Consider the following 176,812-nt stretch of genomic DNA (forward strand, 5'->3'; position numbering starts at 1 on the left):
AGTTCTCAAAGAACAACCACACACCGATCAGACAACCCAACCTGTGGGCCACCATCCCGGGGCTTTTCGTTCCGCGTCCCCGCCGCTCGCGCGCCGGGCACTTTTACTACGTTACCTCACCGTCTTCGCCGTGTCAAACCGTGTGTCCCGGTCTGTCGTGCTTCGTACGGGTTGGCCCCGGCGCACTCACGCAGCAGCGAACCGCTGCGTCAGGTCGTCGGATTTGGCAGGCCGGCCGCTGCGGTCTCCCGCAGTCTCGCCCGGTGCCCTGCCGGTCGTGAACCTTACCCGGTCGGTTCCGCTGCACCAAATCCGCCTCGCGGCTGATCCGGTGAGCCCCGCCCGAACCGCGTCCCGCAGAGGCGAACCCCTGCCTGACCCGGTTACCTGCCCGATCCGGTGCTCCAGGTCTTTCGCCCTGTTTGCCCCGTTCCGCGCTGGCAGAGAGAAAGTTACGCGTCCGTGGGTTTGATCGTCAAATCGGTGGGTGGCGTCCCGCGTCACACTCGTTCCCGTCCGGCCCCGATCAACCACGCGGAGCCCCGTTGAGCTGCGGCGGAGGTCAGGGCGACTGCCGTCGGCGGGCGGCGAACCAGGCTCGGATGCCGAGTACACCGACTGTCGTCCCGATGGCCAGGGACGCGGCGATCAGCAGGGCGTGCACCCAGAGGAAGCTGGTGGCGGCGCCCTCGGCCACCGTGCCCGAGGCCCAGGATCGCGGGTCCTTCCAGATGGCGACAGCGAACCTCGGCCAGATCACCCAGGTCCAGATACCAACCCCGACCAGGAAGAGCGCCCACCCTCGCGACAGCACCATGGCAGCCGAGTATGCCAGCGCATCCCCTCCGCGAGCTGGCCAAGGACGTCCGCGAGCCGGGCCAAGGACGTTCTACGAGCTGCCCATGGACGCGATGGGCGCGACAGCCGGGCCGCACCCGCGACCGGGCTCGCACCCCGGGTGGTCCGTTTCCGGCCGCGCCCGGGTGGGCACTGCGAAGGAGGACAGCTGAGAACCGTCCCCCGGAGGTGCCGGTGCAACCCTCGATTTTCAATCCCTGGGCCTGGCGCGACCCCTCCGCCCTCGCCGGCGGATACACGCAGGCCACCCCCTCGGCCACTCCGCCGGACGGCCCGGACGGTGTGCACGACGGCCCCGACGCCCCCGGCCCCGGCACTCCGGTGGACCTGGTCGGCTACCACGTGCAGGCGAGCGACGGGCGCATCGGCACGATCGACGAGGCCAGCGACGAGGCCGACGCCGGACACCTGGTGGTGGACACCGGGCCGTGGATCCTCGGTCAGAAGGTGCTGCTGCCGGCCGGCACCGTGGAACGGGTCGACCACCTGGACCGTGTCGTACACGTCGACCGGACCCGGCAGGAGATCAAGGACGCGCCGCCGTACGACCCGGATTCGACCGACCAGGAGTACCGGGACCGGGTCGGCAGGTACTACACGGACCGTCACCTGCCCCCTCGGGACTGACACCCCGGTAATGTGAGGCCGTGGTCCGGACGGGCAGTTGCGTGTCGGAGGCCGTCGCTGTGGTCGACGGTCTGCCACGCGGTGTCGTGCCCGTATTCCCGATCAGCTCCGGCGACGGCCGTGAGCACTTCCTGGACGTACTTCGTGCCGGTGGTCTGCGGTTCCGCGCCGGCGCGCGATGGCGGACGGCTCACTGAGCCCTGTTTCCGCTGACCGAGGGGGCGAGTCCGCCCCGCTCGGCGCGCGCCCACGCGTGACCCACCTACCCGCACGAAAGGCGCCTCGCCATGTCCATCGCACGCATGCTCACCGGCGACCGGCCCACCGGCCGCCTGCACCTCGGCCACTACGTCGGCAGCATCGCCAACCGGGTGCGGCTGCACCAGCGCTACGAGAGCTTCTTCATCATCGCGGACCTGCACATGCTGACCACCCGCAACCGCCGAGAGGACATCGACCAGGTCTCCGGCAACGCCCGCGAGATGGTGACCGACATCCTCGCCGCCGGGGTCGACCCGGCGCGCGCCACGTTCTATCTCCAGTCGGCCATTCCGGAGGTCGGGGACCTCAACACCCTCCTGCAGAACCTGGTGACCGTGCCCCGGCTGGAACGGGTGCCCTCGTTGAAGGACATGGCCCGCGACGCCGGCAAGGAGGAGATGCCGTACGGGCTCCTGGGTTATCCGGTGCTCCAGGCCGCGGACATCCTGTGCGTGAAGGGTGAGGTGGTCCCGGTCGGCCGGGACAACGCCGCGCACGTCGAGGTGACCCGGGAGATCGCCCGCCGCTTCAACCACCTGTACGGGCCGGTCTTCCCGGTGCCCGAGCTGATCCCGGCGGACACGCCGAGCCTGGTGGGCACCGACGGCACGGCCAAGATGAGCAAGAGTCGGGGTAACGCGATCGCGTTGTCCGACGACGCGGCCACGGTGCGCCGCAAGGTGCGCGGGATGTACACCGACCCGAACCGGGTGCGGGCCGACGTGCCGGGGACGGTGGAGGGCAACCCGGTCTTCGCGTACCACGAGGTGTTCAACCCGGACCGTGCCGAGGTGGCCGACCTGGCCGACCGTTACCGCGCCGGGAAGGTGGGTGACGTGGAGGTCAAGGAGCGGCTGGTCGTCGCGTTGGAGACGTTCCTGGCGCCGATCAGGGAGCGCCGCGCCGCGATCGAGGCCGACCGGGGGCTTGTCGACAGGCTGATCGTCGAGGGCACCGAGCGGACCCGGCAGGAGGTGCGTCAGACCGTGGCGGAGGTACGCCGGGCCATGGGGCTGACCGGGGCGTACCAGCAGATACGGCGGCGGGCCGAGCGGAGCCGGCGGCGGACGGACGCGCCGGCCTGAGGCGGCGGCCACGATCGGGTCTCCCCATCCGGACGGGGAGACCCGACGTGCCCTCCGGAGGGCGCAGAATGCCAGGATGAGGGGGATTCGTCCGGTCCCGGCCGGTGACGCGCACCGGACGACGATGTTCGAGATCTTCTTCGACCTGGTCTTCGTGTTCGCGCTCACCCGGGTCATCACGTTCATGGCGCAGCCTCCGACCGCGCTCACCCTGGCCCAGGGGCTGCTCCTCCTCCTGTTGTTGATCTACTCCTGGGGCCCGTACCTCTGGCTGGGAAACCTGGTCCGCGCGGACATCGGCCCCGCCCGCGCGGCCACCCTGCTGGCGATGGCCGCGATATTCGTGGCCGCGCTGGTGCTGCCGGACGCCTGGCGGCAACGCCCGGGCCTCTTCGACCCGCCGCTCACCCTCGCGCTGGCCTACCTGGTCACCCGGGCGGTGCAGCTCGTGGTGCTCCTCTGGGCGAGCGCCGACGATCCACAACTGCGCTCGACCCTGCGGTTCTTCGTCGTGCCGGTCACCGCGGCCTGGCTCCCGCTCGTCGTCGGCGCGCTGCTCGGTGGCGTCGCCCAGACCGCGCTCTGGACGGTCGCCTTCCTGGTCGACATCGGCGGCTCCCGCGTCGCCTCCGTCTACCGTCCCTGGCCACTGCGCAGCCTGAACCACTTCACCGAACGGTTCGGACTGGTGCTCATCATCGCGCTAGGCGAGGCGTTGATCGCCGCGGGCACCGGGCCGAGGACGATGGCGCCGACCGGGGCCGGCCTGGTCGCGGCGCTGCTCGGCCTCGTCGTCACGATCTGCCTGTGGTGGCTCTACTTCGACCGGCTGGCACCCGCCGCCCGGCAGTCCGTCATGCGCGTACCCGCCGAACGGCGTTCCCACGTCGCCGGCGACGCGTACGGCCTCGCGCACACCCCCCTGATCATCGGCACCATCTACGTCGCGCTCGGCATCGAGCAGGTGCTCGGCCAGCTCACCGAGGAGCCGGCGCACACCGCCCGGTTGAGTTGGTCCTCCGCCACCGCCCTCTACGGCGGTGCCACCCTCTACCTGCTCGGACGGCTGGTCTTCCGCCGGCTCACCCTCCGTGCCGTACACCCGGGGCAGGGTGTCGCCGCGCTGCTGCCGCTGCTCCTGCTGCCGGTCGGGCGGTCGCTGCCCGCGCTTGCCGAACTGGCCCTGCTGACCCTGCTGCTGATCGCCGTAACCTGGTACGAGCGGCGGATCGACAGGCGTGGCGAGCTGGTCGAACCGGCGCGACCGGTGCGCCCCTGAGCCTCGGAAAAGTTCCAGGTGCCGTGTCGACATCCCGGGCTCTCGTTCGTCGTCATGCTGTACGGCGACCCCGCCGCACCGAGAGGAGCCGAAACGTGAAGTACATGCTGCTGTTCATGACCCCCGCGGCCGACGGCGAGGCCGGCAACGGGTGCACCTTCGAGGACTGGGTCCGCTACGACCGGGAGATGAAGGACGCCGGGATCTGGGTCTCCGGGCACCCGTTGCAGGACCTGACCACCTGTACGACGGTGCAGGTCGGCCCGGACGGCGAGCGTACGATCACCGACGGGCCGTTCGCCGAGACCCGCGAGGTGCTCGGCGGGTACGACATCATCGACGTGCCGAACCTCGACGTCGCGCTGGAGTGGGCGGCCCGCAGCCCCGGTGCCATCGCCAGCGGGTCGGTGCAGGTGCGCCCGGTCGCCGAGATCGAGGTCGAGGTCTGACCGTGACGGGCGCGGAGGCGACAGCCGGGGTGGAGGCGGTGTTCCGGGAGGAGCACGGCCGGCTGCTCGCCTCGCTCGTACACCGCTTCGGCGACCTCGACCTGGCCGAGGAGGTCGCCTCCGAGGCGATCGAGGCGGCGCTGACGCACTGGCCCGTCGACGGCGTCCCGAGCCGGCCCGGCGCCTGGCTGCTCACCACGGCCCGCCGCCGCGCCGTCGACCGGTTGCGCCGCGACCGGGTGCTGGCGACGCGGCTGGCCGTACTCCAGGCGGAGGCCGAGCGGGCCGACCCCGCGCCGCCCGCCGACGTGGACCCGGACCTGCCCGACGACCGGTTGGCGCTCTTCTTCACCTGCGCTCACCCGGCCCTGCCCGCGCAGGACCGCGGGGCGCTCACCCTGCGCTTTCTCGCCGGGCTCACCACGGCGGAGGTCGCGCGGGCCTTCCTGGTGCCGCACGCGACGATGGCCCAGCGGCTCGTCCGGGCCAAACGGAAGATCCGCGACGCCCGCATCCCGTTCCGGGTGCCCGGCGCGGACGAGCTGCCTGGACGCCTACCCACGGTGCTCCAGGCCGTCTACTCGGTCTTCACCGAGGGGTACGCCGCCAGCTCCGGCCCCGATCTTCAGCGGCCCGACCTCGCCGAGGAGGCCATCCGGCTGGCCCGGATCCTGCGCCGGCTGCTGCCCGGCGAGCGGGAGGTCGCCGGGCTGCTCGGGTTGCTGCTGCTGGTCCACGCGCGGCGTGCCGCTCGGACCGGACCGGACGGCGCGGTGGTCCTCCTCGACGACCAGGACCGCGCACGGTGGGACCACGCGATGATCGACGAGGGGCGCTCGCTGGTGGTTGTCGCGTTGACCGGCCCGGCGCCCGGGCCGTACGGCGTGCAGGCAGCCATCGCCGCCCTGCACGACGAGGCCGCCGACGTGGCCAGCACCGACTGGCCCCAGGTGGTGGCGCTCTACGACGTGCTGCTCGGGATGGTCCCCTCACCTGTGGTGGCGCTGAACCGGGCTGCGGCCGTGGCGATGCGGGACGGGCCGGACGCCGGGCTCGCCCTGCTGGACGGGTTGGCCGAGGATCCGCGTCTGCGCGGCTATCACCTGTACCCCGCGACCAGGGCGGACCTGCTGCGTCGGCTGGGCCGCCTGGACGAGGCCGCGACGGCGTACCGGGCGGCGTTGGCGCTTGTCGGCACCGAGCCGGAACGGGCGCACCTGCTGCGCCGGTTGGCATCCGTCACCGGGGACTGAGCGGACGCCCGCTGTACCCTTCCCCGATGACTCTGCCTCTGCCGCCCGGTGAGTTCGCCGCGTACCTGTTCGACTGCGACGGCACCATCGTCGACTCGATGCCGCTGCACTACGTGGCGTGGCAGCGGGCGCTCGACGAGTGGGGCTGCGAGTTCCCGGAGGATCTCTTCTACGCGTGGGGTGGCCGGCCGACCGCCGACATCATCGTCGCGCTGAACGAGCGGCACGGCCTGGCGATGCCGGTGGCGACAGTCGTCGAGAACCGCGAGCGCATCTTCCAGGAGCTGCTGCCGCAGGTCACCGCCGTGCCCGAGGTGGTGGCGCACATCCACGACGCGCACCGCCGGGTGCCGTTCGCCGTCGTCTCCGGCAGCACCCGCGCCACTGTCACCGCCTCCCTCGACGCGCTCGGTCTGCTGGACCGCTTCGACGTGCTGGTGTGCGCCGAGGACTACACAAGGGCCAAGCCCGACCCGGAGGCGTTCCTGCTCGCGGCGCGGCAGCTCGGCGTACCCCCGGGCTCCTGCCTGGTCTTCGAGGACACCGACCTGGGCATCCAGGCCGCGACGGCGGCCGGCATGGCGTCGGTACGCGTGCCGCAGCAGCGCGTCGGCTGACGTCTCAGGCGATCGTCAGCAGCAGTTTGCCCAGGTAGGAGGTCTCCAGGCGCTTGTGCGCCTGGTGCACCTTGCCCAGCGGGAACGTCTCGGCGACGTGCACCACGAACGGTCCTGCCTCGATGAGCTCGTTGAGGCGCTGCAACTGTTGGCGGTTGGCCACACCGTCGTACGCCCGGACCGTCACACCGGACCGCTCGCGCGGTTCCGGCCGCACCCCGTGTGCGTACGCGACGACCGCGCCGTCGGAAAGCGTCTCGGTGAGCCGGTCCAGCGTCTTGCCGCCGGCCATCGCCAGGATGCCGCCCACCCCGCCCGGGGCGGCGTCCCGGATCGTCGCGAGCACCTCGGCGGGGTCGGCGTGCCCGTCGAGAGACACGTCGGCGCCGAGGCGGGTCACCAGCGCCACCCCGTCCGGGCCGGAGGCCACCGCTATGACGTTGAGGCCCTGCCGCTTGGCCAACTGCACGGCCAGGTGACCCTGCCCGCCGCTCGCGCCGAAGATCAACAGCCAGGCGCCGCGCGGCAGGCTGAGCGTGTCCAGCCCGGCCAGCGCGGTAAGCGCGTCGGTGGACATGGCGCCGGCGTGCTCGGCCGGCACACCGTCGGGCAGCCTCGCGGCGTACTCGGCCTTGACGGCCGCGTACTCGGCGTAGAAGCCGCCCTTCGGTCGGGTGGTGGCCGAGACGTAGACCAGGTCGCCCACCGCGAGGTCGGTCACCTGACTGCCGGCCGCGATGACGGTTCCGGCGCCGTCCGAGCCGGGCACGATCGGAAACTCGCTGCCCTCGGGCACCAGCACGCCTTGGCGCTCGTACACGTCCCACACCCCGACGCCGGCGCTCAGGACCCTGATCAGCACCTCGTCGTCTGCGGCCTCCGGCACCGGAAGTTTCCGCAGGGTGATCACCTCCGGCCCGCCGAACTCGTCCAGGGCCGCAGCCTGCATCCGCTCTGGCACGTCCGCGTCAACCATGTGGACTTCCTCTCCGGGCCGGCGTCACCGTCGCAGCATGCCGGGTCGGCGGCGGGCCCGACCCGGTGCTGAGTGCCGTTCACCCACAAGGGCGACAGTGGTGGTCGGGTGTCACCGTCGACCTGATCCGACGCGCGGTCCCCGCCGGACGTGGCGGCGCTGAGAAGAGGCGTTCAGGACGTCTTCGGCTCCCGACCGCCGAGGGCCTGCGCGACCGCGTCACGCACCCGGGCGTCCTCGCGCGCCCGGCGCTGCGTCCGGCTGCGGCGGCGGTACAGGTACGCCCCGACGACCAGGGCGATCAGCACGACGAGCGCCAGGACGACAGTCCACGGCAGGGCCCAGCCGTGCGCCGTGGCCTCCACCGTCCTGAGCGAGGTGGTGGAGCCCGACGCGTCGGTGAGCAGCGGAGTGACGGTGGCGGTCGCCGCGAGCCGGACGGCGGGAGCGACACCGCGGACGGGCACCGTCACGTCCCAGCTCTCGCCCGGCAGCAGCTGCGGTGGCGCGGCGATGTCACCGGCCCGGGCACGCAGTACGCCGAACGGACCCGAGACCGAGACTGCCTGCTTGCCGGACAGGGCGGCGTTGCCGGTGTTGCGGATCGTGTAGGCGACTGTGGCGTCACCCTTGGCGAGCGGGTTGGACGACCCGTCGTACGTCACGTGGAGGTTCTCGATCGCGAGGTTCGGCTTCAGCTCGCCGCCGACCCGCAGCGAGATCCGGATGCCGAGGCGCCGGTCCACGTTGATGCCCTCGGCCTGGTCGGCCTGCGTCAGCGTGGTGAGGATGCCGCCGACGTGGTCTCCGGGGGTGGCGTTGGCGGGGACGTTGATCGTGAAGGGGACCTGCGCGGTCTTTCCGGGCTGGACCACGACGCTGCCGGCGCTGGCCTTGACCCACGCGCCGACCGCCACGGACTTCTTGTCCCTGGTGAGCAGGTCGAGCTGCCCGGCGTCGGTGGTGAAGCCGTCGGCGGCGTACACGGCCAGGGTCAGCGGTGCCGGGCCACGGTTGGCCACCACCATGGCGTCCTCGACGGCCCCACCGGGGTTGACGTTGTAGCTGTAGCTGGACCGGGCTTCGCCGTAGCTGTTCGAGGCCGTCCGAACCGTCCAGGCGACGTTGCCGTCGGCCGCTCGGGCGGGGCCGGTGCCGACGCCGGCTGCCGCGACGACGGCGAGCAGGGACAGCGCGGTGGTACGAACGAGTGTCTTCCAGCGCGTTACGGACGGTTGCATGTCGGATCCTTGAGGTGATCTTGGGAGTGGGCTAACCGGTGGCGGGGCAGGCACCCGAAGGTGCCTGCCCCGCCCGGTGGAACAGGTTCTTCTCAGCTGCTCAGCGCAGTGATCGTGAGGGTGGTGCGGTAGCTGCCCTTGGCGATGCTGTCCGGGATCTTCAGGTCCAGGTCGGCACCGAGCTTGGCGCCGCCCCGGGGGTGACCCTGAACGGCCGCGCCGAGCCCGCTGGAGGCCGAGAGGCCCTTGCCCTGGTCGTCGAGGGACGACAGGACGGCGGCGCCGGCCTGGGCGCCCGCGCCGGCGTCCAGGACGTACGGGGTCCAGCCCAGGTACGAGCCGGAGAACGTCTTGTCGGCGTCGGAGAAGTCGCCGACGCTTGCCGAGATCGACCACGGGGCGAGCGAGCGGCGGCTGTCCGACACGAGGATCGGGTTGATTTTGCCGGTCGCCTCGAAGTAGGTGCCGTCGCGCTCCTGCGCGGTGCCCAGGTCGACCAGACCGTTGTAGCCGTCGATCGTCCAGCCGAACTCGCCAGGCGCCGCGTTGGGAACGTTCACCTGGATGGCCTGGCCGTCACCGTGGTACGGGTGCACCGTCACCTTGTCGGTGACCGAGCCGACCGGCTGACCGTCCGGGGTGTTGACGCAGGAGAGGCCCTTCTCCACTGCCGCGTTCGGGGCCGCGCAGGTGCCGCTGCGCACGTTCGCCAGGACCAGCTTGTCGCCGCGCACCTGCACCTTGACGTAGCTGCGGACGTGCTCCTGGTTCTGCGACGAGTTGTACCAGTACTTGTCCGGGTCCAGCGGGTCGGCGCCGTTGCCACGGATGCCCGTACCGGTGTCGTCGGGCTTCTTGATGTCGTAGTACTTCGAGCCGGACGCCGAGTTGGCAGTCACGTAGATGACGCCACCCGGGCCGGGGTAGACCTCGGGCGCGCCGGGCTTCTCAGCCGGGTTCTCCTTCTGGCCGTTCTTGATCGAGTAGCTGCGCGAGTAGCTGTGGTCGTGGCCCTGCAGCACCATGTCGACGCCGAGGTTGGAGAAGGCGGTGGTGAAGTCCTCCCGCCGCTGCTTGTTGTCGGTGTCGGTCGCGTGGCTGGCCGGGGAGTAGATGGAGTGGTGGTAGACGAGCACCTTCCACTTAGCCTCGGAGCCGTGCTTCTTGATGACGTCGGTGACGTACGCGACGTGCGCCGCGTCGCCGCCGGCCGAGCCGTCCGCCGGGTTGGCGTAGCTGTTGCTGTTCAGGTCGATGAACAGCACGTCCTTGTGGATGAACCAGTAGTCGCCACCGGACCGGGTCGCCTGGTCCCCGTTGTAGTACTGGGCCGAGCGGTCGGTGTTCGGGGTGAAGTGGTGCTGCTCGTAGGCCTTGCCACCGACGTCGTGGTTACCGATGGTGGCGACGAGGGGGACCTGACGCAGCTGGTCGGGGGCCAGGAACGACGTCCACTGGCCCTCGTCGTTGGCGCTCTCCACGTGGTCGCCTGCGGAGACCAGCAGCTCGGCGTTCGGGTTGGCGCCGGTGGCGACCTTCAGGGTCTCCTCCCAGCCGGCCTGGTCCTTGAGCCGGTCACCGGAGGAACCGATCTGCGGGTCACCGAAGAACAGGAAGTCGTAGTCGCCCTCGAAGTCCTGGGTCTTGAAGGCGTACGCGGGCGACCAGCTGCCCTCGGCGCCGACCCGGTACGAGTACGCCGTGTTCTCGCGCAGGTTGCTGATCGTGGCGTGCCGGTTGAAGCCGGTCGTGGAGGTGTTCGCCGCGCCGACCGCGTCGAAGCTGACGGCGTTCGCCGGGAACTCGCCGTTGACGATCTCGGCGGTCGGGGCGAGCTGGATCTTCTGGGCGGTGTCGGCCGAGGAGTACCAGGACACGATGCGCTGGGTCTCGTTGGCGCCGACGCCGAGGACGATCCCGGACACCGTGGTGGGATCGGCGGCGCTGGCGGCGGTCAGCAGACCGCTACCGAGGGCCGCGCCCATTCCCAGGAATCCGGCTACGACCCCGGCGACAACGCGCCGCCGCACGGGCCCGGGGGCCCGTGTCGAGGTGCTCAATGTCATCGACATTGTTCCCTTTTCGAATAGAGAAATGGATTGTTCTTCACCCGACGCCGGGGAAGCAGTTCAAAACTTTCTGCGGCCGATGAACCCGTCATGAACGTGATCTTGCGAATGGCTGCACTTCACGAAGTGGTTAGCCGTACTCAGGATCCGGTGACGCGCTGAACAAACCAGATCAGCCCCATGATGGACACTGCCGCCGAAACGGCACCGGTCACCCAGAGACCCGCTTTCGGCGCACGACGACGCAGCACGAACAGCAACGGGAAGACCGCGGCGATAATCGTCAACTGGACGACCTCGATACCGACGTTGAACACCAGCAGCGACCACAGCAGCGTCCACGACCACGCCTCGTCGATGCCCAGCGCGCCCGCGAAGCCCAACCCGTGCACGAGGCCGAAGCAGAAGACGACCCCGAGGCGGATCCAGCCCCGGCGGTCCAGGCTGAGGTGACCACGCCCGGCCGTCTCCAGATCGCCCGCGTGGTCACCGCGCCGCCAGATCCCCCACAGGTGCCAGCCGGCCACGATGGCGATCGACAGCGCGATGACCGGCTCCACGACCCGCGCCGGCACCTCGACCAGGCCGAGTGCGGCGAGCAGGAACGTCACCGAGTGCGCCAGGGTGAAGCTGGTGGCCGCGAGCACGATCTCCCGCAGACGCCGCGACCCGGCGATGAGCGCCAGCAGGAAGAGGATGTGGTCGATTCCGGACAGCAGATGCTCGGCGCCCAGCAGGAAGAACTCACCGAACCGCTGGTAGGCGGTCTGGGCCGTCGAGAAGGACGGATTGGCGGCGTCGAGCGCGGCGCTGCCGGAGCGGCCGTCGATCTCGTAGGTGACGATCGTCTTGGTGCCCTTGACGTACGCCTCGTCGTCCGGGAAGAGACCGCTGCGCACCTCGTGCTCGTCGGCGCGCTCGGCGCAGGTCCAGTCCAGCAGCAGGTCCGCGTACGGCACCCCCTCGCGCGCGCCGATCGTGGCGTCACGCACCTGGGTCGGCTGGCAGGCCACGCCTCGCGCGGTCACCGAGAGGCGGTCGGCGACATACCGCAGGACCGTCGGGGCGTGCGCCTTCAGGGCTGCGGCCTGGGCCGCGGAGTCGCCCGCCTCGAAGGCGGCCGTTCCCACCCGAAAGAGCGGATCGTCAGCACCGGAATCGGCGGCCGACACGACTAGGAGGTCGTATTCGAGCTCCACCTCGGAGCGAATGTGACCCTCGTCTCCGGCGGTAATTTTCGCGTAAACGGTCGATGAGAAGCCGTGCGCGAACGCCGGTCCGCCACCCAGAAACGGAAGCACCGTCGCAAAAAATGCGACAACGGCGACGACAACGGTACGGCGGATGTGCACCAGCATGCGACTCCCTCGGTTGGCCAGTGCACGCTGCACCCCGTGGGTGAACACCAACCCGCCCGCCGACGAACCGATGGCGAACAAACACCCGGGGCGACCGTCCACGGATTGGTGGCGTTCGGATCTGGGATAGGAATACGAGGCGTACGCGCACTTCCCGCCACCATCCGAAAGGACGATCACCTTGCGCCCCCCGCTTCGGGTCGTCGCCCTGTTGGCCGCGACCGCCGCGCTCCTCGCCGCCTGCAACTCCGGCGACGACTGGTCCCAACCGCGTCCCGCGCCCAGCGCCGTCGGCTCGCTCGGCCCTGGATTCGTCGACACCTCGACGCCGCCCGCCCCGGAGGCGACGATCACGCCGCGGCCCGGATCGTGGGCCGACGTCCACCCGTCGAAGGACTACCGGGTGGTGCTGCTGACCGCCGGCACGGACGCACCGACCAAGGCCCTCGTGACGGCGGTGCGGGACTGGGCCGACGACGAGCACGTCGACCTGAGGACCGTCGTCGTCGACAACGCGCACGACGCGGTCCCCAGCATCAGCAAGGCCATGGAGATGGGCCCGGACCTCATCGTCAGCGCGGGCAACGAGCTCATCGACGCCCTCGCGCTGGTCACCCCGAACCACCTGGACGAGAAGTTCCTGGTGGTCGGCGCCGAACTGGCCGAGCCCACCCACAACGTCACAGCCGTCGACTGGGACGGAGCCTCGTACCGTGGCGAGGGGCTCGGCATGTCCTCGTCGTACGACGCGGGTTCGTTCACGGCCGAGCGCTGCGCGGACGCCGTCCGGGCGGGCGTGGCCGCCGTGCTCAACGACCTGACCGGGATCGTCGTCTGGCTCTGACGAATTGGTCGATGACAATGTTATCGATAACCCTCGCCCCTCCCGACGAGCGCGGCGGCCGCGGCGGCGACCTGGCGCAGCACACCAGGACGACCCTGCTGACGTGCCCGAACGGCCGCACGGCTGCGCCCGTCCGCCTCCAAGGCATCGAGGTTGATGGTTTGGGAGCGCTCCCGTAACATGACCGACGCGGCTGTTAACGCTCACCTAACAATGATCCCCACGAATGTGGAGGCCGCCGTCCCGTCAGGAGGGTGCTTGATGACCATATTCAGACCGACCAATGTGGGCCTCGTCTCGGCCGGTGTCGCGTTGCTGGCGTCCGCCACTGTCGTCGTGGCAATGCCGGCAGGTGCCGCCGCTGCGGGCTGCTCGGTGAACTACGCCGTGTCGTCGCAGTGGCAGGGCGGGTTCGGCGCCAGCGTGACGATCACCAACCTGGGCGATCCGTTGAGCAGTTGGGCACTGACGTGGTCGTACGGCGCCGGGCAGACGGTCACACAGTCGTGGAACACGGCGTTGACGCAGAGCGGTGCCGCGGTGACCGCACGCAACGCGAGCTACAACGGGTCGGTCGCGACCAACGGCACTGTGTCGTTCGGCTTCAACGGGTCGTGGACGAGCAGCAACCCGGACCCGACGAGCTTCGCCCTCAACGGCGTGACCTGCAACGGTGGGACCACGCCGACACCACCGGTGACCGACACGCCCGCACCGCCGACGAGCCCACCGCCCACCAGCGCGCCGCCCACGACCCCACCGCCCACGACCCCGCCACCAACGACGCCGCCACCCACCACGTGTGACCTGCCGTCGTCGTACCGGTGGTCGTCGACAGGTGCGCTGGCGCAGCCGAAGTCCGGTTGGGTGTCGCTGAAGGACTTCACCGTCGCCCCGTACAACGGCCGGCAGCTGGTCTACGCCACGACCCACGACTTCGGCAGCCGGTGGGGCTCGATGAACTTCGGCCTGTTCACCAACTGGTCCGACATGGCCTCGGCCAGCCAGAACACCATGAACAGCGGCACCGTGGCGCCCACCCTGTTCTACTTCGCCCCCCGCAACATCTGGGTCCTGGCCTACCAGTGGGGCGGCACCGCGTTCTCCTACCGCACCTCCACCGACCCCACCAACCCCAACGGCTGGTCCGCCGCGCAGACCCTGTTCACCGGCAGCATCTCCGGCTCCGGCACCGGCCCCATCGACCAGACCCTCATCGCCGACAGCACCAACATGTACCTGTTCTTCGCCGGCGACAACGGCAAGATCTACCGCGCCAGCATGCCGATCGGGAACTTCCCCGGCAGCTTCGGCAGCAACTACACCACCATCATGAGCGACTCCACCAACAACCTCTTCGAAGCCGTGCAGGTCTACAAGCTGCAGGGCCAGAACCGCTACCTCATGCTCGTCGAGGCCATCGGCTCCCAGGGCCGCTACTTCCGCTCCTTCACCGCCACCAGCCTCGGCGGCACCTGGACCCCCCAGGCCGCCACCGAGAGCAACCCCTTCGCCGGCAAGGCCAACAGCGGCGCCACCTGGACCAACGACATCAGCCACGGCGAGCTGATCCGCACCAGCGCCGACCAGACCTTCACCGTCGACCCCTGCAACCTGCAACTGCTCTACCAGGGCCGATCCCCCAGCTCCAACGGCGTCGACTACGGCCTGCTGCCGTACCGCCCCGGCCTGCTCACCCTGCGCCGCTGACGCTCCACCACCCATGACTCGGGGCGGGTCCGGCACCACGCCGAACCCGCCCCGAGTCGCGTGCCGGGCCGTTCGTCCCTCGCGGGCGCGACCTGCTGGGCAAGCGTCGACGGGTGCTACCGCTGGCCGCCGTCCAGGTAGCGCAGCACAGCGGTGACCCGGCGGTCGGCACTGTCGTCCGGCGGAAGCTGGAGTTTCGCGAAGATGCTCCGGATGTGCTTGTGCACCGCGCCGTCGGTGACGAACAGCCGCTCGGCGATCGCCGTGTTGCCGAGCCCTTCGGCCATCAGCCCCAGCACCTCACGCTCGCGCGGCGACAACTCGCCCAGCGCCGTGTCCGGCCGGCGGTTGCGGGCGAGCAACTGCGCCACCACCTCCGGGTCGATCACGCTGCCGCCGTCCGCCACGCGACGCAGGGCGGCGAGGAACTCCTCGACCCGGCCCACCCGCTCCTTCAACAGGTAACCGAGCCCGGAGGCGCCGACCGAGAACAGCTCGGTGGCGAACGCCTGCTCCACGTACGCCGACAGGACCAGTACCGCGAGGCCCGGCCGGCGCCGCCTGGCCTCCACAGCGGCCACGATGCCCTCGTCGGTGTGGGTCGGCGGCATCCGTACGTCCACGATCGCCACGTCCGGCGCGTGCTCGTCGACAGCCACCAGGAACTCTCCCGGGGTGCCCGCCGTGGCGACCACGTCCAGCTCCTCCGCCCGCAGCAGCAACGCCAACCCCTCGCGCAGCAGCGGGTCGTCCTCGGCGATCACGATCCGCATGGCAGCTCCACGTGCATCCTCGTCGGCCCTCCCGCTGGGCTGGTCAGCGCCATTCGCCCGTCGTACGCCTCGACCCGCCGGCGGATGCCGGTGAGCCCGGAGCCGCGTGCCTCGTCGGCGTCGCCGCGTCCGTCGTCCTCGATGGTGACCAGCAGCCTGCCGTGCTCGCGGCGCACTGTGACATCCACCCGGCTCGCCCCGCTGTGTCGCACCACGTTCGTCAGCGCCTCGGCCACCACGAAGTACGCGGTCGCCTCCACCGACGCCGCGCAGCGGACGGCCACGTCCACAGCGAGCCGGCACGGCACCGCGCAACTGCCGGCCAGACCCGCCAGCGCCCCGGCGAGGCCCCGGTCGTCCAGCACGGGCGGCAGGATGCCGCGCACCACAGTCCGCAGTTCGCCGAGCGCCTGCTCCGCCGCGTCCTGGGCCTGCCCGAGGATCTCGTCGGCCCGGTCCGGGTCACGCCGTACCGCCCGGCGCGCGGCACCCAACAGCACGTTCACCGCGACCAGCCGATTCTGCGTACCGTCGTGCAGCGACCGCTCGATGCGGCGCAACTCCACGGCGTGGGCGTCCAGCGCCGCGGCCCGGGTGGCGGTCAGCGCGGCGACCCGCAGCGACAGGTCGACACCCGGCGGCGGGGACAGCAGCCACCGGCCCGGCCAGGCCTGGAAGCGGGCCAGCGCAGGGCCGAACCCGACCGCGGCGACCAGCCAGCCCACCCCGAGCACACCGACCACGAGCGCCTCGGAGAGCCCGTCGATGCGCCACCAGAAGAACCCCGGTGCGCCGTCCTCGGGCCGGACCAGCCGGTACCACAGCGGGAACGTGATGTCCTGGAGAGCGTAGAGCGGTAGGGCGAGGCCGACCAGTCCGGACACCAGGCCGGTGATCGAGTGGAGCGTGACCCAGCCGAGCTCCCGGCGGACGAACGGGTCGCGTACCGCCTCCCGTAGCTCCTCCGGCACCGGCCCGGGTGTCGGGATCGGCGTGCCCCGACGGGACAGTCGGCCGCGCTCCCGGTCGGCCACCGAGCGCACCGCCCGCAACGCCCCGGGCGCCATCCGCAGGCCCACCCCGACCAGGCAGGTCACTGCCACGACCACCGCCCAGAACAGCGCGCCCAACGCCAGCAGCGCGGTGCCCAGCCCGCCGACGAGGTGTTCGACGGCGTCCACCGACGCACGAATTCGGCCCCGCACGTACGCCATCGCCGCCCACCTCCCGGGCCAACATAGGCCAGTGCGAGCACGGCCGGCAGCGCCCGCGGCGGAAAGTACAGCCTGCTGTACCACTGTCGTCGAGCTGGCGGGATCGTCCCCGCCGCTGTCACCCGCCTAGCGTCGGTGGTGTCGTCGAAACGTCCCCGAGGGAGACAGTCATGACCGACAGGTACCGCAGCACCGAGGCCCCGGCCGCCGCGGCGGAGCGGCCCGGCGGCCTGCTACGCCCGCTGCTGTGGCTGGTGCTTCTTCTCGCCGCGGCAACCAACGCCGTGTTCTCGACAGTCGCGGACAACCCGTGGATCGGCTCGGTGTTCGGCCTGGTCGCGGTGCTCTGCGCGGCGGCGCTGATCGTCCACCACCGCCGCAACAGATGACGCCGAAGGGCCGGCGCGGCTACCGCTTGGCGGCCCAGAAGACGTACACCGCGCCGTACGGCACCGCCGTCGTCGCGCCGTCGACGCAGGCGCCCGCCGGGGCGACGCCACCCGAGGTCAACAGGCGGCTGACGTACGCGACGTTGCCGAGAATGCCGCTGCCGACATGGGTGTCCACAGTCAGCAGCAGCTCGGGGATCGTCCCCGCACGGGGGCGCTCCGCCGTCTTCTTCGCCGTGATCAGCGAGCCGTCGCGCTCGGACTGCCAGCTCGGCCCCCGGAAGTGGTGAACCCGGCCACCGGTGCCGATGAGCTGGGCCTCCGGCACGGACGCGCCTGTGAACACGCCACCGGTACACGTGTAGGTCTGCGTTCCGCGAGTGACGACGTACGCGCCGACCGGGCGTGACCCCGCCGGCGGCTTGATCGACGAGGCGATGCGCGGGATGTCGACCCGGGCGTTGGCGCTCATGGTGGCGCCCTCGGCCACCTCGGCGGCCGACGCCTGCTGGGTCACCGGGCCGATCGCCGCCAGGACACCGGCCATCCCGATGACCGCGAGCACGCGGAACCGGGAACGAGACGTGCTGATCATGCGATTCCTCCGATCGGGGCAGGCGCGTCCGCGCCCACATGACTCCTCACGGAAAGAATGCGCAACGCGATCAATTACGCGCCGACTTTGACCGATCGTTCACCCTCGGGCGGCCCGGATCGGGCACCTCGGCGGGTCCGCCGTGCGCGTCGGGCACGCCACCGTCACCCTCGAAGCCGGGCGGTCAGGGCTCGGTGGCGCTGACCGTCATGCGCTGGGTGCCGAGCACCGAGAGCAGGCGCAGCGCCTCCGCGGAGGGTGAGCCCGGCACTGCGGTGTGGATGACGAGCCGCTGGTCGCGGTCGGCGATGTCGAGGACGTCGCAGTTCACGGTCACCGGGCCGACCAGCGGGTGCTGGAAGGTCTTGACCAGGGTGCGCTCGTCGTCGACGTCGTGCGACTCCCACAGGTCGCGAAACCGCCGGCTGCCCGCCAGCAGGTCGCTGACCAGCGCCGCGACCTCGGGATCGTCGGGGTAGCGGGCGGCGGTGGCCCGTAGGCGCCGGGCCGAACTGCGGGCGAACTCCTCGACGTCGGACACCCCGTACAGCGCCCGGCCGTCCGGGTGCGGGCCGAGGAATGCCTTGCGGACGAGGTTGCGGTCGCGGCGGGGCAGCGCCGAGAAGTCCTCCATCAGCGCCGCCGCGAGATCGTTCCAGGCGATCACCTCGAAGCTGGCCGACGTCACGTGGGCGGCCGCCTGGGGTAACCGCTCGATGAGGTCGAGGATGCTCTGCCGCACCGCGCGCGGCGGCCCGGAGGGCGGGGCCGGCGGCCGACCGGCCAGGTGGTGCAGGTGGTCGCGCTCGGCGTCGGAGAGTCGCAGCGCGCGGGCCAGGCCGGCCAACACCTCGGACGAGGGGTGCGGGGCGCGGGCCTGTTCGAGCCGGGTGTAGTACTCGATGGAGATGAACGCCAGCCGGGACACCTCCTCGCGTCGCAGCCCGGGCGTGCGGCGCCGGGCACCGGCCGGCAGGCCCACCTCGGCGGGGGTGATCCGCTCGCGTCGGCTGCGCAGGAAGAGAGCCAGCTCCTGTCGATCCACCCCACAAGTGTGCGTCGCCGGAGGGGCTCAGCCAGGTATCGACGGTGCCTGGCTACGGCCCGGACGCCGGACGCAGGCTGGCGGCATGACACCACTGCTCAACGACAAGGTCGCGTTCGTCAGCGGGGCGGGACGGGGCATCGGCGCGGCGGCGGCCCGGCTCTTCGCCCGCGAGGGCGCGCGCGTGCTGCTGGCAGCGCGGACGGAATCCCAGCTCAGGGCCGTCACCGACGAGATCCGGGCGGCAGGCGGCACGGCCGAACACGTGCGGTGCGACCTGGCCGACCCGGACAGCGTCCGGGCGGCGATCGACCGGGCCGTCGACCTCTACGGACGACTCGACGTGGCCTTCAACAACGGCGCGACAATCACCGCACCGGGGCCCGTCGACCGGGTGAGCCAGGCCGACTTCGACCGGCTCTACCAGGTCAACCTGCGAGGTGTGTGGCTGGCCATGGTCGCCCAGGTCGAGGCGATCCGGGCCACGGCCGGCCAGGGGGCGATAGTGAACAACTCAAGCGTCGGCAGCCTCGCGGGCAATCCGGCGCTGCCCGCGTACGGGGCCATGAAGCGTGCGGTGAACAGCCTGACCGAGTCGGCGGCGATCACCTTCGCGCCGGAGGGCATCCGGGTCAACGCGATCGCTCCGGGCAACACCCGTACCGAGATGATCGACAAGTGGCAGGAGAACTCGCCCGGCCTGGTGGAGCGCCTGATCGCGGCCACACCGCTGGGCCGCCAGGCCGAGCCGGAGGAGATCGCCGAGGCGGCCGCATGGCTTCTCAGCGACCGGTCGTCGTTCGTGACCGGCGTGGTGCTTCGCGTCGACGGCGGGGCGCGAGCCTAGGAGCCGCCGTCACGGCGGGCACGAACGGCCATTGATCGGATCATCACCACCTGTTCAATAGATGCTGACAAATTTTCGCCAGTCTTGGCGGCATGGCTATCACCAAGCGCCGCCTCCTCGCCACCACGCTCGTAACAGGGCTGGCCCTGCTCGCCGCGTGGGCACCGGCACGCGCCGCGGAACCCACCCCGACACCCACCGCCACCTCGCCCAACATCATCTTCGTCCTCGTGGACGACCTCGCGTGGAACCTCGTGCAGTACCTGCCGCAGGTCCGACAGCTGCAGAGCGAGGGAGCCACCTTCACCAACTACACCGTCACCGACTCGCTGTGCTGCCCGTCGCGCTCGTCGATCCTCACCGGTCAGTTCCCGCACGACACGGGCGTCTTCACCAACGGCGGAGCCGACGGCGGGTTCGCCGTCTTCAAGGGCCGGGGCAACGAGAACCGGACGTTCGCGACTGTGTTGCAGGGCAAGGGCTACCGGACCGGCTTCCTGGGCAAGTACCTCAACGGCTACCTGCCCGCGGACACGCAGGGAGGCGCGCTGCCGTACGTCCCACCGGGCTGGTCGGAGTGGTACGTGGCCGGCAACGGGTACCCGGAGTACAACTACGACCTCAACGAGAACCACACGGTCGTCCACTACGGCAGCCAACCGGCCGACTATCTGACAAACGTCCTGTCCCGCAAGGGCAAGGACTTCATCCAGCGCTCGGCTGCCGCCAACACGCCCTTCCTGCTGGAGGTCTCGACCTTCGCCCCGCACAGCCCGTTCACCCCCGCCAACCAGGACCTCGACGACTTCCCCGGGCTCACCGCCCCGCGCACCGCGGCGTACGACCGGCTGCCCACCAACCCGCCGTCCTGGCTGGCCGACAACGGACCGCTCACCGCGCAGGAGAAGAGCACCCTGGACACGAACTTCCGCAAGCGTGCCCAGTCCGTGCAGGCGGTCGATCGGCTGATCGGCAACCTGCGCGCGCAGCTCACGACCAGCGGCATCGCCGACAACACCTACGTCGTGTTCAGCTCCGACAACGGCTTCCACATGGGCGAGTACCGGCTGACAGGCGGCAAGCAGACCGCCTTCGACACCGATGTGCGGGTCCCGCTCGTCGTGGCCGGGCCGGGCGTCGTACCCGGGTCGCAGCGCGCCGAGATCGTGCAGAACATCGACCTGGCACCGACCTTCCAGCGCATCGGCGCCGCCGACGTCGGCACGCACGTGGACGGGCGCAACCTGCTGCCGCTGGCGCAGGGCGAGGCGGCAGCGAACTGGCGTACCGGGGCGCTGATCGAGCACCACGGCCCCAACCAGGCCGCCGACGATCCCGACGCCCAGGACCGCCGCAACGGCAGCCCGATCACCTACGAGGCTCTGCGGACCGCGACCTACACCTACGTCGAGTACTCCAACGGCGAACGGGAGTACTACGACCGGACCGTCGACCCGCACCAGCTCAACAACATCGCCGCCGGGCTTTCGGCCACGCGGCGGACCGCGCTGCACGATGCCCTGGCGGCGTACGTCGCCTGCCACAGCCACTCGGCGTGCTGGACGGCCGGTCACGTGCCGGCCTGACGACGGACTCGGCGGGGCCGCTCGTCCGACGAGCGGCCCCGCCGTCACGCCGCGCGCGGGCCTGTTGGCGGACCGACGTCACCGGGCGGACGTGGCCCCCGGTGAGGGTGGAGCTGGGTGACCGGCTCGGTAACGGCCCGGAGTCGTGCCGACGATCGCGGTGAACGCCGCGATGAAGCTGCTCGGGTTGGCCCACCCGCAGGCGTGGGCGGTCCGGGTGGTGTCCCGGCCGTCGGCCAGCAGCACGAGTGCGTGGTAGACCCGTAGCTGCGTGCGCCACTCGTAGAAGGTCATGCCGAGTTCGGTGCGGAACAGTCGGCTGAGGGTACGAGGGCTCGCTCCGATCATCTTCCCGAGTTCGGCAAGCGTCGCGTTGCCCGCCGGCGTCTCGTACAGCATCCGGGCGATCGCCCGCAGGCGGTCGTCGCGTGGCTCGGGCAGGTGCAGTGGCTGTTCGTGTGCCTCGCGGAGCTCGTCGACGAGCACGCGAAGCAGGCGAGAGCGCGCGGGACGGCTGTAGCCGGGCGTCGCGTCGTCGTAGTTGCCGGGGCCGGTCAGGGCGAGCAGGACCTCGCGGGCGAGGGCCGAGGTCAGGAACACGGCGGGGCGTTCCGGTAGCAGCCGGGCGAGGGACGGCGCGAGGAACACGATCCGCATGTCGGTGTCGCCGTGCGCCCGATGGTCGTGGATGAACTCGGCGGGGGTCCAGGCGACCCGGTTGGCGGGAACGATCGACGTGCCGCGCTCGGTGTGCACGGCCAGGATGCCGCTGGCCGCGTACACCAGGTGTCCTTGCTCGTGGGTCTGCGCGGCGCTTGCCCCGCCGGAGGGCCAGAGGTGGCGGCCGCCCGAGGGCCAGAGGTGCGACGTCACTCCGGCGACCGGACGAGATTGGCGGGGAACGGGCATTCGATGGCTTCCTGTCGGTAGTAAGCCACACCCTGACCTGGCGACACTACCTCCGTGCGGTGATTCCCCGCCGCGCCGAGGCTGGAGAGGATAACCATGACGACGTACGTGCTTGTGCCAGGCGCCTGGAAGGGTTCCTGGTCGTACGAGGCGGTGGTTCCGCTCCTGGAACGCGCTGGTCACACTGTGCACGCGCTGACCCTGACCGGTCTGGGACCGGACGACGACGACGCGACTGTCGCTACCGCCAACCTCGACACGCATGCCGGCGACGTGCTGCGGCTCCTCGATCGCGCTCACATCACCGACGCGACGCTTGTCGGCCACAGCTACGCCGGGATGGTGATCACCGCCGCCGCGGACCGCGCCGCCGGCCGGATCTCACGCCTGGTGCATCTCGACGCCTACGTTCCGCGCGATGGCGATTCGTGCTGGTCGGCGACGAACGAGCACTTCCGGAAGGTGTTCGCCGAAGGCGCTGCGACCACCGGCCACTCCGTCCGACCGCCCGAGGGCGGCGATCCCCGCCGCCGTCCCCATCCCCTCGCCTCGTTCCTACAGACGATCCGGCTCGGCGGTGCCGTCAACCAGGTCCCCCGACGCGAATTCGTCTACTGCTCGGGATGGGAGGACCGGACGCCGTTCGCCGCACTCCGCGCCCGGCTCGACGCCGATCCCGAGTGGCAGGTCCACGACCTTCCCACCGGCCACGACGCCGTGCACGAGGCCCCGGAGGCGGTCGCCGCGCTGCTGCTCGACGAACGCGGACCATCGCGGTGACGGCCAGGGGTGGCCAGATGGCCAGGAGTTGAGCGGAGGGACGAGGGTCAGACCGCGCCCCGGTCGACCAGGCTGAACGTGGTGTCGATCGGGGCGTCACCGAGAAACTCCAGGTAGATGTGCTTCCTGGTCGGACTCCACTGCACCACGCCGTACTCGTCGTTGGTGATGACGTAGGAGGTGCGCCCCTTGTCGTCCTTAGCCTCACGGGAGATCGCGAAAAGAGTCGCCGCGGTGGGCCGGCAGTCGGTTCCCACAAGCAACTTGTTCTCCTTCGCATCGAGCTTGACACCGAGGCACGGCCGGTGGGCGATCTCCGGGTTCACCGATTTGATCATGTAGTCGACACCTACCGGTTCGAGCACGAAGAGCGCATCCTTGCCCGTTCCGTCGCCGGTTCCGAGCTCCCCGTCCGACGGCAGCGACAGGTCACGGTCGATCTCCACCACGTGGAGCAGGATCCGTCGCTGCCCGGCCAGGATGGCCTGGGTCGGATCCCCGCCGGCCGACGGCGACCTGGTCGGCGTACCCGAGCTGGGTGTTGGCGTGGACGCGGTGGCCGCGGACCCGGTCGGCCCCGGGCTGCCGGCCGCCGTCGAGCCGGTGGGGTCGGGTTTGGACCCGCCGTTCAGCAGCTTCGGAACGAAGACGAACGCGAGCGCCAGCAGCACGATCACCGCGGAGATCGCACTCAGCCCGGCGAGCCAGCCACGCCGGCCCGAGCCCCCGTGACCGGCCGCGGACAGACCCGGCGGCATCGGCGGCCGGCCCTGGCCGCCACCACCGGCAGCCGGCAGCAGTGCCACCGTCGGCGTCTCACCCAGGAGTTGGACCGGCCTGGCGGCACCCCCCCGATCCGCCGCGGTCAACAACCCGTCGAGCAGTTCCCGGGCGGTCGGCCGGGCGGCGGGATCCTTCTCCAACGCCCGGGAGACCAACTCCCGCAGCGCCCCGCCGAGGCCTGTCAGGTCCGGCGGTTGCGTGAGGATCCGCATGGCGGTGGCGGTCGGGGAGTCGCCCCCGAACGGGTTACGGCCGGTCGCGGCGTGTGCGACAACGGCACCCCAGGCAAAGATGTCCGCGGCCGGGCCGACCGGATGGCCGGACGTCGTGTCGAACCGCTCCGGTGCCATGTACGAGACGGTCCCGACCACCTGGTTGGTCCGGGTGTGCTGGCTCGTCACCTCGAACGCCCGGGCGATGCCGAAGTCGATGACCTTGATCCCACCCGGCGCGACCAGCACGTTCGCCGGCTTCAGGTCCCGGTGGATCACTCCGGCGCCGTGGATGGCGGTGAGCGCGGTAGCCACCCCGACCGCGATGCTGTGCACCTGCGCAGCCCCCAGCGGCCCCCGTTCCCGGATCACCTGGGCAAGGCTGGGTCCCTCGACGTACTCCACGACCAGGTAGGGCGGGTCGTGGTCCGGGTCGGCGTCCAGGACCTCGGCGGTGCAGAACGGTGGCACCTGGCGGGCGCGGTTCACCTCACTGCGGAACCGACCACGGAACTCCTCGTCGTGCGAGAACTCCGAGCGGACGACCTTGACCGCGACCAGCCGTTCCTGCGGCGACCGGGCCAGGAAGACACTGCCCATGCCGCCGTCGCCGAGCCGGTCGAGCACCTCGTACGCGCCGAGCCGGGCCGGGTCACCGGGGCGCAACCCGTTGCTCACGCCGAACGCCCGCAGACCGTGACCACCGCGCGAGCCGATCCGCCTATCACACGTTCCCCTTAGGTCACTCGGACGCCGCCCCGCAGCCTATCGTCCGCTCACCCAACCCCGTCGATGCCGTCGCCCGTGGGGTGGACCCACCACCCGAGGGTGTCTTCCAGCGCGGCCGCGACGGGTTGTCTCTGTGGTGGGCGCTGGTCCGCTGGCTCACCCGGGTCGTCGAGTCACAGGCGTCGCGGCCCGCCCGTCAGCGTGTAGACGGTTGTACCTACCCGTAGGCGGGCAGGTCGAGCAGGTCGCGGGCGCCCTGGCGCAGCAGGGCAGCGGCCACGGAAGTCCCCAGGGTGATGGGATCCGCCGCCCACTCGTGCACGTCGAGCACTGTCTTGCCGTCGAGGCTGAGCACCCTCGCCCGCAGACCGAGGCGCCCGTCGGGTTCGGTGCGCGCGAGCGCGGCGATCGGCGAGTGGCAGTTGCCCTGGAGGATGTGCAGCAAGGTCCGCTCCGCCATGGTCTCCCGCGCGGTCCGCTGATCACCGAGGCCCGCCACCAGGTCTCGGGTGCTCGTGTCGTCGTCGCGGCACTGCAGGACCAGGGTTCCGGAGCCGACGGCCGGCACCATCGTGTCGACGTCGATCGGGTGGGTGATCCGGTCGGCCCGCCCGATCCGTTCGAGGCCGGAGACCGCGAGGAGGAGCGCGTCGTACGGGTCGCCGGCGTCGAGCTTCGCCAGCCGGCTGTTCGCGTTGCCACGCACGGCCACCGGCACCAGGTGCGGCCAGTGCAGGGCCAGCTGCGCGATCCGCCGGACCGCGGAGGTGCCGATCCGGCTGCCCGCGGGCAACTGCTCGATGCGCAGTCCGCCCGGGTGTACCAGGCAGTCCCGGACGTCGTCCCGAGTGAGATAGGCGGCCATCACCGTGCCGGCCGGCACCGGGCGGTCCCCCGGTACGTCCTTGACACAGTGCACCACCACGTCGACGTCCCCGGCGAGCAGGGCGGCGTCCACCTCCTTGGTGAACGCTCCCTTGCCACCCAACGCGGCCAGGTCGCCGAGCCACCGATCCCCGCTTGTCGACATCGACACCACGTCGACCGCGACCTCGGGGTGCCGGTCGGCGAGCATCCTGCGGACCCGCTCGGCCTGGGCCAGCGCCATCGGGGAGTTGCGGGTACCGATGCGCAGCAGCCGAGAGTCGGACATACCGGCGAGGGTAGACCGTTGCGGGCAGGCGGCGACAGTCAGCCCGACGGTGCGCGCTCTGGACCGCAGATTCGAAGACGGCGTGCGAACCTAACGAATAGCTCACATGCCGCGACCAGGCTGGCCGGCATGCGAAACGCGATTGTGAAGATGGTCGGTCTGGGGGCCCTGCTGCTGTCGCTCCAGGCATGCGGCGGCCAGTCGAAGGAGTCGGAGCCGCAGGTAGCCGCGATCCCGGGCGCGACGACGTCGGCGAGCGCCGGACCGGCCGCTTCGAGCAGCGGCGCCGATCGTCAGCTTCCCCTCGGCGCGACCAAGCAGGAGATCGACCGCGTCTACGAGGCCTACTACGCCTGCTGGACGCAGCACGGCGTGCCGTCGGCGCCGGGCGAGAACGGCGGTCCGCTTCTCAGCTACAAGATGGACACGGAGAAGTATCAGCCGGCCGTGGACGCGTGCGCTGACAAGGAGCCGCTGGGCGCCCCCGAGCTCGACCCCCAGCAGAATCCGAACTTCGCCGACGACCTCCGCGAGCAGCTGAAGTGCGTCCAGAGCCACGGCCTGTCGATGGAGATCCGGCAGGCGGGAACTGACAACGCCAGCCTCTGGGTCGCGCCGGAGACCAAGGCCAATCTCGAGAAGGCGAACAGCGACGCGGGTAGGGAGATCCAGCGTCAGTGCGAGATCTCGGCCTTCACGGAGAAGTAGCCGACCGTGCGGACGAAAACCCTCGTCATCATCGTCGCCGGCGCGCTCGCGCTGGGCGGCGCGGTCTACGCCGTCCACGCGAGTGCGGGCGACGACTCTCCGACCACCCAGCCGGGCGCGGCAAAGGTGGCCACCGCCGAGGTCGTGCGGACCGACCTCTCCGACTACTGGACCGAGAGCGGCACTGTCGGCTACCGCAAGCAGCGCACCCTGCGTGGCGTCGCTGCCGGGGTGCTCACCTGGCTACCGAAGCCGGGCAGCGTCATCGCGCGGGGCGACACCCTGTATCGGGTCGGCGACCGGCCGGTGACGCTGTTCTTCGGCTCGTCGCCGATGTTCCGCGACATCGACGTGGTCGGCACCGTTGGTCGCGACGTCAAGGTGCTGGCCGACAACCTGCGGGGGCTCGGCTACCGGATCGGGCACCAACCAGCCCCGGGGACACGGGTCACCGTCCAGGGTGCTCCCCCGCCGGCCGCGGGCGCGGATACCGACAAGAGCACGGACAAGACCACCGACCGGGACGCGGCCACCGCCGCATCCGGAACGTCGTCGTACCAGACCGTCGTGACCAGCCAGGACGCGGTCTTCACCCCGTCGCTCAGGGACGCGGTGAAACGCTGGCAGGCGGCAGAGGGGGTACGCCCGGCCACCGGCACGGTGACCCTCGGCGACATTCTGGTGCTGCCCGGCGCGGTACGGGTGGGCGCGGCTTCGGCGCAGTTGGGCGACGACGCCACAGGCAACCTGATGGCGATCAGTGATCAGGCCAAGGCGGTGTTGGTGGAAATCGACGCGAGTCGGGCCGACGACCTCCGGGCTGGGCAGAAGGTGCAGATCGCCCTCCCGGACAGCTCGCACACCAGCGGCACCATCAACTCGGTGAGCAGCAACGTCCAGGCCGGCCCGTCGGAGGGCGGAGATCCAGGTTCCGAGGGCCCGAAGGTGCAGGTCGTCATCACTGTGGACAAGGCCGCGGCGATCCAGAACATCAGCTCGGCCGCCGTCGAGGTCCGGTTCACCGGCACCACCGAGCACGACGTCCTCGCCGTCCCGGTCGGCGCACTGCTCGCGCTCAGCGGCGGCGGCTACGGCGTCCAGATCTCCGACGGCGCCCTGACCGCGGTGAAGGTGGGCCTGTTCGCCGACGGCATGGTCGAGATCACCGGTGCGGGCATCACCGCCGGCACCCGGGTGGTGACGACTTCGTGACCACGGTGCTGGAGATCGACAATGCCAGCCGGCGCTACGGCGAGGACGTGACCGCGCTGCGCGACGTCTCGTTGCGGATCGGCGCGGGCGAGTTCGTCGCCATCCTGGGGCCCTCCGGGTCGGGAAAGTCAACCCTGCTCAACATCATGGGCACGCTGGACCGGCCCACCGAGGGCCGGGTGCTGATCGGCGGACGTGACGTCACCACCATGTCCGACCGGCAGCTGTCCAGCCTGCGCGGTCGCTGGCTGGGCTTCGTGTTCCAACAGTTCCACCTCACCGATGGGCTGACCGCGACCGAGAACGTCTCGACAGGCCTGCTCTACGCCGGCGTGCACCGCCGTCACCGGCGGGCGCTGGCCCTGGCGGCGCTGGAGCGGGTCGGCCTGGCCCACCGCGCCGACCACCACCCGCAGGCGCTCTCGGGCGGCGAACGCCAACGGGTGGCGATCGCCCGGGCGCTTGTCAACCGACCCGCGCTGGTGCTGGCCGACGAGCCGACCGGGGCGCTGGACATGGCCACCGGCTCGGCAGTGCTCGACCTCCTGACCGAGCTGAACCGCGGCGGGACCACCATCGCGCTCATCACTCACGACCACGAGGTGGCCGCCCGGGTGCCCCGACAGGTCCGCATCCTGGACGGCCGGCTGGTGTCCGACTCCGCGGTGAGCGGTACGCCGGCATGAGGCGTACCCGTGAAGCGGCGCGAGTGGACCGGGACGCCGCACCGGTCCGTCTGGCCCCCGCCGACCTGGTCGGTCTGGGCCTGCTCGGCCTCCGCACGCGCACGGCGCGGGCCGCGCTGTCGGCGCTCGGCATCGCTATCGGCATCGCCACCCTGGTCCTGGTCACGGGGATTCCCGCGTCGAGTCAGCGGGCACTCGAGGAGAAGCTGGCCGCGCTGGGCACCAACCGATTGCAGGTCACACCGGCGCCCAACCGCGAGCCACCGGTCAAGCTGCCCGTCGAGTCGGTGGACATGGTGTCCCGGATCGCGCCGGTGACGGTGGCGAGCGCGACAGCCGACTTCGGGCTGAACGTCGCCCGCTCCGATCGGACCGGTCCTGGCGACTACAACGCGATCGCGGTTGTCGCCACCAGGACGAATCTGCTCGCGGCGATCGACGGCCGGGTACGCTCCGGTCGCTTCCTGGACCCGGCGATGGAGCGCCTGCCGACAGTGGTCCTCGGCTCGGTCGCCGCCCAGCGGCTCGGCTTCACCACCGTCGACCTCTCCCAGCCGATCCAGGTCCACCTTGGCGGGCAGCGGTTCAGCGTCATCGGCATCCTCGACCCGGTGCCACTCGCGCCCGAGATCGACCGCTCCGCGATGATCGGCTGGGAGGCGGCCGGCAACTGGTTGCGCTTCGACGGGCACCCGACCCGGATCTACGTACAGACCACCGACGCCCAGGTGGTGGCGGTGCGCTCGGTCCTGGCCGCCACCGCCAACCCGGAGCATCCGGGCGACGTACTGGTCAGTCGCCCCTCGGACGGGCTCGCCGCCAAACAGGCGGTACGGCAGACCTTCAACTCGCTGCTGCTCGGGCTGGCCGGGATCGCCCTGCTCGTCGGCGGCATCGGAGTGGCGAACACGATGTACATCTCGGTGCTGGAGCGGCGTCGCGAGATCGGCCTGCGCCGGGCCCTGGGCGCGAACCGGGGCCAGATCCGCATCCAGTTCGTGACCGAGTCGATCGTGCTGTCGGCGCTCGGCGGGGCGGCCGGGGTGCTGACCGGCGCGCTGGCCGTCGCCGGCTACGCCACCCTTCAGCACTGGCCGGTGACCATCCCACCGGTGGCGGCCGCCGCCGGACTGGGAGGCGCCCTGGCCATCGGCGTGCTGGCGGGGGTCTATCCGGCGATGCGGGCGGCCTCGCTCGATCCGACCGAGGCACTCGCCAGCGTCTGAGCTGCCGTTAGGAATCTGTCAGGTCGGGCTGGAAATCGGTTCGGTGCCGTACGGGCGGCCTATCATCGCCGGCATGTGTGCGATGGTCCTGGTCGCCGACGACGATCTGCGGCACGCGGAGGGGATCCGCCGCTACCTCGTCGCCGACGGCCACGAAACGATCGTGGTGCACGACGGGCGGGCTGCGCTGGAGGCCGCCCGCCGGGACCGGCCCGACCTGCTGATCCTGGACGTGATGATGCCGGGCCTGAACGGCTTGCAGGTGTGCCGCACGCTGCGGCAGGAGTCGGACGTGCTGGTGCTCATGCTCACCGCCCGCCGCACCGAGAGTGACCTGCTTCTCGGACTGGAACTCGGTGCCGACGACTACCTGACCAAGCCGTTCAGCCCACGCGAACTGGTGGCCCGCATTCGTACCCTCCTGCGCCGGGTGTCCCGGGGCGCTCCCGAGCACAGCGCCCGGGGTATCCGGCAGATCGGTCAGCTCAGCATCGATCCGGTCGGGCACCACGTGACTGTCAACGGCGAGCGGATCGAGTGCACCCGTGGCGAGTTCGCGATCCTGGCCGCCATGTCCGAGCAGCCGGACCGGGTCTTCACCCGGGCACAGCTGCTGCACCACACCCGTGGCCTCGACCGCAGCTCGACCGAGCGCACCATCGACGTACACGTGATGAACCTGCGCCGCAAGATCGAAGCCGATCCGAGACGTCCCGAACAGTTGCTCACCGTGCACGGTGTGGGCTACAAGCTGGCCGAGGGGCCGCCGTGAGCAGGGGTCAGGTGCCGCTGCGGCACAGTCTGGTGACCCGGCTGCTGGTCTCCTCGATGGTGATCGCGCTGGCCGCGATCTCGGCCACCGCCTGGCTGGCGGCGACGACCACCACCCGGGCGATCAACTACGAGCAGGGCGGCGCGGTCGCCGATCAGAGGGCCGTCTACCAGGCGCTGGTCGGCTACGCGGCCACCCACCACGACTGGTCCGGCGCCGCCACCATGGTTCAGTCGCGTGCCGCCAAGCTGGGTCGTCGCATCACGCTGACCACCGACGACCACGAGATCATCCTCGACTCGCAGGCCGGACCGCCGCTGCGGAACACCCGTCCGTCGGCCGTGGTGGATCCGCTCCACGTCGACCTGGGCCTGACCGGCGGCACCGAGCACATCGACGAGCGCGCCACCGGGCCCTATGTCGTGCCGGACGAAGACCGGTACGTGTTGGGCGAGGTGGCCAAGAACACCCTGACCTGCTTCAACAAGGTGGGCTACGACGGTGTCATCGAGATCGCGAACACCGGTCGCCCGAGCGTCGTCCTCACCACCGTCCGCCCCGAGGCCGAGCGGCCACTCACCGGGCCCGTGACCGAGAGCTGCGGGTTGGAGCTCGACAGCCTGGTCAGCCCGGCCGAGAAGAAGGCACTCCAGACGCTTACCACCCTGACCGCCCGCTGTCTCAGCCTCGGCGACCGCGCCTCCCAGTTGCGCATCACGCCGACCTTCAGGGCATATCTGGGCGAGTCAGCGATTGTCCGGACCGCGCACGAGAAGATCAAGGTGGCGCCGCCATCGCTGCTCAAGCCGGCCGGACCTGTAGGCGTCGTGCAGGGCTGCATCGAATCAGGGCGCAGGACGCAACTTCGACCGTACGTGGCACCCCGCGCGCTGCTGTTCGTCACCGCGCCGGGCAGCGGCCGCACCACGCTGAGCCTGTCCGGCGGCAGCATCGGTCGAATCGTGGCGGTCACCGGCGCTGTCCTGCTCGCCACCGTCGCAGCGACAGTGCTGATCGGCAGACGTCTCGTGCGGCCGCTGCGCAACCTCGCCGAGGCGGCCGAACTGCGCGTGCCCGCCCCGGTGTCCACCCGGGACGAGATCGGCCGGCTCGCGCGCGCCCTGAACGACTCCGCGGAACGCCGGGAACGGGCCGAGACGCAGCGACGCACCATGGTCAACGATGTGGCACACGAACTGCGTACCCCGCTCAGCAACATCCGCACCTGGTTGGAGGCGGCCCAGGACGACCTCGCTCCGACCGACGCCCAACTGCTGGCGCTGCTGCACGAGGAGGCTCTGCTGCTCCAGCACGTCATCGACGACCTCGGCGACCTGGCGGCGGCCGACGCGGGCACGCTGCGGATCAACCCGGAACCGACAGACCTGCGGCACGTCCTCGCGCACGTGGTCGACAGCCACCGGGGCAGCGCGTTCGCCGCCGGGGTACGCCTGGAACTCAGCGCCGTTGGCGATCCGGTGGTGCGAGCCGATCAGGTGCGCCTGCGGCAGGTGGTCGGAAACCTCATCTCGAACGCCATCCGCCACACCCCTTCCGGCGGCTCGGTCACTGTCGGCGTGAACGGCACGACCATTTCCGTACGGGACACCGGCGGCGGCATCGCCCCGGCCGACCTGCCGAAGATCTTCGACCGTTTCTGGCGGGCCGACGAGTCGCGCAGCCGGGTGACGGGCGGCAGCGGGCTCGGCCTGGCGATCGCGCGCCACCTCACCGAGGCACACGGCGGCACGATCGACGTGGAGAGCGAGCTCGGCCGGGGCACGCTCTTCACCGTCCGACTGCCGGACTCCGACTCACCTTTTCCCCACCGGCGTCAATGAGACTGTTCCCTGTCGGCGAACCGGACGGGGCCGTCGTTCACTGTCCGCGAGTGCGGTAGCGGAGCTGTACGACGCCGTTGCGGAACCGGCGCTCATCGAGGAGCTCGAGGTCGGCGCCCATGCCTGTCGGCAACCCTGGCTTGCCGGCGCCGACGACGACGGGCCAGATGAACAGCTGGCACTCGTCGACCAGCCCGGCCTGGAAAGCCCACGCCGCGAGGTTGGCACCCCCCACGGTGAGATCGCTGCTGGCCGTGGCCTTCAGCTCACGTACTGCGGCGGGCTCGAAACGGCGTTCGATCCGGGTGTCGGCTGTCGACACCGCCGCGAGGGTCGTGGAATACACGACTTTGCTCGCCGCCTGCCAGACGCTCGCGAAGTCGGCCATGAGGTCGGACTTCGCGGCCAGCGCGGGCTCGGTCTCCCAGACGGCCATCGCCTCGTACAGGCGCCGCCCGTAGAGAAACGTGCCCACCGACCGCAGGAGGTCGGTGTGGACCGCGAACAGCTCGTCATCGGCTGGACCGAAGTTGAAATCGCCGCGTTCGTCCTCGATGTAGCCGTCAAGCGACACGTTCGTCGCGTAAATCAGCTTTGCCATACCTCTACCTCTCAGCCGTAGCAGGGTGGACGGTCGCCAGCGCGGCGTCCAGCTTGGTGAACGCCTGACGCCAACCCTCGTCGCTGGGGTGCGCCAGATGTTCGGGGAGCCACTGGCGGATCTCCAGTCGCGTCCGCCCGTCAGGCTCGTCGTGGAACTCGACCCGCAGTCTCGTCTCGAACGGCTCGATGCCCTCCTGCAGCCGGCCACCGACGTGCATGACGCCGTCGAGCAGTTCGCCGTCGGCGACGTCGGTGAGGTCGATCTGGATGTGCACCCGAAGGCCGGGTTGGGCGGGATTGACCTCCGTCCACCGTTGGAAGCCGCCGGGGCGCACGTCGAACTCGATCTCGTCGCGCGGCAGCGAGTTGCCGATCGGGCCCCACCACGCCGCCAGGTGGTCGGGATCGGTGAAGGCTCGGTAGACGAGTTCCCGGGGCGCGTCGAAGACACGCGAGATGACGAGCTGCGGAGTTTCGGTGTTCATTCGAGCTCCCTGGGGTCGTCGGCCATCTGGTCCGTTGCTGCTCCGGCGGCCTGCACCGCGGCGAGGTGGGCATCGAGCCGGGTGAGCGACGAGTCCCAGAGCCGCCGGTAGCGCTCGATCCAGTCGGCCGCCTCCCGCAGCGGGCCGGCCTCAAGGTGACTCGCGCGCCACTTGCCCGACCGCGACCTCGAGATGAGCGCGGCGCGCTCGAGCACCTTGAGGTGCCGTGACACCGCCGGCATCGAGATCGACAGAGGAGCGGTGAGCTCGGTGACCGTGGCGTCGCGTGCGGCCAACTCGGCGATGATGGCCCGTCGGGTGGGGTCGGACAGCGCCGAGAACACCGCGCTGAGCTGATCGGTGCCCGCCATCGGAAGCTCCCCTCACTTAACCAACCAGTTAAGCGTATTGAGGCACGAGCCACGTTGTCAACGAACGAGGGGGGCGGAACGCCGTCCACCCCCCGCAGCACGAAGAACGAGCGCACCGCGACCCGGGCCGTCTCCGGCCTGAGCCGCGCCGTCAGGCCGGGGCGGCTGGGCAGCTCGCGCCTGCCGGCGGTACGGATCTCTCGATGAGGTACCGCTCCACGTAGGTCCGGGTGCACGCTGTCCGCGGGTAGCTGGCGTGACCCGACCCCTGGTAGGTGACGAGTGCGCCCCGGCTGCCGAGCTGGCCCACCACCCGTAGGGCCCCGTCGTACGGGGTGGCCGGGTCGTACCGTCCGTTGAGCACCAGAAGCGGGGCTCCGGTCTCCACCCGCAGCCGATGTTGGCTGTTGACCGCCATCCAGCCCAGGCAGATCGCGGCGAACCTGACGGTCAGTGGGGAGGCCCTCAGATGGGGTGCCGCGGCGCGGGACAGTTCGAGATACCGGTTCCATTCGGCGAAGCTGTCGACCGGCAACGACCAGTCCTGGCAGAACGCCGGTAGCGCGTACTCGGTCAGCTCCTGGTTGGTGTCGACCGGCACCATCGGGGACGCGAGCGAGGCGGGCTCGCCCCGCTCGAGCGCGAGGAGCATTGTCGCGAGGTCGGCCCAGGTCGCGTCGAAGAAGTTCACGAAGGTCGCGAACCCCAGCTCGAACCAGCTCAGCTTGGCGCCGGTGGACGCGTCGACAAGCGTGCCGGCGTCTGCGCGGCGCATCAGCCTGTCGAACAGCGCCGGTACGTCGCGTCCGTGCAGTGCGCAGCCAGGGGTCCGCTCGCACCAGGTGACGAACTCGTGGAACAGGGCCTCGTTACTGGCCGCCCCGCTGCGGAAGAACCTCTCGACCCCCTGGCTGTGGTCCATCACGCTGTCCATGACCAGTGCGCGGACGCGGTCGGGAAACATTTCGGCGTAGGACTGCCCGATCAGGGTGCCGTAGGACCACTGGTAGAAGCTGAGTTGCCGCTCGCCGAGCGCCGCCCGGACGGCGTCGGTGTCACGTGCGACGCTCGCACTGTCGATGTGGTCGAACAGTGGGCCGCTGTGCGCGCGGCAGTCGTCGCGCAACTGGCGGTTGTAGGTGCGGAGTCCGTCGAACTCCGCCGCGTTCGTGGGCGTCAGCGAGGGGTGCCGCGCCAGCAACGCCGACGAGCAGCGCACCGGTGCGCTACGGACGGTGCCCCGAGGATCGAAGCTGACGAGGTCGAAGCGACGCAGCACATCCGGCCCGATTTGGCTGGGAGCCGTCAGCACCGTGTCCACCCCGGACAGACCGGGACCGCCGGGGTTGAAGACCAGGACGCCGATGCGGGCCGCCGGGTCGGTGGCGGTACGTCGGGCCAGGGCCAGTGGGAAGGTTGCCCCTCCCGGCCGGGCCCAGTCCACGGGCAGGCGCAGGGTGCCGCAACGCGTGCCCGGATCGTCGGGCCGCTCCGGGCACGCCTGCCAGTCGATACGGCCACCCCAACCGCCGCCGGTGGCGTCGGCGGCGGCCGTCGGCGAGGTGCCCGCGAACGACGGCGGGGCGGTGAGCGACAGGGCGACGAGGACGGCGATGACGGTCCAGAGGCTGCGGAGGAGTGGCCGGCGTCGACGATCGACCCCGTTGGGATGCCAGAAGGTGGTTCTCTTCGTGGTCAGCATTCGCCCAGCCTGCCGACGCCCGGTCCACGTCGGATCCATGCCGGCGCGGGGTGGTCGGCGCAGGGCATTCAGCGGTACGACGCCAGCCGCTCGGACAGCACCGTGGCCTGCGGATGACCTATCCGATCGAGGATCGCCAACGCTTGCCGCCACAGGTCGACCGAGGCGTCGTGGTCGCCCACCGCCTGATGGGTGTCGCCGAGGTGGACGAGCGTGTCCGCCCTTCCGCACGGGTTCTCGACCTCCGCATAGAGCGCGAGGGCGCGCCGGTAGCAGTCGGCCGCGGTCGGATGCACGCCGAGGCCGTGGTACGCGAGGCCGAGACTGTCCCAGGTGTTGGCCGAGCCAAGCCGATCCTCGGCCTCCGCATAGAGCGCGAGCGCCCGTTCGCAGTAGGCGATGGCCTGTTCGTACTCGTCCAGCCGAGCATGGCCCCAGCCGAGCCCGTTGAGCGCCGCCGCCATGCCGCGCCGGTCACCGGTGCTGCTGGCCAGCGCCAGCGCCTGCCTGGCGTGCGGCAGGGCTGCGCGGGGGTCGCCCTCGGTGTCGAACAGCCAGGCGAGGTGCAGGTGTGCGCTGGCCTGTCCCGGGCGGTCGCCGACCTGGTCGCACAGAGACATGGAGCGCTGAAGGTGATGGTGGGCCGCACGGAACCGGCGGAGCTGGATGTACGCCAGCGCGAGGTCCCGGTGCGCCAGCGCCTCGACCAGTTGATGATCGCGGCGTTGCGCGACCGCGACCGCGGTGGCCTGCACGGCGGCCAGGTCATGCCACTGGGAGAGCTGGCTCAGCAGGGGAGTGAGGGCCTGGGCGAGCTGCCCGGCGTGCGCGTCGAAGCCGTGGGCGGCCGCGTCGTCGACGGCGGCCAGCAGTATCCGCTGTTCACTGCCGAACCAGGCGAGCGCAGCCCGATGATCGGCAACTGCCGGGGATGACGCGTCGGGGGGCACGGGCAGCGGATCCACCGGCTGCCAACCGGCGTCGACAAGCCTCGCCGCGTCACCGGCGACACGCAGGTAGTGGTCGAGCAGGCGCTTCCGGGCGGCTTCACGGTCGGCCGCCGAATCGTGCGCGTCGGTCATCTCCTCCCCGTAGGCGCGGAGAAGATCGTGACAGTGAAAGCGGTTGGGGGACCGCTCGGCCAGCATGTTCGCCCGGGTCAACTCGTCGAGCGCCGGCCTGATCAGGCGTGGCGGCGCGCCGGCGAGGCCAGCTGCCGCCGCCGCGCTGATGTCCGCCGCCGGGTGCAGGCTGAGCTGCCGGAACAACCGGGCCGCGGCCGGGCTGAGCAGGCGGTACGACCAGGAGAGCACGGTGCGCAGGTCGGTGGCAGCGTCGTCGGTGACCAGGGCGGAGAGCCCGCCCCGACTCGCCGCCAGGTCATCCGCGATGGCCTGGAGCGGGAATGTGGGCCGGGCGGCGGCGCGCGCGGCAACGATGGACAGGGCGAGGGGCAACCGTGCGGTACGGCTGACCAGCTCGTCCACCGCCGCCGGCTGGGCGGCGGCCCGCTGCGTTCCCAACCGGCGTACGAGCAGCTGGTGTGCTTCGGCGGTGCTGGGCAGGTCCAGTGCGACCGGATGTGCGCCTTCGGCGGCGACCAGGCCCGGCAGTGTGTGGCGACTCGTCACGAGCACGGCGCAGCGGGCCGACCCGGGAAGCAGCGGCCGCACCTGTTCGGCGTCGCGCGCGTTGTCGAGCAGAACGAGCAGCCGCCGGTCCGCGGTCAGGCTGCGGTACAGGGCGAACTGGGCCGCCGGTTCGGCGGGGATCTCCAGCGGCTTGACGCCAAGGGCCGGAAGGAGTGAGCGTACGACGACGGCCGACGGTGACGCCTCCTGCGCGGAGCTGCCGAAACCGCCCAGGTCGACGTGGAGTTGCCCGTCGGGGAAGTGGCGCAGGTTGTCGTGTGCCCACCGCAGAGCCAGCCACGTCTTCCCGACGCCGCCGGTGCCGGTGACGACCACGGTGCCGGCTGGACCCGCGTCACCGAGCAGCAGCGTCGTGAGTTGAGCCAACTCGCGGGCCCGGCCGGTGAACAGCGTCGGCGGGGCCGGCAACTGCCGAGGGACGACCTGCGGGGTGGGTTCCTCCGCCGGCCGCGTCCCAGGCGTCAACAGCTCCCGGTCGGCCCGCAGGATGCGGGTGTGCAGGTGTTGGAGATCGGGACCCGGCTCCACCCCCACCTCGTCGGCGAGCAGCCGATGGAGCTTGCGGTACGTCGTCAGCGCGTCGGCGCGCCGGCCGGCCCGGGCCAGGGCCACCATCAGCTGCCCCCACGGACGTTCACGAAGTGGGTCCCCGTCGATCTGCGTCCGGAGCGGCTCGATCAGCTCGTTGTGCCTTCCGATCCGCAACTGGAGGTCGGCGACCTCCTCCAGCAGACTCGACCGCTGCTCCTGGAGCCGTGTTCGGACGGAGAGCAGCACTCCGAAGCCGGGGAGACCCGCGAACGGCTCGCCACGCCACAGCGCCAGCGCCGCCTCGAACGCCCGCAGGGCATCGGAGCAGCGGTCCTGGCGCAACGCGTGGTACCCGCGCTGGGTGAGGTCGTCGAAGGCCGCGCTGTCCAACGCCTGTGCGTCGAGGATGAGACGGTAGCCGGTGGTCCCGGCGCGGATGGTCGGTTCGGGGGCGCCGGCGGAGTGCAGCACCCGACGCAGCGCCCAGATGTAGGTCTTCACGTTGCCAGCCGCTGTCTTCGGCGGGCGTCCCTGCCACAGCTCGTCGACGAGCTTGTCGATGGACCATGCGGTGCCCGGCTGCGCCATCAGGATGGCAAGCAGGCGCACCCGCAACGGCGTGCCGAGGGCCAGCGGCGCTCCGCCGGAGGACCGCACCTCCACCGGCCCGAGTAGGCGGTACCGCATCGCCGGAGTCCCCCGCGCAGGGTCCATCACATCATCGTACGGACCCGACCCGTTGCGGCCGGCCATCGTGTGGCCCGGGCAGAAGAAGTGAGGTCGAAGGCCAGCGTGAGCAGGTCGATCAGGGGCGCCGCGGGTGAGTGTGGGTCGCGACATGCCGCCGCCCGCCAGACGCCGCGTTGCTTGTCGACCTGGGCGGAGGTTGTCATGATCCGTCCATGACAACACCTCTTGGCGCGGACGGCGGTGTCCTCGCCGTCCGTGGTTCGGCGAGGCGGTGCGGCTCATGATTCTCTCGTCGCAGGAGCCGAGGAGTGTCGAGCCGTTCCGGGTGCACGCCAGCCCTGAGGAGTTGGAGGACCTTCGTGCGCGTCTGCGCGCGACGCGCTGGCCGGACGCGCCGCAGGACGCTGGGTGGTCGCTGGGCACAGACATCACCTATCTGCGCGACCTCGTCGACTACTGGGCGGAGGAGTTCGACTGGCCGGCGCAGGAGACAGCTCTCGCGCGCCTGCCGCGCTTTCGTACGCGGATCCGGGAGATTGGCGTCTCGTTCATTCATGCGCGTGCCGTCGCGCCGGTCGGGCCGGTGCTGCCGCTGGTCCTCTGCCACGGATGGCCGGACTCGTCGTGGCGCTACGAGAAGGTGGTGCCCCTGCTCACCGACCCCGGCGCGTTCGGCGCGGACCCGGCCGACGCCTTCGACGTGGTCGTGCCGGACATGCCGGGATTCGGGCACTCGGACACTCCTGTGGGAGGACCCCTCGACTCGATCGCGGTCGCCGACCTGTGGTCCGAGCTGATGACCACGCTCGGTCACGCGAGTTTCGGTGCCGTGGGAGGGGACATCGGCAGCTCAGTGAGCCGCTACCTCGCCCTGAACCATCCCGGGCGAGTCGTTGCCGTACACCGCGTGGAGGCCAGCCTCCCGGTTCTCACCGCCGTTGACCTCGCACCGGAGGAGCGGGCCTGGCTCGACACCGCCGCCGCGTGGAAGGCCAGCGAAGGCGCGTACGCCGAGATGCACCGCACCAAGCCGCAGACCGCCGCCGTGGGGCTTACCGACTCACCCGCCGGACTGGCCGCATGGATCGTCGAGAAGCTGCGGTCATGGAGCGACTGTCACGGCGACATCGAGCAGAGCTTCACCAGGGACGAGATCCTCACCCTGCTCACGCGCTACTGGCTGACCGGAACGATCGGCTCGTCTATGCGCATGTACGCCGCCAACGCCGCGATCCCACCGGAACAACACGCCCGCAGGGTCGAAGTACCGTCCGGCTTCGCGCTCTTCCCCGGCGACACGCTCCACCCGCCGCGCGCCTGGCTCGAGCGCACGGCCAACGTCGTACGCATCACCGAGCTCGACAGGGGTGGCCACTTCGCGCCCTTTGAGGAGCCCCAGCTGTACGCGCAGGAGCTGCGCGAATTCTTCCGGCCCTACCGGTCGGCCGGCCGGACCTGACCAAGTCCGCGTGGGCTACTCGGGAGGGAACTTCGGCAGGTTGAAGACGGAGGAGGCCATGGCGTTGCGGTTCGAGCATCGCGACACCGAGGTCGACGTGAGCCTCGTCGACCGCGTGTGGCGCACCCGCTCTGACGCCGAGGAGACGATGACGTCCGCGGCAGGCGGCTCGTTCCGCACTGGGCCCGTGCGTGGGCGTCCTGGTCGGTTTTGCTGAGTCTCGTCGCGGTGTGCGCCGGCCTGGCTCACTGGCCCAGGTAGGCGAGCACCGCCATCACGCGCCGGTTGTCGTCGGTGGACGGCGGTAGCTTCAGCTTGGCCAGGATGCTGTTGATGTTCTTGGCGATCGCCTTCTCGGTCACGAACATGGTGGCCGCGATCGCCGCGTTGGACCGGCCCTGCGCGACCAGCGCCAGCGTCTCCAGCTCCCGGGCGGTCAGCTGGGCCAGATGGTCGCTGCGGCGCACCATGCCGGAGACCACGTCCTCGTCCATCACCGTGCCGCCGCCGGCTACCGTCCGCAGCGCCGAGATGAACTGCTCGCCGTCGAACACCCGGTCCTTGAGGAGATAGCCGACGGCGCCCGCGCCGTCGGCGAGCAACTCGGTGGCGTAGAGCTGCTCGACGTACTGGGAGAGCAGCAGCACCGGCAGGCCGGGACGCAGCCGCCGGCCCTCGATCGCGGCCTGCAGTCCCTCGTCGGTGAACGTGGGCGGCAGCCGGATGTCGATCAGGGCGAGGTCGAAATCCTCCGTGCTCAGAGCGTCGCGCAGTTCGGGCCCGCTAGTCACCGCGGTGACCACCTCGTCGCCGTGCGCCTCAAGTAGCTTGACCAGGCCCTCACGTAGCAGGAACTGGTCCTCCGCGAGTATCAGGCGCACCGGTGTCTCCCCCCGTGTCTTCCGCGGCACTCCTCCGCCGGGCCTGCCGACGATTGTGCACCTGCGCGGCCGCTCGTACTTCCTGCGGTTCTGGCCGGGCACGCGATCAGTGACACCGTCGCCGGGATCGCGGGGTCGCTCGCGGTGAGCGGCGTGTCCAACCTGGACTTCACAACCTCAGCCGTGCCGGGCTGGCTGCGCCCGGTGGTGGACTGGAACCCGATGAGCGCGTTGCTACTGGGCACGAGCTGGCTCAGCGTACGGCACCTGCGTGCCGCCGACTGACGGCCGAACGGTAAGGAGCGGGGGTCCTCCGCACCGCTACAGACGCGAGGGCCGGCACCCGCGATTGTGGTCCTACGACCACTGTCCTCGAGGGTCTCGATCGGCATACTTGAGACAACACAGAAAAAGACGGGGAGAGCCCGGAATGGCTGCCGACAAAGGCCGAAACAACGTTACCAACCCCAATGCGGGCACGGCTCTGCTGCGCGGTGCCGCACTGACCGGCCTGGCGATTACCGAGGCCCTGCAGTTGCTCTGGATCAGCCTCTGCGTGTGCCTGACCGTGGTCGGCATCGGGGTTCCGCTGCTGCCCCGGGCGATCAACGGAGCCCGCTCGCTGACGGCCCTGCAGCGCCGGCTGGCCCGCCAATGGACCGGCGTCACCGCAGAGGAGGAGTATCTCCCACTGCCGGACCGCCCCGGCTTCGTCGGCGACCTGCATCGGGCCTGGACCATGCTGGGCGACCGCTCCACCTGGCGCGACCTGCGCTGGCTGCTGGTCAACCCGTTCGTCGGCCCGGTGCTCGGCTTCCTGCCGGTCGTCGCGATCGTCGAGGGTCTCTGGGGCCTGACCCTCCCGTTCATCTGGGAAATCGCCGAGAAGGACTGGGGCTGGGACGACATCTGGTTCGCCTTCATCCCGGTGAACAGTCAGACCACCGCGTGGCTGGCCGCCGGCCTCGGCCTGGTCGAGATCTTCGTCGGCGTGATCCTGGCCCGGGTGCTTCAGCGAGTGCACGGCCGCTGGGCCGGTGCCATGCTCGACGGCCGCAGCCGCGCCGAACTGGCCCGGCGGGTGCAGCACCTGGCCGTCACCCGGTCGGACGCGGTGAGCCATCAGGCCGCCGAGATCAAGCGGATCGAGCGTGACCTGCACGACGGTGCCCAGGCTCGACTGGTCTCGATGGGCATGACCCTGGCGGCCGTCGAGACGCTGCTGCAGAAGGACCCGGAGCAGGCCCTGGCCATGGTCACCGACGCCAAGAACAGCTCGGCGACCGCGCTGCGGGAGCTGCGCGACCTGGTCCGCGGAATCCACCCGCCGGTGCTGGCCGACCGCGGTCTGGTCGACGCGGTGCGAGCCCTGGCCATGTCGCTGCCGCTGCGGGTCGAGGTCACCGCGGACGTGCCCGGCCGGGTGACACCGCCGGTCGAGTCCGCCGTCTACTTCGTGGTCTCCGAACTCCTGAACAACGTCATCAAGCACGCCCACGCCACCCACGCCAGCGTCGACATGCGTTACGTCGACGGCAAGCTGCGGGTCACCGTGCACGACAACGGCGTGGGCGGCACCGACCCCGAGCGCGGCACCGGCCTCAAGGGCATCGAGCGCCGGCTGCTCCCCTTCGACGGCGTCGTCACGGTGTTCAGCCCGGCGGGCGGCACCACCGACGTCGCGGTCGAGGTGCCCACCGAAATCGTCACCGCCGATTGATCCTGCCGGCACAACAATCCCCGGCGTACCGCCGAATCAAACGAATGTGAATCGCTCTGTACCGCTCCGCGAATCGGAGCGCGGGCCGGGCTGCGCAGAGAGAGGCTTGAAAATGTCGGGAAATAAAACGGCGGTCGCGACCAGGGTGGCCACCTGGAGTGCGCTGAATCCGTGGAAGGCGACAATTGTCTGGGTGGTATTCGTGGTGGCGGCCGTGCTCGCCGGCAGCGCCACCGAGACCCGCCAGGCCATCGAGGCCGAACTGCAGGTCGGCGAGGCCGCCACGGCCGCCCGGATCATCGATGACGGCGGCCTGCAGGACCCGTCCGTGGAGAACATCCTGATCACCAGGACCGGCGGCGGCCGGCTCGACACCGCAGAGGCCACCCGGGCCACCGACGAGCTCACCCGCCGCCTGGGCGCCGTCCCCGAGGTGGAGTCGGTCGCCAAGTCGGTGCCCGCCGAGAACGGCGCGGCGGTCCTGCTGCAGGTCACCATGAAGGGTGACTTCGACACCGCCGGCGAGCGGGTGGCCCCGCTGCAGAAGGTCACCACCGAGGTGCAGGGCGCCCACCCGGACCTGCTGGTCGAGCAGGCCGGATCGGCCTCGATCAACAGCCAGTTCGATGAGTGGATCGGCAAGGACATCGCCAAGGCCACCACGATCAGCGTGCCGGTGACCCTGATCATCCTGGTGGTGGCGTTCGGCTCGCTGCTGATGGCCGCCGTCCCGGTGCTACTCGCGCTCTCCGCGGTGCTGTCGGTGCTGGGTCTCTGGGCGCTCGCCTCGCAGGTAGTGCCGGACCCGGGCATGGTGCCCGACATCATCGTGCTGATGGGCATGGCGGTCGGCGTCGACTACTCGCTGTTCTACCTGCGCCGTTACCGCGAGGAGCGCCGCGCCGGGCGGGAGAACGTCGCCGCCGTGGAGATCGCCGCGGCCACCTCCGGGCACGCGGTGCTGGTCTCCGGCGTCGCCGCGATCCTGTCGATGGGTGCCCTCTACCTCGCCGGTGACGCCGTCTTCGCGGCCATCAGCACCGGCGCCATCCTGGTCATCGCGGTCGCCATGCTGGCGTCGATCACCGTGCTGCCGGCCCTGCTGGCCAAGTTCGGCCCGCGGATGATGCGGCCGCGCCGCCGCTGGCTGCGCTGGCTGCCCGACAGCAACACCTCGACCCGCAGTCCGCGGCTGTGGAACGCCCTGCTCGGCCCGGTTCTGCGGCACCCGGTCGTCGCACTGGTCCTCTCGGTCGGCGCCCTGGTGGCGCTGGCGGTGCCGGCCGCGAGCACTGACCTCAAGTCGACCCAGATCAGCGACTTCCCGCGCAGCCTGTCCACGATGACCACCTACGACCGGGTGACCGAGAACTTCCCGTCGTCTGGAAACACCATCCAGGTCGCCGCCGAGATCCCCTCTGGTGACGTCGCCGCACTGCGGACCCGGTTCGACCAGCTGGCCGAGCGGGCGCAGCAGGACGAGGCGTTCCGCTCCGGGCTGGCGCCACAGATCCGCTACTCCCCGGACGGCCGGGTCGGTGTGCTCGAGCTGAACACCCCGTACAAGGCCGACTCGGACCAGGCCCACGACGCGGTCGACCGGCTGCGGGACACGATCGTGCCGGCCACCGTCGGCGGCCTGTCCGGCGCCGAGGTCGCGGTCGGCGGCGAGGCCGCCTCGGACATGGACTACACCGCCAACCTCAACGAGAAGCTGCCGTGGGTGGTCGCCGCAGTGCTACTGCTGACCTTCCTGGTGATGCTGCTGGCGTTCCGCTCGGTCGTGATCGGCCTGACCACGGTCTTCCTCAACCTGCTCTCGGCCGCAGCCTCGTTCGGCGTGCTCGCGCTGGTCTTCCAGGGCACCTGGGCCGAGGGCCTGCTCGGCTTCACCTCGACCGGCCACGTGGTCTCCTGGGTGCCGATGCTGCTGTTCGTGGTTCTGTCCGGGCTGTCGCTCGACTACCACGTCTTCGTGGTCACCCGGATCCGCGAGGAGGTGGCGTCCGGGATGACCACCCGCAACGCGATCGCCTCCGGCATCACACGCACCGCAGGCGTGGTGACGAGCGCGGCGATCGTCATGGTGGCGGTCTTCTCGATCTTCGGCACGCTCAGCTTCATCGAGCTCAAGCAGATCGGTGTCGGCCTAGCCGTCGCGATCGTGCTCGACGCCACCATCATCCGGGTGGTCGTCCTGCCGGCGCTGATGGCGCTGCTGGGACAGGGCAACTGGTGGCCCGGCCTGCACCGCAGGGGGGCCGTTCCGCCGCAGACCAGCGTCGAGAGCGCGGCAGCGGAGGTGTCCACCTCCGCACGATGATGATCAAATTCAGTCAGACAAAGATCTTGTTGTGAACGGCCCAGGCCCTCGCAGCCTGGGCCGTTTTCGCACTTCACGCCGATCAGCAGGACGTCAGCGGACAGTCAGCCCGAACTGTCAGAGTGGGGTCACAACGGCTCCTCGGCACCTGCCGGCAGTGCCCTTCCGCCGGCAGCTCAGAGGAGTAATCGTGACCAACCCGTCTTGACGGATCGACGCGATGGCCGTCTCCACATCTACGCAACGCGCCCTCACGGGCAGTCGTACACCACTCCCCTGGACGTTGCCAGAAAAAGGCCGTGACCCACGTTTCCACAGGTCACGGCCCTTCAAAGAAGTGCGCCCGAAGGGACTCGAACCCCTAACCTTCTGATCCGTAGTCCGCACCCATCAGATGCTCTCTACGCTGCGTAACCAACACTTCGCACGTGCCGCTGAGTGCTTCTGCGTGCCGAAACAAGCGGCTGAGTATCTGCTGGTCAGGGCGATGCCGCGCGCAGAGTGCCACATCCTCGAAGGCGAGGATCGGCCGCGCAGGCCGCGTTGGGCTGGATTAGTTCCGACCGTGCTGGTCATACGCCGAGCATCCGAGCACCAGCGGGGGCGGCATTCCCAAGCTGGATGGCCGCCTTGATGGCCGCCCGATCATCCTGACCGGGTGTGACTAGACGGATTGATGGAGAACTGTCGGCATCCCCCTTTGCCCGAATCTACGCAGTGTGCACGATCCACTGTGATGTGTGAAGGCCTTCGTTGATACGTCGTTACGCAGTGCGCATCCCGACCCGACGGAGAACGTTGCTGCCCTGATGGTCCTGGCCGGGGTCCGGCCTTGACACCGACCTGATCACTGAGCCGTCGAGACGTCTCAGTGATCACGCTCTCCCTTACGCCACCGTTCGATTAATACCGGTAGTTCGCGCCAGAGATAGTCGTAAAAGTCGCGCCCGTGGCCATCTGGAACGTGAACCGGGCCACCAGCAGCACGTGGCGGGCGGCTGCCCACCCGCAGGTCGTTCCAGCGGAGCAGAGCGAGATCGACCTCGTAATCGCCCGGCGGCATGGTGGCACCGCAGAAATATATTGAAGCAGGCGAAGCCGCGAGCGCCTTGAAGCCGCCCTTCACATGTGCCTATAGTGAGCCGGTCACGGGGGAAACAGACAGCAGTTTGGGAGCGCTCCCGGCGTTGCCGCCGGCGGGCGTTCGCTTTGCTGCGCCAGCGATCCCCCGTGCTCCACTTCGGAACGGGGGACGAGGAGTGGCACATCGACCGATCGCCCCCGGCTGCCTGGTGACCCTGCAGCCTGGGGCGGAACGGCCGCCCGTCTACTGCTTCCATCCGCTCAGCGGGAGCGTCGCCGTCTATGGTGGACTCGCCCGGCACCTCGGCGCCGAGCAGCCGGTGCACGGCTTCCAGTCGACCGGCCTGGCGGCCGGCGGTGAGCCGGACATCTCGGTGGCCGTCATGGCGGAGCGCTACGCGGCCGCCATCGACGACGAGACCGCTGTGTTCCTCGGCTATTCGATGGGCGGGGTGCTGGCGCTCGAGACCGCCCGCGCGGTGGCCGGCATCGCCCCGCCGCTCGTCGTGGTGATCGACTGCGATCCGCTCTACAGCTCCACGACCGGCGAGGGCTGGTCGATTCTCGTGCACCAGACGCTCGGGCTGGACATGCCCGTGGCCGGACTGTCCGCGCTGGACCGCGTGGATGCCCTGGTCCGGGTGCGCGCCGCCGCCAGCGCCGCGGGCGTGCTGCCCGCCCGGTTCGGCCTCGAACGGCTGGACCGGATGCTCGCGGTCTGTGCCGCCAACGAGCGGGCTGCCGCCGAGCACACCCCCGCCTACTACGACGGAACGGTGCACGTCTTCCGCAGCAACGACCATCCGGTGGTGCCGGGCGCCGACATGTGGAACGGCTTCGCCCGGGAGGTCCACCTTCAGGTGATCGACGCGGATCACCACTCGATCATGACGGCGCGGGGATGGGCGGCCGTCGGCGCCGGTATCCGGCGGCTGCTGACCCAGGTGACCACCCGCTAGCACCCCCGAGGAGTTCCCGTGCCCCGAGCCGATGCCGAGCAGCTGGTGCCGACGATCGTCACGATATGGTCGGCGATCTTCAAGAATCAACCGATCACCGAGGACAGCGACTTCTTCGACCTCGGCGGCGAGTCGCTCGACCTGGTCCGTTTCCTCGCCGAGGTGCAGGCGGAGTTCGGCGTCGACCTGCCGGTCACCGAACTGTTCGCCACCACCTTCTCCCCCGCCACGGTCGCCGCCGCCATCGAACGCCTGCGCGCCGAGGAGGAACTGCTCGACGATCTCGTACGCCGCCTCGACGAGCTCCCGCCGGACGAGGCCCGCCGTCTCCTGGCCGAGGCGGAGTAACGCTGTGACACGGTTTCTCATGGTGACCCACGGCAGCGCCGGCGACGTTCTGCCGATCGTGCGCATCGGCCGGGAGCTGGCCGGCCGGGGCCACGAGGTGACATTGACAAGCCATGCGCCGTACGCCGCCAGGGCGCGCGCCGCCGGCCTGGAGTTCGTTCCGCTGGACACCACGGAGTCGTACGCCCGCCATCAGGTCGAGTCCCGCCGGCTCATCGACGCCCGCACCTCGGCGGACCTCCGCCTGTTCTACGAGCGGACCGGCCTGTTCGACCAGATGCGCGCCGAGTGCACGGCGATGATCGAACGGCACCGCCCCGGCGAGACCGTCCTGGTCGGCCGCCACACCAGCGGCGCCTCGACCCTGCTGGCCGGCGAGATGCTGGGCGCCCCGACCGCGTGGGTGGCGCTCGCCCCCATACAGATCATGGCGTCGCCGGCCGCGGTGGCGCACCTGCAGCGCGCCCTGGGCGACGGGGTGAACGAGGTGCGCGCCGGGTTCGGCCTGGCGCCGGTCACCGACTGGGCCGCCTGGTTCGCCTCGCCGCGGTCGGTGCTGGGGCTGTGGCCGCAGTGGTACGACGCGGCCGGCCCACCGTCCCCGCCGGAGACCAGCCTGACCGGTTTCGTGGGCGGCGACGAGGTGGGCGGCGACGAGCAGGAAGCCGGCGACGTCGACGTCCCGGCGGGCGAACTCCTCGTCACCGGCGGCACCGGGCAACTGCTGCATCCCCGGTTCTACGAGGCGGCCCTCGATGCGGTCGCTTCGACCGGCCGTACGGCCCTCGTGGTGGCGCCCGAACGTGACCTGCTCCCGGCCGTCCTGCCGCCGGGCGTCCGCTGGTTCGCCTCGCTGCCGTTCCCGCGTGTGGTGCCCCGCGTCGCGGCCGTCGTGCACCACGGTGGCATCGGCACCGCCGTGCGTGCCGTCCGCGACGGCGTCCCCCAGGTGATCCTGGCCCACGGCGCGGACCGCCCGGACAACGCGCAACGGCTGGCCTCCGCCGGACTCGCCCGCTGGCTGCCCGCCGCCCGCTGGTCCGCCGCCGCGATCGCCGGGGAGATCGGCGCGGCCGTCGCGGACGGCGGCTATGCGAGCCGCGCCGCCGCCTTCTCGATGCTCGACGACGCCGGGCCGGCGACCGCCGCCGACGCCCTCGTCTCGCTGACGGCGAGCCGCCCGGACACCGGGGCGCCGCTGCGCGAACGGCTGCGGCAGATGGATCCGGCGCAGCTCGCGGCGCTCACCCGGCAGCTGAGCGAGCGGCCATGAGGATCCTCCTCGTCCAGAACATGCCGGACGTGCCGGCCTACGGCGGCGCCAACCGGTCCAACCGCATCATGCTCGAGCAGCTCGCCGCCCGCGGGCACGACTGCGCCGTCGTGGCCACCGTGCCGGCCGCCGAGGTGCGGGAAGCGGTCGTCCGCGCGGGCGGCGACCTGGCCGGTGAGGCGCCCGGCGTCACCCGCTACGTCCTCCGCGGCGTGCGAGGTCACGCCGTACACGGCTCGGCCCGTCTGGTCCGGGAGATCCTCGCCGAAGCGGGCCGGCACCATCCGGACTGGATTCTCGTCCCGTCGGACGACCCGGGCACGCTGGCGCTCGGCGCGGCCCTCACTGCGGCGCCGCGCCGGGTGGTGTATCTCGTGCACACCCTGCAGCAGTTGCCGTTCGGGCCCGGCGCCTTCTATCCGAGCGAGGCCGCCACCGCGCTGGTCCGGCGGGCGGCCGGCATCGTCGCGGTCAGCCGTGCCGCGCGCGACCATGTGCGGCGTTGGGCGGGCCTGCCGTCCCACCTGATCCACCCGGCCGTGTACGGACGGCCGGACCGCTGCGGCGGCGACGCGGTCCTGATGGTGAATCCGTGTGGCTACAAGGGCATCGACATCCTGCTGGCGCTGGCCGACCGCTTTCCGCGGCTCCCGTTCGCCGTGGTGCCGACGTGGGGCACGACCACCGCCGACCGGGAGCGCCTCGCCCGCCGGCCGAACATCGAGGTGCTCGCGAAGACGAACGACATGGACGCCGTCTACGCGCGAGCGCGTGTGGTGCTGACGCCGTCGCTGTGGGACGAGACGTTCGGCTACACCGCTGTCGAGGCGGCGCTGCGCGGCATCCCGGTGCTCAGCAGCGATGTGGGCGGGTTACGCGAGGCGAAACTCGGGGTTCCCCACCTTTTGCCGGTACGCCCTATCGAGCGCTACGGACCCGGCGGTGAACCGGTCATCCCGCCGCAGGACGTCACACCGTGGTCCGAGGCGCTTGACGCCGTGACCGGCGACCCCGCGCACCACGCCGACCTGGCCGCCCGGTCCCGCGCCGCCGCATGGGAGTTCGTGACCGGCATCGACGAGCGCGCGTTGGAGCGTTACCTGCGAAGCCTGGCGCCCGCTCCCGATGCGACCACCGTGGCCGGCCTCTCCCCGCATGCCCGCGCCCGGCTCGCCGCCCGGCTGGACGCGCGGCGATGACGGCACTGTCCCGCCTCGACGGCGACGACCTCGACCTGATGCTGCTGATCCGGCACGCCGAGCGTCAGGTGCAGAGGTTCTTCGCGGACGGACTGGTGTCCGGCACCACGCACACCTGCATCGGGCAGGAGTACGTCCCGGTCGCGCTGTGCACCGCGTTGCGCCCGGACGACTTCGTGTTCAGCAATCACCGGGGCCACGGCCACTACCTCGCCTGCTCGGGCGATCTGCCCGGCCTGTTCGCCGAGATCCTGGGCCGCGACGGCGCACCGGCGCGCGGCGTCGGCGGCAGCCAGCACCTGCGCCGCGGCCGCTATCTCTCCACCGGTGTGCAGGGCCAGTCCATGCCGGTCGCGGTCGGCACCGCCGTCCACCAGTCCCGGTCCGAGCCGGGCGGGCTGAGCTGCGTCTACCTCGGCGACGGGACGTGGGGCGAGGGCGCGGTGTACGAGGCGCTCAACCTGGCCGCGCTCTGGCGGCTGCCGCTGCTGGTCGTGGTGGAGCACAACGGCATCGCCCAGACCACCCCGACCCGCCTGGCCATGGCCGGGGACATCGCCGGGCGGGCCGCCGCATTCGGCGTGACACACCGGCGGATCGTGAGCCTCGACGTCGCCGGCATCCGGGCGGTGACCGAACCGGTGGTCGCCGAGGTGCGCGCCGGGCGGCCCGCCGTCCTGGAGTTCGTGACGCACCGGGTCGGCCCGCACAGCAAGGGCGACGACACGCGGCCGGCGCCGGAGCGCGCGGAGGCGGCCGCCCACGACTGGTACGAGCTTTACCGGCAGGCGCATCCGGAGCACTTCGCGGCCCACGACGACCGGCAGCGGGCGCTGGTCGCGGAGGTGGCCGCCGAGGTGGCGGGGCGGGCGCTCGCGCGATGACCACCGACATGCGGGTCGCCGACGACCTGAACCGGGCGCTGCACGGGCTGTTCGCCGCCGACGAGCGGGCCTACCTGCTGGGCGAGGACGTGCTCGACCCCTACGGCGGGGCCTTCACCATCACCCGCGGGCTGTCCACCGCGTACCCGGAAAGGGTGCTCACCACGCCGATCAGCGAGGGTGCGATCGCCGGAGCGGCGGCCGGTCTCGCGCTCGCCGGCAACACGGCGGTGGCCGAGATGATGTTCGGCGATTTCGTCACGCTCGCCTTCGATCAGATCGTCAACTTCGCGGCCAAATCCGTTTCCATGTACGGCGAACGACTGCCGCTCCGGCTCATCGTCCGTTGTCCCACCGGGGGCAACCGCGGTTACGGGCCGACGCACAGCCAGAGCCTGCAGAAGCACTTCATCGGCGTACCGGACCTGGCCCTCTTCGAGATCTCGCCGCTGCACCCGAGCGCGACGGTGCTGCGCGTCATGCGCGACCTGGCGCAGCCCTGCATGCTCTTCGAGGACAAGGTGCTCTACACCCGGCCGGTGCGGCACGGCGGCCGGATCGACGACGTGTTCCGCGTCGAGACGACCGGCCCTGCCCCCGGTACCGCCGTGGTCTCCGCCGACACCGGTCCCCCGGACTGCGTCCTGATCGCGCCCGGCGGCCTCGTGGAGCGCGCTCTGGAGGCCATGCGCACGCTGCTGTTCACCGACGACGTGGCCTGCCGGCTCGTGGTGCCCGCCCAGCTGTATCCGCCCGCGATCGAGCCGCTGGTGGAGCAGGCCGCCGCGGCGCGCTCGGTCTGCGTGCTCGAGGACTCCACGGCGGGCGGCACCTGGGGCGCGCACCTGGCGCACGAGATCCACCGGGCCGCGTGGGGACGGCTGCGCCGGCCGGTGCGCCTCGTGCACGCCGCGGACCGGGTCGTCCCGGCCGCACCGCATCTCGAACGGGCGGTGCTCGTGCAAGCCGCCGACATCCGACGGGCCGTGCTGGAGGAGATCAATGCCTGACGTCCGGCTTCCCAAGCTCAACAACAACGACGTGCACTACGTGCTGGTGGAGTGGGCGGTGCCGGACGGTGGCCTCGTCCGCGCGGGCGACCCGGTGGCGGTGGTGGAGACCTCGAAGGCCACCGAGGAGATCGTCGCTGAGCACACCGGCGTCCTGCGCCACATGGCGCGTGAGGGCAGCGAATGCGCGGTCGGCGCCCCGATCGGTGTGGTGAGCGCGGACGGCGAGGCCCCCGCGCCCGAGCCGGAGGCCGCCCCTGCTCAGGGCCGGGAGGAGGTGCTGATCACCGAGCCTGCCGAGCGGCTCGCGGCCGAGTTGGGCATCCCCCGGGAACGGTTGCTGGCGCTGGGCCGCAAGGTGATCCGGCGGACCGACGTCACCGCCCTCGCCGCAGCCACCGACGACGTCGGGCACGTCGACCTGCCGCGGGGGCAGCCGGCCATCGCCCGGGCCGTGGCCGCCTCGCACGCGGACGTGCCGGCCGCGTTCGTCGCCGTCCGGGTGGTGGTGGACGACGCGGTCCGCCGGGCGCGCGACGCGGGGCGGGCCGCCCGGCAGCTCATCGGGCTGCCCGAGCTGACCGTGCGGGCGCTCGGCCGGCTGCGTACACCGTTCCCGGTCTTCTTCGGCACACGGCTCGCGGACGGCACGGTGACCGCCCGGCCGGGAGCCCACGTCGGGGTGACCGTCGACGTGGGCAACGGGCTGGTGGTGCCGGTGGTGCGCGACGCCGACCGGCTGGACCTGACCGGGATCGCGCAGCGGCTGCTCGCCGTCCGGCTCGCCGCGATGCGCGACGGCGTGCAGGAGCGGGATCTCGCGGGGGCGAACATCATGCTGGCCCTCGCGAACGAGCCCGGCGTCGTGCTGTCCCGGCCGATCGTCTTCCCCGGGCAGGTGTGCGCGGTGGCGCTGCCCGGCACGCTGTCCGAGGCGGTCCCCGGCTCCGAGCCGGGCAGCGTCGCCTTCCGCACGGTCGTCGACATCGGACTGGCATACGACCACCGGGTGGTCAACGGCCGGGACGCCGTGCTCTTCCTCCAGGCGCTGAAGGCGCAGCTGGAGTCCGACGATGCTTGACCGGCGGCTGCTCGCCCTGCGGCAGCTCCGGGCCGCCGGATGGCCGCTCGCCACGCTGCTGGTGGCCGTCCTGGTGGTGCGGGCGCTGTTGCCGGCGCTGACCGCGCTGCTCACCGGGCGCCTGGTGGCCGAGATCATCGCCGGTTCGGGCGACGCCGACCTGAGCCTGGCGGTCGCCGTCCTCACCCCGCTCGGTGTGCTGCTGCTCGCCGGGCAGCTCACCGAGCTGATGCTGGAACCGGTGCGGTTCCAGGTGGTCGCGCGCGTCGACGGCGCCCACCGCCGCGCGGTCGAGGCCATGGTCTGCGCGCCGGCCGGGATCGCGCACCTCGAGGACCTGCCGAGCCGCGAGCTGCTGGCGCAGGCGGCCGGCGACCCGGACAACAGCGGGGAACGCACGCCCGGACTGGCCACGGTGGCGCAGCTGTCGTTGATGTCGCGCTATCTGGCGACCGCCCTGGCCGCCCTGGTCATCGCGCGCGACGTGTGGTGGCTGGCGCCGGTGCTGCTGATCCCGGTGCTCGCCCTGCGCAGTGTCCAGCATCGGCAGGTGCTCGGGCCGGTGCACGCCTGGACGGACGCCGCGCCCGACCGCCGGCGCGCCGGCTACTGGGCTGCTCTGCTGACCGGGCCGGAAGCCGGCAAGGAGCTGCGGATCTTCGGTCTCGGCGACTGGTTCGCGGCCCGGCACTCCGAGGCCACCGACGCGCATCTGGAGCCGTACCGGAAAGCCCGTCTGGAAAGCATCCGCAAGCAGGTGCTCCAATTCCTGGTCATCACCGTCGTCATGGGTGTCACGCTGGGTGTCCTCGGTCGTCTGGCGATGACCGGCCAGCTGCCGGTCGACCGGCTCGCCGGGGACCTCGCCGCGGCGTGGAGCCTGCTCGGCACGGCGTTCGCGGTGCCGGAGATCCTCGACGTCGAACACGGGACCCGCCCGCTGCTGGCCCTGCAGCGGCTGCGCGAGCGGCTCGGGTCGTCCCCGGCCCCGTCCGCGACCACCACGGTGCCCGCCCTGCGACGCCCGCCGGCGGTCCGGTTCGCGGGCGTCCGTTTCGGCTATCCGGGCGCGCGGCGCGACGTGCTGACCGGCCTCGACCTCGAGGTGCGCCCCGGCGAGATGCTCGCCCTGGTTGGCCTCAACGGCGCCGGCAAGAGCACCGTCACCAAACTGCTCGCCGGGCTCTACCGGCCGGACGGCGGGCGGATCAGCGCCGAGGGGACCGACATCGGCGACCTCGATCCGGTGGCGTGGCGGGCGGCGATGTCGATCGTCTTCCAGAACTTCACCCGCTACCACCTGTCCGTGCGCCGGAACGTGACGATCGGCGCGCCCGACCACGACAGCGCGGCCGACCTGGCCGCCGTCGCCGCCGAGACGGGCCTGGACGACCTGGTCGCCGGGCTGCCGGATGGCTGGGACACGCCGCTGTCCACGGCCCGGGCCGGCGGCGTCGAGCTGTCCGGCGGCCAGTGGCAGCGGGTCGTGCTGGCCCGGGCGTTGTACGCGGTGCGGGCCGGCGCCCGGATCCTGGTGCTCGACGAGCCGACCGCTCATCTCGATGTCCGCACCGAGTTCGAGATCTTCCGCTCGCTGCGCCGGATCACCGGCGACGTGACCGTCCTGCTCATCTCGCACCGGCTCGCCACCGTCCGCGAGGCCGACCGGATCGCGCTCATCGCGGACGGCCGGATCCGGGAGTCCGGCACGCACGACGAGCTGGTCGCCGCGGACGGGGAGTACGCCGACCTGTTCCGCATCCAGGCGCAGCGGTTCGCCACGACAGGGCAGGTCAATCCGTGAGCGTCCTCGACGTCGTCCGCCGCTCCTGGCGCCTCGACCGGCGGATGACCCTCGTCGTGCTGTCGTTGATGGCGAGCCAGAACCTGGCGTTCGTGCTGACCGGTCTGGGCCTGCGGGAGATCGTCGACCAGTCGGCGGCCGGGCGCGTCACCGGGCTCGCGCTGGCCGCTCTGGCCGGGGCGGTGGGTTTCGGCCTGACCGCCGTCGGCGACCAGATACAGCTGCAACTGCGCACGGATCTGGCCGACCGGATCGGGTATCGCCAGATCGACCCGGAGGTGCAGCGGCTGACCGCGCGTCTCGGGGGCCTGGACCATCTGGAGCGGTCATCCTATCTGGACCGTGTCAACCTGGTGCGGGGCAAGGGCCGGCTGCTCGCGGAGGGCAGCTGGGCGATGGTGGAGACGGCGTCCTGGACGGTACGGATCCTGCTGACGCTGGCGCTGCTCGGCACCGTGCATCCCGCCCTGCTGTTCCTGGTCCTGTTCGCCGTGCCGGCCGGGGTGATGAACCGCTCGGCGTACCGCGACGTCGGCGCCGCGGCGTTGCGCAGCGCCGACGAGGCCCGCCTGGAACGGCACCTGCACGGGTTGCTGACCAGCGCGGCCGGCGGCCGTGAGATCCGGGTGGACGGCTCCGCGGCGCTGCTGCGCGAACAGGCGTCGGCGGCGTGGCGGTCGGTGGCCCGCACCCGCGGGCGGGCGCAGCTGCGGTCGGTGCTGCTGGCATCGGCCGGCTCGATCGTCTTCACTCTCGGCTTCCTCGCCGCCCTGGTCTACGTCGTCTCGCTGGTCTCCGCGGGCGACCGCACGGTGGGCGACCTGGTCATGGTCCTCGCGCTGGCCGGCCAGCTGCGCACCCAGTTCGACCGCGCGCTCTACGTGATGACGAGGGTGCTGGCCGGCCTCGCGGTGGCCGGGCCGTACCGGTGGCTGCGGGATTACGCGGCGGCCGCCGGCGAGGACGGGACGGTGGATCCGCCGTCCGTGCTGCGCTCCGGGATCACGCTGCGCGAGGTGTCGTTCCGCTATCCGGGCGCCGCCGGGAGCATCGGGCCCCTGTCGGCACACCTTCCGGCCGGCGCCATGGTGGCGATCGTCGGCGAGCACGGGTGCGGGAAGACCACCCTCGTCAAGCTTCTGGCGAAGTTCTACCGCCCGGACGCGGGCGACATCCTGGTGGACGACGTCCAGCTGACCGCCCTGCGCACCACCGCGTGGCGGGCGCGGATGACCGCGGCCTTCCAGGATTTCCAGCGCTACGAGGTGCCGGCCGACGTCGCGGTGGGCCTCGGTGACGTGTCGGCGATGCACGACCGGGCGGCGATCGAGAACGCCGTCCGGGCGGCCGACGCCGACGCCGTGGTGGCGTCCCTGCCCCGCGGGCTGGACACCCCGCTGGGCGGGCTCTTCGGCGGCGTGGACCTCTCCGAAGGGCAGTGGCAGCGCCTGGCGCTGGCGCGGGCCTGCATGCCGGCCGCGCCCCTGCTCGTGGTGCTGGACGAGCCGACCGCCTCGCTGGACGCCCGCAGCGAGCACGCGATCTTCACCCGGCACGCGGCGCTGGCCCGCCGGCTCGGCGCTGACCACGGCACCGTCACGGTGGTCGTGTCGCACCGCTTCTCCACCGTGCAGATGGCCGACCTGATCCTCGTAATGGCCGGCGGCCGCATCGCGGAATGCGGCGGGCACGACGATCTCATCGCGGCCGGCGGCATTTATGCCGAGCTTTATCAAATACAGGCGAAAGCCTACTCGAATGTCTCGCGGAAAACGCCCACCGACCCTTTCGGAGATGATTCATGAAACGCGTCACGAAAGCCGTTCTTCCGTCCGGCGGACTGGCCACCCGGCTGCTCCCGGTCACCAAGTCGGTGCCGAAGGAGCTGTTGCCGGTCATCGACACCCCCGTCCTGCACCATCTGCTGGCCGAGGTGCGCGCGGCGGGTCTCACCGACGCCCTCGTCATCACCGGCCGGGGCAAGGACGCCATCGCCAACCACTTCGACGAGGACCCCGAGCTGGACCGCTACCTGGGCGACCGGGCGGCCGGCCTGCTCGGCGACACCCGGGAGCTGTACGAGTCGGTGACCGTGCACGCCGTGCGCCAGGGCGGCGCCAAGGGCATGGGCCACGCGGTGCTGCGCGCCGAGCAGCACATCGGGGCGATGCCGTTCGCGGTGGTGACCGGCGACGACCTGATCGACGCCGGGAGCGGTCTGCTGGCCCGCATGGTCGACATCCAGCACGAGCTCGGCGGCGTGGTGCTCGCCGTAGTCGAGGTCGCGGACGAGCTGGTCGAGGTCAGCGACCTGGTCGCCGCGGAGCCGGCCGGGCAGGACGGCCTGCTGCGGGTGACCGACATCGTGAAGCGCCCGGAGCTGTCCGCGGCGCCCAGCAGGCTCGCCGTCGTCGGCCGGTACGTGCTGCCGCCCGAGGTGTTCGACGTGCTCCGCGGCACGCCGTCGGACGGCGGCGGTGAGGTGCAGCTGCCCGACGCCATGGTGCAGCTGTCCCGGTTGGGCGTGCCCGTGCACGCCGTGCCGTTCACCGGCGCCCGCTACGACGTCGGCACCCGGCTGGGCCTCCTGCAGACCAGCGTCCTGTTCGGGCTGCAGCGCCCGGACCTGGGACCGGAGCTGCGCCGATGGCTGCGCGAGGTGGTGCGCGCGGACTGAGCGCCGCGATCAGGCGGTAGCCGAGCTGAGCTCGGCCACCGTCGCGGCGAGGTCGCCGACGGTGCGGTGCGCGAACACCGCCCGCAGCGGCAGGTCGACGCCGAGCACCTGCCGGAGCCGGGCCGCGATCCGGGCCGCCGCCAACGAGTCCAGCCCGAGGTCGAGAAGGCTCTCGCCGGCCTCCACCTCGTCATAGCCGAGCACGTCCGCGACGATGTCCGCGACCACGGCCGGCACGCCGGCGTCAGGCATGGCTCTGCTCCGCGGCCCGCCCGGTCAGCAGCTCGGCCAGCTCGGCCGGGGTCGGCGCGTCGTAGATCTCCCGCAGGCTCACTTTCGTGCCGGTCAGCTGCTGCGCCTGGGCGGCCAGCCGGGCGGCGTGCAGCGAGTGCCCGCCGTGGTGGAAGAAGTTCGTCGCCGCGTCCGCCGGCACGTCCAGCAGGCCGCGCCAGAGCGCCACGAGCTGATCCACCAGGCTGCCGCTCGCCACCGGTGCCGCGGCGGCGGGCCGGGGCACGGCGTCGCGGGTCGCGAGAGCGCGGTAATCCACCTTGCCGGTCGGCGTCTGCGGCAGCGCATCCAGGATCTCCAGGCCGCTGGGGACCGCGGCCCGGGGCAGATGCCGCGCGGCGTGGTCCCACAGCTCCCCGCGCTCGAGGTCACCGCCGGTGGTCACGAAGGCGACCAGGTCGTCGCCGCTGACCAGGGCCGCCGCCGCAGTCACCGCGGGGTGGCCGCGCAGCACGGCCTCCACCTCGCCCAGTTCGAGCCGGTTGCCGCGCAGCTTCACCTGCCGGTCGTTGCGTCCCACCAGGTGCAGCCGCCCGTCCGGTCGCCGGCTGCCGAGGTCTCCGCTGCGGTAGAGCGGGCCGGCGACCGGATGCTCGACGAACCGTTCCGCGGTCAGGTCCGGCCGGTTCACATACCCGGCGGCGAGCCCGATGCCGCCGATGCACACCTCACCGACGAGGCCGGGCGGCAGCAGCCGGTCGTCGTCGCCCAGGATGTGCACCGTCATGTTCGGCAGCGGGCGGCCGACCGTGATGTCGCCGGCGTCGACGATCTCGGCGGCGGTGCACCAGACGGTCGTCTCGGTCGGCCCGTAGACGTTGAACAGCCGCGCGCCCGCGTCGAGCAGCCGGGTGGCCAGGGCGGCCGGCATCGGCTCGCCGCCGCACAGCGCGCGGACCCCGGCCAGGCTGCCGGGCGTCAGCGCCGCCGCCATGACCTGCCATCCGGTCGGCGTCGCCTCGATGACGGTCGGCCGGTGCTCGGCCAGCAGGGCGGCCAGCACGGCCGCGTCCGTCTGCCCGTGCGGGGGCACGACGACGGCGTGCGCCCCGGTCGCGAGCGCCAGGAACAGCTCCAGCGACGAGATGTCGAAGGCCACGGTCGCCAGCCACAGCACGCGGTCCGACGGGCCGGCGCCGAGCAGCTCGCCGAACGCCGCCACGTTGTTGTGCAGGCCGGCGTGACTGATCCGCACCCCCTTGGGCCGGCCGGTGGATCCGGACGTGAACATGACGTACGCGGGCAGGCCGGGCGGCAGGTCATCGACCGGCGCGAGGTCGCCGGCCGACGTGCCGGTGACCTCGCCGACCGGCACCACCTTGCGCCCGGCGAGGCACTCCCCCGGCAGTTCGCCGTCGTCGACCAGCACCGCGGCGTCCACGTCGGCGAGCTGGTCGAGCAGCCGGGCGGCGGGGTGGGCGGGATCGAGCGGGAGGTAGTGCCCGCCGGCCGCCCAGACGCCGAGCATCGCCGCGGCCGTACGGGCGCTGCGGACGGCGCACACCCCGACCGGGTCGCCCGGCCGCACCCCGGCGGCCACGAGCGCGTCGCGGGTACGGGCCGCCGCGGCGGCGAGCTCGCCGTAGGTCACCCGCCGGTCTCCCTCGACGAGGGCGAGCCGGTCCGGGTCGGTGCGCACCCGCTCGGCCACCATGGCCGGCACGGTCTCCGGTCCCGGCCACTCTCGGCGGTTGTCGCCGCTCAGCGCCGCGTGGTCGGCGGGCGACCACGCCTCGATCGCGCCGATCGGCCGTCCGGCATCGTCGGCGGCGGCGAGCAGCACCTGCTCGTACCGCTGCAGGAACGCCTCGATCTGGGCCCGGTCGTGGATCTCACTGCTGTACAGGGCGTGCAGGCCGAGGCCGGACGGCGAGTGCTCGACGTAGAGCTCGATGTCCACCCGGGACAGGCTGCGGGCCACCGCGCTGCGCGGCAGCATGCGGGCGGCCGCTCCGGCGAACCACAGCCGGCGGGTCAGCGTGGGCATGTAGTTGAACATGTGCCGGAACAGCGGGGTGCGCCACGCCCCGTCCACGGTGGCCGGCCGGTCCGGCCGGATCGTCTCGGCGGGCACGGAGGCGTGCCTGAGCCCGGCGGCGAGCGAGTCCCGCACGGCGGCCACCACCGCCCCGAAGGTCATGCCGGCGTCCGGCCGCAGACGCAACGGCAGCGTGTTGACCTGGTAGTCCAAGGCTCGCATGCGGTCGCGGGACCGCACGTTGACCGGGACGCCGACGACCAGGTCACGGCCGCCACCATGGTGGAACAACGTCACGAAGTACGCCGCGAGCATGACCATGTTCTCACTGGCCCGGGTGACCGTCCGCAGGCGTTCGAGGGCCCGCGCCACCTCCGGCGGGCAGTCCCGGCCGACCCGGTCGCCCGCGAAGGTGGGCTGCGCCGGGGTGGGCCGGCCGTTGCGCAACTGCATGGTCTCCGCGTCCACGTCCGCGAGCTGGGCACGCCAGTAGGCGACGCCCTCGGCGTCCGGCTCGGTAGCGCCGGCGGGCTCGGGGACGGGCGGCAGGGCCGGTGGGCGGCCGTCGGCGTTGAGGCTCTCGTAGGTCAGCGCCACCTCCTCGAGGATCATCTCGGCGGAGTTCGCGTCGAACACGATGTGGTGCGAGACGAAGGCGATCACGCACCGGCCGTCGGGCAGCAGCCACAGGCCGACCCGCAGCAGCAGGTCGATCGCGAGGTCGAAGGGCCGCCAGACGAACTCCGACAGCTGATCGTCGAGGTCGGCGGGCGACGCCACCATCACCTCGACACCCACCTCGACCTCCTCGGCCGGGCGGATGACCCGCACGGGGACGCCGTCGACCACCGGGAAGGCCGATCGCAGGGCGGGCTGGCGGCGGACCACATGGGTGGCGGCCAGCCCGAGCAACGTGGAGTCCACCGGCGCGGCGCACTCGATGACCGACTCCAGATTGGGCACGCCCAGGTCGGGTGTCATCTGCTGCATCAGCCACATGGCCCGTACCCGGGAATCGATTATCTGGTTTTGCATTTCTTCATCCCCGCCCCCCATTTCCGGCGCCAATCCCTTAGGCTCCGGACACATGAATGCTGCGAATCCCGTCGCCGTCACCATCGATTACCCGGGCCTGGAAAGCCGTGGCCGGGTGGAGGACATGGCGGGCGACGTGGATTTCCCGCTGGTCTCGCTTCTCGACGGCAGGCGTCCCGAGGCGCTCGACGCGACGGCCTACGCGGCCGCGCTGATCGCCCCGCTGGACGCCGATCCCCGCCCGGTGGGCCTGGTCGTCGCCTACTGCACGGCCGCCCCGATCGGCCACGAGGCCGCCCGGTTGCTCGGCGAGCGTCGCGGCGCCCGGCCCGCCCTGGTCACGCTGGACGGATCGGGCTGTCCGTCCACCATGGTCGATGCCGTCTACGACTCGCTGCTGTCGCGCTACACCGGCGCGAGCGCCGGCCCGGACGCCGAGGTGAGCGCCGCCGAGCTGCGGGCCGCGCCGCAGGCCGTCCTGGGCCGCATGCGCGATGAGCTGACCAGTGCGGCCGCCCGGGTGCTGCTCGCCGACCTCGGCGACCCGTCGCTGGCGAACGAATTCGCCGGGCAACTGGTGGAGGAGGCGGTTGACTGGCTGCGTCATCTGATCGCGGCGCACAACGCCGATTTCACGCCCTGGCCCGGGCCGGTCTTCATGATCGGTTCGACCGAGCCGGGCTTCGTGGGCGACTGGCCCGGCGCGGCGGTCACGACCACCGAGACGGTGCCCTGCCCGCGATCCGAGCTGTTGCGGCATCCCTCGACGGCGGCGCTGCTCGCCACGGCGATGCGCAGCTTCACAGGGACACCTCCGGCGAGGTGTTGAGATAGGTCCCGCCGTCGACGATGACGTTGGTCCCGGTGATCCAGCCGGCCGCCGGCGAGCAGAGGAACACGGCGGCGGCCGAGATGTCGAACGGCTGCCCCAGCCGCCGCATCGGGATGGTCTGCACGAAGGGCGCCCACGGATCGTCGGTCGCCAGCATGTTGGTCGCCACGCCCTCGGTGGGGATCGGGCCGGGCGCCAGGCCGACCACCCGGATGCCGTACCGGCCCCACTCGTAGGCCCAGCTGGCCGTCATCGAGACGATGGCGGCCTTCGCCGCCCCGGCGTGCGAGAAACCCGGGAAACCGCGCTCCGGGTACGGCAGCGTGACGTTGAGGATGGTGCCGCGCTGCTCCTTCAACATGTCCGGGACGAACGCCCGGGTCACGTTGAAGGTGCCCTGCAGGTCGGTGTCGAGCACGGTGTTGAGCGCCCGCGGGCCCATCCGTTCCGCCCGGCTGAAGAAGTTCGCCGCCGCGTTGTTGACCACGATGCCGGCCGGCCCGTGCCGGTTGGTGACGAAGTCGCGCAGGCGCGCGACCTCGTCCTCGTTGCGCACGTCGGTGGGCAGGCTGCTGCACAGCTGCCCGGTCTCCTCCGCGATCCGCAGTTCCGCCGCCTCCAGCCGTTCCGCCGACCGGGAGGTGATCACCACCTCGGCGCCGCAGGCGGCGAAGTCCCGGGCGATGGCGTAGCCCAGCCCGGAGCCGCCGCCGGTGACGACGGCGACCTCACCGGCGAGGGCCTTGGGGCTGAAGATCTGGTGGATGTCCATGACAGGTTCCTCTGTTCGGGCGGACGGGCCGCATCACCGGGCGACGGCGGCCGCGATCTCCTTGGCGAGCCGCTCGATGGTGTTGGCGTCGAAGAGCGCGCCCGCGCTCAGCTCGACGCTGAACTTCTCGCGCACCCGGGCGCTCAGCTGCACGGCGACCAGTGAGTTACCGCCGAGCTCGAAGAAGTCCTCGTCCACGGCGATCTCGTCGATGCCGAGCGCCTCGCTCCAGAGGTCGCGCAGGACCGCGACGATCTCGGGGGCGCCGGCCGCTGCGGCTTGCGGAACCGGGGCCGGGACCGGGACCGGGACCAGAGCGGGGATGGGTGCCGGCTCGGGCGCCACGACGGGGACCGGGACGGGCGCCTCGCCGGCCCACGGCACCCCCGGCACGCGCAGCCGGTCACCCGGCGCGTTCACCAGGATCACCGGCGGGTACGCCCCGTCGAGGATTTCCAGCAACGCGTTCCCGCCGTCGCGCGGGCTGAGCAACGGCAACCCACCCGGCGCGGTCGTGGCCGTCGAACGTTTCGCGGTCGCCGCCACCGTCCGGTTGATGCTGCCGGCCAGCTTCTCGACGGTCTGCACCGGCGGGGCGCTGACCGCCGGCGCCTCCCCGAGCCGCTTCACGAAGTCCTCGGTGTCGATCTCCCGCACCGTGTACGACCCGACGCGCACCACCATCGCCCCGGACTTCGCGTCGTAGATCTCGAGGTCGATGAGGCGTACGCCGCGATTGGCCTCGCTCATCCGGCCGTGCACCACGATCTGGGCCGGGATCGGCGCGAAGACGGTCAGCCGCCGGTAGAGGAACGGCAGGTACTGCTTGTCCGCGTCGACCTCGCCGTCGGCCGGCGGCACCGACATGCTCGCCCGGTCGAGCAGGGCGGCGTGCAGCGGGTGGTCCGCGAGATCGTCGTGGAACCGCGAGTCGAGAGTCAGCTCGGCCACGCTCTCGCCGCTGCCGAGCCACAGGCCGGTGACGCTGTCCCAGCGCGGGCCGAACTCGATCCAGGTCTCGAACGGCGGCACCGGCGTGGGCTCGAAGCGCGACTTGAGCTCGGCCAGGTCTACGCTCGGCGGCGCCTCGTCCACCGCGGTGACCACGCCGTTCACGTGGTGGTTCCAGGGCCGCTCGGTGCCGGCCGGACGCGACTGCAGCCGGAACCGGTACATGCCCGCCATGGGTGTGAAGACCACGCTCAGCTCGATCGGCTCGTTGCCGTTGACCGGCGCCACGAAGACCGCCTCGCGCAGCTCGATCGCCGCCTCGGCGCCGAACAGCTGCAGCTGCCGGGCGGCGGTCACCACCGCCTCCAGCGAGCCGGTGCCGGGCAGCACGGCGTTGCCGTCGAAGCGATGCTCCGCAAGCTCCCAGTCGCGGTCCTTGTCAAGGGTGCGGCGGTGTTCGAGTGCGGTGTCGGGCGCGGGCTTCTCCTCGGCAGCGGCCGGGCGGCCGGAGAGCAGGGCCGCCATCTCGTCGCCGGACCGCTTCATCATGCCGACCTCGGACCAGCCCGGCCACGCCACCGAGACGGTCCATCCGCCGGTGCGCGACCGGTTCTGCGCGAAGGCGTTCAGGAAGGCGTTCGCGGCCGCGTAGTCGGCGCTGCCGAGCATGCCGGACAGCGACGCCTGGCTGGAGAACAGCATCAGGAAGTCCAGCGGGCCGCGGCCGGCGAACACGTCGTCGAGATTGAGGGCGCCGTGCACCTTCGGGCCGAACACGGCCTCGACGCTCTCCCGGGGCCGCCGTTCGATCAGGCCGCCACCCGGCACGCCGGCCGAGTGCAGCACGCCGTTGACCGGTCCGAAGCGTCGCTGCGTCTCGTCGACGGCGGCGGCCAGCGAGTCGCGGTCGGCGACGTCGCAGCGCAACACCAGCACCTCGGCGCCGGCGTCCTCGAGGTCGGCCAGGGCGGCGGCGACCTCGGCGCCGCGTGCCGTGTCGACCGCCGGCGAGCCGGAACGGCCGAGCAGCACGAGCCGCGGCTCGAGCCCGGTGTCGGCGAGGGTGCGCGCGGCGACCAGGCCGAGCCCGCCGAGGCCGCCGGTGATCAGGTAGACCCCGTTGCGGCGCAGGCGCGGGCGGCCGGGCACCGCGTTGCGCTCGGCGTCGCGCAGCACCGGCGCCCAGACGGCGTCGCCGCGCAGGGCGGCGACCGGCCGGGACAGGTCGGCGAGCGCCGCGGTGAGCGCGTCACCGGGAGTGCCCGGCGCGACGTCGACGACCACGGCGCGGATGCCGCGGTACTCCTGCTCGATCGTGCGGACCAGCCCGTGCGCCATGGCGCTGACCGGGTTGACCGCCTCCGCGCCGGTGACGTCGACGGAGTGCCGCAGCAGCACCGCGAGGGTCACCGGCTCGGTGCGGTCACGGCCGTTGCGCCCGATCGCGCGGGCGCCGGCGACCAGGTCGAAGTAGACGCGGTCCAGCTGGTCCCGGACGTCCGCGGGGCTGACTCCGAGACCGGCGGCGAGCGGTACGGCGTACGCCACGACGGCCGGGCGGTCCGCCAGGTCGGCGCGCTGGAGCAGGTCGTCCCACGACTCGTCGGACGCCGGGTCGAGCGCGTCGCGGCCGGCGCCGGTGACCGCGCGGACCGTGCGGTAGCCGGCCCGCTGGAACGCGCCGCGCACCTCGGTCGCGATGCTCCGGTCGCCGGGCTGCACGAGCACCGCGACGGTGTCCTCGACCCGTCCGGTGGCGACCGCCGGGCGGCCGTCGCGGACCCGGACCCAGTCGTACGCGCCCAGACTCCAGTCGGGCGTCGGCTGATGCGCTGGCTGGGGCGCCGCCGGCTCGGGTGTGCTGATCGCCGCCGGGGGCGCCTCGGTCACCGGTTCTCCTTCGATGGTCACGGGTTCGGGGGTGACGGCGAGCTGGTTGTCGCGCATCGGCTGATGCGTGCCGGGCCGTTCGATCCAGAACCGCCGCCGCTGGTACGGGTATTCGGGCGCGGGCACCCGGTAGGCGCCGCTGTGCGCGTCGCGCCGCACCAGGTCCACCGGCACGCCCTCGGTCCACAGCCGGCCAATCGTCGCGTCGAGCGGCGCCTCGCCGCGGGCGCCGGCGTCGGCGGCCGCCAGCGTCGGCAGCACCACCGAGGCGGTGTTGCGGACGTCCGGGTTGGCGCGCATCAGGGCGCTGAGCGTGTTGCCGGGGCCGACCTCCACGGTCAGCGCCGGCGCGATGCCGGTCAGCGCGGCCACCGCCGGTGCGAAGTGCACCGGGTCGGTGACCTGGCGCGCCCAGAACCGGGGACTGCGGGCCTCGTCGTCGGTCATCGGCGCGCCGGTGGCGCAGGAGACGACCGGGATCTGCGGCGCGGACAGCGGCACGTCCGCCAGCATCCGCTCGAACTCGGCGGCGGCCGGCTCCATCATCGGCGAGTGGAAGGCGTGCGACGTGTGCAGCAGGGTGTTCGCGTGGCCCTCCGCGGTGAGCCGCTCGGCGATGGCGGTGAGCGCGTCCTCCGGGCCCGAGATGATGGTCTGCCGCCGGCCGTTGACCGCGCCTACCGCGACGTCGCCGCCGAGATGCTCGGTCACCGCGTCGGCGGGCAACGCCACGGCCAGCATCTTGCCGCGCGCCATCTCCTGCATCAGCCGGGAGCGATAGGCGATCGCCCGCAGCCCGTCGGCGAGGCTGAACACGCCGGCGATCGTGCCGGCGGCCACCTCGCCCACGCTGTGGCCGATGAGCCGGGCCGGGCGGATCCCCCAGCCCATGAGGGTGCGGGCGAGGGCCACCTCGACGAGGTAGATCAGCGGCTGAGCCACGGACGTCTCGGACAGCACCGCCGGGTCGTCCGCGGTGAGCCAGAGGTCGCGAAGGTCGCGGTCCAGCATCGGGTGGAGCAGCTCGAAGGCCTCGTCGCAATGGGCCTGGAAGTCGGGCTCGGTCTCGTAGAGCCGGTGCGCCATCCCGGGATGCTGCGCACCCTGGCCGGGGAACGCGAACACCAGGTCACGCTTGACCCCGTCGGGCCGGATGATGCGACCGGCGCGCAGGCTCGCGGCGGCCTCGGCTCCGTCGGCGGCCACCACGGCGGCCCGGAACCGACGCTCACGGCGGCCGACCCGCAGGGTGAACGCGGTGTCGGCGAACGCGGTCCGGTCCAGCTCGGCGAGATGACCGGCAAGCGTTTCCGCGTACGCCTCCACGGCGGCCTTGTCCGCCCCCGACCAGACGATGAGCTCGGCGTCCCGCGGCGTCCAGTCCACCCGCTCGGGCTCGGGCGCCTCCTCGAGCACCGCGTGCCCGTTCGTGCCGCCGATGCCGAACGAGCTGACCCCGGCCCGTCGCGGCTCCCCCGCGGTGCGCGGCCACGGCCGTAGCTCGGTGTTGACGTAGAACGGGGTCTCCGCCAGTTGCAGCCGCGGATTGAGCGTCGTCATGTGGATGCTCGGCGGCACCTGCTCGTTGGCGAGCGCCAGCACGGTCTTGATGAAGCCCGACGCGCCGGCCGCCTGGCCCATGTGCCCGATGTTGCCCTTGACCGAGCCGAGGCCGCAGTACTGGGCGGGGAGCGCCTCCTCGCCGGCCGCCCGGCGGAACGCCTCGACCAGGCCGGACACCTCGATCGGGTCGCCGACCCTGGTGCCGGTGCCGTGTGCCTCCACATAGGAGATCTGCGACGGGTGCACGCCGGACTGGCGCAGCGCGTCGGCGATGGCCTCGGCCTGGCCCGGGATGCTCGGCGCGGTGAAGCCGGCCTTGCGGTCGCCGTCGTTGTTGATGGCCGAGCCGCGGACGACGGCCAGGATCGTGTCCCGGTCGCGGACCGCGTCGCTGAGCCGCTTCAGCAGGACCACGCCGGCGCCGCTGCCGAAATTGGTGCCGTCCGCCTCCGCGTCGAACGGCCTCGGCATGCCGTCCTTCGCGAGGATGCTGCCGTCGAGGTAGATGTAGCCGTAGTCGACCGGGAACTCGATGCTGGAGACGCCGGCCAGGGCCATGTCGCAGTCGCCGGCGCGCAGCGACTGGGCCGCGGTGTGCACGGCGGTCAGCGAGGTCGAGCAGGCGGTCTGGATGGTCATCGCCGGCCCGGTGAGGCCGAGCCGGTGCGCGACGAAGGTGGCCACGTAGTCGGGGGCGTTGGAGATCTCGAGGGCGATGAAGCCGACGGTCTGATTGATCTCCGGAACCTGCTCGAGGTGGTCGATGCGGTAGCGCTGGACGTTGGTGCCGGCGAACACGCCGACCCGCCCGGCGAACCGGGCGGGGTCGTAGCCGGCCTGCTCCAGCGCGCTGTGCGAGATCTCCAGGAAGACCCGCTGCTGGGGGTCGCGGATCTCGGCCTCGCGCGGGGTCATGCCGAAGCACCGGGCGTCGAACATGTCGTAGGCCGGCATGCAGGGCCGGCGTAACACGTAGTCGGGATGGCTCAGATAGGACGGGCTCTCCCCGCGCTCCCGCAGGTCGTCGACGTCCAGGTGGGCGATGCAGTCGCGGCCCTCGACGAGGTTGTGCCAGAACTGCGAGAGGTCCATGGCCTCCGGGAAACGGCCGGCCATGCCGATCACTGCGATGGACTCCACCATGGTCAACTCCTGCCTTCGGTCAACTCTCAGCGCGGGGCACCCTGATCTACTGCGGACACTCGCTATGACCAAAAGGCACGACGAAGAAAGAACACCGCGAATCCCCCGCTGGAAACCCCCGCCGACCGGCGGGAAGCGGCCCTGTTGAGACCACTGTGGATGAGAAAATTTCTACCACGCATGCGAGGGCGGCGGCAAGGCCCCCTCTTCGCTGTTCCGGAACTCGACACAATCGGCTCCGGCGATGCATTCCCGGATGGGTTATCGTGGCGACCGGTCAAAACATTTCCCGGTCCGATATATACGGACTATTCCCGGCCCACAGCGAGGAGCCGACCCGGTGCCGACGACCGTTCCCACCACCCTGCAGCAGGAGTCCTGGCTGCGGTCCCTGGCCTCCGGCGGCCGCCTGACGAGTGTGCCGTGCCTCGCGGCAGCCGGCGCCCGCTTGGACGAGGCGGCGCTCGCCCGGGCGATCGGCGCCGCCGTCGCCGCGCATCCGGCGCTGCGTACCTCGTTCCGGCCGGAGACACCCGGCGAGGCGGTCGTGCACGGCCCGGCCCCGGCGGTCGTCGCACAGCCGATCTCAGCCGGGCCGATCGCAGCCGGCCCGATCCTGCCGGAGCCGATCCCCCCGCAGCCGATCCCTTCGGCCGCCGATCCGCAGGACGCTTTGCGCGACTTCCTGACCGGGCCCATCCCCCTCGACGCGCCGGTCCGGTTGCGCTGGTCGACGCTCGACCCGGGCGACGGCACCACCGCGCTCGCCCTCGCCGCCGACCACCTGGCGGTCGACGCACTGTCGGTGTTTCTGCTGGTGGATGACATAGGCCGGCACTACGCGGCGGAGGCGCAACCGGTCGCCGACGACGGCTATTACGCCTTCGCGGCACGGCAACGGGACCTCCTCGGCGGCCCGCTGGGCGACGTCGCACGGGCGTACTGGGAGGAGCGCTTCGACCGGTGGGGCCCCGGCACCCCGGCGTGCGCGCTGGCCGCCCCCGAGGCCGGCCGGGCAGGCGGGCGTCACCACGACCACCGGCCCCTCGCCGGCGCGCCCGGCCGGGCCCTCGACGAGCTCGCGGTGCGGCATCACACCTCGCGCTTCGTCGTGCTCGCCGCCGCCCTGCTGCACGCCCAGCTGGAGCTGACCGGGGCGGAGAGCGCCGGGATCGCCACCGACTTCCACGGGCGGGTCGACCCCGGCGTGTGGCGCACCGTCGGGCTGTTCGCCCACGGCATGCCGATCCATCTGGATCGCGCGGACGGCCGAACACTCGACCTGGCGGTCGCCGCGGTCCGCGACGCGATCGCCGAGGCGACGTCCTATGCGATGCCGTTACGAGAATTGTCCCGAGCCTGGTCGCGACGTTCTTCCAGAACGGCGGAATACGAAAGACCGCACGTATTCCTCGCCGCACCGACCCGCTATCGGAAAAGGCGGGGCAGCGCGTCGCCGGCACGTTCGGAGATAGCGTTCGAACCGCTCGATCTCGCTCCGTTCTCGGTGGCTTCACCGAATCGTCTCCATGTCGCCCTGGCCGGTGCCGGCGACGATTTCCACCTGACCGCTCAGGCAAATACCGCCGTCTTCCCCGCCGACCGTGTCCAAGCTCTCGTCGACGCCGCGTTGGACGCCGTTCAGGCCACGGCGGCACCCTGAAGGCAGTTGTCTATTTCGGTCATCCACGAATCAGCCCAGGGAAGGCTCGCGGCCTCGGCGAGATCGCGGATCTGATCCGGCCGGTGCGCCCCCGGGATCACCGCGGCCACGCCGGGCCGGTGCAGCAGCCAGGCCAGCGCCGCGGTCACCGGCGGCAGCCCGGCGCCCCGGCACCACCGGGCGAACGCTGCGCTGCGGTCCACCCGGTCCGGCTGCAGCAACCGCGCGGACCGGTGCGGCGCCAGACCCGCCGCCCGGCTGCCGGCCGGCACCCGTCCGCCGGTGTACTGCCCGGTGAGCAGGCCGTCGGCGAGCGGGGCGTAGCAGACGAAGCTCACCCCGCCCTCGGTGCAGGCCGGGAGGATCTCCTCCTCGGCTCCCCGGTCGAGCACGTTGTAGCGGTCCTGCACGCACCCCGCTCCGGCCGCCAGGGCCTCGCGCAGTTGCGGGCCGCTCAGGTTGCAGCAGCCGACGACCCGCGCCTTGCCCTGGCCGGCGATCTCGCGCAGCGCGCCCAGCGTCTCGGCGATCGGCACCGCCGGGTCGGGCACGTGCTGGAGGTACACGTCGACGTGGTCGGTGCCGAGCCGGCGCAGGGTGCCGTCGATCGCGGCGCGGGCCCGGCCGGCGCTCGCCGAGGCCGGCTGCCCCGCGAACTCCGTACCGAACTTCGAGCTGATCACCACCTCGTCCCGGACGCCCTTCAACGCCCGCCCGAGCACCTCCTCGGCCCGGCCGGCACGGCCCGCGCCGTAGCTGTCCGCGGTGTCGTAGTACGTGATCCCGGCGTCCAGCGCAGCGGCGACCACGGCCGCCGCCCCGGCCTCGTCGCACTGCTTCGTGAAGGCGCTGGTGCCGACGCCCACCGCGGAGACGGTCAGCGGCCCGATGCGGCGGGTGCGCATCACGATCCGCGGGCGGCGAGCGGGCCACTGACGTACGGCCCCATGCCGTACAACCGGACCGGGGTCAGCGGCACCTGAACGTGCCGCCGCCCCCGTTTGTCCGTCACCGGCTCGGTCGACGGCGTCCCGGCGCGGGCGTAGCAGGTGATGACGGTCCCGTCGTCACGGTGCTTCTGCAGGGCGAGCCGGGGCCGCGCGCGCAGGTCGCGTTCGCGCATGCCGTCGAGGTAGAGCAGCATCGACAACTGAGCGCGCTCGTCGAACTCCAGCTTGACCGCGGCGAGGTGCGGCCATCCGGTGGCGCCGTAGCTGGCGACCGCGCACATGTAGATGGAGTTCCACGTGCGCAGCAGTTCCTCGGCGGGCAGGCGGCGTTCCGGCTTGCCGTAGAACGAGCGCTGCACCGGCCCGGCCGACGCCAGCGACGCGTCGATCAGCTCCTGCACCCTGGCCAGCACGTCCGGGTCCCATCGCGTCATCGCGCCGCCTCCTTCGCGCCGGCCAGCAAGTGGCGGGCCCTCTCCAGCACGTGCCCCACCGTGAAGCCGAAATGCTCCTGCAGCACGTCGCCGTCATCGGACGCGCCGAACTCGTCCATCGCCACGATGTCGCCGGCCGGGCCCACCCACCGGTGCCAGCCGAACGAGCTGCCCGCCTCGACGCCGAGGCGGGTGACGACGCCGGGCGGCAGCACCTCGTCGCGGTACGCCTGATCCTGAGCCGCGAACAGCTCCCAGCACGGCAGCGAGACGACCCGCACCGCGACGCCCTCCGCGGCGAGCGCGCGGCCGGCGTCGAGCGCCGGGTGCACCTCGCTGCCGGACGCGATGAGCAGCAGGCCGGGCCGGCCGCCCGACGCCCACAGCACGTAGCCGCCACGGGCCACGTCCGCGGCACGGTCCCGGGTCTCGGCCAGCACCGGCAGCGGTTGGCGGGCCAGGACGAACGCGACCGGCCCGTCCGCCCGGCGCAGCGCGGGCCGCCAGCACCAGGCGGTCTCGTTGGCGTCGGCCGGCCGCATCACCCAAAGGTGCGGCATGGCGCGCAGGCCGGCCAGGTGCTCCACCGGCTGATGGGTCGGGCCGTCCGAGCCGATCGCCACCGAGTCGTGCGTCCAGATCCACAGCAGCGGCAGCCGCATGATCGCGGAGAGCCGCACGGCGGGACGCATGTAGTCGCCGAAGGACAGGAAGGTCGAGGCGTACGGCTTCACGACGCCGCCGTGCAGCGCCAGGCCGTTGGTGGCCGCCGCCATGGCGTGCTCGCGCACCCCGTAGGCGATGTTGCGGCCGGGCCGGGCGGCGGTGAACCAGGAGGCGGCACCGAACGCGGTCTTGGTGGAGTCCACCAGGTCGGCGGCGCCGCCGGCGAGCCCGGGCACGCTCGTGTCGAGGCGGTCCATGATCTCGCGGGAGGCGTTGCGCGGTGACAGCTCCGGCACGTCGAAGGCGGTGATCCGGCCGTCGGCGTCGGGCGCCGGCTCGTAACACCTGTCCCACTCCCGGCGCAGCTCCGGGAACTCCGTGCTCCACCGGTCGAAGAGGACCCGCCACCGCCGGTGGGCGTCGGCGCCCGCGGCCCGCCGGTCGAGGTGCGCGGCCACGTCGGCGGTCACCGCGAAGGTCGCGTCCGGGTCGAGCCCGAGCGCCTCCTTGGTGCGCCGTGCCTCGGCCGGGCCGAGGGCGCCGCCGTGCGCGGCCGGGCTGCCGGCTACCGCCGCCGCCGGATGCCCGATGACCGTCTCGAGGATCAGCAGGCTCGGCCGGCCGTCCCGGCGGTCCCTGATGCGTCGCAGGGCGGCGGCGAGGGCCGCTGGATCGTCGAAGTGCGGCGCCCGCTCGACCTGCCAGCCGCTGGCGGCGAACCTGGCGGCCTGATCCTCGGCGTCGAACGTCAGCGAGGTGTGGCCGTCGATCGTCACCCCGTTGCTGTCGTAGCAGACGATCAGCTTGCCGAGGCCGAGCTGCCCGGCGAGCGAGATCGCCTCCTGCGACACGCCCTCCATGAGGTCGCCGTCGGAGGCGATCACGACCGTGTGATGGTCGACAACCGGCAGGCCGGGGCGGTTGAACCGCTCGGCCAGCAACCGCTCGGCGAGCGCCATGCCGACCGCCGTGGCCAGGCCCTGCCCGAGCGGCCCGGTGGTCGCCTCCACACCGGGCGTGACGCCGTGCTCGGGGTGGCCCGGGGTGCGGGATCCGAGCCGGCGGAACGCGCGCAGGTCGTCGCGGGTGAGGTCGTAGCCGGTGACGTGCAGCAGGGTGTACTGCAGCGCCGAGGCGTGCCCGGCGGAGAGCACGAGGCGGTCCCGGTCGGGCCAGTCCGGCGCGGCCGGGTCCCCGCGCAGCACGTCGTGGTAGAGGGCGTAGCCGAGCGGGGCCAAGGCGAGCGCGGCCCCCGGGTGCCCGCAGCCGGCGTTCTCGATCATGTCGATGATCAGCCCGCGGATCGTGGACACCGCGGCGGTGGCGGTCGCCGGCGCGGCCGGGAGTTGCGAGCTGAGCGTCATCCGGCCACGTCCTCGAGCAGCCATTCCACCGGCACCGTGGGTCCCTTGTCGGTGCAGGACTGCAGCCGGGCCGGCAGTTGGTCCCGTTCGGTGACGGTGACCGTGTACTCCCGGCCGGCGGCGGCGAGCCGGACGTGGTGCCGGCGGTCACCCGGCGAGCGGGCGGCCTCCAGCAACGTCACCGCGTCCAGGGCGGTGAGGCCCAGCACGCGGCGCAGATGTTGCTCGGCAGCCTGTTCGGCGATGGAGAACGTGGAGCGCCCGCGGTATTTGTCGGCGAATAGGTGGCCCGCCTCGTTGGCGTCGAGCACGTTGAGCACCGAGTGCGGGTCGAGCCGCCCGTAGTAGAGGGCGTACGGGAAGACGACCATGTTGGCGGCGTACTTGTGCCCGCCGACGTGCGCGGTGCGGCGGACCCGGTCGCCGAGCCGGTCGGCGGCGGCGGCGTGGACCTGGCGTCCGGTGCTGCCGCAGCACGGATCGCTCTGCTCGTTGGCGCACACCGCGTAGAGCGGCCCGGCCGGTTCACCGCCGTCCGGCCGGTGGCCCGCGGCGATCGCGGCGAAGTCGAGGCCCAGCACGTCGCCGACCTCCTTCATCCCCAGCCGGACGAGCCAGGGCGCCCTGGTGTCGCGCGGGTCACCGGCGATGTAACAGGCGCCGGGCGGGCTGCCGGGGGGCGGTGAGATGAGCTGGACCCGGACGCCGGTGGCATCGGTCCGGGCCTCGATCTCGGCGACGAGCGCCGGATCCAGGTCGCTCTCGCGCAGCGCATTCTTGCCCCACGGTCCCTCGTGCTCGACCAGGATCCACCCGCGGGTCTCCAGGGCGGTCGCGGTGAGTGGGTCGCCGAGCAGCCCGGCGAGGTACGAACAGCGGTGCGCCGGCGCCTCAGCGGTCGTCGTCATCGTGGCTCCTTGCCGTCATAGCAGTCGTCGCAGCAGGTCGAGGGCCGCGCCGACCTCGTCGAGCGGCGTCGAGTAGTTGACCCGGATGCCGTGCTGGCCGGGATAGAGCTGCTCCCACAGGTCCTCGTCCCCGCCGAACAGGTAGTTGGGGTTGAGCTTCAGGCCGGCGCGGCCGGCCTCGCGGACCCAGTCAGTGAACACCTCCGCCGACGGGAAGACCCGGTCGAGCCGGCGCATCCCGGAATAGCCGGCCGCCGAGCCGGGACCGTCCATCGGCCGGAACAGTCCGCTGTGGTCAATTAGGTCGGCGACCCGGCCGAACTCCACGCGCATCCGGGTCATGTGCGCGGCGAAGCCGGCCAGCAGGCCCGGCCCGGGTGCCGGCAGCCCGGCCGCCCGGAAGCGGTCGTGGCCGACGGTGGAGGCCGGGTCGAACGCGCTGATCAGCAACGCCAGGTGCGCGGCGGCGAGGCGGGGCAGCCCGGCCTGTACCGAGTAGCCGCGCTCGAACCGGTCGGCGCGCGCGTAGGCCAGCAGGCCCGGATGCCGGGTCACGACGGTGCCGCAGCGCAGGCCCGGCACGGACAGGTCCTTGGACGGGCTGAGCAGCACCGCGGTGCGCTCGAGGTCGCCCACCCGGCCGCGCAGCTCGGCGTGGAAGCGTGCGGCCGGCGTGAAGGTCGGCAGTGCGAAGACGTGGTCGACCACGCGAAGGTCGGCCTCGTGCGCCCGGCCGCCGAACGCGGGGGCGGCCCACCCGCCGATCACGCCGTTCGGCGCGATGTCGACGAGCAGGCGCGGCCCCGGCCATTCGGGCGCCGACCACGTGCGGCCGGACAGCGAGTGGTAGCCGGCCACCGGGACGCCGTGCCGGACCGCCGACTGCTCGAAGCTGCAGTAGACCGGCAGCGGGAGCACGGCGGCCATGCCGGCGCGGGCGGCGTAGCCGAGGACGATGCTGATCGCCTCGGTGGTGCCGTTGCAGAGCACGACGTGCTCGGGGCCGAGCCCGCCCAGGCCGAGATAGTCGGCGGCGAGATCCGCGACGAGGGCGCGCTCACGCTCGTCGGAGCTGTCCTCGTAGTCGGTGACCCGGCCGGCCAGCACGTCCGCGTACAGCGCCTCGAACCACTGCCGTACGCCCGGATGCGGTGGCCGCCGGTTGACGCCGTGGCCGATCTGCGCGGCGGCCGGGGTGGTGTGCGCGCGGATGGTCCGGTAGTAGGCCACGCACGCCGCGTCGGGCAGGCCGCGGCCGGCCTCGGTCACCACGCGCGGGTAACCGGCGGCGCGTGTCCGGAGCCCGTTCATGTCAGAGGTCGGTGCCGGCGCCGACGACGATGTGCAGGCGCAGGTCGCGCCCGCCGTTCATGGCGGTGTGCACCTCACGCGTGTCGAGCCAGTAGCCGTCACCGTCGGCGGGGACCCGGAACACGCGGTCCTGTTCGACGAAGACGAACGCGGCGTGCTCGGACGTCTCGATCGCCACGTGGAAGCGGGCGGTGTCGTCGCGGTGCACCGAGTAGCAGGTGCGCGGGGTGAGCCCGAGGATGCGCGCCCGGAACACCGGGAACGGGAACGCCCCGAGCACCTCAGCGAAGTAGGTGCCGGCGAGATCCGGGTTCAGCGTGTCGTACTCACGTTCCGGCGCGATGTCCTTCTCCTGATAGCAGGACTCGTACCAGGGGTCCGTGGTGCCGGAGCGGATCTGCAGAGCGAGCTGCTTCGTCGAGTCGAAGATCAGCGGCTGCCGGTCGAGCAGCGCGGCGGTCTCGGCGCGCAGCCGGTCCACGTCGACGTTCAGCTTCACCTGGCCGACCAGGCCCTGCTCGCCGGCGCCGCGGACCACCCAGGTCGGTTCAAACACCGTCGTCCTCCCATCCGTTGTCGCTGACGAAGTACTGCCGGGGGAGCGGGATCTCGCCGAACCGGCGGCCGTGCACGAGGGTGTACGCGCCGAAGGACGTGGCGATCAGCCGGTTGCCGGGGCGGGGCCGGGCCGGTTCAGGGCCGGCGCCGGTGGTCTGCCGGAACATGTCTTTCTCGTAGAGCGACGGCCCGTAGACCCGGCCGGCATATGGGACCGGCCGTTCGCCGACGAGGTAAAACGACGGGAAGGCCCACGGCGCGAGGTTCCAGGCCGACGCGTCCACCGTCACCGCCTCGCCCTGGGCGCCGGCGGTGTCGAGCACCTCGGTGACGAGGTAGGCGCAGTCCAGGGTGAGTGCGGCGCCGGGCTCCACCCAGCTGCGCAGGGCCACGCCGTGCTCGCGGCGGTGCTCGGTCAGCGACTGGTCCACGGCGGACAGCGCGTCCTTGAAGGCCACCGGGTCGCGGGACAACCGCAGCAGGCCGCCGCCCAGGTTCAGTTCGTCGACGCCTTCGAGCTGGGCGGCGACCAGGGCCGCGTACCGCGCGCGAAAGAGCAGCGTCTCCGGTGTCGACTCGCCGGTGTGCACCCGCAGGCGGCGTACGCCCGCCGCCCGTGCCCGCTCGAGCAGGGCCGGATCGAGGTCGATGCCGAACCGGCTGACCCGGCCCCGGCTGGTGCTGGAGCAGAGTTGGTCCGGCAGCGGCACCCGGACCCGCATGCCCAGCCCGTTCTCGGCCGGCACGTCGGCGGCCGCGGCGAGCTGCGTGGGCGACTGGGCGTCGAAGAGGACGCCGTCGCCGAGCAGGCGAGCGATGTCGGCCGGGCGGAATCCCGGGCCGGTGGCGGTGATCGTGTCGAAGCCGATCTGCTCGGCAAGGTCGATCTCGCCGACGGTGGCGGCGTCGGCGGACAGCCCCCAGTCCCGCAGCCGGTCGAGCACCGGCCGGGTGGAGCACGCCTTGAGGGCGGCGCTGAGCCGGATGTCGTAGCCGGCGGCAAGGTCGCGGACGGCGGTCACCCGTGCGGCGAGCCCGGGCAGGTCCCAGAGCACGGCCGGGGTCCGGCCGACGGCGGCCGCCGCGGCCAGCACGTGCGGTGGCGGCGGCAGGACCGGCGGCTCGAACGGCTGCGCACCCGCCGGCTCCCCCGCGGCCGGCGCCGCGTCGTGCAGCCGTTCCAGGCCTTGTTCGTAGCCGCGCCAGCCGGTCGCGGTCACCACGGCGGCAGGTAGAACGGCTCGGTCAGCTCCGCCTTCACGGCCCGCCGCAACGTCGCGGCCGCCGCGGTCTCGCCGTCGCGGGCCAGTGCGAAGACCTGGGCGAGTTGCTCGGTGTGCCACTGCCGGGCGCCGTCGAAGGTGAATTCGTTGACGCCCACGCGCACCGCCGGACCGGGCAGGCCGGGCAGGTCGACCTGCACGTTGACCCGTACGCCGGCCTGGTAGAGACGCTCGGCGAAGGTGTCCGTGCGGTCGGCGTCGCCGACCCGCAGCCAGAGCTGGTGCGTGTCGGTGACGTGCGGTCCGTCGTGCACGACGGCGAAGCCGGCCGCGAGCAGTTCGCTGCCGAGGAGCTGGGCGTTCGTGACGATCTGCGCGGCGTAGTCGTGGCCGAACATCTCAAACTCGGCGGCGGCCAGGCCCAGGGCGATCGTCTCGGCGAAGTGATGACTCGAGAGCAGGCAGAACTGGGTCTCGCGCAGCCGGTCGCGGACCTCGTCGCTGCGGGTGAACAGCACACCCTTGTGCGGGCCGGGGAACGACTTGTGGGTGGAGCCGCCCATACTGTCCGCACCGAGGTCGAGCGGGTTGTCCAGGGCCCGGCCGAGCACGAGGCCGAGGGTGTGGCTGCAGTCGACGTGCAGCCGGGTGGCGGGCGACTCCTGCCGGATGATCGTCGCCACCGCGGCTATGTCCAGCGCGTACAGGCTGTTCTGCAGGTCGAGATAGACGAGGGCGGGCCGGTGCCGGCGCAGCACGGCGCGTAGGTCGTCCTCGTCGACCGTGCCGCGCCGGACGCCGACGGTGCAGGCGGTGAAGCCCAGCCGCTGCGCGACCGACGTGGTGGCGTAGTGACCGCCGGCCGCGGGGTCGATCGAGACGACCGTGTTGCCGGGCCGGCCACCGAGCGCGCCCATCGCGACGAGCATGGCGCTCATCCCCGAGATGGGACGCAGGTTGACGTGCTCGGCCTCGGCGAGCCGGCGCAGCGCCGGCAGGGCCAGATCCGTCTCGAGCCGCCCGACCGGCTGCCCGCCGCGGAACTGCCAGAAGGTCGGGTCCTGGGCGTCGTTGAAGAAATACCGGTGATAGAAATCGGTGGACAGAGGGGCCGCCGCCGACGGTGAGAGCCGATTCTCGCTCGGCACCAGATTCACCGTGTCGAGGCTGGCGTGGTGCGCTTCGCCGAGGACTCGCAAGGCAGCACGGAGTTCGTCCTGTCCGTGCTGTGCGTCCGCCACGAAACGAGAGGCGGAGGGAATCAAGGCGTCACCCTATTCCGATTTCGGAATGGATGGGTCGGAATGTATTTTCACCGGGCTCAAAACAAGGAACGCCGAACACGTCCATAAGAGACTCCCCCGTTGACATGACGACCACCCCTCGCCGGCGTCGATGCGGGCATGCCGGGGTCACCGTCCTGGCGGCATCCACCCTAAGCAGCGCTCTCACCGGGCGTCAAGGCCGTTCTGGTCGGGAGTGGACCGACCCCCGACGACCGCCGGAGACGGCTTCGGGCACGGCACAAAAGCGTCGCAACGTGTGCGGAAGCAGCGTCACAAGCGTTTCGCCGCGACCACCTGCCCGATTTCTGCCATTGCACTGGCCGAGACGATGTGCTTCTATGGAAGCGCGCCCATGGGAGCGCGCCCACGGCCAGCAGAAACAGTTAACCGGGACGATCCCTTCGCCACCGGCTGGAACACGCGATATCGTGTAATTCTGAGGTACCCGACGACATGATTCGTTCTGCCATGGCCGCCGCACCGGAGACGGTCGTTTCCGTTATTCTGCCGTGCGCCGGCTCGGGCACACGTTTCGGCGCCGCATATCCCAAGGAAATGCATTGCGTCGAGCCCGGCGCCGCCGCGATCGACCGTGCGTTGGCGCCGGTTCTCGATCTCGCTTCCCGGATGCACGTCCGGCTGATCGTGGTGCTGCGCCCGGCGAAACTGATGATCGCCGAGCACCTGCGGCCGGTCGCCGACCGCGTCGATCTGGTCTTCACCTACCAGGCCGACCGGCACGGCCTCGAGACCGCCGGCGCGCTCGCCGCCGCCGCACCACTGTGCACCTCCCGCGTGCTGCTCGTGCTGCCTGACCAGTTCTACCGGCGGCCGGGCCGCGGCAACCCGCTCGCCACCGCGGTCGACCGGCTCGCCCACCATCGATGGGCCGTGGTCGCCGCACGTCTCACCGACCCGGCGGCGTTGCGGGCCGAGGGCGCGCTGCGGCTCGACGACGACGCCCGGGTGACCGACGCGGCCGAGAAGCCCGCCGACCCCGCGCCGTTCAACGCCGCGTGGGTCAGCCTCGCCTGCCGGCGCGACGCCCTCGACGAGATGCCCAAGGTCTTCGACCGGGCCGCGGCCAGCCCGCTGACCGGCGCGCCGGCCGTCCTCGTCGACGGCTACCGCAACCTGACCGTCCCCGGAGCCGCCTGATGAGGCGGGCCCGGCTGGTGCTCGACTGCGGGCCGTACCCGCTCTCCGCCACCCGGGTGGGCGGGATCGGTCTGCGCGTCGCCGAGTTCGCCGAGACCCTCGCCGGCCGCCACGACGTCACCGTGCTGGCCGGCGACCCGTACGACCACATCGACGTGGGCGCGGCGCGGGTGGCCGGCCCGGAGGCCTGGCCGGATGTGCTGGCGGACAGCCAGGCGGCGTTCTTCTTCGACCTGGCCGACCCGGCTCGGCTGGCCGACGCCGTCCGGCGCGGCGTCGTGGTGGTCACCGAGAACGCCCCGCCCATCGAGCACCTGGAGTACCCGTCGCTGCGCTCGTCGGCCGACCCGGCCGGCGATCACGCGCGGATCGTCGCGGCGTACGCCGAGCAACTGCGGCACTCCGACCACTTCCTCTGCCGCTCCGCGATCGAGCACACCACCCTGGTGGCGAACCTGTGCCTGGCCGGGCGGCTCCGCCCGGCCGACCTGGACCGCTCGCGCACGCTCGACCACCTGGCCACCACGGTGCCGATCGGCTTCAGCGCGGGCAGCGCCGCCCGAGCCGACCGGGCCGAGACCCGGCCGGTGGCGGACCTGCTGTGGACCGGCGGGCTCTGGTCCTTCTTCGAGCCGCTCGCCGCGATCGACGCGGTGGCGTACTGCCGCGCCCAGGGCCGGCGGGTGTCGCTGTGCTTCCTCTACGGCGCGCCGCAGCCGGACAACGCCGCCCTGCTCGGCGCCATGCACGACCGCATCGCCGCACGGGAGCTGGGCGACCGGGTGACCATCCGCCGCGACCCGCTGCCGCACGACGAACGGGACGGCCTGCTCAAGGGCGCCCGTGCCCTGGTCGCGGTCGCGAAGCCGGGCATCGAGAACGAGACCTGCGTGCGGCTGCGGATCCGGGACAGCCGCCTCCACGCCCTGCCCATGATCACTGATCCGCACGGGCCGACCGCCCGTGAGCTAGCCGAGGACGGCACCGGAACGGCGGTCGACCCGACCGACGTGCCGGCCCTCGGCGCCGCCTTTCTCGACAGCACGACGGGGGATGACAATGCGAAGTACCGGTACAGATGCAAACGGTACTGCTACGAGGAGTCCTTGGCGCCCTTCCTCGGACGCCTCGACCGGCTGGTCCACGACACCGCAGGACGACGGTGACGACAGCCGGCTGTGGCGCGGCTGGTCACCGGTCGGCGCGACCACGCCTCCGATACGCATCGCCCGCGGCGCCGGCTATCACGTCTGGGACGCCGACGGGCAACGCTACGTCGACGGGGTCGCATCCGCGCTGAACGCCATCTGCGGGTACGGCCATCCGCGTCTGGTCGCGGCCATGACGGCGCAGGCCGAGCGGCTGCACCACTTCGAACTGATGAGCGGTGTGCACGCCCCCGCCACCCGGCTCGCCGACCGGTTGAGCCGTCTGTTCGGCGGCGAGCTGACCCGCACCGTGTTCGTCAACAGCGGCTCCGAGGCGATCGAGGCCGCGGTGCGGATCGCCGTGGACCACTGGGCTTCCCGGGGCAGCGGCCGGCGCCGCGTCGTCACCCTCGCGGCCGGCTATCACGGCAGCACGGCGCTGTGCCAGAGCCTGTCCGGGCTGCCGCACATGCGCAACGAGTACGCCGACCCGCTGCCGGTGACCCGGATCCCGCTGCCGGGCCCGCCCTCCGCACTGGACGAGCCGGGCGCCGCCCAGGCCCTGCTGGCCGCGTTCGAGGAGGCGGTGACCGGGCATCCGGACGGGCCCCCGGCGGCGGTCCTGGTCGAACCGGTGCTCAACGTCGGCGGCGGGAGCCCGCTGCCCGCCGGGTTCCTGACCGGGCTGCGCGAGCTGTGCGACCGCACCGGGACGCTGTTCATCGCCGACGAGGTGTTCACCGGGTTCGGCCGCACCGGGCGCATGTTCGGCTTCCAGCACGACGGCGCGGTCCCCGACATCGTCGCCACCAGCAAGGGCCTGGCGGGCGGGTACGTGCCCATCGGCGCGGTCACCACGACGGCGGCGGTGGTCGAGGCCTTCCGTGCCGAGCCGGTCCTCGGCGGGCTGCGCTACGGGCACACCACCTCCGGGCACGCGGTGGCCTGCGCGACCGCCCTGGCCGTCCTCGACGTTCTGGAGGACGAGCGGCTCGTGCAGCGCGCCGCCGAAATGGGCGCCCGGCTGGTCGACGGGTTCCGGGCGTTCGGCGGCGACCCGGCCGTGCGGCACGCGCGGGGCCGCGGGCTCGTGGCCGCGCTCGAGCTGCACGGCCCGGCGGAGGCCGAAGCGATGGTGCGGGCCGCTGCCCGGCACGGTGCACTGCTGCGAGCGCAGGGCGCGGCGGTGATGGCGATGCCACCGCTGACGATCGACGCGGCCGGCGTCGACGCGCTGCTGGACGCGATCCGGCACGGCCTCGCTGAGACGGCGCCCGCATCCGTGGGCGTGGAAAGGACGCCGGCATGACCGGAGCCGAACGCGTCCTCGCCGCCGTCGCCGCCACCCGAGCCGGCGAGCCGCTGCCGGACGGCGAGATCGCCGCGCTGATCGCCGACTTCCTGGCGGGCCGGGTGACGGACTATCAGATGTCGGCGTGGCTGGCCACGGTCGCGGGCAAGGGGCTGAGCCGGGCCGAGACCGTCGCGCTCACCCGCGCCTACGTGGACAGCGGGGTGCGCCTGGACCACTCCGCCCTGGGACGGCCGGTCGTGGACAAGCACAGCACCGGCGGCGTCGGCGACAAGGTCAGCCTCGTCGTCGTGCCGATGGTGGCGGCCTGCGGGGTGCCCGTGGTGAAGCTGTCCGGCCGCGGGCTGAGCTTCCTCGGCGGCACGGTCGACAAACTGGAGTCGTTCCGCGGGCTGCGCATGGACCTGGCCGCGGACGAGGTCACCGCGATGCTGCGCCTGGCCGGCCTGGTGATCAGCGGGCAGAGCGACGACCTGGTGCCCGGCGACCGGGCGACCTACGAGCTGCGCGACGTCACCGGGTCCGTCCGCAGCCTGCCGTTGATCGCGGCGAGCGTGATGAGCAAGAAGATCGCGGCGGGCGCGCACGGCGTCGTCCTGGACGTCAAGTACGGCAGCGGCGCGCTGCTGGCCGACGAGATGGAGGCGCGGGCGCTCGCCGAGCTGATGGTCGACATCGGCCGGGACGTGGGGATGCCGTGCCACGCCGTGCTGAGCGAGATGTCCGTGCCGCTGGGCCGGTGCATCGGCAACGCGCTGGAGGTGCGGGAGGCGATCCGGGCGCTGCGCGGTGAGCCGCTGGGCAAGCTCACCGAGCTGTGCCGCACGATCGCCGCGCTGATGCTGACCCTCGCCGAGCCGGGGTTGTCCCGCGACGACGCGGAGAAGAGGGTGCAGGACGCGGTCGACTCGGGCGCGGCGCTGGAGGCGTTGCGCCGGTGGCTGGCCGCGCAGGGCGGCGACGTGCGCCAGGTGGACGATCCGGAGTTGCTGCCCCGGGCCGCCCGGCAGGTCACCGTGTCTGCCGACCGTGCCGGCTGGGTGTCCGGCGTGGACCCGCGGGCGCTCGGTGAGGCAGCGGCGCAGCTGGGCGCGGGCCGGTTCCGCTACGACGACCGCATCGACCACGCGGTGGGCATCGAGCTGCTGCGGACGGTCGGCGACGAGGTGCGGCCCGGCGATCCGCTGGCCGTGGTGCACGTCAATCCGCCGGCCAAACTCGACACCGACCGGATCCGGGCCGCGTTTACCCTGACGACGGGCAAGCCCGCCGACCGACCGGTGGTGGGCGCCATCATCGAGGCCCGCTGACGACGACAGGAACCACTCATGATCATCTGGCTCAACGGCACCTTCGGCGCGGGCAAGACGTCGGTGGCCGCCGAACTCGTGCGGCGGCTGCCGCGGGCGGTGCTGTTCGACCCGGAGCTGATCGGCGAGCTGCTCGAGCCGCTGCTGCCGAACCCCACCGGCGACTTCCAGGATCTGGCCGCGTGGCGGCGGATCGTGGTCGCCACGGTCGATGCGCTCCGGGACGAGCCGGCGCCCGGCCCGATCGTAATCCCGATGACGGTGATGGCGCCGAAGTACGCCGAGGAGATCTTCGGCGGCCTGGGCCGGCCCGCCCTGCACGTGCTGCTCGACGCCGGCGACGCGGAGCTGCGGCGGCGCATCGCCACCGCCGACCCCGGCGTGGACGCGGCGGTGCGGACGGCGCGCCGGCAGTGGCGCGCCGAGCACCTGCGTACCTATCTGATCGAGCGCCCGGCCATGGCCGCCCGGGCGGACCTTGTCGTAGACACCACCCACCGCACGGTGGCGCAGGCGGCCGACGCCGTCCTCGCGCACCCGCATGCCAGTCCGGGAAACGGGGAGTAAGCATGGTCAACGACTACGCATCACTCGTCGCGGCGAGTCGTGACGTGCCGTCGTTCGCCGGCGCGTGGCGCGAGCCGGTCGACGCGACCGGCGGCGTCGAGGCGCCCGGCGTCGTCCAGGAGATCGTCGAGCGGTACGACCGGCACGGGTTCGCCGTGCTGCAGCTGGCCGACGGCGCGGGCGAGGAGAAGTCGCTGCCGCGCACCGCGGCGGCGTTGTCCCTCGGCGACCCGTACCTGCCGCCGCTGTACCAGCTCGGCTCCGACCGTCCGGCCCCCGCGGTGTCGCGGATCTCGGCGGCGTTCAACGCGGGCACCAGCGACGGGCGGCACCCGTCCTTCGGCCGCACCAACGGCCAGCACCTGCACACCGACGGCACGCTGCAGGACATCGGGCACATCCGCACGACCCTGCTGGTGTGCCAGTCGCAGGGCGTCGACGGCGGCCACACGACGCTGTTCAACTCCACGGCGGCGTACGCCCGGCTCCTGCGGCAGGACCCGGCCGCGGCGTCCGCGCTGGCCACCTCCGGCGCCCTGGTCCGGCAGGCGAACATCAACGGCTGCGCCGACGAGAACCACGGACCTGTGTTCGCCGTCGTCGAGGGGGAACTGCTGACCCGCTATTCGGTGACCGCGACCGACCGGTTCGAGGTGCCATCCGGCGTCGACCCGGACGACCTACGGCGCGGCGTCGACGCCATGGTGATGGCCGCCGCAGAGCCGGAGTTCTTCCTCCAGGCCACCCTGTCCGCCGACCAGATGCTGGTGCTGGCGAACTCCCGCGTGTCGCACGGGCGCACCCCGTACCGCGACTCGGCGACCCAGCGGCGCTGCATGTTCCGCTCCCTGCACACGGTCCCGGCCCGGATCTCGGCCACCGCGTGAGCACCGTGCTGTCGCGGACCGGATGGGTAGTCGTCGCGTCCCTCGCCGCGTTCCTCGTGCTCACGGCGGCGGTCATGCTGGGCCTGACGTCCGGGCTGGACCGGTTCGTCAACGACCGGATGGGGCTGACCCAGGTGGCCGTCGCCGAGGGGGTCACCGACGTGGGCCGCTTCCCGTGGCTGCTGCCGGTGGCGCTGATCGGGGCGCTGCTGTTAGCCGTACGCCGCAAACCGGTTTTGGCCTTAGGTGTTTTCGTGGCCGCGCTCTCCGCGAGCTACGCCCGGCAGGCCCTGGCCGACGCCATCGACCGGCCACGACCGGCCGGGCCGTACAGCCTCTCCGGCGCCGCAGCCTTCCCCAGTGGCCACGCGGCCGAGTCCACCGCCACGGTCGCCCTGATCTGCGCGGTGGTCGCGCTGGCCTGGCGCCGCCCGCCGACCTGGCTGATCGCGGCGCTCGCCGTATGGCCGCTGCTGGTGTGCGCGTCCCGGGTGGCGTTGTCCGCGCACTGGCTGACCGACGTGGTGGCCGGCGCGCTGTTCGGCCTCTGGTGGCCGCTGGGCATCGTGCTACTGGCCGGCGCGCTGACGAAACGTAGGATCAGTCACGACTTCGAGAACGGAGCTCTGCCGAGATGAGTCAGGACTGGCGCCCGGTCTGCGCCGCCTACTTGGAACTGGCCGACGAGATCGCCCCGGGCCTCGTGCAGGGCCTGTATTTGCAGGGTTCGATCGCGCTCGGCGACTACCGAGCAGGGGTCAGCGACATCGACTTCGTCGCGGTCACCGCTCGGCCCGCCGACCCCGCGGTGCTGCGCCGCCTCCACGCGGCCCTCAAGGAACGCGTCAAGAGCCCGTACGTCGACGGCGTCTACGTGCTGCCCGAAGACCTGCGACGCGATCCAGCCGAGGTGCCGGACCGGCCCGGCGTGCACGAGTGGCGGGTCGCCGCGGCTGGCCGCGACGAGCTCAACCTGGTCACCTGGCACACGCTCGCGCAGGGCGGGGTGACGCTGCGCGGGCCGGCGACGGCGACGTTGGGGGTTCACACAAATCGAGCGGGCCTGCTGCGGCTCACTGAGGACAACCTGGAGACGTACTGGAAAAAGTGGCACCACGAGACCGCGAAGCCATGGAACCCCGCCTCCCTCAGCCGATACACCACCGCCTGGGGCGTGCTCGGAGCCACCCGGCTGCGGCACACTCTCGAGGCCGGCGAGGTAACCTCCAAGACCGACGCTGCGGAGTTCGGCCTGAAACGCTACGACGAACGCTGGCACCGCGTCATCCGTGAGGCCCTCGCGATCCGGACCGGCGGCGCATCCCTCTACCGGAGCCCGTTCCAGCGGCGGGCGGACATGCTCGGCTATGTCGGGACGGTCCTGCGAGGCTGAATATTGACCTCGCCGGCTGAGCACACCACGGATCGGCGGAAACTGTTGGCCGATCCGGCCTGGCTCTCAGTGCCGGGCTGCCCGCCGCCGACGCCCGCCCCGACGTGATCGTCATCCTCATCGACGACAATGCGTCTGCGGTGGCGGTGGCCTGATTCAGAACCACGACATCGAGATCGACAGCCAGACGCAGAAGGCCAGCCTCTCGGAGATCGTCGAGGCCGCCCCGTCGACGGAACCGGAGCCGATGCCGCCGGCGTCGGTGTCGCTCGGCGACAAGGCCGAGGCCAAGGTCGCCATCGACGTGAAGCCGAAGCCGGACCACGCCTACGTCCCACAGCGTGGGAAAATCGGGGCCGAAAATGGGAAGGAAGAAGGCCGTGACCCTTGTTTCCGCTGGTCACGGCCTTGATCGTTTGTGCGCCCGAAGGGACTCGAACCCCTAACCTTCTGATCCGTAGTCAGATGCTCTATCCATTGAGCTACGGGCGCTCGTGCTCAGCCAGTGTACACACCCGGCTTTCGCGCGGAGACTCCGGGATTCGAACCCGGGAGGGGCTTTAAGACCCCAACCGCATTAGCAGTGCGGCGCCATAGACCAGACTAGGCGAAGTCTCCCTGGTGGCCCGCAGACCACCGCGCCCGAGGATACAGGTCGCCACCCACCGGGAGCAAAACGACTTCCGAAGTACGCCCACCACGGCCCTCGGTCCCCGTGTTTCACCCCTGTGCGGTGGCGTGATCGCGACTACGCTCCATCGATATGCAGGAGCAGCCGCCGAGCGAGCCGACCCGTCGAGAGCCTGCTGAACGAGCGCGCCGGCGCTCTCCGCGGCCCACCTTCACGCCGCCGACCGCCACCGAGCAGCCCGAGGAGACGACTGCACCGCCGGCAGCTCCTCCGGTGAGCCCGCGTCGACGGGCCAAGGCGGCTCCGGCCGTGCTGTTCCAGCCGCCGGACCCGGAGCGTCCGCTGCCCCGGCAGCCGCTCCGCTCGTCTCCGGCACCGAGCGTCCAGCCCGCCGCCGACCAGGCGAGCCCACCACCTGACGCCCCACCGGCGGACCAGGCCGGCCCCTCCGACGGCGGCCCGGCAGCGGGGGTGGACCAGCCGGGCAAGAAGCGAACGACCCCCATCAGGAAGGCCCTTCCGAGCAAGAAGGCAGCCTCAGCAAGGAAGGCCCTCCCGGCCAAGAAAGCCACCCCCACCCAGCAGGTGACCCCAGTCAGGCAAACCGCCCCGACCGACGAGGCCACCCCCGCCGGGCAAACCGCCCCGAGCATTGAGGCCACTCCGACCAGCGCAGCCACCGCTGCCAGCGGAGTAACCCCAGCGAGCGAAGCCGCCCCGAGCAACGAGGCCACCCCAGCCAGCGCAGCCGCCCCAGCCAACGAGGTCACCCCGGCGAGGAAGGTCACCCGGGCCAAGAAGGCCGCGCCGGCGGCCAAGCGCACGGCGTCCCCGCGCAGGAACGCCGCCCCTGCGGAGGTCACCTCGACGCCGCAGCCCGCGACCGCCACAGCAGCGGACGACGCGGTGCCGGCTCTGGGGCGTACACCGGAATCGGATGTGCGGGCGGTTGTCGCCCGCCTGCGCGACCACCCGGGCTTCGCGCCGGAGTTGCTGGCGCTGGAGGCGGTCCGAGCGCTCGGTCCGGGCGCCGCCGAGTGGGCCGCGCGGTTGCGGGCCCGGTATCCGGACGCTCCGGCGGACGGCCTGGCGCGGCTGGCGACCCGGCGGTACGTGCGGGCGGCGGGCGCGGGAGGGGCGGCGGCCGCGCTGGCCGGGCTCTTCGCGCCGCTGGCCGAACTGGCCTCGGTCCTGTGGACCCAGTCGAACCTGGTGCTGCACCTGGCGGCGGCCTACGGTCGGGATCCGGCGCATCCCGACCGGGTCGCGGAACTGCTGGTGTTGACCCAGGTGCATCCGGACGCGGCGAGCGCGCAGGAAGCCTTGGCTGCCACAAAGACGGCTGGCGATCCGGTCGAGGGCGGCTGGCCGAGGGCGGCGGAGGCCGCGTGGCGGCTGGCGGCGCCGCTCACCGCCCAGGCGGGCGGCTGGGTGGCATTGCGGTTGGCGTCCCGCCTGTTGCCGGGTGCGGCGGTGGTCGCCGCCACGTTGGGTGACGCGGCGGCGGCCGACCGGTTGGCCGCGCGGGCGGTGGCCGCCTACCGGCCGGGGCGGCGCTGACCGGTCACAGCCAGGTGAACCAGTCGCGGGGCAGCAGCGCGTAGCCGACGAAGGCGACCACGTCGAGCACTGTGTGCGCGACGACCAGCGGCAGCACCCGACGGGTCCGCAGGTAGAAGAGGCTGAACACGACGCCCATGATCGCGTTGCCGACGAACGCGCCGAAGCCCTGGTAGAGGTGGTAGCTGCCGCGCAGCAGCGCGCTGGCCGCGATGATCGCGGCGAGCCGCCACTGGAGCTGGCGCAGCCGGGTGACCAGATAGCCGACCACGATCACCTCCTCCAGCACGGCGTTCTGCACGGCGGAGAGGATCAGCACCGGAACCGCCCACCAGACGTGCGGCAGGGCGGCCGGCACCAGCGTGGCGTTGATGCCGAGGTGCGCCGCCACCCAGAACAGGGCCAGGCCGGGCAGGCCGATGAGCGCCGCCAGGCCGGCGCCCCGGGCCAGGTCCTGGCCGGGCCGCCGTGCGTCCAGGCCGAGGGTCCGCGCCGGGTCGCCGGGGTCGCGGCTGAGCAGGTGTACGGCGAGCAGCACGGGCAGCAGCGCGAAGACGATGCCGAGGAGCTGGTACGTCAGGTCCAGCCAGGGGCGGGCCGACGCGGAGGTGTTCAGCGAGGCGGTCTGCTTGGAGAGCGGGCCCTCGGCGGTCAGCTTCGCGATGATCGAGACCACCGCGTAGACCGCGGACTGGCCGAGGGACAGGCCGAGGACCAGCAACGTCTCGGTCCCCAGCAGCCGGCGGGACACCGGGCGGGTCAGCTCAACGGTCACCGCCCCACTGTGCCCGACGGACGGCCTGGCGGGCACGCCTGATCGGCCGGCGTGAACCGATCGCACATTCTGTGCGACCAGTGTGCACGCTCCGTGGAGATTCTATGAGCGCCCGATCCGCTGCCGTCTGGAGAAGGAGCACCGGTGGACAACGTCGCACGGTTGCTGAAGGAGAGCTGGACCCTCGTCGAGGAGGACCGGGACCGGCTGAGCGGGCACTTCTACGCTCGGCTGTTCCTGCTCGACCCCGCCCTGCGACAGCTCTTCCCGGTGCAGATGACCGGCCAGGGTGACCGGCTGCTGGAAGCGATCATCACGGCGATCCACACCCTTGACGATCCGGAGGGCTTCGACGAGTTCCTCCGGGGGCTGGGCCGCGACCACCGCAAGTACCACGTGGCCGACCGGAACTACGCGACGGTGGGAGTGGCCCTGCTGGACGCGCTGCGCAGCACCGCCGGCGGCGGCTGGAACCTGGAGTACGACCAGGCGTGGCGGGACGCGTACGCGGCGATCGCGGCGAGGATGATGGCCGGGGCGAGCGACGACGACAACCCGCCGTTCTGGCACGCCGAGGTGCTGACCCACGAGCGGCACGGCTCGGACATCGCCGTGCTGACCTGCCGGGCCCTGCAACATCCGCTGCCCTGGCGGGCGGGCCAGTACGTCAGTCTGGAGCTGCCCCGCTTCCATCCGAGGGTGTGGCGGAACTACTCGGTGGCGAACGCCCCGAACGACGACAACGTGCTGGAGTTCCACGTACGCAGCCCCGGCGCGGGGTGGGTGTCCGGGGCGCTGGTCCGCCGGGTGCAGCCCGGGCACCTGCTGCGCCTGGCGGCGCCGATGGGGTCGATGACCCTGGACCGCGCCTCCGAGAGGGACATCCTCTGTGTGGCCGGCGGCGTCGGGCTGGCGCCGGTCAAGGCGCTGGTGGAGGAGTTGGTCACCTACAACCGGACGCGCTGGGTGCACGTGTTCTACGGCGCTCGGCAGGCGACGGACCTGTACGGGCTGGACGGCCTGCGGGAGCTGGTGTCCGCGTACCCGTGGTTGTCGGTCACCGTGGCGTGCAGCGACGACAACGACTTCGACGGCGAGTCGGGCGACATCCCGGACGTGGTGGCCCGGTACGGCCCGTGGACGACGCACGACTGCTACGTCTCCGGCTCGGCGCAGATGGTCCGGTCGACGCTGCGGGTGCTGGCCGCGGACGAGGTGCCGCCGCCGAACATTCGCTACGACACGTTCGGCGAAATCTAGACGTTCCTCCCCCCACACCGGGGCGCGTGCCCCTGCCCCCTGGGGCACGCGCCCCGGTCCCCCTCGTCGCTCAGTAGCGCCAGGGTTGGCCCGTCTCCCGGTATTCCTCGACCGGCACCAGCGGCACACCGGGCGCCATCCGGTCGACGTAGAGCTGCCCCTCCAGGTGGTCGATCTCGTGTGCGACGAGCCGGGCCATGCCGAACTCGAACGAGGTGATGATCCGGCTGCCGTCCCACTGGGCGTGTTCCACGTCGAGTCGCAGCGGTCGGGACACCAGGCCCCGGTGGTCGAAGAAGGAGAGGCACCCTTCGTACTGCTCGTCGGTCTCCGGGTCGGCGTCGACCACCCGGGGGTTGAGCAGGACGACCGGTTCGGCCGACCGGTCGGGGGGTCGGACCACGGCGGCGGCGCGGCCGATGCCGAGCTGCGGGGCGGCGATGCCCACTCCCTTGCTGAACGGGTGCAGCTCGTCGAGCCGGGACAGCGCCATGGTGAGCCGGTCCACGACGTCCCGGGCCACCCGTTCCTCGCCGGGCAGGTCGAACTGCCGGACCTGCTGGCGGAGGAGGTCGGCGCCGCGCTGGACGATGCCGATCCCGCGCATCCGCTCGCTGGGGCGGACCCGGGTGCCGCCGGGGCCGACGTCCGGGTCGGTCTCCGGCCGCGCCCGAAAGCGCCACTGCATCCGGTAGCGGGCGTTGAGCGGTGGGGCGTCGGTCTGCCAGTCGTAGATCGCCCGGTCGCCCTCGTCGCGGCGCTGCGGCGCCGTCCGCAGCGGGCCCTCCTCCGCGGAGAGAGAGGTCTCCGCGCCCCAGACCTGCGGGTCGAGGGCCGCCGGCAGATCCAGGCGTACGGCGAGGTGCCGGGTGGGCAGCCGGACGGCACGCTGGAACCAGGGGCCCCACTTCTCGTGCCCGACGCTGTACGCGTACTCGATGACGGCCCGGTCGCCGGGGTACAGCGGGAAGCGCCGTTCGCCGTTCTCGAAGAGCAGCCAGATCTCCTTGAACGCGTCCCGGTCGTGCTTCGCCCGCCAGTGCATCGGCTCCGGGTCGCCGGCGCCGTCGTCGCGGCGGGCCTGGAGTTGCAGCTCGGCGAAGGTGAGCGGGTGTTCCCGGTGGTGCCGGTTGGAGCGCCCGGGGTCGTTGGGGTAGCGGTCCACCGCGACGCGGACGAGGTAACGGGTGACCGGTTCGGTGCCGGCGTTGTACAGCTCGCGGTGGATGACGCACCGGTAGGCGTCGTCGGTGTGGGTGAGGGTGGCCAGTTCCCGTTCCACGACGAGCCCGGTTCCGGGAGGCAGCCACTGGCCGGGCAGCGGGGGCTCGCGGTGCGGTTGCCCGGTGCGGGCGTGCCGGAGGTCGTCGTACTCCCGGAAGCGCTGCCAGATCGCGCCGCTGGCCTCCAGGACGGCCTCGGCGCGGCGGGCGAAGTCCTCGGTCGGGCGGTGTCGGCGCCCCTCGACGTGGCTGACGTAGGACGGGTCGAACCCCATCAGGATGGCCAGTTGCTTCTTGGACAGGCCCCGCCCGGCACGCTGGCGGGCGAGCTCGGCCGCGAAGGAGTCGGCAGCCCGTTCGAGGGGTGACGTCGTCATCGGCTTCCTCGTGGCCGGGAGTATTAGTTTCACGTTCCGTGGTCGGACGCACACTTATCTGGCGTATTCCCGACACACCGCTTGACAGCTCACCGTCGAACCTCAGTTGTGGCAGTGGCGATTCATGGCAACCCCCGCCGATCATCCGGAGTCCTTATCCGCGTGAGAGTTGATCCGAGTTTCGACAGCTTCGTCGAGCAGAGGTCGGCAGCGCTCCTGCGGCTCGCGTACCTCCTCACCGGGGACCGGGGCCACGCCGAGGACCTGTTGCAGACCGCCCTGCTCCGCACGATGCGTCGCTGGTCGAAGGCCCGCGAGGCACCTGAGCCGTATGTCCGGCAGGTCATGGTCAACCTGTCCCGGGACCGGATCAGGGATCTCCTGCGGCGGCCGCGCGAAACCATGCTGCCGGACAACCCTGACGCGTTTCGTTCCATCGATGGGGCATTTGACGGCATCGGGGAGCGGCAGACGGTCGCCGCCGCGCTCGCACAACTTCCCGTGCGGCAGCGACAGGTGCTCGTGCTCCGCTACTTCGAAGACCTCTCCATCGAGCAGACGGCGGAGCTGATCGGCTGCTCGATCGGAACGGTCAAGTCGTACACCTCCCGTGCGCTGGCGCGGCTGCGCGAACTACTCGGCGACTTTCACGAAACCGAAGAGGCAAGGACCTTGCGATGACCGCTCTCAACGACGACCAGCTCGGCCGGTTGCTGGGCGACCGGCTCCACGAGGAGGTGCACACGATGACCGCACCATCAGATCTCACCGATACCCTGCACCGTAGGAACAGGCGCCGTACCCGGGCGTTGGGCCTCGCCGTCGCCACGCCGGTGATCGCCGCCGTGGCTCTGGGCGCCTCGCTGGCGCTCACTCCCGGAGGCACCGGAGGCAGCGGCGTCACGGCGGAGACGCCGGAGATGCTCACCGTCGGCTACGTCGCCGAGCAGACGGCCACCGCCCTGAGCGAACTTCCGGGGTACGTCCAGCACGAGACCACCAAGCACCAGGGCCGCGACGGCAAGCCGGCGAGCATGATCGAGGTCTGGGTCGACCCCAGCACCAAGCGCGAGCGGGAAGACAACACGATCCTTTTCGGCGACGTCCGCTCGTACACCTTGGCGCTGGACGGCTCCACCGCCGTCGAGCTGAACCACGACAAGAAGAAGTGGTGGACCTACCAGATCAGCTCGCTCAAGCCCCTCGACACCAACCAGATCCAGCACCTACCGCCATCACTCAACGCCGCAGACCTGAAGCGCGCGGTCGACAGCGGGAAGGTGACGCTCGTCGGGAAGGATCGGCTGAACGGCAGGCAGACCGTGCACCTGCAGTGGCTGGGCGGCCCGGACAGCGCCATGGACACGGCGCAGGCCGCTGAGGAGTCCATGCAGATCTGGGTCGACGCGGATTCCTACCAGCCGGTGCGGGTGATCAACAAGGTGTTGACCGGCACCACCACCAGCGACTACGAGTGGCTGCCCCGCACCGAGGCAAACCTGGCCAAGGTGACGGTGACTCCTCCGGCCGACTACCGGAAGCTGTCCTGCACGCCCACACCGGCTAAGGACTGCGGCTTGAACGACTGAGTCGCGTTTACGAGGCCCCGGATCGCGGTACGCGGTCCGGGGCCCCTCCGCCTGCCCGAGTACGGCAGCCGCTGTCGCCCGGATTACAGACACTCGCGTATACCGGCGAGCTTGGTTAGGCTAGCCTTAGCTCAGGACGGCACCTGGTCGTCCGCCGGGGGAGGCTCCTCGGCCATGCAGACGGGGGATGGCTCAGGTGACTGCGGTGATGCCGAGGCGGGACGTGACCGCCACGCCGCTCGCCCCCGTCACCGCTGCGCTGCGGGCCATGTTCGGCACCGACGACCTTCCCGGTCTCGCCCGGGGTCTGGTGGTCGACGACGAGTTCGGCTGGACACCCGCCACCACCCTGATCGACGGCACCCGCCTGCCGGAGCTGCTGCAGGCGGCAAGCGTCCGCTGGGGTGGCACTCCGCACGCCTGCGCCGCGTTGGCGTGGAAGTCGTACAGCTACTGGACGGCGCTGCCGGTCGTGCTCGGCTGGGCCTCGGCCCGCCGGGTGCCGCTGCTCGACCCCTCCGACGTGCTGATCCACTTCGAGGACCACCGGCCCCTGCTCACGCTGGGCCTGCGCCACGGCACCACCGTGGCGGTGCTGCCGAGCGACCCGCTGGCGCTCTCCGGCCTGCCGCAGGTGCGCGTGGTCGCCGGCGAGGCGGAGCTGCTGGCCGAGCTGCGTGCCTCTCTCCTCGACGCCCACCTGGCGCCGCTGATCACGGCGATCCAGGCGGAGGTGCGGGTGGGCACCCGGACGCTGCTCGGTTCGGTCGCCTCCGGCATCGCGCACGGCATCCTGCGGGCTGCGGACGCGCTGCCCGGCTCGACGGTGCAGAGCATCGACACCCTGCTCGGCGCGCTCGACCTGGCGGACCTGGTCGAGCTGGTGCCCGGCCCGACCGGTGAGCCGAGTGTGCAGCGACGCACCTGCTGCCTGGCCTTCACTCTGCCCAGCCCGAAGGTCTGCCAGGGCTGCTGCGTCCGCTAGTCAGTCGGTCAGTGGTCGGACGTCCCACACCCAAACCCCTCCGGTGAAGGTCGGCTGGATCCCGGTCAGCTCGGTCATGCCGCTGCGCAGTTCAGTCTCGTGTTCGTGCGGCCCGAGGATCACCACGCCGGCCCGCCAGTAGCGCAGGTCGTCGACCGCCTTGACCCGGCTCTGCGGGGTGATCGGCGGCACCGCGCCCGTCCGTCGGATGGTGGCGAAGAAGCTGCTTGTCGGCCGGGGCGGCGCGGTGAACAGCGCGACCTTCGGCGGCTCCGCGCTGGGGCGGGTGTCCGGGCCGAGGAAGTAGCCGCGGGCCAGCGGCATGTCCAGCCGGGTCGCGGCGGACCAGCGCAGCGGCTCCGCGTAGTTGGTGTCCGGCAGCGGTAACGTCACCACACTGCGCCCACCCGCCACGTACGGCCGCCACGCCCCGCTGGTCACAAAGCTGGGGACGGGGTCCAGCTGGACCACTGGCAGCGGGGTGGGCAGGATCGGCAGCAGGGCCATCGTCAGCACGGTCGCGGTGGCGAAGCGGATCTGCGGCCGGGCGGCCGGCCGCGCGCGGGCCAACTCGCGGGCGCGCTCAGCGCCGTAGGCGAGCAGCACCCCGACGATCGGGGTGATCGCCAGCGCCCACCGGGTCGGCACCACCGAGTGCAGGATCGGCAGATTTTCCAGCGCGGCCCAGGGCCCCGGCACGCCGGTGCCGTGACCGGCGAAGCGGATCTCGCGCCCGAGGGAGAGCACCGCGAAGAGCAGCCCGAGCCCGGCCAGCGCGAGCACCACCACCGACCGTCGTAGCCACCAGACCAGGGCGACCACCAGCACGAGCAGCGACCACCCGAAGAAGCTGTTCTCCTCGGTCGGGTTCTTGGCCAGCCCGGCGGCGGTACGCGGGCTGCCGGCCAGCGACTCCCGGGAGTACGCGACGAACGAGGCCAGGTCGCTGGAGTACCCGCGGATCAGGCTGGACAGCCCGGAGTAGGCGCCGGGTCCGAAGAACTGGACATACAGGGGGTACGCCAGCAGGAGGCCCGCGACCACGGCGGCTACGGCGAGGCCGGCGAGGAAGGACCGGGCCCGGGACCGCAGAGCGGGGCGGCCGAGGGCCAGCGCGCCGACGATCACGCCGAGCCCGATCGCGGTCATCAGCAGGATCTCCAGGTTGAGAAACGCCTGCCAGACGATCACCAGTGCGAGCAGCACCCCGTTGCGCAGCCAGCGGCCGCTGTCGGCGAGCCGCAGCGTGCGCCAGATGATCAACGGGACGACGAACTGCGACACGATGTTCGGGTGCCCGTTGGCGTGCGACACCATGGCCGGCGCGAACGCGCAGAAGCCCGCGCCCAGCCAGGCCGGCGCCCGGGCCAGGACCAGGACGCGGGAGAGCAGGAAGTACCAGGCCGTGGCGGTGGCGATCATTCCGAGGGTGAGAAAGAGCAGGAATGCCGCACGCGGACCGAACAACAGGGTGATTGGCGTCATTGGCAGCGAAATGGATAATACGGACGTATTTGCCATAAGGTTCACGCCGTCCGGCACGTTCATCCGATCGGAATGGAACGGGTACGCGAAATGCGTGACCACTCGCGCACCGTGCGCCATCATCCATTCGAACTGCGACTGGTCCGAGCGGTTGTCCCGCACTCCACTGCCCGGGTCCCACCAGAGGCGCCCGGTGATCCAGAAGCCGAGCGCCACGAAGCTCAGCACGGCGGCCAGGTCGGTCCACTTCCCGTTACGGCGCAACCGATCGCCGCCGCCGGCCTCCTCCACCGGCGACGCGGTGGCCGGGCCGTCGCCGGGCGCGTCCGGTTCGGGAGTAGTCATGACAATTCATAGGGTAGTCAGGCTATGGCGGTGCCGTGACATGTTTCGGGGTACTGCCGTACTATGTGCCGGGTTCGCCGACCGCCGATCACGTGCCCACCCCCCGACCGCAATTCGGCCAACCGCTCCCCCGATTCTTCTGCCATCCAAGCGGATGATTCACTCTGTCGGTCCAGGCACGGGTCGAGTTCATATCGTGAGGAATCGACGCATGGCAGAAATCACTGGGGATCAGCGCGTCCAGTCCGAGGTGCTGGAGGGCCTGGCGACGGCCGTCAACCACCGTCGCTGGTTCGTCGAGCTGGCGGTGCCCTACCTCGGTGACGACCCCATCGAGATCGGCAGCGGCCTCGGCGACTACGCGCTGGAATGGTCGCAGCGGCTGCCCCGGTTCACCGCCACGGAGGCCGACCCCGACCGGCTGGTGCAGCTCAAGGAGCGCCTCGCCGAACAACCGGGCATCGACGTCCGGCAGATGCTGCTGCCGCACAACGACCGGGGGAACTACAGCGCCGCCGTGTCGTACAACGTCCTGGAGCACATCGAGGACCACGTGGGCGCGCTGCGCAGCATGCGCGACCTGGTCCGCCCGGGCGGCGCGGTGATCATCATCGTGCCGGCGTTCCAGTTCGCCATGAGCCCGGCGGACATCGCCACCGGCCACGTCCGCCGGTACACGAAGAAGACGCTCGGTACGGCGATGACCGAGGCCGGCCTGACGGTGGAGAAGATCCACTACGCGAACGCGCTCGGGTTGATCGGCTACTTCATGGCCACCAAGGTCTTCCGGCTGATGCCGAAGGAGGGGCCGATGGTCAAGGTGTACGACACACTCGTCCTCCCCGCCACGAAGGCCGCCGAACAGGTCGTCCGACCCCCGTTCGGCCAGTCGGTCTTCGCGGTCGCCCGAGTCCCCGCCTGACCCACCCCACCACCCCCGCGATCTTGCACTCGCCATGAGCGGAAAGCGCAAGATCGCGGGGTACGGATCATTCCTTGATCTGGTACGTCGGGCGGATCACCGCTCGCGCCAGGGTGTGGAAGGTCAGGTTGAAGCCGACGTAGGCCGGGCTCGCGTCCGGGGTGAGGTCAAGCCGGTCGACGTCCAGGGCGTGCACCGCGAAGACGTACCGGTGCGGACGGTCACCGGGCGGCGGCGCCGCACCGCCGTACCCCTGCTCGCCGTAGTCGTTGCGGACCGAGAAGGCCCCACCGAGGTCGGAGCCCGCCGCGCCGCCCGCACCGCTGGGCAGCTGCGTGACGCCGACCGGGACGTTTACAAGCACCCAGTGCCAGAAGCCGCTGCCGGTCGGGGCGTCGGGGTCGTAGCAGGTGACTGTGAAGCTCTTGGTCTCGGCGGGGAAGTCCGACCAGGTCAGCTGCGGGGAGACGTTCTCACCACCGGTGCTGCCGTGCGCGTGCCGGGCGTCCATCGGCTCGCCGTTCTGCACCTCGTCACTCGTCAGGGTGAACGAGGGCACTGTCGGCAGCAGCTCGTACGGGTCCGGGGCGATCGGTCGTTCGAGGGTCATCGGGACGGCGTCCTTCCGGTGTGGGCGGATACCTGCCCTTCATACCCCGTTCCGGGCCAACCAACGACCGGATGCGTCGGATGTCCGGCGTCACCGGCCGGACGCTATGGTGGGCAGCCCGCAACGTTCCACGGGGGGACTACTTGCTAGGGATCTGGCGCGACTTCCTGGTCGCCGTCGCCACCGCGCTACGCAAACCGGACGAGCAGGCGCTCGCCGAGGAGCGCCGACGCGCGATCGAGCGGCTGGCCGACGAGACGATCCGCGAGAGCCGGCGGACGGTCGACCCACCGGAGTAGCAGTGGCGGAGGGTGTGGGATTCGAACCCACGAAGACATCGCTGCCTTACCGGTTTTCAAGACCAGCGCCATCGGCCACTAGGCGAACCCTCCCGGACCGGCACCCGCGGGTGTACGGCCGTGAACAGTCTGCCACGACACCCGCCGGCCGGCTTGGCGTCCCTCCCCGAATGCGGCGGCCAGGAGGCAGCCACAGCGTCCACTGTGGCGTAAATCGGTATCACCCGGGACACGCGCCCCAGCGTGCAGCGGCGTGATCGACTCGGATTCCATGAAACCGGGGCGTCAGGTCGCCCTGGATGCCCCGGTTTCAAGGAACCCGGGGCCGCGCCCCAACAACCGGGGCCGCGCCCCGACGACCGGGGCGCTCCTGCGGCCCCCGGGTGCATCGGGTAAGACTGAACCCATGCGAGCCATCACCGTTCCGCAGCCCGGTGGACCCGACGCGCTGGTCTGGGCCGAGGTTCCCGATCCGGAGCCCGGTCCGGGCGAGGTGATCGTCAGGGTGCGGGCCAGTGGCGTCAACCGCGCCGATCTGCTGCAACGGCAGGGGCACTATCCGCCGCCGCCGGGCGCGCCCGCGTACCTCGGGTTGGAGTGTTCCGGGGTCATCGACGCGATCGGCCCGGAGGTGACCGGGTGGTCCGTCGGCCAGGAGGTCTGCGCGCTGCTGGCCGGTGGGGGTTACGCCGAGCGCGTCGCCGTGCCTGCCGGGCAGCTGCTGCCGGTGCCGGCCGGCGTCGACCTGGTCGACGCCGCGGCGCTGCCGGAGGTGGCCTGCACGGTCTGGTCGAACGTGGTGGGGGTGGGCCGGCTCGGCTCGGGTGACACGCTGCTGGTGCACGGCGGTGGCAGCGGGATCGGCACCTTCGCGATCCAGTTCGGGGCGGCCCTCGGCGCCACCGTCCTGGCGACCGCCCGCGCGACCAAGCACCCTCGCCTGCGCGAGTTGGGCGCGGCGCACACGATCGACTACCGGGAGCAGGATTTCGTGGAGGAGGTCGGCAAGATCACCGACGGCCACGGCGCGGACGTCATCCTCGACATCGTGGGCGCGTCCTACCTGGGCCGGAACGTCGCCGCGCTGGCGACCGGCGGCCGGCTCGTGGTGATCGGGATGCAGGGTGGTCGCAAGGCCGAGCTGGATCTCGGCGCGCTGCTGGCCAAGCGGGCCAGCGTCGCGGCGACCGCTCTGCGCTCCCGACCGCTGGCCGAGAAGGCGGAGATCGTCCGGGGCGTACGCGATGAGGTGTGGCCGTTGGTCGAGGCCGGCGCGGTCCGCCCGGTGGTGGACCGGCGGCTGCCGATGGCCGAGGCTGCCGAGGCGCATCGGCTGGTCGAGTCGAGCGACCACGTCGGCAAGGTGCTACTCACCGTCGGGTGAGGTGCGGGGCAACATGAGCCGGGCACCGGGCCCCTCGCCGGCCAGCGCGTCCCCCGGGTTGTAGAGGGTGCAGCGTTGCAGGGACAGGCAGCCGCAGCCGATGCAGCCGTCCAGGTCGTCGCGGAGCTTGGTGAGCAGCCGGATCCTCTCGTCCAGCCGGCCGCGCCAGCTCGCGGAGAGCCGCTCCCAGTCCTGCGGGCTGGGAGTGCGGCCGCCGGGCAGCGACTCCAGCGCCTCGCGGATCTCGTCCAGCGAGACGCCTACCTGCTGGGAGATCCGGATGAAGGCGACCCGCCGCAGTTCGGCGCGGGCGTAGCGGCGCTGGTTTCCGCCGGTGCGATCGGCGCGGATCAGACCGAGCCGCTCGTAGTAGCGCAGCGCCGACGGCGCGACGCCGGAGCGGACGGACAACTCGCCGATCGTCAAGGCGTCCTGCATCACCGGTCCCTTGAATTGAAGTGGACTTCAACTCAAGGTTAGCGGCGATCAGCGCGCGGACGAGACCGCGGGACGACGGCGTGCGCGTTCGCGACCGAGGATCCAGATCGCCTCGACGCCGTCCTTCCAGGTGATCTTCTTGCCCTCTTCGCGGCCCCGCGCCCGGTAGCTGATCGGCACCTCGTAGGGGCGGATCCGGCGGCGCAGCAGCTTGCCGGTCACCTCGGCCTCCATGCCGAAGCCCCGCGAGCGCACCTCCAGCGACCGGTAGAGCTCCACCGGCATCAGCTTGAAGCAGGTCTCCAGATCGCCGATGTACGAGTTGAACAGCACGTTGGCCGCCGTCGTGACGCCCTTGTTGCCCATCACGTACCAGAAGCTGTAGGCGCTGTGGCTGCCGAAGGTGCGATTGCCGTAGACCACCGTGGCCCGGCCGTCGAGCACCGGGTCGAGCAGCTTGGGGATGTCCTGCGGGTCGTACTCCAGGTCGGCGTCGAGGATGACCATGTAGTCGCCCTCGGCGCTGTCCACTGCCGTCTTGATGGCCGCGCCCTTACCGGCGTTGCGCTGGTGGGTGATGACCCGCAGGCGGGCGTCGTCGGTGCGACCAAGGACCTCGCCGGTGCCGTCCCGGCTGCCGTCGTCGACGACCACCAATTCGATCTCGCACGGGTAGTCAACCGCCAACGCCTGCTTGAGGGCGTCTGCGATGCGTTCTTCCTCGTTGTAAACCGGCATGAGGATCGAGAGCTTCACGGGGATCTCCACGGGGGCGACGACACGTCGGGCATAGCCTAGCCCGGCGTGTCGGGCCGGTGGATGCCGCCACCGTCGGTCATCCGGCGGGGCAGGTTCAGCCGGATGGTGTTTACTTCCGGCCATGTCGGCTGCCGGCTCCCTGCTCGCGGTGCTTCCCGCCGCCTCGGTGCTCCTGCTCACGGTCGCGACGACACCGCGCGGGGTCGACCCGGTGGCGCCGTCCCGGCTCGCCGCAGTGCGCGCCGCCCTGGTCACCGGGGCGTACGCGGTGCTCGTCGTCGAGGTGCTCGGCGCGCTGCACGCGCTGACCCGGCCGGCGTTCGTCGCCGCCTGGCTGATCTACCTGCTCGCCACCGCGACGGCTGTGGGCCTGCGCTGGCACCGGGACACCCCGCCCGCCGACGTGCCCGCCGCGACGCCACGCCGGGTGCCGGTCGGCGCGGCGGTGACAGCTGGCACCGGCCCGGAGACGTCCGCCCCGCTCGCCGACCGCGGCGCGGAGGGCGGGCACGACGCCGCTCCGGTCCAGACCGGTGGGGTACGCGGTCTGCGCGCCAGGGCAGCCGAGATCTGGCGTACGACAAGTCGGGGCGAGCGGCTGCTAGCCGGCACCATCGGCGGGCTGGTGCTGCTGGAGTTGCTTGTCGCGCTGCTGGCCGAGCCGAACAACTTCGACTCGCAGACGTACCACCTGCCCAAGGTCGAGCACTGGGTGGCCCAGGGTGACCTGGACTTCTGGCCCACCGCCATCCACCGGCAGGTGACCATTCCGCCCGGCGCGGAGTACCTGCTCCTGCACCTGCGTCTGCTCACCGGCTCGGACGCGCTGTACAACCTGGTGCAGTGGGCCGCCGGGGTGCTCTGCCTGCTGGTGGCAGCGCGGATCACCGCGCAGCTCGGCGGCGGCCGGCGGGCTCAGTTGATCACCGCGTTCGTGCTGGCGAGCACCCCGATGGTCGTACTCCAGGCGACCAGCACGCAGACCGACCTGGTCTGCGCGGCGTGGGTGGCGTGCGCCGCGACACTCGTCCTGGACGGGCTGCGCCGGCGGACCGGTTGGGGGACGCTGCTCGGCCTGGGTGCGGCCATCGGGTTGACGGCGGTCACCAAGACCAGTGGCCTCATCGCGGTGGGTCCGCTGCTTGTGCTCTGGGGCCTGGCCCAGCTCCGGCTGGCCCTGGCCGACCGGGCACCGGCGGCCGGTCGGGTTCGGTCGGTCCGCGGGGTGGTCCGCGTCGCCGCTGGTTCGGCGCTGATCCTGGTGGTGGCGGCGCTGGTGGTCGGCCCGTTCCTGGCCCGGGTGACCGCCGAGTTCGGGCATCCGCTGGGCCCGCCGCAGCTGCGGGAGTCGATCCCGATGGAGCGGCACGATCCGGCGTCGGTACTCGTCAACGCGCTGCGGATCGGGCACACGGCGTTCGACACACCGCTCGCGCCACTGCGCAACGCCAGCGCGGACGCCATCATCGACGGCGCGGACGCGATAGGCGTCGACCCCCAGGACCGGGCGATCACCTTCGGTCGGGAGGTCTTTCCGGTGCCTGCCTGGTACCCGGACGAGGACCGGGTGGCGTTCCCGATCGCCGGGGCGGTGGCGTTGCTCGGCGCGCTTGTCGCGCTCGTCCGCCCGCGCCGGATCGACTCCGGGCTGGTGGGGCCGCTGCGGGCGTACGCCGTCGTGGTGCTGGCCACCGTGCTGCTGCACACCGCGATGCTCAAGTGGCAGCCGTGGGGCAACCGGCTGCTGCTCTATGCCCTCGTCCTCGCCGTACCGCTCGCCGGGCTGTGGCTGGACGCGCTCCTGCGCCGCCACGCGAGCCCGAAGCCCGGGGTGACGTCACGGCGGCGATCGGTGGCCACTCTGGCGGTGGTCGCCGTGTTGGCCAGCTCGGCGCTGGCCGGGGTGCTGGCACTGTCGTACGGCTTCCCGCGCCGGCTCGTCGGCTCCGGCTCGGTGTTCACCACCTCGGACTGGGACACCCGGTTCCTCCGCCGGCCGCAGTGGGCCGACGAGTTCCGCTGGGCTGCGGCCGCGGTCCGCGACAGTGGCGCCCGGCGGATCGGGCTGGTGGAGCAGAACGACAACTGGGAGTACCCGTGGTGGCTGCTGCTGCGCCAGCCGGACGGCGGCTCGCCGGACCTCGTGTCGTTGCAGTCGGTCCTGCCGGACCGACCGCCGGCCGACCCGGCCTCTGTGGATGCGATCGTCTGCACCGGCAGTCAGCCGGCCTGCGCGAAGCTGGTGCCGGCCGGCTGGCGGTTGGAGTTCCGCGGCTACGTGGGTTACGCCCTGCCGCCCGGGCGCTGATCGCCCGGCGCTCGGGGCTCGTTTAATCAACACGGTTTCGGCGAAATCGGGGCATCGCGTCGACCGGGACAGGCCCGATTCACGGAACTCGTGTTGATCACGCCTGAGCAGTGCGGGCCCCCGGGCGTACACCCGGGGGCCCAGCGCTCACTTGTCGCGCGGGATGAGGATCAGCCGGGCGACGCCCTTGTCGCCGTCCTTGGCGCCGGCGACGCCGAGCTTCGCGCCGACCTTGACCTCGCTCGGCTGCACCGTCGCGCGCCGCTCGACGACCCGCAGGTCGTCGCCGAAGGTCCAGGTCATCGTGAAACCGTCGGTGGACTTGACGGTCATCGAGTCGCCGTCGATCGCGGTCACCTCACCACGCTGCACGGCGACCGTCTGCGTACCGTTGTCCTTGGTCTGCACCACCGCCTCGCCGTGCAGGGTGTTCTTGCGCAGCTGCACGCGGGCCTGGTGGCGCTTGCGCCAATCGTCGCCGCGCTTCTGCCGGTCCTTGTCGCGGGCCGTCGGGGAGGCGCCCGGCGTCGGGGTGGCCGGGGCGGCGACGGTCTGCACGTCCAGGTCGGTGGCGTCGAAGCCCATCGCGGTCAGCGCCTGGCCCTCCACACCCATCGCGGCGGCCACCTCGACCGCGGCGTCCCGCGCGGGCTGGCTGGCCACCTCGGCCGCGCCGCAGCCGCTGACCCCGAGCGCCACCGCCGCGAACAGTGCCGTGGTGCCGGTGACGAATCCCCAACGTGGCATGACTCTCCCTCTCGTCCGTGGAGCCCTCAGCCTTCCCCGCGCGGACGAGCGGACCGTCAGGCCGATGTTCGGGTCAGGTAAGGATCACCGGGCAGCCGGACCGTGAAGGCGGCGCCACCCTCGGGCGCGTGGCCGGCGACGATCTCGCCGCCCAGGCGGCGGACCAGCCCGGCGGCGAGTGCCAGCCCCAGCCCACTGCCCACCTTGCGCACCCCCCGGTAGCGCTCGTGCAACGCTCCCCGCTCGAACGCCACCGCCAGGTCGTCGTCGGTGAAGCCCGGTCCGCCGTCGCGGACCTCCAGCACACCGCCGGCCGCCGGGTCCGCGCCGACCGACCGGACCGCGAGCACCACAGGCGATCCTGGCGGTACGACCCGCAGCGCGTTCTCCAGCAGCCCGTCCACCACCTGCCGGATCCGACCCGGATCGGTGTACACGGACACCGGCTGGCCGGGTATCTCCACCCGGAACGACACACCCACTGCGGCGCAGCGGCCCGACCAGGTCGGCTCGGCGTCGGCGGCCAGTCGGGTCAGGTCGACAGGCACCGGTTCCAGCGGAAAGTCGGCGGCCTCCAGTCGGGCCAACGCCAACAGGTCACCGATCAGCCGGTCGAGGTGCTGGGCCTCGGCCAGCATGGTCCGGCCGGTGTCGGCGGTGCCGTCCGCCTCGATGACTCCGTCGGCGAGCGCCTCGGCGTACCCCCGGATCGCGGTCAGCGGGGTCCGCAGCTCGTGCGAGACGGAGAGCAGGAACTCGCGCTGCCGGCCCTCGCTGGTGGTCAGCGCGGCAGCCAACCCGTTCAACGCCTCGGCCAGGTCGGCGACCTCGTCCGGCGGCTCGACAGGCACCCGGACGGCGCGGTCCCCGGCGCGCAGCCGGGCGGCGGCGGTGGCCGCGACGCGGATCGGTCGGGCCAGCCGGCGAGCCAGCAGGAGGCCGGCCACCACGCCGGCGGCCAACCCGGCCAGCAGCGGCAGCCAGAGGCTGAGCAGCACCTGCGCCCACAGCCCGTTCGACGAGGCGCGGGACAGCACCACCCCGTTGCCGCCGGGCAGGGCCCGGCCCTCCACCAGGGCGCGGTGGCCGTTGACCGGGCGGCGGGCCGACACGTTGCGGCCCTGCCCGATCCGCTGCACCACGCGGGTCGGCAGGCCCGACCGGTCGACGGTCCCGCGCCGGATCAGGTACGCGTCGATGCCCTGGGCGCGCAGTTGCTGGATGAGCCGCTCCTCGTCGGCGGTACGCCCCCGGTCCAGACGGGTGCGCAGCACCTCGGCGGCGAGTCGGGCCTGCGCGGCGAGGGCCTGCTGATCGCGTCGCTCCGCGCCCCGGATCGCCAGTGGCACCGCGACGATGGCCGTGACGAGCACCGACACCAGTGCCACCGCGCAGGTGACAAGCACCGCGCGGGCGGTGAGCGTCCGGCCGAGCCGGCTGCGCCTCGGTGCTGCCGGCGGGCGGACGCCGATCACCGGCAACGCCATTGTCGGCGACTCGGGGCGCACGGGCTGGTCAGGCATCGACCGCGTACCCCACGCCCCGATGGGTGCGGATGACGCTCGCCGGGCCGAGCTTCGCCCGCACCTGGGCGACGTGCACGTCGACAGTGCGCGTTCCGGCGTGCGCGGCGTAGCCCCAGACGCCGGCCAGCAGCTCCTCCCGGGTGAAGACCCGGCCGGGCCGGGCCATGAGATGCGCCAGCAGGTCGAACTCGGTGGAGGTGAGCTGCACCGGTACGCCGGCGGCGGTGACCGTCCGACGGGCCGGGTCGAGGGTCACCGGGCCGACGACGCGCTGCCGTTCCGCGCCCTCGGGGCCCCCGGCGGTGCGACGCAGCACCGCGCGTACCCGGGCGACCAACTCGCGCGGGCTGAACGGCTTCGTGACGTAGTCGTCGGCGCCCAGCTCCAGGCCGACGATCCGGTCCACCTCGTCGTCGCGGGCGGTGAGGAAGATGACTGGCGTCCAGTCACCGGCCTCGCGCAACCGGCGGCAGATCTCGGTGCCGGGGAGGCTGGGCAGGGCGATGTCCAGGACGCAGGCGACCGGGCGCAGCCGGCGGGCGGCGCTCAGGCCGGCCTCGCCGTCGCGTTCGAGGTGTACGCCGAACCCGTCACGGGTGAGATAGAGCCGGACCAGGTCGGCGATGGCCGGCTCGTCCTCGACCACGAGGACGAGCCCGCGGTGGGGCGGTTCGACGGTCACCGGCCCATGATTGCCGACCCGGTGGGCTCGGCGCGATCGGCCCGTGTTCGAGTTCGGTAAAGGCGCCGTGCAGGGCTACCGATCCGGGCGACGTCAGCGCGCGACGGCGGGGCGGAAAACGCTCGGCCGCACGGCGGCCGGCGTGTCACCGATGGTGGCGACGATCCGCTCGCGGGGTGCCCGCAGGCGGGTCCGGAAGGCGTGGTTGAGCAGCGCGTCGAGCTGCCACACCTGCTTCGGGTGGCTGGTGCGGATGAGGAACCGCTCACGGATGCCGTCGATCGCCGTGGCGGCCAACTCGACCGACCCCAGCCGGGGGTCCGGGCTCCAGGTGACGTTGCTCAGCTCGCGCAGCTCGGTGTTGAGGTGCAGGCGCAGCCGGTGCAGGAGCCGGGTCTGCTGGGTCACCACCAGCCGGCGGTGGGTGAGCAGCAACAGGTAGTCGCCGGTGACCGGGCGGTCGGGGCGGCTGCAACGGGTGACCAGGATGGTGGCGTCGCCGGAGCCGACGCAGCGGCGGAAGACCGGCATGTGTCGGCTCACGGTCTGTACGGCAAGGCCGGCCTCGGTGGCGGCCGGGAGGAACGTTCGGGAGAAGACGTCCATGACCTGCCCAACGACCTCCCCGGCGCCGGTGACGTGGGTCACGTCGAAATTTTGGAAGTTCCACGCGGCGGGTCGCACCGCCTGTCCGACTTCCGACGTGGACGGATACCGGTCAGCGGTCGGGCTGAAGGGGGGTGGCGGCGAACAGCTCCGCGAGCCAACCGGGTACCGCCTCGGCGTACTCCGCACGGGCCGGGTCGGCCGTGTCCAGGGCCCGCCGCCAGGAGAGCGACCGGCTCACCGCGCCCAGATTCAGGGCCAGGTCGACGGCCTCGACGAGGGTGCGACGGTCGAAGCGGTCGGTCCACGCCTCCAGGTAGCCGTCGCGCAGCCGGGCCAGGCTGGCGTCGTCGGCCGACAACGCGGTGGCGTACCTGATGGAGCGCAGGGTCACCAGCAGCGTGCCGAACGGGTGCGCCACCGAGGCGTCACCCCAGTCGAAGTAGCGGTACCCGGCCGGGCCGGCGAAGACGTTGCCGTCGTGCAGGTCGTCGTGCTGCACCGTGGCCGGAATGCCGATGTCCGCGAGCCGCCGACACCGCTGCGCGTACGCCGGAAGCTCCGCCCGCAGCCGCTCGTACGTCGCGACGGGGAGCCCGCCCTCCGCGCCGACGCGCAGGGACTCGTGATCGTCGAGCAGCTCGGTGAGCAGTCCGGCCAGTACCTCCGGGCGGTGGTCCGGTACGCCGACGGCGACCAGTTCGTCGGCGTACGACGCGGTGGCGAGTTGGAGTGCCGCGTACCCGGGCAGGGCTCGCTCCCAGTGCGTCAGGTCGGGATCGCGCTCCAGCACGTCACGCAGCGACTCGCCGCCGTCGGGAAGCAGCGACCAGCCGCGCTCCCGGTCCACACCGATCGGGGTCAGCACCCGCTCGGGCGTCAGCCCGGCGAGCGTCGCGATCAGGACCGCCTCGTGCGTCGTGCCCCGGTTGTTGGCCTTGAACCAGACCGGCCCACCGTCGGTCGGCACCCGCCAGACCAGCGACCACGGCCGGACGCGGGGCTCCACCGGCCCGGTGACCCGGCGACCCGCGCTGCCGAGCTGCTCGTCGACCCAGGCTCGGGCCTCCTGCTGCCACTCGTCGCTGGACCAGTCGGGGGCGCGCTCGTCGGCGATCGTCGTCACGATGGGCACCCTAGGCGGCGTGCCGGACCGGGGCGAGACCATTTCGCCCCGGCGTGCCTCGGCTGGCGGCGGGCCGCCGGGTCAGACCAGCTCGACGATCGTGGCGTTGGCCATTCCGCCGCCCTCGCACATGGTCTGCAGGCCGTAGCGGAGGCCGTTGTCCCGCATGTGCTGGAGCATCGTGGTCATGATCCGGGCGCCGGAGCCGCCGAGCGGGTGCCCGAGGGCGATCGCGCCACCGCGCGGGTTGAGCCGCTCCGGGTCCGCCTCGGTCTCCGCCAGCCAGGCCAGCGGCACCGGGGCGAACGCCTCGTTCACCTCGTACACCCCGATCTCCTCGATGCCCAGCCCCGCGCGGCGCAGCGCCTTCGCGGTGGCCGGGATGGGCGCGGTGAGCATGGTGACCGGGTCGTCGGCGGCGACCACGGCGGTGTGGATGCGGGCCAGCGGGCGCAGGCCGTGCCGGCTGGCCCACTCGGAGGTGGTCACCGCGAGCGCGGCGGCGCCGTCGGAGATCTGGGACGCGGACCCGGCGGTGACCACGCCGTCGGCGTGGAACGGGGTGGCCAGCTCACCGAGCTTGTCCAGTGAGGTGTCCCGGCGGATGCCCTCGTCGGCGGTGAACTTGCCACCGTCGGCCAGCGGCACCGCCGTCAACTCCGGGTCGAACGCCCCGGCGTCCTGGGCGGCGGCGGCCTTCTCGTGGCTGGCCAGCGCGAACTCGTCGAGCTGGGTACGCGAGAGGCGCCACCGGCGGGCGATCAGCTCGGCCCCGACGCCCTGGTTGAACGGCAGCGGCGCGTCGTCGGCGAAGCCCTCGACACCCCGGTAGCGGGCGCGCAGCTGGTCGCTGAACGGCATGCCGCCCGCCACGCTGGAGCCCATCGGCACCCGGGTCATCGACTCCACTCCGCCGGCGACCACCAGGTCGGCCTGGCCGGAGAGGACTGTCGCGGCGGCGAAGTGCAGGGCCTGCTGGCTGGAGCCACACTGCCGGTCCAGCGTGGTGCCGGGCACCGTCTCGGGCCAGCCGGCGGCGAGCACGCCGTTGCGGGCGATGTTCCACGACTGCTCGCCGACCTGGGACACGCAGCCCCAGAAGACGTCGTCGACCTGGGCCGGGTCCAGGCCGGTGCGCTCGGCGAGGGCGCGCAGCACGTGGGCCGACAGGTCGACCGGGTGGACACCGGAGAGGCTGCCCTTGCGCCGCCCGACCGGGGTGCGTACCGCGCCGACGATGACCGCGTCACTCATGTTTACTCCCCGGTAACCTGGCTGACCCGATCCTACGTCGTCCGTGGACCGACCGACTGCCCCCGGGCCCGCTCTCCCTCCGCCGGCACGCGGGTGCGCGCGCCGATGGTGCGGCGCACGAGCGCGGATGCCCGCACTCGCGGGCCGGGCCGGCACTGCCGGGAGCTGGCCGCCGCTGGCATGCTGGGCGGGTGGATGACATCTCCCCGGTCCAGCAGTGGCGGGTGCCGGCGAGCCTACCGGCGGCGAAGCTGGCCGGTGCGGTCCTGCTGGTCGCGCTCGGGCTGATCTTCGCCGACGGCGACCCGCTGAGGTTGGTGCTGGCCGCCCTGGCCGCGGCCGCGCTGGCCGGTTGGGCGGTACGCGACCTGATCGCCCCGGTCCGACTGGTGGTGGATCCGGCAGGACTCACAGTCATCCGTGGGTTCGCTGGTCGCCGAAGGCTGCCCTGGCCGGAGATCGAGGCGATCACCGTGGAACGGCGACCGCGATGGGGGCTCACGTCCGAGGTCCTGGAGATCGACGCGGGCGAGTCACTGCACCTCTTCGGCCGATACGACCTGGGCACCAACCCGGAGGAGGTAGCCGCCGAGCTGCGCGCCGCCCGCCGATACCCCTGAGCCGTCAGCCCAGCAGTTGCGCGGTGCGGAAGAGGACCAGGCCGAGCAGGATCAGCAGGATGATCGCGGCGCCCACGGCCTGCACCAGCGTACGTCGACCGCGTGGCGCGTACGCGAGCACCAGGGACATCGCCGCGCCGGCCACCAGGCCACCGAGGTGTCCGGGAATGGAGATGCCCGGCACGGTCAACGTGAACACCAGGTTGATCACCAGGATGGGGATCACCTGGGAGATGTCCCGGCCAAGTTTGCGCTCGATGATGATCAGCGCGGCGAAGAGGCCGAACACGGCCGTGGACGCGCCTGCCGTCGCCGAGTTCGAGGCGCTGAACAGGTAGGCGGCCACGTTGCCACCGAGGCCGGCGACCAGATAGAGCGCGCCGAAACGCAGCGGCCCGAGGTTGGCCTCCAGCGACCGGCCGAGCACCCACAGCGCCCACATGTTGAGCAGCAGGTGGATGACGCCGTAGTGCAGGAACATCGCGGTGACCAGCCGATACCACTGGCCCTCGGCGATGCCGCCCAGCGTGCCGTCGGGGAGGACGGCCAGACCGAGCACGGAACCCCAGTTGGTAAGCGGGGTGCCGCCGCCCATCAGTCCGCCGAAGCCGGAGCCGCCCACGGCCGCGTCCCCACCCCTGTCGGAGGCGATCGACAGCAGCATGACCAGCACGTTCAGGGCGATGATGCCCTTGGTGACGTAGCCGTGCCGGCCGGCCGTACCACCACCGAAGGCGGTACGTGCCGGCCGGACGGTGCGACGTCCCTCGTTGACGCACTCCGGGCACTGGTGCCCGACCGACGCCTCCCGCATGCACTCCGGACAGATCGGCCGGTTGCAGCGGGTGCACCGGATGTAGGTCTCCCGACCAGGGTGCCGGTAGCAGACCGGGGTGGTCGGAGGGGACTCGCTCACCGGGCCAATCCTCCGTCCGCCACCGCGCGGCTCACCGACGCTGGCCGGCGCGGTGCTCCGGAGCGCTCAATCATGCGAGCAAAGGTACCTCGCGGGTTCGTCAGGCGGCAGACCGCTCGATCTCGACCCGCTCGATGACGACGTCCTGGAGCGGACGGTCGCTCGGGCCGGTCGGGGTGTTCGCGATCGAGTCGACGACCTTCACCGACTCCTCGTCGGCTACCTGGCCGAAGATGGTGTGCCGGTTGTTGAGGTGCGGCGTCGGGGACACGGTGATGAAGAACTGCGAACCGTTGGTGCCCGGTCCGGCGTTCGCCATCGCCAGCAGGTACGGCCGGTCGAAGCGCAGCTCCGGGTGGAACTCGTCGGCGAACTTGTAGCCCGGTCCGCCCCGGCCGGTGCCGGTCGGGTCGCCCATCTGAACCATGAAACCGCTGATCACGCGGTGCGAGATGGTGCCGTCGTAGTACGGCCCGCTGCCCGGCTGACCGGTGCGCGGGTCGGTGTACTCCCGGTTGCCCTCGGCCAGGTCGACGAAGTTGCGGACCGTCTTCGGAGCGTGGTTCGGGAAGAGCTCCAGCCGGATCGGGCCAGCGTTGGTGTGCAGGGTGGCGTAGACAGCCTCGGCCACGGGTACTCCTCACTCGTTGGTCAGTTCCATGCGGATCCTCCCATGTGCCCGATCTGGCATCGCGGAGGCATCCGTTGGTGGAGGATGACGAAGGAACAACTCCCAGGAGGTAGGACCGTGTTTGGAATCGGGCGGCGTCAGTCCCAGGGCCAGCTCGCCAAGGCTGAGCTGAACCAGAGCATCAGCCACCTGATGCAGGCAGCCAACCACGCGGCCAAGGGCGCCGGCGCGACCGTCGGTCCGCGGGTCCAGGTGGCCCGGGGCTACGTGGGACCGGCCGCGGTGAATCTGCGCGATCGCGCGTCGACCGGCTGGGGAACCACACTCACCACGCTGGCACCGCTGGCGGCGGCAGCCCGGGACGGCGCCGCGCAGGCAGGGCCGCTGACCAGGAAGGCCAAGTCGAAGACCATGCGGATCACCGGTAAGAAGAAGCAGCCGCGCCGTCGCGGCTCGATGATGACCGGCCTGCTGGCCGCGGGCGCCATCGCCGGCCTGGCCGGTGCGGTCGCCCTGCGTCGCCGCCGGGAGCAGCAGGAGTGGGCGGAGTACGACCCGACCCGCACCCTGGAGCCGATGCGCGACGAGGTCGACTCGATCGAGGTGCGTACGCCGACCGCGACCAAGGGGACCGACGGGTCCGCCATGAGCGGCGCGGCCGGGATGACCGGCGCCGGCAGCTCGGCGGTGGCCGGCGGTAGCAGCGCCAGCACCACCGCCCCGGCCAAGCAGACTGGCATCCGCCCGACCGACAAGGTCCCCTCGGTCGCCGAGGGTGCCACGGACGTCACCGGTCGGCCGACCGACGACCTCACCAAGGCGCTGGGCAAGGACACGGCCCGCACCAACGGCCGCCGCTGACCCCCGACACAGCAACGCAGCGAGCGCCGGCGACGCGGGTTCTTCCCGCTCGCCGGCGCTGCCGCGCGGTCAGAGCCAACGCTTCCGCAAGATCCACTCGACTTCCATGAAATGGGGGTGTCCGGGACTGCCGGATGCCCCGACTTCATGGAAGCCGAGTCGATCACGGTGCCGGTCCGGCGCCGCAGCGGTCCAGGCGCCGCCGCCGCGCGGTCAGAGCCAGCCGTTGCGGCGGAACCAGCGGTAGAGGGCCAGGGAGACACCGAGCATCAGGGCCAGAACCACCGGATAGCCGTACGTCATCTTCAGCTCGGGCATGTTGTCGAAGTTCATGCCCTCGACGCCGGCGATGGACGTCCAGACGGCGGCGATGGCCGCCCACGCGGCGATCTTCCGCATGTCGTTGTTCTGGTCCACGCTGACCTGGGCCAGCCGCGCCTGCAGGATCGAGTTCAGCAGGTCGTCGTACGAGTTCACCTGCTCGACGGTGCGGCTCAGGTGGTCCTGCACGTCCCGGAAGTACTTACGGATCTCCTTGGGCACGTCCCGGTTCATCTGGGAGGTAAGCGTCATCAGCGGCCGCTGCAACGGGATCACCGCCCGCTTGAACTCCACCAGCTCCCGCTTCATCTGGTAGATCCGCTGGATGCGCCCGTGGCTGTTGCGGTCGAAGACCTCGGCCTCCAGCACGTCCAGGTCGTCCTCGAGCTGCTCGGCCACCTCCAGATAGAGGTCGACCACGCGGTCGGTCACGCCGTACGCGACCGCCCACGGGCCCTGGAGCAGCAACTCCTGCTTGGTCTCCAGGTCGGCGCGGACGGGGGAGAGCCGACAGGCGTCGCCGTGCCGGACGCTGATCAGGAAGTTCGGGCCGATGAAGAGCATCACCTGGCCGGTCTCGACGACCTCGGAGGTCTCGGTCAACTCGGTGTGCTCGCAGTACCGGGCGGTACGCAGCACCAGGAAGGCCACTTCCCCGAAGCGCTCCAGCTTGGGCCGCTGCTCGGCCTTCACCGCGTCCTCGACGGCCAGCTCGTGCAGGCCGTACGTCTCCGCGATGGCTGTCATCTCGGCCAGCTCCGGCTGGTGCAGCCCGATCCAGACGAAGCCGTGCTCCTCCCGGCGGGCCGCCTCCAGCGCGTCCGCGTACGTCCAGTCGCCGGGCTGGCGCTTGCCGTCGACGTAGAGCGCGCAGTCGACCACCCCGCTGCGGCCGGTGCCGGTGGGTGCCGGAGTGGGTGGCGACCCGTCGGCGTTGAGCATCCTGGTCACCGCCCGGACCGGGGACGGCCATGCCCGCGGTCGCAGCACCCGACCGCTGTTCAAGGGCGCCGTCCGGCCCCGCTCTGCCCGATCCGTCATCGCGACACCTCCCCGCGCTCGCCTGCGGGTTGCAGGCTACGCCGATGGTCGCCATCGGCACGTGTGACGGCGGTCGCGGGTGCGGCGCCGGGCGGGCCGGGCCGCATCGGGGGGTGAAGGACGACACGGCCCACCCGGCGCCCGTGGGGGCGGGGGTTGTGCTGCACGCGTGGCCCGAGACGGCGGCGGGGCGGTAAGCCCCGCTACACCTGACGGGTGACGCTCGCAGCATTGTGAGCCGCCGGCCGCCCGCTGGGGAGTCCTGGGACGGCCGGCATCGTCGTTCTGTCGGGAACCCGACAGAAATCAGCTCCGGATGGCCTCGACAGCCGCCGCGAGCCGGCGGACACCCTCGTCGATCTTGTCGGCGGTCACCGCCGAGAAGGCCAGCCGCAGGGCATGCCGCCCACCGTCGAGAACGAAGTCGCTGCCCTTGACCACGGCGACCCCACGCTCGGCCGCCGCCGGGGCGAGCCGGTCCACAAGCACGTCCTCGGGGAACTCCACCCACAGGAAGTAGCCGCCGTCGGGCTCCACGAACCGGGCCTGCGGCAGGTGCCGGCGCAGCGACTCGGCAAGCACCCGGGCGCGCTCGCCAAGCGCCGCCCGGACGGTCTCGATCGAGCGGTCGATGTCGCCGGAGACGCAGAACTGGTGCACGATCGCCTGCGACACCATGCCGGGCGAGATGTAGAGGCTCGTCGCGTTCCTGGCGATGTCGGCGATCAGATCCGCAGGCCCGACGAGGTAACCGACCCGTACGCCCGGGCAGACCGTCTTGGTGAAGCTCGACGCGTGCACGACCACGTTGCGGGTGTCCAGCGAGAGCATCGACGGCAGCGCCTCGCCACGGAAGCGGACGTCCGCGTACGGGTCATCCTCGAAGATCGTGAACTCGTACTCGGCGGCCAGGTCGAGCAGCTCGCGGCGCTTCTCCAGCGACAGCGTCATGCCGGCCGGGTTCTGGTAGTTCGGGATGACGTGCGCGAGCCGGGGGCGGACGCCGGACTCCAGCAGCTTGCGCAGCTCGGCGGTGTCCAGACCGTCCGGCTGGACCGCGATGCTGTGCAGCTCGCTGCCCATCCGCTGGAGGTTGAGCAGCGTGCGGTCGTACGTCGGACGCTCGACCACCACCGCGTCGCCGGGCCGGACCAGGTGGTCGAAGAGGAACGCGTCGGCCTGGAGCGAGCCATTGGTGACAAGCACCTGGTTGGCTTCCACCCCGTGCTTGTCGGCGATCCACTTTCGCAGCGGAAGGTAACCGACGGAGGTGCCGTACGCCGTGACCCCCGCAGGGTCGGCGTCGAAGGCGCGTACGGCGGCGGCCTTGAGCCCCTCGACATCGACGATGTCCAGCGAGGGCGCCCCACGGGCAAAGGAGATCAGCTGCTCGGCGGTCATGGACATTGAGCGTACGGGCGGCGGCGGGGAACGCGCGGACGGCACGGCGATGTCCGCATCCTGAGCCACCGGGACGGGTGAACCGAGCCGACCGGTCGACCTCAGATCAGACCGGAAGTGCGAGCGAGTCGTGCTGCGCCGCCCGGGAAAGGCCCTCCAACTGCACACCGAGCGCGTCGAGGAGATGACTCCAGTCGAAGTAGGAGCGCCACGCGACGATCCGGCCCCGGCGGGCCCGGACCACGTCGGCCACCTCCCAGCTCACCGGGCGGCCGGTAGGCGCGACGGTGCCGTACGGCGAGTGCAGCGTGCCGGTGTGGGTGCCGCTGAGGCGAAGTTCGACGGCCGCGCCACCGGACGTGCGAACCACGCCCAGCGGGTCGACCCGCAGGTCGGGGAATGCGCCAGTCCAGGTGCGCAGCAGCGCGGGCAGCTCGATGGGCCGGACCGTGACACCCGGCATGGAGTAGAACGCCTCCGGGGCGTACAGATCCGGCAGCCGGGCCACGTCCCGCCGCAGAAGCATCGCGTACTGCTGCTCGACCAGGCGCTCCGCGTCACGCATCGGGCCCTCCCTCACGGGCCACGGCACCTCCGTGCCCGCGAGGGATCCTTACCCGTCGATTCGGCCCCGCACACCTGCCCGGGTCAGGTCGCGGCGGCCACCTGGCTCTCCGCCCAGACCCGCATGATGTCCCGCACCGAGATCACCCCGGCCACCTCCCCGCCGTCGAGCACCACCAGGTGCCGGAAGCCGCCCCGGGCCATCGCGGCGGCGGCCTCGGCCACCGTCCACTCCGGGCCCGCGTAGACCACGTCCCAGGTCAGGTGGGCGCCCGTGCGTTCGGTGTCGCAGTCGAGGCCCGCGCCGATGGCCTTCAACACGTCGCGTTCGGTCATGATCCCGACGCCCTCGGACTCGGGGTCGATCACGACCGCCGAGCCGACACCGCGGGCCGACATCATCCGGGCCGCCTGACGCAGCGTGTGCTCCGGACCGACGACGAGGACCTGGCTGGACATCGCTTCCCGTACCTGCATCACACATCACCCCTTTGGGACGGTGGCATTCGGTACGGACATCGTCGTCTTTGGATGTTTCCGGGACAAGACCGGGCGTCGTCGCGATCTGGGCACGCTCGCTACTGTCGAAGCGTGTCCACCGAGCCCCTGCGCTGCGCCGGCGCGTTGATCGTCGACCACGACGACCTGGCCCGCATCGAGCACGACCACCTGATCCTGCGGTCGATCGGTAGGTGAACACCGTCGAGCTGGCGCCGCATCGGCTCGCCGGGCTGCTGGCCCCGGCCGTGGACCGGGTGTTCCACGCCGGCATGCTCGCCGGCCGGCACGGCGGCGCGGCGGAGCTGGGTCAGCGGTACGGCGGCCCGGCCGCGACAGGCCTCCTGGTCGACCTGCGCACCCGGCTCGCCGCGCCGGGAGGCACCGTCGACGGTCCGGGCTTCGCGGCGGTCACCCGCCACGCCGACCCGGTCACGGTCCGTCGGGCCGTCGACAAACACATGGCGTACGGCATGCTCCACCGCCACCCGGACGGCACCCTCTCCGCCACCGAGCGGGGTGCGGCCTTCCTCGGCGAGCTGTACCAGGTGCACGCCGAGGTCACCGAGGAGCTGTGGGCCGGGCAGGACGAACGGGTCACGCGGCTCGTGGCGGCGCTCGGCCGACTGCTGACGTACGCCCTGGTGTTGACCGACGACGACCGGGACGGGTCGGCGTTCGCGGCGCTGGCGCCCCCGCACGAGCCGGACGGCACCCCGCCCGGCGTGCTGCTGCTCAACCGGCTCGGCACGCTGCGCCACCACCGGGCCGACTCGTACGCCGCCGCCTGGACCGCGGCCGGACACACCGCGTCGAGCGTCGCCGCCCTGCCCACCGGCCCCGAGCGGCTGGCCATCGAGCTGGAGACCGACAGGCGGGCCGCCGGCCCGTACGCCGCGCTCGACGCGGAGGAGCGCCTGGGAATGCTCGCCGACCTGGCGGCGCTGCCCGGCTGACCCGGTTGGCCGGAGCGGCACGCCCAGCCGGCGCTATCCTCCACCGGTGACGGGGAGCAGGACGAGGGAGGATGTCGCGATGATCGGAATGGTGCTCGCGGCCGGGGCGGGACGACGGCTGCGCCCGTACACCGACACCCTGCCGAAGGCGTTGGTGCCGGTGGACGGCGAGACCACGATCCTGGACATCGCGCTGGGCAACCTCGCCGAGGTCGGGCTCACCGACATCGTGATCGTGGTCGGCTACGCGGCGGACGCGGTCCGCGAGCGGCAGGCCGACCTGGAGAAGAAGTACGGGGTCACGCTCACCCTGGTGCACAACGACAAGGCCGAGGAGTGGAACAACGCGTACTCCCTCTGGCTGGCCCGGGAGTACTTCGCGCGCGGGGTGCTGCTCGTCAACGGGGACACCGTGCACCCGGTGAGCATCGAGAAGACCCTGCTGGCCGAGCGCGGCCCGGGCATCCTGCTCGCGGTGGACACCCTCAAACCGCTGGCCGAGGAGGAGATGAAGACCACCTTCGACGCCGCCGGCCAGCTCACCCGCATCACCAAGATCATGGATCCGGGCGAGGCGTACGGGGAGTACATCGGCGCGACCCTGATCGAGCCGCAGGTCGCCGACGCCCTCGCCGACGCGCTGGAGGCGACCTGGCGGCGGGACCCGAACCTCTACTACGAGGACGGCTACCAGGAGTTCGCCGACCGGGGTGGCGAGGTGCGGGCCGCGCCGATCGGCGATGTCCCGTGGGTGGAGGTCGACAACCACGCCGACCTGGCCCGCGCGCGGGAGATCGCGTGCCGCTACTAGCTCGCAGCGTCCTCACCCCGCTGCACATCGACGTGCGACGCGGAGCGGTCGCCGACCTGGCCGCGATCCTGGTCGACGGGCGGATCTCCTCCGGCGGTGACGTCGCGGTGGTGGTCGGTCCGGGCCAGGGCGCGCAGATCGCTGAGCTGATCCGACCGTCGCTGCGCTCGGCGGACGTGTTCACCGTCTCCGGCGGGACGCTGGACGCCGCCGACGACCTGGGCGGCAAACTCCGCGCCCGGTCGTACGACGCGGTCGTCGGCATCGGCGGCGGCAAGACGATAGACGTCGCCAAGTACGCGGCGACCCGCCGTGGGCTGCCGATGGTGTCGGTGGCGACAAGCCTCGCCAACGACGGGATCGCCTCCCCGGTGGCAAGCCTGATCACCGACGGGATCAAGGGCTCCTACGGTGTGCACATCCCGATCGGGGTGATCGTCGACCTGGACTTCGTGGAGAGCGGGCCGGACCGACACAACAGGGCCGGCATCGGCGACGTGATCAGCAACATCAGCGCGCTTGCCGACTGGGAACTGTCCCGGCGGGTACGCGGTGAGCCGGTGGACGGACTGGCCGCCTCGCTGGCCCGGGCGGGTGCCGAAGCGGTGCTCAACCACCCTGGCGACATGAGCGACGACGCGTTCGTCACAGTGCTCGCCGAGGCACTGATCTCCAGCGGCCTCGCGATGGCGATCTGCGGCACCAGCCGTCCGTCCAGCGGCGGCTGCCACGAGATCATGCACGCGGTCGACTCGCTCTTTCCGGGGACCGCCTCGCACGGCGAGTTGGCCGGGCTGGGTGCGCTGTTCTGCACCTGGCTGCGCGGGGACCAGCGCCGCTTCGGGGAGATGTCGGCCTGCCTGGCCCGGCACGGTCTGCCCCGGCTCCCCGCCGAGGTGGGCCTCACCGACGACCAGTTCGTGGAGGCGGTGCAGTTCGCGCCGCGTACCCGACCGGACCGCTACACGATCCTCGAGCACCTGGCCCTGTCGCCTACCGAGACGCGGGAGCGGCTGGCAGACTACGCCGGTGCAATCCGCGACCAGCTTGGCTGAGCCCCGTCCCACAGTCGCCGACTTCCACCGGGTGAACCGGGGCGGTGGCCTGTTCAGCGAGTCGATCAGCCAGTGGCTGGGCGCCGTCTTCGCGCTCGTCGCGCAACGCCTCGGGCTGCGCCCCACCGCGCTGACGATCACCAACCTGGTGCTCGGCCTGGCCACCTCGGTCACCGTGGTGGCGCTCGCCGGGCCGGTCGCCGCCGGGGACGTACCGGCCTGGGTGGTCGGCCTACTCGCCCTGGTCGGCTGGCAGGTCGCGTACTCCCTGGACTGCGCCGACGGGCAGCTCGCCCGGGTGACCGGCCAGGGCAGCGCGGCCGGGGCCCGGATCGACATCCTCTGCGACGTGGCCGCGCAGATCGCCCTGGTGGCCGCCCTGGCCGCCACCGCCGTGGCGCAGGAGCCGTCCACGCCGACCTGGCTGGTGGCGACCTTCGCCGGCACCTGGATGGTCAACCTGGTGACGTCGGTGATGCAGGCCGGTCCGAACGCCGCCAGCATGGTCACCTCGACCTCGCTGCCCGTACGCCTCGCGAAGCTGGTCCGCGACTACGGCGCGGTGGTCTTCGTGGCCGCCCTTGTGCTGGCCGTGGCCCCCGCCCTGGTCCTCTGGGTGCTTGTCGCGTTCACGATCGTCAACGGCGGCTTCCTGCTGGCCAGCATCGCCTTCTCCGCCCGCGCCTCCCTGCGCTGACCCGCGCCCGGGTGGATCAGCTGTGGGTCATGCCCGCGTAGATGTCGACGAGCTGCTTGGTGACCACGTCCGGGTGGAAGGTCCGCTCGTAGCGGGCGCGGGCGGCCGGAGCCAGAGCGGCCGCGCCGGCCCGGGCCACCGGCAGGGCTGCGGCCAGCGCGGCCGGCTCCGGCGCCACCACCCAGCCGGCCTCGCCGAGGCCGATCCCCGCCGGCATGGCCGGCCCGCCACTCCCGGCGACCGCCGAGGCGGTCTCGGCCGGGCCGGTGCCTGCGGGCTCGTGCGGGGCGTCCGCTCCGACGAGGTACGGAATGCCGCCCAGCGCGGTGCCGAGCACCGGCCGACCGCTGGCCAGCGCCTCGATGATCACCGTCGGCAGCACGTCGTGCCACATCGAGGCCGCGATCACCACCGCGCTCGCCTCGACCGCGGCGCGTACGCCGGCGCGGTCGAGCTGACCGAGGTAGACCACGTCCTGTCGCTCGGCGGCGGCGGCCTCCACCAGCGGGCGCAGCTCGCCGTCCCCGGCGACCCGCAGCGTGCCAAGCGTGCCCACCGGGTGCCGCCGCCAGGCGTCGAGCAGCAGGTCGACACCCTTCTCGGGCGACAGCCGGGCCATGTAGAGGAAGCCGTCACCCAGCGGCGCCGGCCGGCCCGGATCGGGTACGGCATTCGGCTTCACGACGATCCGATCGTCCGGAATGCCGTAATCGTGCAGGTGGTCGGCGATGGCAGTGGTGAGCGCGATGTAGCGGTCCACCGAGCGCCAGGTGCCCCGGTGCACGGCCAGGGTGGTCGCCATCAGCGCGCTCTGCGCCGCCGAGTCGCGGTAGCACTTGTGCTTGATCGCCGGCACGCCCAGCGCCCGGCCCTTGCAGTCCTGGCAGATCACACCGTCGCGGAAGTAGATCCCCGACGAGCAGACCTGCCGGTAGTTGTGCACCGTCTGCACCACAGGCACGCCGTGCCGGTGCGCGGTCCGCACCACCCAGGGCGAAATCAGGGGGTACGGGTTGTGCAGGTGCAGGACGTCCGGGCGGTGCTCGGTGAGCAGCCGGCTCAGGTCCTGCTGCGCGCGCGGCGCCCAGATCGGCGAGATCGGCAGCAGCGCCTTGGCCGCCTTCGACATCGACGGGATCTCGTCCGAGCTGCGGATGAAGGGCAGCACCTCGACGCCGGCAGCGGTGAGCTGAGCGATCTCCGAGTCGACGATCGTGTTCTCGCCGGAGGGCTGAGCTTCCCGGTACCGGTTGTGCGCCACCACGATTCTCACGGGAAAGAAGGCTACCGTTGGCTGGTGCCCGAACTACCGGAGGTTGAGGCGCTCGCGGGTTACCTGCGGCAGCGCGCGGTGGGGCGGCGTGTCGACCGGCTGGAGATCGCCGCCATCAGCGCCCTGAAGACGTACGACCCGGCACCCGCCGCGGTCGCCGGCCGGGCGGTGGTCGACGCCCGGCGGCACGGCAAGTTCCTCGACGTGGTCATCGAGGGTGACCTGCATCTCGTGGTGCACCTGGCCCGGGCGGGCTGGCTGCACTACCGGGAGGCGTTTCCCTCCACGACGCCGCTGCGGCCCGGCAAGGGGCCGATCGCGGTACGCGTCCGCCTCGACGACGGCTCGGGCTTCGACCTCACCGAGGCCGGGACCCAGAAGAAGCTTGCCGCGTACCTGGTCACCGACCCGGCGGCGGTTCCCGGGGTGGCCAAGCTGGGCCCGGACGCGCTCGCCGCCGACCTGCCCACCTTCGTCGAGCGGCTGCGCAGTCGGCGCGGGCAGGTCAAGGGGGTGTTGACCGACCAGTCGGTGCTGTCCGGGGTGGGTAACGCCTACTCCGACGAGATCCTGCACGCCGCGAAGCTGTCCCCGTTCGCGATCACCGATCGGCTCACGGACGCCCAGCTCGCCACCCTGCACGCGGCGACGCGACAGGTGCTCGGTGACGCGGTCGAGCGGTCCCTCGGCCAGCGTGCTGCCGAGCTGAAGGGTGAGAAGCGGTCCGGGTTGAAGGTGCACGCCCGCACCGGACTGCCCTGCCCGGTCTGCGGGGACACGGTGCGGGAGGTGTCGTTCGCCGATTCGAGCCTTCAGTACTGCCCGACGTGCCAGACGGGCGGCAAGCCGCTCGCTGACCGACGGTTGTCCCGACTCGTACGGTGAGTAATTGCACTCGGCGACTACGGAGCGGAATCGGCCAGAGTGCGCCGAAGCTCCCGTCCACCCTTCTCGCCACACGCGCATCCATCGGTATAGTGGCCCGGTCCCCGGCTTCTGAAATGGTGCGGAGCCGGCCAGATCCCTCCGGCACCATCGGTCGCCAATCTCCTTCGGGCGACGACCGGTCGGAGCCCGCGTGGGAGACTGGAACGGTGGGCGACCCGGGCCCTCACGTCGAGTGAGCGGCCCGTGTCATGCGGGAGGACATGGGTGAGGTGACGGCAAGCCTCCAGCGCCCGGTATCCAACGAAGGCCGGAGCAGACTCGTGCGGCACGTCGACAGCTTCGAGATCCAGCCGCCGACTCCGCCGTCGCACAACGGCGTCCCTCGGTCGGCATGGGCCAGGGCGCGACGCCGTGTCTCCCGCTGGCACCGCCCCTACACGGCGATCCTGCTGCTGCTCGACTTCGGGGCGGCGGCGTTCGCCAGTTGGATCGCGATCCAACTGTTCGACCAGGCCACCTCGGGCTTCTCCGGCTCGCACACGGATCTCACCTGGTTCCACACGATCTCCTACCTGCTCCTCCCACTCGGCTGGGTGGTCATCCTCTGGAGCAACCGGGCGTACGACCGGCGCTACCTGGGGCTGGGGCCGGACGAGTTCAAGCGGGTGATCCGGGGCGCGGTGACAGTCACCGCCAGCGTCTCGTTCCTGGCCTTCTCCACCAAGACGGCGCCGTCGCGCTGGACGGTCGGCACGGCGCTGCTCGGGGCACTGCTGCTGATCCTCTGGGGTCGGTTCGTGGCCCGTTGGGCACTGCACTACATCCGCCGACGCGCCGGCCAGGCCGCGCACCGGATGGTGCTGGTGGGCACCCTGCCGGAGTGCCTGGAGGTCTACGCGGCTGTCACCCGCAGCCCGAATGCCGGGTTGATACCTGTCGCGATCCACATCACCGACGGCTACGCGGCGGCCCGTGGGGTGCCGACCCCGGTGCCGGTGCACGCCGGCCGCGACGTCCTGGCACTGGTCCGCGAGGTCGGTGGGGACACCATCGCGGTCTGCGGATCGGCAAGCGCGGAGCCGGGCGAGCTGCGCCGGCTGGCCTGGCAGCTCGAAGGCTCCGGCGTCGACCTGGTGGTCGCCCCGCAGTTGACCGACATCGCCGGCCCCCGGGTGCACATCCGGCCGATCGAGGGTCTGCCGCTGCTGTACGTCGAGGAGCCCACCCTCTCCGGGCCGGCGCTGCTCGCCAAGAACCTGATGGACCGGGTCGCCGCCGGCCTCGGCCTGCTGATGCTGGTGCCGCTCTTCCTCGCCATCGCCGTGGCGATCCGGATCTCCGACCCCGGGCCGGTCTTCTTCCGCCAGCCCCGGGTGGGCCACGAGGGGCGCACCTTCCGGGTGTGGAAGTTCCGGACCATGTACGTCGACGCCGAGGACCGGCTGGCCAGCCTCACCGACCAGAACGAGACCGACGGCATGCTGTTCAAGATGAAGGAGGACCCTCGGGTCTTCCCGGTGGGTCGCTTCCTGCGGGCCTCCTCGCTGGACGAGCTGCCGCAGTTGATCAACGTGCTCTGGGGTGAGATGTCGCTGGTCGGGCCGCGCCCGCTGCCCGCCGACGACGGTGACTTCCTCGGTGACGTGCGCCGCCGTCTGCTGGTCCGCCCCGGCATGACCGGCCTCTGGCAGGTCTCCGGCCGCTCCGACCTGTCCTGGGACGAGGCCGTCCGGCTGGACCTCTACTACGTCGACAACTGGTCGTTGGCGTACGACCTGAGCATCCTCTGGCGCACCGTCGGGGTCGTGCTCGCCCGCAAGGGCGCGTACTAGCGCGGAGGGCCGCGAGCCGTCAGGATCGCTGCGTGGGTGGCAACCTCTCCGCCGTCGTCGGCGTCGTCTCGCTGGTCACCGCGCTGGCCGCGGCCCTGCTGGCGGTGCTGCGACTGCGCGCCCGACGTGGCATCGCCACCGCCACCCAACGGGCCACCTACGAGGTGCTGCACACCGCCGGGCTGGCCGCCGAGCCGCTGCGGGCGGGGCTGAGCGCGGCGGGCGCGGCGAAGGCCGTACGCCATCTGCGAGCCCTGGTGGGTGCGGCCGGGCTGGCGCTCACCGACGCGGACCAGGTGCTCGCCCTCGACGGGCGTGGCACGCACCACGGCGAGCAACTGCTCGCGGCGGCCCAGCGGTCGGTGGCGACCGGGCGCTCGACGGTGCTCGGCGAGTCCGAGCTGCACTGCGACCGCGTCGACTGCCCGGTCCGGGGTGCGGTGGTCGCGCCACTGCACGGCGCGGACGCCCGGGTGGTCGGGGCACTTGTGGCGATCGCCGACAGCGCTCCGGCGCCGGGGCTGGTCCAGGCCACCCTGGAGACGGCGCACTGGGCGGGCAACCAACTCGCCCTGGCCGAGCTGGACTCGTCGCGGGAGCGGCTGGCGCGGGCGGAGATCCGGGCGTTGCGGGCGCAGATCAGCCCGCACTTCATCTACAACGCGTTGACGGCGATCGGTTCGTTCGTCCGCACCGACCCGGAGCGGGCCCGGGAGTTGATCCTGGAGTTCGCGGAGTTCACCAGGTACTCGTTCCGGGCGCACGGGGAGTTCACCACGCTGGCCGAGGAGCTGCGGTCGATCGACAGGTACCTGACGATCGAGCGGGCCCGGTTCGGCGACCGGTTGCAGGTGCGGCTGCAGATCGCGCCGGAGGTGCTGCCGGTGACGCTCCCCTTCCTCTGCCTTCAGCCGCTGGTGGAGAACGCGGTCCGCCACGGGTTGTCCCGCAAGCCGGGCACGGGCATGGTGAGCATCGAGGCCCGGGACGCGGGCGCCGAATGCCACATCACGGTGGAGGACGACGGGGTGGGAATGGATCCGAGCACGCTGACCGCCGGCATCGCCGAGCTGGCCCGCGGCACCGGTGACCCGGGGGACGACCAGGGCCAGCACGTCGGCCTCTCCAACGTCGACGAGCGGCTGCGGTCGGTCTTCGGGGATCGCTTCGGCCTGGTCGTCGAGACCGGGCTCGGCTCGGGCACTCGGGTGAGCGTGCGGGTGCCGAAGTTCCACCCGGGCGTACGGGCCGGTTCGTGAGCGAGCGCAGCGAGCGAGTGCGGGCGGCCCGGTGAACGCCTCCGGTTTCCTGCGGGTGCTGGCTGTGGATGATGAGCCACCCGCGCTCGACGAGTTGGCGTACCACCTGCGGGCCGACCCTCGGGTGGCCCGCCTGCACACCGCCGGGGACGCCACCGAGGCGCTGCGGTTGCTGCGCGACGGCGATGTGGACGTGGTCTTCCTGGACATTCGGATGCCCGGCCTGGACGGCATGGAGTTGGCCCGGGTGCTGCGCCGGTTCGCCCGGCCGCCCGCGATCGTGTTCGTCACCGCGTACGACGACGGCGCGGTGGACGCGTTCGACCTGGGCGCCACGGACTACGTGCGCAAACCGGTACGCGCCGAACGGCTGGCCGAGTCGCTGCGGCGGGTGATCGGCTCGCGGGTGGTGCCGTCGCATCCGGCGGCGGTGGCCCGGGCGGAGGAGGATCCGACCATCCCGATCGAGTTGGCCGGTACGACCCGGATGCTGCCCCGCTCGGCGGTGCGGTGGGTGGAGGCGCAGGGGGACTACGCCCGGTTGCACACCGCCGAGGGGTCGCACCTGGTGCGGGTCTCGCTGGCCACGCTCGCGGAGCGGTGGGCGGATGCCGGTTTCGTGCGGGTGCACCGGTCGTACCTGGTGCAGTTGAAGTTGATCGCGGAGCTGCGCCTGGTGAACTCCGGGTACGTGGTGGTGGTCGACTCCACCGAGCTGCCGGTGAGCCGGCGCCACACCCGGGAGTTGAAGGACAAGCTGGTCAGGGCCGCGAAACAGGATTGGAGTCGCTGAGGCGGGAATGCCCTCCACCTTCCCGTACGTTGTACGATAGTGCATACGACTATCGGGAGGCCGCCGTGCACAAGACTCCGTTCGACGCCGGGACCGAGTTCGACCGCCAACTCGACCACCTGATCCGACTGGGCTATCCGGCCCTGGCCGGGATGCCCGAGAGCGCCTTCCGCGACCTGGTCGCCCCGCTGCGGGCCCGCGCGGTCGACGGTGCCGCCAGCCTGTCCGCACCCACCGACGCCCGGGTGCCGTTCCTGCTGGTCATCACGCGGGACCTGATCGGGGTGGAGCCCCGGCTCACACTCACCACCCTGGCCGGCAAGCGCAAGCCCGGCTTCCTCGACAGGCACTACGCCGAGGACGACCTGCCGCGCTTCGACCCGATCAAGGAACTCGAGGTGCCCGCGGGTCCGGCGTACCTCCTCTTCGACGTCGACCGCGGCGAGGAGTTCCGCAACCTCGCCCCGGCCGCGGCGATGGAGGGCATGACCGCCCAGGATCGGCTGCCGCTCACCATCGACGAGGGGCTCGCCCTCATCACGCTCCACCCGGCCGCGCTGGCCAGTAACAGGTGCTTCTCGCTGGTCGGCTCCCGATGTGGTGACAGGCGGGTGCCGGCCCTGTGGATCAGCCAGGGCGCACCGAAGCTGGGCTGGTGCTGGTACGGCAACCCGCACACCTGGCTCGGCTCCGCCTCGGCCCATCCGGTACGCGTCGGCCTGGACTGACCGCTGCCGGTCCATCGGGGACAGTCGTCCGGTCGGGCAGTTCCACAGCCATCGCCGGTGACCTATCCTCCGTGGGCCGACCTCGTACGGGGCGCAGGGACGGTGCGGGCAGAGCCTGCTCAGGTCGCCCCACCACCCCTCACGTTGGGACATCGATGCAGCTATTCCCAGCCCGCCGCGCCCTGCTGGCCGGTGCCGTCGTGGCAGCGCTCGTGCTGCCCGGCGCCACCCCGGCCCAGGCTGCGGCGACGGGCGCGGTCAGCGGACGACTGACCACCAGCGCCGGCACCGCCGCCGCCGAGGTTCTGGTCCAGGTCTACCCGGCCGACGACTACGAGAGTGTTGGCTACACCAACACCGACGCCGACGGCAACTACACGGTCGCCGGTCTGCCGGCCGGGTCGTACCGGGTGGGCTACTTCCCCTGGTTGCAGCCCGAGCAGTACCACCACCAGAAGTCGCAGATGTCGGACGCCGACCCGGTGACCGTCACGGCCGGCACGACCACCACTGTCGACGAGCAGCTCTTCGGCACCGGCACCATCACCGGTCGGCTCGTCGACGCCTACGGTCGACCCGCGCCGAGCGTGAGCATCAGCGCCAACGAGGTCGAGACGTACGGCTGGGCCGGTGGTCTCACCGACGAGGACGGCCGCTTCACCATCAACGCGCTGCCCGGCCGCTACCGGGTGAGCTTCAACCCGATCGAGGGCTCGTACCAGACCCAGTACGTTCCGGGGAGGCTCGACGAGGAGGGCGCCAGCGTCTTCGAGGTCCGGGCCGACGCGGCGACCGAGGTCAACGAGACGGTGCTGCCGGTGGGTGGCCTCAGTGGCCGGTTCACCACCGCGACCGGCGCCGCGCTTGCCAACGCCGAGGTCAACATCAACACCGCCCACTCGTACGGCGGTGCGTGGACGCAGACCGACGCGAACGGTGCCTTCACCGTCCAGCTGCTCCAGGGCTCCTACCAGGTAAACGTGGTCGCCGGTGAGCGGCAGCAGTACTACCGCGGCAAGCTGACCCCGGAGGAGGCCAACCTGGTCGAGGTACGGGGTGGGCAGCAGACGCGCATCACGGACAGCCTGCTCGGCACCGGCACGGTCACCGTTTCCGCCATCGACTCGGTCACCGGCGCCCCGATCGCCAACTTCTGCGCACAGTCGATCTGCAGCAACGGCACCGGCACGGTGACTGTCACCGGCCTGCCGCAGGGCCGGCACACCCTCTACCTGGACGCACCGGACCACCTGCACTTCTGGCGCGAGGTGACCGGGGTGCGGGTGAAGGCGAACGAGGACACCAAGCTGACCGTGAAGATGCGGCCCGGCGCGGTCATCAGCACCACAATCGTCGACCGGCAGAGCGGTGCGCCCGTCTCGAACATCTGCCTGGACGCGTACCTGCCCAAGCAGGCGTCGCTCGCCGACGGCTACGGCGACTGCAGCGACTCCCATGGCAAGATCCAGGTGGGGCCGCTCGCCGCCGGCAACTACAAGCTCTTCGCGGTGCCGCGCAGCGACACCTACGGTCGTCAGTGGGTTGGCGCCGACGGCGGCACCGGCGACGAGCGGGAGGCAGCCGTCGTTCCGGCGACCGTCGGACAGGTCGTCACCGGGCCGCAGATCAAGCTCGACCGGGCCGGCAAGGTCACCGGAACGGTCACCGACGCGGCCGGTACGCCGGTGCCGAACGCCAGCGTGTCGGTGCTGACCGGTCACCCCGGCGTCGGAACGGAAGACGCCGTCGCCGACGAGCGCGGCGTGTACACCATCAAGCGCCTCGGCCCGTACGCCTGGCCACTGGTGTTCGGCGGTCACCCGTACGCCTACGAGTGGTCCGGCGACAAGCCCAGCCGGTTCACCGCCACCGGAGTGCAGGTGACTGCCGGGGCGACCGCCACACACAACGCCCAACTGGACCAGGGTGTCGAGCTGACCGGCACCTTCCGGGCACCGGACGGCACCCCCTTCAGCAACGGGCACGTCATCGCCCGCAGTGCCGACACCGGCGACATCGCCGGCAACGGTTGGATGGAGAACGGGCAGTTCACCATCCGTCTGAAGGGGCCGCAGAAGGTCTACTTCACCTACAACGTCTCGCTCGGCGACAAGTACTTCGACGGTCGCTACGTGGTGACGCAGCCGGACGGCACCCGCAAGCTGGCGCAGTTCTCCGTACCGGCAAGCGGCAGCATGTCCGTGGACCTGGTCGTGCCGACCAGCTGACGGGCCGACGAAGCGGGGCCGGTGGCGCTGCCACCGGCCCCGTGCCATGCCCGCCGCCGACTGTCAGAAGATGTCGGCCAAACCTTGCTCGGTCGTCCACAACGAGGCTCGGAGGTTCACCCAGGCCAACAGTCGTGGCCGTCGGGTTATCCACAGGGGTGAGCCGTTCTCCACAGGTTATTCACAATGCCACCCACTGATCTCCACGGCGGCTCCCTACAGTCAGACCCCATGAAGGAACGCCGGGTCCTGGTCGTCGAGGACGAACGCACCATCGCCGAGTCGGTCGCCGCCCGACTCCGCGCCGAAGGTTTCGCCGTGGAGATCGCCACTGACGGCCCCAGCGCGGTCGAGCGATTCCGGACCGGGCAACCGGACCTCGTCGTCCTCGACGTGATGCTGCCCGGCTTCGACGGCCTGGAGGTGTGCCGGCGGATCCAGGCCGTCCGGCCGGTGCCGGTGCTGATGCTCACGGCCCGCGACGACGAGACCGATCTGCTGGTCGGGCTCGCCGTCGGCGCGGACGACTACCTCACCAAGCCTTTCTCGATGCGGGAGCTGGCGGCCCGCGTACACGTGCTGCTGCGCCGGATGGAACGGGCGGCGGCCCCCGCCCCACCCGCCATCCGCCTCGGCGACATCGAGATCAACGAGGCCGAGCGGCGGGTTCGGCGCTCCGGCGCGGACGTGCACCTCACTCCCACCGAGTTCGACCTCCTGATCCACCTCGCCGGACGGCCCCGCACGGTGCTGCCCCGGGAGCGGCTGCTCGCCGATGTGTGGGGCTGGGCCGAGGGCACCGGCACCCGCACCGTGGACAGCCACGTCAAGGCCCTGCGGCGCAAGCTCGGCGCCGATCTCATTCGGACCGTGCACGGCGTCGGGTACGCCCTGGAGGTACCCGCGTGACCACCCACCGACTGGTGGACTGGCTGGACCGGGTGCTGCCCCGCCCGTTGGACCCCGTCCGCTCGATCAAGATGAAGCTCGGCGTCCTGCTGGTCGCCTCCTGGGCCGTGGCCATCGGCTACTTCTGGTACGGCATCGGTTGGCTCCCGCCGGGCACGGCGATCACAGTCATCTGCATCGCGCTCGTCACCTCGCAGGTGCTCGCCCACGGGATGACCTCACCGCTGCGCGAGATGACGGCGGCCGCCGGGGCGATGGCCCGTGGCGACTACACCCGTCGGGTACGCGCCACCTCCCGCGACGAGGTGGGTGAGCTGGCCCAGGCGTTCAACAAGATGGCCGAGGATCTGCACGCGGCGGACCAGCGCCGACGCGAACTGATCGCCAACGTCTCCCACGAGCTGCGGACGCCGATCACCGCGTTGCAGGGCGTACTGGAGAACATGGTGGACGGGGTGGCCGAGCCGGAGCCCGCGGCCCTGCGCGCGGCGCTGTCCCAGACCGAACGGCTCGGGCATCTCGTCGCCGACCTGCTCGACCTGTCCCGTCTCGATGCCGGGGTCGTGCCGCTGCGCCGGGTCCGCATCGACGTCGCGGACTTCCTGGACGAGGCGGTGGAGCATGCCACCGCAAGCGCCGCCGGGGCGGGGCTGGACGTGGACTTCCAGCTCCGCGACCTGGCGGCGCCGCTGACCGTACGCGCGGACCCGTGGCGGCTGCACCAGGTGTTCGCGAACCTGCTGGACAACGCGGCGCGGCACAGCCCACCCGGCGGCACGGTCCGGCTCAGCGCCGAGGAACACGGCGGCGAACTCCGCTTCGAGGTGAGCGACGAGGGTCAGGGCATCCCGACTGCCGAGCGTTCCCGGGTGTTCGAGCGGTTCACCCGCGGCGACCGGGCGGCCGGTGGTGGAACCGGCCTGGGCCTGGCCATCGCCCGCTGGGTCGTCGAACTGCACGGCGGTCAGATCGGAGTCCTCGACCCGGTCGCAGCTCCCAAGAACTCCCAGCCCGGTTGCCGCATCCGGGTCACCATCCCGAGTAACGGGCCACACCGAGAAGAGGCCGCATGACCAGCCCCGGCAGCATGTCCGCACCGGCGACGGGACCGGCCGGACCGCAGCCCACCCCGCCCACCCCGCCCGGCCAGGCCGGTCAGGCCGGTCAGCCCCGGCCCGGTCCCGGCCCGACGCCCCCGCCGACGGCCGGCCGGCCGCACCCCTGGCCACCGCAACCCTGGCCGTCCCAGTCCGTACCACCTCGGCCACCGTCGCTGCTCGCGCAGCGCTGGCCGGGGCCGACCGGCAGCGCCCATCCGCTGCTCCTTGGCGTACTGACCGCGGCGGCGGTCGTCGGCGCCTCGGCGCTGACGGTGGTCCGTCCCGGACTTCACTGGCTGGTCGCCGCGCTGGCGGCCACCGCCGCGCTCGCCACCGCAGGTGTCGTCCGGTCCGGCACGTCGTCCGCCACGCAACTCACCGGGCCGAGCGCGCCCACCCCGCCGGCCTCTCCACCGGCAGCGCCGCCGACCGCGCCGGGAGCACCGCCGACACCGGGCTCATCGTCGGCCGCCGCGTCCGCAGTGACCAACTCCGGGCCGGCGTCCACCGCGCGGCCACCGACGGCCACGCCGGCCCAGCCGGCCGCAACGGCTGTGCCGACTTCAACCGCTGCGCCGGCTTCGCCAGAGACCGCGACCACCGTTCGTCCCGGTGCCACGGGGGCACCGGGGCGGGCGGCCCAGGTCGTCTGGGCTGCCGCGACCGTCGCGCTGGTCGCCGTCGGCACGGTCCGGGCCGCCGGCTGGCTCTTCGTGCTCTGCCTGCTCGTAGCCGCGGTGACCGCGACGCTCGCGGTGGCAGGTGGGCGGACCCCGCTCGGGATGCTGCTGGCCGCGACGCTGCCGCCGGCCGCGACGGTCCGAGCGCTCCCCTGGGCGGTACGCGGGCTGCACCGCACCCGCTCGTCCGGTCCCGGGATCGGGCGGATCGTGACCAGCCTCGCGATCTCGGTCGGTCTGCTGACACTGTTCGGTCTGCTGTTCTCCTCCGCCGACGCGGTCTTCGCCGACCTGCTGGCGGGTCTCCTGCCGGACATCTCGCCCGACGGTGTGGTCGGCTGGTTGGTACGCCTCGGACTGATCGGCCTCGGCCTGCTCGGCGGCGCCTACCTGGTCACCCGGCCGCCCGATCTGGACAGCCTGCGGGCGAAGCCGGGCCGGCCGGTGCACCGGCTGGAGTGGGCCCTTCCGCTGGTGCTGCTCGACGCCCTGTTCGCCGCCTTCGTCCTGGTGCAGTTGACTGTGTTCTTCGGCGGCGCGGGGCACGTGTTACGCACGGCCGGGCTCACCTACGCCGAGTACGCCCGGGGCGGGTTCTGGCAGCTGCTCGCGGTCACCGCGCTCACCCTGCTGGTGATCGCCGTGGCGGCCCGCCGGGCGCCGAAGGCCACCCGGGCCGACCGGTTGCTGGTCCGGGTGCTGCTCGGTGTGCTCACGGCACTCAGCCTGGTCGTCGTCGCCTCCTCGCTGTACCGCATGCAGGTCTACGCCGACGCGTACGGGGTCACGCGCCTGCGGCTCTTCGTGGCGACCGTCGAGCTGTCGCTCGGGCTCCTCTTCGTCCTGGTCGGCGTGGCCGTGGCGCGGCTCCGGGCCGAGTGGCTGCCCCGCCTGGTGATCGGCACCGCGGTGCTGGCGCTGCTGGGGTTGGCAGTGATCAACCCGGACCGGCTGATCGCGGACCGGAACGTCGACAGGTACCTCGACACCGGTCGCCTGGACATCACCTACCTCTCCGGGTTGTCGGCCGACGCCGTACCGGCCCTGGACCGGCTGCCCGAGCCCATGCGGACGTGCGCGCTCCGGGAGATCGCCTTCGAGCTGCCCGAGGACGGCTTCTGGGCGACGAACCTCGGCCGGGAACGGGCACGGTCCGTCCTGGACTCGACAGGGGTGACCGGCAGTACGACGGACTGCGTCGCGCAGGTGCGCTGGTGAGCGGGAACGCTTGACAATCGCGCTGGGCGGGCAAGACTGCCGGGGTGGCCGAGCAACTGTCTGACGTGGGGTCGGGCGGTGCGGTACCGCCGCCCCGGCGGGCCCGGATCGTGTTGGCCGACATCACCCGGCGGGACACCCGCTCCGAGCGGACCCGCGCCGAGCTGGCCCAGCAGACCCAGGTCGGCGAGGCGCTGGTCCGCGGCCTGGTCCGGGCGCAGCTCGCGTTGGCGTTGCGGCTGTCGCTGGTGGTCGCCATCGGGCTGGGCGGGCTGCCTTGGTTGTTCGCGATCGCACCGTCGCTCGGCCGGACCACAGTGGCCGGCGTCAACCTGCCCTGGCTGCTGCTCGGACTGGTCTCGTTCCCGTTCCTGATCGCGGTGGGCTGGGCATACGTGCGGCTGGCCGAGCGCAACGAGCAGGACTTCACCGACCTGGTGCAGCGGCCGGAGCGCTGACGTGGGCAACGACTGGGTGGTTCCGGCCATCGTCGCGGTCACCCTGGTCACCGTCGGGATCGGTTTCTACGGGCTACGACTCGCCCGGACCACGTCCGACTTCCTGGTGGCGTCCCGGGCGATCAGCCCGACCTGGAACGCCGCGGCCATCGGCGGGGAATACCTGTCGGCCGCGAGCTTCCTCGGCATCGCCGGCCTGGTCCTCAAGTACGGCGTGGACGTCCTCTGGTATCCGGTCGGGTTCGCCGCCGGCTATCTGGCCCTGCTGCTGTTCGTGGCCGCGCCGCTGCGCCGCTCCGGCGCGTTCACGCTTCCCGACTTCTGCGAGCTGCGGCTGGGGTCCCGTCGCCTGCGTATCCTCGCCACGGCCTTTGTGATCTTCATCGGCTGGCTCTATCTGGTGCCGCAGTTGCAGGGTGCCGGGCTCACGCTGGCCACGGTGGCCGGCTCCCCGTACCCCGTGGGTGCCCTTCTGGTGGCCACGGTGGTCACCGCGAACGTGGCGCTCGGCGGGATGCGGGCGATCACCTTCGTCCAGGCGTTCCAGTACTGGCTCAAGTTGACAGCTCTCGCCGTACCGGTGATCTTCCTGGCGTTGCAGTGGCAGGCCGACGGCCGACCGGCGGTGACGCCGCCCGACGGGCCGACGTTCCGGGCCGCGACCACGGTCGTGGTCGAGCACCGCGCGACACTCACCCTTGCCGACGGCGACATCCGAGAGGTACGCCCCGGCGACGAGCTGTCCTTCGCGGCCGGTGACCCGGTGCCGGAGGTGTCCGGGGTGGCCACCGACGCGGGAGACTGGTTGCTGCCCAGCGCGGCCGGCGACGACGACCGGGGACTGTTCGGGACGTACTCGCTGATCCTGGCCACGTTCCTCGGCACGATGGGCCTGCCGCACGTGCTGGTCCGCTTCTACACCAATCCCGACGGCGCGGCGGCACGCCGGACGACGCTTGTGGTGCTGGCTCTGGTCGGCGCCTTCTACCTGCTGCCCACCCTGTACGGGGTGTTGGGCCGGATCTACACACCGCAACTGCTCGTCAGCGGGCAGACCGACGCGGTGGTGGTGCTGCTGCCCGGCGCGGCCCTCGGTGACGGGCTGGTCGGGCGGCTGCTCGCCGCGCTTGTCGCGGCGGGAGCGTTCGCGGCGTTCCTCTCCACCTCGTCGGGACTGCTGACCAGCGTCGCCGGGGTCATCTCGACGGATGTGCTCGGCCGGGGCTCGGTGCGCGGCTTCCGGCTGGCCACCATCATCGCCGGGGGCGTGCCGACGGTGCTGGCCCTGCACGTCTCCGGGTTGGACGTCTCACAGGTGGTCGGGTTGGCCTTCGCGGTCGCCGCGTCGAGCTTCTGCCCGCTGCTGGTGCTCGGCATCTGGTGGCGCGGGTTGACCGACCTGGGCGCAGCCGCCGGTGTGCTGGCCGGCGGCGGCGCGGCGATCGGCGCGGTGCTGGTGACGGTGCTCGGCCCGCCGCTGTCCGGCTGGCCGGCCACGCTCATCGCGCAGCCGGCCGCCTGGACGGTGCCACTTGCCTTCACGGTGATGGTTGCGGTGTCGATCGCCACCCGTCGCCGGGCGCCGGCCGACGTCGCCGCCATCATGCTGCGCCTGCACACCCCGGAAGCGCTACGCCTCTGAGGCAGCGCGACCGGCACCCCTACCAGGGCTCTGACTGCTTGTGGATCAGTCGGTCGCCCGGGGGTGACCCGTGCCGGCGTGTTTGATCCAGCAGGTGCGGGTGTCGTGGTCGGGGAGATACCAGACGCGACCGCCTGCAGTGACCTCGTACTGCCACTGCGGCAGCGTCTTGCCGTTGTGCGCGGCGTTGGCGAGGGAACCTTTGAGGGGGTGTTGCCTGCTGGTCGGTGGGGAGGGGCAGGGGTCGGATTCGATGGCTTCGAACGCGGCGCGGGTGTTGGCCGCGGCCTGCCGGCACAGTTCCTCCCAGCCTTTTGGCCGCATCGTTCGTCGCGAATCGGAGGATGTAGTTACCAGGGCGGGGTGGCGGCGCTGCCCGGTCGCCGCGCTTGGCGCTCACTCGGTGGTCGGGCGGGGCACCGCCCCGAAGTCGTCGGAACTGGGTGCGGCCAGGACCCGGTGCAGGTCGGGGTCGGCATGGATCTCGGCGGTGTGCCGCCACTCGGTGAGCAACTGCGACACCGCAGCGGTATTTCCGACCGCCGCAGCCGCCTCTGCCGTCGAAACGAATTCGTTGGCCATCTGCTCGCGGTCTTCGGGTGGCAGGAACCGCACCCACGGCAGCACGGTCGGTAGCGCCTCGCGCACCAGGGTCGGATTCCGGCGAACGACGCTGGCCAGCAGCCGTGCCGTCAGGTCCACCACCTCACCCTCGGCGGCCGCCCGGTCGGCAGACATCAGCACGAGATCAGCGGCGTCGCGGCGTCGTAGTCGCACCGCGCGAGCGCGGGAGAGCCGCTCGGCCGTCTCGGCGGGCTGACGCAGCAGCTCCGAGAACGGCACGGATTCCAAGGGCATCGACACGACATCAACACTACTTCAGAAGTCGCGGTAGTGCGACGAAGTACGACTTCAGGATGATCGCGCGTCCGTCCGGTGCCGGAGGGCGGAACTGGCGGTCGGCGGATAACGTTCGGTCCATGACTGGTGAGCACCCCGCGCTCGCGCTGCGTGGCCTGGCGAAGCGGTTCGACGGCACGATCGCGGTGGCCGGCGTCGATCTGGACGTACCTGCCGGGTCCTTCTACGGCCTGCTCGGCCCGAACGGCGCCGGCAAGACCACCACCCTGTCGATGGCGGTCGGGCTGTTGCGGCCGGATGCCGGCTCGGCGTGGGTGCTCGGCCAGGACGTCTGGCGCGATCCGGTCGCGGCCAAGCGGCTGCTCGGCGTGATGCCCGACGGGGTCCGCCTGTTCGACCGGCTGACCGGCGCGGAGCTGCTCGCGTACACCGGATTGTTGCGGGGCATGGACCCGGCGGTGGTCGACCAGCGGGCCGCTGAGCTGCTGGATGTGCTGGCGCTCGGCGATGCCGGCCGGACGCTCGTGGTGGACTACTCGGCGGGCATGAAGAAGAAGATCGGCCTGGCCTGCGCGTTGCTGCACGGCCCCCGGGTGCTGGTGCTGGACGAGCCGTTCGAGGCGGTCGACCCGGTGTCGGCGGCGCTGATCCGCGACATCCTGACCCGGTACGCGGCAGGCGGCGGCACGGTGATCTTCTCCAGTCACGTGATGGAGGTCGTCGAGCGGCTGTGCTCGCACGTGGCGATCCTCGCCCAGGGCGTCATCAAGCGGGTGGGCACGATCGCCGACGTCCGGGGCGGCCGCTCACTGGAGCAGGTCTTCGTCGAGGTGGTCGGCGGACGCACCGCGACCGGGGACGAGCTGTCATGGCTGTCCCGGTGAACGTCGCCGCCGCGCCCGCCGGTCCGGCGCGGACGGTCTCGGCCCGGCACTTCGTACGCCTCAAGCTGCGGGTGATGGGCAACAACTTCCGGGGCCAGGGCTGGCGGATCGCCCTGTTCGTCGGCGGCGCGCTTGTCGGCCTCTGGTTCGCGGCCAGCGGCTTCTTCCTGTTCGCCGCGCCCGGCCTGACGGGCAACGGTCGGTACGCGGTGCTGATCGCGGCCGCCGGCGGTGGCCTTCTGGTGCTCGGCTGGCTGCTGCTGCCCCTGGTCTTCTTCGGCGTGGACGAGACACTGGACCCGGCCCGGTTCGCGCTGCTGCCGCTGCCGCGCCGCACGCTTGTCATCGGCCTGTTCGCCGCCGCGCTGGTAAGCGTGCCGGTGCTTGCGGCGTCGGTCGCCGTGCTGGGGTTGGTGGTGACCGCCTGGTCGTTGGGCGGTTGGTCCGCCGGCCTGGTGGCAGTGGTCGGCGTACTCGCCGGGTTGTTGCTCTGTGTGGCCGCCAGCCGGGCCGTGACCAGCGCGTTCGCCAGCATGCTGCGGTCGCGCCGAGTGCGGGACCTGGCGGCGGTGCTGCTGGCGGTGGTCGCCGCGCTGCTCGGCCCGTTGCAGGTCTTCGGCCTGGCGGCGCTGCGCGAGACGGACTGGACCCGGCTGACCGGGATCGCGACGGCGATCGGATGGACGCCGTTCGGGGCACCGTGGACGGCAGGCATCGACGTGGCGCAGGGACGGGTGTGGGCCGCCCCGGTAAAGCTGCTGATCACGGTGGTGGCGATCCTCGCCCTGCTGGCCTGGTGGTCCCGTTCGCTGGAGTCGGCGATGGTGGGCACGGCCAGCAGGGGCAAGGCCCCCACGCAGCGCGGCGTCACCGGCGGGGCGGTCGCCCAGCTCTTTCCCCGAGCGGCCAACTGGGCCCGGCGGGACCGGTTCGGCGCGCTGGTCGCCCTGCAGGCCCGTTACTGGTGGCGGGACGCCCGCCGCCGGGCCAACCTGATCACGATCGCGGTGGTCGGCATCTTCATTCCGGTGCTGTTCAACGGCGGCTTGAGCTTCACGTCCGGGGACGAGCAGGGCTTCAACATGGGTGCCGGCGACAGCTCACCGACGCTTGTCACCCTCTCCATGATCTTCGTCGGTGTGCTCGCCTCGGTCACGCTTGCCAACCAGTTCGGTTTCGACGGCAGCGCCTACGCCGCGAACGTCGTGGCAGGTGTTCCCGGGCGGGTCGAGCTACGCGCGCGGATGACAGCATTTTCGCTGTACGTCGTGCCGATGCTGGCGGTCGTCGCGGTGCTGCTGGCGGCACTCCTCGGCCGGCCGGGCTGGATCGGGTTGACCGCCGGCAGCCTGGCCGCCACCTACGGCGTCGGGTTGGCGGTGAACAGCTTCGTCTCGGTGCTCGCGGCGTACGCGCTGCCGGAGACGAGCAACCCGTTCGCCATGAACGGCGGCGCCGGCGTGGCGAAGGGCCTGCTCACCGTGCTGTCCATGGGCACCACGGCAGTCGCTGCGGTGCCGATGGTGGTGGCCGCCGCGCTGCTCGGTGACGCCTGGTTGTGGCTGGCACTGCCGGTCGGCGTCGCGTACGGGCTGGGCACCGCGTTGCTCGGCGCGTACCTGGCCGGCGACGTGCTGGACCGTCGTCAGCCGGAACTGCTGGCCACGGTCACTCCGCGTCGCTAACCGGCGTTTCGGCCCTGGGCGGTCTGGGCGGCCTCTGCGACGAAGTCACGCCAGGCGGCCGGAGCGAAGGTGAGCGTCGGACCGGAGCGATCCTTGCTGTCCCGCACCAGCACGACGCCGGGCAGATTGTCCGCCACCTCCACGCAGGCACCACCGGTGTCGCCGGATCTGGTCGACGTCCGCCACAGCGGCTGAGCAACGGTCATTGCGTCACCTTCAGCTTCCGGATCAGATCCAGCGAGGCGCTGGTGGAGAGTGCTTCGCCGAGCAGGCTATCCCATTTCTGACCAATCAGACGAACGACTACCGGGTCGTCAATAACGTGTCCACGAGCGACGTCCTCGACGTAGGTGACTCGTTCGCCATCGGGCAGTTCCGCGAGCAGGAATCCGCCGGTCAGGCCGACGTGCGCCCCGATGTCGAGCGGCACCACGTGCAGCCTGACGCTTGGCAGGACGGCGAGTTCCAACAGCCGACCGAGCTGGGCATCCAGTGCCGCCGGTCCACCCACCGGGCGACGGAGAGCGATCTCGTCCAGCACAAACACGCACTGCGGCGGCTCTGCGCGCTGCCACACCTGCTGCCGATCCAATCGGACCGCAACCAGGTCGTTCACCAGGTTGACCGGGTTCAGGCCACCGGCCGAGATCACCGCTCGGGCATAGTCCTCGGTCTGGAGCAGGCCGGGAATCAGGCACGGCTCGAATTCACACAGTCGGATGGCCTCCTCTTCGTGCTGCCGCCAGGGAACGAACCAGCTCGGCAGCCTCTGCCGGTCGGCCGCAGTCAGGAGTTCGGTGAGGAGGCCGCCGGTGGAGAGGGCCTCGTCTGCGGCGACGGCGAACTCCATGGTGGGCCGGCGGCGGCCGGTCTCGATGGCGGCAACGGTGGACGGACTCCACTTGATCACAGTCGCCAGTGCTTCCTGGGAGACCTCGGCACCGGCGCGGGCGGCCTTCAACGCCCGTACCCACATCTCGATGTTCATCCTTACCTTCCCGGTAAGTACGCGACTGCGCTCTGTAGTAAGCCCTGGAATCCTCCCCTGCCCAGGGCCGGGAGTCCAGGGTGGAGGACGCGCGGCCCGGCCGGTGGAGGCGACGTCCCGGCGACCGGTCCTGCGTCGGGCCGCCCCGGTCATCCCCGGAGCGGGGCGGCCCTCGTCGACTGGGAGGGATCGCTCATGATCGGGTTCGTCCTCGGTGGGATCGGGGTGCGGTGGTCGTACCGCAGGAGGAAGGCCGCGGCGCCGACGACCGTGCCGGGCGGGCCACCGGCGTGGGCTAGGCGGCCCTCGGTGGCCGTGTCGCCACCAGGCCGGGCCGGTTCGACCCCCGGTGACGACCGGGCGTGCGGCGACCGGGCGGGCGGGCGGCGACCGGTGATGAGCGCGAGGCCGACGGACGGCGGCCGGGCCCGCGCGGGCCGAGTCGCGGCGTGTCGCTCGCGGGAGCCGGACACCACAGCGAGCGGTATGACTCAGAGGTATAAATATGACTGGGAGTCATACCCCTCATCAGCGCATTGCCCTCCGGCCGAACCGCGCGAGGGCCGGCCAGCCGAACCGCGCGAGCGCCAGCCAGCCGAGCCGGTGGCCGCCGGGGAGCGCTGGTGAGCCGGCCGCACGTGCCGATGCGGCCGCTGTGGCGGTGTCGGGGCTGCGGCGCGCTCTGGCCCTGCCAGCCGGCGCGGCTGGCGCTGCTCGCCGACTACCGGCACGACCGCACAGCGCTGCTGTTCTACCTGGGGACACTGATGGCGGAGGCGGGCGACCAGCTCGCCCGGCTCAACGGGCGACCCGCCGACCTGCACGAGCGCTTCCTGGGTTGGGCGCGGGGTCGGGGCGGCACAATGTTTCACGTGAATCATGAGCCGGGTGCCGAGATCCACCACACCGACCCCTTCGCGGTGCCGACCGGGCAGCGGTCGCCGGTCCGCCGGCTGCGGGGGCGGCTCGCCGCGCCGGTGACCCTCTGGACGGCGCCCGGCCCGGCGGGCCTGACCGTCTCGTCCACCCTGGTCGCCGAGGGAGAGCCGGACCGGCTGCTCGGGCTGATCGACGCGGAGTCCGATCTCTGGGCCGCCGTCGAGGAGGCGGGCCGGTTCGCTGTCGCGCCGCTCGGCCCGCCGCACCGCCAGCTCGCCGACCGGTTCGCCGGCCTCTTCCCCGCGCCGGGTGGGCTGTTCGCCAGCGGCACGTGGACCGAAACCCCCTACGGTCCGGTGCCGACCGATGCCGGCGGCTGGGTGGGCTGCCGGCTGGACACCGCCCGGGAGTACGGCTGGGGCCTGCTGGTCGAGGCCACCATCGAGGCGGTCGAGCTGGCCGAAGAGACCACGCCGCTGCTGCACTACCGGGGGCGCTACCACGAGCTGCCGGGCTGACCGGTCACCGGAGTGACCTGGGTCACTCGGCGCAGCCAGTCAACCGCTCGGCGCACTCGACGACCGGCGTCGATCTCGGCCTTCCCCGGCGGGGAGCGTGCTCTCTACGGTGCGCGGAACTACCCCCGACGCCTGTGAAGGTGGTGATCCACAGATGTCCACGGACACACCCACGCCTACCGCTTCCCAGCCGGACGAGTACCTGGCCGTGCAACGGTCGGACGAGTTCGCCGGGCTACGGCGCGCGCTACGCGGCTTCGTCTTCCCGATGACCGTCGCGTTCTTCCTGTGGTACGCGCTCTACGTCATTCTCTGCGCGTACGCCCGGGACTTCATGGGCACGAAGCTGTTCGGCAGCAACATCAATGTCGCGCTGGTCTTCGGCCTACTCCAGTTCGTCTCCACGTTCCTGATCGCGTGGCTCTACGCCCGGTACGCGGACCGGAAGATCGACCCGGTCGCTGACCGGATCCGCGCCGAGATCGGGGAGGTGACCCATGAACACGGTCCTCGCGGCTGAAGCCGGCAACCACACCGCCCGCAACCTGACCATCACGCTGTTCCTGGTCTTCGTGGCGGTGACCCTGGCCATCACGATCTGGGCCAGCCGGCAGACCAAGACGGCTACCGACTTCTACGCGGGCGGTCGGTCCTTCTCCGGATTCCAGAACGGCATGGCGATCGGCGGCGACTACATGTCGGCCGCCTCGTTCCTCGGCATCGCCGGCATCATCGCCCTCTACGGCTACGACGGCTTCCTCTACTCGATCGGCTTCCTGGTCGCCTGGCTGGTGGCGCTGCTGCTCGTCGCGGAACTGCTGCGCAACTCCGGCCGGTACACCATGGCCGACGTGCTGGCCTTCCGGATGCGTCAGCGGCCGGTGCGGACGGCGGCGGCGGTCTCCACCATCACCGTTTCGATCTTCTACCTGCTGGCACAGATGGTGGGCGCCGGCGCGCTTGTGGCGCTGCTGCTCGGCATCAAGCCGGGGACGACCTTCCTCGGCATGGACGCGGGCACCGCCAAGGTGGCGACCATCATCATGGTCGGCGCCCTGATGATCATCTACGTGACCGTGGGTGGCATGAAGGGCACCACGTACGTGCAGATCGTCAAGGCGTTCCTGCTGATGACCGGCGCGCTGCTGATGACCGTGCTGGTGCTGGCGAAGTTCCACTTCAACCTGTCGGAGCTGCTCGGCGCCGCTGCCGCCCGCTCCGGCAAGGGAGACGCCGTCCTGAGCCCGGGTCTGAGGTACGGCGTGGAGGTCGCCGGGAACGCCACCCAGACGTTCTACAACAAGATGGACCTGCTCTCGCTCGGCATCGCCCTGGTGCTCGGCACGGCGGGCCTGCCGCACATCCTGATCCGCTTCTACACCGTGCCGACCGCCAAGGCGGCCCGCAAGAGCGTGCTCTGGGCGATCGGCATCATCGGCACCTTCTACCTGCTGACCCTGGCCCTCGGCTTCGGCGCGGCGGCGCTGGTGGGCAGCGAGGCCATCACCGCACAGGACAAGGCAGGCAACACCGCCGCGCCGCAGCTCGCCGAGGCGCTCGGCATCAGCTTCTTCGGCGGTGACCTGGGAGGCGCGGCCCTGCTGGCGGTCATCGCGGCGGTCGCCTTCGCCACCATCCTGGCTGTGGTCGCCGGGTTGACCCTGGCTTCCTCGTCCAGCCTGGCGCACGACTTCTACGCGAACGTCCTGAAGAAGGGGGAGACGTCGGAGCGCCAGGAGGTGCGGGTCGCCCGGATCTCCGCCCTGGTGATCGGTGCGATCTCCATCCTGTTGTCGATCTACGCGCAGAACCTCAACGTGGCGTTCCTCGTGGCGTTGGCCTTCGCGGTCGCCGCCTCGGGCAACCTGCCGGCGATCCTCTACAGCCTGTTCTGGCGGCGGTTCAACACCTCAGGCGCGGTGTGGGCGATCTACGGCGGTCTGCTCTCGGCCGTACTGCTGGTGTTCTTCTCACCGGTGGTCTCGGGCGCGGCGACCTCGATGTTCCCGAAGCACGACTGGCAGTGGTTCCCGCTGTCCAACCCGGGCATCCTCTCCATCCCGTTCGGCTTCCTCTGCGGATGGATCGGCACGATCATCTCCAAGGAGAACGACGAGGCTAAGTACGCGGAGCTGGAGGTGCGCGCCCTCACCGGTTCGGGCGCCCACTGACCTGCGCCACGGGCCCCCTGTCGACGCCACGCGCCGACAGGGGGCCTCTTGCCGCAAATGGCTGTCGGTAGGCTGACCGCCATGAAGGTTGCTGAGCGCTTCGGTTCCGGTCACCGCGTTCTTGTCACCGGCGGCGCCGGTTTCGTCCCGTCACACCTGGTCGACTCCCTGATCGCCCGGGGCTGCACGGTGGTGGCGCTGGACAACTTCGTCACCGGTTCCAAGGAGAACGTCGCCCACCTCCTGGACCGGCCGACCTTCACGCTTGTCGAGGCGGACATCTCCGACGGCCTGCCGGCCCACCACCCGGCGCTGGCCGAGCGGTTCGACGCGATCCTGCACATGGCCTCGCCGGCCAGCCCCACCGACTTCGCGCAACTGCCGGTGGAGATCCTCCGGGTCGGCTCGGTGGGCACCCTGCACCTGCTGGAGCGCGCGGTCGCCGACGGCGCCCGGTTCCTGATGGCCTCGACCTCCGAGGCGTACGGGGACCCGAAGGAGCACCCGCAGCGCGAGACCTACTGGGGCAACGTCAACCCCATCGGCGTCCGCAGCGTCTACGACGAGGCGAAGCGCTTCTCCGAGGCCGCCACGATGGCGTACCACCGCTACCGCGGGCTGGACGCGGCGATCGTCCGGATCTTCAACACGTACGGCCCGCGGATGCGCCCGGACGACGGCCGGGCCATTCCCACCTTCATCTCCCAGGCGCTGCGCGGCGAGCCGATCACCGTGCACGGCACCGGCAACCAGACCCGGTCGATCTGCTTCGTCGAGGACCTGGTGCGGGGCATTCTGCTGCTGCTCGACTCGACCGAGACCGGCCCGGTCAACTGCGGCACCGAGCACGAGCTGTCCATGCGTCAACTCGCCGAGTTGATCGTGTCACTCTCCGAGAGCAGCTCACAGGTGACGTACATCACCCGCAGCTCTGACGACCCGGAGATGCGCCGCCCCGACCTGACCCTCGCCCGTGAACTGCTCGGGTACGAGCCGACCGTGGCGCCCGAAGACGGCCTGCGACGCACGATCGAGTACTTCCGGGCGCGGCTAGGGTAACCGCTCGCGGCGGGACTCCGATCGCTGAGTGTCGCCTGAGGGCGGTAGTGGCTCCCGCTACGTACCCTGAGCTACATGTCAGCGACCTCTGCCGGCGTTCCTCACCCGCACCTGCACCGCAGCGCCGGGCGCGCCTCGGTGCCCGGCCCCGACCGGGGCGCCTCCGGACGCGCGCGTCCCGCCGAGGCGCGCTGGTACCCGTCGTACGACGAGCAGCAGCCCGGCCCGGGCGGCCCGGTGGGGCCGACGGGACCGGGCGGGCCCGGTGGCGCCGGTGGGCCGGGACGCCGTGGCCCCCGGCCGCGCTGGGGGCGGATCGGCCTGGTCGCCGGGGTCGCGGTGCTGGTGTTGGCGCTGCTCGGCGGCCTGGGTGCCTGGCTGTACGCGCGCAACCTCAACAACGACCTGGCCCGCACGGACCCGTTCGCGGAGATCACCGGCGGCCGGCCGGCGAAGACCGTCGACGGCGCGCTGAACATCCTGCTGGTCGGCAGCGACTCCCGGGACCCGGACGCGCCTGTCGACAGCAAGAGCCAGTGGCGGGCCGACACGATCATCGTGATGCACATCCCGGCCGACCACCAGTCGGCGTACCTGGTCTCCATCCCGCGTGACCTGTACGTGCCGATTCCGAAGAGCGCCGGTGCGGACTGCGGCTCCGGCCAGCGCGCGAAGATCAACGCGGCGTTCGCGTTCGGTGGCCTGCCGCTTGCCGTCCGCACGGTGGAGTGCTTCACCGACGTGCGGATCGATCACGTGATGGCGATCGACTTCGGCGGTTTCAAGGAGGTCACCGACGCCCTCGGCGGGGTGGACCTGAAGGTGGAGCGGACGATCACCTCGATCCACAAGCCGTACCGGACGTTCACCAAGGGCACCAACCACATGGACGGCGCGGAGGCGCTGGACTGGATCCGGCAGCGCAAGCAGTTCCCCGAGGGCGACTTCGCCCGGATGCGGCACCAGCAGGAGTTCCTCCGTGCGCTGATGGACAAGGCGGCGAGCACCGGCACCCTGGCGAACCCGAAGAAGCTCAACGACTTCCTCAAGTCGGTGACCGCGGCCGTCACCGTCGACCAGGGTTTCTCGGTAACCGATATGGCGGTGCAGTTCCGCAACCTGCGGGGGCAGAACCTCACGTTCCTGACCAGCCCGAACTCGGGTAGCGACACCATCAACGGTGAGTCGGTGGTGGTGTCGAACCGGGAGAAGGCGCTGGCGATGTACCAGGCCATGTCCGCCGACACCATGGCGGACTGGGTGAAGGCCAACCCGCCGAAGAACACCGACGGGGGCTGAGCGCAGGGGTGGACCGCGTCGGCGGCGACGCGGTCCACCCGGAGCCGAGGTGACCTCGCCTTTCCGGTCAGCACGTCGGGACGATCGCCCGGTTGACGACGCCTGGCGACCGAGTCGAGGCTCGATGAACTCGCAAAGTTGAATTGATGTACGTACAGTGGGGCCGCCCCCTCCTGATCACGAGCTGGAGCACGCATGCCGGTTCAGGCCAGCCGTCGCCCTTCGTCCACCGGGTCCGCCGCCCCGAGCGGCCGGATCGCCGCGTCCATCCCCGTGCAGCCGGGCCCCTCAGGTGGGGGGCCGGGCGGTCGCCCGCCTGGCGGCGGTAACGGCCGGACGGGCGGTAAGGGGCCGGCGAAGAAGCGGCCCAAGCGCAAGGATCCGCTCTGGGCCCGCCTGACCGTGATCTTCGGTGCGGTGCTGATGCTCAGCAGCGGGGCGGCCATCGTCGGCACCAAGGTGCTGATCGGCCAGGCGACCGGAGACATCGCCCAGCGCAACCTGCTCGGTGACGCCAGCAAGTCCGACGCCGAGGGCGGCGCGAGCCTGGACGGCCCCATCGACATGCTGCTGCTCGGCGTGGACGCGCGGGAGCGCTGGGCCGCCGACGACGTCCGGTCGGACAGCATCATCATCCTGCACATCCCGGCCTCGCACGACCAGGCGTACCTGATCTCGATCCCCCGCGACACCGAGGCGCAGATCCCGCCGTTCAAGAAGAGCGGCTTCACCGGTGGCACCGACAAGATCAATGCCGCGTTCCAGGCGGGCGCCCGCAACGGCGGCAACTGGGAGGGCGGCGCCCAGCTCATGGCCCAGACGATCAAGCGCCTCACCGGGATCAGCTTCGACGGCGCGGCGATCATCAACTTCGGTGGCTTCAAGAACGTCATCGACACGCTGGGCACTGTGAAGATCTGCGTGAGCCACCAGGTCAAGTCGCACCACATGTCGCTCGTCGACGGCAAGCCGATGTGGAACGCCGACGCCAAGAAGACCGGCAAGCAGATGACCCCGGTGGTGCACAAGAAGGGCTGCCAGGAGATGGAGGGCTGGGCCGCCCTCGACTACGCGCGGCAGCGCTACGGGCTCCCCGGCGGCGACTACGACCGGCAGCAGAACCAGCAGCAGCTGATCAAGGCGATGGCGCGCAAGGCCACCGACGGCGGCATGTTGACCAACCCGGCCAAGCTGAACCAGCTCATCAAGGCGGCCGGCAAGGCGTTCGTGCTGGACACCGGCGGCGCGCGGATCGAGGACTTCATCTTCACCATGCGTGGGGTCACCGCGAACGAACTGACGATGTTGAAGACCAACAACGGCAGCTTCAACGGCAACGGCAACAACCGTGAGGCGTTGAACGAGGAAACGATGCAGATGTTCGAGGCGGTCAAGAAGGACAAGCTCGCCGAGTTCGTCTTCAACCACCCCGAGGTGATCTCCGGCCGCAAGTGACGGCCGTCGCGTCGCTGGCGTCGCCTGAGTAGGCCGCGGCGCGTGAAGTCGGGGAAACCCCGGCGACACGTCCGTTACCGCCCGTAGCCTGACGTGAGCAGGTTTCACGTATCGGCTGCGGGGAGGCCGTCACGTCCAGGTGGGGCCGGAACGCAGCGGACCGGGCACGCCCGGCCGCGCCACGCCGCGCCCGCTTGTCGCGCCTCCTGCTCGGCGTCGGCCTGGCCCTCGCCCTACTGGCCGGGCTCGCCCTGGTCGGGCTCAAGACGCTGAGCCACCGGTACGACCGTACGGTGACCAAGGAGCAACTGCTCGACGCCGACGCCCGCACCGACCGAACCGACCTGGACGGGCCACTCAACTACCTGCTGGTCGGCACCGACCGACGCGCCGGCAGCAGCGAGCCGGACCAGCGCTCGGACACCATCCTCATCGTGCACGTACCCGCCGGGCGGCGGGAGGCGTACCTCGTCTCCATCCCGCGTGACCTGCTGGTCGCCATCCCACCCGCCAACGGCTTCGGCGGCGGTCCGGACAAGATCAATGCGGCGTACGAGCACGGCGGCGGCGGCCAGGCCGGCACCCGACTGCTCTCCGCCACCCTGAACCGGCTTACCGGCATCCGCTTCGACGGCGCCGCGCTTATCGACTTCTCCGGCTTCCGGAAGGTGATCGACCTCCTCGGCGGGGTGCGGATGTGCGTGGACACCCCCGTCCGCTCGATCCACACCAACCGGCTCTTCCCCACCGGCTGCCAGCAGATGGACGGCGCGCAGGCGCTGGACTACGTACGGCAGCGCTACGACCTGCCGAACGGCGACTTCGACAGGCAGCACCACCAGCAGCAGCTCCTCCGGGCGATGCTGGACAGCGCCGGCCACGCCGACCTGCGCAGCAACCCCGTCAAACTGGACCGGGTACTCCGCGCGGTCGGCGGCTCGCTGACAGTCGACACCAACGGCGTACCCCTGGAGGACCTGCTCCTCGCGCTCCGCGCGCTGCCACCCGACGGTATGCACGGCGTCCAGGTGCCCTCGTCGCCACAGACCATCGACCAAGTCTCGTACGTGGTGCTCGACAACGGCGGTAACGGGCTCTTCGAGGCCGTCCGAGGGACCCGCGTACCGGCCTGGGCGCAGGCCAATCCGCGCTGGGTGACCCGGTTGTGACCGTACCGACCGTCGAGTTGGTGCCGATCCGGCCCGCGAGGATCTAGTGTTGCTTCCTGTGTTCGGACCCCAGGTTCCCACCGTGCCCGTGACCGAGATCGCCGACGACACCTACCTGCTGGACGTGCGGGAGGCCGACGAATGGGCGGCCGGCCACGCACCCACCGCCCACCACCTGCCGATGATGGAACTGCCCGCGCGGCTGGCCGAGGTGCCCACCGACCGCGACGTGGCAGTCATCTGCCGCTCCGGTGGCCGTTCCGCCCAGGTCGTCGCCTACCTGGTCAACAACGGCTGGGAGCAGGTGCGCAACGCCGACGGCGGGATGCGCCAGTGGGCAGCGGTCGGCCGTCCGGTGGTCGACGCGAACGGGCAGCCCGGCCAGGTCATCTGAGGCGGCCGGGATGGGCGGGCCTCTGGTCTTCGCGCACCGCGGCGCCTCGTACGACCTTCCGGAGCACACCCTCGCCGCGTACCTGCGCGCCCTCGACGAGGGTGCCGACGGGCTGGAGTGCGATGTCCGGCTGACCCGGGACGGGCATCTGGTCTGCGTACACGACCGACGACTGGACCGCACCAGCAACGGCCGCGGTCTGGTCAGCGCGCGTACCCTCGCCGAGCTGGACGCGCTGGACTTCGGGTCCTGGCATCCGGGCAGCGCGCCGAGCGGTGATCTGCCGCCGGACGAGTCGCACACCCGGCTGTTGACGCTGGCCCGGCTGCTCGACGCGGTGCTCGCCGCCGGTCGGCCGGTCCGGCTGCTGGTGGAGACGAAACACCCGTCCCGCTACGGCTCGACGGTGGAGCGGCGGCTGGTCGAGCTGCTGCGACAGTACGGGCTGGCCGACCCGGCGCCGGACGATCCGGTCCAGGTCACCGTCATGTCGTTCTCCCCGCTGGCGGTACGACGGGTCCACGAGCTGGCCCCCGCGCTGCCCACTGTGCTGCTGCTGGAGGTTCTCCCGCCCTGGCTGCGGCTGGGCCGGCTGCCGTTCGGCACCCGCATCGCCGGGCCGGGCATCGGCCTGGTCCGGGCCCGACCGCGCCTGCTGCCCGCGCTGCGCGCCTCCGGCAACCAGGTGTACGTCTGGACTGTCAACGAGCCGGCCGACCTGGAGCTGGTGCTGGCCGAGGAGGTCGACGGGATCATCACCGACCGGCCCGCGCACGTCCTGGCGCGACGGGACCGCTGAACGGGCCTCGACGCCGAGCTGGCCGTCCAGCGTGCCGACCGCCGGCAGCGGCTGCTGCACCTACGACTGGCCGACAACCGGGGGTGCCGAAAGCCGGACCGGCGGGGCACACTCGGCACATGCCGGAGCGAATCGATTTCCCCGCTCTCCTCGCCGGCCAGGCCGCCGTGATCGAGATGATCAATTCCGGGGACGCGGGTCTGCCGGTCCTCACCCAGCTCCTCCGGGTGGCCCAACCGACGCTCGGTGCGACCGGGATGGCGTTCGTCGAGTTCGGCCCGACCGGCGGCCGGGTGATCGCGGCCACCGGCGCGGCGGAGTGGGCGCTCGGCCGACCGCTCGCGGTGGACGACCCGGACACCGTCTGCCTGCTCTCCGGGCCACGGGTGAGCCAGGTCCGGGTGGCCGACCTCAACGGCAAGCTCGCCGCCGAGCTGGCCGGCAGCGGGTTGCGCCGGATGGTGGTGTCCCGGGCCGAGATCGGCGGTCACACAGTCGGTAGCCTGCACGCCCTCTACCCGGGCGACGACGAACCGGGCGCCGAGCAGCAGGGGGTGATCGCCTACCTCGCCTCGTGCATCGGGCACATGTACGGCGACCAGAGCGGATTGCCGGTGCACGGCGACGGGCCGGTGGTGGCGGCACTCGCCGACGGGCTGGCGGTGGTCGACCGGGACGGCCACGTCCGGCTGTGGAACCCGGCCGCCGCCCAGGTCACCGGCCGGACGGCGGAGCAGGCGTTGAACGGCCCACTGCCGTTCCCGTTGCCGCCCTCCGGTCAGGTCCGCGACCACCGGCTGCCGGACGGGCGCTGGCTGCGCATCACCTCCGGCGATCTGCCGGGCCCGGGTGCCCTGCGGGTGGTCACCTTCCGCGATATCACCGACCAGCAGCGCCGCGATCACGACCGGGAGCTGTTCGTCGCCGTGACCAGCCACGAGCTGCGCACGCCTGTCACCGTCATCAAGGGGTACGCGGACACCCTCACCGACCACTGGGAGTCGCTTACCGAGGTCGACAGGCGACAGGCCGCCCGGGTGATCGGGCAGCGGGCCAACGAGCTGGCCCGGCTTGTCGACCGGCTGCTCTCCTCGGCGGCCGAGGCGGGACCGGGGGACGACCCACCGACCCCCTTCGACCTCGGTGCGGCGCTGCGCGCCGCCATCGTGGACCTGCCGGCGGAGCTGCGGCACCGGCTGACGCTGCGTCTCCCGGCCGACCTGCCCAAGGCGCTCGGCCACCGGCCCAGCCTCGCCACCGTGCTTACCGAACTGGCCACCAACGCCGGCAAGTACTCACCGCCGGGCTCCCCCATCGAGATCACCGCCGGGGTGGACGGCCAGCTGGTCGCGTTCCGGGTCAGTGACCGGGGCATCGGCATCCGGCCGGAGCATGTGGAGCGGGCTTTCGACAGGTTCTGGCAGGGCGAGTCCGGCGACCGGCGCGGCTACCCGGGAGCGGGGCTCGGCCTCTATCTCGTCCGCCGGATCGTTGAACACCAGAATGGATGGGTATCCCTACGTCCAAGGACCGACGGCGGTACGGTCGCAGAGGTGCGGCTACCGCGCGGTTGACCGGCGGTGGCGCGACGTGGAGGCGACGGTGGCAGCGGCAGCGGCAGCGAGGGATCGGGCGTGGTGCGTGGTGGTTCCCCACCATCCCGCCGGCGCACGACTGGCGCGACACCGGCTCGCCGACGACCTGGCTGACGTCGTGACGCCTACGCTCCTCGCGGATCTGATCGCGGTGCTCGCCGAACTGGTGGGCAACTCGGTCCGGCACGCCCGGCCGCTGCCCGGCGGCGTGGTCCGGGTGGCGTGGCAACTGCGGTCCTCCGCCGAGGGCCCGCGGATCCAGTTGCGGGTGACCGACGGCGGTGCCAACACCAGCCCGCGGATCCGCACGACCAGCCCGGACGCGGCGGACGGGCGGGGTCTGCACATCGTGGCCGGCCTGGCGACCTGTTGGGGTGTCGAACGCGACGGCATGGGTCAGCGCGTCTGGGCGAATTTCGACCCGACCTCCCACCCCTCCCACCCCTCCCACCCCGGCCTGGTCCCCACCGGCTGACATCGTCGATCATGAAGTTATTGCCGCGACACGCCGGACGCGGTGACAACAACTTCATGATCGACAGACGATGGGGTGGGTGGGTCCGGCCTACGCGTCCTCCTTTGGGGCTCTAGGCTGTGACGCCGTGAGCAAGCGTCGAAAGAGCCAGCGAGCCGCCGCCGACACCGCGCCCCGGAAGGACAAGGTGCGCGACGTCTTCGTGCCGCGGCCGTTCGAGGGGCTGGCCGACGAGTCCGAGTGGATCGCCCTGCGCGAGCTGGTGCCCGCCGCGTCCGCGCCGCTGCGGCTGGCCCCCGCCCTCGTCGAGGAATTCGGGGACCGGTCGGTCACGCTGGCCACAGTGCTGCCGATGGCCGCACCGGCGATCAGCAAGGCGGACGGGCGCGTGCTCATCGGCCTGCAACGCCACCAGCAGTCCGGCGACGTCTCCCGCGACCTGGCCGAGGCGTTGCTCTGCGCGCTGCGGGCCGAGCCGGGCGGCCAGGTGTCCGTACCGCCGCTGCCCGGTCCCGGGCCGCGACTGCAGGACATCCTGGCGGACGGCCCGCTGGACATCACCATGCACGACGGGTTCGAGTTCTGGCTCGACCCCGGCGCGGCCGACGACCCGAGCGTCCAGGCGTCGCTGGAGCGGGCGAACGCCGCCATCTACCCGACCGTGCGGATGACCGCTGCGACGGCCGCGTACTGGTGCCGGGTCCCGGAGAAGGCGCACGTGCGCTGGGTGCTGCCGGACGACGAGGACGCCGCCCTGGACGCGCTGGCCCGCCTCGGCGCGGCCGGCACGCTGACGCTCGGCGAGCAGACCAAGTTCGCCGGGATGTTCCGCGCGCACGGCCGGCTGGTGCCGGTGTGGGACCTGCCGGAGGAGACTCCGGCCGCCGACTGGGAGGACCCGGTCGCGCAGTTCGCCAAGCGGTACGCGGAGGCGCTCGCCACCGCCGAGCCGCTGGACGCCGCCGGCCGGCGGGCCCGGCAGGGGTTGCTCGGCCGCCAGCTCACCCTGCGCTGACCCCGGCCGCGATCGTCACCCGGCGACGGGCAGCGGGTCGCGGACGATCGGGCAGGACATGCAGCGCGGGCCTCCCCGGCCGGAGCCCAGCTCCGAGCCGGCGATCGGGATGACCTCGATGCCGGCCCGCTCCAACTGCGCGTTCGTCTCGGTGTTGCGCTCGTAGCCGACGCAGAGCCGGGGCGCCAGGGCGAGGGTGTTGTTGCCGTCGTCCCACTGTTCGCGTTCCGCCGTGACCGGGTCCAGGCCGGTGTCGATGACCCGGAGCTGGTCCAGGTCCATCGCGTCGGCGGCGGCCCGCAGGAAGGGCGCTGGGCCGTCCACGCGCGGGTCCTCGCCGTCCGCCCCGGCGATCACTGTGTACGCCGAGAGCGTGCTGGCGATGTTGGGATACATGAGGACGGCGTCGGAGTCGACCATCGTGCAGACGGTGTCCAGGTGCATGGTGGCGCGCTTCTGGGCGATCGGCACCACCAGGATGGTGTGGGCCAGCCCGGCGGCGAAGACCTGCCGGCCGAGACGTTCCGCGCCGGCCGGGGTGGTCCGCTCGCCCACCCCGACCGCCAGTACGCCGGGTGCGAGCAGCAGGACGTCCCCGCCCTCCAGGTGCTCCAGGTTGGGGCGGTAGACGAACTCGGTGCCGGCGAAGCGCGGATGGTGGCGGTAGATGGCGTCGGTAAGGGTGGTCTCCCGGCGGCGGGCCGGCATGGCCAGGCTGGTGACGCCGACCCGGTCGCCGATCCAGAGTGACGAGTCCCTGGTGAACAGCAGGTTCGGCAGCGGGTCGATGACGAAGTCGTGGCGGTCCATCAGGGTGTAGACCAGGCCGCCCGGCCGTTCCGAGCTGATCCGCAGCTCCTCGTGGGCGAGCCCGGCGGTGAGCACGTCGGCGAGCGCGACCGGGTCCAGGTAGGCCAGGTGGTCGGCGACCCGGGCGCGGAGCGTGTCGCCGAGTCGACGGGACCGCAGCACCTCCTCGGTCAGCTCCGCGCGGGCGTCCTCGACGGCAAGCGTTTCGGCCAGCAGGGTGGCCAGGTAGAGCACCTCGACCCCTCGCTCGCGCAGCGCGGCGGCGAACGCGTCGTGCTCCTCCTGGGCGCGGCCGACCCAGGGGATCGCGTCGAACAGGAGTGAATCGTTGTTGCGAGGGGTGAGCCGGGCCAGTTCCGGGCCGGGCCGGTGCAGCAGCACGGTGCCGAGCCGACCGACTTCACTGTCGACGTAGTGGGTCACCCCCGCAGCGTAGGGCAGGGTTTGGCGGCATCCGAGAAAAGAACAGTGGATGAATATGGCATTCATCCACAGTCACTCCGGCGCTCCGGCTTGCCGAACACCGGGAGTGGCAACGTAGGGTAGTGAGGACATAACTTCGAGGGACCTTTTGCCGGAGGTCGACGACGATGACTGTCTTTCCCGCACGACGAGCCGCACCGACCGCGAGGGCACTGCCGCCCATCGCGGTGCCCCACCCCCGCGTCGAGGCGCCCGGGGCTCTCGAGCCGGTCCGTCCGACACCGCTCGAATGGGCCCGCCGCCGCCGTGCCGAGCGGGGTGCCCGTCGGCTGGAGGCTGCCGGAGCCCGGGCGCTCGGCCAGCTCGACCATCTCGGGCCGGCCTGGCACGTCATCGAGTGGCCCCGCACCGACGTCGCGGACGTCCTGCTCGATCGCACCCAGGACGACCGCGCCGGGTTCCTCGCCATCGGGCCGAGCGGCCTGTTCGCGGTGACCATCGCCGACCACGGCCGGGCCCGGGTGCTCGTCGCCGGGGACGTCGTGCAGATCAACGGCAAGCGGCCTCCGTACGTCACCGAGGCCCGGCGGGACGCCAGGCGGGCCAGCAAGGCCCTCTCCGACGCGGTGGGGCTGACCATCCCCGTCACGCCGGTGCTGACCTTCGTGGGGTCCGGCGTGATCAGCGTCTACGGGCTTCCGAAGGACTGTCTGATGGCCACTCACCGGGAACTGGATCGGCTCCTCGTTGCCGGTGGCAGCCGGATCAGCCCGGCCACGGCCGAGAAGCTGTCCCGGGTGGCACAGCACCCCAGCACCTGGCTGAACGGCACGTACCGTCCATCAGCCGACTACCGGTGGTACGACGAGGGCCGAACGGCCGCTGACAAGCCGGCCCAGCGCCGGTAACGTCACCGGCGACGCCACGCGGCCCCGGTCCCCCACCTACCCACCGGCTCCCGCGCCGTCACCGGCCGCCCCGGTTCGCGCTGTGCGGCCCGGTGACCTGGTGCGCTCGGTGATTCCGTCGGCGACCGGCTAGCGTGGACAGTCCGTCGGTGGACATAGGAGGCGCGGTGGCCCACGTCGAACTCTCGCTCTCGGAAGTGTTCGTGCCGTCGGCGCGGGCCTCGACAGAGCTGGAGTCCGACAACGTCGGCCAGTGGTCGTCGACAGTCGGTCGGGCCGACGAGCCCTGCCTGCTGATCGACGCCGACACCCGGGTGGTGGCCATCTCCACCGCCGGCTGCGAGCTGCTCTGCCTGGGCGAGCCGGCCGGCCTGATCGGGCGACCGCTCCTCGACGGCGGGCTGCGCCTGCTGGACTTCACCGCCAATCGGGGCGTGCTGACCGAGGCCGAGATCGACAAGATCCCGCCTCTGCTGGCGCTCTCCTCCGGTCGACTTGCCCGTGGGCTGCTGCGGGTGCAGGCCGCCTCCGCGGACAGCTCCGACGCGACCGTCGACGCGATCTCCACTCCGGTGCTCACCGACGGTGCCGTGGCCGGCTCGCTCACCTTCTTCTCCGAGGTCTGACCTGCGGCGCAATGTGTCGTTCGCCGCACGCGGCAATGACGGGGTGGGCCCGCGCCCACGCCGTAAGGTGCCCTCATGCTCGATATCGCTCTGCTCCCGGGGGAGTACGCCGTGTGCCGGTTGCGTGCCGACACCGCCCTACCGGACGCACTGTCGAGTGGGCTGGGCCGCGCTGACGTGGTCGCGGTCAGCTGGACCGTCGACGGGATCTCGGTGATCTGCCCGACCGACCGGGTGCCCGCCCAGGCCGTGGTGGAGACCACCTGGCGTTGCCTGCGCGTCGTCGGACTGACGGGCGTGGACGGCACGGGAACGCTGGCGGCGCTCGTCGACCCGCTCGCCGCGGCCCGGGTCAGCGCTGTCACGTTCTCCACCTTCGACACCGACTACGTGCTGGTGCCGACCGTCCGTTTGATCGAGGGCACAGCCGCCCTGGAGCGCGCCGGACACCGCGTCCTCGGCTGAGCTTCACCCCGCCGACCGCTCGCCCTACGATGGGCTCGGCCACCCCGGCCGCGACGACGTTTCCCATGTCCCGAGGATCGGCCCGTGCCGTTCACCAGACCCCGCCACCCGGGCCCCCCGCCCCGGGCGACAACCGCCATCCGACCCGTGGCGGTTCGTGCGCTGCCCGTGGTCGGGGCCCTGCTGGCGTTCCTCACCATCGGGGCGCTTACTGGTTGCGGCGCCCCTCCCGAGGTGCGCGACCCGGCCGCGGCGCCCAGCGGCGTGACCACCCCGACGGCATCCGGCCCGACAGGCGTACCGACGGGCACGCCGTCCAGTACGCCCAGCGGCCCACCGGTCGCCACTCCGTCGGCCACCCGGGACCCGGGTCTGGTCGCGACGGCCTGCCGGAACGGCCCGACCGGGGAGCGCGTGGTGCAGTTGCTGCGCGGCCGGGCTTCGGTGCTCCCGGACAACGTGCGGGTCCGCGTCCGCACCGGGCCGCTGTGCGCCGCCGACTGGCAGTACACGGTGCTGGAGGTGACCGGGCACGAGGAGCTTCAGGTCGTCACCCGGGGTCGGCCCGCCACCCCGCAACTGGTCACCGCCGGCACCGACGTGTGCACGATCGAGGTCCGGGCCACCGGGCCCGCCGGGATCCGTACGCTCGCCTGCGACGCTGCTCCGGCGGTCCAGCCGGGTGCGTAGTCTGGTCGACATGCCCGGAACACCACCTGCGCGCTTCGTCTACCTCGGCCCGGAGGGCACCTTCGCCGAGCAGGCCCTGCGCACCATTCCCGCCGCCGAGCACGGCACCCGGACGCCGGCCCGCAGTGTCGGGGAGGCTCTGGACAGCGTCCGGGCCGGGGACGCCGACGCGGCGCTGGTGCCGCTGGAGAACTCGATCGGCGGGGCGGTCGGCGTCACCCTCGACGAGATGGCCGAGGGCGAGCCGCTGGTGATCACCCGAGAGGTGATCCTGCCCGTCGACTTCGTGCTCGCGGCGCGCACGGGCACCGGACTGCCTGCGGTCCGCACGATCGCGGCGCATCCGCAGGCGTCCACCCAGTGCCGGGGCTGGCTGCGTGACCACGTTCCCGACGCGGTGGTTGTCGACGTGCTCTCCAACGGCGCGGCAGCCGCCGGCGCCGGGTCCGGTGAGTACGACGCGGCGATCTGCGCGCCGATCGGAGCGGCCCGACACCGACTCGCCCTGCTCGCCGACAAGATCGCCGACCACCCCGACGCGGTGACCCGTTTCGTCCTGGTCTCCCGCCCCGGGCCACCCCCACCATCGACAGGCGACGACCTCACCTCCCTGGCCGTCTACATCGCCCACGACCGGGTCGGCGCGTTGCTGTCGGTGCTTATGGAGCTGGCCGTGCGTGGCGTCAACCTGACCCGGATCGAGTCCCGTCCGACCGGCGAGGCGCTGGGCCGGTACGTCTTCTTCCTCGACTGCACAGGGCACGTGGCCGACGTACGCCTGGGCGAGGCGTTGCAGGGGCTGCGCCGGGTGTGCGCCGACGTCCGCTTCCTGGGGTCGTACCCCCGACACCGCTGGGTCGAGGCGGCCGGCGAGCGGCCTGTGCCCGCGCCGGCCGGCCTCTCCGACATCGACTACGCCGACGCGGCGGCCTGGCTGGCGCGGCTACGCACCGGCGAATTGAGCTGACCGGACGGGGCTCTCCCGGATCAGGGAGCGCCCCGCCCGGTGTGGTCAGCTCAGCAGACCGCCGAGCAGACCACCCTCCTGCTGCTGCTGACCGCTGCCCATGACCGGCGGCTCCTCGGACGGCTGCACCACCACGAAGCCCTGACCGGCGAAGCTCATCGTGAACGATTCACCGGTGCGCCGGCCCAGCAGCGTGCCGAGACCGAGCTGCTCGGCCCGGTGGTAGCCGGTCTGGAGGTTAGCCGACCAGCAGACGGCGGCCTGCGGGTCGACGTACGTCGGGGCGTCCACGTTGAGGACAACCGGGGTGCCCTTGGTCGTGATGGCGATCCGCCCGTAGCCGCTGAACACGCAGTTGAACAGGCCGGACGAGGAGGCCATCCCGGCGCCGCCGACCATCCTGATGTCGTACTGGAGGGTCGAGTCGAAGGCGAGCACGCTGGAACCGTTGATGGAGAGCGCGTCGCCCGGCTCCAGGTCGATGATGTGCACGTCCTTGGCCAGCTCGGCGAGGAAGACATCACCCTGGCCGGTGACCTTCATCAGCGGGACGCCCTCGCCGGTGAGCTTCTGCTTGAGGAACTTGCCGAGCCCACCCGAGCCCAGCGCCTGGAACTGCACGTTGCCCTGGTAGGCGACCATCGACCCGACCCGGGCCATCGCCTCGCCGTTGAGCTCGATCTTCAACATCTTGGAGTTCTGTAGCCGCATGCCGGCCTGCGCGGACTCCTTCTCCAGATTCTCCGCCGAGAACAGCTCGCTGCGCATGAAAGGTGCCTCCTGAAACGGTCGCGGTCGCTGCACCGACGGTAGGCGACCACGGCAACCAGCTGCCATCGGCCAAGCGGCGAGCCGCGGCCGGGCAGCGCGGTGAGCGGCCGGGCTCAGCCCCAGCCCAGCGCGTGCAGCCGTGCGTCGTCGATGCCGAAGTGGTGGGCGATCTCGTGCACCACTGTCACCGCGACCTCGTCGACGACGTCCTCGTCGCTGTCGCAGATCCGCAGGATCGGACGGCGGTAGATGAAGATCCGGTCCGGCAGCACGCCGGAGTAGTCCCAACCGCGACTGGTGAGCGCGTGCCCCTCGTAGAGGCCGAGCAGGTCGGGGTCGGTGTGCGGTGGGTCGTCCTCGACCAGGATCACCACGTTGCTCATCAGGCCGAGGAGTTCCTCGGGCACCTCGTCGAGGGCGTCAGCGACCAACTCCTCGAAGCGCTCGCGAGTCATGTCCACCGGCACGGCGTCCATTCTGCCCGACACCGGACCGATCGGCCGGCTCGTCGTGCTCGGGGACGCAGCCCGCTGTCCGCGCGTTCACGAAAGGGAGCGGCCACCCGGGAACGGGCGGAGGCTCCTTCCGTGAACGTGCGGCGTGCGGGTCGCTGGGTCAGGAAGCCAGACGAGCGGTGAGGGTGATCTCGGCGCCCGGCGAGAGCAGGCGGGAGATCGGGCAGTTGGCCTTGGCGGCCTCGGCGAGCTTCTGGAACTCGGCCTCGTCCACCCCCGGCACCTGGCCGACGGTCTCCAGGTCGATCCGGGTGACGCTCATCCCGGCGTCGGTCTTGTCCAGGTGGACCTTGGCGGTGGTCTCGACCGAGGTGGGCGTCGAGCCGGCGTCGGCGAGGGCCTTCGAGAACGCCATCGAGAAGCAGCCGGCGTGCGCGGCGGCGATCAGCTCCTCGGGGTTGGTGCCCTCACCCTCCTCGAAGCGCGACTTGAAGGAGTAGTTGCCGGACAGGCCACCCTTACCGGTGCGGACGGTGCCGGACCCCTCGGTGAGATTGCCCTGCCATTGTGCGGAAGCGGTACGGATAGGCATGAGGAGAACGCTAGCGGAAAGGCGACTTCCGAGCGACCGACCGGCACCGACGCCTGCCGTGCGATTCCCGTCACCCCGGCGGAGGCGCGACGCGGCGGCTTCGGCGGCGACACCAGCGCGACGCTCTGTGCCATGATTCGACGCAGGCCCGTGACCGGCGGAAGGATGGCCGATGTCCGAGGAGCTGCCCATTCCACGGCAGGGCGACCCGTCCGACGGGCCGGCCGTGATCGAGTGGGGTGCCGACGAGCCCGCCACCGGACGCCGCCGCCTCGGCTGGTCCCTGGCCGGCATCACCCGGGATCCCCGGCTGCCCGTGCTGGTCGCCGGTCTCGGTGCGGTGGCGGGGATGGCCTCGCTGCTCGGCGAGTGGCTGGTGATGACCCTGCCGAACGGTGGCCCGGGGGGCTCCACCTCGACCGACGTGCCGGCCGGCGTGTCCGAGATCGGCGGCTTCGGTATCGGCTGGCTGGTCGGTCTGCTCGGCCTGGTCTGCATCGTGGCGCTGGCGCTGCGGGGCACGGCTGCCGTCCGGCCGAACGCCCGACTGGTGGGGTTCACCCTGAGCGGGGCACTGCTGGCCCTGCTGGTGGCGGCGACGACGACGCTCGACGACGCCGGTCAGCGCAACTACTTCTACGGGTCGGAGGACCGCCTCCAGGTCGAGTACGGTCGCGGCCTGGTGATGGCGTTCGTGGCCTGCGTGCTGTTCGCCGCGGCCCTGCGGCTGTCGTCGAACGCGCCGGCGGAGGACGACAGTTCCGAGGCCGCGGCGAGTCAGGGCTGGCGCCGCCGGCACGCCAAGCCCGTCGAGCAGGAGGGCGGCCCCTCCGCGCCGGCCGACCTGACCGTGACGGCGGCGGCCCCCTTCGCCCGCCCCGAACACCCCGCCTGAGCCCCGGGCGCTGACCCCGCGAGTTGGTGTCCGGTTCGGCTGGAAGCCATGGTTGAGGGCTGTTTCCCGAGGTACGGTTGCTGCCCGCCGTCACGCCGGGACCGCACGGCTGGGTGCGACGGCGGCGGGCGAAGGAGGAACCATGACCCGCCCGGGCCTACCCAAGCTGATCGCGACCGACCTCGACGGGACGCTCGTCCGCAGCGATGACACCGTCTCCGCGTACACCCATGGGGTGCTCGACCGGGTGCGCGCCGCCGGGATTCCGGTGGTCGGCGCGACCGGACGCGGCCCCCGACTGACCGAGCTGACCCGCAACGACATCCGGGCCGCCGACTTCCTGGTGATGGCGGGCGGCGGGCGCGTGGTCGACCAGAGCGACCCGAGTGGCCCGGTGGTGCTCCGCGACGAGCGGCTGCCCGCCGAGGTGCTGGCCCGGCTGCTCGCCGACCTGGAGGCCGAGGTCGGCCCGCTGACGGTGATGGTCGAGGCGTCCGACGAGCACGACGCCCCGCTCTGGGGTGACTACCACGAGAGCTGGCCCTACCAGGACCGGTTCGAGGCGCGCAGCCGCGCCGAGTGCCTCTCCTGCGACGTGATCAAGGCGTTCGCCCGCACGGCCGACCACCACGTCGACGAACTGCTGGCGGTGGCCCGCCGGATCGTTCCGCCGCAGGTCGCCACGCTCACCCAGGCCGGGCTCGGCTTCATCGAGATCTCCCCGCCGGGCGTGGACAAGGCGACCGGGCTGACGGTGGTGGCGCAGAGCCTGGGTGTCGACCCCGCCGACGTTCTGGTCTTCGGCGACATGCCCAACGACCTGCCGATGTTCGAGTGGGCCGGCTGGTCCCGGGTCGCGGTGGCCAACGCGCACCCCGCGCTGCGGGCCGCCGCCGACGAGGTGACCCTGCGCAACGACGACGACGGGGTGGCGGTGTACCTGGACCGGCTACTGTCCCGGTAATGGGAGACACCCCCGCGCTTGTCGCCACCGACATCGACGGCACGCTGATCCGCGACGACCGCACGCTCAGCCCGCGCACGGCCGACGTGCTCGCGCGGATAACCGCGCGCGGCACGCCTGTCGTCCTGGTCACCGGCCGTCCGGTCCGCTGGCTGAAGATGGTGTACGACCAGCTGGCCGAGCCGCTGCCGGCGGTCTGCGCGAACGGAGCCGTCGTCTACGACCCGGTGCGGGACGAGGTGCTGCGGGCCGACCCGCTCGCGCCGCAGCACCTGGCCGAGGTGGCCCGCAGGCTCCGCGCCGAGGTGCCCGACATCAGCTTCGCGGTGGAGGTCCTGGACAGCCGGGAGATGCGGCACGAGGTGCACTACCCGCTGCGGTGGGACGCCGACCACGATCGGATCCGCCCGGTCGAGACGCCGGAGGAGCTGCTGTCGGTTCCGGCGGTGAAGCTGCTCGCCCGGGCCGGCGAGCAGGACCCGGACACGTTCGTCGAGCTGATCGGCGCGGCGGTGGCGGGGTTGGCCGAGGCCACGCACTCGTCGTACTCGGGTCTGGTGGAGATCTCCGCGGCCGGGGTGACCAAGGCGGCCGGGCTCGACTGGTACTGCGATCGGCTCGGCGTGGCCGCCGCGGACGTGCTGGCCTTCGGTGACATGCCAAACGACGTGCCGATGCTGAGTTGGGCCGGGCGCGGCGTGGCGGTGGCCAACGCGCACCCCGCCGTCCTCGCGGTCGCCGACGAGGTGACCGGGGCTAACTCCGAGGACGGCGTGGCGGCGTACCTGGAGAAGATCTTCGGAGCGGACTGACCGACCAGGTCAGAGGTACTGGCCGGTGTTGTGGCCCTCGCCACCGCCCGGCTGGCCGACGCCCGGCATTCCGGGCACGACCCCGCCGGGGCCGCTGGGCAGCGCCTGCCGGCCGCCGCGCATCTGCTCCAGCTGGACCCGCGCGGCCATCTGCTGGGCGACCAGGGCCGCCTGGATGCCGTGGAACAGGCCCTCCAGCCAGCCGACGAGCTGGGCGTGCGCGATCCGCAGCTCGCCCTCGCTCGGGGCCTTGTCCTCCGTGAAGGGCAGCGAGATGCGCTCCAGCTCGTCGCGCAGCTCGGGGGCGAGGCCCTCCTTGAGCTCGACGATCGAGCGCTCGTGGATCTCCCGCATCCGGTTGCGGCTGGCGTCGTCCAGCGGGGCGGCCTTGACCTCCTCCAGCAACTGCTTGATCATGCTGCCGATCCGCATCACCTTGGCCGGCTGCTCGACCAGGCGGGTCGGGTCCTCACCCTGCCCCTCATCGGTCTGCATGGTGCCAATCGGCCGGCCGTCCGGACCGACCACCACCACGGTGCCGGAGTGGCCGGAGTCGTCGGGGCCGGGCTGGTCGTTCTGCTCAGCGGAGCGCGCTTCGGTCATGGGGTCCATCTTTACCCAGTCGGCCCGACCCATGCCGCCCGGGACCGACTCCCTGGGCCGAACCACCCGGGCGGGGCGCGCTACCGTCGCGCCATGCCTGCCGATCCCCGCTCCGTACTGACCCGGCCCGCGCCGGAGCCGGACGTGACGGTGGCCTACGGCGACCACCCGGACCAGGTTGCCGACCTGCGTCGCCCGAGCGGTGCCGGCCCGGCCCGGCCGCTTGTCGTCGTGGTGCACGGTGGTTTCTGGCGGGCGGAGTACGACCGCCGGCACGCCGGGCCGCTTGCCGCCGCGCTCGCGGCCGACGGCTACCCGGTGGCGCAGCTGGAGTACCGGCGTACCGGGCAGCCGGGCGGTGGCTGGCCAGGCACGTTCACCGATGCGCTGGCCGGGATCGCGGCACTGCCGGAGCTGGCCGCCGAGGCGCTGCCCGGCCGGGTGAGCCGGACCGCGCCGATCCTCATCGGTCACTCCGCCGGCGGCCACCTGGCGTTGTACGCGGCGGCCACCGCGCCGTCGACGGTGGGTGGGGTGCTGGCCCTGGCCCCGGTGGCCGATCTTGCCGAGGCCTACCGGCTGGATCTGGACTCCGGTGCGGTGGCCGCGCTGCTCGGCGGCGGCCCGGCAGACTTCCCGGACCGGTACGCGGCAACCGATCCACGATCATTGGTACCGGTACGGACACGCACAGTAGTCGTGCACGGTTCGGAGGATCAACAGGTGCCGGTGGCGATGAGCCGGGACTTCGTCGCGGCAGCTCGTGCCGCGGGATCCGATATCGCCCTTGTTGAGCTGCCCGGATGTGAGCATTTCGGGCTGATCGACCCGGAGTCTTCGGCGTGGCCCCGGGTGCTCGATGTGTTGCGGTCCTTGCACGATGATCACTAGCCATTGACGCAGCGTCGCGGAGCAGGTAGAACGCCGGAGGGGCGTGTTCTGCCCTGCAACGCTCCTGGAAGGAACTCGGTGTCGCAGATGAATCGCAGGCGGGCGCTCCAACTGATGGCCGCGCTCGGTACGACCGGGTTCGCCGCCGCGTGCGGCTCCGACACCGAGGACAAGCCGACCGCTCCCAGGAGCTCGATCAAGATCGGTCTGATCGCGCCGAAGGCCGGCGGCTTCAAGTCCATCGGTGACGACATCACCAACGGGTTCCAGCTCTTCCTCGACCTGCACGACCAGCAACTGGGCGGGCATCCCGTCGAGCTGCTGACCGCCGACGAGGGCGACACCGCCAAGACCGGCAAGGCCGCCGTCGACCAGCTGCTCAAGCAGAACGTGCTGGCGCTGACAGGCGTGGTCAACTCGTCGGTGATGGTCGGCATCCGCGACACCGTGGAGGAGGCCCGGGTCCCGCTCATCGGCTCGAACGCCTCGCCGAGCAGCCTGCAGAGCGTCGTCTACATCTGGCGTACGTCGTACGTGCTGGACGAGGCCGGTCGGGCACTGGGCCGGTACCTGCGCGACCAGCTACCGGAGAACGGCCGGATCGCGATCATCGTCCCGGAGAACGTGGGCAGCCCGGACGTCGTGCGGGGCTTCAAGCAGGAGTTCAAGGTCGGCGACTCGCGCATCGCCGACCCGGTGACCACCACCAGCCCGACGCCGAACCCGGGCAAGGCCACCTACCAGGCGGACATCGAGAAGGCGCTGCGCAAGAACCCGACAGCCGTCTTCTGCTTCTTCGCGGGCGCGGCCGCCGTGGAGTTCATCAAGCAACTGCGCAACCAGTTCGACGGGCCCATCTACGCGCCGGGCTTCCTCACCGAGGGCACCGTGCTGGAGAGCCTGGACCGGGACGCGCTGGGCATCCAGACCGCGCTCAACTACTCGGCCGACCTCAACAACACGTCGAACCGCGTCTTCGCCTCCGCCTACCGCAAGAAGCACCAGACCACTCCGACGACGTACGCGATGGCGTCGTACGACGCGGCCCAGGTCCTCGACCAGGCGATCCAGCTGACCGGTGGTGCGCCCACCGCGCAGCAGGTCAACCTGGCGCTCGGCCGGATCGGTCAGATCGACAGCCCGCGCGGCATCTGGCAGTTCAACCAGCCCCGTACGCCCCAGCAGAAGTGGTACCTGCGGGAGGTCCAGCGCGACGGTCAGGCCATGTCGAATGTGCTGATCAACGAGCTGGCCACGCTCGGCTGAACCGCCGACCAGAAGCAGCAGCAGGGGCCGGCCTCCGACGGGAGGCCGGCCCCTGCCGTACGCGGCAGTGTTCGGGTCAGTGCCGCAGTTCGGCGATGCAGCACTTCACGCTGCCGCCGCCCTTCTTCAGCTCGGCCAGCTCGACAGGCACCGGGGTGTAGCCGGCGGCCTTGAGCTTGCCGGCCAGCCGGGTGGCCTCGCTGTTGAGCACCACGTTCGCGCCGTCGCTTACCAGGTTCAGCCCGAAAGCCATGGCGTCCTCGTCGTCGGCGATCACCGCGTCCGGGAAGAGCTGGGTGAGCACCCGCTGGCTGGCCGCCGAGAACGCGCCCGGGAAGTAGACGACGTTCGCGTCGTCGAGCGCGGCGAGCGCCACGTCCAGGTGGTAGAAGCGGGGGTCGATCAGCCGCAGCGACACCACCGGCCGGCCCAGCACCTCCTGCGCCTCGCCGTGCGCCGCGATCTCGGTACGGAAGCCGTGCCCGGCCAGGATGAGCCCGCCGTGCGCCTCCGGCACGTACGCGAAGTCACCCTCGCCCTCGTTGGTCTCGCTCGGCGCGACGAACCGCCAGCCCTGCTCCGCGTAGAAAGCGTGGTGCGCGGCGGCCTCACCGGCCCGCTGCTCGTGCTTGAACCGTGCTCCGTAGACGCTGCCGTCGACCACGAAGGCGCCGTTGGCGGCGTACACCATGTCGGGCAGTCCGGGCTCCGGCGTGAGCAGGTGCACCTCGTGGCCGAGGCCGACGAGCGTCTCGCGCAGGCGGTCCCACTGCTTGACGGCCAGTTCCCGGTCCACCGGGGTGGTCACGTCCATCCACGGATTGATCGCGTACTCGACCGCGAAGTGCTCGGGCGAGCACATGAGATATGTCCGCTTTCGCGAGACTCGCTGCTGGTTCACGGTCACCAAGAGTAGGTACCGTTGAACTTTGGTAACAGCCACAACCATTGCTTCCCAGAGGCGGAACGTTGCAGATAGACGCCGTTGACCAGCGGATCATTGCGTTGCTCGTCGCCGACGCCCGCGCGTCGTACGCCGACATCGGCACCCGGGTGTCACTCTCCGCCCCGGCGGTCAAGCGCCGGGTGGACCGACTACGCGCCACCGGCGTGATCAGGGGATTCACCGCCGTCGTGGACCCGGCCGCCGTCGGCTGGACCACCGAGGCGTTCGTCGAGCTGTTCTGCGCCGGCCGGACCACCCCGGCGCAGATCGGCGTGGCCGCCCGCCGGCACCCTGAGGTGGTCGGCGCGTACACCGTCTCCGGCGAGGCGGACGCGCTCGTGCACCTGCGGGCCGCCGACATCGCCCACCTTGAGGCGGCGCTGGAACGGCTGCGCGCCGAGTCGTTCGTGACGTCCACCCGCAGCACCATCGTGCTGTCCCGGCTGGTCGAGTCCCCCGGCGTCGGGCCGTCCACACGGGCTTGACCTCAAGCGCGGTTCAGGTGTTGGACTCGTGACGGCCTGGCACGACACGAGGGGGACTTCATGCGGGCGATCTGGTTACGTGAATTCGGCGGCCCCGAGGCGCTGGTGCCCGGCCCGGCGCCAGACCCGGCGCCCGGCCCCGGCCAGGTGCTCATCGACGTCGCCCACGCCAACATCACCTTCGTCGAGACGCAGCAGCGCTCGGGACGCCCCGGACCGTTCCGGGTCACCCCACCGCTGATCCCCGGCAACGGCGTCGGCGGGGCGATCACCGCCGTCGGGCCGGACGTCGACCCGGCCCGGATCGGGCAACGGGTGGTGAGCGCCACCGGCGGCTCCGGCGGGTACGCCGAACGGGCCGCTGTGGACGCGGCCGCGCCGATCGAGGTGCCGGCCGGGCTGGCCCTGGACGTGGCCGTGGCGCTGCTGGCCGACGGGCGTACCGCCGCGATGCTCGTCGACGCGGTAGGCGTCCGCCCCGGTGACCGCGTGCTCGTCGAGGCCGCCGCGGGCGGCGTGGGCAGCCTGCTCGTCCAACTCGCGGCGCGGGCTGGCGCACTGGTGATCGGCGCGGCCGGCGGGCCACGCAAGGTGGACCTGCTGCCCGACCTGGGCGCCGAGGTGGCTGTCGACTACCTGCTGCCCGGCTGGGCCGACCGGATCCGGGACACGCTCGGTGGCGTCGACGTCGTCCTCGACGGCGTCGGCGGGTCGATCGCCCGGACGGCTTTCGAGCTGCTCGAACCGGGCGGGCGCATGGTCAGCTTCGGATTGGCCAGCGGCGAGTGGTCCCCGGTGCCGCCGGAGGCAGCCGCCGCACGCGAGGTCACGCTGATCCGGCCGGACGTGCCGCCCGAGCGGCTGCGGGCGTACACCATCCAGGCGCTGGCGGACGCGGCGGCCGGCCAGCTCCGGCCGCTGATCGGCCAGCGCTTCCCGCTGGAACGCGCCGCCGACGCGCACGCCGCCATCGAGGCGCGCGCGACGGTCGGCAAGACCCTGCTGGACGTGGTCTAGAGCCCTACAGGTACATGCCGGTGCGGGGCTCCGACTCGTCGCGCCGGACCGGCTTGTCACCCTCACCGAAGAACCGCTTGCCACCGAACTCGCCGTGCAGGCGGTCGTCCAGCTCGTCGGCGAGGCCGGTCATCACCTGCACCGCAAGCATGAGGTGGGTGGCCTGGAAGTTGCGGCCGAAGACCGGGATGGAGGCCCAGACCGTGTCGTCCGCGCAGTAGAGGCGACCGATCGGCATCCGGTTGGTCAACTCCGACAGCTTGACGTAGAGCCGTTCGGTCGGCTCCACCTCGGTGAGCACCGGGGAGAAGACGTCCACCAGGGGCGGATTGTCCCGCACCCGCACGAAGACCATCGCCGAACCGGCCCGGATGGTGATGTCACCGTCCGAGTCGATCTGCAGGCGCTCGGCGTCGGACTTCAGCATCGTGGACACCACAGTGCGGACGCGGTCCGCCAGATCGAGCACGTCGTCCCGCTCGGTCTGCGCCGCGGCCGCCTCGGCCAGCGCCTCCTCCAGGTCACCCTCGACGTCGGAGTCCGGCCCGAACTCGCTGCGCGCGGTGCCCAGCGGCTCCACCGTCAACGGCTCACCCTCGGCGTCGTTGACCACGTACACGAGGAAGGCCGGGTGCGGGGCGCCGTACACGTCGCGCAAGGTGCGGGACAGCAGCGGGGCGATCCGGGCTGCCTCCGCCGTCGTACCGTCCAGCCCGAACGAGCCGCCGGAGCCGGCCACCACACCGGGCGGTGACCAGCCCAGCGCCACCATGTCCGCCACCGCGGCACGGTCCAGCCGGTAGCCCTGCGGCAGGGCGGCGTTGCCGACGGCCCGAGCGGAGAGCCCGCCGTCGTCGGTCACGTCGACGCTTATCGAGTAGACGGCATCACCCGTACCGGAGGCGGTGGGATCGAGGGTCAGTTCGAGGTGCGCGCCGGCGGGCAGCTCCCGCAGCCGCAGGGCGAGCATCCGGGCGAACTCCCGCCATGCCTCCGTCACCTTGGCGCGCAGGTCGGTGGTGCTTGGCTCGTCGAGCAGGATCGACTCCGCCGGCTCGGATGTGCCGTCGGGCTCACCGTCCGGCGCCGAGGGGTGGTCAGCCGTCATGATCGCCTCCGTCCGTCACGATCACCCTACCCACGCCGTCCGGGCGTCGAATCAGCCCGGACCGGCATCGGACACCGGCCGCCGGCGGCCGTCCGTCCACTCGCCGTTCCGACGGCCTCGTCGCGGGGCTAGCTGCCGGGCCGGTCAGGTGGTGGGATCGGCGGGTCAGGTGGTGGGATCGTCGGACGGGGCGGTGGGATCGTCGGGGTCGGCGCCCAGCCGGACCGGCCAGTCGGCCGCGAGGGCGCTGAGCCGGGCCGCAGCGTCCGCCGGATCGGCACCCCTGCCGACTGCCAACCCGAGCAGGTACGCGGTGACCGGCGCCCCGGGCCGCAGCACCTGGTGGGCGACATCGCGGGCCAGGTCCAGCACCGCCGACACCGGCACCTCGGTCGGGTCCAGACCCACCTCGGCACAGGCTGCCGTGACCCAGTCGTCCAGCACCGTCATCGCACCCACTCCTCAGCCCGGCGTACGTCCTCGTGAGTGTCGCAGTCGAACCACGGCGGCGGACCGTCACCGGCCCACGGCACCTCGCGGACGGCGAGACCGGCCAACAGTCCCCGTACCGGAGCGCCGGCCAGGCTGCCGCCCCGCTCGGTGGCGAGCCGGGCCAGCCCGGCCCGCAGCGCGGCGACCCGCCACACTCCGCACAGCGACTGCCGCCGGCCGTCCGCGTCGACGAAGCACACCCCGTCGCCGGCCGGATTGAGGTGGGTGAGCAGGTCGCCGATCGCGGCGCGGGTGAGCAGTGGAAGGTCGGCGGCGAGCAACGCGACAAGCGTCGTGTCGGGGTCGAGCAGTGCCAGCCCGGCCGCCGTCGCGGCGACCGGCCCGCCGCCGGGAGGATCCTCGCGGGTGACCCGTACGCCGTCCGGAACGTCGTCACCCGGCCCGACCAGCACACGTGGCGCGGCATCGCCCACGGCGGCCAGCACCCGGTCACGCATCGACAGGCCACCGACCGGAAGCGCGGGCTTGTCCACCCCGCCCATCCGTCGGGCGGCTCCACCCGCGAGCACCACGGCGGCGTACGTCCCCACCCGGTCACGGTAGCCGTAGCGACGGCCGTACGGCGCGCGCTGGCGGGTGCCTGGTGACCGGCGGCCGTGCGGGTTGGCCGGGGTGGGGTGCAGGATGGCGGGATGGGACGGGCGACTGACCGACGGGGCGTACTGCGGATCGACCTGGACGCGACGGCCGACGGGCGCGCAGCCGTCCGACGGCCGGACACCCTGGCGGTGGAGGAGCCGCTGGAGGTCCGGGTCGGCGCGGCCGGCCCCGGCCGCCGGAAGCCCTTGGCTGTCACCATGCGCACCCCCGGTGACGATCTGGACCTGGCGATCGGATTCCTGCTGACCGAGGGGCTGATCCGGTCGACAGACGATGTGCTGACCGCCCAGCTCTGCGCCGGCGCGGAGACTCCGAACACGTACAACGTGGTGGACGTGGTGCTCGCCCCCGGCGTGCCGGAACCGACCACCGACCCGTCCCGGAACTTCTACACCACCAGTTCCTGCGGTGTGTGCGGCAAGGCGAGCATCGACGCGATCCGGACGCGGTCGCTGTTCGACGTCACGGCTGACCCGCTCACCGTGCCGGCCGCCCTCCTCGCCGAACTGCCCGACCGGTTGCGCGCCGCCCAGCGCGCCTTCGACCGCACCGGCGGGTTGCACGCGGCGGGCCTGTTCAGCCCGGCCGGTGAACTGGTGGTGCTACGGGAGGACGTGGGCAGGCACAACGCCGTGGACAAGGTGATCGGCTGGGCGGTGCGAGAGCGCCGGCTGCCGCTGGCCGGGCACGTGCTGCTGGTGTCCGGCCGGGCCAGCTTCGAGCTGACCCAGAAGGCGTGGATGGCCGGTCTGCCGCTGCTGGCCGCGGTGTCCGCGCCGAGCACCCTGGCCGTCGAGCTGGCCGAGGAGGCGGGCATGACTCTTGTCGGCTTCCTGCGCGGCCGAACCATGAACGTCTACGCCGGCCCGCAGAGGATCACTGTCGACCAGCCGGCCTGACAAGCTGTCGCAGGTCTGGGGTCTCGCGGGTCGACGGACTGGACGATTGAAGTTTGATCGACTCGGGTTCGCTGATATCGGGGTATCCCGGTAGCGGGGATGCCCCAAGTTCCATGAAAGCGGTATCACCGAGCGTCCGGGCGGGCCGGTCAGCGGCGGCCACGTCGCCTCCGCTTGCGGGAGCGGACCACGCCGGGCATCCCGACCGACGGCCAGCCGTCCAGCTCGGACGGCGGTACACCGCGCCGGAGCAGGTCGTCCAGGAGCAGGGCCAGCGAGTAGTCGGGGTGCAGGCCCAGCGTGCGCTCCAGCGCGACCGCCGCCAGCGCCCCCTGCCCCGCTCGCCAGGCCGCGAACGCCAACAACGCGCCCGGAGCGGCGGTCAGCTCCGGCTCGGCCCGGCGCAGCACGTCGGTCCAGAGGGCGATGTCCCGGTCACGACCGTCGGTGCGCTCCCAGGCATGGTCCCGCACCGGCAGGTGACCCAGCAGCAGGCTCAACCAGGCCACCTCGTCGTCGTCGAGCCGCTCACCGCGCCGCTGCCTGCGTTGCGCCTCGCGGACCGCCGCGACACCGGCGGAGCGCAGTGCCCGCCCGCCGAGCAGGTCGCTCGCGGGCGCCTGCTCGAGCAGCTCGACAAGTCGCCGTTCGGCACGCACGGTGGCCGCGTGCAGCGCATCGCGGGCCGGGCCGTCCACCGGCGACACCTGCGCCGCGAGGGCCGCCCGGTCGGGCAGCGCGACCTGACCGGCGAACACGGCCGACGCGGTCACCGGATTGGCCGTCGGGTCGTAGTGCCGGCCCTCGGGTGGGCAGCAGTCCGCCTCGGTGCACAGGTAGGACCACCACCGGCCGTCGGTCACCCGCAGCGCGTCGAGCACCTCCAGGCCGACGCCGGTCAGGGCCGCCCGCACCGCGTCCACGCTCGGAGTGACCCGGTCGGGCGGCCCGTAACCCACGACGGTGGCGGCCTCCGCGCCCTGTCGATGGATCACCCCGGCCAGGTGCCGGGCGCGGTCGAGCGGGTCCGTCGCAGGATCGGGCAGGTCGGCGCGGGCGGCGAAGATGATCTGCCGGCCGCGCAGGGCCACCGCGACCACGCTGTCGGCGGGATGGAAGCCGAGCAGGTACGGCACGGCGGCGAGCAGGTCGGCGGGTGAGCGGACGGAGAGCTTCACACGTTCGGTCGAGGTCATGCCGGCAGCCTGCGGCGGGCCCACCCGGCCGCGCCGCCCCTGTGGATGACACGCGGCTTATCCACAATTACAGAGCGTATTCATGCAGGTGGACGCGTTTCGATGTGCCCACACGACACCGCGGTGTCGTCGGCAGCGGCTACCGTGCGCTGATGGACCTGGCGTACCTGCGCGCGCACCCGGCACACCTGCCGACGTTCCGCACCCATCAGCGACTCCGCGAGACGCCGGTCGCCGGGGGAAACATCTGCGCCGCCGCCCGGCTCACCCTGGACGACGGTCACTCGGTCTTCGCCAAGTCCTGGCCGGAGCGGGCCGACCGGCCGGTGCCCGAGGGCTTCTTCGCCGCCGAGGCCGCCGGGCTGCGCTGGCTACGGGAGGCCGACGCGATAGGCGTACCCGAGGTGATCGTGGCGTTGCCAGACCTCTTGGCGCTCGACTGGGTCGAGCCCGGCGAGCCGACGCCGGAGGCGGCCGAACGCTTCGGTCGGGAGCTCGCCGGCCTGCACCGGGCCGGCGCGCCGACCTTCGGTGCGGCCTGGGCCGGCTTCATCGGCGCGATCGAGCAGGACAACACCCCCGACGACGGTCCCTGGTCGACGTGGTTCGGCCGGCGCCGACTCGCCCCCTACCTGCGGCTGTCGGTCGACGGCGGCGCCCTCGGCAGCGCCGATGCCGAGCTTGTCGAGCAGGTGATCGACCGGGTCGGCGAGTTCGGCGGAGACGAGCCACCGGCGCGGATCCACGGCGACCTGTGGCCGGGCAACGTGCTGTGGGGCGTCGACGAGCGGGCCTGGCTGGTCGACCCGGCGGCGCACGGCGGGCACCGCGAGACCGACCTCGCCCAACTGGCGCTGTTCGGCGGTGTCACGCACCTGGATCGGGTGCTGGCCGCCTACCGGGAGAGTTGGCCGTTGGCCGACGGTTGGCGCGCTCGGGTGCCGCTGCACCAGCTGCATCTGCTGCTCGTGCACACCGCGCTGTTCGGTGCGGGCTACCGCGATGCGGTCGTCGAACTCGCCCGAGCCGCCCTGGGCAGCGTCGAGCGCGCTACGGTCGACCGGTGAGTGTCGCCCCGCAGACCGACGGTGTCCTTGTCGACAGGTACGGCCGTGTCGCGCGGGACCTGCGCGTGTCCCTCACCGACAAGTGCAATCTGCGCTGCACGTACTGCATGCCGGCCGAGGGCCTGCCCTGGTTGGCCGGTCCGGAGCTGCTCACCGACGAGGAGATCGTCCGGCTGGTCCGGGTGGCCGTCGACCGGCTCGGCGTGACCGAGGTGCGGTTCACCGGCGGGGAGCCGCTGATCCGGCCCGGGTTGCTGGGCATCGTGACAGCGGTCGCCGCGCTCGACCCCCGCCCACGGATCTCGCTCACCACGAACGGCATCGGTCTGGACCGGCTGGCGCCCGCGCTGCGCACTGCCGGCCTGGACCGGGTGAACGTCTCGCTGGACACGCTTGACCCGGCCCGGTTCACCCAGCTCACCCGCCGTCCCCGCCTCGACGCGGTGCTGGCGGGGCTCGCCGGTGCGGCCGCCGCCGGGCTCGACCCCGTGAAGATCAATTCGGTGTTGATGCGTGGCGTCAACGAGGACGAAGCGCCCGCGCTGCTCCGCTTCGCGCTCGACCACGGCTACCAGCTGCGGATCATCGAGCAGATGCCGCTGGACGCGCAGCACGGCTGGGACCGGAGCACGATGGTCACCGCCGAGGAGATCCTGGCCTCCCTGCGTACCCAATTCGATCTCAGTCCTGACCCGACCGAGCGCGGCGCGGCACCCGCCGAGACCTGGTTGGTCGACGGCGGCCCGGCCCGGGTCGGCGTGATCGCCAGCGTGACCCGGCCCTTCTGCGGCGACTGTGACCGCACCCGGCTGACCGCCGACGGCCAGATCCGCGCCTGCCTGTTCGCCACCGAGGAGTCCGACCTGCGGGCGGCGCTGCGCGGCGGCGCGACCGACGACGAGGTGGCGCAGCGGTGGCGTACCGCGATGTGGGGCAAGCGCGCCGGGCACGGCATCGACGATCCCACCTTCCTCCAGCCGACCCGTCCGATGTCCGCGATCGGAGGTTGACCCGTGGAGCCGAGACCGCTTACCGTCCGCTACTTCGCCGGTGCGCGCGCCGCCGCCGGCCGCGCCGAGGAGGTCACAGCCGCCGGCCGGTCACTCGACGACCTCACCACCGAGTTGGCCCAGCGGCACGGCGACCGGCTCGCCGCCGTCCTGCGGGTGGCCAGTTACCTCGTGGACGGCGTCGCCTGTCATGATCGTCGGGCACCCCTGCCGGGCGGGGCCACGATCGATGTCCTGCCCCCGTTCGCGGGCGGCTGAGGGGGGCGCACACATGCTGGCGGTTCTGGGGTTCATGGGCGTCCTGGCGCTGGTCACCGGTCTCATCCACCTCTACCTGTGGAAGCGCCTCATCCGGGACACCACCACGCCGGGTCGCTGGCGACGGGCCGGCGGGATCGCCGCCCTGGTGCTGGCGGTCCTCGTGCCGGCCACCCTCGTCGGCACGCAGGCCGGCCTCTACTGGCTGGCCTGGCCCGGTTACCTGTGGCTTGCGGTGATGTTCTACCTGCTGGTCACGCTCGTCGTGCTGGAAGTGCCGATGCTCGTTGCCCGGCTCGTGCTGCGCCGCCGGGTGACCGCCGCCGAGCCGACCACCGCCGCGCCCGAGCCGGTGCTGGTCGGCGCCGCCGGGCCCGCCGATCCGCCGGCCACCGGCGCCGTCACGGCGCCGGATCACGACCCGGCCCGCCGTCTGCTGCTGGCCCGCGGCGCCGCCATCTTCGCCGGCCTCACCGCCACCGGCATCACGGGGTACGGCGTCCGCACGGCTCTCGGCCCGCCCCAACTCGACCGGGTGCAGATCCCGCTGAGCAAGCTCCCGCGCAGCATGGACGGCCTGCGCATCGCCACCGTTTCGGACATCCACCTCGGCCCCCTGCGCGGGCGCGCGCACACCGAGCGGATCGTCGCCGCGATCAACCGTCTCGACGCGGACCTGGTAGCGGTCGTCGGTGACCTCGTCGACGGCTCGGTCGCCGAGCTGGGCCCGGCCGCCGCGCCGCTTCGTGACCTGCGTTCTCGGTACGGCAACTTCTTCGTCACCGGCAACCACGAGTACTACTCGGGGGTGGAGGAGTGGGTCCAGGAGGTGGACCGTCTCGGCCTGCGGGTGCTGCAGAACCGTCGGCAGGAGATCCAGGCCCGGGGCGGCGTGCTCGACCTGGCCGGTGTGAACGACCTGGACGCGGACCCGGCGGGCACCGGCCTCGCCGCCGGGCCGGACTTCGCCGCCGCCCTCGGTGACCGCGATCCGAGTCGCCCGGTCGTCCTGCTCGCGCACCAGCCCCTCGCCGCGAAGGAGGCCGCCCGCTACGGCGTGGACCTGCAACTCTCCGGGCACACCCACGGTGGGCAGGTGGTGCCGTTCAACCTGGTCGTCGGCCTGGCGCAGCCGGTGGTCAGCGGTCTCGGCGAGGTCGACGGCACGAAGGTCTACGTGACAAACGGCGCCGGTTTCTGGGGCCCGCCGGTGCGGGTGGGCGCCAAGCCGCAGATCAGCCTCGTCGAGTTGCGCTCGGCATAGCGGACGTCACGTCCGCGCGTGGCGGAAGGCGGCCGGCGCGGCGGGCGTGACAGGATGCGGCGTGCCCCCGTTCAGCGCCGTACCCCCCGGTGGCCTACCGCCCTTCGTCGCGGACCTGCACATTCACTCGAAGTACTCGCGCGCGTGCAGTCGTGACCTGACGTTGCCGACTCTCGGATGGTGGGCGCGGCGCAAGGGCATCGCCCTGCTCGGCACCGGCGACTTCACCCACCCCGCCTGGTACGACCATCTCGCCGAGACGCTGCGGCCGGCCGAGCCGGGCCTCTACCGGCTCGACCCGGAGGCGGAACGCGACATCGCCCGCCGACTGCCGCCGCGACTCGCCGGCACGACCGACGCGGACGCGGTCCGGTTCATGCTGAGCGTGGAGATCTCCACCATCTACAAGCGGGACGACCGGACCCGCAAGGTCCACCACCTGATCTACCTGCCCGACCTGGAGTCGGTGGCCCGGTTCAACACCGCGCTCGGTCGGATCGGCAACCTCGGCTCCGACGGTCGACCGATCCTCGGCCTGGACTCGCGGGACCTGCTGGAGATCACCCTGGAGGCGAGCCCGGACGGCTATCTCGTCCCGGCGCACATCTGGACGCCGTGGTTCTCCGCGCTGGGCTCGAAGTCCGGCTTCGACGCGATCGCCGACTGCTATGCCGACCTGGCCGAGCACATCTTCGCGGTGGAGACCGGCCTCTCGTCCGACCCGGCCATGAACTGGCGCGTCGGCAGCCTGGACGGCTACCAGCTCGTCTCCAACTCGGACGCGCACTCGCCACCGGCGCTGGGCCGGGAGGCGACAGTGCTGACCGCCGAGCGGAACTACTTCGCCGTCCGGGAGGCGCTGCGTACCGGCGACGGACTGGCCGGCACCATCGAGTTCTTCCCGGAGGAGGGCAAGTACCACGCGGACGGGCACCGGCTCTGCGGCGTCAACTGGACCCCGGAGCGCACCCGGGCGGCCGGCGGGCGCTGCCCCGAGTGCGGTAAGCCCCTCACCGTGGGCGTTCTCAGCAGGATCGAGGAGCTGGCCGACCGCCCCGAGGGGCACCGGCCGGCGCACGCCCGGGACGTCACCCACCTGGTGCCGCTCGCCGAGATCCTTGGCGAGATCAACAAGGTGGGCGCCCGCTCGAAGAAGGTCGAGGGCCGACTCAACGAGCTGCTCGCCGCCCTCGGCCCCGAGTTGGAGATCCTGACCACGACGCAGTTGTCGGACATCGCGCAGGTCGGCGGCGAGCTACTCGCGGAGGGCATCGGACGATTGCGGCGCGGCGACGTACGCAGGGTGCCGGGTTACGACGGCGAGTACGGGGTGATCACCCTGTTCGACCCGGCGGAGCTGGGCACGGGCACGGGCGCGGGCACGGCACAGGAGACGCTCTTCGACGTACCCGTGCCGGCGCAGCGGCGACCCCCGGAGCCGGCGGCGAAGGCCATGGTCAAGCGCCCGGCGGCGACCAAGGCGGAGCCGAAGCGCAAGCCGGCGCCCGCGCCGCCGATCGCGGCGCCGCCGTCACCGCACGAGCCATTCGAGCCGATGCTCTCCGGGATGGAGGAGGTCGGCACCGGCCTGCTGGACAGGCTGGACGCCATGCAGAGGGTGGCAGCGTCCGCGCCCGGTGGGCCGCTGCTCATCGTGGCCGGTCCGGGCACCGGCAAGACCCGGACGCTCACCCACCGGATCGCGTACCTGTGCGCGGAGCTGAACGTCTTTCCCGAGCACTGCCTCGCGATCACCTTCACCCGACGGGCGGCCGAGGAGCTGCGCCACCGCCTCGACGGGCTGCTCGGCCCGGTCGCCGAGGACGTCACAGTGGGCACGTTCCACGCGCTGGGGTTGACCATCCTGCGGGAGAACGCGGACGCGGCCGGCCTGCCGGCCGGGTTCCGGATCGCCGACGACGCCGAGCGGGCGGCGGCTCGCTCGGAGGCGGGCGACGATCTCGCCGCCTACACGGCGCTGCTACGCAAGCAGGACCTGGTCGACCTGGACGAGCTGGTGAGCCTTCCGGTGGAGCTGCTGCGGGCCGACCGCAAGCTGGTCGAGCGGTACCGGGACCGTTGGCGGTGGATCTTCGTCGACGAGTACCAGGACGTCGACGCCGTGCAGTACGAGCTGCTGCGCCTGCTCAGCCCCGCCGACGGCAACCTCTGCGCGATCGGTGACCCGGACCAGGCGATCTACTCGTTCCGGGGCGCCGACGTCGGCTACTTCCTGCGTTTCTCGCAGGACTTCACGGACGCCCGGCTGGTCCGGCTCAACCGTAACTACCGCTCGTCGGCCCCGATCCTGGCCGCCGCCGTGCAGGCCATCGCGCCGTCCTCGCTGGTCCGGGGGCGGCGGCTGGACCCGGCGCGGCTGGACCCGGAGGCCCCGCTCGTCGGGCGGTACCCGGCGGCGTCCGTCGCCGAGGAGGCTGACTTCGTGGTGCGTACCGTCGACGATCTGGTCGGCGGCCTGTCCCACCGTTCGCTGGACTCGGGCCGGATCGACGGCCGATCCACCTCGCTGTCGTTCTCCGACATCGCCGTGCTGTACCGCACCGACGCGCAGGCCGCTCCGATCGTGGACGCCCTGACCCGGGCCAACATCCCGGTGCAGAAGCGCTCGCACGACCGCCTGCGGGACCGGCCCGGCGTGGCGGCCATCGCCCGCGAGCTGCGGCACGCCGACGGGCTGGCCGGCTCGCTGGCCGCCCGGGTGCGCCTGGCCGGCCAGGTGGTCGCCGAACGGTTCGCGGTGCCCACCCTGGACGGCGCCGGCAGCACCGTCCGCCCCGACGACGTCCGCTCGGCGGTGGACCTGCTGACCCCGCTGGCCCGCCGCTGCGGGGACGACCTGGAGACGTTCCTGTCGCAGCTGGCCACCGGCGCGGAGGTGGACGCGCTCGACCCGCGCGCCGAGGCGGTCACCCTGCTCACCCTGCACGCCGCGAAGGGCCTCGAGTTCCCGGTGGTCTTCCTGGTCGGCGTCGAGGACGGGCTGCTGCCGCTGCGCTGGCCGGGCTCGACGCCGGACGAGGACGCGGTCGCCGAGGAGCGTCGGCTCTTCTTCGTCGGCCTGACCAGGGCCCAGGACCGGCTGTACGTCAGCCACGCCGCCCGCCGCACCCGCCACGGCGCGGAACGCGACTGCGCGCCGTCGCCGTTCCTCGCCACGATCGACCCGGGCCTGTTCGAGCGGTTCGGCGAAACCGAACCACGCCGCCCCAAGGACCGCCAACTCCGCCTGATCTAACCCCCACCACCCCCTGTTGATCATGAAGTTATTGCCGACCACATCGGGGTGGTTTCTAGGCTTCAGTGCAACTGATCTTGGTTGTGGTGGAGGTGCTGGTGGCGAGGCCTGGTGTGGTGACGT

At 71.8% G+C, this 176,812-nt stretch carries 166 protein-coding genes and 3 tRNA genes; 100 read left to right on the plus strand and 69 right to left on the minus strand.

The window, feature by feature from the left end; genetic code table 11:
- Window positions 1-562: 562 nt before the first annotated feature.
- A complete protein-coding gene (locus ACLQ26_RS27435) occupies window positions 563-817 on the minus strand; it encodes an SCO4848 family membrane protein (RefSeq protein ID WP_425747218.1) in 255 nt (84 codons plus the stop codon).
- A gap of 215 nt (window positions 818-1,032) precedes the next feature.
- On the opposite strand from ACLQ26_RS27435, the gene ACLQ26_RS27440 reads away from it, so the two are divergent.
- From ACLQ26_RS27440 to ACLQ26_RS27465, 6 genes are all read left to right on the plus strand, one after another.
- Window positions 1,033-1,485, plus strand: coding sequence for a PRC-barrel domain containing protein (locus ACLQ26_RS27440; RefSeq protein WP_425747219.1), 453 nt, complete (start codon window positions 1,033-1,035; stop codon window positions 1,483-1,485).
- A gap of 287 nt (window positions 1,486-1,772) precedes the next feature.
- Window positions 1,773-2,831 (plus strand): tryptophan--tRNA ligase, encoded by a 1,059-nt coding sequence (gene trpS, locus ACLQ26_RS27445; protein ID WP_425747220.1) that lies wholly within the window; start codon window positions 1,773-1,775, stop codon window positions 2,829-2,831.
- 76 nt (window positions 2,832-2,907) lie between these two features.
- Complete coding sequence (locus ACLQ26_RS27450; protein ID WP_425747221.1) at window positions 2,908-4,110, plus strand: low temperature requirement protein A; 1,203 nt, start codon at window positions 2,908-2,910, stop codon at window positions 4,108-4,110.
- 104 nt (window positions 4,111-4,214) lie between these two features.
- Entirely contained in the window at window positions 4,215-4,559 is a 345-nt protein-coding gene (locus ACLQ26_RS27455) for a YciI family protein (RefSeq protein ID WP_425747374.1), read from the plus strand.
- A 2-nt stretch (window positions 4,560-4,561) separates the two neighbouring features.
- A complete protein-coding gene (locus ACLQ26_RS27460) occupies window positions 4,562-5,812 on the plus strand; it encodes an RNA polymerase sigma factor (protein WP_425747222.1) in 1,251 nt (416 codons plus the stop codon).
- A 26-nt stretch (window positions 5,813-5,838) separates the two neighbouring features.
- Entirely contained in the window at window positions 5,839-6,429 is a 591-nt protein-coding gene (locus ACLQ26_RS27465) for an HAD family hydrolase (protein ID WP_425747223.1), read from the plus strand.
- Between the two features lie 4 nt (window positions 6,430-6,433).
- Here ACLQ26_RS27465 and ACLQ26_RS27470 read toward each other — a convergent pair whose 3' ends face one another.
- The 4 genes from ACLQ26_RS27470 to ACLQ26_RS27485 form a co-directional block, all read right to left on the minus strand.
- Complete coding sequence (locus ACLQ26_RS27470) at window positions 6,434-7,405, minus strand: NADP-dependent oxidoreductase (protein WP_425747224.1); 972 nt, start codon at window positions 7,403-7,405, stop codon at window positions 6,434-6,436.
- Between the two features lie 173 nt (window positions 7,406-7,578).
- Window positions 7,579-8,646, minus strand: a complete 1,068-nt coding sequence (locus ACLQ26_RS27475) for a WxL protein peptidoglycan domain-containing protein (RefSeq protein ID WP_425747225.1) — start codon at window positions 8,644-8,646, stop codon at window positions 7,579-7,581.
- A 92-nt stretch (window positions 8,647-8,738) separates the two neighbouring features.
- Complete coding sequence (locus tag ACLQ26_RS27480; RefSeq protein ID WP_425747226.1) at window positions 8,739-10,631, minus strand: fibronectin type III domain-containing protein; 1,893 nt, start codon at window positions 10,629-10,631, stop codon at window positions 8,739-8,741.
- Window positions 10,632-10,855: 224 nt separating this feature from the next.
- A complete protein-coding gene (locus ACLQ26_RS27485; RefSeq protein WP_425747227.1) occupies window positions 10,856-12,073 on the minus strand; it encodes a HupE/UreJ family protein in 1,218 nt (405 codons plus the stop codon).
- A gap of 181 nt (window positions 12,074-12,254) precedes the next feature.
- On the opposite strand from ACLQ26_RS27485, the gene ACLQ26_RS27490 reads away from it, so the two are divergent.
- Complete coding sequence (locus ACLQ26_RS27490; RefSeq protein ID WP_425747228.1) at window positions 12,255-12,917, plus strand: hypothetical protein; 663 nt, start codon at window positions 12,255-12,257, stop codon at window positions 12,915-12,917.
- A 261-nt stretch (window positions 12,918-13,178) separates the two neighbouring features.
- Window positions 13,179-14,627: a non-reducing end alpha-L-arabinofuranosidase family hydrolase gene (locus ACLQ26_RS27495; RefSeq protein ID WP_393291180.1), complete on the plus strand. Its 1,449-nt coding sequence runs from the start codon at window positions 13,179-13,181 to the stop codon at window positions 14,625-14,627.
- 116 nt (window positions 14,628-14,743) lie between these two features.
- On the opposite strand, the gene ACLQ26_RS27500 is transcribed toward ACLQ26_RS27495, so the two are convergent.
- The gene (locus ACLQ26_RS27500; protein WP_425747229.1) at window positions 14,744-15,400 is read right to left on the minus strand and encodes a response regulator; all 657 of its coding nucleotides are present in this window, start codon (window positions 15,398-15,400) and stop codon (window positions 14,744-14,746) included.
- Window positions 15,388-16,614 (minus strand): sensor histidine kinase, encoded by a 1,227-nt coding sequence (locus ACLQ26_RS27505; protein WP_425747230.1) that lies wholly within the window; start codon window positions 16,612-16,614, stop codon window positions 15,388-15,390. The genes ACLQ26_RS27500 and ACLQ26_RS27505 overlap by 13 nt, the downstream gene beginning before the upstream one ends.
- A 170-nt stretch (window positions 16,615-16,784) precedes the next feature.
- Between ACLQ26_RS27505 and ACLQ26_RS27510 the strand changes: the two genes are divergently transcribed.
- Window positions 16,785-17,003 (plus strand): hypothetical protein, encoded by a 219-nt coding sequence (locus ACLQ26_RS27510; RefSeq protein WP_425747231.1) that lies wholly within the window; start codon window positions 16,785-16,787, stop codon window positions 17,001-17,003.
- Between the two features lie 19 nt (window positions 17,004-17,022).
- On the opposite strand, the gene ACLQ26_RS27515 is transcribed toward ACLQ26_RS27510, so the two are convergent.
- A complete protein-coding gene (locus ACLQ26_RS27515; RefSeq protein WP_425747232.1) occupies window positions 17,023-17,598 on the minus strand; it encodes a DUF3455 domain-containing protein in 576 nt (191 codons plus the stop codon).
- A gap of 184 nt (window positions 17,599-17,782) precedes the next feature.
- Window positions 17,783-18,643 carry a helix-turn-helix transcriptional regulator gene (locus ACLQ26_RS27520; protein ID WP_425747233.1) on the minus strand — a complete coding sequence of 287 codons (861 nt, stop codon included), beginning with the start codon at window positions 18,641-18,643 and terminating at the stop codon, window positions 17,783-17,785.
- A gap of 85 nt (window positions 18,644-18,728) precedes the next feature.
- Between ACLQ26_RS27520 and ACLQ26_RS27525 the strand changes: the two genes are divergently transcribed.
- Together ACLQ26_RS27525 and ACLQ26_RS27530 are read left to right on the plus strand one after the other, a co-directional pair.
- A complete protein-coding gene (locus ACLQ26_RS27525; protein ID WP_425747234.1) occupies window positions 18,729-19,490 on the plus strand; it encodes an SDR family NAD(P)-dependent oxidoreductase in 762 nt (253 codons plus the stop codon).
- A 92-nt stretch (window positions 19,491-19,582) separates the two neighbouring features.
- The gene (locus ACLQ26_RS27530) at window positions 19,583-21,076 is read left to right on the plus strand and encodes a sulfatase family protein (RefSeq protein ID WP_425747235.1); all 1,494 of its coding nucleotides are present in this window, start codon (window positions 19,583-19,585) and stop codon (window positions 21,074-21,076) included.
- Between the two features lie 78 nt (window positions 21,077-21,154).
- Here the strand turns inward: ACLQ26_RS27530 and ACLQ26_RS27535 are convergent, their stop codons facing one another.
- A complete protein-coding gene (locus ACLQ26_RS27535) occupies window positions 21,155-21,949 on the minus strand; it encodes an AraC family transcriptional regulator (RefSeq protein ID WP_425747236.1) in 795 nt (264 codons plus the stop codon).
- A gap of 132 nt (window positions 21,950-22,081) precedes the next feature.
- Here ACLQ26_RS27535 and ACLQ26_RS27540 point away from each other — a divergent pair, with 132 nt between their 5' ends.
- On the plus strand, window positions 22,082-22,765 hold the full coding sequence (locus ACLQ26_RS27540; RefSeq protein WP_425747237.1) for an alpha/beta fold hydrolase: 684 nt from the start codon (window positions 22,082-22,084) through the stop codon (window positions 22,763-22,765).
- Between the two features lie 47 nt (window positions 22,766-22,812).
- Here the strand turns inward: ACLQ26_RS27540 and ACLQ26_RS27545 are convergent, their stop codons facing one another.
- The gene (locus ACLQ26_RS27545) at window positions 22,813-24,438 is read right to left on the minus strand and encodes a serine/threonine protein kinase (RefSeq protein ID WP_425747238.1); all 1,626 of its coding nucleotides are present in this window, start codon (window positions 24,436-24,438) and stop codon (window positions 22,813-22,815) included.
- Window positions 24,439-24,706: 268 nt separating this feature from the next.
- Window positions 24,707-25,642, minus strand: coding sequence for a hydroxymethylbilane synthase (gene hemC, locus ACLQ26_RS27550; protein WP_425747239.1), 936 nt, complete (start codon window positions 25,640-25,642; stop codon window positions 24,707-24,709).
- Between the two features lie 129 nt (window positions 25,643-25,771).
- Between hemC and ACLQ26_RS27555 the strand changes: the two genes are divergently transcribed.
- From ACLQ26_RS27555 to ACLQ26_RS27580, 6 genes are all read left to right on the plus strand, one after another.
- The gene (locus ACLQ26_RS27555; RefSeq protein ID WP_425747240.1) at window positions 25,772-26,350 is read left to right on the plus strand and encodes a hypothetical protein; all 579 of its coding nucleotides are present in this window, start codon (window positions 25,772-25,774) and stop codon (window positions 26,348-26,350) included.
- A 6-nt stretch (window positions 26,351-26,356) separates the two neighbouring features.
- On the plus strand, window positions 26,357-27,562 hold the full coding sequence (locus ACLQ26_RS27560; protein WP_425747241.1) for an efflux RND transporter periplasmic adaptor subunit: 1,206 nt from the start codon (window positions 26,357-26,359) through the stop codon (window positions 27,560-27,562).
- The gene (locus ACLQ26_RS27565; RefSeq protein ID WP_425747242.1) at window positions 27,559-28,248 is read left to right on the plus strand and encodes an ABC transporter ATP-binding protein; all 690 of its coding nucleotides are present in this window, start codon (window positions 27,559-27,561) and stop codon (window positions 28,246-28,248) included. Before ACLQ26_RS27560 ends, ACLQ26_RS27565 begins: the two co-directional genes overlap by 4 nt.
- Window positions 28,245-29,474 (plus strand): ABC transporter permease, encoded by a 1,230-nt coding sequence (locus ACLQ26_RS27570; protein ID WP_425747243.1) that lies wholly within the window; start codon window positions 28,245-28,247, stop codon window positions 29,472-29,474. Before ACLQ26_RS27565 ends, ACLQ26_RS27570 begins: the two co-directional genes overlap by 4 nt.
- Before the next feature lie 73 nt (window positions 29,475-29,547).
- Window positions 29,548-30,246, plus strand: coding sequence for a response regulator (locus ACLQ26_RS27575; protein WP_425747244.1), 699 nt, complete (start codon window positions 29,548-29,550; stop codon window positions 30,244-30,246).
- Window positions 30,243-32,087, plus strand: coding sequence for a sensor histidine kinase (locus ACLQ26_RS27580; RefSeq protein ID WP_425747245.1), 1,845 nt, complete (start codon window positions 30,243-30,245; stop codon window positions 32,085-32,087). Before ACLQ26_RS27575 ends, ACLQ26_RS27580 begins: the two co-directional genes overlap by 4 nt.
- 37 nt (window positions 32,088-32,124) lie before the next feature.
- Here the strand turns inward: ACLQ26_RS27580 and ACLQ26_RS27585 are convergent, their stop codons facing one another.
- From ACLQ26_RS27585 to ACLQ26_RS27610, 6 genes are all read right to left on the minus strand, one after another.
- Window positions 32,125-32,688 carry a dihydrofolate reductase family protein gene (locus ACLQ26_RS27585; RefSeq protein WP_425747246.1) on the minus strand — a complete coding sequence of 188 codons (564 nt, stop codon included), beginning with the start codon at window positions 32,686-32,688 and terminating at the stop codon, window positions 32,125-32,127.
- Window positions 32,689-32,692: 4 nt separating this feature from the next.
- Window positions 32,693-33,175, minus strand: a complete 483-nt coding sequence (locus tag ACLQ26_RS27590; RefSeq protein WP_425747247.1) for an SRPBCC family protein — start codon at window positions 33,173-33,175, stop codon at window positions 32,693-32,695.
- A complete protein-coding gene (locus tag ACLQ26_RS27595; protein ID WP_425747248.1) occupies window positions 33,172-33,546 on the minus strand; it encodes an ArsR/SmtB family transcription factor in 375 nt (124 codons plus the stop codon). Before ACLQ26_RS27595 ends, ACLQ26_RS27590 begins: the two co-directional genes overlap by 4 nt.
- A gap of 151 nt (window positions 33,547-33,697) precedes the next feature.
- Window positions 33,698-35,248: an alpha/beta hydrolase gene (locus ACLQ26_RS27600; RefSeq protein ID WP_425747249.1), complete on the minus strand. Its 1,551-nt coding sequence runs from the start codon at window positions 35,246-35,248 to the stop codon at window positions 33,698-33,700.
- A gap of 68 nt (window positions 35,249-35,316) precedes the next feature.
- Window positions 35,317-38,145 (minus strand): BTAD domain-containing putative transcriptional regulator, encoded by a 2,829-nt coding sequence (locus tag ACLQ26_RS27605; protein WP_425747250.1) that lies wholly within the window; start codon window positions 38,143-38,145, stop codon window positions 35,317-35,319.
- Window positions 38,145-38,324, minus strand: coding sequence for a hypothetical protein (locus tag ACLQ26_RS27610; RefSeq protein WP_425747251.1), 180 nt, complete (start codon window positions 38,322-38,324; stop codon window positions 38,145-38,147). The genes ACLQ26_RS27605 and ACLQ26_RS27610 overlap by 1 nt, the downstream gene beginning before the upstream one ends.
- Before the next feature lie 77 nt (window positions 38,325-38,401).
- Here ACLQ26_RS27610 and ACLQ26_RS27615 point away from each other — a divergent pair, with 77 nt between their 5' ends.
- Entirely contained in the window at window positions 38,402-39,580 is a 1,179-nt protein-coding gene (locus ACLQ26_RS27615) for an epoxide hydrolase family protein (protein ID WP_425747252.1), read from the plus strand.
- Between the two features lie 245 nt (window positions 39,581-39,825).
- On the opposite strand, the gene ACLQ26_RS27620 is transcribed toward ACLQ26_RS27615, so the two are convergent.
- Window positions 39,826-40,461 (minus strand): response regulator, encoded by a 636-nt coding sequence (locus ACLQ26_RS27620; RefSeq protein ID WP_425747253.1) that lies wholly within the window; start codon window positions 40,459-40,461, stop codon window positions 39,826-39,828.
- A 153-nt stretch (window positions 40,462-40,614) separates the two neighbouring features.
- Between ACLQ26_RS27620 and ACLQ26_RS27625 the strand changes: the two genes are divergently transcribed.
- From ACLQ26_RS27625 to ACLQ26_RS27635, 3 genes are all read left to right on the plus strand, one after another.
- On the plus strand, window positions 40,615-40,746 hold the full coding sequence (locus tag ACLQ26_RS27625) for a hypothetical protein (protein ID WP_425747254.1): 132 nt from the start codon (window positions 40,615-40,617) through the stop codon (window positions 40,744-40,746).
- Window positions 40,747-40,891: 145 nt separating this feature from the next.
- Window positions 40,892-42,181 (plus strand): sensor histidine kinase, encoded by a 1,290-nt coding sequence (locus ACLQ26_RS27630; RefSeq protein WP_425747255.1) that lies wholly within the window; start codon window positions 40,892-40,894, stop codon window positions 42,179-42,181.
- 193 nt (window positions 42,182-42,374) lie between these two features.
- Window positions 42,375-44,504: an MMPL family transporter gene (locus tag ACLQ26_RS27635; protein ID WP_425747256.1), complete on the plus strand. Its 2,130-nt coding sequence runs from the start codon at window positions 42,375-42,377 to the stop codon at window positions 44,502-44,504.
- 868 nt (window positions 44,505-45,372) lie between these two features.
- Here ACLQ26_RS27635 and ACLQ26_RS27640 read toward each other — a convergent pair.
- Window positions 45,373-45,630 (minus strand): hypothetical protein, encoded by a 258-nt coding sequence (locus tag ACLQ26_RS27640; protein ID WP_425747257.1) that lies wholly within the window; start codon window positions 45,628-45,630, stop codon window positions 45,373-45,375.
- Between the two features lie 133 nt (window positions 45,631-45,763).
- On the opposite strand from ACLQ26_RS27640, the gene ACLQ26_RS27645 reads away from it, so the two are divergent.
- The 10 genes from ACLQ26_RS27645 to ACLQ26_RS27690 are packed head-to-tail and all read left to right on the plus strand — an operon-like array spanning window position 45,764 to window position 56,822.
- Complete coding sequence (locus tag ACLQ26_RS27645) at window positions 45,764-46,546, plus strand: thioesterase domain-containing protein (RefSeq protein ID WP_425747258.1); 783 nt, start codon at window positions 45,764-45,766, stop codon at window positions 46,544-46,546.
- Between the two features lie 18 nt (window positions 46,547-46,564).
- Window positions 46,565-46,894 carry a phosphopantetheine-binding protein gene (locus ACLQ26_RS27650; RefSeq protein ID WP_425747259.1) on the plus strand — a complete coding sequence of 110 codons (330 nt, stop codon included), beginning with the start codon at window positions 46,565-46,567 and terminating at the stop codon, window positions 46,892-46,894.
- A gap of 4 nt (window positions 46,895-46,898) precedes the next feature.
- Window positions 46,899-48,167, plus strand: coding sequence for a glycosyltransferase (locus ACLQ26_RS27655; RefSeq protein WP_425747260.1), 1,269 nt, complete (start codon window positions 46,899-46,901; stop codon window positions 48,165-48,167).
- The gene (locus ACLQ26_RS27660) at window positions 48,164-49,366 is read left to right on the plus strand and encodes a glycosyltransferase family 4 protein (RefSeq protein WP_425747261.1); all 1,203 of its coding nucleotides are present in this window, start codon (window positions 48,164-48,166) and stop codon (window positions 49,364-49,366) included. Before ACLQ26_RS27655 ends, ACLQ26_RS27660 begins: the two co-directional genes overlap by 4 nt.
- The gene (locus ACLQ26_RS27665) at window positions 49,363-50,250 is read left to right on the plus strand and encodes a thiamine pyrophosphate-dependent dehydrogenase E1 component subunit alpha (protein ID WP_425747262.1); all 888 of its coding nucleotides are present in this window, start codon (window positions 49,363-49,365) and stop codon (window positions 50,248-50,250) included. Before ACLQ26_RS27660 ends, ACLQ26_RS27665 begins: the two co-directional genes overlap by 4 nt.
- Window positions 50,247-51,260, plus strand: a complete 1,014-nt coding sequence (locus ACLQ26_RS27670; protein WP_425747263.1) for a transketolase C-terminal domain-containing protein — start codon at window positions 50,247-50,249, stop codon at window positions 51,258-51,260. The genes ACLQ26_RS27665 and ACLQ26_RS27670 overlap by 4 nt, the downstream gene beginning before the upstream one ends.
- Entirely contained in the window at window positions 51,253-52,341 is a 1,089-nt protein-coding gene (locus ACLQ26_RS27675; protein WP_425747264.1) for a 2-oxo acid dehydrogenase subunit E2, read from the plus strand. Before ACLQ26_RS27670 ends, ACLQ26_RS27675 begins: the two co-directional genes overlap by 8 nt.
- Window positions 52,334-54,145, plus strand: a complete 1,812-nt coding sequence (locus ACLQ26_RS27680) for an ABC transporter ATP-binding protein (RefSeq protein ID WP_425747265.1) — start codon at window positions 52,334-52,336, stop codon at window positions 54,143-54,145. Before ACLQ26_RS27675 ends, ACLQ26_RS27680 begins: the two co-directional genes overlap by 8 nt.
- Complete coding sequence (locus ACLQ26_RS27685) at window positions 54,142-55,950, plus strand: ATP-binding cassette domain-containing protein (protein WP_425747266.1); 1,809 nt, start codon at window positions 54,142-54,144, stop codon at window positions 55,948-55,950. Before ACLQ26_RS27680 ends, ACLQ26_RS27685 begins: the two co-directional genes overlap by 4 nt.
- Window positions 55,947-56,822, plus strand: a complete 876-nt coding sequence (locus ACLQ26_RS27690; protein WP_425747267.1) for a UTP--glucose-1-phosphate uridylyltransferase — start codon at window positions 55,947-55,949, stop codon at window positions 56,820-56,822. The genes ACLQ26_RS27685 and ACLQ26_RS27690 overlap by 4 nt, the downstream gene beginning before the upstream one ends.
- 9 nt (window positions 56,823-56,831) lie before the next feature.
- On the opposite strand, the gene ACLQ26_RS27695 is transcribed toward ACLQ26_RS27690, so the two are convergent.
- Together ACLQ26_RS27695 and ACLQ26_RS27700 are read right to left on the minus strand one after the other, a co-directional pair.
- Window positions 56,832-57,074, minus strand: a complete 243-nt coding sequence (locus ACLQ26_RS27695) for a phosphopantetheine-binding protein (protein WP_425747268.1) — start codon at window positions 57,072-57,074, stop codon at window positions 56,832-56,834.
- The gene (locus ACLQ26_RS27700; RefSeq protein ID WP_425747269.1) at window positions 57,067-60,126 is read right to left on the minus strand and encodes a non-ribosomal peptide synthetase; all 3,060 of its coding nucleotides are present in this window, start codon (window positions 60,124-60,126) and stop codon (window positions 57,067-57,069) included. The genes ACLQ26_RS27695 and ACLQ26_RS27700 overlap by 8 nt, the downstream gene beginning before the upstream one ends.
- Between ACLQ26_RS27700 and ACLQ26_RS27705 the strand changes: the two genes are divergently transcribed.
- Window positions 60,089-60,955 carry a hypothetical protein gene (locus tag ACLQ26_RS27705; protein WP_425747270.1) on the plus strand — a complete coding sequence of 289 codons (867 nt, stop codon included), beginning with the start codon at window positions 60,089-60,091 and terminating at the stop codon, window positions 60,953-60,955. The genes ACLQ26_RS27700 and ACLQ26_RS27705 overlap by 38 nt on opposite strands.
- On the opposite strand, the gene ACLQ26_RS27710 is transcribed toward ACLQ26_RS27705, so the two are convergent.
- Window positions 60,927-61,730, minus strand: a complete 804-nt coding sequence (locus tag ACLQ26_RS27710; protein WP_425747271.1) for an SDR family oxidoreductase — start codon at window positions 61,728-61,730, stop codon at window positions 60,927-60,929. The genes ACLQ26_RS27705 and ACLQ26_RS27710 overlap by 29 nt on opposite strands.
- A gap of 33 nt (window positions 61,731-61,763) precedes the next feature.
- Window positions 61,764-67,277: an SDR family NAD(P)-dependent oxidoreductase gene (locus tag ACLQ26_RS27715; protein WP_425747272.1), complete on the minus strand. Its 5,514-nt coding sequence runs from the start codon at window positions 67,275-67,277 to the stop codon at window positions 61,764-61,766.
- Between the two features lie 244 nt (window positions 67,278-67,521).
- Between ACLQ26_RS27715 and ACLQ26_RS27720 the strand changes: the two genes are divergently transcribed.
- Window positions 67,522-68,940, plus strand: a complete 1,419-nt coding sequence (locus ACLQ26_RS27720) for a condensation domain-containing protein (RefSeq protein WP_425747273.1) — start codon at window positions 67,522-67,524, stop codon at window positions 68,938-68,940.
- Here ACLQ26_RS27720 and ACLQ26_RS27725 read toward each other — a convergent pair.
- From ACLQ26_RS27725 to ACLQ26_RS27760, 8 genes are read right to left on the minus strand one after another with little or no spacing between them, the layout of a single operon-like run.
- Complete coding sequence (locus ACLQ26_RS27725) at window positions 68,919-69,845, minus strand: aldo/keto reductase (RefSeq protein WP_425747274.1); 927 nt, start codon at window positions 69,843-69,845, stop codon at window positions 68,919-68,921. The two genes, ACLQ26_RS27720 and ACLQ26_RS27725, sit on opposite strands and share 22 nt — an antisense overlap.
- The gene (locus ACLQ26_RS27730) at window positions 69,845-70,324 is read right to left on the minus strand and encodes a hypothetical protein (RefSeq protein ID WP_425747275.1); all 480 of its coding nucleotides are present in this window, start codon (window positions 70,322-70,324) and stop codon (window positions 69,845-69,847) included. Before ACLQ26_RS27730 ends, ACLQ26_RS27725 begins: the two co-directional genes overlap by 1 nt.
- Window positions 70,321-72,354, minus strand: coding sequence for a transketolase (gene tkt / locus ACLQ26_RS27735; protein ID WP_425747276.1), 2,034 nt, complete (start codon window positions 72,352-72,354; stop codon window positions 70,321-70,323). The genes ACLQ26_RS27730 and tkt overlap by 4 nt, the downstream gene beginning before the upstream one ends.
- Entirely contained in the window at window positions 72,351-73,262 is a 912-nt protein-coding gene (locus ACLQ26_RS27740; protein WP_425747277.1) for a sucrase ferredoxin, read from the minus strand. The genes tkt and ACLQ26_RS27740 overlap by 4 nt, the downstream gene beginning before the upstream one ends.
- Before the next feature lie 15 nt (window positions 73,263-73,277).
- A complete protein-coding gene (locus tag ACLQ26_RS27745; RefSeq protein ID WP_425747278.1) occupies window positions 73,278-74,531 on the minus strand; it encodes a hypothetical protein in 1,254 nt (417 codons plus the stop codon).
- Between the two features lie 43 nt (window positions 74,532-74,574).
- Entirely contained in the window at window positions 74,575-75,129 is a 555-nt protein-coding gene (locus ACLQ26_RS27750; RefSeq protein WP_425747279.1) for a hypothetical protein, read from the minus strand.
- Window positions 75,122-76,354 carry a hypothetical protein gene (locus ACLQ26_RS27755; RefSeq protein WP_425747280.1) on the minus strand — a complete coding sequence of 411 codons (1,233 nt, stop codon included), beginning with the start codon at window positions 76,352-76,354 and terminating at the stop codon, window positions 75,122-75,124. The genes ACLQ26_RS27750 and ACLQ26_RS27755 overlap by 8 nt, the downstream gene beginning before the upstream one ends.
- Window positions 76,348-77,595: a hypothetical protein gene (locus tag ACLQ26_RS27760; protein ID WP_425747281.1), complete on the minus strand. Its 1,248-nt coding sequence runs from the start codon at window positions 77,593-77,595 to the stop codon at window positions 76,348-76,350. Before ACLQ26_RS27760 ends, ACLQ26_RS27755 begins: the two co-directional genes overlap by 7 nt.
- Window positions 77,596-78,195: 600 nt before the next feature.
- Here ACLQ26_RS27760 and ACLQ26_RS27765 point away from each other — a divergent pair.
- From ACLQ26_RS27765 to ACLQ26_RS27800, 8 genes are read left to right on the plus strand one after another with little or no spacing between them, the layout of a single operon-like run.
- Window positions 78,196-78,798, plus strand: coding sequence for a hypothetical protein (locus ACLQ26_RS27765; protein WP_425747282.1), 603 nt, complete (start codon window positions 78,196-78,198; stop codon window positions 78,796-78,798).
- Entirely contained in the window at window positions 78,798-79,964 is a 1,167-nt protein-coding gene (locus ACLQ26_RS27770) for a hypothetical protein (RefSeq protein WP_425747283.1), read from the plus strand. The genes ACLQ26_RS27765 and ACLQ26_RS27770 overlap by 1 nt, the downstream gene beginning before the upstream one ends.
- Entirely contained in the window at window positions 79,858-81,255 is a 1,398-nt protein-coding gene (locus ACLQ26_RS27775) for an aspartate aminotransferase family protein (RefSeq protein WP_425747284.1), read from the plus strand. The genes ACLQ26_RS27770 and ACLQ26_RS27775 overlap by 107 nt, the downstream gene beginning before the upstream one ends.
- Window positions 81,252-82,568 carry a thymidine phosphorylase gene (locus ACLQ26_RS27780; RefSeq protein ID WP_425747285.1) on the plus strand — a complete coding sequence of 439 codons (1,317 nt, stop codon included), beginning with the start codon at window positions 81,252-81,254 and terminating at the stop codon, window positions 82,566-82,568. Before ACLQ26_RS27775 ends, ACLQ26_RS27780 begins: the two co-directional genes overlap by 4 nt.
- An 18-nt stretch (window positions 82,569-82,586) precedes the next feature.
- Window positions 82,587-83,135 carry an AAA family ATPase gene (locus ACLQ26_RS27785; protein ID WP_425747286.1) on the plus strand — a complete coding sequence of 183 codons (549 nt, stop codon included), beginning with the start codon at window positions 82,587-82,589 and terminating at the stop codon, window positions 83,133-83,135.
- A gap of 2 nt (window positions 83,136-83,137) precedes the next feature.
- Complete coding sequence (locus ACLQ26_RS27790; protein ID WP_425747287.1) at window positions 83,138-84,022, plus strand: TauD/TfdA family dioxygenase; 885 nt, start codon at window positions 83,138-83,140, stop codon at window positions 84,020-84,022.
- Window positions 84,019-84,660 carry a phosphatase PAP2 family protein gene (locus ACLQ26_RS27795; protein ID WP_425747288.1) on the plus strand — a complete coding sequence of 214 codons (642 nt, stop codon included), beginning with the start codon at window positions 84,019-84,021 and terminating at the stop codon, window positions 84,658-84,660. The genes ACLQ26_RS27790 and ACLQ26_RS27795 overlap by 4 nt, the downstream gene beginning before the upstream one ends.
- A 32-nt stretch (window positions 84,661-84,692) precedes the next feature.
- Entirely contained in the window at window positions 84,693-85,415 is a 723-nt protein-coding gene (locus tag ACLQ26_RS27800; RefSeq protein WP_425747289.1) for an aminoglycoside adenylyltransferase domain-containing protein, read from the plus strand.
- A 156-nt stretch (window positions 85,416-85,571) separates the two neighbouring features.
- Here ACLQ26_RS27800 and ACLQ26_RS27805 read toward each other — a convergent pair whose 3' ends face one another.
- From ACLQ26_RS27805 to ACLQ26_RS27815, 3 genes are all read right to left on the minus strand, one after another.
- Window positions 85,572-85,715 (minus strand): hypothetical protein, encoded by a 144-nt coding sequence (locus ACLQ26_RS27805; protein WP_425747290.1) that lies wholly within the window; start codon window positions 85,713-85,715, stop codon window positions 85,572-85,574.
- 119 nt (window positions 85,716-85,834) lie between these two features.
- Window positions 85,835-85,907: transfer RNA gene (locus ACLQ26_RS27810), tRNA-Arg, on the minus strand.
- 35 nt (window positions 85,908-85,942) lie between these two features.
- Window positions 85,943-86,033 (minus strand) — tRNA-Ser (locus ACLQ26_RS27815).
- Between the two features lie 286 nt (window positions 86,034-86,319).
- Here ACLQ26_RS27815 and ACLQ26_RS27820 point away from each other — a divergent pair.
- Entirely contained in the window at window positions 86,320-87,606 is a 1,287-nt protein-coding gene (locus tag ACLQ26_RS27820; protein ID WP_425747291.1) for a hypothetical protein, read from the plus strand.
- A gap of 4 nt (window positions 87,607-87,610) precedes the next feature.
- Here ACLQ26_RS27820 and ACLQ26_RS27825 read toward each other — a convergent pair whose 3' ends face one another.
- Window positions 87,611-88,381, minus strand: a complete 771-nt coding sequence (locus ACLQ26_RS27825) for a CPBP family intramembrane glutamic endopeptidase (RefSeq protein ID WP_425747293.1) — start codon at window positions 88,379-88,381, stop codon at window positions 87,611-87,613.
- Window positions 88,382-88,525: 144 nt separating this feature from the next.
- Here ACLQ26_RS27825 and ACLQ26_RS27830 point away from each other — a divergent pair, with 144 nt between their 5' ends.
- Window positions 88,526-89,641: a globin domain-containing protein gene (locus ACLQ26_RS27830; RefSeq protein ID WP_425747294.1), complete on the plus strand. Its 1,116-nt coding sequence runs from the start codon at window positions 88,526-88,528 to the stop codon at window positions 89,639-89,641.
- Window positions 89,642-89,711: 70 nt separating this feature from the next.
- Here ACLQ26_RS27830 and ACLQ26_RS27835 read toward each other — a convergent pair whose 3' ends face one another.
- Complete coding sequence (locus ACLQ26_RS27835) at window positions 89,712-91,241, minus strand: peptide deformylase (RefSeq protein ID WP_425747295.1); 1,530 nt, start codon at window positions 91,239-91,241, stop codon at window positions 89,712-89,714.
- A 108-nt stretch (window positions 91,242-91,349) separates the two neighbouring features.
- Between ACLQ26_RS27835 and ACLQ26_RS27840 the strand changes: the two genes are divergently transcribed.
- The 3 genes from ACLQ26_RS27840 to ACLQ26_RS27850 all read left to right on the plus strand — a co-directional run bounded on the left by ACLQ26_RS27840 (window position 91,350) and on the right by ACLQ26_RS27850 (window position 93,815).
- Window positions 91,350-91,922: a SigE family RNA polymerase sigma factor gene (locus ACLQ26_RS27840; RefSeq protein WP_425747296.1), complete on the plus strand. Its 573-nt coding sequence runs from the start codon at window positions 91,350-91,352 to the stop codon at window positions 91,920-91,922.
- Window positions 91,919-92,830, plus strand: coding sequence for a hypothetical protein (locus tag ACLQ26_RS27845; protein ID WP_425747298.1), 912 nt, complete (start codon window positions 91,919-91,921; stop codon window positions 92,828-92,830). The genes ACLQ26_RS27840 and ACLQ26_RS27845 overlap by 4 nt, the downstream gene beginning before the upstream one ends.
- Before the next feature lie 208 nt (window positions 92,831-93,038).
- Window positions 93,039-93,815 (plus strand): IucA/IucC family C-terminal-domain containing protein, encoded by a 777-nt coding sequence (locus ACLQ26_RS27850; protein ID WP_425747375.1) that lies wholly within the window; start codon window positions 93,039-93,041, stop codon window positions 93,813-93,815.
- On the opposite strand, the gene ACLQ26_RS27855 is transcribed toward ACLQ26_RS27850, so the two are convergent.
- Complete coding sequence (locus tag ACLQ26_RS27855) at window positions 93,816-95,645, minus strand: hypothetical protein (RefSeq protein ID WP_425747299.1); 1,830 nt, start codon at window positions 95,643-95,645, stop codon at window positions 93,816-93,818.
- Window positions 95,646-95,856: 211 nt separating this feature from the next.
- On the opposite strand from ACLQ26_RS27855, the gene ACLQ26_RS27860 reads away from it, so the two are divergent.
- Entirely contained in the window at window positions 95,857-96,567 is a 711-nt protein-coding gene (locus ACLQ26_RS27860) for a class I SAM-dependent methyltransferase (RefSeq protein ID WP_358097835.1), read from the plus strand.
- Window positions 96,568-96,634: 67 nt separating this feature from the next.
- Here the strand turns inward: ACLQ26_RS27860 and ACLQ26_RS27865 are convergent, their stop codons facing one another.
- Window positions 96,635-97,177 carry a YbhB/YbcL family Raf kinase inhibitor-like protein gene (locus ACLQ26_RS27865; protein WP_425747301.1) on the minus strand — a complete coding sequence of 181 codons (543 nt, stop codon included), beginning with the start codon at window positions 97,175-97,177 and terminating at the stop codon, window positions 96,635-96,637.
- Between the two features lie 143 nt (window positions 97,178-97,320).
- Between ACLQ26_RS27865 and ACLQ26_RS27870 the strand changes: the two genes are divergently transcribed.
- Window positions 97,321-97,476: a hypothetical protein gene (locus ACLQ26_RS27870; RefSeq protein ID WP_425747302.1), complete on the plus strand. Its 156-nt coding sequence runs from the start codon at window positions 97,321-97,323 to the stop codon at window positions 97,474-97,476.
- Between the two features lie 3 nt (window positions 97,477-97,479).
- Here the strand turns inward: ACLQ26_RS27870 and ACLQ26_RS27875 are convergent.
- Window positions 97,480-97,569, minus strand: a tRNA-Ser gene (locus ACLQ26_RS27875).
- A gap of 313 nt (window positions 97,570-97,882) precedes the next feature.
- Between ACLQ26_RS27875 and ACLQ26_RS27880 the strand changes: the two genes are divergently transcribed.
- Window positions 97,883-98,860 (plus strand): NAD(P)H-quinone oxidoreductase, encoded by a 978-nt coding sequence (locus tag ACLQ26_RS27880; RefSeq protein WP_425747303.1) that lies wholly within the window; start codon window positions 97,883-97,885, stop codon window positions 98,858-98,860.
- Here the strand turns inward: ACLQ26_RS27880 and soxR are convergent.
- A complete protein-coding gene (soxR, locus tag ACLQ26_RS27885) occupies window positions 98,843-99,298 on the minus strand; it encodes a redox-sensitive transcriptional activator SoxR (protein ID WP_425747304.1) in 456 nt (151 codons plus the stop codon). The genes ACLQ26_RS27880 and soxR overlap by 18 nt on opposite strands.
- Before the next feature lie 48 nt (window positions 99,299-99,346).
- Window positions 99,347-100,054, minus strand: a complete 708-nt coding sequence (locus tag ACLQ26_RS27890; protein WP_425747305.1) for a glycosyltransferase family 2 protein — start codon at window positions 100,052-100,054, stop codon at window positions 99,347-99,349.
- 124 nt (window positions 100,055-100,178) lie between these two features.
- On the opposite strand from ACLQ26_RS27890, the gene ACLQ26_RS27895 reads away from it, so the two are divergent.
- Window positions 100,179-102,365 carry a glycosyltransferase family 39 protein gene (locus ACLQ26_RS27895; RefSeq protein WP_425747306.1) on the plus strand — a complete coding sequence of 729 codons (2,187 nt, stop codon included), beginning with the start codon at window positions 100,179-100,181 and terminating at the stop codon, window positions 102,363-102,365.
- Between the two features lie 147 nt (window positions 102,366-102,512).
- On the opposite strand, the gene ACLQ26_RS27900 is transcribed toward ACLQ26_RS27895, so the two are convergent.
- The 6 genes from ACLQ26_RS27900 to ACLQ26_RS27925 all read right to left on the minus strand — a co-directional run bounded on the left by ACLQ26_RS27900 (window position 102,513) and on the right by ACLQ26_RS27925 (window position 108,306).
- Window positions 102,513-103,112 (minus strand): hypothetical protein, encoded by a 600-nt coding sequence (locus ACLQ26_RS27900; RefSeq protein ID WP_425747307.1) that lies wholly within the window; start codon window positions 103,110-103,112, stop codon window positions 102,513-102,515.
- A 56-nt stretch (window positions 103,113-103,168) separates the two neighbouring features.
- Complete coding sequence (locus tag ACLQ26_RS27905; protein ID WP_425747309.1) at window positions 103,169-104,635, minus strand: histidine kinase dimerization/phospho-acceptor domain-containing protein; 1,467 nt, start codon at window positions 104,633-104,635, stop codon at window positions 103,169-103,171.
- A complete protein-coding gene (locus ACLQ26_RS27910; RefSeq protein ID WP_425747310.1) occupies window positions 104,628-105,320 on the minus strand; it encodes a response regulator in 693 nt (230 codons plus the stop codon). Before ACLQ26_RS27910 ends, ACLQ26_RS27905 begins: the two co-directional genes overlap by 8 nt.
- Window positions 105,321-105,413: 93 nt before the next feature.
- Window positions 105,414-105,926, minus strand: coding sequence for a hypothetical protein (locus ACLQ26_RS27915; RefSeq protein ID WP_354857365.1), 513 nt, complete (start codon window positions 105,924-105,926; stop codon window positions 105,414-105,416).
- A gap of 112 nt (window positions 105,927-106,038) precedes the next feature.
- Window positions 106,039-107,052, minus strand: coding sequence for an aminoglycoside phosphotransferase family protein (locus ACLQ26_RS27920; protein ID WP_425747312.1), 1,014 nt, complete (start codon window positions 107,050-107,052; stop codon window positions 106,039-106,041).
- A gap of 81 nt (window positions 107,053-107,133) precedes the next feature.
- The gene (locus tag ACLQ26_RS27925; protein ID WP_425747314.1) at window positions 107,134-108,306 is read right to left on the minus strand and encodes a thiolase family protein; all 1,173 of its coding nucleotides are present in this window, start codon (window positions 108,304-108,306) and stop codon (window positions 107,134-107,136) included.
- A 191-nt stretch (window positions 108,307-108,497) separates the two neighbouring features.
- On the opposite strand from ACLQ26_RS27925, the gene ACLQ26_RS27930 reads away from it, so the two are divergent.
- Window positions 108,498-108,926, plus strand: a complete 429-nt coding sequence (locus ACLQ26_RS27930; RefSeq protein WP_425747315.1) for a PH domain-containing protein — start codon at window positions 108,498-108,500, stop codon at window positions 108,924-108,926.
- Window positions 108,927-108,930: 4 nt separating this feature from the next.
- Here the strand turns inward: ACLQ26_RS27930 and ACLQ26_RS27935 are convergent, their stop codons facing one another.
- Entirely contained in the window at window positions 108,931-109,842 is a 912-nt protein-coding gene (locus tag ACLQ26_RS27935; protein WP_425747316.1) for a rhomboid family intramembrane serine protease, read from the minus strand.
- 100 nt (window positions 109,843-109,942) lie between these two features.
- The gene (locus tag ACLQ26_RS27940) at window positions 109,943-110,473 is read right to left on the minus strand and encodes a peptidylprolyl isomerase (RefSeq protein WP_363680630.1); all 531 of its coding nucleotides are present in this window, start codon (window positions 110,471-110,473) and stop codon (window positions 109,943-109,945) included.
- A gap of 84 nt (window positions 110,474-110,557) precedes the next feature.
- Here ACLQ26_RS27940 and ACLQ26_RS27945 point away from each other — a divergent pair, with 84 nt between their 5' ends.
- Complete coding sequence (locus tag ACLQ26_RS27945) at window positions 110,558-111,334, plus strand: hypothetical protein (protein ID WP_425747318.1); 777 nt, start codon at window positions 110,558-110,560, stop codon at window positions 111,332-111,334.
- A 213-nt stretch (window positions 111,335-111,547) separates the two neighbouring features.
- Here ACLQ26_RS27945 and corA read toward each other — a convergent pair whose 3' ends face one another.
- The 4 genes from corA to ACLQ26_RS27965 form a co-directional block, all read right to left on the minus strand.
- Window positions 111,548-112,696 carry a magnesium/cobalt transporter CorA gene (gene corA / locus ACLQ26_RS27950; RefSeq protein ID WP_425747319.1) on the minus strand — a complete coding sequence of 383 codons (1,149 nt, stop codon included), beginning with the start codon at window positions 112,694-112,696 and terminating at the stop codon, window positions 111,548-111,550.
- A 306-nt stretch (window positions 112,697-113,002) separates the two neighbouring features.
- Window positions 113,003-114,097, minus strand: a complete 1,095-nt coding sequence (locus tag ACLQ26_RS27955; RefSeq protein WP_425747320.1) for a PLP-dependent aminotransferase family protein — start codon at window positions 114,095-114,097, stop codon at window positions 113,003-113,005.
- A gap of 106 nt (window positions 114,098-114,203) precedes the next feature.
- Window positions 114,204-114,662 (minus strand): ester cyclase, encoded by a 459-nt coding sequence (locus ACLQ26_RS27960; protein WP_425747321.1) that lies wholly within the window; start codon window positions 114,660-114,662, stop codon window positions 114,204-114,206.
- Window positions 114,663-114,745: 83 nt separating this feature from the next.
- Complete coding sequence (locus ACLQ26_RS27965; protein WP_363680639.1) at window positions 114,746-115,138, minus strand: CBS domain-containing protein; 393 nt, start codon at window positions 115,136-115,138, stop codon at window positions 114,746-114,748.
- A 215-nt stretch (window positions 115,139-115,353) separates the two neighbouring features.
- Between ACLQ26_RS27965 and ACLQ26_RS27970 the strand changes: the two genes are divergently transcribed.
- From ACLQ26_RS27970 to ACLQ26_RS27985, 4 genes are all read left to right on the plus strand, one after another.
- Entirely contained in the window at window positions 115,354-116,115 is a 762-nt protein-coding gene (locus ACLQ26_RS27970) for a hypothetical protein (protein WP_425747322.1), read from the plus strand.
- Between the two features lie 79 nt (window positions 116,116-116,194).
- A complete protein-coding gene (locus ACLQ26_RS27975) occupies window positions 116,195-116,926 on the plus strand; it encodes a sugar phosphate nucleotidyltransferase (protein WP_007453659.1) in 732 nt (243 codons plus the stop codon).
- Window positions 116,914-117,981: an iron-containing alcohol dehydrogenase family protein gene (locus ACLQ26_RS27980; protein WP_425747323.1), complete on the plus strand. Its 1,068-nt coding sequence runs from the start codon at window positions 116,914-116,916 to the stop codon at window positions 117,979-117,981. Before ACLQ26_RS27975 ends, ACLQ26_RS27980 begins: the two co-directional genes overlap by 13 nt.
- Window positions 117,956-118,678: a CDP-alcohol phosphatidyltransferase family protein gene (locus ACLQ26_RS27985; protein ID WP_425747324.1), complete on the plus strand. Its 723-nt coding sequence runs from the start codon at window positions 117,956-117,958 to the stop codon at window positions 118,676-118,678. Before ACLQ26_RS27980 ends, ACLQ26_RS27985 begins: the two co-directional genes overlap by 26 nt.
- A 16-nt stretch (window positions 118,679-118,694) precedes the next feature.
- Here ACLQ26_RS27985 and ACLQ26_RS27990 read toward each other — a convergent pair whose 3' ends face one another.
- Complete coding sequence (locus ACLQ26_RS27990) at window positions 118,695-119,951, minus strand: glycosyltransferase family 4 protein (RefSeq protein WP_425747325.1); 1,257 nt, start codon at window positions 119,949-119,951, stop codon at window positions 118,695-118,697.
- A 24-nt stretch (window positions 119,952-119,975) separates the two neighbouring features.
- Here ACLQ26_RS27990 and ACLQ26_RS27995 point away from each other — a divergent pair, with 24 nt between their 5' ends.
- The 11 genes from ACLQ26_RS27995 to ACLQ26_RS28045 all read left to right on the plus strand — a co-directional run bounded on the left by ACLQ26_RS27995 (window position 119,976) and on the right by ACLQ26_RS28045 (window position 133,686).
- Window positions 119,976-120,836 (plus strand): Fpg/Nei family DNA glycosylase, encoded by an 861-nt coding sequence (locus tag ACLQ26_RS27995; RefSeq protein WP_425747326.1) that lies wholly within the window; start codon window positions 119,976-119,978, stop codon window positions 120,834-120,836.
- Window positions 120,837-121,099: 263 nt separating this feature from the next.
- Window positions 121,100-122,671, plus strand: a complete 1,572-nt coding sequence (locus tag ACLQ26_RS28000; protein WP_425747376.1) for a sugar transferase — start codon at window positions 121,100-121,102, stop codon at window positions 122,669-122,671.
- A gap of 32 nt (window positions 122,672-122,703) precedes the next feature.
- Entirely contained in the window at window positions 122,704-123,930 is a 1,227-nt protein-coding gene (locus tag ACLQ26_RS28005; RefSeq protein WP_425747327.1) for a sensor histidine kinase, read from the plus strand.
- 31 nt (window positions 123,931-123,961) lie between these two features.
- Window positions 123,962-124,723, plus strand: coding sequence for a LytR/AlgR family response regulator transcription factor (locus ACLQ26_RS28010; RefSeq protein ID WP_425747328.1), 762 nt, complete (start codon window positions 123,962-123,964; stop codon window positions 124,721-124,723).
- Between the two features lie 65 nt (window positions 124,724-124,788).
- Window positions 124,789-125,451: a DUF5701 family protein gene (locus ACLQ26_RS28015; protein ID WP_425747329.1), complete on the plus strand. Its 663-nt coding sequence runs from the start codon at window positions 124,789-124,791 to the stop codon at window positions 125,449-125,451.
- Between the two features lie 155 nt (window positions 125,452-125,606).
- The gene (locus ACLQ26_RS28020) at window positions 125,607-127,679 is read left to right on the plus strand and encodes a carboxypeptidase regulatory-like domain-containing protein (RefSeq protein WP_425747330.1); all 2,073 of its coding nucleotides are present in this window, start codon (window positions 125,607-125,609) and stop codon (window positions 127,677-127,679) included.
- 231 nt (window positions 127,680-127,910) lie between these two features.
- Entirely contained in the window at window positions 127,911-128,588 is a 678-nt protein-coding gene (locus ACLQ26_RS28025) for a response regulator transcription factor (RefSeq protein ID WP_425747331.1), read from the plus strand.
- A complete protein-coding gene (locus ACLQ26_RS28030; protein ID WP_425747332.1) occupies window positions 128,585-129,661 on the plus strand; it encodes a sensor histidine kinase in 1,077 nt (358 codons plus the stop codon). The genes ACLQ26_RS28025 and ACLQ26_RS28030 overlap by 4 nt, the downstream gene beginning before the upstream one ends.
- Window positions 129,658-131,586, plus strand: coding sequence for a DUF4153 domain-containing protein (locus tag ACLQ26_RS28035; RefSeq protein WP_425747333.1), 1,929 nt, complete (start codon window positions 129,658-129,660; stop codon window positions 131,584-131,586). Before ACLQ26_RS28030 ends, ACLQ26_RS28035 begins: the two co-directional genes overlap by 4 nt.
- Window positions 131,587-131,630: 44 nt before the next feature.
- A complete protein-coding gene (locus tag ACLQ26_RS28040) occupies window positions 131,631-132,044 on the plus strand; it encodes a hypothetical protein (RefSeq protein WP_266247297.1) in 414 nt (137 codons plus the stop codon).
- A gap of 1 nt (window position 132,045) precedes the next feature.
- Window positions 132,046-133,686: a cation acetate symporter gene (locus ACLQ26_RS28045; protein ID WP_425747334.1), complete on the plus strand. Its 1,641-nt coding sequence runs from the start codon at window positions 132,046-132,048 to the stop codon at window positions 133,684-133,686.
- A gap of 45 nt (window positions 133,687-133,731) precedes the next feature.
- Here ACLQ26_RS28045 and ACLQ26_RS28050 read toward each other — a convergent pair whose 3' ends face one another.
- Both ACLQ26_RS28050 and ACLQ26_RS28055 read right to left on the minus strand, forming a co-directional pair.
- Window positions 133,732-134,010 carry a hypothetical protein gene (locus ACLQ26_RS28050; RefSeq protein ID WP_425747335.1) on the minus strand — a complete coding sequence of 93 codons (279 nt, stop codon included), beginning with the start codon at window positions 134,008-134,010 and terminating at the stop codon, window positions 133,732-133,734.
- 72 nt (window positions 134,011-134,082) lie between these two features.
- Window positions 134,083-134,544: a hypothetical protein gene (locus ACLQ26_RS28055; protein ID WP_425747377.1), complete on the minus strand. Its 462-nt coding sequence runs from the start codon at window positions 134,542-134,544 to the stop codon at window positions 134,083-134,085.
- Between the two features lie 122 nt (window positions 134,545-134,666).
- Here ACLQ26_RS28055 and ACLQ26_RS28060 point away from each other — a divergent pair, with 122 nt between their 5' ends.
- Together ACLQ26_RS28060 and ACLQ26_RS28065 are read left to right on the plus strand one after the other, a co-directional pair.
- A complete protein-coding gene (locus ACLQ26_RS28060) occupies window positions 134,667-135,431 on the plus strand; it encodes an ABC transporter ATP-binding protein (RefSeq protein WP_425747336.1) in 765 nt (254 codons plus the stop codon).
- On the plus strand, window positions 135,416-137,116 hold the full coding sequence (locus tag ACLQ26_RS28065; protein ID WP_425747337.1) for an ABC transporter permease: 1,701 nt from the start codon (window positions 135,416-135,418) through the stop codon (window positions 137,114-137,116). The genes ACLQ26_RS28060 and ACLQ26_RS28065 overlap by 16 nt, the downstream gene beginning before the upstream one ends.
- Here the strand turns inward: ACLQ26_RS28065 and ACLQ26_RS28070 are convergent.
- Both ACLQ26_RS28070 and ACLQ26_RS28075 read right to left on the minus strand, forming a co-directional pair.
- Window positions 137,113-137,322, minus strand: coding sequence for a DUF397 domain-containing protein (locus ACLQ26_RS28070; protein ID WP_425747338.1), 210 nt, complete (start codon window positions 137,320-137,322; stop codon window positions 137,113-137,115). The genes ACLQ26_RS28065 and ACLQ26_RS28070 overlap by 4 nt on opposite strands.
- On the minus strand, window positions 137,319-138,104 hold the full coding sequence (locus ACLQ26_RS28075; protein WP_425747339.1) for a helix-turn-helix domain-containing protein: 786 nt from the start codon (window positions 138,102-138,104) through the stop codon (window positions 137,319-137,321). The genes ACLQ26_RS28070 and ACLQ26_RS28075 overlap by 4 nt, the downstream gene beginning before the upstream one ends.
- A 644-nt stretch (window positions 138,105-138,748) precedes the next feature.
- On the opposite strand from ACLQ26_RS28075, the gene ACLQ26_RS28080 reads away from it, so the two are divergent.
- The 12 genes from ACLQ26_RS28080 (at window position 138,749) to ACLQ26_RS28135 (ending at window position 150,932) form a co-directional block, all read left to right on the plus strand.
- Window positions 138,749-139,501: a flavin reductase family protein gene (locus ACLQ26_RS28080; RefSeq protein WP_425747378.1), complete on the plus strand. Its 753-nt coding sequence runs from the start codon at window positions 138,749-138,751 to the stop codon at window positions 139,499-139,501.
- Window positions 139,502-139,655: 154 nt separating this feature from the next.
- Complete coding sequence (locus ACLQ26_RS28085) at window positions 139,656-140,021, plus strand: DUF485 domain-containing protein (RefSeq protein WP_425747340.1); 366 nt, start codon at window positions 139,656-139,658, stop codon at window positions 140,019-140,021.
- Window positions 139,999-141,672, plus strand: coding sequence for a solute symporter family protein (locus tag ACLQ26_RS28090; protein ID WP_425747341.1), 1,674 nt, complete (start codon window positions 139,999-140,001; stop codon window positions 141,670-141,672). Before ACLQ26_RS28085 ends, ACLQ26_RS28090 begins: the two co-directional genes overlap by 23 nt.
- An 81-nt stretch (window positions 141,673-141,753) precedes the next feature.
- A complete protein-coding gene (locus ACLQ26_RS28095; protein WP_425747342.1) occupies window positions 141,754-142,731 on the plus strand; it encodes an NAD-dependent epimerase/dehydratase family protein in 978 nt (325 codons plus the stop codon).
- Between the two features lie 75 nt (window positions 142,732-142,806).
- Window positions 142,807-144,030: an LCP family protein gene (locus ACLQ26_RS28100; protein WP_425747343.1), complete on the plus strand. Its 1,224-nt coding sequence runs from the start codon at window positions 142,807-142,809 to the stop codon at window positions 144,028-144,030.
- 195 nt (window positions 144,031-144,225) lie between these two features.
- Complete coding sequence (locus ACLQ26_RS28105) at window positions 144,226-145,485, plus strand: LCP family protein (RefSeq protein WP_425747344.1); 1,260 nt, start codon at window positions 144,226-144,228, stop codon at window positions 145,483-145,485.
- 194 nt (window positions 145,486-145,679) lie between these two features.
- Window positions 145,680-146,654 carry an LCP family protein gene (locus tag ACLQ26_RS28110; RefSeq protein WP_425747345.1) on the plus strand — a complete coding sequence of 325 codons (975 nt, stop codon included), beginning with the start codon at window positions 145,680-145,682 and terminating at the stop codon, window positions 146,652-146,654.
- A gap of 58 nt (window positions 146,655-146,712) precedes the next feature.
- A complete protein-coding gene (locus ACLQ26_RS28115) occupies window positions 146,713-147,048 on the plus strand; it encodes a rhodanese-like domain-containing protein (protein ID WP_039905019.1) in 336 nt (111 codons plus the stop codon).
- Window positions 147,049-147,058: 10 nt separating this feature from the next.
- The gene (locus tag ACLQ26_RS28120) at window positions 147,059-147,847 is read left to right on the plus strand and encodes a glycerophosphodiester phosphodiesterase (RefSeq protein ID WP_425747346.1); all 789 of its coding nucleotides are present in this window, start codon (window positions 147,059-147,061) and stop codon (window positions 147,845-147,847) included.
- Window positions 147,848-147,966: 119 nt separating this feature from the next.
- Window positions 147,967-149,421 (plus strand): PAS domain-containing sensor histidine kinase, encoded by a 1,455-nt coding sequence (locus tag ACLQ26_RS28125; RefSeq protein ID WP_425747347.1) that lies wholly within the window; start codon window positions 147,967-147,969, stop codon window positions 149,419-149,421.
- A 67-nt stretch (window positions 149,422-149,488) separates the two neighbouring features.
- The gene (locus ACLQ26_RS28130) at window positions 149,489-149,917 is read left to right on the plus strand and encodes an ATP-binding protein (RefSeq protein WP_425747379.1); all 429 of its coding nucleotides are present in this window, start codon (window positions 149,489-149,491) and stop codon (window positions 149,915-149,917) included.
- A gap of 127 nt (window positions 149,918-150,044) precedes the next feature.
- On the plus strand, window positions 150,045-150,932 hold the full coding sequence (locus ACLQ26_RS28135; protein ID WP_425747348.1) for a DUF5926 family protein: 888 nt from the start codon (window positions 150,045-150,047) through the stop codon (window positions 150,930-150,932).
- 15 nt (window positions 150,933-150,947) lie between these two features.
- Here ACLQ26_RS28135 and ACLQ26_RS28140 read toward each other — a convergent pair whose 3' ends face one another.
- Window positions 150,948-152,165: an arginine deiminase gene (locus tag ACLQ26_RS28140; RefSeq protein WP_425747349.1), complete on the minus strand. Its 1,218-nt coding sequence runs from the start codon at window positions 152,163-152,165 to the stop codon at window positions 150,948-150,950.
- 167 nt (window positions 152,166-152,332) lie between these two features.
- Here ACLQ26_RS28140 and ACLQ26_RS28145 point away from each other — a divergent pair, with 167 nt between their 5' ends.
- The 5 genes from ACLQ26_RS28145 to pheA all read left to right on the plus strand — a co-directional run bounded on the left by ACLQ26_RS28145 (window position 152,333) and on the right by pheA (window position 155,821).
- On the plus strand, window positions 152,333-153,073 hold the full coding sequence (locus ACLQ26_RS28145; protein ID WP_425747350.1) for a hypothetical protein: 741 nt from the start codon (window positions 152,333-152,335) through the stop codon (window positions 153,071-153,073).
- Window positions 153,074-153,240: 167 nt separating this feature from the next.
- The gene (locus ACLQ26_RS28150) at window positions 153,241-153,699 is read left to right on the plus strand and encodes a hypothetical protein (RefSeq protein WP_425747351.1); all 459 of its coding nucleotides are present in this window, start codon (window positions 153,241-153,243) and stop codon (window positions 153,697-153,699) included.
- Window positions 153,700-153,774: 75 nt separating this feature from the next.
- Complete coding sequence (locus ACLQ26_RS28155; protein WP_425747352.1) at window positions 153,775-154,164, plus strand: ACT domain-containing protein; 390 nt, start codon at window positions 153,775-153,777, stop codon at window positions 154,162-154,164.
- Between the two features lie 168 nt (window positions 154,165-154,332).
- On the plus strand, window positions 154,333-154,854 hold the full coding sequence (locus ACLQ26_RS28160; RefSeq protein ID WP_425747380.1) for a hypothetical protein: 522 nt from the start codon (window positions 154,333-154,335) through the stop codon (window positions 154,852-154,854).
- 10 nt (window positions 154,855-154,864) lie between these two features.
- Window positions 154,865-155,821, plus strand: coding sequence for a prephenate dehydratase (gene pheA / locus ACLQ26_RS28165; RefSeq protein WP_425747353.1), 957 nt, complete (start codon window positions 154,865-154,867; stop codon window positions 155,819-155,821).
- Window positions 155,822-155,866: 45 nt separating this feature from the next.
- On the opposite strand, the gene ACLQ26_RS28170 is transcribed toward pheA, so the two are convergent.
- From ACLQ26_RS28170 to ACLQ26_RS28180, 3 genes are all read right to left on the minus strand, one after another.
- Window positions 155,867-156,589, minus strand: a complete 723-nt coding sequence (locus ACLQ26_RS28170) for an AIM24 family protein (protein WP_234582643.1) — start codon at window positions 156,587-156,589, stop codon at window positions 155,867-155,869.
- Between the two features lie 116 nt (window positions 156,590-156,705).
- Window positions 156,706-157,053, minus strand: coding sequence for a metallopeptidase family protein (locus ACLQ26_RS28175; protein WP_425747381.1), 348 nt, complete (start codon window positions 157,051-157,053; stop codon window positions 156,706-156,708).
- Between the two features lie 154 nt (window positions 157,054-157,207).
- A complete protein-coding gene (locus ACLQ26_RS28180) occupies window positions 157,208-157,639 on the minus strand; it encodes an OsmC family protein (protein WP_007453754.1) in 432 nt (143 codons plus the stop codon).
- 172 nt (window positions 157,640-157,811) lie between these two features.
- Here ACLQ26_RS28180 and ACLQ26_RS28185 point away from each other — a divergent pair, with 172 nt between their 5' ends.
- From ACLQ26_RS28185 to ACLQ26_RS28195, 3 genes are all read left to right on the plus strand, one after another.
- Window positions 157,812-158,534, plus strand: coding sequence for a hypothetical protein (locus ACLQ26_RS28185; RefSeq protein ID WP_425747355.1), 723 nt, complete (start codon window positions 157,812-157,814; stop codon window positions 158,532-158,534).
- Window positions 158,535-158,676: 142 nt separating this feature from the next.
- The gene (locus ACLQ26_RS28190) at window positions 158,677-159,498 is read left to right on the plus strand and encodes an HAD family hydrolase (RefSeq protein WP_425747356.1); all 822 of its coding nucleotides are present in this window, start codon (window positions 158,677-158,679) and stop codon (window positions 159,496-159,498) included.
- Window positions 159,498-160,310 (plus strand): HAD family hydrolase, encoded by an 813-nt coding sequence (locus tag ACLQ26_RS28195; protein WP_425747357.1) that lies wholly within the window; start codon window positions 159,498-159,500, stop codon window positions 160,308-160,310. Before ACLQ26_RS28190 ends, ACLQ26_RS28195 begins: the two co-directional genes overlap by 1 nt.
- A gap of 9 nt (window positions 160,311-160,319) precedes the next feature.
- On the opposite strand, the gene ACLQ26_RS28200 is transcribed toward ACLQ26_RS28195, so the two are convergent.
- The gene (locus ACLQ26_RS28200; RefSeq protein WP_039905022.1) at window positions 160,320-160,922 is read right to left on the minus strand and encodes a bacterial proteasome activator family protein; all 603 of its coding nucleotides are present in this window, start codon (window positions 160,920-160,922) and stop codon (window positions 160,320-160,322) included.
- Between the two features lie 84 nt (window positions 160,923-161,006).
- On the opposite strand from ACLQ26_RS28200, the gene ACLQ26_RS28205 reads away from it, so the two are divergent.
- Window positions 161,007-161,804 (plus strand): alpha/beta hydrolase family protein, encoded by a 798-nt coding sequence (locus ACLQ26_RS28205; protein WP_425747359.1) that lies wholly within the window; start codon window positions 161,007-161,009, stop codon window positions 161,802-161,804.
- A 78-nt stretch (window positions 161,805-161,882) separates the two neighbouring features.
- Window positions 161,883-163,070, plus strand: coding sequence for an ABC transporter substrate-binding protein (locus ACLQ26_RS28210; RefSeq protein ID WP_425747360.1), 1,188 nt, complete (start codon window positions 161,883-161,885; stop codon window positions 163,068-163,070).
- Window positions 163,071-163,146: 76 nt separating this feature from the next.
- Here ACLQ26_RS28210 and ddaH read toward each other — a convergent pair whose 3' ends face one another.
- Window positions 163,147-163,980: a dimethylargininase gene (ddaH, locus tag ACLQ26_RS28215; protein WP_425747361.1), complete on the minus strand. Its 834-nt coding sequence runs from the start codon at window positions 163,978-163,980 to the stop codon at window positions 163,147-163,149.
- Between the two features lie 59 nt (window positions 163,981-164,039).
- Between ddaH and ACLQ26_RS28220 the strand changes: the two genes are divergently transcribed.
- The gene (locus ACLQ26_RS28220) at window positions 164,040-164,501 is read left to right on the plus strand and encodes an Lrp/AsnC family transcriptional regulator (protein WP_007453771.1); all 462 of its coding nucleotides are present in this window, start codon (window positions 164,040-164,042) and stop codon (window positions 164,499-164,501) included.
- 60 nt (window positions 164,502-164,561) lie between these two features.
- Window positions 164,562-165,518: a zinc-binding dehydrogenase gene (locus ACLQ26_RS28225; RefSeq protein ID WP_425747362.1), complete on the plus strand. Its 957-nt coding sequence runs from the start codon at window positions 164,562-164,564 to the stop codon at window positions 165,516-165,518.
- Window positions 165,519-165,522: 4 nt separating this feature from the next.
- Here ACLQ26_RS28225 and ACLQ26_RS28230 read toward each other — a convergent pair whose 3' ends face one another.
- The 3 genes from ACLQ26_RS28230 to mobA all read right to left on the minus strand — a co-directional run bounded on the left by ACLQ26_RS28230 (window position 165,523) and on the right by mobA (window position 167,669).
- Window positions 165,523-166,626, minus strand: coding sequence for a T3SS (YopN, CesT) and YbjN peptide-binding chaperone 1 (locus tag ACLQ26_RS28230; RefSeq protein ID WP_425747363.1), 1,104 nt, complete (start codon window positions 166,624-166,626; stop codon window positions 165,523-165,525).
- Between the two features lie 165 nt (window positions 166,627-166,791).
- A complete protein-coding gene (locus ACLQ26_RS28235) occupies window positions 166,792-167,076 on the minus strand; it encodes a DUF6457 domain-containing protein (protein ID WP_425747364.1) in 285 nt (94 codons plus the stop codon).
- Window positions 167,073-167,669 (minus strand): molybdenum cofactor guanylyltransferase, encoded by a 597-nt coding sequence (gene mobA / locus ACLQ26_RS28240; RefSeq protein WP_425747365.1) that lies wholly within the window; start codon window positions 167,667-167,669, stop codon window positions 167,073-167,075. The genes ACLQ26_RS28235 and mobA overlap by 4 nt, the downstream gene beginning before the upstream one ends.
- Window positions 167,670-167,771: 102 nt before the next feature.
- Here mobA and fdhD point away from each other — a divergent pair, with 102 nt between their 5' ends.
- Window positions 167,772-168,638, plus strand: coding sequence for a formate dehydrogenase accessory sulfurtransferase FdhD (gene fdhD, locus ACLQ26_RS28245; RefSeq protein ID WP_425747367.1), 867 nt, complete (start codon window positions 167,772-167,774; stop codon window positions 168,636-168,638).
- Between the two features lie 149 nt (window positions 168,639-168,787).
- Here fdhD and ACLQ26_RS28250 read toward each other — a convergent pair whose 3' ends face one another.
- Window positions 168,788-169,834, minus strand: coding sequence for a DUF4192 domain-containing protein (locus tag ACLQ26_RS28250; RefSeq protein WP_425747368.1), 1,047 nt, complete (start codon window positions 169,832-169,834; stop codon window positions 168,788-168,790).
- A gap of 152 nt (window positions 169,835-169,986) precedes the next feature.
- Between ACLQ26_RS28250 and ACLQ26_RS28255 the strand changes: the two genes are divergently transcribed.
- The 5 genes from ACLQ26_RS28255 to ACLQ26_RS28275 all read left to right on the plus strand — a co-directional run bounded on the left by ACLQ26_RS28255 (window position 169,987) and on the right by ACLQ26_RS28275 (window position 176,689).
- Complete coding sequence (locus ACLQ26_RS28255) at window positions 169,987-170,901, plus strand: fructosamine kinase family protein (protein WP_425747369.1); 915 nt, start codon at window positions 169,987-169,989, stop codon at window positions 170,899-170,901.
- A complete protein-coding gene (gene moaA / locus ACLQ26_RS28260) occupies window positions 170,898-171,911 on the plus strand; it encodes a GTP 3',8-cyclase MoaA (RefSeq protein WP_425747370.1) in 1,014 nt (337 codons plus the stop codon). The genes ACLQ26_RS28255 and moaA overlap by 4 nt, the downstream gene beginning before the upstream one ends.
- Window positions 171,912-171,914: 3 nt before the next feature.
- The gene (locus tag ACLQ26_RS28265) at window positions 171,915-172,169 is read left to right on the plus strand and encodes a MoaD/ThiS family protein (protein WP_425747371.1); all 255 of its coding nucleotides are present in this window, start codon (window positions 171,915-171,917) and stop codon (window positions 172,167-172,169) included.
- 13 nt (window positions 172,170-172,182) lie between these two features.
- On the plus strand, window positions 172,183-173,433 hold the full coding sequence (locus tag ACLQ26_RS28270) for a metallophosphoesterase (RefSeq protein ID WP_425747372.1): 1,251 nt from the start codon (window positions 172,183-172,185) through the stop codon (window positions 173,431-173,433).
- A gap of 61 nt (window positions 173,434-173,494) precedes the next feature.
- The gene (locus ACLQ26_RS28275; RefSeq protein ID WP_425747373.1) at window positions 173,495-176,689 is read left to right on the plus strand and encodes a UvrD-helicase domain-containing protein; all 3,195 of its coding nucleotides are present in this window, start codon (window positions 173,495-173,497) and stop codon (window positions 176,687-176,689) included.
- The last annotated feature ends 123 nt before the right edge of the window (window positions 176,690-176,812 follow it).

Source organism: Micromonospora sp. DT43 (assembly GCF_049841645.1).
In the GTDB taxonomy this organism is placed as follows: Bacteria; Actinomycetota; Actinomycetes; order Mycobacteriales; family Micromonosporaceae; genus Micromonospora.

Bases quoted from the DNA above. Each gene is read 5' to 3' on its own strand.
- ACLQ26_RS28200 (WP_039905022.1), bottom strand. From the start codon at position 160,922: ATGGACCCCATGACCGAAGCGCGCTCCGCTGAGCAGAACGACCAGCCC.
- ACLQ26_RS27450 (WP_425747221.1), top strand. From the start codon at position 2,908: ATGAGGGGGATTCGTCCGGTCCCGGCCGGTGACGCGCACCGGACGACG.
- ACLQ26_RS28230 (WP_425747363.1), bottom strand. From the start codon at position 166,626: ATGACGGCTGACCACCCCTCGGCGCCGGACGGTGAGCCCGACGGCACA.
- ACLQ26_RS27515 (WP_425747232.1), bottom strand. From the start codon at position 17,598: ATGATCAGCACGTCTCGTTCCCGGTTCCGCGTGCTCGCGGTCATCGGG.
- ACLQ26_RS27850 (WP_425747375.1), top strand. From the start codon at position 93,039: ATGCCGAGGCGGGACGTGACCGCCACGCCGCTCGCCCCCGTCACCGCT.
- ACLQ26_RS28155 (WP_425747352.1), top strand. From the start codon at position 153,775: ATGCTCGATATCGCTCTGCTCCCGGGGGAGTACGCCGTGTGCCGGTTG.
- ACLQ26_RS27590 (WP_425747247.1), bottom strand. From the start codon at position 33,175: ATGAACACCGAAACTCCGCAGCTCGTCATCTCGCGTGTCTTCGACGCG.
- ACLQ26_RS28075 (WP_425747339.1), bottom strand. From the start codon at position 138,104: ATGAACATCGAGATGTGGGTACGGGCGTTGAAGGCCGCCCGCGCCGGT.
- ACLQ26_RS27925 (WP_425747314.1), bottom strand. From the start codon at position 108,306: ATGAGTGACGCGGTCATCGTCGGCGCGGTACGCACCCCGGTCGGGCGG.
- ACLQ26_RS28055 (WP_425747377.1), bottom strand. From the start codon at position 134,544: ATGCCCTTGGAATCCGTGCCGTTCTCGGAGCTGCTGCGTCAGCCCGCC.
- ACLQ26_RS28100 (WP_425747343.1), top strand. From the start codon at position 142,807: ATGTCAGCGACCTCTGCCGGCGTTCCTCACCCGCACCTGCACCGCAGC.
- ACLQ26_RS27955 (WP_425747320.1), bottom strand. From the start codon at position 114,097: ATGACCGCCGAGCAGCTGATCTCCTTTGCCCGTGGGGCGCCCTCGCTG.
- ACLQ26_RS28020 (WP_425747330.1), top strand. From the start codon at position 125,607: ATGCAGCTATTCCCAGCCCGCCGCGCCCTGCTGGCCGGTGCCGTCGTG.
- ACLQ26_RS28180 (WP_007453754.1), bottom strand. From the start codon at position 157,639: ATGCCTATCCGTACCGCTTCCGCACAATGGCAGGGCAATCTCACCGAG.
- ACLQ26_RS28250 (WP_425747368.1), bottom strand. From the start codon at position 169,834: ATGACCTCGACCGAACGTGTGAAGCTCTCCGTCCGCTCACCCGCCGAC.
- ACLQ26_RS27855 (WP_425747299.1), bottom strand. From the start codon at position 95,645: ATGACTACTCCCGAACCGGACGCGCCCGGCGACGGCCCGGCCACCGCG.
- ACLQ26_RS27880 (WP_425747303.1), top strand. From the start codon at position 97,883: ATGCGAGCCATCACCGTTCCGCAGCCCGGTGGACCCGACGCGCTGGTC.
- ACLQ26_RS27680 (WP_425747265.1), top strand. From the start codon at position 52,334: ATGCTTGACCGGCGGCTGCTCGCCCTGCGGCAGCTCCGGGCCGCCGGA.
- ACLQ26_RS28090 (WP_425747341.1), top strand. From the start codon at position 139,999: ATGAACACGGTCCTCGCGGCTGAAGCCGGCAACCACACCGCCCGCAAC.
- ACLQ26_RS27705 (WP_425747270.1), top strand. From the start codon at position 60,089: ATGGCCCGTACCCGGGAATCGATTATCTGGTTTTGCATTTCTTCATCC.
- ACLQ26_RS27525 (WP_425747234.1), top strand. From the start codon at position 18,729: ATGACACCACTGCTCAACGACAAGGTCGCGTTCGTCAGCGGGGCGGGA.
- ACLQ26_RS27975 (WP_007453659.1), top strand. From the start codon at position 116,195: ATGATCGGAATGGTGCTCGCGGCCGGGGCGGGACGACGGCTGCGCCCG.
- ACLQ26_RS27495 (WP_393291180.1), top strand. From the start codon at position 13,179: ATGACCATATTCAGACCGACCAATGTGGGCCTCGTCTCGGCCGGTGTC.
- ACLQ26_RS27965 (WP_363680639.1), bottom strand. From the start codon at position 115,138: ATGCAGGTACGGGAAGCGATGTCCAGCCAGGTCCTCGTCGTCGGTCCG.
- ACLQ26_RS27540 (WP_425747237.1), top strand. From the start codon at position 22,082: ATGACGACGTACGTGCTTGTGCCAGGCGCCTGGAAGGGTTCCTGGTCG.
- ACLQ26_RS27485 (WP_425747227.1), bottom strand. From the start codon at position 12,073: ATGCTGGTGCACATCCGCCGTACCGTTGTCGTCGCCGTTGTCGCATTT.
- hemC (WP_425747239.1), bottom strand. From the start codon at position 25,642: ATGTCCGACTCTCGGCTGCTGCGCATCGGTACCCGCAACTCCCCGATG.
- ACLQ26_RS28095 (WP_425747342.1), top strand. From the start codon at position 141,754: ATGAAGGTTGCTGAGCGCTTCGGTTCCGGTCACCGCGTTCTTGTCACC.
- ACLQ26_RS28235 (WP_425747364.1), bottom strand. From the start codon at position 167,076: ATGACGGTGCTGGACGACTGGGTCACGGCAGCCTGTGCCGAGGTGGGT.
- ACLQ26_RS27725 (WP_425747274.1), bottom strand. From the start codon at position 69,845: ATGCGCACCCGCCGCATCGGGCCGCTGACCGTCTCCGCGGTGGGCGTC.
- ACLQ26_RS27530 (WP_425747235.1), top strand. From the start codon at position 19,583: ATGGCTATCACCAAGCGCCGCCTCCTCGCCACCACGCTCGTAACAGGG.
- ACLQ26_RS27435 (WP_425747218.1), bottom strand. From the start codon at position 817: ATGGTGCTGTCGCGAGGGTGGGCGCTCTTCCTGGTCGGGGTTGGTATC.
- ACLQ26_RS27865 (WP_425747301.1), bottom strand. From the start codon at position 97,177: ATGACCCTCGAACGACCGATCGCCCCGGACCCGTACGAGCTGCTGCCG.
- ACLQ26_RS27860 (WP_358097835.1), top strand. From the start codon at position 95,857: ATGGCAGAAATCACTGGGGATCAGCGCGTCCAGTCCGAGGTGCTGGAG.
- ACLQ26_RS27715 (WP_425747272.1), bottom strand. From the start codon at position 67,277: ATGGTGGAGTCCATCGCAGTGATCGGCATGGCCGGCCGTTTCCCGGAG.
- ACLQ26_RS28185 (WP_425747355.1), top strand. From the start codon at position 157,812: ATGTCCGAGGAGCTGCCCATTCCACGGCAGGGCGACCCGTCCGACGGG.
- ACLQ26_RS28060 (WP_425747336.1), top strand. From the start codon at position 134,667: ATGACTGGTGAGCACCCCGCGCTCGCGCTGCGTGGCCTGGCGAAGCGG.
- ACLQ26_RS27595 (WP_425747248.1), bottom strand. From the start codon at position 33,546: ATGGCGGGCACCGATCAGCTCAGCGCGGTGTTCTCGGCGCTGTCCGAC.
- ACLQ26_RS27895 (WP_425747306.1), top strand. From the start codon at position 100,179: ATGTCGGCTGCCGGCTCCCTGCTCGCGGTGCTTCCCGCCGCCTCGGTG.
- tkt (WP_425747276.1), bottom strand. From the start codon at position 72,354: ATGACGCTCAGCTCGCAACTCCCGGCCGCGCCGGCGACCGCCACCGCC.
- ACLQ26_RS27570 (WP_425747243.1), top strand. From the start codon at position 28,245: ATGAGGCGTACCCGTGAAGCGGCGCGAGTGGACCGGGACGCCGCACCG.
- ACLQ26_RS27585 (WP_425747246.1), bottom strand. From the start codon at position 32,688: ATGGCAAAGCTGATTTACGCGACGAACGTGTCGCTTGACGGCTACATC.
- ACLQ26_RS27740 (WP_425747277.1), bottom strand. From the start codon at position 73,262: ATGACGACGACCGCTGAGGCGCCGGCGCACCGCTGTTCGTACCTCGCC.
- trpS (WP_425747220.1), top strand. From the start codon at position 1,773: ATGTCCATCGCACGCATGCTCACCGGCGACCGGCCCACCGGCCGCCTG.
- ACLQ26_RS27900 (WP_425747307.1), bottom strand. From the start codon at position 103,112: ATGCCACGTTGGGGATTCGTCACCGGCACCACGGCACTGTTCGCGGCG.
- ACLQ26_RS27905 (WP_425747309.1), bottom strand. From the start codon at position 104,635: ATGCCTGACCAGCCCGTGCGCCCCGAGTCGCCGACAATGGCGTTGCCG.
- ACLQ26_RS27690 (WP_425747267.1), top strand. From the start codon at position 55,947: ATGAAACGCGTCACGAAAGCCGTTCTTCCGTCCGGCGGACTGGCCACC.
- ACLQ26_RS27845 (WP_425747298.1), top strand. From the start codon at position 91,919: ATGACCGCTCTCAACGACGACCAGCTCGGCCGGTTGCTGGGCGACCGG.
- soxR (WP_425747304.1), bottom strand. From the start codon at position 99,298: ATGCAGGACGCCTTGACGATCGGCGAGTTGTCCGTCCGCTCCGGCGTC.
- ACLQ26_RS28255 (WP_425747369.1), top strand. From the start codon at position 169,987: ATGGACCTGGCGTACCTGCGCGCGCACCCGGCACACCTGCCGACGTTC.
- ACLQ26_RS28065 (WP_425747337.1), top strand. From the start codon at position 135,416: ATGGCTGTCCCGGTGAACGTCGCCGCCGCGCCCGCCGGTCCGGCGCGG.
- ACLQ26_RS28225 (WP_425747362.1), top strand. From the start codon at position 164,562: ATGCGGGCGATCTGGTTACGTGAATTCGGCGGCCCCGAGGCGCTGGTG.
- ACLQ26_RS27670 (WP_425747263.1), top strand. From the start codon at position 50,247: ATGACCACCGACATGCGGGTCGCCGACGACCTGAACCGGGCGCTGCAC.
- corA (WP_425747319.1), bottom strand. From the start codon at position 112,696: ATGACGGATCGGGCAGAGCGGGGCCGGACGGCGCCCTTGAACAGCGGT.
- ACLQ26_RS27575 (WP_425747244.1), top strand. From the start codon at position 29,548: ATGTGTGCGATGGTCCTGGTCGCCGACGACGATCTGCGGCACGCGGAG.
- pheA (WP_425747353.1), top strand. From the start codon at position 154,865: ATGCCCGGAACACCACCTGCGCGCTTCGTCTACCTCGGCCCGGAGGGC.
- ACLQ26_RS28050 (WP_425747335.1), bottom strand. From the start codon at position 134,010: ATGCGGCCAAAAGGCTGGGAGGAACTGTGCCGGCAGGCCGCGGCCAAC.
- ACLQ26_RS28105 (WP_425747344.1), top strand. From the start codon at position 144,226: ATGCCGGTTCAGGCCAGCCGTCGCCCTTCGTCCACCGGGTCCGCCGCC.
- ACLQ26_RS27600 (WP_425747249.1), bottom strand. From the start codon at position 35,248: ATGCTGACCACGAAGAGAACCACCTTCTGGCATCCCAACGGGGTCGAT.
- ACLQ26_RS27660 (WP_425747261.1), top strand. From the start codon at position 48,164: ATGAGGATCCTCCTCGTCCAGAACATGCCGGACGTGCCGGCCTACGGC.
- ACLQ26_RS27915 (WP_354857365.1), bottom strand. From the start codon at position 105,926: ATGGACGTCTTCTCCCGAACGTTCCTCCCGGCCGCCACCGAGGCCGGC.
- ACLQ26_RS27695 (WP_425747268.1), bottom strand. From the start codon at position 57,074: ATGCCTGACGCCGGCGTGCCGGCCGTGGTCGCGGACATCGTCGCGGAC.
- ACLQ26_RS28170 (WP_234582643.1), bottom strand. From the start codon at position 156,589: ATGCGCAGCGAGCTGTTCTCGGCGGAGAATCTGGAGAAGGAGTCCGCG.
- ACLQ26_RS27700 (WP_425747269.1), bottom strand. From the start codon at position 60,126: ATGCAAAACCAGATAATCGATTCCCGGGTACGGGCCATGTGGCTGATG.
- ACLQ26_RS28205 (WP_425747359.1), top strand. From the start codon at position 161,007: ATGCCTGCCGATCCCCGCTCCGTACTGACCCGGCCCGCGCCGGAGCCG.
- ACLQ26_RS27730 (WP_425747275.1), bottom strand. From the start codon at position 70,324: ATGACGCGATGGGACCCGGACGTGCTGGCCAGGGTGCAGGAGCTGATC.
- ACLQ26_RS27615 (WP_425747252.1), top strand. From the start codon at position 38,402: ATGATTCTCTCGTCGCAGGAGCCGAGGAGTGTCGAGCCGTTCCGGGTG.
- ACLQ26_RS28145 (WP_425747350.1), top strand. From the start codon at position 152,333: ATGACTGTCTTTCCCGCACGACGAGCCGCACCGACCGCGAGGGCACTG.
- ACLQ26_RS28025 (WP_425747331.1), top strand. From the start codon at position 127,911: ATGAAGGAACGCCGGGTCCTGGTCGTCGAGGACGAACGCACCATCGCC.
- ACLQ26_RS27480 (WP_425747226.1), bottom strand. From the start codon at position 10,631: ATGGGCGCGGCCCTCGGTAGCGGTCTGCTGACCGCCGCCAGCGCCGCC.
- ACLQ26_RS28125 (WP_425747347.1), top strand. From the start codon at position 147,967: ATGCCGGAGCGAATCGATTTCCCCGCTCTCCTCGCCGGCCAGGCCGCC.
- ACLQ26_RS27790 (WP_425747287.1), top strand. From the start codon at position 83,138: ATGGTCAACGACTACGCATCACTCGTCGCGGCGAGTCGTGACGTGCCG.
- ACLQ26_RS27505 (WP_425747230.1), bottom strand. From the start codon at position 16,614: ATGGCGTACGTGCGGGGCCGAATTCGTGCGTCGGTGGACGCCGTCGAA.
- ACLQ26_RS28270 (WP_425747372.1), top strand. From the start codon at position 172,183: ATGCTGGCGGTTCTGGGGTTCATGGGCGTCCTGGCGCTGGTCACCGGT.
- ACLQ26_RS27610 (WP_425747251.1), bottom strand. From the start codon at position 38,324: ATGACAACCTCCGCCCAGGTCGACAAGCAACGCGGCGTCTGGCGGGCG.
- ACLQ26_RS27770 (WP_425747283.1), top strand. From the start codon at position 78,798: ATGAGGCGGGCCCGGCTGGTGCTCGACTGCGGGCCGTACCCGCTCTCC.
- ACLQ26_RS27555 (WP_425747240.1), top strand. From the start codon at position 25,772: ATGCGAAACGCGATTGTGAAGATGGTCGGTCTGGGGGCCCTGCTGCTG.
- ACLQ26_RS27630 (WP_425747255.1), top strand. From the start codon at position 40,892: ATGGCTGCCGACAAAGGCCGAAACAACGTTACCAACCCCAATGCGGGC.
- ACLQ26_RS27775 (WP_425747284.1), top strand. From the start codon at position 79,858: ATGCGAAGTACCGGTACAGATGCAAACGGTACTGCTACGAGGAGTCCT.
- ACLQ26_RS27710 (WP_425747271.1), bottom strand. From the start codon at position 61,730: ATGGACATCCACCAGATCTTCAGCCCCAAGGCCCTCGCCGGTGAGGTC.
- ACLQ26_RS28190 (WP_425747356.1), top strand. From the start codon at position 158,677: ATGACCCGCCCGGGCCTACCCAAGCTGATCGCGACCGACCTCGACGGG.
- ACLQ26_RS27665 (WP_425747262.1), top strand. From the start codon at position 49,363: ATGACGGCACTGTCCCGCCTCGACGGCGACGACCTCGACCTGATGCTG.
- ACLQ26_RS28000 (WP_425747376.1), top strand. From the start codon at position 121,100: ATGGGTGAGGTGACGGCAAGCCTCCAGCGCCCGGTATCCAACGAAGGC.
- ACLQ26_RS27765 (WP_425747282.1), top strand. From the start codon at position 78,196: ATGCATTGCGTCGAGCCCGGCGCCGCCGCGATCGACCGTGCGTTGGCG.
- ACLQ26_RS27960 (WP_425747321.1), bottom strand. From the start codon at position 114,662: ATGCGTGACGCGGAGCGCCTGGTCGAGCAGCAGTACGCGATGCTTCTG.
- ACLQ26_RS27835 (WP_425747295.1), bottom strand. From the start codon at position 91,241: ATGACGACGTCACCCCTCGAACGGGCTGCCGACTCCTTCGCGGCCGAG.
- ACLQ26_RS27785 (WP_425747286.1), top strand. From the start codon at position 82,587: ATGATCATCTGGCTCAACGGCACCTTCGGCGCGGGCAAGACGTCGGTG.
- ACLQ26_RS28035 (WP_425747333.1), top strand. From the start codon at position 129,658: ATGACCAGCCCCGGCAGCATGTCCGCACCGGCGACGGGACCGGCCGGA.
- ACLQ26_RS27500 (WP_425747229.1), bottom strand. From the start codon at position 15,400: ATGCGGATCGTGATCGCCGAGGACGACCCGCTGCTGCGCGAGGGGTTG.
- ACLQ26_RS27465 (WP_425747223.1), top strand. From the start codon at position 5,839: ATGACTCTGCCTCTGCCGCCCGGTGAGTTCGCCGCGTACCTGTTCGAC.
- fdhD (WP_425747367.1), top strand. From the start codon at position 167,772: ATGGGACGGGCGACTGACCGACGGGGCGTACTGCGGATCGACCTGGAC.
- ACLQ26_RS27605 (WP_425747250.1), bottom strand. From the start codon at position 38,145: ATGGACCCTGCGCGGGGGACTCCGGCGATGCGGTACCGCCTACTCGGG.
- ACLQ26_RS27780 (WP_425747285.1), top strand. From the start codon at position 81,252: ATGACCGGAGCCGAACGCGTCCTCGCCGCCGTCGCCGCCACCCGAGCC.
- ACLQ26_RS27510 (WP_425747231.1), top strand. From the start codon at position 16,785: ATGACCGACAGGTACCGCAGCACCGAGGCCCCGGCCGCCGCGGCGGAG.
- ACLQ26_RS27475 (WP_425747225.1), bottom strand. From the start codon at position 8,646: ATGCAACCGTCCGTAACGCGCTGGAAGACACTCGTTCGTACCACCGCG.
- ACLQ26_RS28120 (WP_425747346.1), top strand. From the start codon at position 147,059: ATGGGCGGGCCTCTGGTCTTCGCGCACCGCGGCGCCTCGTACGACCTT.
- ACLQ26_RS27675 (WP_425747264.1), top strand. From the start codon at position 51,253: ATGCCTGACGTCCGGCTTCCCAAGCTCAACAACAACGACGTGCACTAC.
- ACLQ26_RS28085 (WP_425747340.1), top strand. From the start codon at position 139,656: ATGTCCACGGACACACCCACGCCTACCGCTTCCCAGCCGGACGAGTAC.
- ACLQ26_RS27805 (WP_425747290.1), bottom strand. From the start codon at position 85,715: ATGGCGACCTTGGCCTCGGCCTTGTCGCCGAGCGACACCGACGCCGGC.
- ACLQ26_RS28195 (WP_425747357.1), top strand. From the start codon at position 159,498: ATGGGAGACACCCCCGCGCTTGTCGCCACCGACATCGACGGCACGCTG.
- ACLQ26_RS27455 (WP_425747374.1), top strand. From the start codon at position 4,215: ATGCTGCTGTTCATGACCCCCGCGGCCGACGGCGAGGCCGGCAACGGG.
- ACLQ26_RS28070 (WP_425747338.1), bottom strand. From the start codon at position 137,322: ATGACCGTTGCTCAGCCGCTGTGGCGGACGTCGACCAGATCCGGCGAC.
- ACLQ26_RS27945 (WP_425747318.1), top strand. From the start codon at position 110,558: ATGACGAAGGAACAACTCCCAGGAGGTAGGACCGTGTTTGGAATCGGG.
- ACLQ26_RS27470 (WP_425747224.1), bottom strand. From the start codon at position 7,405: ATGGTTGACGCGGACGTGCCAGAGCGGATGCAGGCTGCGGCCCTGGAC.
- ACLQ26_RS28080 (WP_425747378.1), top strand. From the start codon at position 138,749: ATGCGGCCGCTGTGGCGGTGTCGGGGCTGCGGCGCGCTCTGGCCCTGC.
- ACLQ26_RS27720 (WP_425747273.1), top strand. From the start codon at position 67,522: ATGCATTCCCGGATGGGTTATCGTGGCGACCGGTCAAAACATTTCCCG.